Raw genomic sequence first — 226,466 nt, forward strand, 5'->3', positions numbered from 1 at the left:
CCTCCGACGAGGACGAGCCGGTCACCATGTACCTGCGCAAGCAGGGCCCGGGTGCCGTCACCGCCGGTGACATCGTGCCGCCGGCGGGCGTGACGGTGCACAACCCCGACATGCACATCGCGACCCTCAACGACAAGGGCAAGCTCGAGGTCGAGTTGATCGTCGAGCGGGGCCGCGGTTACGTCCCGGCCGTGCAGAACAAGGTCTCCGGCGCCGAGATCGGCCGCATCCCGGTCGACTCGATCTACTCGCCGGTGCTCAAGGTGACCTACAAGGTCGAGGCCACCCGTGTCGAGCAGCGCACCGACTTCGACAAGCTGGTGCTGGATGTGGAGACCAAGAACTCCATCAGCCCGCGGGACGCGCTGGCCTCGGCCGGCAAGACCCTGGTCGAATTGTTCGGCCTGGCACGCGAACTCAACGTCGAGGCCGAGGGCATCGAGATCGGGCCGTCGCCGGCCGAAGCGGACCACATCGCGTCGTTCGCGCTGCCGATCGACGACCTGGATCTGACGGTGCGGTCCTACAACTGCCTCAAGCGCGAGGGCGTGCACACGGTCGGGGAGCTGGTCGCCCGCACCGAGTCCGACCTGCTCGACATCCGTAACTTCGGGCAGAAGTCCATCGACGAGGTCAAGGTGAAGCTGCACCAGCTCGGTCTGTCGCTCAAGGACAGCCCGGCCAGCTTCGACCCGTCGCAGGTGGCGGGTTACGACGCCGCCACCGGCACCTGGTCGGCCGACACCGGTTACGACGAGCAGGACTACGCCGAAACCGAACAGCTGTAGCAGAATTCCGTCCCGGCCCTACCTGATACGGGGGCCGGCCCCATTTAGGAGAAGCCCCAATGCCCAAACCCACCAAGGGTCGCCGTCTCGGCGGGTCGTCCTCGCACCAGAAGGCGCTGCTGGCCAACCTGGCCACCTCGCTGTTCACCCACGGCCGGATCAAGACCACCGAGTCCAAGGCGCGGGCATTGCGGCCGTACGCCGAGAAGCTGATCACCCACGCCAAGAAGGGCACGCTGCACAACCGGCGTGAGGTGCTCAAGAAGATCCGCGACAAGGACGTGGTGCACTCGCTGTTCGCCGAGATCGCCCCGCACTTCGCGGACCGTAACGGCGGCTACACCCGCATCATCAAGGTCGAGGCGCGTCAGGGCGACAACGCCCCGATGGCCGTGATCGAGCTGGTCCGGGAGAAGACGGTGACCTCCGAGGCCGACAAGGCGCGCCGCGCCGGGGCCAAGAAGGCCGCTGCCAAGGCGGAGAAGCCGGCCGAGGAGCCCGCCGAGAAGCCGGCCGCGACCGAGACGGTCGAGGAGCCGGCTGCCGAAGCCGCTGAGGCGACCGAGGCCGCCGACGCCGCCGAGACCACCGAGGGCACCGACGAGTCCTGACAGTAACGCCGAGGCTGTCCGGCTTCGGCTCGACATCGCCTACGACGGCACGGAGTTCGCCGGCTGGGCGGTTCAGGCCGGGCAGCGCACGGTCGCCGGTGTCCTCGATGAGGCGCTGACGACGGTGTTCCGCACCCCGGTGCGGTTGTTCGCGGCGGGGCGCACCGATACCGGCGTACATGCCACCGGGCAGGTGGCCCACGTCGATGTTCCCGAGTCTGCGTTGCGGTATGCCTATTCGCGTGCCCGGCGGGACGGCGAGCCGGAATTCCTGGCGCTGACACGGCGATTGGCGCGTTTCCTGCCGGCCGACGTCCGGGCGCTGCGGGTGGAACGGGCTGCTCCGGGCTTTGACGCCCGGTTCTCGGCGCTGCGGCGCCATTACGTCTACCGACTCTCCACGGCGCGCTACGGGGTGATGCCGCAGTCGGCTCGCTATGTCACCGCGTGGCCGCGCCCGCTGGACGTCGAGGCGATGTCTGAAGCGTCCCAGCAGCTGTTGGGACTCAACGACTTCGCAGCGTTCTGTCGTCATCGCGAGGGTGCCACCACCATCCGTGACCTGCAGCGCCTCGACTGGGTGCGCGACGGCGACCTGGTCACCGCGCACGTCAGCGCCGACGCGTTCTGCTGGTCGATGGTGCGCTCCCTGGTCGGAGCCGTGCTGGCCGTCGGCGAGCACCGGCGCGATGCGGCCTGGTGCGCGGGGTTGCTGAATGCCAGCCGCCGCTCCAGCGACTTCACCGCCGCGCCGGCGCGCGGGCTGACCCTGGTCGGGGTCGACTACCCGCCGGACGACCAGCTGGGCGCGCGCACCGCAATCACCCGGGAGCTACGCACCCGCTGATTGCCTTGGACGTAAGCGTGCACGGTTGTACGGCCGTAGCGGCGTGTCGCTGTACAAACGCGCCCGTTCGCTGAACGTAGGGAGCGCTACAGCAGCCCGGCGACGAACGAGGCGGCCTGATTGGTCATGCCGGGGGTGTAGCCCGAGTGCGCGGAGAACATCCGCCCGGGGGAACAGACCGGATCGCCGTCGGTGCACAAGTCGATCGTCTTGAACCCGTAGACCGGACTGTTCGTCAAGGGCTGGCCGATCTTGTTGGAGGGGTTGCCGAACACCGCGATGGCAGCGACGTGGTCGGCGGCCTCGGGCGGCAGCGGCGCGGTGAAACCGAAACCGGGCACCGGTGCCGCTGCGATGATGTCGATGACCGCCGCGCCCTGCGAGTACCCCCCGAGCACCAGGCGGGTGCCGGGGCAGTTCTCCATCATCCACATGATGTGACCGCTGGCGTCGTTGGCACCGTCGGCGGCCCGGCCGAAGTCGTAGCTGGCCGGATAGTTCACCGCGTAGCTGCCGATCGACCGGGAGGTCTGGTTCCGCAGCGCGCCGACGAGCGCGTTACCGACCCGGCCCAGGCCCGGTGGCTCGCCGGTGCCGCGGGCGAAGATCACCTCAGCGTCCGGGCACCCGTCGGCGAAAGCCGGCGACGACGGGACGGGGCTGATCAGCAGCGCGGCAGCGGCGGCGCACGCGGCCAGGATGCGGAATGCCTTCACAGCGAGAGATAGTAGCGAAATAAAGTCTTGGTTAGCTAACTAACCACGTCGCCGCAGGTCAGGGTTGGTCAGCGAACCACCGGCTCGACATCGGGTACCGGACCGGGCGCTCGCAGCCGGCCGGCGATGAAGTTGGCGGCCTGGCTCGTCAGCGCCGGGATGTAGCCGTCGGTGTGGTCGGTCCACTCGTTGCCCGGGCCCTCGTGACAGATCGGGTCACCCGGGTTGCACAGGTCGAGGGCCTTGGCACCGAACAGGGCGCTCTGCGCGCTGATCGGCCCGCCGGTGCGGACCGCGGGATTGCCGAACGCCACCACGGCCACCACCTGGTCGGCGTACTCGGCGGGCAGCTGGCTGCCCCAGCTGATACCACCCACCTGGGTGCCGGTGACGATGTCGATCACCGAGGCGCCCTGCGAATACCCGCCGAGCACCAGCTGGGTGTCCGGACACACGTCGGCGGCGGCCTTGACGCGCCGGATCACGTCGTTGGCGCCGTCGCCACCACCGAGCTGCAGCCGGCCGGCGGGATAGTTGACGCCGTACTCGTCGACCTTCTTGGAGGTTTGCTGGCGCAGCGAGTCGATCATCGCCCGGCCGACCCGGCCGACGCCGGCGGGCTCACTGGTACCGCGGGCGAAGATGACCTCGACGTCCGGGCAGTCGTAGGCGGCCGCCGACGGGAGGGCGGTCGGGGCCACGGCCGGGACGGTCAGCAGTGCGGCTGCCATCAACAACACCGAAAAGACGCTGTTGAACTGAGAAAAGCGCATAACGGGATGGTACCGAAGCCGGTTGTGGGCATCGACAACCCTGTGCATGGCTGACGACGGCCCGACCGGGTCCGCGGTTAGCTTCGGCCACACGCGAAGGAGTGGTGCATGGCGGGGCGATCGACGACACAACTGCAGCTCAGTGCGCACCGATTCCAGGCCCGCCGGTCGGAACGTGCGCTGCGCTGCGGGCAGGTGGTGGGCGGTCCCGCGCCGGGCCGCGCCGGGCTGGGCCTGGGCTGCCTGCTCACCGTGATCGCGGTGGCCGCCGCCGTGGTGGCGGCGGTGGTGCGGCCGCAACCGGGCCTCGGCGACGCACCCATCGTGCTGGATCGCTCATCCGGCGCGCTCTATGTCCGGGTCGGCGACGTGGTGCATCCGGTGCTCAACCTCGCGTCGGCTCGCCTGATCGCCGGAGCCGCCGACCCGCTGCCGGTGGCCGGGGACGCGATCGGCCGGGCGCGGCGCGGCCCGCCGGTGGGCATCCCGGGTGCCCCCGGAGTGCTCGGCGAGGCCTTGGCGGCGACAGCGACCTGGTCGTTGTGCGACGACTCGGCCGGCACCGTACTGGTCGCCGGCGTCGACCCGGCGCACATTGCCGGCCTCGGCGCCGACGAGGCGATAGCCGTCAGCTCCGAGTCGGCGATCACCTACCTGGTGCTACGGGGACGGCGGATGCCGATCAACCCCGCCGACCCGATGCTGGGTCCCGCTGGGCCGCGGCGAGTCTCGGGACTGTGGCTCAACGCGATCCCGGAGGCGCCGTCGGCCACGCCGTCGGATCCCGTCGGTCGCCTCGCCGAGCTGCCCGCCGCGGAGACCCTCTGCGCCCATTGGCGCCTCGGCGACCCGGCCGGCATCATGCTGTCGGCCGGTGTGGGCCTGCCGCTACCCGCCGAAGCGGCGCCGACACCGTTGGCCCAGGCCGACGGGCCAGGCCCGGCACTGGACGCCGTCTATCTCCCGCCGGGCCGCAGTGCCTATGTGCGGGCCTCGGACGCCTCCGGCCGCGGCGCCGGCGCCGGCTACCTGATCACCGAGACCGGGGTGCGGTTCACCGTGAGCGACGACGCCGCGGCCCGGAGCCTCGGGCTGCCGCCAATGGCCGCCGGCGTGCCCTGGCCGATGCTGGCCGGGTTGCCGGCCGGCCCGCGGCTCAGTCGGGACCAGGCGCTGCTGGCCCACGACGTCGTGCTGCCGCAGCCCGGGCGATGACCACCGCCAGCAGCAAAGCCAGCAGCACACCGGTGCCGGTGCCCGCGGCGCGCAGCCCGTCTGGCTCGGTGGCCGGTTCGGCGTCGGGCGCGACCGGCGGTCCCGGTGGCGCCGGTCGGGGGACCGGCCGGCCGGCGGCCGGCCGAGTTGTGTCGGCACTGATCGCCGCCAGCGGATCGATCACCCCGGCGCCGACGACGTCGTCGCGTCCACCGGGCGGGTGGTGCGCGGTGGCCTTGATCCGGTCCATCACCTGCCGCGGTGTCCAATCCGGGAAGCGGGCCCGGATCAGCGCCGCCAGACCACTGACCACCGGCGCGGCGAAACTGGTGCCGTGAACCGGCGATCCGGCAACGGTGTTGGCCATCGCGTCGGCGATGGTGCTCAGCGACAGCACGCCCTCGCCGGGCGCGGCCACGTCGACCCAGGGGCCCGCCAAGGTGAACGCCGACGGCGCGCCGTGGGCGTCCACCGAGCCGACGGTCAGCACGTAGTCGTCATACCAGGCCGGCGTGACGATCATCGGCCCGCCGGCACCACAGCCGTCGTCGGTGTTGCCTGCCGCGGCGACCACCACGGCGTTTCTCACCTCGACCGCATAAGCCAGCGCGGCGCCGAGCGCCCGGTCGTCCAGACCGGAGCCGGCCGGCAGGCAGGCCACCGCCGAGATGTTGATCACCGACGACCCCAGGTCGGCGGCGGTGCGCACCGCCTTCGCCAGCGTGTCGACATCGCCGACGCCCGGGGCGTCTGCGGCGGCGGCGAACTTGGCGCTGGACTGGCGGATACCGATCACGGTGGCCAGCGGCGCCAGTCCGGCGAACCGGTCGGTCGCCGGATCGGCTGCGGCCCCGATGATTCCGGCAACCAGCGTGCCGTGCCCGTCGCAGTCCTGGGCGCCGTCGCCGCTGGACACATAATCACCACCGCCCACCAGGCCGGGCAGCCGCCGATGCGGCGCAACCCCGGTGTCGATCACCGCCACCCGTTGGCCGGCACCGCGGGTCAGCGCCCACACCGCAGGCAGGTCCAGCCCGTCGAGCTGGGTGACCGGCGCATCCGGCTGCAGCGTCGGGACCCCGCACACCTCGCGTTGCACCGTTGCGCGTGCCGGTGCGGCCGGCCCGGCGGCAGGCAGCAGCGCACTGTCGATCGGCGGCGGCGCGACCGCGCTTGCCTGCGGTACATACTGGGTGGTCCCGGCGATCAGCGCCGCCGCCGAGAGTCGGGCGATCCGAACGACCTTGGCGCCGCGCATCACTCAGCCCAGATTCAGTCCGCGAACGGCGCCGTAGAGCCCGCAGAGCCAGCAGGCCAGCGGCACCAGCGCGCCCAATGCCATACTCTCGAGCACTTCGGCGCCGCGGCGGGCCAACGGGGACCGGATCGGCGCCGTGAAACCGAGAACGACCGCGGCGCCGGACGCCGCCACCGCCACCACCGCCGGCCAGGGCCGGTGCGGCGCCTCATCGAGCGCGGCTGACAATACGGCGATGCCCATCGCGGCTGCACCGCCGGCCAGCAGGGTTGCGATCTGCGCGCCGTCGGTATGGGAGCGGGCCCGCAGCAGCAGCGCCGTACCGGCTGCCGCCGCGAACGCGACACCGACCAGGCTGGGCACACCGGCGACCGGCTCCCCGGCGGCAACCCCGGCGGCCCCCAGCACCACCGCCGCCGTCGCCCCGGCGATCAGGCCGCACAGCAGATCGTGGGCCGCGACGGTGTGGCTCGCTGTCGGTCGTTGCGACGACCCTGCGCCCAGCATCGCGATCCGGCCCGCCACCCGGATCAGGCCGAGCCCGCCGGCCGCAGCCACCGCGCCGAATGGCTGTACCGAAACACCGGTTGCCGCACAGACCGTTCCGGCGACAGCGGCCAGGATCACCAGCCCGGCCAGGCAGCACAGGAGCGCGCGCGTCGTCCCGCCGCAGCCGCTCGACGGCACTGCCATGGCGGCCACCGTCCCGGCAGCGGCCATGGCGAGCAACACATTCGGAGCGCCGGGCCCACCGGGGACCGCCACGAAACCGGCGACCCCGGCCAGGCCGGATGCCGCGAGCGCGGCGGTGAGTCGCCGGGCGGCCGGGCGCCACGGGTGCATCGCCGCCCGCGCGCTGGCCGCCACCTGCTCGGCGGGGTCGTCGAAGCGCGGTTCCGGTGCGACGTCGTCGGCGCGGGTCAGCACCAGCACGGCACCGTCGCAGATCTCCTGTTGCCCTAAAGTTTTCGAGCCGTCCAACGGCGGGCGGCCGGGTTGCGCGAGCCGGTAGGGGCGCGGTGGAAGAGGACCGGCGGGGCCCGATGCCGGCTGCGGGCCGTCCCTGCCCGAGACGAGGTCGACGACGGCGCCGACCAGCAGCGCCACCGGGACGGCGGCCGGCAGCGCCAGATCGGCGTGACCGGTGTCGGCGTAGACCGCGACCCGCCGCAGACCCGAATCCGCACCAGCCACCGCCGCCTCCTTGCGCTCGCGTTGCGCGAACGCTACCGCGATGGCAGACCGCGTGTTTTCGGTGTTCCACAGCTGACTTGCCGAGTGATTCCGCGGCTGTTTACGGTGTGGCCGATGACCGAGCTGGGACGCGTCGCGAGCCCGCCGCCGGCGCCGCCATCCGGTGAAATCACCGTCGCGGCACCGCCCCCGGTGCAGCGCCAGAATTCTCCGGTGACGCTGACCCGGCTACTGCCGCTTGTCATGTCGGTGGGGATGCTCGCCATGACCGCGGTGCTCTACCGCTCGGGCTCCCCGGTCGCGCGCAGCCCGGTGTTCGCGCTGCTGCCGCTGTTGATGCTGGCCTCCGCGGCGGCGGCGGTACTGGCCGGCCGAAACCGCGACGATCTCGACGGGAACCGGGAGGACTACCTGGGTTATCTTGCCGCGCTGCGGGAGTCGGCGACCGCGACCGCCGCAGCTCAACGTTCGTTTCTGGTGTGGGAGCACCCGGACCCCGAAGCCTTGTGGACGTTGGCCGGCAGCGACCGGATGTGGCAGCGCCGGCCCGGTGACGACGACGGCGGCCGGGTCCGGGTGGGCCTCGGCCCGGTGGTTCTGGCGACCCGGCTGATACCGCCGCCCGACGAGCCGGCCGGCCGCGCCGACCCCGTCACCGCGACCGCGCTGCGCCGCTTCCTGCACACCCACGCGACGGTGCCCGAGCTGCCCATCACGATGCCGGTGCTGGGGTCGGCGCCGTTGCAGTTGCACGGCGACCGCGACCGGGCGCGCGGCCTGCTACGGGCGATGATCTGCCAGCTCGCGATCCGGCACGGCCCCGAAGCGCTGCTGATCGCAGCAGTCGCCGCCGACCCGCCCGGCCACTGGGACTGGCTGAAATGGCTGCCCCACCATCAGCATCCGTCGGCCGTCGACACCACCGGACCGCTACGGCTGACCTACCCCGATCTACCCGCCGCCCAAGCCGCGTTGACCGGCCGCCCGGCGGTGGTGGTCATCGACGACCCGGTCACCGGACTGGTGCTGACCGAGGCAGCGGCCTGGGACGCCGGCCGGGCCCGGCGGCTGCGGGTGAGCACGACCGCGCTGGGCGATTGCGACGGCGCCCGGCCGGATTTCCTCGATGCCGCGGACGCGCTGGCGTGCGCCCAGCGACTGGCCGGCCACCGGGCGGTGCAACCGGGCGGCCCGAGGAGTTGGGCGCAGCTGGTGGGCATCGGCGCCGTCGACGGGTTCGACCCGTCCGCGGCGTGGCCGGGCGCACCGGCGCAGCGGCTGTGCGTCCCGATCGGCACCGACCCGCAGGGCGATCCGGTGCGGTTGGACATCAAGGAGGCCGCCGAGAAGGGCAGCGGCCCGCACGGGCTGTGCATCGGCGCCACCGGTTCGGGGAAATCGGAGTTCCTGCGCACGCTGGTGCTCGGCATGACGGTTCGGCATTCGCCGGCGGACCTGAACCTGGTGTTGATCGACTTCAAGGGCGGCGCAACCTTTCTCGGATTCGAGGAAACCGGCCACGTCGCTGCGGTGATCACCAACCTGGCCGATGAAGCACCGCTGGTGGAACGGATGCGCGAGGCGCTGACCGGCGAGATGCAGCGGCGCCAGGAACTGCTGCGCGCCGCCGGGGTGGCCGGGGTCAGCGACTACCGGCAGGCCCGGCGGGCTGCCGCAGCGGCGCTGCCCGCACTACCCGCACTGCTCGTCATCGTCGACGAATTCTCCGAACTGCTCGATCAGCAACCGGATTTCATCGACATGTTCGTCGGGATCGCCCGGTTGGGGCGGTCCCTGGGGATTCACCTGCTGCTGGCCAGTCAGCGGCTCGAGGAGGGCAGGCTGCGCGGCCTGGAGTCGCACCTGTCCTACCGGGTGTGCCTCAAGACGGTGTCGGCCGCCGAATCCCGGCTGGTGCTGGGCACCGCGGACGCCTACGAGCTGCCCAACACGCCCGGATCGGGATTCCTGCGCACCGCTGACGGCGAGTTGCGGCGATTCCAGACGGCCTACGTCTCGGGCGCATGCCCCGCCCCGCTGCCGGTGCCGAGCGAAGTCCGGTTGTTCACCGCCGCACCGATCGGCCCGGCCGGGCCGGAGCCGCGAGCTGGCGGGCGTACCGTGCTGCAGGCGGTCCTGCAGCGATTGTCCGGCCACGGCCCGGCAGCCCGACAGGTGTGGCTGCCGCCGCTGGCCGACTCGCCGGCATTGGGGGAACTGCTCGACGACGGCTATCCCGATCTGAGCGTGCCGATCGGGATCGTTGACCGCCCTTTCGAGCAGCGCCGCACCCCGCTGGTGATCCGGCTGGACGGGGCCGCCGGGCACGTCGCCGTCGTCGGCGCGCCGCAGTCGGGTAAGTCGACGACGCTGTCCACGCTGATCGCCGCGCTGAGCGCCGCCCACGACGCCAGGCGGGTGGCGTTGTACTGTCTGGACTTCGGTGGCGGCGGCCTCGCCGCGCTGGGTTCGCTGCCACAGGTGGGAACGGTAGCCGGCCGTGGCCAGCCGGAACTGGTGCGGCGCACCGTCGCCGAGCTGGCGGCGATCTTGGAACGGCGGGAGGCGCGGCGCGAGGCGGCCGGCGGTGGCCCGGCCGGCGACGTGTTTTTGGTGATCGACGGGTGGGCAGCGCTGTGCCGCGAATTCGATGTCGAGGCAACGATCACCGCCGTGGCCGCGCGCGGCCTGTCCCACGGCGTCCACCTGGTGCTGTCCGCGTCGCGATGGGCCGAGATCCGGCCCGCGTTGCGCGATCTGATCGGCACCCGGATCGAACTGCGGCTGGGCGATCCGGCCGAATCCGAGCTGGACCGGCGTCAGGCGCAGCGGGTGCCCGGCGACCGGCCCGGGCGGGGCCTGACAGCTGAGGGTCTGCACCTGCTGGTGGCGCGCCCGCACGGCTGGGAGCCGTTGCGACGCGACGATTACACGGCGGCGCCCATACCGCTGCTGCCGACGGTGGTGGACCGGGCGCCGCTGACCGCCGGCGTTGACCACCCGGTGCTGGGCCTCGACGAGCGCGGCGCTGTGACCGTTGATTTCGGCCGGCAACCGCACCTGCTGATCCTCGGCGACAACGAGTGCGGCAAGACCACCGTGTTGCGCACGCTGTGCCGGGAACTGGTGCGGACCCGTGGCCCGCGGCAGGCGCAGCTGCTGGTGGTCGATTATCGACGCGGCCTGTTCGGGGTCGTCGAGAACGAGTACCGGGCCGGCTACGCGATGACGGCTGCTGCATGCGCGAGCCTGGTGGCAGCTCTGATCGACCGATTGGCCCGGCGGATGCCCGGACCGGACGTCGACGCCCAGCAACTGCGCGACCGGTCCTGGTGGTCGGGACCGGACCTGTACGTAGTGGTCGACGACTACGACCTGGTCGCCACCGCGGGCGGCAACCCGCTGGCTCCGCTGTTGGAATATCTGCCGCACGCAGGCGATCTCGGTTTGCACCTGGTGATTGCGCGCCGCAGCGGCGGGGCGTCGCGCTCGATGTACGAGCCGGTGCTGGCCGCACTGCACGACCTGGGTGCCATGGGGCTGATGATGAGCGGCGACGCGACTGACACCCCGCTGATCGGTTCGGTGAGGCCGCGCCGGTTGCCGCCAGGGCGCGGCACCCTGATCACCCGCGGCGGTGGGGAGCGGCTGATCCAGGTGGCGTGGCAGCCGTGACGCACCGTGCCATCATCGAGGCCGGACCTGCGGCCATGCGCCGACTGTGTTGCAGCACAGGTGAATCGGCCGACGCCGCGGCGGCATTGGAGTGGATCGACGAGCCGTTCGCACTGGTCGACGGCCGGCCGGTCGAGGTGCCCGAGCTGCTGCGCAGTGTGCTGGCCTGCCCATCGGCCGTCGAATCGATGGTGATCGTGCACCCGTCATGGTGGCCGGTCCGGCGGGTCAAACTGCTCACCACAGCAGCGCGCGGTCTGACCGAGGACATCGTGACCGTGGCGCGCTCCCGGCCGCTGTTCGACACCTTTGCGGCCGCGGCGGTCGTCGAGATCGCCGCCGCGCTGGTCGCGGTCACCGCCGCCGGGATCACCGCCGAGCCGCGGCTCGGCCCACCCGACGAGGTGGCCGCGGCGGTGGCTCGCCGCGTGCTGGCGGCTTGTCCCGACCCGGGCGCCGCGGTGGTGATCGACGCCCCGGCGGGAGTCGGCGGCACTGCGGCATTGGCGACGATGATCGCCGACCGGTTACCAAACTCGATGCAGGTGATAGTGGTCCACGAATTGCCTGCCGACGACGTGGCTGAGCCCGCCGCCCCGCCGCGGCCGTGCCCGGCCCCGGCCCATCGCGTCGGTCGACGACGGCTGCCGGCGGCCGTGGCGGCGGCGTTGTGCGTCGTCGCCTGGGGCATGCACGCCCACCACGACCGGTCGCCCGCCCCGGGTACGCCCGCGGCGTATCTGGTGGAGGGCCGGGTGACGGTGCAGGTTCCTGCCGGCTGGCCGGTGCGCCGCGTCGCCGCCGGCCCCGGCTCGGCCCGGGTGGAGGTGACGTCGCCGACCGACCCGCGGCTGGTGCTGCACGTCACCCAGGCGCCGGCCGCCGGTGACACCCTGGCCGCGGTCGCCGAACCCCTGCAGCGGGGCCTGCAACTCGCCGACACCGAAACGCCCGGGGTGTTCGTCGGTTTCGATCCGGCCGGCAGCAGCGCGGGACGGCCCGCGGTGACCTATCGGGAGGTTCGCGATGACCATCACGTCGACTGGGCGGTGTTGGTCGACCGCGCGGTGCGGATCGGCATCGGGTGTCAGAGCGGGCCCGGCGGCGACGACGCCCTGCGTCCGGCGTGCGAGCAGGCGGTGCGCTCCGCACATGCGCTGGACGTGAGGCCTCCGAGCTAATCGGCGGGAACCGAAATGAGCCCACCGGCGTCGAACTACATATCAGCCAACAACCGATACGGGGGAGACGTGAGCCCATCCCACACACTCAGTGCCGACTTCGACCTGATGCGTGCCGTCGCGGCGGCAACCGACGCCCGTAATGAAGACATCCGGGGGATGCTGCAATCCTTCGTCGGGCGGATGCGGGCCGTGCCGCCGTCGGTGTGGTCGGGCATGGCCGCGGCCCGATTCCAGGACGTGCTGGACCGCTGGAACACCGAATCGCTGAGGCTGCACCAGGCCCTGGCGCGCATCGCCGAGACCATCCGCCAGAACGAGCGCGCACTGCGGGAGGTGGCCGAGAGCCACTCGCATCACATCGCTGCCGTCGGCGACGGAATCTGAGGAGCAGCCGTGGACGCGACACTGTCCTACAACTTCGATGAGATCGAATATGCCGTCCGCCAGGAGATCCACTCCACGGCCGGTCGGCTCAACGGCGCGCTGGAACAACTCCGGTCGCAGATCGCGCCCCTGCAGCAGGTGTGGACCCGGGAAGCGGCCGGCGCCTACCACGCCGAGCAGCTGCGATGGCAGCAAGCCGTCAGCGCGCTCAACCAGATTCTGTTCGACTTGGGCCGCGCGGTGCGCGACGGTGCCGCCGACGTCGCCGACGCCGATCGCCGCGCGGCAGGGGCTTGGGGGAGGTAAGGAGAGACCACCCCCGGACACGGTGTGGCCCCGATCGGTGGATAGCCGTCGGGGCCACACCGCCATGTCCACCAGCCGTGCGGGCGCCATCGAGCTGTCGCCCGTTTTGACCTGCTCGGATCGCCACCGGTAAGCTGCTCCGTTGGCGTGCGGTGCCTAGTTGGCGCAGCGGGTCCTCGGGTCACTGTCGGTCGCCGAGAATCACCCCGCCGTCCACGCCGGACCGGCACCCGGCTCGTACCGGGATCCGCAGAACCGGGTAGCAACCCGAATAACGAGAGGTAAGCGCTGTGCCCACCTATACGCCGAAGGCGGGTGACACCACGCGGTCGTGGTACGTCATCGACGCCACCGACGTGGTGCTCGGCCGGCTCGCCGTCGCGGCAGCAACGCTGCTGCGCGGCAAGCACAAGCCGACGTTCACGCCGAATGTCGACGGCGGTGACTTCGTCATCGTCATCAACGCCGACAAGGTCGCCATGAGCGGCAACAAACTGCAGAAGAAGATGGCTTACCGCCACTCGGGCTACCCGGGCGGGCTGCGCAAGCGCAGCATCGGCGAGCTGATGGAGACCCGTCCCGACCGTGTCGTGGAGAAGGCGATCCTCGGCATGCTGCCCAAGAACAAGCTCGGCCGTCAGATCAAGACCAAGCTGCGCGTCTACGCCGGTCCCGAGCATCCGCACACCGCCCAGCAGCCGGTCCCGTACGAAATCAAGCAGGTGACGCAATGACCGAGACCGCCATCGAAGAAACCCCTGAGACCCCTGAGGTCACCGAGGCTGTTGAGGCCGACGAGACCGTGGCGGTGCAGGCGGACGCCGCACCGGCCTACGAGCCGCACGACCTGGGCCGCCCCATCCAGACCGTCGGCCGCCGCAAGGAGGCCGTGGTGCGTGTCCGGCTGGTGCCCGGCACCGGCAAGTTCAACCTGGACGGGCGCACCCTGGAGGCCTACTTCCCCAACAAGGTGCACCAGCAGCTGATCAAGGCTCCGCTGGTCACCGTGGACCGGTTGGACAGCTTCGACGTCTACGCCCACCTCGACGGCGGCGGCCCCTCCGGGCAGGCCGGCGCGTTGCGGCTGGCGCTGGCCCGCGCGCTGATCCTGGTGCAGCCCGAGGACCGGCCGGTGCTGAAGAAGGCAGGCTTCTTGACCCGCGACCCGCGGGCCACCGAGCGCAAGAAGTACGGCCTGAAGAAGGCCCGCAAGGCACCTCAGTACAGCAAGCGCTGATCTGCGGTTGCATTTTGGCAGCGAGTTGGGGGTACCTTCCGCACGGGGAAGGTGCCCCCGGCTTGCTTTCGAGAGTGCGGGTTTCCGGTCCCACACCGGCGTGTCGAACCGGGAACACGCACACTCGCGGCGATAAAGGATAGTTATGGGTCGTCTTTTCGGCACCGACGGTGTTCGCGGGGTCGCCAACCGCGAACTGACCGCAGAACTCGCCGTTGCCCTGGGCAGTGCGGCCGCACAGCGGCTGTCCACCGGCACCGAGCGCCGGGTGGCCGTCGTCGGTCGTGACCCGCGGGCCAGTGGCGAGATGCTGGAGGCCGCGGTCATCGCCGGGCTGACCAGCCAGGGGGTCGACGCGCTGCGGGCCGGCGTGCTGCCCACGCCGGCGGTGGCCTATCTGACCGGCGCTTATGAAGCCGACTTCGGGGTGATGATCTCGGCGTCGCACAATCCGATGCCCGACAACGGCATCAAGTTCTTCGGCCCGGGGGGCCACAAACTCGACGGCGCCACCGAGGACCAGATCGAGGATCTGGTCGCCGCCGGGCCGGGGTTGCGACCGGTCGGCGCCGGGCTGGGCCGGGTGGTGGACGCCAAGGACGCCTTGGACTGCTACCTGCGCCACCTCGGCGAATCCAACCGGGCCCGGCTCGACGGCCTGACCGTCGTGGTGGACTGCGCGCATGGCGCGGCGTTCCAGGCGGGACCGCGCGCCTACCGGGCCGCCGGTGCCACCGTGATCGCCATCAACGCCGATCCCGACGGGCTCAACATCAACGAGGGCTGCGGTTCGACGCACCTGGAACCGCTGCGTGCCGCGGTGCTCGCCCACGGCGCGGACCTGGGTCTGGCCCATGACGGCGACGCCGACCGGTGCCTGGCCGTCGACGCGGCCGGCAATGTGGTCGACGGTGACGCCATCATGGTGGTGCTGGCGCTGGCCATGCGGGATGCCGGTGAACTGGCCGGTGACACCCTGGTGGCCACGGTCATGAGCAACCTCGGGTTGCATCTGGCGATGCGCGAGGCGGGCATCGACGTGCAGACCACCGACGTCGGCGACCGCTACGTGCTCGAGCAACTACGGGCCGGCGGCTTCACCCTCGGCGGTGAACAGTCCGGCCACATCGTGCTTCCGCAGCTGGCCACCACCGGCGACGGCATCATCACCGGCCTGCGCCTGATGGCGCGGATGGCCCAGACCGGCATCCCGCTGGCCGGATTGGCCTCGGCGATGCGCACGCTGCCGCAGGTGCTGATCAACGTCGAGGTCGCCGACAAAGCCGATGCGGTGAGCCGCCTGGCGGTGCGCACCGCGGTGCGGCGCGCCGAGCAGGAGCTCGGCGTCACCGGCCGAATCCTGTTGCGGCCCTCCGGAACCGAGCAGCTCGTCCGGGTGATGGTGGAAGCCGCCGATGAGGACACCGCGCACCAGATCGCGGTCAGCGTCGCCGAAACGGTCCGCGCCGGACACTGAATCCCGCGCTGAGGGAACCGGGCGAGCTTCGGCGCCGTCATATCCCTTATGGGACGACAACAGCTGTATCTCGATGCCGCCGCGCTGCGCTGCGTGGCGGACTGCTTGGACGACACGGCGGCAGCGATCGACGTTGCCGTCCGAATCCGGTTGGGCGGGCTGGTATTCGACGGTAGCGCCGCCGGACGTGATCATGTCGGCGCGGGGGAGGCGCTGCGGCGTGCGCTAGACGCCTGGGCGCCGGAGATGACACGCTGGTCGCGCGCGGGCGCCGAGATCGCCGCGGCATTGCGAGCCGGGCTGGCGCGTTACGGGGCCGCCGAATCGTTTGCGGCAGATCGGATCGGTTGAGGTGGCGCCGCGATACGACGTGGCCGCGCGGCTGGCCGAGGGCCGAGAAGCGGTGGCCCACACGCAGGCCTACGTGTCGGCGTGTCATCGGCGCGGTTATGGCCATCCCGATCTCACCGGCTACGACGGGCAGCTCGCCGACCGCTACGACAGCGAGGCCGGCCTGGATCTACGGTGCCTGGACGCCGACTGCGCCGCACTGGCGGCGTTGGCCGGCGCTGCCGAGGACGCCCTGCGCCGGCAGCGCGGGCAACTCGATGCCCTGGCGGCGGCCTGGCGGGGCCTCGGTGCCGACGCGGCCGTCGAGTTTGTACGCCGGCACTGTGAGTCCGGGGCGCAGCTGACGGCGCGGTTGCGCGCGGCCGCCACCGGATGCGAGGTATTGCGTGACGAGCTGTGGCGGCTGGTCGACACCAAGGTGGCGGCGGTGACCGCCGTCGACGACCGGGCCGGCGCGCACCGGCCGACCTGGCTGGCGGCAGCACACGCGGTGAACGCCGGCTCCGGCGATGAGCATGCCGCCGAGGTCATCGACAAACAGGTGATCCCCTACGTGGACAACGACGTTCGGGGTGAGTGTGCGACGGCCGTGCTGTCGGCGCGAGACGGCGTGGCGGGCGCCTACCGGGCGGCGGCGGGGTCGGCCGACCCGGCGCCGGGGACGGTTTTTGCGGTACCCGGCGATCTCGGTCCGGTCGTGTCACCCGATCACCCGACCGGTGCTGCGCCGGTCGCCGCGGCGACCGCGGCCCCCGTCGCAGCGGAGATCGTGCCGGCGGCGGATGTCGCACCGGCGGGTGTCCCGGCGGCCCCGGGCGCGAGGCAGGACGCCGCCGTCCCGGAACCCGCCGCGGCACGCGATGACCTGCCTGCCGATCCAGGACTGCCGGCCGGTCTCGGCCTGCCCGGTGATCTGGGGTTGCCGACCGGCGGGCTGCCCACCGGCGGTGGCGGTGGTCTCGGCGGGCTCGGCGGGTTGGGCGGATTGATTCCCCGGCTGGCCGACGCGTTCGGTGACCCCGGATCCGCCGACGGGTTCGGCGATCCGTTCGAGGACCCCGCAGCAACCGACGACCGCGACCCTGATGACCACGATGACCCCGAGCCCGCTGACTCCGAAGGTGAGCCGCCGGACGAGCCCGGCGACGAGGCCGCTGTCGAGGAGGCCGCCGCCGAGGATGCTGTTGCACCGACCGAATCGGAATCCGCGCCGTCGGACCCGGAAATTCAGGCCGGCGCTCAAGCCGAGCCCGCGGCCGAAACCACCGAAGCCGACGACTCCGGTCAGGCTCCCGGGCCATTTGCCGACGGCACACCGAAGACGCCGTGCGAGGTCGCCGCCGAGGAATTGCCCCAGGTCGGACAGTGACCGGCTACACCGCATCAGCATGCTTCACTGGTCGCATCTTGATGCGCCTGTGCGTATGATCGGGTCGTGAGGACCACCGTGGTGATCGACAGCGATGTGGCAGCCGAGGTGACACGGCTCCGCGGGCAAGGCATGGGTGTCAGCGAGGCGCTGAATCTGCTCGCCCGTCGCGGCATGGCCGCGCAGACCAGTGCGCCCGGAACCCGGTACCGGCATCGCACGGCGCACATCGGCCTGAAGGTCGACGTCTCCAACGTGGCCGACGTACTGGATCTCCTTGACGACGACCGGTGAGCTGCGGTGCTCCTAGACGCGAATCTGCTGCTGTACGCCGTCGACGCAGACAGCAAGCACAACCCGGTGGCTGCGGCGTGGCTGGAGGAAACACTCAACGGTGACAACCGGATTGGCCTGCCGTGGCAGACGATCGGCGCATTCCTGCGGATCATCACCCACCCGAGGGTCACCGAGAATCCACTGCCACCGTCCGAGGCCTGGAGCTACGTCGCGGACTGGCTGGCCGTTCCCGTGGTGTGGATCCCGCCCGCCACCGAGGCCACCGCCCGGGTCTACGCCGGAATCTGTGCCCAGGCCGATGTGGCGGGCAACCTGGTGCCCGATGCGCAACTGGCCGCCTTGGCGATCGAGCACGGTGTCGAGCTCGCCTCGGCCGATTCGGACTTTCAGCGATTCCCGGGATTGCGCTGGTTCAACCCGCTGACCTCGCAGTAGGGCCGACGCTCGCACCTCACCCCTGGCGCGAACCCCAGGTCTGCAGCGCCGAAACGATCTTGGCCGCGGCCTCCAGTTGCTCCAGCGACAGCTCCTCGGTCGGGGTGCGCCACTGCGCGACTACCGCGAGTGCGCCGTCGATGAACAGCTGGCGGGTCTGGCCGCGCTGGATCTTGCCGCTGGAGGTGGTGGGCATCGACACGTGGTGCACCAGGACCACGGCGTCGGCCGCGATGCCGTGGTGGGTGGCGACGGCGGTGCGGATCTTGTCGATGACGGCGTCGAAGTCGGTTTCACCGATCTGGCCGCTGTCCACCTCGTGCACCACGACCAGTTGCTCGATGCCTCCCGGGGGCGCGTCGGTGGCGAACGCCGCGCCCCGGCCGGACACCAGTACCGGGTCGCATTGCTGCACGGTGAACTCGATGTCGTTGGGGTAGTACCGGTGCCCGTCGACGACGATCAGATCCTTGCAGCGTCCGGTGGTGAAAAGTTCACCGGCGCAGAGGAACCCGTAGTCCCCGGTGCGCAGGAACGGTCCGCGGGCCGGGTCGCCCGGCGCGGCCAGCCGTGCTCCGAACGTCGCGGCGGTCTCCTCGGGACGCTGCCAGTAACCGAGAGCGACATTGGGGCCGGCGACCCAGATCTCGCCGACCTCGTCGGGGCCGCACGGCTGGTGGGTCACCGGGTCGACGATGGCGACGTCGGTTTGGCGCGGCTGACCGCAACCCACGAACGTTGCGGCGGCAGGGTCGTCGGGTGCGATGTCGACGATGCGGTCCTGCTCCAACGCGACACGGTCGAGGTAGCGCACTCCCGGCATCCCGGTGGCGGATCCGGCCGACACGCACAGGGTGGCCTCGGCCAGCCCGTACACCGGGTAACACGACGAAATCTGGAAACCTGCCGGTGCGAAGGCATCGGCGAACGCCGCCAGCGAGGTGGCGCGCACCGCTTCGGCGCCGTTCATGGCCACCGTCATGCAGGAAAGATCAAGGGCGGCACGCTCTTCGGGCGTGCTGGTCTCCACGCACCGGTCGTAGGCGAAGTTGGGTGCCGCGGTGATCACGCCGCGATGCGCCGACACCAGTTCCAGCCAGCGCATCGGGCGTTTGATGAACGCGGTCGGCGACATCAGCGCGGTGCTGGCCCCGATGTAGACCATGGACAGGATCCCGCCGATCAACCCCAGGTCGTGGTGCGGCGGCAGCCAGAACACGCCCCTGTCGTTCTCGTCGCCGTTCCACGCCTGCCGGATGGCGTCGACGTTGTGCAGGACGTTGCCGTGGCTGAGCAGCACACCCTTGGGTGAGCGGGTCGACCCCGAGGTGTACTGGATGGCGGCCGGCGAGTCGGTGCCGATGGCGGGGGGCACCCAGGCGTCCGAATCGGCGCCGGCATCGGTGAAGAACCAATGCTCGGGTTCACCGGGGATCCCGGCGACCGCGGACCGGGTGGCCTGCTGGGTCTCGGTGGCAGTGAGGGCGAACCGAGCCTGCGCGTCGGGAACCACCACCTGCAGGCGCGGCGCCAGCTTCTGGTGCACCGGCACGGCCACCGCCCCGGCGTAGAGGCAGCCGAAGAATCCGGCGATGAAGTCCAGGCCGGGACGCACCAGCACCAGCACCCGCTCCCCGGCGACATCATGGCGCTGCAGACCGGCCGCGATCGCCCTGGCGCGCAGGTCCAGGTCACGGAAGCTCAGCTCACTGCGGCCCTCGTCGTCGCCGTTGTAGGAGAAGCTGAACGCCACCTTGTCGCCGAATCGTTCGGCTTGGCGTTGCAGCAGCTCAACGAGGGTTTCTGCGATGGGTGTCGTGACCGTGGGCGTGAAGTCCATGGCCCCATCTTGGCCCGCGAGGTGGTCTGCGCCACATTCGGCCCCCTATGAGGCCCTGGAATCGGCGCGCAGCAGCCTTCGATCCGGTTGCTGGCGCGTGCTGCGTCACGGGCTGGTCGGTGCAAGGCGGCCCTGGCGGCGCCGCTCATTTCACCGTGCGAAAAGTCAGCTTATCTAGCACATTCCCAGGTATCAACTCGGTTTGAGCGGCAGTGATCAGGGCGTATAAGACGACAAGTTTGAAAAAGGTGCTTGAGTTTAAGTGTACTCACAGGTAGTGTCCTGCATCACAACGGCATAACAGTGAGAAATCAGCAATATCACGGGACCGGTGACTGCTGGTCATGATGGTTGCTGAGGGCAGTACCGACACAAAGGAGACGGCTGTGCAGCAAGCCCTTCGCCCCTACGTCACCGCGGGGATCGCCCTGGTGGGTTCCGGGCTGATTTCGGTCACCCCCGCAGTGGCACCGATGCCCGGCATCTCCACCATCCGGGATGTGGCGCTCACCGGTGCGTTTGACGATTTCCTCCAGCCGTGGATCGACCAGTACAACACCGCGGCCGCCAACGCCCAGTTGTTGATCAACAACTTCGCCTTGGCCCCGTTCGTCGGCTATCAGCAACAGATCGCCAACCAGGGCGATCTGTGGAGTCAGGCGATCAACGACCCGTCGACCATCCCCGATGTGACCAACCAGCTGCAGGAGGACGCCAAATCCGCCGCGGATGCGTACTCGTTGTGGAATGCGGGTCCCCTCGGCTTCCTGACCCCCGGTGACCCGGTCACCGAAATGGTCACCGACCACACTCTCAGCGGCGAAGCGAACCTCGACCTGACCGGTGAGACCATCAGCACCCTGGGCCACAAGCTGCTGATGGGCTTCCTGCCGGCGATGCTGCCCGCCGACCTCGACCCCGAGACGGTCACGCCGATCCTGAACTTCCTGGCCTCCCCGCTGAGCGGTCTCATCATGGGCGCGCTGGGCCCGTCGTTGAGTCCGTGGGTCGCGCTGATGAACAGCATCTCCGACGGCGACGGCCTCAACGAGATCATGGCCAACATGGTCGGCGCCTACTTCAACGGCGCCACCCTCAACCTGGACTTCTTGATCCCGATCGTCGAGCAGACCGGCCTGCTGCCGGAAGGCACCAACATTTACCACATCGATCTGGCGCTGGGCGGGTTGTTCACACCCGGGGTGGTGGCCTCGGCGCCCAACCTGGTGCCGGGCACCGGGGTGGAGTTGGCCGCTCCCGGCGGCTCGATCTTCAACAGCATTGGCCTGGACCTCGACGCCAATGTGCTGGGGGCGTCGCTGCCCGCGGTGGTCCCCGCCCACGCGGTCGGCCCGATCGGAGCCTGGGAAGGCTGGATGCAGGCGATGGGAGCGGTGCTCGGATCGGGCTGGAGCGGCAAGAGCAATCCCCAGGATGCGGTAGCTCCGCTGACTGGTTTCCAGCTCCCGCAGATTCCCGACGACCTCTTCGACGACGGTGGCGCAGCCGCCGGCGCGTCGGACGCCGCCTCACCCGACATGCTGCAAGACCTGCTGGACCTGTTCATCGGAGCCGGAGGCTGACGCCGGCGCGCCCGCTTTACCGGTAATCGCCCAGACAACTTTCACCACAGCTCGACAGAGCCGCTTCACAGGAGAGGTGTTCGCAAATGAGTCGTCGTCACAGCAGCCAGGCTGGAAACACCGGATCGCGCTACCGCAAGCGGGTGGCAGGCGCCACGAGTTCGGTGGGCGCGTTCCTGGCTTTCGGGATGGCCCCGTTGGCCGCGGCACCGGCCGCCCACGCCGATGTCGATTTCCTCGGTGATCTGCTCGGTGATCTGGTGTCCTCATGGACGGTCGCCGATCCCGGTGACGCCGCGGCAACGTGGGACCTCGACGCACTGTTCGGCGCCGCAGATCCGGGCAGCGCAGCCGACGACCCGTTCTCGTGGACGGCGATCATGGACCAGTGGTTCTACCAGCCACTGCACGCCGGTGTCCAGGCCTGGATCACCAGCGACTTCGGCGAGATGGTGAACAACTCGATCAACGGGATGTTCGGGCTCTACCTGATCGGCAATGGTGTCGACGGCACCGCCCTGAACCCCGACGGCGGGGACGGTGGCTTGCTGTTCGGCGACGGCGGAGCCGGCTGGGACAGCGATGCGGCCGGTGTCGACGGTGGAGATGGCGGCGATGCGCTCGGCATCCTCGGCAACGGCGGGGCCGGCGGTGACGGCGGTGCCGGTGCAGACGGCGGCGCCGGTGGCGCCGGCTCCTGGTGGATGGGCCACGGCGGCGCGGGTGGCGCCGGTGGTGCGGCCCTGACGTCCGGGCTCAGCGGCGGCGACGGCGGCGACGGTGGGGCCTCGGTCGCCTGGTTCTTCGGCAACGGCGGGGCCGGCGGGGCCGGCGGGGCCGGCGGCAACGGCGTCGCGGGCACCTTCGGCAACGGCGGCACCGGCAACGGCGGTGCGGGCGGTTCCGGCGGCGACGGTGGAACCGGTGGCCGCAGCGGTTACGCCTGGGGTAACGGCGGCGCAGGCGGCCAGGCCGGTGTGGGCGGCAACGGCGGCGAGGGCGCCACCGGCACCGCCGCCAACCCGAATGGGGGCAATGGTGGTAGCGCCGGTGCGGGCGGCAGCGGCGGTATGGGCGGTATCAAGTTCGACGGCTCCCTGGGCGCCGCCGGTCAGGACGCCGACGGCGGCAACGGCGGTGCCGGCGGCACCGGTGGGGACGCATACCAGGACGCCAGCGGCTTCCTCGGCAATGGCGGCAGGGGTGGCGGCGGCGGTGCCGGCGGGTCCGGGGTCGAGGGTGGTGATGGCGGTGCCGGCGGAAACGGTGGGGCCGGTATCAACGGCGGTCTGGGCGGCAACGGCGCGCTTGGCGGTACCGGGGTACTGACCGGCGGGAACGGTGGCGCGGGCGGTTCCGGCGGCGACGCCACGGGCAGCGCGACGGCCGCCGGCGTCGCAGGCAACGGCGGTACCGGCGGTCAGGGTGGAGCGAGCGACACCGGAACCGCCGGCACCGGTGGGGCCGGTGGGCACGGCGGCAACGGGGCCACCGGCGACGACACCATCCAGACCACCGGCGGCAACGGCGGCACTGGTGGCCGGGCCGGCAACAGCGCCAGCGGTACCGGTGGCGAAGCCGGTACCGGCGGCGATGGTGGCACCGGCACCTTCAAGGGCGGCAACGGCGGAACCGGCGGCGTCGGCTCCGCGGGAGCCTTCGGTGGTGGTGACGGCGGTGACGGCGGTAACGGTGGCGACGCCACCGGCTGGGTCGACGCCACCGGCAGCACCGGGGTGGCGCCCGGAACCGTCTACAGTCAGGGCGGCAATGGCGGCAACGGTGGTGCCAGCGGTGGCCCGGCTGCCTCGCTCACCGGTGGCTCCGGGACGGTCCCCATCGGCGGCAACGGCGGCGCTGGCGGTAACGGCGCCGACGACGGCATCAGTATCGGCGGTAACGGCGGCGCCGGTGGTCAAGGCGGCCATGGCGCGGGCGCTGCGCCCGGCGGCGACGGCGGGAACGGCGGGAACGGCGGGAACGGCACCTACATCGGCGGTAACGGCGGTGCGGGTGGTAACGCCAACAGCGGCGGTAGCACACCCGGCGGTGACGGCGGCAACGGCGGCAATGGCGGTGCCAGCGCCGGCGCCACCAGCGGCACCCTCACCAACACCCACGCCGGCGACGGCGGCAGGGGCGGTAATGGCGGCAACGGCACGGCCGACGCCGCCCCGGGCAACGCCGGCAACGGCGGCAACGGCGGAGCCGGGCACGGTATCGCCGACGGCGGTAACGGCGGTAACGGCGGTAACGGCGGCAGCGGCGATCAGAGCTTCGGCGCCAATGGCGTCTCCGGTGTTGCCAGGGGTGTGCCCGGTGCCGACGGCGGTGACGGCTCGACCGGCGGAATCGGCGGCAACGGCGGCAACGGCGGCTCCGCCGAGAACGGCAATGCCGGGAATGCCGGCAACGGGGGCAACGGAGGTAACGGTGGTATCGGCGGCACCGGCGGAGCCGGCGGCACCGACCCGACCACTGGTCTCGGGCAGGCCGGTGGAAACGGCGGCGATGGCGGCGCGGGCGGTGCCGGGGGCACGGCCGGGCAGGCCGGCGAGGCCACCGGCAGCGGCAGCGACGGTTCGGCCGGTACCGACGGAAACCAGGGCAACGGCGGCAAGGGCGGCAACGGCGGCGCCGGCGGTGCCGGGGCGGCCGGCACCGACGGCTCGAGCTCTGCGACCGGCACCGGCGGTGACGGCACCGGCGGTGGTAAGGGCGGCGTCGGCGGCAACGCCGGCAACGGCGGCACGGGCTACGTCGGAGGCGTCGGGGGCACCGGCGGCGCCGGCGGCGTCGGCGGGGCCGGCGGGGCCGGAGGTGATGGCGGAACCAACGCGAGCGGTGTCGGCCAGGCGGCCGGCGACGGTGGCGACGGAGGCGTCGGAGGCGCGGCCGGCAGCGGAGGCACCGGCGGTGCGAGCACCGGCGGCGGCCCAGACGGTGCGGATGGTTCGGACGGCACCGGTGGAGCCGGGGGCGTCGGTGGAGCCGGCGGCACCGGCGGTGCCGGGGTCGACGGCACCAGCCCCGCTAACGCGGCGGGTGGCGACGGCAGTGCAGGTGGAGCCGGCGGCGACGGCGGTAAGGGCGGGGCCGGCGGCACCTCGGCTGGCGGCACCGGCGGCGTCGGCGGCACCGGTGGAGCGGGCGGCAGTGGCGGTGCCGGTGGTGACGGCGGCGACGGCGGGATCGACAGCACCGGCAATGGCTTCGACGGGGGCGACGGCGCCGACGGTGGGGCCGGCGGCAACGGTGGCGACGGCGGGACCGGCGGCACCAGCACCGGCGGCAGCGACGGCTCCGCAGGCGGCGGCGGTGCACTCGGCTCCGGTGGCGCCGGTGGTGCTGCCGGGCAGGGCAACCCGGGGCAGGGCGGCGGTACTCCTGGAGCAGACGGCACCGCGGGTAATAACGGCAGCGACGGCAACCCCGGTAGCTAACCGGCTGATGACGAACGTCGCCGGGTCCTGGCAGACCCGGCGACGTTCGTCATGTCGGAGGACTAGAGTCGGCCGGCGCGTCAGGCCGGCGCCAGCTCACGCAATTCGGCCACGAAGCGCACCGCTTCACCCGGGTCCTTCGCCAGTGGCCCGGCAAGCAACGTCGTCACACCCGCTTCGGCGTAGGCCGCGATCCGTTCGGCGACCAGGCCGCGGGGCCCGATCAACGAGGTGTGTCGCACCAACTCGTCGGGGACGGCGTTGATCGCCTCGGTCTTGCGTCCGGACAGATACAGCTCTTGGATGCGGTCGGCCACCTCGCCGAAGCCGTAGCGGGTGGCCAGGTTGTGGTAGAAGTTGCGGGTTTTGGCTCCCATGCCGCCGATGTAGAGCGCCAGCTGAGGTTTTGCCCACGCCAGCCGGTCCTCGACATCGTCGCCGATGGCCAGTGACGCTCCGGCCATGATGTCGAGCGGCCCGAGTGTCGGATTCCGCTTGGCCGTACCGGCTTTCAAGGCGTCGCCCCACACCTCGGCGGCACGCTCCGGATAAAAGAACACCGGCTGCCAGCCGTCGGCGATCTCAGCGGTCAGCTCGACGTTCTTGGGGCCCAATGACGCAATGGAGATCGGAATCGCCTCCCGTACCGGGTGGTTGATCAACTGCAAGGGCTTGCCCAACCCGGTGCCGCGGTCAGCCGGCAACGGCAGCTGATAGTGCTTGCCGTCGTAGCGCACCCGTTCGCGCCGCCACACCGCCCGGCAGATCTCCACCACTTCTCGGGTGCGCCCCAGCGGGGCGTCGAAGGGCACCCCGTGGAACCCCTCCACCACCTGTGGTCCGGAGGTGCCGATACCGAGCCGAAACCGGCCATCGGAGACGAAGTCCAGGCCGGCGGCCGTCATGGCCAGCAGGGCGGGGGTGCGGGTATAGATCGGCACGACGCCGGAGACGAGCTCCACACGTGAGGTCTTGGCCGCCAGGTAGCCGAGCTGACTGACCGCGTCGAACGAGTAGGCCTCGGCCACTGCCACCACGTCGATCCCGACCCGCTCGAGTTCGACGACCTGCTCGGCCGCTTCTTTGAATCCGCCTGCATAGGAGAGCTGTACACCGATTCGCATCTCCGACTAATACCAGTTCGATGTGCCCAGATGCGTCCAAAAAGTGCACAACTGTCCACTCAATTCTCAGGAAAGGCATATCTAAGCTGGCCTACACCAGGCGCAAACCCCAATGACCACTGAAAATGCTCAAGAAATATTTGACGAAGATGCTTGTGTCTTAGGTTTCTCACGGCTAGTGTTCCATTTCACATCAGTAATAAGTGTGAATTCAGGAGCAACACGGCAGCGTCGCAGCCCCTTGAGACGCTCGCCGAGGGCGGCACCTCACAAAAGGAGATGGTTGTGCAGCAATCCCTTCGCCCCTACATCACCGCGGGCATCGCGATCGTCGGCTCCGGCTTGATCGCGGCCACCCCGGTAGCGGCCCCGCTGGCGAACGTTCCCACCGCCAGAGACATCGCGCTCACCGCGGGCGGCCTCCCCGACTTGGTGGCGCCGTGGACGGAAGTGTTCAACGCGGCCTCGCAGAACGCCACCACACTTCTGCAGAACTACTACCTGGCACCGGGCGTGGCGTTCCAGCAGGTCATGGCCAACCAGTCGGAGTACTGGCAGTCGGTACTCGATGACCCGTCGTCGATCCCGACCGTGATGCAGCAGATCCAGTCGAACCTGGATGCGGTGATGACGGGTTACACCCTGCAGAACGCTTCGGAAGACACCATCGCGATCGTGAACTCCCACACCCTGAGCGGGACGGACCTGGGCACTTTGGAGTTCGGCCACGACCTGCTCTTCCAGCTGCTTCCACAGTTCCTGCCAGCCGATCAAGCCGAGTTCGTCACGCCGATCGTCGACTTCCTGGCTTCACCGCTGAGCGGCCTCATCATCGGGTCGATAGGCCCGTGGCTGAGCCCCTGGGTAGCGATGATGAACAGTATCCAAGAGGGTGAAGGTTTCACCCAGATCATGGCGAGCTGGATGGACGGCTACCTGAACGGTGCCAAGCTCAACCTGGACGCCTTGATCCCGATGATCAACGACATGGGCCTGCTGCCGGAGGGCACCAACATCACCCACCTGGACTTCGCGTTGGGCGGCATGCTCAGCACCGGCACGGTGGGCGTGGGCCCCTACGAGGTGACCGATCAAGCAGGCGACCTGGTCCAGGTCCCTGCCGTGGGTGGCTCGATCTTCAATGCCCTGGGAATCTCACTGGAGACCGGCATCCTGCCCGGAGTGCCCATCGCCATCGACAGCCACGCCGTCGGCCCGATCGCAGCCTGGGAGGCCTGGGGACAGACCGTCGGGGCGCTGCTCGGCTCCGGCTGGACCGGCAAGGGTCCCGTCGAGGTCAGCCCACCGTGGCCGGGGATCGGCTTCCCTGTCATCCCGGACAGCTGGTTCGACGACGGCGGCGTGGCCCCGGATGTGGATCCCGGCTCGAGCGCGGCTATGGACGCGCTGGCCGGCCTAGACCTCGACGACATCGTCAACGCGCTGCTCGGCATCGACATCTGATCCGCAGCCATACCGACATTGCCTCAATCAACTACAACACAGCTTTTCAGAACCGCTTCATAGGAGAGGTGTTCGCAAATGAGTCGTCGTGACAGCAGTCAGTCCGGTAACACCCGAGCGCGGAACCGCAGCCGGGTGGTCGGCGCCACCAGTGCGGTGGGCGCGTTCCTGGCTTTCGGGATGGCCCCGTTAGCCGCAGCACCCGCCGCGAATGCCGACGTCGATTTCGACCTCGGCGATATCTTCGGCGATCTGTTCAGCTCGTGGTCCACAACCGACGCCGGTGATGCCGGCACGACGTGGGACCTCGACGCGCTGTTCGGCGACCCGGGCAGCGCAGCCGGTGACCCGTTCTCCTGGACTGGGATCATGGACCAGTGGTTCTACGGGCCGATACACACCTTGACCCAGCTCTGGATCACCAACCCGCTCGGTGAGTCGATCAACGGGATGATCAACGACTGGTCGGGCATGTACTTGATCGGCAACGGTGTCGACGGCACCGAGGATTCGCCGGACGGCGGCGACGGCGGGCTGTGGCTCGGCGACGGCGGTGACGGCTGGAGCAGCGACCAGGCCGGTGTGGGCGGCGGCGACGGTGGCGCGGCGCTCGGCTGGCTCGGCAACGGCGGTGATGGTGGCGCCGGTGGCGCCGGAGCGGCCGGCGGTGATGGCGGAGCCGGCGGCTGGTGGATGGGCAACGGTGGCAACGGCGGTGCCGGTGGCGCCGCACTCGTCGACGGCGGTGTCGGTGGTGCCGGCGGTGACGGCGGCGCGGCCGCGGCCTGGTTCTTCGGCAACGGCGGTGCCGGTGGCGCCGGTGGTGCCGGTATGGATGGCGCCAACGGCGGCGTCGGCGGTGCGCTCAGCGGCGGTGCCGGTGGCAACGGTGGCGCGGGCGGCCGCAGCGGCTACCTGTTCGGCGACGGCGGCAAGGGTGGTGCTGGCGGCACGGCCGGCGACGGTGGTAATGCGGTCGGCGACAACGGTACGAACGGTCTGACCGGTGGCGCCGGCGGCACCGGCGGTAGCGGTGGCGCCGGCGGAGCCCGGGGTTCCAACTACTACGCCGGCTCGTTCTACGGCAGCGCAGGACAAGCCGGTGACGGCGCTGACGGCGGTAATGGCGGCGAGGGCAGTGACGCCGCCACGGACGGCAGCGGCAACTACCTCGGTAATGGCGGCGCGGGCGGCCGTGGCGGCGACGCTGGCGGCGGTGAGCACGCCGGCAACGGTGGAAACGGCGGTGATGCCGGCGACGGCAACAACGGCGGACAGGGCGGCCTCGGCGGCCGCGGCGGTACAGCGCTCGGCACCAACGTCAGCGGCAATGGCGGTGACGGCGGTACCGGCGGTCTCGGCGCGACCGGTACCGGCGGTAGCGGCGGTGCCGGCGGTGCCGGCGGTAACAGCGACGTCGGCACCGCAGGCAATGGCGGCAACGGTGGACAAGGCGGCAACGGCGCTACCGACGACAACACCGTCTCGACGAGAGGCGGTAACGGCGGCCAGGGCGGCCAGGGCGGCAGCTACAACGGCACCGCCATCACTGGCACCAGTGGCAATGGCGGTAACGGCGGGGCTGCCGGCGACGGCACCCTGCGGGGCGGCAACGGCGGTAACGGCGGCGGCGGCGGCTTCAGCAGTGGCGGTAACGGCGGCGACGGTGGCGACGGCGGCGCGGCGGGCGAGGGCCTCGGCTGGAGTGACGGCACCACCACCTGGAGCATCGGCGGTAACGGCGGCTCCGGTGGTGCCGGCGGCAGCGCCGGTGGGCCCGCTGTCGGCGGTAACGGTGGGGCTGCGGCGAACGGCGCCGACGGCGCGACCGGAACGAACGTTGTCAGCCAGGGCGGTAACGGCGGCGCCGGCGGTCGCGGTGGCGACAGCAGTGGCGGGACCACCGGTGTGGCCGCCGACGGTGGCGCCGGCGGCAACGGCACTGCGATCGGTGGCAACGGCGGCTCCGGCGGTCAGGGTGGCTCCGGCTACCAAGGCCTGTCCACCAATGCCGACGGCGGTGTGGGCGGCAACGGTGGCGCCGGCGGTAACAGCGGCGGCGTCGAAATCCCCGCCGGCGCAACAACGCCCGCCGGCTTTGGGGCTGCCAGCCATGCCGGTAACGGCGGTGCGGGCGGTAGCGGTGGTTCGTCCTCCAGCAGTGCGGCCGGCGGCGACGGCGGCGACGGCGGTATCGGCGGTTCCGGAGCCGGTTCGGTCGACGGCGGGACCGGCGGAGCCGGTGGTGCCGGCGGTAACGGTGTCACCGCGGGTACCGGTGGCAACGGCGGTGCCGGCGGCACCGCAGCGGCCGGTGACGGTGGTACCGGCGGAACCGGCGGTCGCGGTGGTAACGGTGGCCCGGGTGCCGACGGACTCAGCGGCATCCCACTGCTCCCCGGCGGCGCCAACGGTGACGGCGGCGACGGCGGCAACGGTAACGCCGGCGGCCTCGGCGGCAACGGTGGCGTCGGCGGCGGCTCCACCAGCGGGACCGGTGGTAACGGCGGTGCCGGTGGTGCCGGCGGATCCGGTGGCGCCGGTGGACCCGGCGGGCCCGGTGGCACCAACCCCGACACCGGCGACGGCTACGACGGTGGTGACGGCGGCAACGGGGCGATCGGCGGGACCGGCGGTAACGGTGGCGCCCACGGCGCCGGCGGCGCCGGTAACGGCACCGGTGGCGCGGCGGGCTCGGGTGGCACCGGCGGCTCGGCCGGTGCAGCAGGCCCGGGCGGGGCTGCGACCGGTGACGGCACACCCGGCACCGACGGCACGGCCGGCAACGCTGGCGCCGACGGCGCGAACGGTACGCCCGGCGCCTAGCCGACAGTTGAGAGCGACCGCGGTCGCCGGGTCCACTGGGACTCGGCGACCGCGGTCGTTTCAGCGGCCCCCTTCTCGCGCGAGCGGGCGCTTCCCGGGCCCGACACACCGCTTTCGGCGGCGGATCGGGCCACGCCGCCGAGGACAGTCGGCGGGCCTCGCGGCCGTCTGCGTGCAGCGCGGCTGTTCCTCAGCGCTGGCGGGACTTGAGCTGATGATGAGCGACCGCCTGCTGCATGAGGCCGGCTCGCTTGGCGATCGCCTCCAGATCCATGGCTGCCCCGGTCGCCGGCTGAGCTAGCAGGTCGGCCCCGACCGCCCGCGCCTTCAGGTCGAGGTCGGCGTGGCTCAGCCGCCCGTGTTCGCTCTCGCCGTCGAGGGTGGAAGTGACGACCGTCTTCTCGCTGTGCTGCCGGTCGGCCTGCCGACGCAGTGGATCGATCACTGTGCGTCAGCGAGGACTCAACATATCGGCTGAGATCCGCGGCCTGCCGCTTGCGTGAAGCCGTCGGCATGGTCGCGGCGTCGGCCGTCCGTTACGCAGCCGACCCCGGAAGCCACGCCCACGGAACGTCATTCTCAGTATTCCTTAATTCTGAACTCTATTACACAGATATAGACATACGACAACGGAATGTAACCTAAGTCGAATTAGGCGCATGCGAGGTTGCTGGAAAATGGCTTTGAACTGTGGTTTTCATTTGCTTCATGATGTAGAGGCGGGCGCGGAAGCCGGGGCGCCGGGGTGCGACGGGGCGGATTTTTGATGTGAACAACAGCATTGCCTCTCAGTTCTATTTCAGCTACGTTGGCCTGAGTGGGACTGGCGCCTAAGGGGCGCGCACTTGAAATTTGAGGAGATCTTCGATGTATCAACCACTTCGGCCCTACGCCACTGCCGGGGTCGCAATTGTGGGGGCCGGCATGATCGCCGTCACCCCGGTGGCCGCGCCGCTGTCCGCTCTGTCGGACATCCAGTCGCCGTCGGTACAGCTCACCGCGGGGGGTTTTGCCGACGTCATGAGCGAGGCGACCGCCAACTTCACGCAGCTTTACAACAATTTCGCGCTAGCGCCGTTCGTCGGGGTTCAGCAGTTCATCGTCAATATTCAGGGTTTCCTGCAGGAGCTGCAGGACGGATCGGATCCCGGTACCGTCCTCGCCGAGTTCCAAGCCAACTTGGCGTCGATCGGGTCTGCGTTCGCGCTGACCAACTCCGGTCTGGACGATGATGCCTTCAGCGAGCTCGTGGGGCAGGTGACCCCGCACACCCTGGATGACTTCAACGATCTGGGCGGGCTGACCGACGGCACCGGCGACCTCACCATCGGACATAACCTCCTCGGGAGTGTTCTTCCGAGCTTCCTGCCGGAAGATATCGATCCGGACATGGTGTCGGAGGTTCTGAACTTCCTGTCGTCACCGCTGAGCGGCATGATCATGGGTTCGCTCGGCCCGATGTTGAGCCCCATGGTGGCGCTGCTGGCCAGCATCACCGACGGCGACAGTTTCGAGCAGATTCTCGCCAGCCCGCTCGACGGCTTGCTCAACGGCGCCACCCTCGACCTCGACGCGTTGATACCGACGATCGAATCAGCGGGGCTGTTGCCGGACGGCACCGTCATCAACCACCTCGACTTCGCCCTCGGCGGGCTGTTGAGCCCCGGTCTGGTGGGTGCCGGCCCCTACGCCGATGCCGCCGGCAACGAGGTCATCCCGGTCGGCGGCTCGATCTTCAGCTCCCTGGGCCTCAACATCACCGTCCCGGAAGCCCTCGGGATACCCGGGCCTTTCAACATCGACGTCCCCAGCTACGCCGTCGGCCCGATCGCTGCGATGGTCGGCTGGCAGCAAGCCATGGGAGCGGTGCTCGGCAACGGCTGGGACGGCAAGGACGCGGTCCAGACCCCGCCGATCTTCGGCCTCGACCCCCTCGTGGCGGACGACGCCGGTGCCGGCGTCGCGTCGCTGTTCGGCGACCTGCTGTCCGACATCTAGGAACACCCAGCAATCGCGGCCGTCGGGAACCCGGCGGCCGCGATCGCCTTCTGGGCCTGCCTTCTGCCGCTATTTCAGCAGCGCGACGAATTTCTCCTCGGGGCTCACCGGCTCCGGCAGCGCCTCGAGCTGCTCGGTACGCGGAAGCGGCACTTGCGGGTCGGCGAACTCCCGATAGGTCTTGTCGCCGACCAGCTGCGCCAGCAAGTATCCGGCCAGCAGAGCGCGTACCCGCCGCTGGGTGCGCCGGTCGGAGGTCGGTAGCCCGAAGAACCCGGTCAGCCGACGGCCCTGCGGCAGGCCGGCAGGGGAGGTCTTGGCGATCACCCGCAGCGTCGCCGACGGCCAGGCGTGGGCCAGCTCAACAGCATTGGAGCGCAGCGCCTTCGCGTCGCCGGGGCCGGCGAACACCACGCCGGGCACAGCCAGTATCTCCGCCGCCTGCTCGGCGGGCGGAGTGGTGACGGTCGGGAAGATCGCCGCTACCGCTTTGGGCTTCACCGCCGACCCGGCGGCGGCGAACACCGCGGCCGAACCGCCGAAGCCGTGGCCGGCCACCGCAAGCCGGGCGCGGTCGACGCTGATACGCCCCGGCCCCAACCGGATCTCGGTGGCGATCTCCAGCGCACGGCCCAAGTCGGCGGCCGAGTCCAGCACCGACGGCGCCAGGCCGCGGCAGGTGTCGGGGGCGGCGGCAACGATGCCCCACGAGGCCAGATGCTCTAGCAGTCCGGCATAGCGGTGCGCTCCGGTCAGCCAGTCGTGGCCGAACGCCACCGCGGGAAGCCGGTAACCGGACGCCGGGGTGTACACCACGCCGGCCAGCCCGGCATAGGCCAAGTCGCCTCGCAGGACGCGGTGCGGACCGGGTCGGGTCAGTGCGGTGTAAAGACGCTTGATGCTGGCCACCAGATGACGTTAACGCACCGCGGCGCGCGACGGTCAGGGCTTCGCTGACCTGCGCGATTGCTGAGGGACGTCCGCTGTTGCACTACCCTGAACAGCTATGTGCGGAATCGTCGGCTACGTCGGGCAGCGGCCCGCGCGCGAGGTCGTCGTCGAGGCGCTGCGCCGCATGGAATACCGCGGCTACGACTCCGCCGGAATCGCCGTCGTCGACGGCGTCGGGCAGCTGACCATCCGCCGCCGCGCCGGCCGGCTAGCCAACCTGGAAGCCGAGCTGGCCGACACCGATCCGGCCCTTCTGGTCGGCGGCACCGGGTTGGGCCACACCCGTTGGGCCACCCACGGCCGGCCGACCGACCGCAACGCCCACCCGCACCGCGATGCGGCCTCCAAGTTCGCCGTGGTCCACAACGGCATCATCGAGAACTTCACTGCGCTGCGCGACGAGTTGGAGCGCGAGGGAGTGGAATTCACCAGCGAAACCGACACCGAGGCGACCGTCCACCTGCTGGCCCGCGCGTACCGTCACGGCGACACCGCAGGAGACTTCGTGGCGTCGGCGCTGGCCGTGGTGCGCCGGCTGGAAGGCCACTTCACCGTGGTGTTCGCCCACGCCGACGAGCCCGGCACCATCGTGGCGGCGCGCCGGTCCACCCCGCTGGTGGTCGGGATCGGCGACGGTGAGATGTTCCTCGGCTCGGACGTGGCGGCGTTCATCCCCTACACCCGCAACGCGATCGAGCTCGGCCAGGACCAGGCGGTGGTGATCACCGCGGACAGCTACCGCATCACCGACTTCGCAGGCCAGGACATGACCGGCACTGCCCGCCCATTTCATATCGATTGGGACCTGTCGGCCGCTGAGAAGGGCGGCTACGAGTACTTCATGCTCAAGGAGATCGCCGAGCAGCCCACCGCGGTGGCCGAGACGCTGCTCGGGCACTTCGAGGACGGCCGCATCGTGCTCGACGAGCAGCGCCTCTCCGATCAGGAGTTGCGTGAGATCGACAAAGTGTTCGTGGTGGCCTGCGGTACCGCGTATCACTCCGGCCTGCTGGCCAAGTACGCGATCGAGCACTGGACGCGGCTGCCGGTGGAGGTGGAACTGGCCAGCGAATTCCGCTACCGGGACCCGGTTTTGGACCGCAGCACCCTGGTGGTGGCGATCAGCCAGTCCGGTGAGACCGCCGACACCCTGGAAGCCGTCCGGCACGCCAAAGAACAGAAGGCGAAGGTGCTGGCGGTCTGCAACACCAACGGCTCGCAGATCCCGCGCGAGTGCGACGCGGTGATCTACACCCGCGCCGGCCCGGAGATCGGTGTCGCCTCGACGAAGACGTTCCTGGCGCAGATCACCGCGAACTATCTGGTCGGTCTGGCGCTGGCGCAGGCCCGGGGCACCAAGTACCCCGACGAGGTCGAGCGCGAGTACCTGCAGTTGGAAGCGATGCCCGAACTGGTGTCGCGCGTGCTGGAGGGCATCGACTCGGTGGCCGAGCTGGCGCGGCAGTTCGCGAAATCGAGTGCGGTGCTCTTTCTCGGCCGTCACGTCGGCTACCCGGTGGCGCTGGAAGGCGCCTTGAAGCTCAAAGAGCTGGCATACATGCACGCCGAAGGTTTCGCTGCCGGCGAGCTCAAGCACGGCCCGATCGCGCTGATCGAGGACGATCTGCCGGTGATCGTGGTGATGCCTTCGCCCAAGAACGCGGCGATGCTGCACTCCAAGCTGCTCTCCAACATCCGCGAGATCCAAGCCCGTGGTGCGGTCACCATCGTGATCGCCGAGGAGGGCGACGAGACGGTACGGCCTTACGCCGACCACCTGATCGAGATCCCGGGCGTACCAACGCTTTACCAGCCGCTGTTATCGACCATTCCGCTGCAGGTGTTCGCCGCCGGGGTGGCCCAGGCTCGGGGTTACGACGTCGACAAGCCGCGCAACCTGGCCAAGTCGGTCACGGTCGAATAAGGTTTGAATCCGCGTGGCACGGCGGGCATTGGCAGCGGCGGTCACGTCAGCCGTTCTGCTGGTGACGGCGCCGGATTCCGGTGCGACACCGGTATTCCCAGATGTGGACTCGCTGATCGACGACAGCGGGCCGCTGCCCGATTCCGTCAGCGAGCTGCCCAGGCTGCCCGCGGTGGCCTTTGTCACCGACTCGGGACTGGTCTGCCGGACCCGGCAGGGCAGGATCACCCATGAGATCAACTGCACGGGCGACATTCCGGGGGCGCCGCCGGACGCCGGGGCCGTGCAGTTGCCCGGGATCTACGGGAAGTCAAGTGTGCCCGCCCGTTTCGTGCACACACCGCCGGAAGACCGGAGCGCCGGAGCGCCACCGGCTGTGAGGCTTCCGGTGGGCCACAAGATCGCGTTCTGGGATCTCTCACCCGCCCAGTCGATGGTCTGCGGGACGCCGCCGTCCACCGACGTGGTCTGCGTGCTCAAAGAACCCCAGGTTGCCCGCAGCGTGTACAACGGTCCCGTCGCGATCCACGGGTTCGTCATCGCAGCACCGCAGAGCTGGGTGTTCTAGTTCACGGATGCCGGGCGGTGACTCCACCGTCGACGACGAGCTGGGTGCCGGTGATGAACGACGCCCGCGGCGACATCAGGAACGCCACCGCCGCAGCCACCTCGGCCGGCTGTCCGATGCGTCCCAGCGGCGCGGCGGCGACGAAGCCGGCGGCGACCTCCTCGACGTCGAGTGCGATCTGCAGCATCGGAGTCTCGATGAAGCCCGGGCAGATCGCGTTGACCCGGATTCCGGCCGGGCCCAGCTGCGCGGCCATCGACCGGGTCAGCCCCAGCAGTCCCGCCTTGGACGCGCAGTAGGCCGGGATGAAGGGGTTGGCGGTCAGGCCCTCGATGCTGGAGATGCCGACCACCGCTGGGCTACCGCCGGCGCGGGCGACCGCCTCCAGATGTGGCAGCATCAGCTGCACCAGCATCGCCTGGGCGCGCAGGTTGACATCCATGACGGCATCCCAGGATTCGCCGGTGTAGGCGCCCACCGGTTCGGGCAGCACCCGGCCCGCCGCATGCACCAGTCCGTCGATGCCGTCGAGCGCATCGGCCGCGGCCGCGACCGCAGCGGGCAGCGCGGCATCGTCGCAGACGTCGACCACCGCACCTGGCATCGCCATCCCGTCGGCCACCTCGAGAACCCCGGGGGCGATGTCCCACAACGCAACCCGACGTCCGTCGGCAATCAGCGCCTCGGCGCACGCCCGGCCGATTCCCGAGGCCGCACCGGTGATGACGACTCCGCTCACTCCACCGCTCCTTTGCAGACGACGAACTGTGACCAGTCCGGTTCGCGTACCATCGACCAGTACTCGTCGAGCCGCCAGGGGCTCACCGTGTGGATCTCGCCGTCGGCGTTCTTGAAGTAGGAGTGCGTGACCGCCGGGTGTGCCCACACCGTGTTCTTGATGCCCTCCTGCGTGACCCGATGCCATTCGGCTGCCGCCTGTGCGGTCGGCTCGATGCAGTGCAGCTGCTCCTCGGCGAGTTTGGCCAGGCAGGCGTCGATGTAGCGCATCTCCAACTCCGAGTTGAAGATCAGGCTGCCGCCGTGCGCCAGATGCGCGCCGGGGCCGTAGAGCAGAAAGAAGTTCGGGAATCCGGGCACGGTGATGCCCAGGTACGCATACGGCCGGCGGCCCCACAGCGCATGCAGATCGGTGCCGTCACGGCCGGTGATGCGCATCGGCCACAGCACGTCGGTGTGCCGAAACCCGGTGGCGTAGACGATTACGTCGACCTCGCGGTGGACGCCGTCGTCGGTCTGGACGCCGCTCGGCGTGAGCGTGCGTATCGGGGTGCGGACCAGGTCGACGTTGTCGCGTTGCAGCGTTTTGAGCCAGGTGCCGTTGTCCTGCAGGGTGCGTTTGCCGGTGGCCGGATAGTCCGGCAGCACCTTGGCCAACAGCTCCTCGTCGTCGCCGACCTGATCGGTGATCCAGCCGGTGAACATCTGCCGGGCCAGCGCGTTGACCTCGCTGACGGCGTAGTCCTGGTCGGGATAGTCCGGGTCCACCCGGGCGGCCTCCAGGCCTTTGTCGGCGCCGGGCCACAGCAGCAGAAACCGGTACCAGCGGCCGTAGAACGGCAGGTGCTCCAGTGCCCAGCGCACCCCGTCGCCGACCGCGTCGTGATACATCGGGTTGGGGAACATCCACTGTGCGGTGCGCTGAAACACCGTGAGGTGCTCCACCTTTCCGGCGATCGCCGGTGCGATCTGGAATCCGCTGGCGCCCGCCCCGATCAGCGCCACCCGCTTGCCGGTCAGATCGATGCTGTGGTCCCAGGCCGCGGAGTGAAACGACGGCCCGGTGAAGCTGTCCGCGCCGTCGAGATCCGGCAGGTTCGGGCGGTTGAGCTGGCCGACCGCCGTGATCACCGCGCGCGCCGACATGGCCGACACCGCCCCGTCGTCGGTGCGCGTGGTCAGCGTCCAGGTCCCGGTGGCCTCATCCCAGGCGGCGTCGGTCACCTCGGTATTCCACTGGATATGTTGGCCCAGACCGTGTTTGGCGATGACATCGGTGAAATAGGCTTGCAGTTCCGGCTGTTCGGCGAAGTAGTGCCCCCAATCGTTGTTGGGTTCGAAGCTGAAGCAGTAGAAGTGGTTGGCGACGTCCACCCGGGCTCCCGGATAATCGTTCTCCCACCAGGTGCCGCCCGGGCCGGCATTCTTCTCGACGATGGTGAAGGGAATACCGGCCTGCGCCAGCCGGATTCCGGCCAACACTCCCGATTCGCCGCAGCCGATCACCACCACCGGAAGCTCCGCTGCCCGCTCCGGTTGCAGCGGTGCGGGGCGGCGGGGGTCGACTCCGGTGAGGTCGAGTTCCTCGGCGAGCAGGCCCAGGTAGTCGTCCGGGACGGTCTCGCACGCCGCCCAGTCCATCATCTCCTTGATCAGCTCGGCGGGCAGCGGTGCCGGTTGCGGGCAGCCGCGGTCGCGGTAGTCGATGATCACCGGCAGCGCTTCGGCGCGGGCGCGGGCCTTGTCCTCTTCGGACATGAACCCCTGAATCTCGTTGAGGAAGATCCCGTTCTGCTTGAACTCCCGGATGAAACGGGGGTCGCCGGTGATGTGCACGCACGACAGCAGCAAGGTCGGAATGGAGACCTGCTCCAAGGCGGCAGCGATATCGGCGTCGGCGGTGGTGAACGGTTCCCCGGCGTAGCGGTTGCGCGGCAACTCGGACCCTTTCCATCGGACTGCATCGATCCGCTACTGTGCGTCGCGAAATTGATTCGGACGATACTTGAGCCATCGTTGCTGATCAAGAGTCGGCACCGGGGGCCTGTTACCCATTGACCCGCCCCGTCCGGCCCGGGCAACTAGCCTGGCCAGGACGAGGACGGACCAGGACGGATTGAGGAAGGGCGAGGAAGGGGCCGTGCGGCACTATTACACCGTCGAGGTGATCCGCGCCGCCGAAGCGCCGCTGCTGGCGACCCTGCCCGACGGGGTCTTGATGCGCCGGGCCGCATTCGGCCTCGCCACGGCGATCGCCCGGGAACTGGCCGGGCGCACCGGCGGGGTGGCCGGCCGCAGCTTGTGCGCGGTGGTCGGCTCCGGAGACAACGGGGGTGACGCACTGTGGGCCGCCACGCTGCTGCGCCGGCGCGGCGCGGCGGCCAGTGCGATCCTGCTCAACCCGGAGCGCGCTCACGCCAAGGGTCTGGCGGCATTCAGGCGGGCCGGCGGCCGGATCGTCGATACGGTTTCGCCCGCAACGGATCTGGTGATCGACGGGGTGGTCGGGATCTCCGGGCGGGGTGCGCTTCGCCCGAACGCCGCCGAAGCATTCGCCGCGGTGGAGGCCGCGGGCATCCCGGTGGTGGCCGTCGACATTCCCAGTGGCCTGGACCCGCACACCGGGGCCGCCGAGGGCCCCGCGGTGCGCGCCGCGCTTACCGTCACCTTCGGCGGCCTCAAACCCGTACACGCGCTGGGACAGTGCGGGCGGGTCGAGCTCATCGACATCGGCCTGGAATTGCCGGCCACCGACACCCGCTCGCTGGAAGCCGCGGACGTCGAGGCGTGCTGGCCGGCGCCCGGGCCGCGCGACGACAAGTACACCCAGGGCGTCACGGGAGTCCTGGCCGGCTCGGCGACCTACCCGGGCGCGGCGATCCTGTGTGCCGGCGCGGCGGTGGCCGCCACCTCCGGCATGGTGCGCTACGCCGGAAGTGCTGCCGCCGAAGTGGTTTCGCACTGGCCCGAGGTGGTGGCCGCGCCCAGCCCCGCCGCCGCCGGCCGGGTGCAGGCCTGGGTGGTGGGACCGGGCCTGGGTACCGACGAGGCCGGCGCCGCCGCGCTGTGGTTCGCGCTCGGCACCGACGTGCCGGTGATCGTCGACGCCGACGCGCTGACCATCCTGGCCGCCCACCCGTCGCTGGTGGCCGACCGAGCCGCACCCACCGTGCTCACCCCGCACGCCGGGGAGTTCGCCCGGCTGGCCGGGCACCCGCCCGGCGACGACCGGGTCGGCGCGGCCCGGGCCCTCGCCGAGAAGTTCGGGGCCACCGTGCTGCTGAAGGGCAACGTCACCGTCGTCGCCGATCCGGCCGGCGGTTCGGCGAGGCTCGACGGAGGAGAGCCGACACCGGGACCGCCGTATGGGCGCGGCCCGGTCTATCTCAACCCGTCGGGCGGATCCTGGGCGGCCACCGCCGGCTCCGGGGACGTGTTGTCCGGGATGATCGGCGCACTGCTGGCCTCGGGCCTGCCCGCTGCCCAGGCCGCCGCCGCCGCCGCGTTCGTGCACACCCGGGCGGCCGCGGCCTCGGCCGCCGACCCCGGACCCGGCGACACCCCCACGTCGGCGTCGCGCATCTTGGCCCACATCCGCACCGCTCTGGCCGAGCTATGAGAAGAGGAGTCGCTGTGACCCATTCCCACCCGTCCGTCCCCGCACACACCATCGCCCCGGCCTATACCGGGCGATTGTTCACCTCACCGGTCCCGGCGTTGCGGATGCCCGACGAGTCGATGGAGCCGCAGGCCGCCTACCGCTTCATCCACGACGAGCTGATGCTCGACGGTAGTTCGCGGCTGAACCTGGCCACCTTCGTCACCACCTGGATGGACCCTGAGGCGTCGGCGCTGATGGCGGAGTCGTTCGACAAGAACATGATCGACAAGGACGAGTATCCGGCCACCGCGGCCATCGAGCAGCGCTGCGTGTCCATGGTCGCCGACCTGTTCCACGCCGAGAACCTGCGCGACGACGACCCGGCCAGCGCCATCGGGGTGTCCACCGTCGGCTCGTCCGAGGCGGTGATGCTCGGCGGGCTGGCGCTCAAGTGGCGCTGGCGCGCCAAGGTCGGCGATTGGCAGGGGCGCACGCCCAACCTGGTGATGGGCTCCAACGTCCAGGTGGTGTGGGAGAAGTTCTGCCGCTACTTCGACGTCGAGCCCCGCTACCTGCCGATGACGCAGGGTCGCTACGTGATCACCCCGGAGCAGGTCGTCGATGCCGTCGACGAGAACACCATCGGGGTGGTGGCGATCCTGGGCACCACCTACACCGGCGAACTGGAGCCCGTCGAGGCGATCTGTGCCGCGCTCGACAAGCTGGCCGCCGGCGGCGGTCCCGACGTGCCGGTGCACGTCGACGCGGCGAGTGGCGGATTCGTGGTGCCGTTCCTGCACCCGGATCTGCGCTGGGACTTCCGGCTGCCGCGGGTGGTGTCGATCAACGTGAGTGGTCACAAGTACGGCCTCACCTACCCGGGGATCGGCTTCGTGGTGTGGCGGGGCGCCGACTATCTGCCCGAGGAACTGGTGTTCCGGGTCAACTATCTCGGCGGGGACATGCCCACCTTCACGCTGAACTTCTCCCGGCCGGGCAACCAGGTCGTCGGCCAGTACTACAACTTCCTGCGACTCGGCCGCAGCGGCTACACCGAGGTGATGCGCACGCTGTCCGACACCGCCCGCTGGCTCTCGCACCAACTGGCCGCCTCTGAGCACTTCGAGGTCATCTCGGACGGATCGGCGATCCCGGTGGTGTCGTGCCGGCTCGCGGGGAAGCGCGGCTACACCGAGTTCGACGTCTCCCACGAGCTGCGCACGTTCGGCTGGCAGGTGCCGGCCTACACCATGCCCGAGGGCGCCGAGGACGTCGCGGTTTTGCGCGTGGTGGTCCGCGAGGGCCTCTCGGCGGACCTGGCCCGGGCGCTCTTCGACGACACCATGAAGGCGGTGACCGCCCTCGACCGGCTCAAGCCCGGGGGGCATTTCGACGATCAGCAGCACTTCTCGCATTAGGGTTTCCCCGGCCTTACCTCGCTGAGTGTGCGTTTTAGGTCGCAAAATCGCGAATTCGGCGACTGAACCGCACACTCGGCGGGCCGGTCACCAGGTTTTCGGGCAGCCCCGGCTGATCAACGCCGCCCCGACCCGCTCCAGGAAGGCTTCGGGGCGTAGGTGCAGCGTGCGGGACGTCAACCGGATGTCGATCCAGCCGGCCTCGGCGATGAAGTTGTAGCGCTCGGCGTCACGTTCCCGCTGCTTGGGGTCAAGCCAATGGTGGGCGCCCTCGAAGTCGACGCCGACGAGGTATTCCTCCCAACCCATGTCGATGCGAGCGCCGACGTTGCCATGGGCGTCGTACACCGGTATTTGAGTCTGTGGCGGCGGAAAGCCGGCCTGCACCAGGAGTAGCCGGGTCAGCGACTCATACGGCGAGTCGGCGCCGCCGTCGACCAACGGCAACGTCGCATCCAGCTGCCGTAGCCCCCGGGCGCCCCGGTGCGCGTCGGCCACCGCCGCGACGTCCACCACCTTGAGCCCGGTGGCGTTCATGAGCGCGTCGACACGCTGCACGCCCTCGGTGGTCGGCAAACGTCTGCCCAGGTCGAAGGCGGTGCGGGCGGCCGTTGTCACCGGCATCCCGCGAACCATCTGCACCTCGCCGGGCAGCAGAGTGTCGGTGTGCACGGTCGGCAGCGGCGGTGCTCGCCGATTGGTGTGGATGAGCTCGGCGGGGGTGTCGCTGTCGATCCACTTCGCGCCGTGAAGCGCTGACGCGGACAGCCCGCCGAGCACCGCTTGCCGGCGTGACCAGAGCCAACCGGGCGCGGGCCCGTTGGATCGCCGTCAGCTCAACATCGCGTGGGAACCACACTCCCGGGTAGACGCTGACGTAGTCGCGGCGTAGCCCGCTGCGGGTCAACGCGCCGGCAGCCAGCGCCTCCGTCGCCCGGAAGGCGCCCCGCGGTGGTCGCATGGCCGCAGCGTGGCATGCGGGCCTGCCCTGGCGTCGACGCCCATCCACAGGCGGTGTCGGCCCCTTCCTGCCGAGTGTGTGTTTTGGTCGGCAAAACGGCCGTGGACCGACACAAACCGCTCACTCGGCGCGGTCACTGGGGCATCCGGTGGGTTCTGGGACAATCGAGACCGACATGACTGCCACATCCCGAACGGCCGGCCTGCTCGGCGAAGCCCTGGTGGACCTGGATGCCATCGCGCACAACGTGCGGGTGCTGTCTGACCAGGCCGGTGCCGCCGAGGTGATGGCCGTGGTCAAAGCCGACGGCTACGGCCATGGCGCCGCCCAGGTGGCGAGAGCGGCATTAGCGGCCGGAGCAGCCGAACTCGGGGTCGCCACCGTCGACGAGGCGCTGGCGTTGCGGGCGGCCGGTATCGCCGCCCCGGTCCTGGCGTGGCTGCACGGGCCCGACACCGACTTCGCGCCCGCCTTGACCGCCGACGTGCAGATCGCGGTCTCCTCGGTGCGGCAGCTCGACGAGTTGCTCGACGCCGTGGGCCGCAGCGGCCGCACCGCCACGGTGACGGTCAAGGCCGACACCGGCATGAACCGCAACGGCATCGGTGCCGCAGGCTACCCCGAGCTGCTGGGTGCGCTGCGCCGCGCCGTTGCCGACGACGCGATTCGGGTGCGGGGCCTGATGTCGCACCTGGCCTGTGCTGACGAAGCGGACAACCCGGTGAACAATGTTCAAGCGCAACGGTTCTCCGATATGCTCGCGCTGGCCCGCGATAATGGCCTGACGTTCGAGGTGGCCCACCTCGCGAATTCTGCCGGGGTGATGACCCGGCCGGACCTGGCCTTCGACATGGTGCGGCCCGGCATCGCCGTCTACGGGCTCAGCCCGCTCCCCGAGCGTGGCGACATGGGCCTGGTCCCCGCCATGACGCTGAAATCCATTGTGGTGCTGGTCCGCTCGATCAAAGCCGGCGAGGCGGTCTCTTACGGGCACACCTGGATCGCCGAGGCCGACACCACGCTGGCGCTGGTCCCGATGGGCTACGCCGACGGCGTGTTCCGCCCGCTGAGCGGTCGGTTCGACGTGCTGATCAACGGCCGGCGCCGGCCCAGCGTCGGACGGGTCTGCATGGACCAGTTCGTCGTCGACCTCGGCCCCGGGCCGGTCGACGTGACCGAGGGTGACGAGGTCATCCTGTTCGGACCCGGAACCAACGGCGAGCCGATCGCCCAGGACTGGGCCGATGCGCTGGGCACCATCCACTACGAGGTGGTGAACTCACCGCGCGGACGGGTCGCCAGAACCTACCGGGGGGACGGGTCCGATGGCCGTTAAGCGGCGGCGCGCCAACCTGCGAACCGGCGGCTGGCTGGCCGGGGCGGCCGGGCTGACCGCTGTCGGCACCATCGCCGGATCCACCATCGCGCGCTCGCTGACCCGGCGCACCACCTCCGACGATCCCTACGCCGCCGAGGATTTCGAGATCCTGGCGCACGACCACAGTTCGGTGGTGGTCACCGACGACGGCGTCGAGCTGGCGGTCCGCGACGTGGGCCCCCGCAACGCGCCGCTGACCGTGGTGTTCGCGCACGGTTTCTGCCTGCGGATGGGCTCGTTCCACTTTCAGCGGGCGCGATTAACTGCCGAATGGGGCCGCCAGGTCCGGATGGTCTTCTACGACCAACGCGGCCACGGTGATTCCACTGTCGCCCCGCCGGATACCTACACCGTGCCGCGGCTCGGTCAGGATCTGGAGGCGGTGCTGGCCGCGACGGTGCCGCGCGGACCGGTGGTCTTGGTTGGGCATTCGATGGGCGGCATGACCGTGTTGTCGCATGCCCGGCAGTTTCCGCAGCGCTACCGCAACCGGATAGTGGGCGCGGCACTGATCTCCTCGGCGGCCAAAGGTGTTTCCCGATCACCGTTGGGCGAGATCCTGCGCAACCCGGCCCTGGAGGCGGTCCAGTTCACCGTGCGCTACGTCCCGGGCCTGGTGCACCGCGGCCGCGGCGCGGCCCGCCGGGTGATCGCGCCGATCCTGCGCGCCGCCTCCTACGGCACCGACCAGATCAGCCCGAGCGTGGTGGCGTTCTCCGAGGAGATGATGCACACCACCCCGGTGGCCACCATGGTCGGATTCCTGCACGCACTGGAGGTTCACGACGAGAGTGCCGCACTGGAGACGTTGGCCAAGATCCCGACCCTGGTCGCCTGCGGCGACCGCGATCTGCTCACCCCGGACGGCTACTCACGGGCCATGGCGGCCGCGCTGTGGGACTGCGAGCTGGTGATCGTTCGCGGAGCGGGGCACCTGGTGCAGCTGGAGGAACCCGACATCATCGACGACGCGTTGGTGCGGTTGGTGGAGCGCGCCACCCCCCGCCGGGTCACACTGACCCGCCGGCTGCGCCGGAAGGCCGGGCGCAGTGGCTGACACGCAGCACCTGGCGACGGCCGAAGACACCGTGGCGCTGGGAACGCGCCTCGGTGGGCAGTTGCGCGCCGGCGATGTCGTGGTGCTCTCCGGTCCGCTCGGCGCCGGAAAGACGGTGCTGGCCAAGGGGATCGCCGCGGCAATGGACGTCGAGGGTCCGGTCACCTCGCCGACATACGTGCTGGCCCGCGAACATCGGGCCCGCCGGCCCGGTGACCCGGCGATGATCCACGTCGACCTCTACCGACTGCTCGACGAATCGGGACTGGACCTGCTGGCTGAATTGGACTCGCTGGATCTGGATACCGAACTCGACGACGCCGTCGTCGTGGTGGAGTGGGGCGAGGGACTGGCCGAGCGACTCTCGGAGCGGCACCTGGACGTTCGGCTGGACCGCGCAGCGGAATCCGACACCCGTACCGCGACCTGGCGATGGCACACGCCGTGACCGGGGCGATCCTGACCATCGACACCGCCACACCAGCGGTCACCGCGGGCTTGGTGGCCCTAGATGAGACGGAGCGGCGCACCGTGCTCGCCGAGCGCGTCACCCTGGATGCGCGCGCGCACGCCGAGCGGCTCACCCCCAATGTGCTTGCCGCACTGGCCGATGCGGGGCTGGGCATGACGGACCTGACTGCGGTGGTGGTGGGCTGCGGGCCGGGGCCGTTCACCGGGCTGCGGGTCGGGATGGCCAGCGCCGCCGCCTACGGGCATGCGTTGGGGATCGCTGTCCACGGGGTCTGCAGCCTCGACGCGATCGGGGTCTGCACCACCGGAGCGACCTTGGTGGTGACCGATGCCCGGCGCCGCGAGGTTTATTGGGCGCGCTACCGCGACGGGGTCCGGGTAGCCGGCCCGGCAGTCAGCGCCCCGGCCGACGTCGACGTCGGCGACGCCGCGGCGGTGGCCGGCTCGCCCGCGCACGCCGGCCTGTTCGGGCTGCCGGTGATCGACCTGGCCTGTCCCACTCCGTCGGGACTGGTTGCCGCGGTGCGCGATTGGGGCAGTGAGCCGGCGCCGCTGGTGCCGTTGTACCTGCGCCGCCCTGATGCCAAGCCGCGGGATGCTGCGGCGCCGCCGGTGGTGGTCGGTGCGCTGCTCGACAGCGATGCGGCGCGCTGCGCCGAACTGGAGACCCAGCTGTTCGGCGGCGACGACCCATGGCCGCCCGCGGCGTTCAGCCGGGCGATCGGCGCGGCCGGCCACCACTATGTTGCGGCCCGGCTCGGCGACCGGCTGGTCGGCTACGGCGGGATCGCCCGGCTGGGGCGCACCCCGCCGTTCGAGTTCGAGGTGCACACCCTCGGGGTGGACCCGGCTCATCAGGGCCGTGGCATCGGACGGCGGCTGCTGGCCGACCTACTGGATTACGCCGACGGCGGCGTCGTGCACCTGGAGGTCCGCACCGACAACACCGCGGCGATCGGGCTCTACCGCGACGTCGGTTTCGTCGAGACCGGTGTGCGCAAGCGCTACTACCGCAACGGCGCGGACGCCTACATGATGCGGCGGGAGGCCCGTTCATGACAATAGTGCTGGCCATCGAGTCCTCCTGCGATGAAACAGGTGTCGGGATCACCCGGCTGGCCGCCGACGGCACGCTGACGCTGTTGGCCGACGAGGTGGCCTCCAGCGTCGAAGAGCACACCCGGTTCGGTGGGGTGGTGCCCGAGATCGCCTCACGTGCCCACCTGGAGGCGCTGGGCCCGACGATGCGCCGGGCACTCGAGACGGCCGGGGTGGCGCGTCCCGATGCGGTGGCTGCCACCATCGGGCCCGGTCTGGCCGGAGCGCTGCTGGTGGGCGTGGCCGCGGCCAAGGCCTATGCGGCCGCCTGGGGGGTGCCGTTCTACGCGGTCAACCACCTGGGCGGGCATCTGGCGGCCGATGTCTATGCCCACGGGCCGCTGCCCGAATGCGTGGCCCTGCTGGTCTCCGGCGGCCACACCCACCTGCTGCACGTGCGGTCGCTGGGGGAGCCGATCGTCGAGCTGGGCAGCACCGTCGACGACGCCGCGGGGGAGGCCTACGACAAGGTGGCCCGGCTGCTCGGGCTGGGTTACCCCGGCGGGCGGGTGCTCGACGAGCTGGCCCGCACTTGCGACCGGGAGGCCGCGGAGATCCCAGTGTTCCCGCGTGGGATGACCGGTGCGCGCGACGCCCCGTATGCGTTCAGCTTCTCGGGCTTGAAAACCGCGGTGGCCCGCTACGTGGAGGCCAATCCCGACTTCGTTCCCGCCGATGTGGCGGCCGGCTTCCAGGAGTCGGTGGCCGACGTCTTGACGGCCAAGGCGGTGCGGGCGGCCACTGAGCTGGGGGTGTCGACGCTGCTGATCGCCGGCGGGGTGGCGGCCAACTCCCGGTTGCGGGAGCTGGCCGAGCAGCGCTGCGCGGCGGCGGGCCTGACGCTGCGGATCCCGCCGCTGCGGTTGTGTACCGACAACGGGGCGATGATCGCGGCGTTCGCGGCGCAGCTGATCGCGGCCGGGGTGCCGCCGTCGCCGCTGGATGTGGCCACCGATCCGGGCCTGCCGGTCGTTTGCGCCAGCGTGCGCGTCCCCGGTCGACACGCCGGGTGAGCTGCCGTTTCTGCGCACGTTCGCGGGTGAGCAGGCCGGATACCGAGGAAGCACCGCCCCCACCTTGAGTGCTAGCACTCTCGTGTATAGAGTGCTAGGTGGCAGTCGGACGATTCCTGGCTCGGCACCCGCGACGACGACGCGAGGGCTCGCACGAATGCCGAACACCTTAAGTAAGTACGTTCCGATGCGACCGGGCGGCGAGCCGGGTCGCATCCAGACAATGTGGAGGGCTCCAATCGTGGCGAGCGTGAACATCAAGCCACTCGAGGACAAGATCCTCGTTCAGGCCAACGAGGCCGAGACCACGACCGCTTCCGGTCTGGTCATTCCGGACACTGCCAAGGAGAAGCCGCAGGAAGGCACCGTCGTCGCCGTCGGCCCCGGCCGGTGGGATGAGGACGGCGACAAGCGGATTCCGCTGGACGTCAAGGAAGGCGACGTCGTCATCTACAGCAAGTACGGCGGCACCGAGATCAAGTACGCCGGCGAGGAGTACCTGATCCTGTCCGCGCGCGACGTGCTGGCCATCGTCGGCAAGTAGCCAAAGCAGACACCGTGCCCGCCCCGGAGGTCCCCGTAGTACGGGTGATGTCCGGGGCGGCACGCGTGACGGGAAAGGGTTGACATTCGTGAGCAAGCAGATTGAGTTCGACGAGGCCGCCCGCCGGGCCTTGGAGACCGGCGTCGACAAACTGGCCGACGCGGTCCGGGTCACGCTGGGCCCGCGCGGCCGCGCCGTGGTGCTGGCCAAGTCGTTCGGCGGCCCGACGGTGACCATGGACGGCGTCACGGTGGCCCGTGAGGTCGACCTGGAGGACCCGTTCGAGAACCTCGGCGCCCAGTTGGTGAAGTCGGTGGCCACCAAGACCAACGACGTGGCCGGCGACGGCACCACCACCGCCACTGTGCTGGCCCAGGCCATCATCTCCGGCGGGCTGCGCAACGTCGCGGCCGGCGCCAACCCGATCGCGCTGGGCGCCGGTATCGCCAAGGCCGCCGACGCGGTATCCGAGGCGCTGCTGGCCGCGGCGACCCCGGTCGCCGGCAAGGAGTCGATCGCGCAGGTGGCCAACGTCTCCTCGCGCGACGAGGAGATCGGTGAAATGGTCGGCGAGGCGATGACCAAGGTCGGCAGTGACGGCGTGGTCAGCGTGGAGGAGTCCTCGACGCTGTCCACCGAACTGCAGATCACCGACGGCGTCGGCTTCGACAAGGGTTTCCTGTCGGCCTACTTCGTCACCGATTTCGACTCGCAGGAGGCCGTCCTGGAGGATGCGCTGATCCTGCTGCACCGCGACAAGGTCAGCTCGCTGCCCGACCTGCTGCCGCTGCTGGAGAAGGTCGTCGAGGCGGGCAAGCCGCTGGTGATCATCGCCGAGGACGTCGAGGGCGAGCCGCTGTCGACGTTGGTGGTCAACGCGATCCGCAAGACGCTGAAGGCCGTGGCGGTCAAGGCGCCGTACTTCGGCGACCGGCGCAACGCGTTCCTGGAGGACCTCGCGATCGTCACCGGCGCCCAGGTGATCAACCCCGACGTCGGCCTGACGCTGCGGGAGGCCGGCCTGGACGTGCTGGGTACGGCGCGCCGGGTGGTGGTGTCCAAGGATGACACCGTGATCGTTGACGGCGCCGGTACCGCCGAGGCGATCGCCGCTCGCGTCAAGCAGCTGCGCGCCGAGATCGAGGCGACCGACTCCGACTGGGACCGCGAGAAGCTCGAGGAGCGGCTGGCCAAGCTGGCCGGCGGCGTGGCGGTGATCAAGGTCGGCGCGGCCACCGAGACGGCCCTCAAGGAGCGCAAGCACCGGGTCGAGGACGCGGTGGCGGCGGCCAAGGCTGCCGTCGAGGAGGGCATCATCACCGGCGGCGGTACCGCGCTGATCCAGGCCCGCGGGGCGCTGTCGAAGCTGGCGTCCTCGCTCAGCGGTGACGAGAAGCTGGGCGTGGAGGTGTTCGCGGCCGCGCTGAGCGCACCGCTGTACTGGATCGCCAGCAACGCCGGCGTGGACGGCGCGGTGGTGGCCAGCAAGGTCGCCGAGCTGCCGGCCGGTCAGGGTTTCAACGCCGCGACGCTGACCTACGGCGACCTGGCTGCCGACGGGATCGTCGACCCGGTCAAGGTGACCCGGTCGGCGGTGCTCAACGCCGCCTCGGTGGCACGCATGGTGCTGACCACTGAGACGGCCGTCGTGGACAAGCCGGTCGAGGAGGCCGCCGACGCTCACGGGCATCACGGGCACGCCCACTAGGTGGTTCCGACGAAGGCGCCCCCGGTCCTGATGGGCCGGGGGCGTTTTCGTCGCCTCGATCAGTGCAGCGTGTCCGGGCACAAGAAACGTTGCGAAGCGGACCCGTGAGTGCGAATCTTCTCCCTGAGCGAGCCCGCCCCGCCCCAAGGCTTGACGCGCCGCCAGACGCGGCGCAGTGTGATACACGTCATAGTCCACCGGTCGCACCGGGGAAGAAGGCGGCAGCTCATGACCACCAAGGACAAGTACACCGAGGTGCCCGTACCGTACGCGTGGCAGGTTCCTAACGCCGGCGACGCGCGCTTCACATGGGAGTACGACGACGGCAGGGCCCGCCTGCTGTCCCTGTACCAGAAGGGCAAGGACAAGCAGTGGGACGCTCAGTCGCGTATCGACTGGACCCAAGACGTCGACCCGTTGAACCCGGTTGGGCTACCCGACGATTTCCACCCACTGTTCGGCAGCCCGATGTGGGACGCCGCGGACGACGCACGCCGCGCCGAGATGCGCCAGCATTTCCAAGCCTGGCAGCTCTCACAGTTCCTGCACGGGGAGCAGGGCGCGATGGTGTGCGCGGCCAAGATCGTCGACGTCGTCCCGGACCTGGACGCGAAGTTCTACGCGGCGACGCAGACCATGGACGAGGCTCGGCACGTCGAGGCATTCTCGAGGTTCCTGCAGGAGAAGGTCGACATGGTCTATCCGATCAACAAGCACCTGACCGCACTGCTTGACGACACCCTGCGTGACTCCCGTTGGGACATGCCCTATCTGGGCATGCAGGTACTCATCGAAGGACTCGCTCTGGCCGCCTTCGGAGTGTTGCGGGACATGTCAGCGCCGGGTTCGCTGGCCAAGCAGGTGCTGGCCTACGTCATGCAGGATGAGGCCAGGCACGTCGCTTTCGGCCGAATCTCGCTGAAGGACTACTACTCACAGCTGACTGAGTCCGAGCGGGACGACCGTGAAGAGTTCGTGGTGGATGCCTGCTACCTGATGCGGGACCGATTCCGCGGCGAGGAAGTCTTCGAGACCCTCGGTATGGACGTCGAGGCGTGCGCCGCATGGGTCGACGCATCCCCGTTGATGATCCAGTTCCGTTCACATCTGTTCAGCCGTATTGTGCCGATCGTCAAAGACATCGGGTTGTGGGGCACCAAGGTGCAGAAGGCCTTCCGGGACATGGGGGTGCTCGACATGGCCGCCTTCGACATCGAGGCGTTGATGAGGGCCGACGAGGATCAGGCCGAGGCCCTGGATAAGGCGCAGGCCGAGATGGCCGACCGGGCGGCCGAGGTCAATGAGGTGATCGCAGCGGGCGCCAGTTGATCAAGCGTGGGAGACGGCCGTTTATAACCGTTCAGAACGGGTATTGATTCTCCGCGCGGTCGAGTAAGACGGCGTGTTGAGGGCGCTGTAAAGGAGATCACCATGGACCCAGTGGCGGCAACCGAGTTCCTGGCCCGCTCTACAACATTGACCAGTGTCGGATGGATCGGCTACATCATTATCGGTGCTATTGCCGGCTGGATCGCGGGCATCGTCATGAAGTCGAAGTATGGCCTGCTCACCGACATTGTCGTGGGTGTTGTCGGCGCTCTGATCGGCGGTTTTCTGCTCAGCTTCGTCGTCGACACGGCGAGCGGAGGTTGGTGGTTCACATTGTTCACTGCAATCCTGGGCGCAATCACCCTGCTGTGGCTGCTGCGCCTGTTCGGCCGCGAGGCGTAAGGGGCGAGAAAAAATGATGAAATACGTTGCGGTTGCGGCCATGGCCGTGGGTGTGCTGTTGTCCAGTGGGTGCTCGGCGTCGAAGGTGATGAATACCGGCGGCGACACCCGGTGCAAGGACTTCATCGAGCAGGATGAGAAGAAGCAGGACGACGAAATCAGCAAGATGCTCAAAGACAAGAGCGGCGCGGACCCCTCCAATTTGGAGATTTCGGCGACCCGGTTGTCGGTTTCGACGTACTGCAAGACGGTGGGAACTCCCGACAGCAAGATTTCCGAGGCCCCGCACGGCTGACCACGGTGTGATACCCGGAATTCCGGCCCGGCGCACTGCGATTTGTGCCGGGCCGGAACGGTCGCCGGAATGACCCAGAACCGGGTGGGGTGTTAGAAGAAGTTGCTGAAAAGCAGGTTCAACGAGTCGAACACGGCCTGGAACGGATCGCTGTTGGCGACCCCGTGCTCGAGCAGCGCGCTGAGCCAGGCGTCGAAGGCGTTGATCTCGCTGTTGTCGATCTCGATGTAGGTCAGCATGCCGTCGACGGTGGTGGTCGCGTCGGCGATCTGGTCGGGGGTCAGGCCCAGGTACTCCACGTGGGGGCCGAAGATCCCCAGCAGCGCACCCCACAGGCCGTAGTTGTCATACGCGTCGGCGAAATTGGAGACCGGGTCGTCGGGCAGACCGTAGATGGTCGCCGAGTACAGGTCGTTGGGTGTCAGGTTGCCCAGCACCTCGGTCATGCCGAGCAGCTTGAGCAGGTAGTCCGAGAGATCCTTGCCCAGCGTCGCGTACATGGCGGCTTCCAGGTACTGCCAGACGCCGTCTGGGGCCGACGGGTCGCCGATGAACACGAAGTGCAGCGAATCGGCGGGTATGCCCGCTTCGGCGAGTCGGGACATGGCGATCGACGCTGCGGTGGCGCTCTGGGAGTAGGCGAAGATCGTCAGCGGGTTATCGGCGTCGAACGCGCCCGGGTTGGCGTCGAACTGGTTCTGGACGGCGAGCGTGATCAGCGACGCACCGGTGAGGCTGCTCGGGCCCTGCTGAAACAACTCAGGTGTGGTGAGTACCTGCAACGGGGCGCTGCACGGGTCGGTGCCGTCCATGTAGCAGACCGTCGAGTCGGTTGAGCCGCCGTTGAATCCCAGCGGGTTCAGATACAGGTTCTCGGCGGATCGCGCGTATTCCGGTGAGGGCGTCGGCTGGCCGGTGCCGCCGAGGATGAGCGCGGTCTGGCTGCCCGCCAGCGGGCCGTCGACGGCCAGCAGCGCCGCCTCGAGCAGCAGCGAACCGACGGGCTGACTGAGCACCGCGCCGGATGCAGCGACGATCATGCCGGCGGCGGCGAACTGGGCAACTGCTGCTTTGTAGCTGCCCCGTCGGCGGGCGGCCCGCGCTACCGGAACCGTCGCATGTCTGCTGTGCATCACATGTGATTATCACATTCTCGTCTTTGAGTCTATGGTTCTCGCAACCGTTGAGTTCCGCGCTTTCCGGCGTCGCGAGGGAGGATTCATGGATCGACAGACCTATGACCGGGGCCGCGAGATCCGCGCGGCCGTGCTCGGCGAAGCGTATGTGGCCCAGGCCGCCGCCGGTGACGACTTCGCCGCGCCGTTTCAGGATCTGGTCACCGAATACTGTTGGGGCGCAGTGTGGGGACGCGACGGCCTGTCGCGCAGGACTCGCAGCATGCTCAACCTCGCGATGATCGCCGTGCTCAACCGGCCCAACGAACTGCGCACCCACGTCAAGGGGGCCCTGACCAACGGCGTCACCCGCGAGGAGATCCGGGAGCTCTTCATGCAGGTGGCGATCTACGCCGGCGTCCCCGCCGCCGTCGACAGCTTCCGGATCGCCCGCGAGGCGTTCGCCGAGTACGGGGGCAGCCGATGATCGGCTTCATCGGCTTGGGCAACATGGGGTTGCCCATGGCAGGCCGGTTGGCGGCAGCCGGTCGCGAACTGGTGGTCTACGACACCCGCGGCGAAGTGATCAACCGCGCGTCGAAGTTCGGCGCACACGCTGCCTCCTCGCCGCAGCAGGTGGCCGACCGGGCGGAGATCGTGCTGGCCAGCCTGCCGTCGTTGCAGGCGTCTTCGGCGGTCGTCGAGGCGGTGGCCGGCGGCGCGAACACCAAGCTGTTCATCGACTTGTCAACCGTGGGAAGCGCTGTGGCGCAGCGTAATCACACCACGTTGCAGGCCCGCGGCGTCGCGGCACTGGATGCCCCGGTCAGCGGCGGCGTGGGCGGGGCGTCGCAGGGCAGCCTGGCCATCATGGTCTCCGGGCCGCGCGCCGCGTTCGACGCCGCCGAGGCGCTGTTGGACGAGCTCGGCCGCCCGGTGTTCGTCAGTGAGAAGCCCGGCGCCGCCCAGACGATGAAACTGGTCAACAATCTGATGGCGGCCACCACGCTGGCCGCCACCGCCGAGGTCATGGTGATGGGCGTCAAGGCCGGTCTCGACCCGCAGGTGATGATCGACGTGCTCAATGCCGGCTCGGGCGGAACCCATGCCAGCCGCGATAAGTTCCCGAAAGCGGTGCTGCCCAGGACGTTCGACTACGGCTTCGCGACCGGACTGATGGTCAAGGACGTCCGGCTGTACCTGGACGAGGCCGGTGCCCTGGGCCTGCCGAGCCAACTCGCCGACGCGGTGGCCGCGCTGTGGGAGTCGACGTTGCGTGACCAGGGCCCCGAATCCGACTTCACGTCGATCGTCAAGGTGCTGGAGAGTGCCGCCGGAGTGACGGTGGGCGCCTCAGAAGAAGTCGTTGAACAGTAATTGCAGTGATTCCCAGAGGCTTTCGAACAGGCCGCTATTGGCGGCCCCGCCGCTGAACACCGCGTCGAGCCAGGCGGTGAGGCCGTTGATGTCGGTGTCATCGATGTTGACGTAGGTCAGGGCGCCGTCGACCACCGTGGTGGCGTCGGCGACCTGCTCCGGCGTCAGCCCGAAGTACTCCACGTGCGGCCCTAATATGCTCAGCAGCGCGCCCCACAGGCCCTCGGAGGCGTAGACGTCCAGGAAGTTGGGGATCGGATCGTCGGGCAGGCTGTAAATGGTTGCCGCATACAGGTCATTCGGCGTCAAATTGCCCAGGACATCGGTCGTCCCGGCAAGATTCAGCAGATAGCTCGTCAGGCTCGGGCCGAGTATCGCGGCCATGGCTGCTTCCAGGTGCTGCCAGATGCCGTCCGGGGTGGAGGGGTTGCCGATGAACACGAAGTGCAGCGAATCGAGCGGGATGCCCGCTTCGGCGAGTCGGGTCATGGCGATCGACTCGGCGGTGGCGCTTTGGGAGTAGCCGAAGATCGTCAGCGGGTGTTCGGCATCGAATGCGCCGGGGTTGGCGTCGAATTGGTTCTGCACGGCGAGCACGATCGCCGACGCGGCTGTGAGGCTGCTCGGTCCCTGCTGGATCAGTTGCGGTGTCGTGAGCACCTGCAGTGGGGCGCTGCACGGGTCGGTGCCGTCCATGTAGCAGACCGTCGAGTCGGTTGAGCCGTCGTTGAACCCCAGCGGATTCAGGTACAGGTTCTCGACGGTCCGCGCGTATTCGGGCGACGGCGTCGGTTGGGTGGTTCCCCCGAGGATGAGCGCCGTTAGGCTGCCCGCCAGCGGGCCGTCGGCGGCCAGCAGCGTCGCCGCGGCGTGGACCGGCGAACCGATCCCCACCCCGGCCGTGGCCGCCATCATGGCGACTACGCCGGCCTGCGCAACCGTACTTTTGATCCCGCCCCGTTTTTTCACCGCTTTTGCTTATCACACGCTGATATTGCGTTCGGGGGTCTTGCGATCGCTGACGGCCGCAAAGGTTCAGAGCGTGTCGGGGCACAGATTGTGCTGCGCGGCGTTGATCAGCATGCGGCCCTTCTCGACGTCATTCGGGCTCACCTGGGCCAGCGTCTGTTCGGGCTTCTCGCCCAGATGCAGCCGGTTACATGCCATCCACCCGTTCGCCACGACCACACCGTCGGGCAGCTGGGCGTCGCCGACCGTCAAACCGGGGAAGCCGTCGGCCCGCAGTTCATTGAGGAATCCTTCCTCGTCGGCGTTGGCCACCGGCGCGCCGAGGAGGCCGAGGGCGCACGCCGCCGCGAGGGTCCCGAACAGAAGCTGATTACGCATGTGATTCCCCTCGCCGTCGACGGCCTGCGCCGTGGCGAAGCGTAACGGTGTTGCGGTCGGCGAAACCGGATAACGGCGCGATTTCAGCCCAGTGGGGTCACCGTCCCGCCGGGCTGCAGACCGCCGGGACGGTACGGCCCGGTCCGCAGCGAGGGGCACGGGGCGAACGCACCGACCACCTGGCCGGTGTCGGGGCAGTAGTAGACCGTACTCAGATCTCCACAGAGTCGCGGGTCAAAGCACAGGTCCGGCTTCGGCTCGGCCGTGGCGACCGGGCTGATGCCCAAGCCCAGAGCTGTCAGTCCGGCGAGGATGGACCCGATCACGGGTGCGGGTTGCATATCCGCAACTCAACACCAAAGGTCCGACAATCACCCCGAGTTGCGAACAGCCCCCGAACCAGGCGGGGGCTGCTCGAAAACCTCGCGGCCCGGCGCTGCAGGCCGGCCGGGGGGCTTCAGGACTCAGCCGCTGGGCCGCAGGCAGCGCAGCGCGGCGTGCCGCTCGGATTCCGACATCCCGCCCCAGATCCCGTAGGGCTCGCCCACGGCAAGTGCGTGCGCCCGGCACTGCTCCAGCACCGGGCAGCTGCGGCACCACCGTTTGGCGTTCTGCTCCCGCTGAGCCCGGGCGCGGCCGCGCTCCCCGTCGGGCGGGAAGAACACCGACGAGTCAACGCCCCGGCACGCTCCTCGGAGTTGCCAATCCCATACGTCCGCATTGCGGCCGGGCAGCTGCTCAACCTGTGGCATGGGAACCCCTCTCAAAACCTGGTCGACCGGATCGGTTGCGGCCGTTGAGGTGTCTGGTGGTGCGCGTAAAACAGCGCCGGCGATATCCGGCGCTGACGGGACCGTAACCAAAGCGTCTGAAGTTAGACCTACGGAACCGTTAAGAAAGGCTGGCCTAAGGCGATGGACATTCCCTGAGGGCGGATGTTCTTCCGGGGCGGACGACGCGACGCTGATCCGGCCGCGTAACGTCGCGCAGCGATGATCGAGGACCCAGACGCGGTGCTGGCCGCCGCCGCGTTCGGCGATGCGCCCGGGCGCTGGCCGTTGCCGGCCGCGATCACCCCCCGGCAGCGGTGGTTGCGTGCGGTCGCCGCCGGCGGTCAGGGGCGTTACGCCAGCGCCGGCACCGATCTGGCGGCGCTGCTGCGCGAGGCGCCGGCCGGACCGCTGGCATCGCTGGCGCACAGCACGCAGGCATCGTTCCTGCGCCAACTCGGTGGGCACCAGCAGGCCCGCGGCCTCGACGGCCGAGCGCTGGCGCTGGCCTTCAATGACGGCGGAGTCGACCCGGAGGCCACCGCGGATGCGCTGGTCGGGCTGGCCGCCGACGCCCTGGGCGTCGGGCGCTTCGCGGCCTCGGCGGCACTGCTGGAACGGGCGGTAGGGCTGCCGCAACCGAAGGCGCCGGCGCGCCTGGCGGTGCGCCGGAACTGGGTGACGGCCGAATTGGCCATGGTCACCGGCGACGGCGCCACCGCGGTGCGGCACGCCGAGCACACCCTGGAGCTGACTCCCGAGACGATGGCGCGCCATCGGGTGAAAAGCCGGGTGGTGCTGGCCGGGGCGCTGTGTTGCGCCGGCAGCGTCGACAAAGCGTGCGCCGTGGCCACCACGGCGCTACAAGACGCCGACCGGCTGGGTCTGGTCCCGCTGCGATGGGCACTGGCCTGCATGTTGATCGACCTGGTCGATGTAGCCGGCGCGCGGTGGACGGTCGAGGAATTGCTGAAGCTGCGTGACGACGCCGCCGAGCTGGTGCGTCGCCGCGGCGGTAGGTGGCAGCGCGGCTGATCCGGCGGCTCAGCGGTAGCCGTCGGCCTCCGAGGTCGCGCCGTTGAGCGACGCATCGGCATAGCCGCGGCAGTAATCCCAGGTCACGTAGCTGTCGGGTTCGGGGTCGTAAGCCGGTTCGTGCGGGCGGACGGTGCCGTCGATGAGCAGCTGCAGCAGGTTGGCGCGCAGCATGTCCCAGTCGTGATAGTGGTCCTGCTGACAGTCGTCGCAGCACACCACCAGGCCGCGGATGCCCCGGTGCGCCAACAGTGCTTCGTAGACCGCCAGATCGGCGAGGTCGGCTTCGACCGCGGTCCGCTCCTGCGGATCCAGCGGTTGCCCCGGTTCGACGGCGTCCAGCGCGGCAGACGGGTCGTAGGGATCGTCGGCGAACGGGTCAGGCGGTAAACCGGGTGGCAGGTGGTCACGCACGCCCATCAGGGTACGCAGAGGTCACGACAGAATGCCAGCGGCCGGTGCCCGGAGCCGTTCAGCGGCCCGCATGACCGGCAAGGGTGGTGGGGAACGAACGCCGTCGCGCGCCGCGATTAGGATGGACGTCTCACCCCGGCTGCGTAGTGGAGGCTCCCGATGTCCGTTGGTGACCCCAGTGCCCCGACGATTCCCTATGCCCCCGGTGCACCCGGTGCCGCCGGCACGTTCGACGATGCGATACCCACCGGCGGCGCCGCCGATGGGCATCCGCCCAAGATCGCCATGCTGGGGCTGACCTTCGACGATGTGCTGCTGCTTCCGGCGGCCTCTGACGTGGTGCCGGCCACCGCCGACACCTCCAGTCGGCTGACCCGCAACATCGCGCTCAAGGTGCCGCTGGTCAGCTCCGCCATGGACACCGTCACCGAGGCCCGGATGGCGATCGCGATGGCCCGCGCCGGTGGCATGGGCGTGCTGCACCGCAACCTGCCGGTCACCGAGCAGGCCGGCCAGGTCGAGACCGTGAAGCGCTCGGAGGCCGGGATGGTCACCGACCCGGTCACCTGCACACCGGAGAACACCCTGGCCGAGGTGGACGCGCTGTGCGCGCGGTTCCGGATCTCCGGGCTGCCGGTAGTGGACTCCCTGGGCCAACTTGTTGGAATCATCACCAACCGGGACATGCGCTTCGAGGTCGACCAGAACAAGCCGGTCGCCGAGGTGATGACCAAGACGCCGCTGATCACCGCGCAGGAGGGCGTCTCCGCCGACGCCGCGCTGGGCTTGCTGCGCCGCCACAAGATCGAGAAGCTGCCGATCGTCGACGGCCACGGCAAGCTGACCGGGCTGATCACCGTCAAGGACTTCGTCAAGACCGAGCAGCACCCGCTGGCCACCAAGGACAGCGACGGCCGGCTGCTCGTCGGGGCCGCAGTCGGCGTCGGCGCCGACGCGTGGGTGCGGGCGATGACGCTGGCCGACGCCGGGGTGGACGTGCTGATCGTCGACACCGCGCACGCCCACAATCGGGGTGTGCTGGACATGGTCGGCAAGCTCAAGGCCGAGGTGGGGGAGCGCGTCGATGTGGTCGGCGGCAACGTGGCCACCCGCAGCGGGGCGGCCGCGCTGGTCGAGGCCGGTGCCGACGCGGTCAAGGTCGGGGTGGGGCCCGGCTCCATCTGCACCACCCGGGTCGTCGCCGGGGTGGGCGCCCCGCAGATCACCGCCATCATGGAGGCCGTGGCGGTCTGTGCGCCGGCGGGGGTGCCGGTGATCGCCGACGGCGGGCTGCAGTACTCCGGTGACATCGCCAAGGCGCTGGCCGCCGGGGCGTCGACGGCCATGCTCGGCTCGCTGCTGGCCGGCACCGCCGAGTCGCCGGGTGAACTGATCTTCGTCAACGGCAAGCAGTTCAAGAGCTACCGCGGCATGGGATCGCTGGGCGCCATGCAAGGCCGCGGTGGCGCCAAGTCCTACTCCAAGGACCGTTACTTCCAAGACGACGCGCTCTCCGAGGACAAGCTGGTGCCCGAGGGCATCGAGGGCCGGGTGCCGTTCCGCGGCCCGCTGACCACCGTCATTCATCAGCTGACCGGCGGGCTGCGGGCGGCGATGGGCTACACCGGTTCGGCCACCATCGAGGCGCTGCAGCAGGCACAGTTCGTACGGATCACCGCCGCGGGTCTGAAGGAAAGCCACCCGCACGACATCACCATGACCGTCGAAGCGCCGAACTACTACGTCCGCTGAGCAGGCGTTCGTCCCGGCGCATCCGCGCAGCGAAACAGAAACGAGGCTGACCCGTCATGCGTGACATGGTTGAGATCGGCATGGGCCGCACCGCCCGGCGCACCTATGAGCTCGACGACATCAACATCGTGCCGTCTCGGCGCACCCGCTCCTCCAAGGACGTCTCCACGGCCTGGCAGCTGGACGCCTACCGGTTCGAGATCCCGGTGTTGGCACACCCCACCGACTCGCTGGTCTCCCCGGAGTTCGCGATCGAACTCGGCCGGCTCGGTGGGCTCGGGGTGCTCAACGGCGAAGGGCTGATCGGCCGGCACGCCGACGTCGCGGACAAGATCGCCCAGGTCGTGGCCGCTGCGGACAAGGAACCGGAGCCGGAGGCGTCGATCCGGCTGCTGCAGCAGCTGCACGCCGCGCCGTTGGACCCCGATTTGCTGGGCGCCGCGGTGGCGCGCATCCGCGAGGCCGGTGTGACCACCGCGGTGCGAGTCAGCCCGCAGAACGCCGCAGCACTCACGCCGGCCCTGGTGACGGCCGGCATCGACCTGCTGGTCATCCAGGGCACCATCATCTCCGCCGAACGCGTCGCCAACGATGGCGAACCGCTGAACCTCAAGACGTTCATCTCCGAGCTCGACATCCCGGTGGTGGCCGGCGGGGTGATCGACCACCGCACCGCGCTGCACCTGATGCGCACCGGGGCGGCCGGGGTGATCGTCGGCTACGGCTCCACCGCCGGGGTGACCACCTCCGATGAGGTGCTGGGCATCTCGGTGCCGATGGCCACCGCGATCGCCGACGCCGCCGCGGCCCGCCGCGAATACCTGGACGAGACCGGCGGGCGTTACGTGCATGTGCTGGCCGACGGCGACATCCACACCTCCGGGGACCTGGCCAAGGCGATCGCCTGCGGCGCCGACGCGGTGGTGCTGGGCACGCCGCTGGCCGCCGCCGCCGAGGCGCAGGGTGAGGGCTGGTACTGGCCGTCGGCGGCGGCGCACCCGTCGCTGCCGCGTGGCGCGCTGATGCAGGTCGCCTACGGTGAGCGCCCGGGCCTGGCACAGGTGCTCGACGGGCCCTCGGACGATCCGTTCGGCTCATTGAACCTGGTCGGCGGGCTGCGCCGGTCGATGGCCAAGGCCGGCTACTGCGACCTCAAGGAATTCCAGAAGGTCGGGCTGACCGTCGGGAGCTGACCCCGGTAAGGGTCGCCTATCCGCCGCGGTTACCGGCGAGTAGGGCCATACTGTGAGGCATGCAGCCGGATAGCCAACCTGACTATGACGTCCTCATCATCGGCTCGGGGTTCGGTGGCAGCGTCAGCGCGCTGCGACTGACCGAGAAGGGCTACCGCGTCGGTGTTTTGGAGGCGGGCCGCCGCTACGCCGACCCGGACTTCGCCAAGAACTCCTGGCACCTGCGGGATTTCCTGTGGGCGCCGAAACTGGGGTGCTACGGCATCCAGCGGATCCACCTGCTCAACAACGTCATGGTGCTGGCCGGCGCGGGGGTGGGCGGCGGATCGCTGAACTACGCCAACACCCTCTACGTCCCGCCGGAGCCGTTCTTCGCCGACAAGCAGTGGGCGCACATCACCGATTGGCGCGCCGAGCTGATGCCGCACTACGACCAGGCCCAGCGGATGCTCGGGGTGGTCAAGAACCCGACGTTCACCGACGCCGACCGCATCGTCAAGCAGGTTGCCGACGACATGGGAGTCGGTGACACGTTCGTGGCCACTCCGGTCGGGGTGTTCTTCGGTGAGGACGGCGAGAAGACCCCGGGCAAGACGGTGCCCGACCCGTACTTCGGCGGCGCCGGGCCGCAGCGCACCGGTTGCCTGGAGTGCGGCGAGTGCATGACGGGCTGCCGGTGGGGCGCCAAGAACACCCTGGTGAAGAACTACCTGTACCTGGCGGAATCGGCTGGCGCGCAAGTGCATCCGATGACGACCGTGACCGCCTTCGAGCAGGGCGGTGACGGGCTGTGGCAGGTGCGGACGGTGCGCACCGGCCTGCGTGTGCGCCGGCAACGCAAGATCTTCACCGCCCGGTATCTGATCCTGGCCGCGGGCACCTACAACACCCAGAAGCTGCTGTTCAAGATGCGGGACCGGGGGAAGCTGCCCCGACTGTCCGACAAGCTGGGCGTGCTGACCCGCACCAACTCCGAATCGATCGTCGGCGCGGCGACCCTCGACGTCAACCCGGACCTGGACCTGACCCACGGTGTGGCGATCACCTCCTCGATCCATCCCACCGCCGACACCCACGTCGAACCGGTCCGCTACGGCAAGGGCTCCAACGCGATGGGTCTGCTGCAGACCCTGATGACCGACGGCGCCGGCCCGCAAGGCACCGATGTTCCGCGCTGGCGCCAGCTGCTGGATCAGGCCCGCGAAGACCCCGCGCACATCCTGCGGCTGCTCAACCCCAAGCAGTGGAGCGAGCGCACCGTGATCGCGCTGGTCATGCAGCACCTGGACAACTCGATCACCACGTTCACCAAACGCGGCAGGCTGGGCATCCGCCGCTACACCAGCAAGCAGGGCCACGGTGAACCGAACCCGAGCTGGATCCCGGTCGGTAACGAGGTCACCCGCCGCATCGCCGCCAAGATCGACGGCGTGGCCGGCGGCACCTGGGGGGAACTGTTCAACATCCCGCTCACCGCGCACTTCCTGGGCGGCGCGGCGATCGGAGACAGCCCCGAGCACGGCGTCATCGACCCCTACCAGCGGGTGTACGGCTACCCGACGCTGGCGGTGGCCGACGGTGCGGCGGTCTCGGCCAACCTCGGCGTCAACCCGTCGCTGTCGATCACCGCGCAGGCCGAGCGGGCCGCGTCGCTGTGGCCGAACAAGGGTGAAGCCGACCAGCGGCCGGCCCAGGGCGAGCCCTACCGGCGGCTGGAGCCGATCGCGCCGAAGAACCCGGCGGTGCCCGATCAGGCCGTCGGCGCGCTGCGGTGGTCGGCGGGGACGCGCTGAGACCTCAGCTGTACACCTACCGCGCGAACTGGCGCCGGTGGGCGGGCGCGCGGCCGGGCGGCTGAATCGGTGGCGGCAGCAGCGGCTCGCGCGGGCATGCCGGCACCGTGGTGGGCGCCTGGGTGCTCAGTTCGAGTTCCTTGCCAGCATGGTGGATCGTCAGCCGGCCGTCCGGGCCGTCGCGCAGGGTGTAGCTGACCTCGTCGTCGGTGGCGCTGACCGTCACACGGAATCCCTTCCAGCGCAACCGGAATCGCAGGCGTGAGATCCCCTCCGGCAAAGCCGGGTTCAGTGACAGCACGCCCTGGTCGTCGCGCAGCCCGCCGAAGCCGGCCACCAGCGCCAGCCAGGTCCCCGCCAGTGCCGCCAGGTGCAGTCCCTCGCGGGTGTTGTCGTGCAGATCGCGCAGGTCGACGAACGCCGTCTCGTAGGTGTAGTCGTGGGCCAGCTCCAGGTGCCCCACCTCGGCGCACATCACCGCCTGGGTGCACGCCGACAGTGACGAGTCCCGCACCGTGCGCCGCTCGTAGTAGTCGACGTTGCGGGCCTTCTGCTCGGGGGTGAACGCGTGGCTTCGCCAGTGCATGGCCAGCAGCACGTCGGCCTGCTTGACCACCTGGGCCGGGTACAGCCGCACGTAGGGCTCGTTGAGCAACAGCGGGTAGGTGGTCCGGTTGTCGAAGTCCCACTCCGCGGCGGAGGTGAAGCCTTCGCACTGCGGGTGAACGCCGAGTTCCTCGTCGTAGGGGATGTGCGTCGCGTCGGCGGCATCCCGCCAGCCGGCCATCTCCTCGTTGGTGACCCCCAACTCGTGGGCGGCATCGGGGTGGCGGGCACACGCGTCGGCGGCGGTGCGCAGGTTGTGGGCGGCCATCAGGTTGGTGAACAGGTTGTCGCGGACGATCGCGGTGTACTCGTCGGGGCCGGTCACCCCCGACAGGTGCCACACCCCGTGCCGGTCGTGGTGACCCAGCGACCGCCACAACCGGGCGGTCTCGACCAGCACCTCCAGCCCGCACTCGGCCTCCAGCGAGCCGTCCCCGGTGACGAGCCGGTACTGCTCGAACGCCGCGGCGATGTCGGCGTTGATGTGCCAGGCGGCGGTGCCGGCCGGCCAGTACCCCGAGCATTCCTGGCCGCGGATCGTCCGCCACGGGAACGCCGCCCCGGCCAGCCCGAGTTCGGTGGCCCGGTCGCGGGCCAGGTCGAGCGTCGAGGACCGCCAGCGCAGCGCGTCGGCCGCCGCGTGCGGCGCGGTGTAGGTCAGCACGGGGATGATGAAACTCTCACTGTCCCAGAATGTGTGGCCGTCGTAGCCGGTGCCGGTCAGTCCCTTGCTGGGGATCGCCCGGCGTTCGGCGCGGGCACTGGCCTGCAGGATGTGGAACAGCGCGAAACGGACCGCCTGCTGGCAGTCGGGATCGCCGTCGACCTCGACGTCGGCGCCGTCCCAGAAGTCGTCGAGGTAGGCCCGCTGGGAATCCAGCAGCCCCTGCCAGCCGCTGTAGCGGGCGCCGGTCAGCGCCGCGATCGCCTGGTCGCGCAGCGCGGGCCGGGACCGCTCACTGGACCAGCCGTAGGCCAGGTACTTGATGATCCGCAGTTTCTGTCCCGGGCGCAGCCCGCACACCACGGTGGTCGCGGCCACGTCGGAAATCGCCATGGTGTTGACCTGGACCCGGCCCGGTACCTCGATCTCGTGGTGCATGGCCGCGGCCATCATCAGGTCACTGGCCCGGGTGCGGTGCACCAGCACCGCGCCGCGGTCGGTGTTCTCCCGCTCCACGGCCTCCAGCGGGTTCTCCAGAATCGCCGCGACCCGCGGGTCACCGGAGGTCGGCGGTTGGTCCTCGTTGGCGACCAGCTCGGATTGCACTGTCACACGCGCGAATTCGTCGACCGCCTCGACGACGTATTCGATGGCCGCGACGCTGCGCTGCGACAGCGACACCAGTCGGGTCGAGTGCACCTTGACCTGTTTGCCGGCCGGGGAGCGCCAGTGCACCCGGCGGGTCAGGGTGCCCGCCCGCATGTCCAGGATGCGCTCGTGGTCGACCAGTTCGCCGTAGCGGACGTCGAACGGCTCGTCGTCGACCATCAGCCGCAGGATCTTGCCGTTGGTCACGCTGACGACGGTCTGCCCGGCCTGCGGATAGCCGAACCCGGCTTCGGCGTAGGGCAGCGGCCGCACCTCGTAGAACGAGTTCAGGTAGGTGCCGGGCAGGCCGTACGGCTCGCCCTCGTCGAGGTTGCCGCGCAAGCCGATATGCCCATTGGACAGCGTGAACAGCGCTTCGGTCTGCCCGAGCAGATCCAGGTTGAGCCCGATTTCGCGGATCTGCCACGGTTCGATCGGAAAATAGTCCTCAGGAATCATTCGGCCTGCTCTCCCAACAGTTCCTCCAGATCGGTGACAACGACGTCGGCGCCGTGGCGCAGCAGGTCCTCGGCCTGACCTACCCGATCCACGCCTACCACGAAACCGAACCCGCCGGCTCGGCCGGCCGCCACCCCCGACAGTGCGTCCTCGAACACCGCGGCCGCGCCGGGAGCGACATCGAGCAGCTGCGCCGCGGCCAGGAACGAGTCCGGGGCCGGCTTGCCGGCGATGTGTTCGGTGCGCAATGTCACCCCGTCGACGCGCAGCGCGATGAACTTCTCCAGGCCGGTGATCGCCAGCACTTCGCCGGCGTTGGCGCTGGCCGACACCACCGCGGTGGCCAGCCCTGCCGCGGTGACCGCCGCCAGGTAACGCCGCGACCCTTCGAACACGTCCACCCCGTCGGCCTGCAGCGCCGTGAGGAACGCCGCGTTCTTGCGGTTGCCCAGGCCGTGCACGGTTTCGGCGTCGGGCGGGTCGTCGTCGCCGCCGTCGGGCAGCACGATGTCGCGGCTGGCCAAAAAGGTGCGCACCCCGTCGTCGCGTTTGCGGCCGTCGACGAATCGCCGGTAGTCGTCGATCGGGTCGAACGGCACGAACGGCGCGCCGGTGCGTTCGGCGCGCTGGGCCAGGTAGGCGTCGAACATGGCCTTCCATGCCTTGGTGTGCACGCTGGCGGTGTCGGTGAGCACACCGTCGAGGTCGAACAGGCAGGCGCGCACCGTTTCGGGCAGGCCCAGCACCATGAACTGCTCCCTTCCGGATCGGGCTGTGTCCACTTCACCATGCCTACCGTCGGATCGGTTGAGTTTGCCGCCACTAAGCTCTCTGTGGTGTCGTCTCCATCGCCTCGCCCCGTGTTGGTCATCGACTTCGGCGCGCAGTATGCCCAACTGATCGCGCGCCGGGTCCGGGAGGCGCGGGTGTTCTCCGAAGTCGTCCCGCACACCGCGACCGTCGAGGAGATCGCCGCGCGTGAACCGCGGGCGATCGTGCTGTCCGGCGGGCCGGCCAGTGTCTACGCCGACGGCGCCCCCCGGCTCGATCCGGCGCTGTTCGACCTCGGCATCCCGGTGTTCGGCATCTGCTACGGCTTCCAGGCGATGGCGGCCGCCCTCGGCGGCACCGTCGAGCGCACCGGAACCAGTGAGTACGGCCGCACCGAGCTGAAAGTGTCCGGCGGCGAACTCCATTCGGGCTTCCCGGCTTCCCAGCCGGTGTGGATGAGCCATGGCGATGCGGTGACCGGGGCACCGGACGGGTTCGCGGTGGTGGCCAGCACCGCGGGCGCTCCGGTGGCCGCGTTCGAGAACCGGACCCGTCGGCTGGCCGGGGTGCAGTACCACCCGGAGGTGATCCACACCCCGTACGGGCAGCGGGTGCTCAGCCGGTTTCTGCACGAGTTCGCCGGGATCGACGCGTCCTGGACGCCGGCCAACATCGCCGACGCCCTGATCGCGCAGGTGGGTGAGCAGATCGGTGACGGGCACGCCATCTGCGGGTTGTCCGGTGGGGTGGATTCCGCGGTCGCCGCGGCGCTGGTGCAGCGCGCCATCGGGGACCGGCTGACGTGTGTGTTCGTCGACCACGGGTTGTTGCGCGCCGGGGAGCGCGAGCAGGTGCAGGAGGACTTCGTCGCCGCCACCGGGGCGAAGCTGATCACGGTCGACGCCGCCGAGACGTTCCTGGACGCGCTGTCGGGGGTGTCCGACCCGGAGGGCAAGCGAAAGATCATCGGGCGGCAGTTCATTCGTGCCTTCGAGGGTGCGGTGCGAGACACCCTGGTAGACCACGCCGCTGAAGGGGACGTCGAGTTCCTGGTGCAGGGCACGCTGTATCCGGACGTGGTGGAATCCGGCGGGGGCGCCGGCACCGCGAACATCAAGAGCCACCACAACGTCGGCGGGCTGCCGGATGACCTGAAGTTCGCCCTCGTCGAGCCGTTGCGGCTGCTGTTCAAAGATGAGGTGCGCGCGGTCGGACGGGAGTTGGGGCTGCCGGAGGAGATCGTGGCGCGCCAACCGTTCCCCGGGCCGGGGCTGGGCATCCGGATCGTCGGCGAGGTCACCGGCCAGCGGCTGGCGACGCTGCGTCAGGCCGATGCGATCGCCCGCGAGGAGTTGACCACCGCCGGTCTGGACCATCAGATCTGGCAGTGCCCGGTGGTGCTGCTGGCCGACATCCGCTCGGTCGGGGTGCAGGGCGACGGCCGCACCTACGGGCATCCGATCGTGCTGCGGCCGGTCTCCAGCGAGGACGCCATGACCGCCGACTGGACCCGGGTGCCCTACGAGGTGCTCGAGCGCATCTCCACCCGGATCACCAACGAGGTGCCCGAGGTCAACCGCGTCGTGCTGGACATCACCAGCAAACCGCCCGGCACCATCGAGTGGGAGTAGACACACACCCGTCACTTTCCACGCTGTGGACACATCCGCCTCAGCTGCCACAGCAGCAAGCCACGGTCGCTGTTGCCCCGCTGAGCGACAACCGGGGCCGTTCCCGAAGTCTGCTGATGCGGTGCGGATGTGACGCGCGGGACGCCTGATCCGCCCGGCTTGACGGTTGTCGGTGGGGAAGTGTTCACTCGGATCAATCGAACACAGTTTCGAATCGATGCGAGGTTTCCCGGAGGCGATCATGACGGCGGCGGTGGAGCTGGGGCAACGTCCTGATGCCCCTGAAAATCGAGCTGACCAGCTGAAACAGCTGCGCCGGCAGATGGCGGCGGTGACCGGAAAGGTGGGTGCCGGCCGGCGGGGGCTCGGCCCGGATACTTCGGTCGCCCCGTCTTCGGATGCCGTGCTGCCGGTTCCGCCGCTGCTGGCGGAGGTGCTGCCCGCCGGGTTGCCGCGGGGCGCCGTGGCGGTGGCCTCGGGGGCCCGCTCACTGATGCTGGGCATGGTGGCCGCGGTGACGGCCGCCGGCGGTAACGCGGCCATCGTCGGCCAGCCGGACGCCGGGCTGCTGGCCGCCGCGGAGATGGGCGCCGACCTGAGCCGGCTCGCGGTGATCCCCGATCCCGGCAACGATCCGGTGGAGGTGGCCACGGTGCTGATGGACGGCATGGATCTGGTGGTGCTCGGCCTGGGCGGCCGCCACGTGCCGCCGGCGCGCACCCGGGTGGCGCTGGGCCGCGCGCGGCACCGGGGCTGCGCCCTGCTGATCTGTGACGGTGACTGGCAGGGCGCGGCGCTGCGACTGGAGGCCCGGGTGAGCGGGTATGAGCTGGCCGGCTCCGTGGGCCGACGAGCCCGGTCGGGTTTCGGGCGGATCGGCGCGGTGCGGCTCGAGGTGCGGGCGCTGCAGGGCGCGGTCGGACGAACCAGGGCCGGGTAGCTGGTCTTCTCATGGCCGACTCTCGAGTGCTGGCGCTGTGGTGCATGGACTGGCCCGCAGTCGCCGCGGCGGTCGCGGCGGGTCTGCCGGCCACCGCGCCGATCGCCGTCACCCTGGCCAACCGGGTGATCGCCTGCTCGGCGGGTGCCCGTGCGGCGGGGGTGCGCCGTGGGCTGCGGCGCCGGGAGGCCGCTGCCCGCTGCCCGCCACTGCACGTGGTTGCCGCCGACACCGATCGCGATGCCCGGTTGTTCGAGCCGGTCCTGGCCGCGGTCGACGAACTGGTGCCGGCCGCCGAGGTGCTACGGCCCGGCCTGCTGGTGGTGTCGGTGCGTGGTGCGATCCGGGCCTTCGGCTCCGAGGAGCAAGCCGCCGAACGCCTCGTCGACGCGGTGGCCGCCGCCGATGTCGAATGCCAGGTCGGGATCGCCGATGGGCTCTCCGCCGCGGTGCTCGCGGCCCGCGCCGGCGCCGTGGTGCCACCCGGGGGGGACGCCCGGTTCCTGTCGGCGCTGTCGATCCGGCAGCTGGCCGCCGAGCCCAGCCTGTCCGGCCCCGGACGCGATAGTCTCGTGGACCTGTTGTGGCGGTTGGGGATTCGGACGATAGGGCAGTTCGCCGCGCTACCGCGCCGAGATGTGACATCGCGGTTCGGCTCCGATGGGCTGACCGCGCACCGATTCGCCCGCGGCGAGCCGGAGCGCGGGCCGTCCGGGCGGGAGCCCGCCCCGGATCTGGACGCCGTGCTGCACTGCGATCCGCCGATCGACCGGGTCGACGCCGCGGCGTTCGCCGGCCGGTCGCTGGCCGGCGTGCTGCACCGCACCCTGATGGCCGCCGGCGTCGGCTGCACCCGACTGGCCATTCACGCCGTCACCGCCACCGGTGACGAGTTGACCCGGGTGTGGCGGTGCGCCGAGCCGTTGACCGAGGACGCCACCGCCGACCGGGTGCGCTGGCAACTGGACGGCTGGCTGAACAGCCGCGCCACCTCCGACCGGCCCACCGGCCCGGTGACGCTGCTGCGGCTGCAGCCGGTGGAGGTGGCATCGGCGACCGAGGCGCTGCAACTACCACTGTGGGGCGGGCTCGGTGAGGAGGACCGGTTGCGGGCCCGCCGGGCGCTGGTGCGGGTGCAGGGCCTGCTCGGCCCGGAGGCGGTGCGGGTGCCGGTGCTCTCCGGTGGCCGTGGCCCCGCCGAGCGCATCACCTTGACCCCGCTGGGGGATGAGCCGGTGCCGCTGGCCGACCCGCGCCAGCCGTGGCCCGGCCGGCTCCCCGAGCCCTCGCCGGCGGTGCTGCTCGATGATCCGGTGGAACTGCTTGACGCCGAACGAAACCCGATCCGGGTGACCGGCCGCGGATTGTTCTCGGCCGATCCGGTATGGCTGGTGGCCCGGGGGCGTGATGAGCGGCTGCGCTGGTGGGCCGGGCCCTGGCCGGTCGACGAGCGGTGGTGGGATCCGCTGCGGGAGGGGCCGGGGGCAGGGCGCACCGCCCGGGTTCAGGCGCTGCTGGACGGCCCGGCCGGCGCGCCCGGTGCGGCGCTGCTGCTGTGCTACCGGCTGCGGCGGTGGTACCTGGAGGGCAGCTATGAGTGACCCGGCTGGGCCTTCGCACGTCTCCTTCCCGGCTTTCTTCGCCGAACGTGTACTCACTGCGAAAAAACTCGCCCCGAATCGCAGTGGTTACACGCTCGGCGGGGTCCGGCGGGCCAACGTGCCGATTCGCTGCACGAGCCGGTCGAAGAACGCCGCCGGGTCGACGCCCACGCCGATCAGCGCGTTGGGCTGGCGCGCGTTCCAGTCGGGAATCGTGCGCCCGCGCTCCGCCTCCTCGGGTGTGAGCACAACCCGTATCGCGGCCGGCCGGGTGGTCACCAGGCCGGGTTCCAGCGCGACCGCCGCGGCCAGCGGATCGTGCAGATACGCCAGGTACCCGTGCCCCCGGGCATCGTGCGCCTCGAAGTAGAACCGCAGTGCGTCGTGGAGCAACCGGACCACCGGGCTGTCCGTCGGAGCCGGCAGCAGTGCCAGGATCGCCGGGGTGATCGCGATGCGCTGGGTCAGATCCAGCCCGCATACCAGCGGAAGCCGTTGCGGCGCAACAGCCGCCCAAGCCGAGAACACCTCGGCGGCCGCCTCGGGATCGAACCCGATGTTGAACTCGGCCCGGTCGGCCCGCTCGCCGGAGAACACGCCGCCCATGATCACCAGCCGGCGTAGCAGCGTGGGCAGTGCGGGCTCGGCCCGCAGCGCCAGCGACAGGTTGGTCAGCGGGCCGGTCACCAGCCCGACCAGCTGCCCGGGGTGTTCCCGCGCGGCGGCGGCCCACGCCGCCGCGGCGTCGTATCCGGTGAGCCGGCCGCTGCCCGGCGGCAGCTCGGCATACCCCAGTCCCTGCGGCCCGTGAATGGCCTCCGCGGTGCGGACCGGTCCGTTCAGCGGTGCCTCGGCGCCCCGCGACACCGGAATGCCGCTCGCCCCGCACAACTCCAGCAGGGCCAGGTTGTTGCGGCAGACCTGTTGCACCGCAACGTTTCCGCCGGTTGCTGCCAGACCCACCAGCCGGGCCCGCGAGTCGGTCAGCAGGTAGACCAGCGCAACGGCGTCATCGACGCCGGTGTCGACGTCGGCGAAGACCGGCAGCGTCACGACCGCACGATCACCAGTACACGCCCGGCACCAGCCGGACCGCCCGCTTGACCGGGCGGGGCACCCGCACCCTGGTGATCGCCCGAGCCGGCCGCTTCGGCCTGCGGGAGGATTGCCGAGGTGGTTGCGCCGCAGTGGCCGGTGCCACGCCGCGCGCGGCGGCCGAGTCCGGGTAACCCAGGTAGACCTGGTGCAACACCCGGCGCGCCAGCCCGGGAAGGACGTAATTACCCGCCTCGGCCAGGGTGCCCAGCGGGGTGTCGATCCGGTCCGGCTTCTCGATCAGGCCGCGCACCACCATCGCCGCCGCGTGCTCGGCGCTGATCGCCCCGACCGGCAACAGCTTTCGCGACGGCGCGATCATCGGGGTGGCCACCAGCGGCATGTGGATGGTGGTGAACGTGATGTGGTCTGAGAGCGTCTCGGTCGACACCACATCGGCGAACGCGTCCAGCGCGGCCTTGGTGGGCACATAGGCGCTGTAGCGGGGACTGTGCGCCAGCACCCCTTCGCTGGAGACGTTGACGACGTGGCCGAACCGCCGTTCCTGCCAGTGCGGCAGCAGCGCCAGCACCATCCGCACCGCGCCGAAGTAGTTGACCGCCATGGTGCGCTCGTAGTCGTGCAGCCGATCGGTGGAACTGGCCACCGAGCGGCGAATCGACCGGCCGGCGTTGTTCACCAGGTAGTCGACGTGGTCGAACCGGCCCAGGATGTCCTTGACGGTGTGCTCCACCGACGCCGAATCGGTGACGTCGCAGCTGAACGCGTGGGCCTGCCCGCCCGCGGCGCGGATCTCGGCCACCAACTCATCCAGCGCCTCGCCGCTGCGGGCCAGCGCGAAGACGACACCGCCGCGCTCGGCGACGGCGATCGCCGAGGCCCGGCCGATGCCGCTGGACGCCCCGGTGATGACGACGTGGCGGCCCACCAGTGGTCCGGCCGGATCACCGCGGCGGGCGCGGTCGGGATCCAGCTGCTGCGCCCAGTATCGCCACAGCCGAGGCGCGTACTCGGCGAACCGCGGGACCTCGATACCGGTTCCCCGCAACGCGTCCCGGGTGGCGTCGGCGATGAATGTCGGCCGCAGGTTCACCAGGTCGAGTACCTCGGCGGGCAGGCCCAGCTGGGTAGCGACCATGTTGCGCCACACCCGCGCCCGGCCGCCGACGTTGAGCACCGGGGCCGCTACCGCGCCGGGCAGCTTGGCGCGCAGCGGCGGCAGCCCCGCCTCGGCCGCGACGGCCCGGTAGATGTCTGGCAGCCCAATCGATTTCGGCGCCGTCAGGTGGAAGGTACGCCCGTCATACCCGTCGGCGTGCATCAACTCGACGAGCGCGTCTACCACGTAGTCGACCGGGACGACATTGGTGCGTCCGGTGTCGGGCACGGCCATCGGGGTGAGTCGGGGTAGCGCCGCCAGCCTGGCCAGCAGCGGGAAGAAGTAGTACGGGCCGTCGATCTTGTCCATCTCGCCGGTGCGCGAATCACCCACCACCACCGCCGGGCGGTAGATCCGGTAGCGCAGCCCCGGCGTCGAGCGCACCAGCGCTTCGGCCTCGAACTTGGTCTGGTGATACGGCGTCGGCAGCGCCTGTCCGATGTCGAAGTCGGCCTCGGTGAACTCGCCGGCGTAGTCGCCGGCCACCGCGATCGACGACACGTGCGCCAAGGTGGCATCGAGCCGCTTCGCCAGCCCGATCACCGCGCGGGTGCCCTCGACATTGGCCGCCTGCTGTTCGGCCGCGCCGGCGGTGATGTCGTAAATCGCCGCACAGTGCAGCACGTGATCGATGCTGCCGAGCTCGTCGATCACCGTGTCGGTCAGCCCGAGGTTTTCCGCCGTCAGGTCGCCGACCAGCGGCTTTACCCGCTCGCCCCAGGCTTGGCCGGGTTGCGAGGCCAGCGCTTCGAAGCGGCCCAGCGACTCGCGGCGCACCAGCACCCACACCTGCGCGTCGGGTTTGGTCGTCAGCAGACGGGACACCGCCCGTCGCCCGATGAATCCGGTACCGCCGGTAACGACATAGCGCATCCGGTCATGGTGGCCTGTCACGGCCACCACGTCAACCGTGCGCTCAGAACGCCCGAATTCCGTCCCAGTCCACCAGCTTCCAGCCGGTGCTCGGGCTGCCCTTGATCACCACCCGGCCGATGTTGGGCAGCGGGTGGTCGGTCATCAGCTCATCCCGCGGGTTCCTGACGTTCATCAGCGTCCACGCCATGATCGACGCCGAGTGCGAGAACGCCACCGGATTGGCGTCTCCGCTGTCATAGATCCGCTGCACCGCGGCGCTGAACTCGTCGTTGAACTGGTTGCCGTCGATCGAGCCGGGTATGGCCGCGGTCCGGTCACCGTGAATCCAGGCCTGCGGGGCGAGCAGATAGGTCGCGTTGACCACCGTGTTCTGCTTGTCGGCGAACCAGCCCGCGTCGATCTCCCGCAGCCCGGGCAGGATCTGCACCTGACGGCCGAGTTCGCGCGCCAGCGGCGCGGCGGTCTGCTGGCTGCGCGCCATCGAGGAGGCGTAGACGCCGTCGTAGTGGTTGCGCGACAGCTGATCCACGACCTCCTGAGCCTGCGCGCGGCCCTTCTCGGTCAGCCCCGGGCCGGGCACCGTGGTGTCGATGATCCCGGCGGCGTTGGCTTCCGATTCGCCATGGCGGATCAACGTCAAAGTGATGGTGCGGGTATGCGGTGTCCCCGAACAACCCCCGAGCACCAGGACTGCGGCGAGGGCGGCGGCCAACATCGCGAACACCGTGCCGGTGCGATTCCAGATACGCTTCCCCATGGCGACAGCCTGCCGTGTCGGGGGTGCCGACGGGGCCGGTTCTGCTGAAATGGTGGGGCGTATCCGCCCACGATCGCGGTGAGGAGAGCCCATGGCACTGGATCCGACAGCCGTCGGCGCGACGACCGATCCGGTGCTGGTCGAATGGACCGATCGCGACACCATGCTGTATGCGCTCGGCGTCGGCGCCGGGACAGCCGACCTGGCGTTCACCACCGAGAACAGCCACGGCATCCCTCAGCAGGTGCTGCCCACCTTCGCCGTGGTCTGCTGCCTGGGCTTCGCGGCCGCCGGCAAGATCGGCACCTTCAACCCGGCGATGCTGCTGCACGGCTCGCAGGAGGTGCGGTTGTTCGCGCCGCTGCCGGCCGCCGGAAGCCTGCAGGTGGTCGCCGAGGTCGCCGACATCCAGGACAAGGGCGAGGGCAAGAATGCCGTGGTGATGCTGCGGGCGCGCGGCACCGACCCCACGACCTCCGAGCCGATCGCCGAGACGCTGACCACTCTGGTCATCCGCAAGGCCGGTGGTTTCGGCGGGGAGCCGGGGCAGCGGCCGGTGGCTCCGCAGATTCCGGATTCCGAGCCGGATGCGCGCGTGGCTTATGCGACCCGCGAGGACCAGGCGCTGCTGTATCGGCTCTCCGGCGACCGCAACCCGTTGCACAGCGATCCGTGGTTCGCCACCACGCTGGCCGGTTTCCCCAAGCCGATCCTGCACGGGTTGTGCACCTACGGCTTCGCTGGCCGTGCGCTGGTTGCCGAACTCGGCGGCGGCGACGCCGAGCAGGTCACCGCGATCACGGCACGCTTCACCGAACCGGTGTTCCCCGGCGAGACGCTGACCACCTCGATCTGGCGGACCCAGCCGGGTAGGGCGGTGTTCCGCACCGAGGCCGCCGGCCCCGACGGCGCCAACGCGCGGGTGGTGCTCGACGACGGGGTGGCCGAATACCGGGGTTGAGGCTCAGCGCGTTGACCCGGGAGTGTTGCGCGACAGGAGCTTCGCGGCCTTGCAGACCAGTTCAGCCTGGCGGGGGTGGTCGGCTGGTGGCATGCGCTCGGCCGGACCGCTGATCGCCACGGCGCCGATCGGGCGGCCGTCGACCTCGAAGACCGGCGCCGCGATGGTCGTGGACGGTGCGTTGACCTCGCTGCTGGCCGCATAACCACGGGCGCGGCATTCCTCCAGAAGCTCCAGGAACGCCGTGTCGGGAGGGGCGCCGAGCAGCTCGGTTTGTCGTTCGCGGCTCAGAAAGGGCAGCAGGACCCGGCCGGTAGCGCTGTAGCGCGCGGGAATGACCGCGCCGATGCGGGGCGCCATACGCAGTGGCTGGTCGCTCTCTGCCACTTGCGACACCACCAGATGCCGCCCGGCCGGCTCATTGAAGATCGCGGTTTCGCCGGTCTGCGCGGCCAACCGTTCGAGTACCTGTTGGATCGTATGGCGCAGTTCAGACTTGGCGCGCGAGCTGTGGGCGATGTTCAGGATGCGCGGACTGGTCTCCCACTGGGTCAGCTGATCCTCGCGTGCCTGGATCCAGCCCTGCTCCGACAGTGTCACGAGTGCGCGTTGCACCGCGCTCTTGTCGATGTCCAGCATCCGCGCCAGGGCGGCGACACCGATCGGCTGGTTGGCGGCCACCGCCTCGAACACAACCAGCACCCGCGCTGCGGTGGAACTGCCCTTGACGGCCATCCGTATCCTCATTAGTGTTAATTAATGATATAACTATATCATATAATGATATGGAGATCGTCATGGCAACCCTCGACGTGAAACCGCTACGCGAAGACCTCCCGTTCGGAGCTCGGATCACCGGTGTGAACTTTCAGACCGTGGAAGACCCGGAGGTCCGCGAGCGGCTTCGGCGGATCTTCGACGAGCGCGGGATGATCCTCTTCGAGGAGATGAAGCCGGACGCCAGGCTGCAGGTCGAAGTCAGCAAGGTGTTCGGGCCTTTGAAGGATCACCCGGTTTCCACTGTGCCGCGGGCCGAGGGCGGATTGCATCCGGGGGTCATCGCGATCAGCCAGGCCGCCCGCGAGGGCAACATCGTGATGATCGACGGTAAGGAAGTCACCTCGTGGCTGCCCTGGCATTTCGATCACTGCTACAACAATGAATTGAATCGGGCCGGGGTGCTGCGGTGCATCACCGGTGTCACCGAGGGTGGGGAGACCGGATTCGCCGACGGCATCGACCTCTACAAGCTGCTGACACCCGAGCTGCGGACACAGATCGAGGGCCACAACATCCTCTACAGTCTCAACTTGCGCTTCGCCGACATGCGTTTCGGGCTGGCCGACGGATTCACCGAGATCCAACCGCACGTGCGCCTACAGCAGACGATCGACTACGGCAAGAAGCTTCCGCGCGCGGTGCACCCCGCGGTCTGGACCCGCGACAGCGGCGAGAAGGTGCTGCACATCTCGCCGTGGATGGCGGAAGGCATCGAGGGCGCGGAAACACCCGAAGCGGAGCGGCTACTCGAAGCGGTATGCCAGGACATGCTGGCAAAGATCAGGCCCTACTTCCACAAGTGGCGCCCCACCGACATGGTGATCTGGGACAACCTGCGCATGCTTCACGCGGTCAGCGGCCACGATCCGGACGAACCGCGCGTCATGCACCGCACCACGATTCAGGGCGACTACGGCCTGGGCTTTTTCGAAGGCAACGCCCAGGGCGACCGAATCCTCGAGATGACGGTCTGAGCATCTCGTCGGCAACTGCTACGCGTCCTCGCGTGCCATCCGCATCCCGCTGGCCAGGCCGTCTACCCAGATCGACACCATCAGTTCCATCACCGGCGGGTGGTTCGACGGCATGAACATCTTGGTGAGCTTGCCGACGCGGGCGTGGGCCAGCCTCTGAAAATCACGGTCGTCCAGTTCTGGGAACTCCAGGTACTCACTGCCGATCGCCGCGCTCTCGGCGGCCGTGTACGCGTCCATGGCCACATCCGATCAGGTGCCGCAACGTGACGGAAGGGACGGAAGTCCCCAGCCGTGCGCTCACCCGCGAGCCGGCAGTCCGTCGGCCAGTCGCGCGGTGAACTCGACGACCCGGGCCGGGCTGTCCAGTGCGAACCGGGCCGCGGTGGCGCGGTCGCCATCGTCACTGTGCCGCACCAGGATTCCGGCACCCGCCAGATCAGCGACCGCGTCGAACGCGTCCTCGTCGGTGATGTCGTCGCCGAGGAACAGCGGTGTCACTGTGCCCAGCCGCTCCAGAATCCAGTGCAGCGTGCGGCCCTTGTCCCAGTCGATCTCCGGGCGCAACTCGATCACCTCGCGACCGGTCGTCACCCGCAGCCCCAACCGCCGCCCGGCGTCGCGCACCGCCGCCATCACCTCGCCGACCCGATCCCGGGCCGCGTTGCGGTAGTGCACCGCGACGGCGAATCGCTTGTGCTCCACCACGACTCCCGGTATCGTCCCGATCTGCTCGCGCAGCGACGCGGCGGCACCGGCCAGCACCGGCACCGCGTCGGCGGCGGCGTCGTTCTGATGGTGGGCGCCGTCGGGCCCGGTCAGCTCGAAGCCGTGACTGCCCGCATACCAGATCCCGGCCAGGCCCATCCGCGCCCGCACGTCGTCCAGGTCCCGCCCGGACAGCACCGCGACCGGGCAGCGGGCGGCCAACGCGGCCAACGCCTCCACCGCACCGGCGACCGGCCGGGCCGCGTCGGGATCCTCGACGATGTCCGACAGCGTGCCGTCGAAGTCGAAGAACACCGCCGGATCGGTGAGCTCGCTCAGCTCCGGCGCGGTCATCGCGTCGGCCAGCGCCGACATCGGCCGATCACCGGTACGCACCTCGATCTGGCCCGGCTCGGCCACCACCGCGTCGCCGCCGTCGGTTCCCACGCCGACGACCAGGGCGAAACCCGCACCACGCGCGGCGGTTACGTCCGCGTCGGAGTCGGTGAGCACCACGCTGCGGCCCGGCCGCACACCCAGCCCGGCGGCAGCGGCCACCAGCTGCGCGCTCGACGCCACCGGTTGCGTGCGCAGCCCGGCCTGCTGCAGCCGTCGGATCAGGGCCTTGGTGAGTGCTTCAGTGTCGGCGTCGAGACAAAACAGCACCGCGTCGTGCCGCCGCGGGTCGATCGTGATGGGCAACTTCTGGTCCGCCTTCCTCCAGCTGGACGCTTGGCTGGTCACCACGGTGTCATACCGCTTAGCGTGGAGGGGTGAACCCTGCAATCCTGGTCGGTGTCGACGGATCGCCGTCGTCGAACGCCGCGGTCGAATGGGCGGCCCGCGCCGCCGCCCTGCACAACCTGCCGCTGACGCTGGTCCACGTACTGGCCCCGCCGGTGGTGATGACGTTCCCCGAGACGCCGATGCCGCCGGGCTACACCGAGTGGCAGCAGGAGCAGGGCGAACGCCATCTGCGGGAAGCCGTCGCAATCGCCGAGACGCAGGGCGAGAACCTGCGGGTCGACGCCCGGATCGTGGTGGGGTCGACGGTTCCGATGCTGGTGGACGCCACCCGCGACGCCGCCAGGCTGGTGGTCGGGTCCCGCGGCCACGGGCTGCTGCGCCGCAGTCTGCTCGGCTCGGTCAGCTCGTCACTGGTGCGGCACGCGCACTGCCCGGTCGTGGTCATCCACGAACCCCACCCGGACAGCGACCCGCACTCCGACACCGCGCCGGTGGTGGTCGGCATCGACGGCTCTCCGGTGTCGGAGGCCGCCACCGAAGTGGCGTTCGCGGAGGCGTCGTTGCGGGGGGTGGAACTCGTGGCGGTGTACGCCTGGCACGACAGCGGCATGCTGGATTTCCCCGGCATCGACCTGGCCGCGATGGCATCGGACGGGGAGTTGGCCCTGGCCGAGCGGCTGGCGGGCTGGCGGGAGCGCTATCCCGACGTCACGGTGCGCCGCGTGGTGGTTTGTGACCGGCCGGCCGACCAACTCATCGAGCAGTCCAAGCAGGCCCAGCTGGTGGTGGTGGGCAGCCACGGCCGCGGCGGCTTCACCGGCATGCTGCTGGGCTCGGTGAGCCAGGCGGTGGTGCAGTCAGCGCACGCGCCGGTGCTCGTCGTCCGCCCGCAGAAGTGACGCCCGCGGTCAGTCGCGGCCGACGGACACCGGGGTCGGCGCAACCTGCTGGGCGATCGGGCTGGGCCGCGTCCACACCCGCTGCGGCCACCAGAACCAGCGGCCCAGCAGCGCGGCGATCGACGGCGTCATGAACGAGCGGATCACCAGGGTGTCGATGATCAGGCCCAGGCCGATGGTGGAGCCCACCTGTCCGATCACCCGCAGGTCGGAGACCAGCATCGACATCATGGTGAACGCGAACACCAGACCGGCCGAGGTGACCACGGAGCCGCTGCCGCCCATGGCGCGGATGATGCCCGTCTTGAGCCCGCCGTGCATCTCCTCTTTCATCCGGGAGACCAGTAGCAGGTTGTAGTCCGAACCCACCGCCAACAGGATGATCACGCTCATCGCCAGCACCATCCAGTGCAGATGCAGTCCGATGATGTGTTGCCAGACCAGCACCGATATCCCGAATGAGGTGCCCAGCGACAACAGCACGGTGCCGACGATCACCGCCGAGGCCACGATCGCCCGGGTGATCAGCAGCATGATGATGAAGATCAGGCACAGCGAGGCGATGCCCGCGATCATCAGGTCCCAGGCCGACCCGTCCTTCATGTCCTTGAACATGGCCGCGGTGCCGCCGAGGTAGACCCGGGAGCCCTCCAGCGGGGTGCCCTTGAGCGCCTCGTGCACGGCGTTCTTGATCGGCACGATGTGGCTGACGCCCTCCGGGGACATCGGATCGCCCTCGTGGCTGATGATGAACCGCACCGCATGCCCGTCGGGGGACAGGAACATCTTCATGCCGCGCTTGAAGTCGGGGTTGTCGAACGCTTCGGGCGGCAGATAGAACGAGTCATCGTTCTTGGAGTCGTCGAACGCCTTGCCCATGGCGTTCTGGCCCTCCATCATCTTCTCCATCTGCAGTTGCAGGCCCTCCATGGTGGACTGCATCTTCAGCTGGGTGGTCCGCATGTTCTCCATGGTCTCGATCATCGGCGGCATGATCTCGAGCATCTTGGGCATCAGCCGAGCGAGGTTGTCGATGTCGGGCAGCACCAGCTCGAAGTCCTCGGTCATCGCGTCGATGCCGTCCATCATGTCGAAGATGGACCGGATCGACCAGCAGATCGGGATGTCGAAACAGTGTGGCTCCCAATAGAAGTAACTGCGCATCGGGCGCCACATGTCGTCGAAGTCGGCCATCTCGTCGCGCAACTTCTGGATGTCGCCGAGCATGATGTGCATCTTTTGGGCCATGGCGTCGGTGGTCACCGACATCTCCCGGGTCACTTCCAGCATCGCCTTCATGCTGTCGACGGAGACCTGCATGTCCTCGCCCATTTTCAGCATGTTTCGCATGCTGTCGAGCTGGTACTTCATGTTCAGCTGCTGAGTGGTGCCCTGCATGCTGATCGCGAACGGGATCGTGGTGTGTTCGATCGGGGTGCCCAGCGGCCGGGTGATGGTCTGCACCCGCCCGACGCCCGGTACCTCGAACACCCGCTTGGCAATTCGGTTGATGACCAGGAAGTCAGCCGGGTTGCGCAGGTCGTGGTCGGCCTCGATCATCAGCAGTTCCGGGTTCATCCGGGCCTGGGAGAAGTGCCGGTCGGCGGCGGCGTAGCCGATGTTGGCCGGCACGTAATCCGGCATGTACTCCCGGTCGTTGTAGTTGGTCTCATACCCCGGCAGGGTGAGCAGCCCGACCAGGCAGACCCCGGTGGTGGCCACCAGCACCGGTCCCGGCCAGCGCACGATCATCGCGCCGAGCCGCCGCCAGGCGCGGATCCGCATCGCCCGCTTGGGCTCGAGCATCCCGAAGCGGCTGGCGACTGCCACCACGGCGGCGCCGAAGGTCAGCGCCGCGAACGTCACCACCACCATGCCGATCGCCAGCGGGACACCCAGTGACTTGAAGTAGGGCAATCGGGTGAAGGACAGGCAGAAGGTCGCACCGGCGATGGTCAGCCCCGAGCCCAGGATCACGTGCGCGGTGCCGTGATACATGGTGTGGAACGCCGACTCCTTGTCCTCGCCGAGCGCTCTGGCCTCTTGATAGCGGCCGAGCAGGAAGATCGCATAGTCCGTCGACGCGGCGATGGCCAGCGTCACCAGCAGGTTCACCGCGAACGTCGACAGCCCGATGATGTTGTAGAAGCCGAGCACGGCCACGATGCCGCGCGCGGCGCTCAACTCGAACACCACCATGCCCAGCACCAGCAGCACCGTGCCGATCGACCGGTAGAAGTTCAGCAGCATCACGATGATCACCGCGAACGTCAGCGCGGTGATCACCTTCAGGCTCTTGTCGCCGGCGATGTGTTGATCGGCGTTGAGGGCGGCCCCGCCGGTGACGTAGGCGTGCACGCCGGGCGGTGCGGGGGTGTCGGCGATGATCTTCTGGACGGCCTTGACCGAGTCGTTGGCCAGCGTCTCGCCCATGTTGCCGGCCAGGTAGACCTGCACGTAGGCGGCCTTGCCGTCCGGGCTCTGCGACCCCGCCGCGGTCAGCGGGTCACTCCAGAAGTCCTGGATGTGCTCGACGTGCTCGGTGTCGGCCGCCATCTTGGCGACCAGCTCGTCGTAGTACTTGTGCGCCTCATCGCCGAGCGGCTGGTCGCCTTCGAGGACCACCATCGCCGAGCTGTCGGACTTGAACTCATCGAAGGTCTTGCCGATGCGCATCATCGAGATCATCGACGGGGCGTCTTTGGGGGCCATCGATACCGCGCGCATCGCGCCGACCTCGTCGAGTTGCGGCACGATGACGTTCACCACCACGGTGATGGCCACCCAGATCAGAATGACCGGCACCGCCAGCCGGCGGATCCATGTCGCGATGGCGCCGCGGTGCGGCGGCTGCGCCGCCGGCAGCGTTTCGGTCGGGGTGTCGTCGCTGATGTGTTTGCTCATCCTGATTTCACAATGCAGAAGGTCTGGGCGCTCACGGGGCTGCTGGAGACGCGTTCGTCCTTGAGCTCGCCGTCGATGGTGACCCGGCAGCCGATGGTGCTGCCATCACCTTGCGCGACGATGTTGGGGCTCACCGCCGGGTTGGTGGTCGACAGGGTCAGCGACCACGGCAGGCTGGCGCCGTCGACCCGCTGCGGCGTTGCCTCCAGGTCCAGATAGTTGATGTCGGCGTAGGTCCCGTCCGGACTGAAGATGTCGTAGACCACCACCTTGGGGTGGAACGGCTTGGTGTCCTCGAACGGCGCGGCGCTGCTGCCGCTGTCATCACCGCCGAAGTAGCCGCGAATGCGATGCACGACGAACCCCCCCACCAAGAGAACCATCACGATGAGCAGGGGTAACCACGCGCGTCTGACAACGCCGAACATGAAAGCAGTGGGCCTTTCGCATCGTGTCGGAACCTGACACAGATTAGTGCATCAAAGTTCTTTTTCACACTCCACCCAAGCGTCTCGTACATATGTTCGATAGATTGTCGGGTATGGGCTGGGGAAGCGGCCCGCCGAGCTGGGCGGAAATGGAGCGAGTGCTCGATGGTAAGCCTCGTCACACCCGTGGTGTGTCGGCTGATCGCGAGCCCACGGAGCCGCGGCCCGAGCGCCCGCCGCCGCGCGGCCCGACGGTTCCCTATGCCGAGTTGCACGCGCACTCGGCGTACAGCTTCTTGGACGGGGCCAGCACCCCGCAGGAGCTGGTCGTCGAGGCCGCCCGGCTGGGCCTGCGGGCGATCGCGCTGACCGACCACAACGGGTTATACGGGGTGGTGCGGTTCGCCGAGGCGGCCGCGGAGCTCGCCGCCGCGGGGCAGGAGATCGCCACCGTTTACGGCGCCGAGCTGTCGCTGGGGCCGGGCGCGCGCACCGACGACCCGGACCCGCCCGGCCCGCACCTGCTGGTGCTGGCCCGCGGCCCGGAGGGCTACCGGCGGTTGTCGCGGCAGATCGCCGCCGCGCACCTGGCCGGCGAGAAGGACAGGCCGCGTTTCGATCTGGACGTGCTGACCGAGGCGGCCGACGGGCACTGGCACATCCTGACCGGATGCCGCAAGGGCCACGTCCGCCAGGCGCTGGCCGCCGGCGGGCCGGATGCCGCGGCCACGGCGCTGGCCGACCTGGTGGACCGGTTCGGGGCCGCGCGGGTCAGCGTCGAGCTGACCCGGCACGGCGATCCTTACGACGACGAGCACAATGCGGCGCTGGCCGCGCTGGCGCCCCGGTTCGGGGTCTCGGTGGTGGCCACCACCGCTGCGCATTTCGCCGGGCCGTCGCGGGCGCGACTGGCGATGGCGATGGGGGCGATCCGCGCCCGACAGTCCCTGGATGCCGCCGCCGGCCGGCTGGCCCCGCTGGGCGGTTCGCATCTGCGTTCCGGCGCCGAGATGGCCCGGTTGTTCGCCGCGCACCCGTCGGCGGTGCCGGCGGCGGCCGAGCTCGGCGAACGATGCGCGTTTCCGCTGGCGCTGATCGCCCCGCGGCTGCCGCCGTTTGCCGTCCCGGACGGACACACCGAGGACAGCTGGCTGCGGCGGCTGGCCCTGGCCGGCGCCGAACAGCGCTACGGCCCGCCCTCGGGTGCCCCGCGTGCTTACGCTCAGATCGAGCGTGAACTGGAAGTCATTGCGCAGCTGGGCTTTCCGGGCTACTTCCTGGTGGTGCACGACATCACCCGGTTCTGCCGGGACAGCGACATCCTGTGCCAGGGCCGGGGGTCGGCGGCGAACTCCGCGGTCTGCTACGCCCTCGGCGTCACCGCGGTCGACCCGGTGGCCAATGAGCTGCTGTTCGAGCGGTTCTTATCCCCGGCCCGCGACGGCCCACCCGACATCGATATCGACATCGAGTCGGATCGGCGCGAAGAGGTGATCCAGTACGTCTACGACAAATACGGCCGCGACCACGCCGCCCAGGTCGCCAACGTCATCACCTACCGGGGCCGCAGCGCCGTGCGGGACATGGCCCGCGCGCTGGGTTACTCGCCGGGGCAGCAGGACGCCTGGAGTAAGCAGCTGGGCCGCTGGGGCTCATTGCACCGCGCCGAAGACGCTGATATCCAAGGTATTCCCGGCCCGGTGATCGACCTGGCCACCCAGATCGCCGACCTGCCACGGCATCTGGGCATCCACTCCGGCGGCATGGTGATCTGTGACCGCCCGATCGCCGACGTGTGCCCGGTGGAATGGGCGCGGATGCCCGGCCGCAGTGTGCTGCAGTGGGACAAAGACGACTGTGCGGCCATCGGTTTGGTGAAGTTCGATCTGCTGGGGCTGGGCATGCTCTCGGCGCTGCACTACGCGATCGACCTGGTTGCCGAGCACAAGGGCATCGAGGTGGACCTGGCCGCGATCGATCTGTCCGAACCGGCGGTGTATGAGATGTTGGCCCGCGCCGACTCGGTGGGGGTGTTCCAGGTGGAGTCGCGCGCGCAGATGGCCACCCTGCCGCGGCTGCGCCCGCGGGTGTTCTACGACCTGGTGGTGCAAGTGGCGCTGATCCGCCCCGGGCCGATCCAGGGCGGGTCGGTACACCCCTACATTCGCCGCCGCAACGGCGTCGACCCGGTGACCTACGAGCATCCGTGTATGGAGCGTGCGCTGCGGAAAACCCTGGGAATTCCGTTGTTTCAAGAGCAGCTGATGACGCTGGCGGTGGACTGCGCCGGTTTCACCGCGGGGGAGGCCGACCAGTTGCGGCGCGCGATGGGATCCAAGCGGTCACCGGAGCGGATGCGCCGGCTGCGAGACCGGTTCTATGACGGCATGGCGCAGTGCCACGGCATCACCGGTGCGGTGGCGATGAGGATCTACGAGAAGCTGGAAGCCTTCGCCAACTACGGGTTCCCGGAGAGCCACGCGATGAGCTTCGCGTCGCTGGTGTTCTACTCGTCCTGGTTCAAGCTGCATCACCCGGCAGCGTTCTGCGCCGCCCTGCTGCGGGCGCAACCGATGGGCTTCTATTCGCCGCAGTCGCTGGTCGCCGACGCCCGTCGGCACGGGGTCGTCGTGCACGGCCCGGACGTCAACGCCAGCCTGGCGCACGCCACGCTGGAGGAGGCCGGCCTGCAGGTACGGCTCGGGTTGGGGGCCGTCCGCGGTATCGGTGTCGACCTGGCTGAGCGGCTGGTGGCCGATCGTGCGGCCCATGGCCCGTTCGCGTCGATGCTGGATCTGACTGCTCGGGTGCAACTTTCGACGCCGCAGGCCGAAGCGTTGGCGACCGCCGGGGCGTTCGGCGGATTCGGCATGTCGCGCCGCGAGGCGCTGTGGGCGGCCGGCTCGGCAGCGGGACAACGGCCGGACCGGTTGCCCGGGGTGGGAGTGTCCGGCTGCGATGGGCACACTCCGGAACTGCCCGGCATGAGCGAGATCGAGCTGTCGGCCGCCGACGTATGGGCCACCGGGGTCTCGCCGGACAGCTTCCCGACCCAGTTCCTGCGCGCCGACCTCGACGCGATCGGAGTCATCCCGGCCACCCGGCTGGCAGGCGTCCCCGACGGCACCCGGGTGCTGGTGGCCGGCGCGGTGACGCACCGGCAGCGGCCGTCGACCGCGCGCGGGGTGACGTTTGTCAACCTCGAGGACGAGACCGGGATGGTCAACGTGTTGTGCACGCCGGGGGTGTGGACGCGGCATCGCCGGCTGGCGCAGACCGCCACGGCACTGCTGATCCGCGGGCGGGTGCAGAACGCCAGCGGGGCGATCACCGTGCTGGCCGAGCGACTGGGCGCCCTCGAGTTGGCGGTGGGGTCGCGCTCTCGGGACTTCCGGTGACGCCGGGCTGTCCCGCGCCGGCCGATTAGGCTCTGCAGAGTATGCATGCGGTCGGTCGAATCAGCGGAATTTGGCGCTACCCGGTGAAATCCATGGGCGGACAGCGCGTCAGCACCGCCGGGGTCGGCAAACTGGGCCTCCACGCGGACCGGACGTGGGCGGTCCGCGACCTGGAGAAGAATGCGACCACCAGCGCCAAGCGCCTGGCGGGGCTGTTGTTGTGCACAGCGCGGTATGCGCTGCCGCCGCCACCGGAAGCCGGCCCCGGCCACGCGCCGGAGGTGCTTATCGGATTCCCCGACGGCAGCGAGATCTCCAGTTCCGATCCGGAAGTCCACGCCGCGCTGTCGTCGTACCTCGACCGAGACGTCGAACTGCGGCCGCTGCCACCGATCGAGGATCGCGATCAGTATCGCGGGCAGATGGCCAGCGCGGCCGATCTGCACAACTACTTCGGTCTCGACGCCGGCGAACCACTCCCGGATCTGTCGATGTTTCCGGTCAAGAAACTCGCCGAGCTGAGCCGCTACATCACCCCGGTCGGCAGCTATGTCGATGCCTATCCGGTGCACGTGATCACCGAGCAGACCCTGCGCACGATGACCGGGCTGACCCCGGGTTCCGACTTCGACGTTCGGCGCTTTCGCCCCACGATCTTGGTGGACGCGGCTAGCACTTCCGGGACTTCCGACCATCCGGAGACCGACTGGTGCGGAGGCACATTGCACGCGCCGCTGGCCGCCCTCAAACCACTGCTGCCCACCGTCCGCTGCGTGATGCCGTCGCACGCCCAGCCGGAGTTGCGCCGCGACCGGCAGATCACCCGCAGCATCGCCGCCCACACCAATCACTGCCTCGGCGTCTACGGAACGGTTATCCGAAGCGGGGAACTCCGCGAGGGCGATCCGCTTGATTTCGTCCCGTCAGATCGTTCGATCCTTGCCGCCACCGCTGGAGCGGGCGCCATGCGGGTCAAACGCCTGCTGATGAAGGCCGGTACCACGGCGATCACGCGCGGTCTGAAACTCCAGCAGAATTAGCAGCTAGCCTGCACAGATGAACCTCAACTTGTCCGCGGACGAAGTCCTGACCACCACCCGATCCGTCCGCAAGCGACTGGACCTCGACAAACCGGTTCCGCGCGAGGTGCTGATGGAATGCCTGGAGATCGCCCTGCAGGCACCCACCGGCTCGAACGCCCAGGGCTGGCAGTGGATGTTCGTCACCGACCCGGTCCGCAAGCAGGCGATCGCCGATATCTATCGCGCCAACGCCCTGCCTTACCTGGACCGGATGAAGCCCGACTACGGCGAGGGTGATGTGCGCGGCGAGCGGATGGAATTCGTCAGTGACTCGGCCAGGTACCTGATGGAGAACATGCAGGACGTGCCGGTGCTGATGATCCCGTGCCTGGAGGGCCGGGTGGAGAACGCGCCGCTGGGGCTCAGCGCGTCATTCTGGGCGTCGCTGTTCCCGGCCGCGTGGAGCTACTGCCTGGCGTTGCGCAACCGCGGGCTGGGCTCCTGCTGGACGACGCTGCACCTGCTCGAGGACGGCGAGAAGCAGGCCGCCGACGTTCTCGGCATCCCGCACGACAAGTACAGCCAGGGCGGGTTGTTTCCGATCGCCTACACCAAGGGCACCGACTTCAAACCGGCCAAGCGGCTACCGGCCGAGCAGGTGGCGCACTGGGACACGTGGTGATCGCACGCCGTTCGCCTCACACCCCGCCGGGGAAGCCGTGCTGGCGCCACGCCTCATAGGCCGCGACCGCGGCGGCATTGGACAGGTTCAACGAGCGCCGGCCGGCCAGCATCGGGATACGCACCTGCCCGGTGATGTGCGGGTCGGCCAGCGTCGCCGCGTCCAGCCCGTCGGGCTCCGGGCCGAACATCAGCACATCACCGGCCCGGTAGCACACGTCGGCGAACGAGGTGTCGGCGTGCGAGGTGAAGGCGAACACCCGTGCCGGCATCAGCGCCGCCCAGGCGTCGGGTAACGACGCGTGCACGGTGACCGCCGCCAGGTCGTGATAGTCCAGCCCGGCGCGGCGCAGTTTGGGTTCGGACAGATCGAAGCCCAGCGGCTCCACCAGATGCAGCTCCGCGCCGGTGGCCGCCACCATCCGGATCGCGTTGCCGGTATTGGGCGGGATGCGCGGTGAGTGGAACAACACTTTGAACACAACTGATGGTGGCACGTCAGCGTGGCAAACCGGATACGTCGGCGCGTCCGTCTCCAGGTCTAGCGACCGCTCACGAATACGGCCCGTAGTAGTCCCGGCACGGGGTGAAGACGTTCACCCAGCCCTGACCGCCGGGGCACCACCGCTGCACATCATGGGGCCGGTTGCCCTCCGGCATCAGCCGGCACTCGTTGACACCGGGCAGGATGCAGTCCTGCCCGTAGCCCGGTTCGGCCCGCGCCGGGGCCGTGAGGCCCAGCAGTCCCGCGCCGGCCGCAGCGACCACCGCCAGCACAATCCGACTCAGCCGTGTCATGCCCCGATTGTCCATCAGCTCACCGACACGTCGTCGACAACGCTGTTCGGGGCAGTGGAGCAGCACCACCAGCCGGCGGCGTTCGCGGGACACGGAACCGTCTCGGGAGCTGTGCCTTTTCGGTTAAGGCTATGGTGATGGCACACGCAGACTGTCATACTCGTCGAATTGCCGACTGAAGTCGGCCCAGATCAAGGCGCGGTCTCACGCCGCTGTCGGTTCAGCGGGTGCGATGTGCCGGAAGCTTGCGATGAATGAAGGCGCAAACGGTGAATTTCAGCCGAGCGGTCGGCGAACCGGCCGCCGAGCAGTGACGCTCTTCGACCACCCGGACGAGGTGGATCCCGCCCTCGACGGCCTGGCCGACCGTGAGAACGAATCCGCTGCAGCGGCGGTGAAACGTCCGTCGCGGTGGTCGGTGCGCAACTGGCCGGTGCGATGGAAGGTGCTGGCGATCGCGCTGCTGCCGATGCTGCTGGCCGGTGTCTTCGGCGGGCTGCGTATCTCCGGTGCGCTGTCGGAGGCCAACCGGCTGCGGCTGGTCGCCGACCGCGCCGAGATGATCCCGGCGATCACCAATTACATGTCGGCGCTGGGCGACGCGCTGGTGGCAGCCTCCTCCGACGGCGACGCCGAGGGCGCCCGGAAGAACTTCGAGAACCGGATGTACGAACTCCAGTCGCGGCTGTCGCACACCGACGTCGCGACCGACGTTCGCTCCGGGGTGGGCACGCTCATCGAGCGGGGCCAGGGCCTGCTGGACGCGGTGTCGACCGCCGGTTTGGGGCTGCGCGAGGAGGTGACCGGCTACGCGCCGATCCTGCTGACCGCCGAGGACGCCATCAACGGCTCGGTTCGGCTGGACAGTGAACGGATCCGGGCGCAGACCGAGGGCCTGAGCCGCGCCGTCGGCGCCCGCGGTCAGATGATGATGCAGGAACTGTTGGTCAACCGGGGCGGCGAGGTTCCCGACCCGGAACTGCGCAGCTCGATGATGACGCTGGCCGGCACCGAGCCCTCCACGCTGTTCGGGATGACCGAGGTACTCGGTGTCGACTCCCCGGACGCCAAGGCCCTGCAGCAGCAGCTGGTGACCCGGATGGCGATCATGTCCGATCCGGAACAGGTGCTGCCCAACAACCCGGTGCTGCGGGACTCGATCCGCACCACCGACCAGATCGCCGCACGGCTGATCGCCGAGAACACCGGGGCGGTGACCAGGGCGGTGGAGGAGCGCGCCGCCGATCGCCGCGCCGCCGCCATCCGTGACATCGCACTGGTGCTGGCCGCGACCATCGCCACGCTGCTGGCGGTGTGGCTGGTAGCGCGCTCGCTGGTGCGGCCGCTGCGCACGCTGCGAAACAGCGCGCTGCGGGTCGCCCACTCCGACCTCGAACACGAGATCGCGCGGGTGCGTGCCGGTGACGAACGCGAACCCGCCCCGTTGCCGGTCTACACCACCGAGGAAGTCGGTCAGGTCGCCCACGCCGTCGACGAGCTGCACGCGCAGGCGCTGCTGTTGGCCGGTGACGAGGCCCGGCTGCGCCGGCTGGTCAACGAGATGTTCGAGACGATGTCGCGGCGTAACCGGTCCCTGGTCGACCAGCAGTTGGCGCTCATCGACCGGTTGGAGCGCAACGAGGACGACCCGGACCGGCTGGAGAGTCTGTTCCGGCTGGACCACCTCGCCGCGCGGATGCGGCGCAACGGCGCGAACCTGTTGGTGCTGGCGGGGGCGCGGGTGCCGCACGAGCGGGGACGGGCGACCCCGCTGGCGACGCTGATCAGTGCCGCCGCCTCGGAGGTGGAGGGTTATCAGCGGGTGCGGACCGTGTTGGTGCCCGACGTCACGGTGATCGGCGCCGCGGCGGCCGACTGTGTGCACCTGCTCGCGGAGTTGATCGACAATGCGCTGCGTTATTCGGCGCCCACCGAGCCGGTGCGGGTGGTCGCCGGACTCGAGAACGACGGCGGAGTGGTGGTCGAGGTCGTCGACGTCGGTTTGGGCATGACCGACTCCGATCTGCGGATGGCCAACATGCGGCTGGCGGCCGGCGGCGAGTTCAGCCCGGAGAACGCCCGCCACATGGGTCTGTTCGTGATCTCCCGGCTGGCCCACCGGCACGGGATCGAGGTCCGGTTGTTCCCCGCGTCGCAGGGGTCGCGCGGTATCACCGCCGAGGTGTACCTGCCGCCGCACCTGCTGAGCTACCGGGAGACCGAGGAGCCGGCTCCGCCGCCGTACCACGCCGGCCCGAGCCACCCCGAGGCGTACGAGCACTACCAGCCCGACGAGCCCCAGCTCTCTGAGACGTATGAGCCCGCCGGGGCGCATGAGCGGTACGAGGCGCACGAGCCGTACGAGGACTCGCCGGAGTCCGGTCCCGGTCCCGTCGTTTCGCTGCTGCCGCGACGCACCCCGGGGTCCAGTGGCATCACCGGGATGCCCGCCGGGTCGCCGGTGCGGCCACCGGCCGAGGACGAGGCCGGCCGGGAGCGCCGCGAACTGCCGCAACCCTGGTGGGAGGCCGACGAGCAGGCCGCAGACCGACTTCGGGAACCGGCCGAGGACGCTTTCGCCGAACCCGAGCCGGTGATCGAAAAGTCTTCTCCGGCAGACACTTCGGCATACTTCGGCGCGCGGGCCCGGGTTCGCGGCGCCACCGGGGACGCCGGCCGCAACACCGGCAGCGACACCGACACGATCTATCAACGGATGCTTTCGGAGTCGCTGGGCAACGATCCCTACGAGCCGGGTCTGCGCGCCGACCTGGACTGGCAGTCGGTGTGGGATCGTGGCTGGTCGGTGGCCGCCGAGGTGGAGAACATGCCGGTCGCCGCCCACACCGAGCACGGCCTGCCGGTCCGCGAACCCGGCGCCCGGCTGGTGCCCGGCTCGGCCGAAGCCGAGCCGCCGCCGGCGGGTTCGGGCCCTCCGGCGCAGCGGCTGGACGACACCGGCGAACCGGTAGCATCCAACGGCGGGCCGGCCCGCGAGGCGCCGGAACGGGATCCCGCGGCGATCCGCTCCTCGATCAGCAGCCACTTCGGCGGGGTGCGCGCCGCGAGATCGCACGCCCGGGAAAGCAACTTCGAACACGACTTCGAAAACGACTTGGACACCGACCAGGGACAGAACCAGCAATGACTTTTCCCAGCGATCACAGTGACCAGCGGCGCGCTCCCGAAGGCTCGCTGGACTGGCTGGTGACCAACTTCGCCCGCGACGTTCCCGGGGTGTCGCACGCGGTCTTGGTGTCGGTCGACGGACTGACGGTCGCGGCCAGCGAGCACCTGCCCAAGGAACGCGCCGATCAGCTGGCCGCTGTGGCGTCGGGATTGGCCAGCCTGGCCACCGGGGCGGCGCAGTTGTTCGAGGGTGGCCGGGTGCTGCAGTCGGTGGTGGAGATGGAGCACGGTTACCTGCTGCTGATGCGGGTCGGCGACGGCTCGCACCTGGCGACATTGGCGAGCGCCTCCTGCGACATCGGCCAGGTCGGCTACGAGATGGCGGTCCTGGTGGAGCGGGTCGGCGCGGTGGTGCAGTCGGCGCGCCGGTCCGCGGCGCCGTCGCCGGGCGGCCGGTCGTGAGGGTCCGGTGAGGGACCTGCCCGGCTCGCCGGAGGTCCACCAGGCCCCGGAAACCGAGGCCAGCCTGGTGCGCCCGTACACGCTGACCGCGGGCCGCACCCACACCGAGGTCAACCTGCCGCTGGAGGCCCCGGTGCAGACGGTGCGCCCGGCGCAACCCAACCAGTGGCCGGCCGGTGATCCGCGCGGCCGTATCGTCGAACTGTGTCAGACCGGCCCGTCGGTTGCCGAGATCGCTGCTCGGCTGGACCTGCCGGTGGGTGTGGCACGGGTTCTGGTGGGGGATCTGGTCACGTCGGGATACCTTCGGGTGCGTCGCACGCTGAGCGAGGCTTCCACCCGGGACGAACGACGAGAACTGATAGGAAGGACGCTTCGTGGCCTACGAGCGCTCGGCTAGTCCGATCCGCCCAAGGGAGTCAGCGTCGACGAAGATCGTCATCGCCGGGGGGTTCGGGGTCGGCAAGACCACATTCGTCGGCACGGTCTCGGAGATCATGCCGCTGCGCACCGAGGCACTGGTCACCGACGCCTCGGCGGCCGTCGACACGCTCGACGCCACCCCGGAGAAGCGGACCACCACGGTGGCGATGGACTTCGGCCGCATCACCTTGGCCGACGACCTGGTGCTGTACCTGTTCGGCACGCCGGGGCAGCGCCGGTTCTGGTTCATGTGGGACGACCTGGTTCGCGGCGCCATCGGCGCGATCATCCTGGCCGACTGCCGGCGGTTGCAGGACAGCTTCGCCGCCGTCGACTTCTTCGAGCACCGCAACCTGCCGTTCCTGATCGCGATCAACGAGTTCGACGGCGCCCCGCGCTATCCGGTCGCCGCGGTGCGCAAAGCACTGGCGTTGCCCGATCACATCCCGGTGATCACCGTCGATGCGCGCGACCAACGGTCCGCCCGCGATGCGCTCATCGCGATCAGCGAATACGCGCTGTCGGCGCTGGCGCCCGCCCAGGGCTGAGCGGGTGCCGCCCGGGGTGAAACCGGCTCAGCGCTTGAGCCGGATCTTCCACCACACCACCACGGCGTAGCAGACCGACAGCACTGCCAGCATCGCCATGTCGAGCAGCCAGATGCCCCGGGTGTGGTCCCACAGCCGGTCCTTGGGAATCTGCGGGGCGTTCATCAAGGTGTTGAAGTCGACGGTCGACCCGCCGGCCGCGTACCCCCAGCGCGCCGGCGTCAGCCAGGACATCTGGTCGAGACCGGTCCGGCCGCCGACCGGGATCATGCCGCTGGACAGCACCAGCTGCGACATGATCGACACCACCAGCATCGGCATGATCTGCTCGTTGGACTGGGCGAACGCCGACAGCGCCAAGCCGAGAATCGCCGAGGCCACGCAGGTGCCGGCCACCCCGAGGAACAGCTCGAAGTTCACGTTGCCGAACAGCACCGCGTCGCGCGCCGGGCCGCCCTTGCCCAGCACCACGATGGTGGTGGCGATCGCGGCTTGGACGGTGGCGAACACGCAGAACACCGCGACCTTGGCGAGCAGGTAGGCGACCGTCGACAGTCCGACGGCCTGCTCTCTTCGGAAGATCGGGCGTTCGCCGATCAGGTCGCGGATGGTCAGCGCGGTACCCATGAACACGGCGCCGATATTGAGCAGCACCATGATGTATCGCGGTTCGGTGGGGGCATCGGGCCCGGGTATGCCCAGCCCGTGGTCGCCCTCGACGGTCAACGACAAGATCCCGACGATGAACGGCAGCAAGGCCAGAAATATCGAGTAGCCACGGTCGGAGACGATCAGCCGGACCTGGCGGCGCGCGATCGTCGACAGTTGTTTGAGCAGACTGGTGGCCGCCGGTTTGCCGAGGTCGGCGGGGGGTGTCTCGGCCAGCGCCACCGAGGACCGCTGGCCCCCTTCGCGCTCCAGAAAGCGCCGGTTGGCTTCGTCGGGATCGGCGCCCACGTTGGCGAAGATGTCGGCCCAGTTGCGGGTTCCCAGGGCGGTGTCCACCTGGTCGGGCGGGCCGATGAATGCCGTCTTGCCGCCGGGGGCCAACAGCAGGATCTGGTCGCAGACATCGAGGTAGGCCACCGAGTGGGTGACCACCAGCACCACGCGTCCGGCGTCGGCGAGACCGCGCAGCATCAGCATGACCTGACGGTCCAGTGCCGGGTCCAGACCTGACGTCGGTTCGTCGAGCAGCAACAGCGACGGCCCGGTCAGCAGCTCCAACGCCACCGAGGCGCGTTTGCGCTGGCCGCCGGAGAGCTTGTCCACCCGGGTCTCGGCGTGCTTGGTCATCTCGAGTTCCTCGAGTACCTCCGCGACGGCCTGATCGCGATCGGCCTGGCTGCTGTCGGGCGGCAGCCGTAGCTCGGCGGCGTAGCCCAGCGCCTGGTTCACCGTCAACTGGCGGTGCACCACATCGTCCTGCGGGACCATCCCGACCCGGCTGCGCAGCGAGGCGTAGTCGGCGTGGATGTTGTGGCCCTCGAACAGCACGGAGCCGGAGCTGGGCCGGGTGTAGCCGGCGATCAGCCGGGCCAGCGTGGTCTTGCCGGCGCCGGAGCCGCCGATGATCGCGGTCAATGTGCCCGGCCGGGCGGTCAGCGAGATGTTGTTGAGCAGCCGCTTGCCGCCCTCGACGTCGAAGCAGACGTCCCGAACTTCGAGCCCGCCACTGCCCGTCGCGGTCTCGGTGCGGCGTACCAGGCTGCCGCCGTGGAATTCCAGGTCGACGTTGCCGATCGTGACCAGGTCGCCCTCGGTGAGGATCGCCGAGCCGATCCGGACACCGTTGACGAACGTGCCGTTGATGCTTCGGCTGTCGCGGATCTCGGTGCCCAGCGGAGTCGGGATCAGCATGGCGTGGTGCCGGGAGGCCAGCACATCGGAGATGACGATGTCGTTGTCGGTGGCGCGCCCGATGGTCAACGCCCCGGCGGGCGCATCCGGCGGCGAGGCGGATCCGGGCCGCAGGATGTCGATCATCCGGGTGGCGAGGTTGCCGACCTCCGGTGGCTTCGCGGCCACCGGGGCCATCCGGGTGGACGGTTGCCGCGGTGGCAACGGCTCGGCGGGCGCGGGTGGCGCGAAACTCTGGCGCAGGGCCGCGTCGCCGGATGGACCGGCCCCCGGGTATGCCGGTTGCCGGTGGGTCAGCGGCGGGGGCTGATACGGCGGCGGGCCGGGCCGCAGCGGCTGCTGGATGCCGGGGTGTCCGGCCGAGCGCGGATCCGGGTAGTGCGCCGGTTCGGGGGGCACCGGCGCGGCGGGCCGGCCCGGGGGTTGCTGCGGCGGCCGGCCCGGGCGTGCGATTCCTGGCTGGCCCGGCTGCGGCACCTGGATCGAGACGGTCTGCGGCGGCCTGCCGGCCTGGCCCTGGTGCCGCCCGACCTCGAAGGACAGTCGCGGGCCGTCCGGGTTGCCCAGGTTGACACACTGGCCGTCGCGGATGTCGACCATCGGCACCCGCTGGCCGTTGACGTAAATGCCGTTCAGCGAGCCGTTGTCGATTCCGAGCCATCTGCCCTGCTCGAAGCGCAGCAGCAGGTGCGCGCGGGAGACCAGTGGATGCGGGATACGGATGTCGGCGCGCAGGTCACGCCCGATGACCACGTCGTGGCCTGCGGAGAATGTGCCTTGCGACCCGTCATAGCGCACGGTCAGCACCGGCGGAGCAGGGTGACTCATCGGATCAACTGTATCGGGCGGACAGAAGTGACCGCCGGTCCGCGCGCCGCGAGTCGGCGCGGATCCTCAGCGCAGGACGTCCGGGGCGCCGGTGACAACGCAGTGGGTGCGCTCATAGATCGTGGGCATGCACTGGTTGCAGTGGATGCATTCCGACACCGTCGCCGGCTCGGCCGCGATCCGGTTGACCAGGTCCGGTTCGGCCAGCAGCGCCCGGGCCATCGCGACGAACTCGAAGCCCTCGGCCATCGCCTGATCCATGGTCTCTCGGTTGGTGATGCCCCCCAACAGGATCAGCGGCAGCGACAGCTCGGCGCGGAACAGCCGGGCGTCGTCCAGCAGATAGGCGTCGTGGTACGGGTACTCGCGCAGGAACTTGTTGCCCGTCATCCGCATGCCCCAGCGCAACGGGGGCGGGAAGACGTTCGCGAACTCCTTGACCGGGGCATGCCCGCGGAACAGGTACATCGGGTTGACCAGCGAGCTGCCGGCGGTCAGCTCGAGGGCGTCCAGGCCGCCGTCGTCCTGCAGCCACTTGGCGGTGGTCAGCGACTCGTCCAGGCTGATGCCGCCGCGCACCCCGTCGGACATGTTGAGCTTCGCCGTCACGGCGATCTGGCCGGCGCCGTCCTTCTCGACGGCCTGGCGGACCGCCTGCACGATTCCGCGGGCCACCTTGGCCCGGTTGCCCAGCGAGCCGCCGAACTCGTCGGAGCGGCGGTTGATCAGCGGCGACAGGAACGAGCTGGCCAGATAGTTGTGACCGAGGTGGATCTCGACGGCGTCGAAGCCGGCGTCGACGGCGCAGCGGGCGGCGTCGGCGTGCTGGGCGATGACTGCGTCGATGTCGTCGCGGGTGGCCTTCTTGGCGAACCTCATGCCGATCGGGTTGAAGAACCGTACCGGCGCCAGCGCGCGGGCCTTGTTGGAGCGGGCGTCGGCGACCGGGCCGGCGTGGCCGATCTGCGCGCTGACCGCCGCACCCTCGGCGTGTACGGCCTCGGTGAGCCGGCGCAGCCCGGGCAGGGCCTCCGGGCGCATCCACAGTCCGTCGTCGGAGGTGCGGCCGCCGCGGGAGACCGCGCAGTAGGCGACGGTGGTCATGCCCACCCCGCCGGCGGCCGGCAGCCGGTGGTAGGTGATCAGGTCGTCGGAGACCAGCGCGTCGGGGGTGCGGTTCTCGAAGGTGGCGGCCTTGATGACCCGATTGCGCAGCGTGATCGGGCCGAGCTTGGCCGGACTGAAGACGTCGGGAGCAGCAGGCATTCCCGGAGCTTAACCCCGACGGTGACGTCGGATCCGGCGGGGAATGTCACAATGTCCGGCGTGGGTGCGATCACGTTGGACGGCAAGGCCACGCGCGACGAGATCTTCGTCGACCTCAAAGCCCGGGTGGACAACCTCGCCCGGGCGGGCCGCATTCCGGGGCTGGGCACCATTTTGGTCGGCGACGACCCGGGCTCGCACGCCTACGTGCGCGGCAAGCACGCCGACTGCGCCAAGGTCGGCATCACCTCGCTCCGCCGCGACCTGCCGGCCGACGTCAGCGCGGCGCAGCTCGACGACACCATCGACGAGCTCAACGCCAACCCGGAGTGCACCGGTTACATCGTGCAGCTGCCGCTGCCCCGCCATCTCGACGAGAACGCCGCGCTGGAACGCGTCGACCCGGCCAAGGACGCCGACGGGCTGCACCCGACGAACCTGGGCCGGCTGGTGCTGGGAACCCCGGCGGCGCTGCCGTGCACGCCGCGCGGGATCGTGCACCTGCTGCGCCGCTACGACGTGCCGATCGCCGGCGCCCACGTGGTGGTGATCGGCCGCGGGGTGACCGTCGGGCGCCCGCTGGGCCTGCTGCTGACCCGCCGGTCGGAGAACGCCACGGTGACGTTGTGTCACACCGGAACCCGCAACCTGCCGGAGCTCACTCGCCAGGCCGACATCATCGTCGCCGGTGTCGGGGTGCCGCATCTGCTCACCGCGGACATGGTGCGTCCCGGGGCGGCCGTCGTCGACGTCGGCGTCAGCCGCACCGATGCCGGACTGGTCGGCGACGTGCATCCGGACGTGTGGGAGGTGGCCGGTCACGTGTCGCCCAACCCCGGCGGGGTCGGCCCGCTGACCCGGGCCTTCCTGCTGACCAACGTCGTCGAGCGGGTCGAGAGCGGACTGTGACGCGCGCGGACGTCCGCCGGCTGGTCGCCGCCCAGTGGCCGATCATGCTGGTCGGGCTGATCTTCGTGGCGGCGTTCGTGTTGGCCGGCGCGAACTTCTGGCGTCGCGGCGCCCTGCTGATCGGGATCGGCACCGCGGTGGCCGCCGCGCTGCGGCTGGTGTTGTCCGAGGAGCGGGCCGGGCTGCTGGTGCTGCGGGACCGGGGACTGGACTTCGCGACGATGACGACGGCCGCCACGGCGATGGTCTATATCGCCGCGACCGTCGACCCGCTGGGAACCAGTTAGGCGGCGGGGATGACCGGAATCGCCGGAATCGCCGGGATGCCCCCGGTCAGACCGGGGATGCCGACCGACATCCCCGGGATCTGCGGCAGTTCCGGAAGCTGGCCGCTGGCCAGCTGCGCCAGCATCTGCGGGCAATAGGCCTGCACCGCGATCTCGGTGAACAGCTGCGCCATCTCCGGCGACATGGCGGGCCCGCCGCCCAGTGCGGTGACCGGGGAGGCCACCGAGGCCGCGGTGCCGGCCGGCTCGGTCAGCATCGGGCAGACGGACTGGCCCAGCTCCGCGGTCGCGGCCGGGTCACCGACGGGCACGCCCGCCCCGGCAAGATCGGACAAGAACGAGGTGTCGATCGGACTCGCCTGCGCCGGCGCCGCGGCGCCGATCAGGCCGGCACATATCCCCAGGCCGGTCAGGGCCACGAAGCGTCGCATTATCTCCCCCGTCTATCTGCCCGGCGCCGAGCGGCACGGGGACTGGTGGTTGAAATTCTGCATCAAAGGGATAACGCCGACGAGTCGGCCGGGTCACGGTTTGCCTACGACGGGTCCAGCGTGGCCCGCACGCACACCGTGATGTAGGGCAGCGCCAGCCCGGTCGAACCGACCAGCGCCGGATGGGTGGCCAGCAGGTGGCGGACCTGATCCAGCGTCTTGGTGCGCACTGCGTCCGGTGAGGTGATGCAGTAGCTGCGGGAGGCGACCAGGTCGATCAGCGCCTGGGGAGTCAGGTAGTTGGTCCACTCCAGCTGGTGGTGTTCGATCGCACCGAACGGCGCCGGCAGTGTCACGCCGCCGTCGACGGCGTCGCGGGCGTCTTCGCGGCCGATGATCTCGCCGAGTTCCTTGACCCAGCCCAGCCGCTCGTCGCGGGTGTTCCACACCAGGCCCAGCCGGCCGCCCGGGCGCAGCACCCGGATCAGCTCGGGGATGGCCCGTGCCGGGTCGAACCAGTGCCAGGCCTGCGCCACCAGCACGGCGTCGACGCTGTCATCGGGCAGCGGGATCTGCTCGGCGGTGCCCAGCAGGGCCGGGGTCTGCGGCAGCGAGGTCTGCAGCACTTCGAGCATCTCGGCGATCGGGTCGACGGCCACCACGTTCAGGCCGCGCTCGACCAGCCGGGTGGTGAGCTTGCCGGTGCCGGCACCCAGATCCAGCACGTCGGCGGCGTCCGGTGGCAGCAGCCAGTCGATCGCCTCCGGCGGGTAGGACGGGCGGCCCCGTTCGTAGGCGGCCGCCTGCGAGCCGAACGACAGCGATCGATCGTGCCGGGGCTGCCGCGACCGGTTCACCGCCGGTGCACCCCCGCCGAGTCCGCCAAGTCCAGGGTCTGGCGGATCAATTCTCCGACGCGGTCGGTCTCCAGCAGGAAGCCGTCGTGGCCGTAGTCGGACTCGACCACTTGCAGGCGCGCGCAGCCGGGTAGCAGCTCGGCCAGCTCGGCCTGCAGGCGCAGCGGATACAGCCGGTCGGAGGTGATCCCGGCGACCACGGCCGGTACCGGGCAGTCGCGCAGGGCGGCGGCGACCCCGCCCCTGCCGCGGCCCACGTCGAAGCCGGACAGCGATTCGGTCAGCGTGACGTAACTGCCGGCGTCGAACCGCGCCACCAGCTTGCCGCCCTGGTGGCCCAGGTAGCTCTCCACCGCGTAACGCGGGTCCGCTGGGTCTTCCTCGGCCTGCGCTCTGTTGCCGAATCGCCGGTCGAGTTCGGCCTCGCCGCGGTAGGTCAGGTGCGCGATGCGCCGGGCGATCGCCAGCCCGCTCTCGGGACTGCGGCCGGTGCCGTGGTAGTCGCCGCCGCACCAGTCCGGGTCGGCCTTGATCGCGGCGATCTGGGTGCTCTGGGTGCCGATCTGGTCGGCGGTCGCCCGGGCGCCGACGGCCAGCAGCAGGCCGGCGCGCACCCGGTCCGGGTGGCCGATCATCCACTCCAGCCCGCGGGCGCCGCCCATCGAACCGCCCACCACCGCGGCCACCTCGGTGATGCCGAGCGCGGCCAGGGCGGCGATGTCGGCTTCCACCTGATCGCGAATCGAGATGGCGGGAAACCGTGAGCCCCAGGGTTTCCCGTCGCGGGCCAGCGAACCCGGGCCGGTCGATCCGCGGCAGCCGCCCAGGGCGTTGGTGGCCACCGCGCACCAGCGGGAGGTGTCGATCGGGGCGCCGGGCCCGACGATCCCGTCCCACCAGCCCGCGGTGGGATGTCCGGGCCCGGCCGGCCCGGTGACATGGGAGTCCCCGGTCAGCGCGTGCAGCACCATGACGACGTTGTCGCGACGCGGCGACAGCTTGCCCCAGCGCTGCACGGCGATATGGACGTCATCGAGCACCGCTCCGCTCTCCAAGCGCAGCGGGCCGATGCCGACCGTGCCGGTCTCTCCCTCGGCGGGCAGCACGTGGGTCGAGAATTCCGAAATCGTCACCGTGGCCTCTTTGACAACCGCCTCAACGAGCCGCCAGCGCAGACGATTCGCCGAGCTGTGTTGCGGCTGCGGCGAACCCGAGTTCCAGGTCGGCCAAGATGTCATCGATGCCTTCGATGCCGACCGCCAGCCGGACCAGGCCCGGGGTGACGCCGGTGGACAGCAATTCGTCTCCGGAGAGCTGGCTGTGGGTGGTGGACGCGGGGTGGATCACCAGCGAGCGCACGTCACCGATGTTGGCGACGTGGCTGTGCAGCTGCAGCGCGTTGACGAATGCCTTGCCGGCCTCGATACCGCCGGCCACCTCGAACGAGAGCACCCCGCCGACCCCCTTCGGGGCGAGCTGCTGGGCCCGCTCGTACCACGGTGAGCTGGGCAGCCCGGCGTAGTTGACGCTCAGCACGTCGTCGCGGGCGGCCAGGAATTCCGCGACCCGCTGGGCGTTGGCGACGTGACGCTCGACCCGCAGGCTCAGCGTTTCCAGGCCCTGGGCGATCAGGAAGGCGTTGAACGGCGAGGCCACCGACCCGTAGTCGCGCATCAGCTGGGCACGGATCTTGATCGCGTAGGCCGGCGGGCCCAGGTCGGCGTAGACCAGGCCGTTGTAGCTGGGGTCGGGGGTGGTGAACCCGGGGTGGCGACCCTGGGTCCAGTCGAAGTTGCCGCCGTCGACGATCACGCCGGCGATCGCGGTGCCGTGGCCGCCCAGGTACTTGGTGGCCGAGTGCACCACGATGTCGGCGCCCTGGCTGATCGGCTGGATCAGGTACGGGGTGGCGATGGTGTTGTCGACGATCAGCGGCACGCCGTGCTCGTGCGCCACCGCCGAGACACCCGGGGTGTCGAGGATGTCGATCTTGGGGTTGGAGATGCTCTCGGCGTAGAACGCCTTGGTGTTCGGCTGGACCGCCGCGGCCCAGGACTCCAGGTTGTCGGGGTCCTCGACGAAGCTGACCTCGATGCCCAGCTTGGGCAGCGAGTAGCGGAACAGGTTGTAGGTGCCGCCGTACAGTCGCGGGCTGGCCACGATGTGGTCGCCGGTGCCGGCGAGGTTGAAGATCGCGAACGTGCTGGCGGCCTGGCCGGCCGACAGCAAGGTGGCGCCCACCCCGCCCTCGAGCGCGGCGATGCGTTCCTCGATGACGGCGTTGGTGGGGTTGGTCAGCCGGGTGTAGATGTTGCCCGGCTCGGCCAGCGCGAAGCGGGCCGCGGCCTCGTCGGTGTCGCTGAACAGGTACGAGGTGGTCTGGTAGATCGGCAGGGCGCGTGACCCGGTTTCCGGGTCACCGGCGTGGCCGACGTGGATCTGCTTGGTCTCGAACGACCAGTTGTTACCGGCGGTCATAGATAGATGCTTTCTGAAGAGAAGTGTTGTCGCTGGGGCAGGAGAGGTGTCAGCGACGACAACAACGGTCTGATCGGCGCAAGGAGGCACGCATCAGGTTCCCCTGTCTACTCGGGGGGCCCGTTGTGGCGGACCCGCGCTTGCCGCGTAGCCGGCGGTGGCTACTCAACCCGGTCAATCACCCGGGGCACCCCACCGCGGTTGGAGGGTTGCCGGCCAGCAAGCCGGGGCTTCGCGCTGGCACTCATGACCGCTTGGCAGCCTATCGCATCTATCGGAGGTGCCGCCACCTGCTCACCGGCCGGTGGCCGCCGTTGGCCGGTACGCGATACTTGAGGCCGCCGTGTACCACGCGGAACAACAGACATACGAACCCTGACGCCGGGAGAACAGCCATGTGCGCCGACCAGCCGACCATCATCTACACGCTGACCGACGAGGCGCCGCTGCTGGCGACGTACTCGTTCCTGCCGATCGTGCAGGCCTTCACCGAGCCCGCGGGCATCGACGTCAAATCCAGTGACATCTCGCTGGCCGCGCGCATCCTGGCGGAGTTCCCCGATGTTCTCACCGAGGAGCAGCGGGTGCCCAACAACCTGGCCGAACTCGGGCGGCTGACCGAACTTCCCGACACCACGATCATCAAGTTGCCCAACATCAGCGCGTCGGTGCCGCAGCTGGTCGCCGCGATCAAGGAACTGCAGGGCAAGGGCTTCGCGTTGCCGGACTATCCGGCCGACCCCAAGACCGACGCCGAACGCCAGACCCACGACCGCTACGCCAAGTGTCTGGGCAGTGCCGTGAACCCGGTTCTGCGCCAAGGAAACTCCGACCGTCGTGCGCCCAAGGCGGTCAAGGAGTACGCCCGCAAGCACCCGCACAGCATGGGGGAGTGGTCGCAGGCGTCGCGCACCCACGTGGCCACCATGCGCCACGGCGACTTCTACCACGGCGAGAAGTCGATGACGCTGGACCGCGCCCGTGACGTGAAGATGGAGCTGAAAACCAAGGGCGGCAAGACGATTGTGCTCAAGGAGAAGGTTGCGCTGTCCGACGGCATGATCATCGACTCGATGTTCATGAGCGTGCGCGCGCTGCGCGAGTTCTACGAACAGGAGATGGAGGACGCCCGCAAGACCGGCGTGATGTTCTCGCTGCACGTCAAGGCCACCATGATGAAGGTCAGCCACCCGATCGTGTTCGGCCACGCCATCAAGGTGTTCTATAAGGACGCATTCGCCAAGCACCAGAAGCTCTTCGACGACCTGGGCGTCAACGTCAACAACGGCCTGGTCGACCTGTACGACAAGATCGAGACGCTGCCGGCCTCCCAGCGCGAAGAGATCATCGAGGACATGCACGCCTGCCACGAGCAGGGTCCCGAACTGGCGATGGTGGATTCGGCCAACGGCATCACCAACTTCCACTCGCCGTCGGATGTCATCGTCGACGCCTCGATGCCGGCGATGATCCGGGCCGGCGGCAAGATGTACGGCGCCGACGGGCGGACCAAGGACACCAAGGCGGTCAACCCCGAATCCACTTTCGCGCGGATCTACCAGGAGCTGATCAACTTCTGCAAGACCCACGGCCAGTTCGACCCGGCCACCATGGGCACCGTGCCCAACGTCGGCCTGATGGCACAGAAGGCCGAGGAATACGGCAGCCACGACAAGACCTTCGAGGTCCCCGAGGCCGGGATCGCCGACATCGTGGACCTGGACACCGGTGAGGTACTGCTGACCCAGAACGTCGAGGCCGGTGACATCTGGCGGCTGTGCACGGTCACCGACGCCGCCATCCGCGACTGGGTGAAGCTGGCCGTGGAGCGCGCGCGGATCTCCGGCATGACGGTGGTGTTCTGGCTGGACACCGAGCGTCCGCACGAGGCCGAGCTGCGCAAGAAGGTGAAGGCCTACCTGGCCGACCACGACACCGAGGGCCTGGAGATCCAGATCATGCCGCAGGTGTGGGCGATGCGCTACACCCTGGAGCGGCTGATCCGCGGCCAGGACACCATCGCCGCGACCGGCAACATCCTGCGTGACTACCTCACCGACCTGTTCCCGATCCTGGAGCTGGGCACCAGCGCCAAGATGCTGTCGATCGTGCCGCTGATGGCCGGCGGCGGCATGTATGAGACCGGCGCCGGCGGTTCGGCGCCCAAGCACGTCAAGCAGCTGGTGGAGGAGAACCACTTGCGGTGGGACTCGCTCGGCGAGTTCCTGGCGTTGGGCGCCAGCTTCGACGACATGGGCGCCAAGACCGGCAACCGCGGCGCGAAGATCCTGGGGCAGACGCTGGACACGGCGATCGGCAGGCTGCTGGCCGACAACAAGAGCCCGTCGCGCAAGACCGGGGAGCTCGACAACCGCGGCAGCCAGTTCTTCCTGGCCAAGTACTGGGCGCAGGAGCTCGCCGCGCAGACCGAGGACGCCGCGCTGGCCGAGCATTTCGCCGCGGTGGCGAACGGGTTGGAGAAGAACCAGGACGTCATCCTCGACGAGCTGACCGTGGTGCAGGGCAAGGCGGTGGACATCGGCGGCTACTACGCGCCGGATCACGATCTGACGGCGGCGGTGATGCGGCCCAGCCCGACGCTCAACGCGGTGATCGCCGGCAAGGACTGACCGGACCGACCGCTGCCCACCCCGCCGACCACCCCGCCGAGTGGGAAATCCACGACCAACACGCCGACGGCGTCGTCGGGGATTTCCCACTCGACCGATGCTGACGCGCTGCGCGTGCGAGAATTCGCCGGGTAAGGCGATGACGAGGTAGGAATCCGGTGCGAACCGGCGGTTCAGCGAAGCTGGGGCCGCCGCTTCAATTCCGGAGCGGTCCCGCCACTGTGATCGGGGGAGCGAAGCCCGCCCGAGAGCCAGACACTCACGTCGTCGCGACCTGCGATTCGGGGCGGGCACCCCGAGGAAGCTGGCGAACGTGACCGCGCCGATTTGGATCGCGTCTCCCCCCGAAGTCCATTCGACGCTCCTGTCGGCCGGGCCCGGCGCCGGTCCGCTGCTGGCGTCGGCGGCGGCGTGGAGCGCGCTGAGCAGCGAGTACGCCGAGATCGCTGACGAGCTGACGGCCCTGCTGGGCGCGGTGCAGGCCGGGGCGTGGCAGGGCCCGTCCGCCGAGGCGTACCTGACGGCCAACACCCCGTACCTGGCCTGGCTGATCCACGCCGCCGCCGACAGTTCGGTGATGGCCGCACAACAGCAGGTCGCGGCCTCGGCCTACAACGCCGCGCTGGCGGCGATGCCGACGATGGCCGAACTGGCGGCCAACCACGTCACGCACGCGGTGCTGGTGGCCACAAACTTCTTCGGCGTCAACACCATTCCCATCGCGCTCAACGAAGCCGATTACGGCCGGATGTGGCTGCAGGCCGCCACCGTGATGGCCAGCTATCAGGCCGTCGCCGGTGCGGCGGTGGCGTCGAGTCCGCAGGCCGTCGCCGCGCCGCAGATAGCCAAAGCCGAATCGGCCAGTTCGAGCGCCGCCAGCCAGCCGCAGCTGCCGCCGGATCGGCAGAACGACATCATGGAGTGGCTGCAGAACAGCGGCTACACCGATTTCTACAACAACGTGCTGCAGCCGATGATCAACGAACTGGCGGCCAACCCCTACCTGCAGTCGATGTTCGCCGGCTTCGATCCCTGGCTGCCCGTGCTGGGCAACCCGCTCAGCTTCTTCAGCCCCTACAACATCGCGTTCGCGCTGGGCTACCCGATGGACTTCGGGTCGTTCGCGGCCTATCTGTCGCAGACCTTCGCGTTCATCGCCGCCGACCTGGCCGCGGCGTTCGCCAGCGGCAACCCCGCCACCATCGCCGCCACCTTGCTGTTCACCGCGGTCGAGGCGATCGGCACCATCATCACCGACGTGATCGCCCTGCTCAAGACGCTGCTGGAGCAGGCGATCGTGCTGATCCCGGTGATGCTGCCGATGCTGACCGCCGCGTTGGCGCCGCTGGCCGCGGCGCCGCTGGCCGGGCTGGCGGGACTGTCCGGGCTGGCCGCGCTGCACGCCGTGCCGGTTCCGGTCGTTCCGGTGGTCCCGCCGTTCGCCGGTCTGACGGTGGCGCCGACGCCACCCGCCGCGGCGCCGACTCCCGCGCCCGCCCCGGCCCCGGCCCCGGCGCCCGCTCCGGCCGCCGGTGCACCGCCTGCACCGCCGCCGCCAGCCGCGCCGCCGCTGTCGCCGGTGGACGGCATGTCCTACCTGTACATGGTGGCCGGCCTGGGCCAGCAGGCCCGCCGGGCGGCGGGCACCAGCGCGCGCCGCCGCAGGGCGCCCGAACCCGACGCCGCCGAGGTTCCGGCGGCCGCGGCCGCCGCCGAGGTGCAGGCCAAGACCCGGCGGCGCCGCAAGGCGAAGACCGACATGCTCGGCCGCGGTTATGAGTACATGGACTTGGACGATGCCCGGGATGCGGTGGCCGGCGCGGACAACACCGACCCGCCGGGCGCCGAGCACGTGCTCCCCAGTGGACTGACCGCCCTGGCCGGGGACGCATTCGGCGAAGTGACGGCACCGATGACACCGGGCACCTGGACGCGGGAACGTCGCAAGCTGGCCCCTTAACGTGCGATAATGCGCCGGTAAGGCAACGACGGTGCAGGAAGCCGGTGAGAATCCGGCACGGTCCCGCCACTGTGATCGGGGAGCGACCCTCAACAGCCACGGCTCCACAGGGAGTTGGAAGGCGAGGCGAGCGATGATCCGAGAGTCAGGACACTCACGTCGTCGCATCCTGCTACCCGGGGCGGTGTACCCCGAGAGAGCTGGTCGACGTGACCGCGCCTATTTGGATGGCGTCGCCTCCTGAGATCCATTCGTCGTTGTTGTCCGCCGGTCCCGGTGCCGGTCCCTTGCTGGCCTCTTCGGCGGCGTGGACGGCTTTGGCCGTCGAGTACGCCGAGATCGCCGATGAGCTGACCGCGCTGTTGGGTGCGGTGCAGGCCGGGGCCTGGCAGGGCCCGGCCGCGGAGGCGTTCGTGGCCGCCAACGCGCCCTACCTGGCGTGGTTGGTGCGCGCCGGTGCCGACGCCACGGCGGCCGCTGCCCAGCAGCAGACCGCGGCTGCCGCCTACAGCGGCGCACTGGCGGCGATGCCGACGATGGCCGAGCTGGTAGCCAACCATGTCACGCATGCGGTGCTGGTGGGCACGAACTTCTTTGGCGTCAACACGATTCCGATCGCGCTGAACGAGGCCGACTACGCGCGGATGTGGCTGCAGGCTGCCACCGTGATGACCGCCTACGAGGCCACCGCGACCGCCGCGGTGGCGGCATCGCCGCAGACCGAGCCGGCGCCCCCGGTGCTCAAGGCCGCCGGGAGCGCGGACGCGACCGCGCCGGAGCCGCCCCAGTGGTTCCTCGACTTCGCGAAATGGCTCGAAGGACTCGTCCCCAGCCCGCCGTATCCCGACAGCAGTCAGTACCCGCTGTATGCGCAGTTGACCGAGTTCTTCGACAAGATCGGCTTCACCGGCATCTCGGGTCCGCTCGCCGATTTCTTCACGAGCCTGCAGAGCGGATCGTCGTTGTTGCCGCCGTGGGGCGTGCCCGGCTCGTGGCTGGGGTGGACCGGCAACCCGCTGAGCTATTTCAACCCGGCAAACCTGGCGTACATCTTCTCGGTGCCCCTGGATCCGGGGTCGTATTTCGCGTTCACCACCATCGTCATCGTCGACGATCTGCTGGCGATCATGTACACGGCGCTGTTCAACCCCCAGGGACTCGGCCTGGTGGTACCGCTGGCGATGGTCGAGATCGTCGGCGCGACGATCGGTAACACCATTCAGGCACTCAACTACCTGATCACCCAGACGGCACTGATACCCGCATTGCTGCCCGCCCTGGCCGCCACGAGCGTGCTGGCCCCGGCCGGGGTGCTCGGCGGCCTGGGCATCGGCGGCTTGGCGCACCACTTCGCGGCGGCCGCCGCGGTGCCGCCGCCACCCGCCCCGCCACCCGGGCTGGCGATGGCCCAGCCGCCGGCCCCGGCGCCCGCGCCCGCCCCGGCACCGGCTCCGACGCCCGCACCGGCGCCTGCACCGGCCGCGGCACCCACCCCGCCGCCCGGCGCGCCGCCTCCCACACCTGCCGGGCCGCCGTCGGTCACCATGCCGGCCTACATGTACATGGTCGGGGGCCTGGACATGGGTGCCCGACGCGCATCAGGAACCAGTGCCCGCAAGAAGCCGGTGCCCAAGCCGGACAGCGTGGACGTCCCAGCAGCCGAGGCGGCCGAGCAGACCGCGCCCCGGCGGCGGCGGCGCAAGTCGACGGCCGACATGTTAGGCCGCGGCCATGAGTACATGGATCTGGAACCCGAGCCTGCACTGGTGGCGGCTTCGGATCGCGGTGCGGCACAAGGCTTCGCCGGTGGCTTGCACCGGGTGGCGGGCGCCCGCCCGGCCGGGCTGACCGCGCTGGCCGACGACGGATTCGGCGGTGGCGCGGTCAGCCCGATGATGCCCAACACCTGGCCGGCCGACGAGACCTAACCGCTGGGCCTGATGCGGCGGTCCAGCTTCGGCTCTCCTGCGTCGAGCCTTGCTAACCGCCGGGCCTGATGCGGCGGTCCAGCTTCGGCCCTCCTGCGTCGAGCCTTGCTAACCGCCGCAGCGGATCCGAGCCCCGCTGCGGTCCAACGGGTCCGGTCCCAGCCCCAGGTACTTCTCGCGCAACTTGTCCCACAGCTCCAGCTGGCCCCACTCGGGCTCCTCGCGCATCTGCTGGTCGTTGGTGAGGAACGGATTGGGCAGCATCAGCGTCATCATCTGCTCGTCGCGGCCGTTGAACAGGCGCACTCCCCACGACATCGGGTTGCCGTCCTTGCCGATCCGGCGATACAGCTCCGCTCGGGTGCAGCGGCGGATCCGGCCCAGCTCGGAGCCGCTGGCCCGGTGCTTGCCGATGCACAGGTGAAAGTGCCAGCGGCCGAAATCGACGGTGGCGTAGCCGTCGAGCATCGCGATCTTGCGCGGCGCATTCGGTGCGGCCACCTCCCAGGCGGCGCCTTGCATGATGATGCCGAACCAGATCTCGTCCCAGTACTCGTCGAAGCACAGGTGCAGCAGATCCAACAGGCTCTGCTGATCGGTGGGCAGCGGCCACAGTTGTTCGCGGCCACGGTCTTCGGTGTCGACGATCGGGGGATCGGCGACGATCTCGGTGGCGGTTTCGGTCATGTGAATCCCTTCTTATCGGGTGTGCGAATCTCGGGCTTATGGGTGAGTGCGCAGTCGATGCACAGCCCGCCGCCGGGCGTGCGGTAGAACAGGCAGCAGGTGGCGCGTCGGTAGTCGGTGCCTGAGTCGTTGAAACGTATTGTGTCGGTGAGGCGTTCGTCGTCGCACACCGTTCGTGCGAGCTCCCAGCACGGTTCGGCCGCCAGCTGTGCACCGTGATGGCGGTGCAGCGCACGGGCGGCGCCCAGCGCGGCGGAGGCGGCATTGCCGTACAGCAGCTTCTCCGAGATCGAACCGAGCCGTCGCACCGCGGCGGCCAGCGGTGTCAGGTGCCTGCTCAAGACGATGTCGGCGAGCCGAGACGCCGGGTCCGGCCCCTGCCAGGCCACGGGATTGGCCAGGTGCAGCCGCACCGTTCCGCCGGATTCGGAGTACCAGAGCTCACCGGGGTCAAGGTCCAACAACAGGCCGTGCTCGGCGATCGCGCCCAGCCCGATCGACCACAGCCGCGCCGCGAAGCCCAGGAAGAAGGTCGAGGCGGCCACCCGAAAATCCGATGCGCCGATCCGGTCTCGCACGGTGCCGACCGCATCAGCGAGCAGATCTTCGTCGGTATAGAGCTGTGTCACCGGGCGCCAGCCGCCGCCTTCGACCGGCCCGGTGGACACCGCGAAATACGGGCTGACGTCCGCCAGTTCAGCCAACGCGGAGACCACCCGGTCGGCCGGTGCGCAGCGGTGTGGGCCGGTGGGCAGCGTGCGCAACCGCTGCGGCAGGTCGCGCATCGCGGTGTGGGTGGTCGACGTCGCGCAGCGCAGCGTGACCGCGCCGGGATCGGTTGCGGTGACGAGAAGTTCACAGTTCTCGCCTGGCTCGGCGCTGTCCCAGCCCTCCCGCGACAGCACCCGCAGCAGCGCGGTGCGCAACGGTTCGCCGGCGTCGATGCGCGCGGATCGGCGCTCACCGCCTTCGGTGCCGAACGCGAACATGCCGCTGCCCGGGTCGAAACGCAGTGTGTCGGTGTCGAACATCGCCCCGATGCGCCCGGACAGCATCAGCTCCTCGCCGACGGTGTCGACCAGGGTGCCGGCCGGGTCCAGCAGCCACACCCGGTCGGCCACCCGCAGCGCCAATTCCAGGTCGTGGGTGCTGAGCACCACCGCCAACTGCTGGTCGCGGGCCAGTTTGCGCAGCAGCCCGAACAGCCCGGCCCGCGACGACACGTCCAGGAAAGCGGTTGGCTCGTCGAGGATCAGCAGCCCGGGCTGCTGCGCCAGCGCACGCGCGGTCAGCACACGCTGACATTCACCGTCGGACAACTCCACGGCCGGTCGCGACGCCAGATGCTGGGCACCGGTCGCGGCCAGCGCCCAGTCGACGATCTCCTCGTCGGCGGGACGCAGCCGAGACCCCAACCCCAGGTGCGGGATACGGCCGAGGCCGACCAGTGCCCGCGCCGACAGCAGGCCCGGGTCGATCCGCTCGGTCAACACCACCGCGACCCGGCGGGCCAGTTCGTCGCGGGGCAGGCCGGTCAGGTCGGCGCCGTCCAGCAGCACGCGGCCACCGAGTGCGGGCTGCAATCCGGCCAGGGTGCGGATCAAGGTGGACTTGCCGGCGCCGTTGGGCCCGATCAGCACGGTCAGCTCGCCGCGGCGGGCCTGCGCGCTCAAGCCGTTGGCCACCGTCGTCGACCGGCGCCGGCTGCGGTAGCCGATCGCCAGGTCGTCCAGCTGAACCGCCGGTGACATGCGGCGGTCCCAGCTTCGCCTCTCCTCCGTCGAGCCTCGCTGAACCGCCGGTGACATGCGGCGGTCCCAGCTTCGCCTCTCCTCCGTCGAGCCTCGCTGAACCGCCGGGGTCATGACGGCATCCCCGATCCGCGGCGGGCCCGCAGTAGCACGGTGATCACCACCGGCGCCCCGACCAGCGCGGTCACCGCGTTGATCGGGATGACCAGATCGCTGCCCGGGACCTGGCTGACGATGCCGCACGCCAGCGCGGCGACCGCGCCCAGCAACATCACCGTCGGCAGCACCACCCGGTGATCCGAGGTGCCCACGGCGATGCGGGCCACGTGCGGAACCACCAGCCCGAGGAAGGCGATCGGCCCGCAGAACGCGGTCGTCACCCCCGCCAGCAGTGATGCCGAGGCGACCGTGACGATGCGGGCGCGGTGCACGTTGATGCCCATGGTCGCCGCGTAACTCTCACCGAGCAGCAGGGCGTTGAGCGGCCGGATCGTCATCGCCGCGGTGATCAGCCCGACGGCCGCCAGCGGCAGCAGCAGCCGTAGGTCGGTCCAGCCGGTCGCGGCGAAACTGCCCAAGCCCCACAGCAGGTACTGCTGCACCCGCTGCGGGTCGGAGTACACCAGCGCCAGGCTCACCAGCGCGGTGCTGGCCGCGCCGATCATCACCCCGATCAGCAGCAGCGTCGCCGCCGAGCGGGTCCAGCGCGACAACACCAGCACCAGCGTCAACATCGCCGCCGCGCCGAGTGCCGCCGCGAGCACCTCCCCGGCGCGGCTGCCCCCGGCGGTGCGGAAACCGGCGCCGGCGGCACCGCCGGCCAGCACCACCAGCGCCACACCCAGGCTGGCCCCGGAGCTGACCCCGAGGATGTAGGGGTCGGCCAGGGTGTTGCGGAACAGCGTCTGTAGTTGCAGGCCGGCGACCCCGAGGGCGGATCCGGCGGCCAGCGCGGTGAGCACCCGCGGCAGCCGCATGTTCGCCACGATCACCTGCCAGCGTGGATCCGATGCTTCGGCGCCGAGCAGCACCCGTACCGTGTCGGCCAGCGGTACCCGCACCGGCCCCAGCGCCAGCCCCAGCAGCGTCAGCGCCAGTACCGCGGCGATCAGCCCGGCCAGCACCAGCGTCGCGCGCCCGGGCCGCACCGCGGCGGCCGTCATCGCGGCACCTGCCGGTAGAACTCGAAATCATGCCCGGAGCCCAGCTCGGGATGCAGGATCGCGACCAGGTCGCCGAGCAGCAGATCCGGTCGCGCGGTGCCGCGTTCCCAGTACAGATTGCCACCGCCGGGCCCGATCGCCTTGGTCGCCGACCACACCTGGCCGGTGCGGACCGCGGCGAGTTCGCCGTAGCGGCTGTCGCGTGCCACCGCATCATCGACGGTTGCCCAGTCGTCGGTGACCAGCCACAGCGGTGCGTCTGCCGCGCGGGTGTAGACCGATTCGAAATTCAGCTGCCGGCTCTCGGCGCCGTCGTCGGCGAGCCAGGGGTAGGTGCCGCCGGCGTCGGCCACCAGGCGCCCGGAGTAACTGGCGCCGGTCGGCATGGACCAGTGGCCCGAGTACATGGTGCCGACCAGCACCTTGGTCGGCGAGGCCCCCGAGGCCTGCGCGGCCAGCGCCCGGTAGCGGTCACGGATGCCCTGATAGACCTGCCCGGCCCGGCGTTCGGCGCCGGTCAGCGCGGCGAACATCTTGATCCACTCGGCGCGGCCCAGCGGGGTGGGCTCCAGCCATTCGGCGTCGGCGACCACCGGCAGGCCGGCCTCCCGCAGCTTGGGGTAGCCGGCGTCGTCCATGCCCTGGGTGACCAGCACGTCGGGGCCGGCGTGCAGCACGCTTTCGATGTTGACCTGCCCGCCGGGTGCGTAGCCGACGGTCTCACCGGCGTCGATGCGCTCGCGGATCTGCGGGTCGGCGACCGCGGCCGGGCTCGCCACCCCGGTCACCACGTCGGCCTCGCCGAGTTCGGTGATCATCGCCAGATGCGTCGTCGAGCCCGAATACAGCCTGCGCACCGGGACGGTGATGCGTTGGGCGGCAGCCAGTTCGCCGCTCAGTGCCGGGGCAGGCGCCCCGCAGCGCACCAACACATAGGACACCGGCTTGCCGCCGAGGTAGGGGCGGTGCACGGTCAGGATCTGGTAGCTGCGGTGGTATTCGATGGCGAAGTTGGCGGCATCCGACAGCGTCGACTTGTCCGGAAAGTAGTCAGTGTGCGGATCGAAGTCGGTGATGCAATCCTGCCGCCCGTCGGCGGTGCGGGGGGCGTGCTCGGCCGAGCAACCGGCCAGCGCCAGGGCCAGCGCGGTGGCCAGCACGGGGACTACCCGCAGTGCACGGGACATGGGCGTGCATCAGCTTCCTCGGGGTACACCGCCCCGGTTCGCAGGACGCGATGACGTGAGTCTCCTGGCTCTCGGATCACTGCTCGCCTCGCCTTCCAGCCCCACACGTGGCGGACCGTGGCCGATGAGGGTCACTCCCCGATGACAGTGGCGGGACCGCGCCGGATTCACACCGGCTTCCTCACTGTGTTGCCATCGCCTTACCGGCGACATTCTTGCATGCCGCGCTGGGCTAGGCTGGCCGCCGTCTCGTGGCATCAGGAACCCGGTGTAATTCCGGCGGTTCAGCGAGGCTCGACGGAGGTGGCCCGAAGGGGCGGCGGAGGCGAGCCGACGCTGGGACCGCCGAATGATTCCGGGGCGGTTCCGCCACTGTGAGCGGCGCGGTTCGTGGTGCGCCGTCAGCCAGATACTGGCCGCGGGACACCCGACCGGATGGGGCGCGAACCCCGAGGAGGAACCCCGATGTCTGATGCCCGGCGCATCGCCTTGCTGTCCACGTCCGACACCGACCTGCTGTCGGCACGTGCCAGCGGGGCGGCCTACAACCTGGGCAACCCGGCGCGCCAGGACATCGAAGCGGTGCTCGACGGGGCGGATGTCGTGGTGCTGCGGATCCTGGGGTCGTCCGCGGAGATCGCCGACGAGCTGACGCTGCTGCGCGCCACGGGCCTGCCGGTGGTGGTGCTCGGCGGGGAGCGATCACCCAACGCCGAGCTGATGGAGTGCTCGACGGTCCCGATCGGGCTGGCGGCGCAGGCGCATGCCTACCTCGCCGAGGGCGGGCCGGCGAATCTGGCGCAGTTGCACGCGTTCCTGTGCGACACGGTGTTGCTGACCGGTGAGGGCTTCGATGAGCCGACGGTGATCCCGGAATGGGGATACGGGTCTCGCGAGCCGGTTGACGCACCCGATGCGGTGCGGGTCGGGGTGCTGTACTACCGGGCCCACGAAGTCAGCGGGAACGCCGGGTTCGCCCACGCGCTGGCCGACGCGATCGACGCCACCGGCCGGGCGGTCGGGGTGCCGATCTTCGCCGCGTCGCTGCGCAACGCCCCCGACGAGTTGTTCGACGCGCTGGGCACCCTGGATGCGGTGGTGGTCTGCATGCTGGCGGCCGGCGGCGCGATGAACGCCACCGCGACCGTTGGTGCCGGCGACGACGACGGCGCCTGGGATATCGAACAGGTCGCCGCGCTGGATATTCCGGTGTTCCAGGGCTTGTGCCTGGCGTCGTCGCGGGCGGACTGGGAAGCCAACGACGACGGCGTCACCCCGCTGGATTCGGCCACCCAGATCGCCATCCCGGAGTTCGACGGCCGGATCATCACGGTGCCGTTCTCCTTCAAGGAGATCGACGACGACGGGCTGCCGCACTACGCCGCCGACCCCGAGCGCTGTGCCCGGGTCGCGGGTGTCGTGGTGAACCACGCTGTGCTGCGCCGTATCCCGAACGGCCAGAAGAAGCTGGCGCTGGTGCTCTCGGCGTACCCCACCAAGCACTCCCGCGTCGGCAACGCCGTCGGGCTGGACACCCCGGCCTCGGCGGTGCGGCTGCTGCACCGACTGGCCGACGCCGGCTACGACGTCGGGGACGGCTTCGGGGTGTTGGACGTTGCTGACGAGACCGAGGCCGGTGACCGGCTGATCCACACCCTGATCGAGGCCGGCGGCCAGGATGAGGACTGGCTGTCCGCCGCGCAGCTGGCCGGTGCTCAGGTACGGGTGACCGCACAGCAGTACGCCCAGTGGACCGCGGAGTTGCCGGATGAGCTGCGCGACTCGATGACGGCGGCGTGGGGCCCGGCGCCGGGTACGCTGTTCGTCAACGACGCCGGCGAGATCGTGCTGGCCGCACTGCGGTCCGGCAACGTCGTGCTGATGATCCAGCCGCCGCGCGGCTTCGGGGAGAACCCGGTTGCCATCTACCACGACCCGGAGCTGCCGCCGAGCCACCACTACCTGGCCGCATACCGTTGGCTGGCACACGGTTTCGGTGCGGACGCGGTGATCCACCTGGGCAAGCACGGCTCGATGGAATGGCTGCCCGGCAAGACCGCGGCACTGTCGGCGAGCTGTGCCACCGACGCCATGATCGCCGACCTGCCACTGATCTACCCGTTCCTGGTCAACGACCCCGGCGAGGGAGCGCAAGCCAAACGCCGCGCGCACGCCACCATCGTCGACCACCTGATCCCGCCGATGGCGCGCGCCGAGTCCTACGGCGACATCGCGCGGCTCGAGCAGCTGCTCGACGAGTACGGCAACATCGCCACCATGGATCCCGGCAAGCTGCCGGCGATCCGCGGCGAGATCTGGAACCTGATGCGCGCCGCGGAGATGCACCGCGACCTGGGCCTGGACGAGCGGCCGCAGGACGAGGAGTTCGACGACTTCCTGCTGCACGTCGACGGCTGGCTCTGCGAGATCAAAGACGCCCAGATCCGCGACGGACTGCACGTGCTCGGCGGCGCCCCGGCCGGAGCCGAGCGGGTCAACCTGGTGCTGGCGATCCTGCGCGCCCCGCAGGTGTGGGGCGGGGTGGACCACGCGGTGCCGGGGCTGCGGGCCGCGCTGGGCTTGAAGGAAGACGCTGCTGCCGCCGTCGTCGACGAGATCGAGGACCGTGCCCGGGAACTGGTCGAGGCCATGGAGGCCGCCGGCTGGGACATCGGGGCCGCGGACACGCTGCACCCTGACCCCGAGGTGTGCCGGGTGCTGAGATTCGCTGCGGTCGAAGTGGTTCCGCGACTGGCCGGCACCGCAGCCGAGCTGGACTCGGTGCTGCATGCGCTGGCCGGCGGCTTCGTGCGGCCGGGGCCGTCCGGGTCACCGCTGCGCGGCCTGGTCAACGTGCTGCCCACCGGACGCAACTTCTACACCGTCGACCCGCGGGCGGTGCCGTCCCGGCTGGCGTGGCAGACCGGGCAGGCGATGGCCGATTCGCTGCTGCGGCGCTACCTCGACGAGACCGGCCGCTATCCGGAGTCGGTGGGGCTGTCGGTGTGGGGGACCTCGGCGATGCGCACGTCCGGCGACGACGTCGCCGAGGTGCTGGCCCTGCTCGGGGTGCGGCCCGACTGGGACGAGGCCTCCCGGCGGGTGTCGGGGCTGGAGGTCGTCTCGCTGGAGGAGTTGGGGCGTCCGCGCATCGATGTGACGGTACGCATCTCGGGATTCTTCCGGGACGCCTTCCCGCACGTGGTGACGATGCTCGACGACGCGGTGCAGATGGTGGCGACCCTCGATGAGCCGGATTCGCAGAACTTCGTCGCCGCGCACGCCCGCGCCGATTTGGCCGAGCACGGCGACCTGCGCCGGGCGACGACCCGCGTCTTCGGTTCCGCGCCCGGCTCCTACGGTGCCGGCATCCTGCAGGTGATCGAGTCCGGAACCTGGCGCGACGACAACGACCTGGCTGAGGTCTACACCGCCTGGGGCGGATTCGCCTACGGCCGCGGACTGGACGGCTGCGCGGCCGCCGATGACATGCGCACCAACTACCGGCGGATCAAGGTGGCCGCCAAGAACATCGACACCCGCGAGCACGACATCGCCGACTCCGATGACTACTTCGTCTACCACGGCGGCATGATCGCGACGGTGCGGGCGCTGACCGGCGCAGATCCGAAAGCCTATGTGGGCGACTCGACGTCGACGGATGCGGTGCGCACCCGCACGCTGGCCGAGGAGACCGCCCGGGTGTTTCGGGCCCGGGTGGTCAACCCGCGCTGGATCTCCGCGATGCGCCGGCACGGCTACAAGGGCGCCTTCGAACTGGCCGCCACCGTGGACTACCTGTTCGGCTTCGACGCCACCGCCGGCGTGGTGCACGACTGGATGTATGAGAAGCTCGCAGCGGAGTACGTGCTGGATCCGCAGACCCGCGAGTTCCTCGACAAATCCAACCCGTGGGCGCTGCAGGGCATCGTGGAGCGGTTGAAGGAGGCCGCCGACCGGGGCCTGTGGGCCGACCCCGATCCGGAGACCATGGCCGCGCTACAGCAGGCCTATCTGGACGTCGAAGGGGATTTGGAGGACCGTTAATGGCGCTGCAGGTCTGGATCCTGGGTGTCGGGATGGGACCCCAGCACGTCACGGCCGAGGCCGCCGAGGTGCTGCGCAGCGTCGACTACGTGCTGGCCGCAGCCAAGGGATCCGAGGACGGCCTGCTGGCGCTGCGCCGCGCGATAGTCGACGCCTACGCCCCCGCAGTCCCGATCGTCACCGTCGCCGACCCACCGCGCGACCGCTCACCGGAGCTGACCGGACCCGGGTATACCCGCGCGGTCGCCGACTGGCATGCGGCCCGAGCGGCGCGCTACGCCGAAGTGCTGCGTGAGCGGGGTGGCACCGCGGCATTTCTGGTCTGGGGCGATCCATCGCTGTACGACTCGACGATCCGCATCATGGAGCGGATGAAATCCCTTGGCGTGGAACTGGATTTCCAGGTGTTGCCCGGTATCAGCGCCCCGCAGCTGCTGGCCGCCCGACACCGGATCGTGCTGCACGAGGTGGGCCGGCCGGTGCACATCACCACCGGGCGGCGACTTTCGGAGGCCGTGGGCGCCGGTCAGGACAACATCGTCGCGATGCTCAACCCCGACGGGCTGGATCTTTCCGCGCTGGCCGACTGGACGATCTGGTGGGGCGCCAACCTCGGCGCCGCGGGGGAGCGGTTGATGCACGGCCGGGTCGGCGACGTCGCGGGGCAGATCGCCGACGCCCGCCGCGCAGCCCGCGCCGAGGCCGGCTGGGTGATGGACATCTTCCTGGTGCGCAGGCCCTGATGGCCGGGCTGCTGATCGCCGGAACCACCAGCGACGCCGGCAAGACCGTGGTGGCCACCGGATTGTGCCGGGCGCTGGCACGCCGCGGCGTGCGGGTGGCGCCGTACAAGGCGCAGAACATGTCGAACAACTCGATGGTGTGCACCGGCGCCGACGGGACCGCTACGGAAATCGGCCGGGCGCAATGGGTCCAGGCGCTGGCAGCGCGCGCTGTCCCCGAGCCGGCGATGAACCCGGTGCTGCTCAAACCCGGCAGCGACCAGCGCAGCCACGTGGTGCTCATGGGCCGGCCCTGGGGGGAGGTCTCATCGTCGGACTGGCGGGAGGGGCGCCGGGCGCTGGCCGACGCCGCCCACGCCGCCTATGACGATCTGGCGGCCCGCTACGACGTGATCATCGCAGAGGGTGCCGGCAGCCCGGCCGAGATCAACCTACGGGACAGCGATTTCGTGAACATGGGGCTGGCCCGCCACGCCGATCTGCCGACGGTGGTCGTCGGAGACATCGACCGGGGCGGGGTGTTCGCGGGATTCTTCGGCACCGTCGCGTTGCTCGATGCGCAGGATCAGGCGCTGATCGCCGGGTTCATCGTGAACAAGTTCCGCGGTGACGCCGGGCTGCTGGAACCGGGGCTGCGGGAACTGGAGCGGCGCACCGGGCGTCGGGTCTTCGGCACCCTGCCGTGGCATCCCGAATTGTGGCTGGATTCCGAGGACGCCCTGGACCTGGATGGCAGGCGCTCGGCGAAGACCGGGGCGCGACGGGTGGCGGTGATCCGGCTGCCGCGGATCAGCAACTTCACCGACCTGGACGCACTCGGCCTGGAACCCGATCTGGACGTGGTGTTCGCCTCCGACCCGCGCGGGGTGTCCGACGCCGATCTGGTGGTGCTGCCGGGGACCCGCGCCACGGTGTCCGATCTGGGCTGGCTGCGCTCGCGCGGACTGGATGCCGCGATCGTCGCGCACGCCGCAGCGGGCAAGCCGGTGCTGGGGATCTGCGGCGGTTTTCAGATGCTGGGCCGGTCGATCCGCGACCCGGAGGGCATCGAGGGCGCACCGGGCCAGGTGGCCGGCCTGGGTCTGCTGGATGTCGAAACATGTTTCGGCGCAGCCAAAGTGCTGCGGCTGTCCGACGGCGGATACGAGATACACCACGGCCGGATCAGCCGGGGCGAGCGGGTGCAGGACTTTCTCGGCGGCGTGCGTGCCGGTGCGGTGTTCGGCACCATGCGGCACGGAAGTTTCGAGAATGATGCGCTGCGCGCCGAGTTCCTCGCCGAGAGCCTCGGGATGGAACCCTCGGGGGTGTCGTTTCCGGGCGCCCGCGAGCACCGGCTCGACTTGCTGGCCGATCTGGTCGAACAGCAGCTGGATGTCGATGCCCTGCTGGCGTTGACACGCGGCGGGCCGCCACCGGGGCTGCCGTTCTTGGCGGCGGGGGCACCGTGACGCACGTGTTGCTGCTCGGCGGGACCGCCGAAGCCCGCGCCCTGGCCGACCGATTGGTGGCCGCCGGCGTGGATGTCACCACGTCACTGGCCGGCCGGGTGGCCAACCCGCGGCTGCCGGCCGGGGCGGTGCGTATCGGCGGATTCGGCGGAATCGACGGTCTGCGTGCGGCATTGGCCGACTACGACGCCGTCGTCGACGCCACGCACCCGTTCGCCACCACCATGTCCCGCAATGCGGCCGCCGCCTGTTCGGCTGCGGGCCGCCCGCTGCTGCGGCTCGAGCGGCCCGGCTGGGCGGAGCGCGCCCGGCCGTCCTGGCGGTGGGTCGACTCGCACGAGCAGGCTGCCGCGGTGGCGGCCCGGCTGAGCCGGCGGCCGGTGCTGACGATCGGTCGCCAACAACTGGCGTCCTACCTGCCGGCGCTGGCCGACGCGGCGGTGTTGGCACGTGTCGTCGACGCGCCCTCGATCACGCTGCCACCGAGTTGGGCGGTGGTCACCGACCGGGGGCCCTATGCGTTGCCGGGCGAACTCGCGCTGCTGCGCGATCACCGTGCCGACAGCGTGGTGACCAAGGATTCCGGGGGCGAGTACACCTGGCCGAAGATGTTGGCCGCCGAGGAACTCGGGCTGCCGGTGGTCATCGTGCGACGCCCGGACCGGCCGGCGGGGGTGCGATGCGTGTACGACGTCGAGCAGGCGCTGGCCTGGGTGCTAACCGGCCACTGACCAGAGCTGTAGGACGGTACCGGCGGTCAGCAACCCGGCGACCTTGACCACCTCCAGCCCGGCGTAGGCGTAGTGGGCCCGGGAGCGCTCGCGCATCCCACCGGGCGGTGCCACGGCGGCGGCCAACACCGCATCGGAGCGGCGGCGCAGCAGGGGCCGCACGAACAGCGACTGCACCAGCAGCATCGTCACCGCCACGCTGATGGCCACCAGCGCCAGCCGCCCGGGCGGATGAGTGACGACCGCGACCACCACCACCGTCGCCAGCACGATCTCGACGGTGTTGAGGGCACGGAACACCAACCGGCCGATACCCAGCCCCAGCTGGAGGGTGATCCCGGGCGCCCGGAATTTCAGCGGCGCCTCGATGAACGAGATCGCCAGCACCATGCCCAACCAGGCGAAGACGATTGCCGCCGCGATCGCACCCATATCGCTGCTGCCTCCCGAGTTAGCGGTGTCCGTCGGTTGCAGACAAAGCTATCTGTGTCGCGAAGTAACAGACAAGGGTCTTTGGGCGGTAATCCCGGCCACACTCGCCTCGGGCAGACTGACGGGCGTGATTGTGGAACACGGAGTACTGCCCATCCGCCCCGGCCGCGAAGCCGAGTTCGAAGCGGCCTTCGCCACCGCGCGACCGCTGATTGCGGCGCAGCCGGGCTTTCAGGGGATTTCGATGTCGCGGTCGATCGAGTCGCCGAACCTGTACCTGCTGCTGGTGCAGTGGGACAGCGTCGAGGCGCACACCGAGGGCTTCCGGAAGTCGCCTGAGTTCGCGCAGTGGCGGGCACTGCTGCACGAGTTCTACGAGTCCCCGCCGGAAATCGAGCACTTCGCCGCGATCGGGTAGGGATGATGGACCCGTGGACGCGAAGAGAACCCTGGAATTCAATGCCCGCAACATCGCGGAGTTCCGCGATAACGGCGGCAAGCTGGGCGGCCCGTTCGAAGGGGCGCCGGTCCTGCTGCTGACCACGACCGGGGCCAAGTCCGGGCAGCCGCGCACCAGCCCGATGATGTACCTGCCCGAGGGCGACCGGATTTTCGTGTTCGCCTCCAACGAGGGCAAGGACAATCATCCCAGCTGGTATCACAACCTGCGGGCGAACCCGTCGGCCACCGTAGAGATCGGCACCGAGACCTTTCCCGTCACCACCACCGAGATCACCGGGGCAGAGCATGACCGGCTCTACGACATCCAGGCGCAGCGCTATCCCGGCTTCGCCGGGTACCGGGAGCGCACCGACCGGGTCATCCCCGTCATCGAGTTGACCAAGACCATGCCCTGAGCCGTGGTGCCGCCCCTGCTCACGCCGCCGGCGGGTCGGGATCGCCTTTCCAGGAGTTCCTCGGGAGGGTGGGCGTGATCTTGGGCGGTCCGGTGCCGTCGGTCCAGCCGCCCCCAATGCCGTTGCCATACAGCGAAGCTACGAAGCGGCCCCGACAGCCTGCGGTGCACGGCCCCGGAAAAGGTCAAGCTGTGAACGAAACCCCAAACTGTGGATAACATCGCATCGTGGTTCGTTGCGCCTACGCTCACGATGCGGCTGTCGTGCTGCGCCCCGGCGGCAGTCCGAATGCGGCCGGCGCGGCGATCACGCTGGCGCTGTGCGGCAGCTGGGACCACCCGCCGCCGTGCCCGCTGGCGCCGCATCACACCGCGAATCACGTCTCCGGTGAGGACGTCACGCTGCGGATACTGTTCGCCGCCGACGCCGCCGACGAACCACGCGTCCGCCGGCTCATCGGCGAGGCGCTCGCGGCCGAAGAGTTGACCGGACCGGACGGGCGGGTCACCCAGTGGCGGCTGAAATCCGCTGCCGCCGGCCGGCTTCGGACGAGCGAGCACGACCACGCCGCCGATCTGATCGCCCATCACTGAGCCGTCACTGTCGGTGGCCGGGTGCAAGATCGGGTCATGATCGATATCCGATTTCTCGGCACGGCCGCGGCAGCCATCTTGGCATGGGCTGCAAGTATTCTCGGGTTGGCGGCACCGCCTGCCAACGCCAACCCGGATAACGGCTGTTACAGCTCACTGCCGTGGGCGGTGTGCAATCAGCCGTGGAACAACTACCCGCCCGGCTCCTGGAGCTTCAACCCCGGCCCGCGCCAGTGGGGTCCGCACGGCTACGTCCCGTGCACCGCCGCGAACGGCTGCGACAGCTGACTCAGTCGCGCACGTGCGGCAACCGGGGCCGGCGCTCCATGAAGGTCGCATCCGGGGCGGCGAAGTCGAACGTCGCATAGAGGCCGTGCGCGTCATTGGTGTGCAGCATCCAGCGGAAGTCGCGGCCCGGCCCGTCGTCGATCATCACCCGCAGCAAGCCCCGGCCGATGCCGCGACCGCGCTCGGCCGCCGCGACGTACACGTCGGCCAGATACGCCATGGCCGCACCATCGGAGAACGCCCGGCAGAAACCCACCATCGCCCCGTCGTCGGCCCGGTAGGCGCCCACCAGCCGCCACGCCTCATCGAGTTGATGATCGAACATGGCGCGGGTGCGATACTTCGCCCAGTACGTGTGCTCGGTCAGTTCGTGCCAGAGCCAGTCACGATCCACCCGCGCACTCGCCGTGGAGAATTCGACAGGGATGGACACATCTACCTCCTCGTCTCCCGAATCAGGCACCACACCACCGCCCCGACCACCGCCCCGACGCCCACCCGCCGGGCCAACCGCATCGCCCGCGGAATGTCGGCGACCACGGGAGCCCGCCCGTCGCCCAGCAACGCCCGGTCCTCGCGGCGGTTCCCGTAGTAGATGTTGACACCGCCGAGTCGCAGGCCCAAGGCGCCGGCGAAAGCGGCCTCGACCACCCCGGCGTTGGGACTGGGGTGGTGGCGGGCGTCGCGTCGCCAGGCACGCAGGGCGCCAACGGGATCCGGGCCGACGGCAGCGGCAAGAAGACCGGTCAGCCGAGCGGCGGGCAGGCCCAGCAGATCGTCCAGTCGGGCCGCGGCCCAGCCGAAGCGTCCGTAACGGGCGTTGCGGTGGCCGACCATCGCGTCGAGGGTGTTGACCGCCCGGTGGGCCACCAGGCCCGGCACCCCGGCCATCGCACCGCACAGCAGCGACGCCACCACCGCGTCCGAGGTGTTCTCCGCGACGGATTCGACCACGGCGCGGGCGATCTCGTCCGGTCCCAGCGCGGCGGTGTCCCGCCCGACCAGGTTGCGCACCTGAACGCGCGCCCGCTCCAGGTCACCGGCCGCCAAGAAGTCATGCACGGCGCACGCCTCGCGCTCCAGGGACCGACCGCCGAGCACCGCCCAGGTAGCCGACGCGGTGAACAGTAGCTGTGCCACCGGGCTTCGCGCCGCGCGCCCGCCCAGATACGCCAGCCCGGAAACACCGCCGACCAGCACCAGGACGTGGGCGATACCGCTCGCCCGGCTGTCGCCATACAACCGCCGCTCCACCGCCAGCGCACACGTCCCGAATCCGGCGACCGGGTGCAGCCGGCGCGGATCACCCCAGGCGCGGTCGGCGGTGTAGCCGAGCAGCAGCCCGAGCGCCCGGGCCGTCATCACCCCAGCACCTGATCCAGCGCGGTCAGCAACCGTTCGGTCAACTCCGGGGGGCGCACGGCGATCCGCACCCATGAATCATCCAAGCCGGGAAAAGTGTCGGCTCGTCGCACCGCGATACCGTTGTCGCGCAACGCCGCATGCACCCCGCGGCCGACCCGGGCCAGCACATAGGGCGCGACCCCGGCAACGAACGCCACCGCGCGCGCGGTCAGGCCCGCCGTCAACACCTCGCGCCACAATTCCAATTGCCGTGCCCGGCAGCTGCTCTCAGTCAAGGCTCGCTCATCGGAGCAGGACAGCATGGCCGCCAGCGCCGGCGCCGACACCGACCACGGGATCTGCAGGCGTGCCGCATCGGCGATCAACAACGCGTCGCCCACCAGATATCCGGCCCGAATCCCGGGGATCGACCAGTGTTTGGTCAGGCTGCGGCTGACCAGCAGCCCGGGAAGCTCTTCGCCGGCCAGGCTTTCCGGCTCGCCGGGCAGCGCGTCCAGGAACGCCTCGTCGACCAACACGACCCGGCCGGGCCGCAGCAGCCGACGCAACGCCGACGCCGGATGCAGCACCCCGGTGGGGTTGGTCGGATTGCCGACGACGACGAGGTCGGCCTCGGTGGGCACCTCTTCGGGATGCAGCGCGAAATCGTCCTCGGCGCGGCACAACACGGTGTGTACGGTGTGGCCGGCGGCGATCAGCGCGGCATGCGGCCCGGTGTACTGCGGGTGCACCATCACCGGGTGTCGCCACCGGCGCAGCCGGGCCACCAGGTCGAACGCCTCCGACGCCCCGGCGGTGGGCAGCACCTCGTCGGTGCGACGGCCGTGTCGGGCGGCCAGGGCGGCGCGGGCCGCCGACGCCTCGGGGTAGGCCACGGCGTCGTCCAGGGCGGCGTGCAGGGCGTCGTCGAGCCAGTCCGGGCGCGGCCCGGCGTACACGTTCACCGCGAAATCCAGCAACCCGGAACCGGTTTCGGTGTCCCCGTGATGATGCAGGTCTTTAGGGTCTGTGCCACCGAAGCCGTGCACCGCGTCGGCGAAACGTTGCGCCAACCGCGGATGCCCGGCCCAGTGGGTGTGCAGGTAGGACGCGTGCAGGCTCTGCCCGGCGATGCCGTCCGGGCCGTCGGGCAGCTGCCAGGCAGGCTCGACCGGGCGAGAGAAAACCACACCGGTGCGGTGGAATTCATGCCCGTTGATCGTCTCGCCGGCCCGCGCCAGCAGGTTGTCGGCGGGTGCGGTGGCGATCCGGTAGCCCAGCGAGAGCCGCGGCGTCATGGCTGCGGCACCCGGAACCGCCCCGACCCCGGCGACCTCGTCGACGCTGCGACACAGGTAGGCCAACCCGCCGCATTCGGCGACGGTCGGGACCCCCGCGGCCATCGCCGCCCGCAACGCAGCCAGCAGCGCGGTGTTGGCGGCCAACGGCCCGGCGTACACCTCCGGGAACCCGCCACCCAGGTAGATGCCCGCGGTTCGCGCCGGCAGACACGAATCGGTGAGCGGGTCGAAGCAGACCACCTCACAGCCCGCGGCACGCAGCAGTTCGAACGTTTCGGTGTAGCCGAACGTGAACGCCCGCCCGCCGGCGACGGCCACCACCGGGCGACCGGCCGACCCGGCGCGCACCTCAGCGGCCGGATTCCAGGCGGTGCCGGTCAGATCCGGTGCCAGCCGGGCGATCTGCGCTACCGCGTCGAGGTCGACGTGCTGCTCGATCAGCCCGGCCAGCCGGGCCGGCATCGCAGCGGATTCGTCGCGTTCGGAGGCCGGCACCAGCCCCAGATGCCGAGACGGCGTCGCCACGCCCGCATCGCGGGGCAGCACCCCGAGCACCGGAATACCGCTGGGGCGCAACGCGGCGACGACTTCGTCGGCGTGCCGGGCGCTGCCGGCCCGGTTGAGGATCACCCCGGCCACCCGCACCTGCGGGTCGAAACCGGCCAGACCCGCCACCACCGCCGCATGCGTGCGGGAAGCGTGCGAGATGTCGACCACCAGCAGCACCGGGGCCGTGGTCAACGCGGCGACGTGGGCGGTGGAGGCCTCACCGTCACCACCGAGTCGGCCGTCGAAGAGCCCCATCACGCCCTCGATCACCGCGATATCCGCGCCGGCCGCCCCGTGCAGCAGCAGCGGGACGATCCGCTCGGCGCCGACCAGCACCGGGTCGAGGTTGCGGGCCGGGCGTCCGGTGGCCAGCGCGTGATACCCCGGATCGATGTAATCCGGGCCGACCTTGTGTCCGCTGACGTGCAGGCCGCGCGCCGCCAGCGCCGCCATCACCCCGACCGCAACGGTGGTCTTGCCGTGCCCGGACGCGGGCGCGGCCACGACGACGCGGGGGAGCACTACCATTCGATGCCGCGCTGACCCTTCTGGCCGGCGTCCATCGGATGCTTGATCTTGGTCATCTCGGTGACCAGGTCGGCGATCTCGACCAGCCGGGGATGAGCGCGACGGCCGGTGATGACCACGTGTTGGTGACCCGGCCGATCGCGCAAGGTCGCCACCACGTCGTCGACGTCGACCCAACCCCAGTGGATCGGGTAGGTGAACTCGTCGAGCACGTACAGGTCGTGGGTCTGCTCGGCCAGCCGGCGTTTCACCTCGGTCCAGCCGGCCAGCGCGTCGCCGGCGTGATCCTCGGTGCTGCCGGCCTTGCGGCTCCACGACCAGCCCGAGCCCATCTTGTGCCACTGCACCGGGCCGCCCTCGCCGGTCTCGTCGTGCAGGGCGCCGAGCCGCTCCAGCACCGCCTGCTCACCGACGCGCCACTTGGCGGATTTCACGAACTGGAACACCCCGATCGCAAAGCCCTGGTTCCAGCCGCGCAGCGCCGTCCCGAACGCCGCGGTGGACTTGCCCTTGCCGTCGCCGGTGTGCACCATCAGCAGCGGCCGATTGCGGCGCTGCCGGGTGGTCAGGTTGTCATCGGGCACCGTCAACGGTTGTCCCTGCGGCATCAGGCGGCCCCCTTTCCAGTGACGTCACGAACAATGCCGCTGAGCGCCTCGGCACTGACCTGCGGCAGCGGCACGTAGTCGGCCCGCAGCTGCTCGGCCAGGGTGCGCGCCAACCCGAGCCGCATCCGGCCGCTCTCACAATCGACGACGACGGCGGAAAACCCATGTTCGGCAAGATGAGAAGCGGCCTGCCGCGACCGCTCGACCGGGTCGGCGCCGGCGGTGGCCCGGCCGTCGGTCAGCACCACCAGCAGCGGGCGTGACGCCGGGTCGCGCAGCCGTTCCCGGCGGATCACCTCACCGGCCTCGAGCAGTCCCTCGGCCAGCGGCGTGCGGCCACCGGCGGGCAGCTCGTCGAGGCGCACCGCGGCGATCTCCACCGACCCGGTCGCGGGCAGTGCCACTTGCGCTCCGGTGTCGCGGAACGTCACCACCGCCACCCGGTCCCGGCGGCGGTAGGCGTCGAGCAACAGCGACAGGATCGCGGTCTTGACGTGCCGCATCCGCTCGGCGGCGGCCATCGAGCCGGAGGTGTCCACGACGAACAGCACCAGGTTGGCCTCCCGGCCCTCCCGGACGGCGCGGCGAAGATCGGCGGCCTGCAGCAGCATCGGGCCGTCGACCCGGCCTCGGGCGCCCTGATGCGGGGCGGCGGCCCGCAGCGTCTCGAACAGGTGCAGGCCCCCGGCGGCGCCGACGGCGGTGGCACCCACGCGGCGCCCGGAACTGGTGCGGGCCCGGCTGCGCCGGCCGGCACGGCCGGAGCCGACCCCGTCGACGGTGAAAAGCCGTGCCCGGTAAGGGGAGTCAGCACCGACGGTCGAGGTGGCGCCGGGTTTTGCCGGCGCGGGCCCGCGCTGCTCGGGTTGCGCGGCGTTGCCGCCGTCCGGCGGACCGTCGGGCTCGGGGCCGTCGGGATCCGGGTCTGGCTCCGGGCCGGAATCCTGCGGCGGCAGCAGCTCGTCGAGCTCGGTTTCATCGAGCCCCGGGGCGTCAAATGGCTTGCGCCGGCGCCGATGCGGCAGGGCCAGCCGGGCGGCCACCCGCAGATCCTCGATGTTGACCGCGTCGCGCCCCTGCCAGGCGGCGTGCGCGACCGCGGTACGGGCACACACGATGTCGCCGCGCAGGCCGTCGACGTCGAACGCCGCACAGATCTCGCCGATTCGCACCAGCGCGGCGTCGGTGAGCTCCACCCGCGGCAGCAGTTCCTGAGCGTTGCGGATCCGGGCCCGCAGTCGCTCCTCGGCGTCGGCGTAGTCGCGGGCGAAGGCCTCGGGATCGGCGTCGAACGCCAGCCGCCGGCGGACCGCCTCGGCGCGCAGCGCCGGATCGCGCGGCGCGGACACCTCGACCGTCAGCCCGAATCGGTCGAGCAACTGCGGGCGCAGCTCGCCCTCCTCGGGGTTCATCGTCCCGACGATCACGAAACGCGCGGCGTGGCTGACCGAGACCCCGTCGCGTTCCACGGTCAGCCGGCCCATGGCGGCGGCGTCCAGCAACAGGTCCACCAGGTGGTCGGCGAGCAGATTGACCTCGTCGACGTAGAGGATGCCGCGGTTGGCACGCGCCAGCAGCCCGGGCTCGAACTCCACGGCGCCGGCCCCGAGCGCTCGTTCCAGATGGATGGAGCCGACCACCCGGTCCTCGGTGGCGCCGACCGGAAGCTCCACCAGCCGCACCGGGCGGGTCTGCACGGCGGCGTCGGCGGGGAACGGGCCGTCCGGGGAGAGCGGGTTCGGCTCTGCGGGATCGGAGGAGAACCGGTCGCCGGCCACCACGTCGATGGCGGGGAGCACCTGGGCCAGCGCCCGTACCAGCGTCGACTTGGCCGTGCCCTTCTCGCCGCGGATGAGAACCCCGCCGATGCCGGGGGAGATCGCGCTCAGCACGAGCGCCAAGGCCATGTCGTCGAGGCCGCCCGGAGCGTCCGGGTCGCCGCCGAGCACGGCAGGAAACGGGTACAGCTGTTGCATTTGAGGCTCCGCTCGTGATGCCGGTGTTGGCAACGCGAAGCCGGTATTCGGACTGACCGTGGCGCACCGGAATGCGCCGCGGAACACCGTAGCGGGCCTGTGTCGGACTCACACCGACTTCCCTGGCAGTTCGCGCCGATACCCTAACACCGTGCCCACCCAAGCCCATCACGTCACCGTTGTCGGGATCGGCGCCGACGGCTGGGACGGCCTGGGCGAACCGGCGCGCGCAGCGGTCGCGGCCGCCGACGTCGTGATCGGTGCGCCGCGCCAGCTGGATCTGCTGCCCCCCATCGACGGCCAGGAGCGGCAGGGCTGGCCCTCGCCGCTGCGGGCCGGACTCCCGGCGCTGCTCGACGGTCTGACCGGACGACGGGTGGTCGCGCTGGCCTCCGGGGATCCGCTGCTGTCCGGGGTGGGCGGCACGCTGATCGAGCTGCTCGGCGCCTCGCGGGTCAGCGTGATCCCGGCGGTCTCCTCGGTGACGCTGGCCCGGGCCGCGTTGGGCTGGCCGGCGGAGTCGGTCGCGGTCATCAGGGCAGGCGACGTGCACGCGGTGCTGCGCGAGCTGGCGCCGGGCCGGCGGGTGCTGGTGCTCTCCGCCGACGAGACGACGCCCGCCGGGCTCGCGGCGCTGCTGGTCGAGCACGGGTACGGGGCGAGCCGGATGACAGTGCTCGGTGACCTGGGCGGGCAGGCCGAATCCAGGTTGGACAGCACGGCGGCCAGCTACCCCGCATTTCAAGGCCAGGTGCCGCGGCTCAACATCGTCGCCGTCGAGCTCGACGGCCCGCTGCCGGCCGGTTGGACGGCCGGGCTACCCGATGATGCCTACGACCACGACGGGCAGCTCACCAAACGTGACCTGCGGGCCTCCGCGCTGGCGCGCCTGGCACCGGCGCCCGGACAGCTGCTGTGGGATGTCGGTGCGGGCGCCGGCTCGGTCGGCATCGAATGGATGCGCGCGCACCCGAGCTGCCGGGCCATCGCCGTCGAAGCCGATCAGACCAGGGCGCAACGGATCTCGGGCAACGCTCGCAAGCTCGGGGTACCCGCGCTACGCGTCGTGAACGGGCGTGCCCCGGCTGCGTTGGCCGACCTGCCCGCCCCGGACGCCGTCTTCATCGGCGGCGGACTGAGCCGGCCCGGCGTGCTCGACGTTTGCCTATCCGGACTGCGGCCGGGCGGGCGGCTGGTCGCCCACGCGGTGACCTTCGAAACCGAGACGCAGCTGGCGGCGGCCTACCGCGAGCACGGCGGCGAGCTGAGCCGCATCCAGGTCGAGCATGCCGAACCGCTGGGGACCTTCACCGGCTGGAAGCCGGCCCGGGCGGTCACCCAATGGGCGCTAACCGTGTCTGCTTGACGACGATGATCCGGCGAGCTTCTGCATCAGCTGGTCGGCAAGGTGTCGATGCGTGGTGTTCTGTGATGCAGCCAGTAGCCATCCTTCGCCGGTACGCACCGCGACACTGGTATTGACGCGGACGCCGCGACGATTGCGCTGCCTGCCTCTCTTCGTCACAGCCGCGTTTGCCCGGATGAGCGCCACGCTCGGCGTCAGAAACCTCAGGCCTGTGATCTCGGTGTGTAGTCGTGATCCGCGCAGCAGCTTCGCAAACAGCCGAGCGTATGCCGCAGCGATCGCTTCGCGTCCCTTGTAGTGCTGGCCCAGGAAGGTGACGTAGTCCGCGTCGCGGGTGAACACGGCAGCGTAAGCCTCGGGGTGAGCCCGGTCCGTTCTCCGCCATGGTCTGCCCCTTGCCGTATGCGTTGCCGAAGAACAGCGTGCCCGCCGAACGTGTAACCATTGCGGGTTTCGGCGTGATTTTTCGCAGTGGTCACACGTTCGGCGGATCAGTGTCTCCCCGGTCCCGCGCCGGGTCGTAGAGATGGCTCTCCCCGCCGCACGGATCGGGCCGATCGGCCACCGCGCGGCCGACCAGGATCACCGCGGCCGACCGCAGCCCCGCCGCCTCGACGGCATCGGCGATGTCGGCGACGGTGCCGCGCAGTACGCGTTCATCGGGTTGCGAAGCCCGGCAGACCACCGCGACCGGGCAGTCCGCGCCGTAGTCGGATGCCAGCCGGCCCATCAGTTCTCGTATCCGGGTGATCGCCAGGTGCAGCACCAGGGTGGCCCCGGTCGCGGCGAACGCGGCCAGCGATTCGCGTGGCGGCATCGCGGTGGAGGCGGCCTGCACCCGGGTCAACACCACCGACTGCGTCACCAGCGGCACCGTGAGCTCGCGTCCGAGCACGGCGGCCGCCGCCGCATAGGCCGGCACGCCCGGTGTCACCTGCCACGGCACACCGGCGGCATCGAGCCGGCGGGTCTGCTCGAAGACCGCGCTGTAGAGCGACGGATCCCCGGAGACCAGCCGCACCACCCGCCGGCCCGCCCGGTGGGCGGTCGCCAGCCGGCCCACGATCTCATCCAGGTCCAACCCGGCGGTGTCGACGAGTTCGGCTGTGGCGCAGCAATGGCCGAGAACCTCCGGATCCAGGTAACTGCCCGGGTAGAGCACCACGTCGGCATCGGCCAACAGTCGCGCCGCCCGCACCGTCAGCAGGTCCGCGGCCCCCGGTCCGGCGCCGACGAACTGGACCGCTAGCGCACCCATCGCGGCGTCCAGACCCGTCCACCCGTCACCCGTGTCGACGACGCCCCCACCAGCACAAGGCATTTCATATCGATCGCGTCGGTGTCCAACTCGCCCAGCGTGGTCACGGTCAGCGACTCCGATTCCCGGCCGACGTCGCGGCCGACCACCACCACGGTCTGCGGGGCGCGGTGTTCCAGCAGCACTTTGCGGGCCAGTGCGATCTGGTCGGGCCGGGCGCGCGAGGCCGGGTTGTAGATCGCCAGCACCAGATCGGCGTCGGCGATGGCCCGCAGTCGGGACTCGATCACCGACCAGGGCTTGAGGCGATCCGACAGGCTCAACACGGCGAAATCGGCGCCGATCGGGGCACCGGCGGCCGCGGCGACCGCCTGCACCGCGGATACCCCGGGCAGTACCCGCACCGAAACCTGTTGGTATCGCTCGTCGGCCGTTTCGAACATCGCCTCGAATACCGTCGAGGCCATCCCGAACACCCCGGCGTCGCCACCGGAGACCACCGCGACCTTTTCACCGCGGGCGGCCAGATCCAGCGCGAACCGGGCCCGGTCCAACTCGACGGTGTTGCCCGAGGAGTGCCGCTGCAACCCTTCGCGCTGCGGAACCCGGGCGAGATAGGGCCCGTAGCCCACCACGTGGTCCACGGTGGCCAGCGCCGCGGCGGCCTCGGCGGTCAACCAGCCCTCGGGCCCGGGCCCCAGCCCGATGACCAGTAGCTCGGCGGGCTCAGCAAGGGCCTCGACGACTGCCGGGGCCGCATCGCCCGGCATCCGGGAGCGCTGCCCGTTGCGGGAGTCGCCGTCGACCACGATCAGCGACAGATAGGGCACATCGTCGGTCTCGGCCATGGCGGCCACCGGCAGCCAGCGCTGCTGCGGATGACTGGCCCGCTCCACGTAGTAGGCGTGCTCGAGACGGCCGGCGGCGACCAGCGCACGGTATACGGCGGCGAAGGTGCGACCCAGCTTCATGATGATGGCGCCGTCGGTGTCGGCCAGCCGCATCGCCAGCTCGTGCTCGCCCAAGGTGCCCGGCAGCACGGTCAGTACGTCGGTCTGGCGTACCAGCGGCATGCCGAGCACGGCGGTGGCGGCGCTGAAAGCCGGTACGCCCGGGATTATCTCGGTGTCGAAGCGGGTCGACAGCCGGTCGTGCATGTACATGAACGAGCCGTAGAACAGCGGGTCGCCCTCGGTCAGCAACGCCACCGTGCGGCCCGCACTCAGGTGGGCGGCCAGCCGGGACGCGGAGGCCTCGTAGAAGTCCGCGAGTGCCCCGGCATAGCCGCCGGGGTGATCGGTCACCCCGGTGGTGACCGGGTAGCGCAGTTCCTCCTCGATCACGCCGGGCCGGATCAGGTCGGCGGCGATGGTGCGCGCGTAGGAGTTCTTGTTGACCCCGGCGTGGTAGGCCACCACGTCGGCGCCGGAGATGATCCGGGCTGCTTTGCGGGTGATCAGCTCGGGGTCACCCGGGCCCAGGCCCACCCCGTAGAACGTGCCGCTCACGCTGTGTCTCTCATTCGTCGTCCGAGGCCAGGGCGTTCAGCGCCGACGAGGTGATCGCCGAGCCACCGCGGCGACCGCGCAACGTCACGAACGGGATGTCGATGCCGTGCTCGGCGTGCAGTGCCGCCAATGCCGCCTTGGACTCGGCGGCGCCGATGAACCCCACCGGGCAGCCGACGATCACCGCCGGGCGCGGCCCGCCGTCCAGGATCAGCTCCAGCAGGTGAAACAGCGCGGTGGGGGCGTTGCCGATCGCGACGACGGCACCCCCCAACTCCGGCTCCCACAACGAGACCGCCGCCGCCGAGCGGGTGGTGCCCCATTCGGCGGCCAGCGCCGGAACCCGCTCGTCATGCAGGTGGCAGCGCACTTCGTTGCGCGCCGGCAGCCGCCCGGCCGTGACCCCGACCGCCACCATCCGGGCATCGCAGAAGATCGGCGCCCCGGCGTCGAGCGCGGCGCGGCCGGCCGGTACCGCATCGGGGTGGATCAGCAGGTCGGCGGCCACATCGGTCTGCCCGGCGCCGTGGATCATTCGGACCGCGAGCCGCTCGGCCGAGGCGGGGATGTGTGACAGGTCGGACTCACGCCGGATGGTCGCGAACGATTCGACGTAGATGGCCGGGCCGTCCTCGAGGTAGGAATACCGCTTGGTGGGACGGCTAGCGGGCGTCGTCACGGATTCGTCTCCTGTGCATCGGGAATGAAGACACCCTGCCACGGCGTCACCACCAGCTCGGTGTGCGCCGGCAGTGAGCGCGCCTGCTCCGGCGTGAGTACGCCGCCGGGGACCGGCACGTGGGTGCCGCCGGGCACCGGACCGTAGGGTAGCGGACCCGACGGTGCGGGCAGCCGTGGATCGGCGGCGATGACGGGAGCGAGCGGGTTGGGCAGTTCGCGGATGTGCCACGGCGCGTCGGGACCGCTGCCGCGGGCGGCCTGGAATGCCGCCGCCAGCGCGGCCAGCCGTTCGGCGGCCTCGGCGATGGCCACCACCGCACCCCAGTCCTCGCCGATGCGCAACTGTGCCGCCGTGGCGCTGAGTGCCACCAGCCCGGCATCGGTCGCGCGGTCGATCAGGTCGCCGCGCCCGTCGTCGAGCACGAACAGGAAGCGCCCGGGCAGCCGGGCGAGTCGTGGATCGCCACACAGCAGCGCGTCCAGCCGCGCCGACACCGGGCGCAGGTCGACGCGCCCGCCGGCATAGCCGGTCTGCGGCGAGACCAGGATGTTGCGGACCAACTCGTGGCTGCGCGATGGCAGCAGTCCGGTCGACGCCAGGGCGGCCACCACGTCGGGCGTGAGCTGTCCGCCGTGTCCGGGCAGCCCGCGCAGCTGCAGGTTGGCCCGCTTGGTCAGGTAGATCGAGCCGTCGGCGAACTCGGCGCTGGCTCTCAGCAGCCGTTCCAGTGCCGCCACGGGCAGCCGTCCGCCGACCAGGCGCAACCGGACCAACAAGCCGTCGTCGGCCAGCCACGGCCGCAGCACGCCGGGGCACCGGTCGGCCCTGGCCCTCATCGGTCACATCCGTCACAACGGAGCAGGCGGGTGTCAGTTGCCCGCCTCACAGCGACAACACCAGACCGGTCGGGTGGGTGGGCGCAGGCGCTCGGGTGCACTGCCTGATTGTCGCTCAGATGCGGGCAACTGCCCTATGCCCGCCGCCGGTGACGGGTGGGGCCGATGTTGTTCACTCCGTGGTCAGCGCCGCCACCGCCGGCCCGAACATGCCGGCCTTGATCGCGCCGAGCGTGCCGGGATCCTTCCCGGCCAGCGGCCGCAGCAACTCGACCGCGGCGGGCGTCACCGCGCCCTCACCCGCGGTGCCGTCGACGATCCCGACGGCCGCAGCATCCACACCGCCGAACCGGCGGCCGGTCGTCATCGACGCCACCTGCGCCTGCGGGGTGAGTTTGGCCTGGATCAGCGCGGCCATCCCAGGAGTGAACGGGATCCGGATGTCGACCTCGGGGAAGCAGAAGAAGCCGCGGTCGGCGCGCATCACCCGGAAGTCGTGGGCGATCGCCAGCATCGCCCCGGCCCCGAACGCGTGGCCCACCACCGCCGCCGCGGTCGGGATCGGCAGCGTCAGCACCTTTGCCAGCAACGCCTGCACCCGCCCGACGTACCAGTCGCCGCGGTCACTGTGGGCGGCCAGCCAGTCCAGGTCCAAGCCGTTGGAGTAGAACTTGCCGCCCGCGGTGGTGACCAGGCCGTGGGCACCGCTGGACACCGCGTCGTCGAGCATCCGCTCGACCTCGTCGAGAAAGTCCGGGGAGAACCGGTTCTCGTCGTCGCCGAGATCGAGCACGGCGATCTTGTCGTCGTAGGTCAGCTTCACTCAGCAGGTTCCTTTCTCTGGTCCCACGGCCAGCACGGCGCGTACCGCGGCGTGCAGTTGGGCGCGGGCGGCGTTGTTGCCCAACCGGTTTCGGCTGAGCACGATCGCGGTGGGCAGGTCGACGACGCAGGTGGTGATGGTGTCGACGGCGGCGGCGTCGCGGCGCTCCCACATCGCGGCCGCGAGCCGGATCAGCAGGCCGATCAGTTCGGTGTCGAGGCGGCGCAGCGGTTCAGCGACGTCGGCGGGCAGGTCGTCGGTGAGCAATTCCTCGCGCCGGATCGCCAGCAGCAACGCCGAGGACTCCGGGTGGCGTTCGGCGAATATCAGCGGGGTGTCGGCGGCGGCGACGACGGCCGCCACGGCGTCGTGCGCACTGTCGACGAGTTCGCGCTGCATATCTAGGAATCGACGTCCCGCCCGCAACCAGGCCGCGGCGATCAGGCCGGCCCGCGACCCGAAGCCGTGGTAGACCGCGCCGTTAGAGGCTCCGGTCGCCTCGGAGACGGCCCGGATCGTCACCGCCGCCGGGCCGGACCGGGCCGCCAGCGACTCGACAGCCGCCAGCACCCGATCCGGGTCGTGCACGCGCGGGCGGGGCATGGCGGCCACGATAACAGAGCGAATGCTCTGTTACCAGGTGGGTCCACCGGCGCACCGGCGTGACAGGATCGAGAAACCATGAGCACTTCTGCCACCCGCCCCGTCGTCTTCTCCGGCGTCCAGCCCACCTCGGCGTCGCTGCACCTCGGCAACGCGCTGGGGGCGATCACCCACTGGGCGGAGCTGCAGGACGACCACGATGCGCTGTTCTGCGTCGTCGACATGCATGCCATCACGGTCCCGGGCTGGGACCCCGAGACGCTGCGCCGCAGCACGCTGGTGACCGCCGCGCAGTACCTGGCACTGGGCATCGACCCGGCCCGCAGCGCGATCTTCGTCCAGAGCCACGTACCGGCGCATGCCGAACTGGCCTGGGTGCTGGGCTGTTTCACCGGATTCGGACAGGCCTCGCGGATGACGCAGTTCAAGGACAAATCGGCCAAGCAGGGTTCGGACTCGACGACGGTGGGATTGTTCACCTACCCGGTGCTGATGGCCGCCGACGTGCTGCTCTACGACACCGACGTGGTGCCCGTCGGCGAGGACCAGCGGCAGCACCTCGAGCTGGCCCGAGACCTGGCGCAACGGTTCAACGCCCGTTTCCCCGACACCTTCGTCGTGCCGGAGCCGATGATCCCGAAGGCCACCGCCAAGATCTACGACCTGGCCGACCCCACCGCGAAGATGAGCAAGTCGGCGGCCACCGACGCCGGTCTGATCAGCTTGCTTGACGATCCGGCGAAAAGTGCCAAGAAGATCCGCTCGGCGGTCACCGACTCCGAGCGCGAGATCCGCTACGACCCGGACGCCAAGCCCGGGGTGTCCAACCTGCTGACCATCCAGTCGGCGATCACCGGGGCCAGCGTCGAGAAACTGGTGGAAGGCTACGCCGGCCGCGGCTACGGCGACCTGAAGAAGGAGACCGCCGAGGCCGTCGCCGAGTTCGTCACCCCGATCAAGGCGCGCGTCGACGAACTGCTGGCAGATCCCGCCGAGTTGCACGCGGTGCTGGCGGCCGGAGCGGAGCGGGCCCGGACGCTGGCCGCCGGGACCATCGCGCGCGTCTACGACCGGGTGGGATTCCTTCCGCCGCCGGTATGAGCAGAGCCGTGACCGACCAGGCCGACCCCTCCAAGCCGGGCGTCATCGACCGGCTGCGGGAGCGCTACGGCTGGTTCGACCACGTGATGCGGGCGCAGGAACGCTACGACGACTGCCAGGGCAACTTCTTCGCCGCCGGGATGAGCTACTACACCATTTTCGCGCTGTTCCCGCTGGCGATGGTCGGGTTCTCCGTCGGCGGCTTCTTGCTGTCGCGGCGGCCGGAGGTGCTCGACGAGATCGAGCGCCGGATCAAGCATTCGATCCCCGGCACATTCGGCGACGAGCTGGTCACCTTGATGGACACCGCGATCTCCTCGCGCGCCTCCGTCGGCGTGATCGGCCTGGCCACCGCCGGGTGGGTGGGCCTGACGTGGATGGCCAATCTGCGCGAGGCGCTCTCCGAGATGTGGGACAAGCGTTCGGAGAAACCGGGTTTCGTCTCGGCGAAACTGTCGGACCTGGTCGCGATGGTGTGGGCCTTCGGCGCCATGCTCGTCACGATTGCGCTGACCGCACTGGCCGACCCGAAGCTGATGCGCAAGACGCTGCGCTGGCTGGGCGTTCCGGATTTCGACCTGCTGGGGGCGCTGCTGCGGGTCGCGTCGGTCGGGATGGCGGTGGCGGTGTCGTGGCTGTTGTTCACCTGGATGATCGCGCGGCTGCCCCGCGAGTCGGTCGGCCTGGCCAGCGCCGCGCGGGCCGGGCTGATCGCCGCGGTCGGCTACGAACTCTTCAAACAGGCCGGCTCGGTCTACCTGCAGTCGGTGGTCAACGGCCCGGCCGGGGCGGTGTTCGGTCCGGTGCTGGGCCTGCTGGTGTTCGCCTACATCACCGTGCGACTGATCCTGTTCGCCACCGCGTGGGCGGCGACGTCGGCGGAGAACCGGCCGCGGCCTGAACGGCCCGAAGCGACGGTGTGACCGGCTGCCGTGACGGGTAGTAGAAGCCCATGGCACACGACTCCTCCTGGCCCCGCCTCCGAGTCGAGGACTGGGGGCCGACCCGGGACACGCTGCACATGTGGACCCAGATCGTCGGAAAGGTCCGCCTGGCGCACGCCCCGCTGGTCAACCACTGGTGGCAGGTGACGCTGTACGTCACCGCTCGGGGGCTGACCACGTCGGCGATCCCGTACGGCAACGACGTCTTCGACATCGAGTTCGACTTCATCGACCACCGCCTGGCGATCCGAAGCGGCAATGGTGCGGCCGGCACCATTGCACTGCGGGAACAATCGGTGGCCCGGTTCCACGCCGAGTTCCTGTCGGCGCTGGACGAGTTGGGTCTGCAAACCCGAATCCAGTCGCACCCCAACGAGGTCGAGCCTGCCGTGCCGTTCGCCGAAGACGTCGAGCACGCCTCCTACGACGCGGAGGCCGCCCAGCGGTTCTGGCGGCAACTGGTGCAGGCGCACCGGGTGCTGAACCGGTTTCGCTCCCGCTTCATCGGCAAGTCCAGTCCGGTTCACTTCTTTTGGGGCGCAATGGATCTGGCATGCACCCGCTTCTCTGGCCGAACCGCCCCGACGCACCCGGGCGGGGCGCCCAACTGCGGCGACTGGGTGATGGTGGAGGGCTACTCACACGAACTCAGCAGCTGCGGATTCTGGCCCGGCGGCGGGGAGGAGGGCGGCTTCTACGCCTACGCCTACCCGGAGCCCGACGGTTTCGCCGACCACCCGGTGCGGCCCGCGGACGCGTACTACAGCACTCAGCTGGGTGAATTCGTGCTGCCTTACGAAGTGGTGCGGCAAGCGCCCGACCCGGACGCGGTGCTGCTGGACTTCCTCCAGGACACCTACGAGGCGGCGGCGGTGCGCGGCGACTGGGATCGCGGCGCCCTCGAAGACGATCCGGACCGCTGGCGATCAACGCGACCACCGCGCTGAGCAGCGTTAATTCAGCTCAGCCGGCGTACTCCGGGTGCTTGGCCACGTAGGCCTCCACGAACGAGCAACTCGGCACGATCCGCTTGCCCGCGGCCTGGGTGTCGGCCAGCGCGTAGGCGATCAGCTTGGTGGCCAGCCCCTGACCGCCGAACGCCTTGTCGATCTCGGTGTGGTGGAAGTCCCGCTGATCGCCGCTGTCACGGTAGGCGGCCAGCCCGGCCCGAACGCCGTCCACGCTGATCTCATAGCGGCACTGCTCAGGCACATCGATGATGGTCGGCTCGCTCATCGGTTCTCCTTCATCTCAGCCACATTCCGCGGCGCATCACCCGCACCAGCTGCAGGTCGGCATCCATCACCACCAGGTTAGCCGCGGACCCGACGGCCAAAACCCCGGCGCCGTCGAGGCCGAGCGCCCGCGCCGGGGTGGTCGCGGTCATGCGCACCGCCGCGGCCAGCGCCGCGTCGTGCCCGCCCAGCAGGTTCACCGCGGTCGCGAACAGCCGGTCCATGGTGGCGGTGCTGCCGGCGATGGTGGTGGTGCCGTGCAGCCGGGCCACCCCGTCGGCCACCTCCACGTCGAGCCCGCCGAGGGTGAACACCCCGTCGCCGGCCCCGGCGGCGGCCATAGCGTCGGTGACCAGCGCGACCCGGTCCGGGCCGGCGGTCGCCACGACGTGCCGGATCAGCGCCGGATGCAGGTGCACCCCGTCGGCGATCAGCTCGACGGTCACCCGCGGATCGGCCAGCAGTGCCGGCACCGGCCCCGGCTCGCGGTGGTGCAACGCCCGCATCGCATTGAACAGATGGGTGCCGACCGTTGCGCCGGCATCGATCCCGGCCTGCGCCTGGTCGTAGCCGGCGTCGGTGTGCCCCAGCGCCACAACGATTCCCGCGTCGACCAGCCGCCGGATCGTGGCCGCTCCGCCGGGCAGTTCGGGTGCCAGGGTCACCATCCGGATCGCGCCGTCGCCGGCGGCCAGCAGCGCAGCGAGCTCGGCGTCGTCGGGGGCGCGCAGCCAGGCGGGATCGTGGGCGCCGCAGTGGTGCCCGCTCAGCCACGGTCCCTCCAGGTGGATGCCGTCCACCACGCCGCGCCGGGTGGCGTCGGCCAGCGCGCGCACCTGGTCCAACAGCACCGCCGGGGCGGCGCTCACCAGGCTGGCCAGCCCGCCGGTGGTGCCGTGCGCGGCGTGCAGTGCCGCCGCGCGATCCGGGCCGTCGGGGTACCCGACGCCCCCGCCCCCGTGGCAGTGCATGTCGATGAAGCCCGGCACCACAACGCAATCCGCGAATTCGACGTCGGCGCGTACCGGCCCGGTCCCGCACTCGGCGATCCGCCCGTCGGCCACCGAAAGCCAGCCGGGCCGGCAGACCCGGCCGTCGAGCACCACGGCGCCGGCGGAGATCAGGGTCACGTCGACGCGCCGATCTCAGCCGACGTCGGCTGTTCGTCGGGCCAGCGGCCGCCGTTCTCCCAGAAATGCCGGATGTCCTCGAGTTGCCGGCCCTTAGTCTCGGGGGCGTAGCGGTACACGAACGCCAGGCTCAGCAGCGCCAGCACCCCGAACACCGCGAACGTTCCGGCGCCGCCCAGCGCGGTGAGCATGCTCAGAAACACCCCGGCGACAACCGCATTGGCCACCAGATCCGAGGTCAGCATCGCCGAGGAGCCCATCGCGCGCAGCCGCGCCGGCAGGGCCTCCCCGGCGTAGACCCACACCAGCGAACCGAACCCGAAGGTGTAGCCGGCGGTGAACAACAGCACCCCGCCGAACTTGAGCGCCGCCAGCGCGTCACCGAACGCCGGGCCGGTCGCGAACACCGCGATCAGCAGCGCGTTGGCGACGACCATCGTGGCGATCCCCGACAGCAGGATGCGACGACGGCCCACCCGGTCGATCAACGCCAGCGAGACGAACATCGCCGCCAGCGCGGCCACCTGCACCAGCGCCGGCAGGATCAACAGCGCGAAATCGCCTTCGAAACCCATCTTTTCGAACAGCCGGGGACTGTAGTAGACGATCGCGTTGATCCCGGTGATCTGGATGAAGAACCCCAGCGTCACCACGAACAGCGTGGCCCGCAGATACGGCGGCCGCAGCATCTCGCGCAGCACTCCGACCCCGCTGCGGCGTTCCTCCTGCAGCGTCCGGCTGATCTCGGCGAGTTCGCGTTGGGCGGCCTCGATGTTCGGTTCGATGCGGCGCAGGGCGCGGTACGCGTCGTCGACCCGGCCCTTGAGCAGATACCAGCGCGCGGTGTCGGGGATGCGGGCCAACAGCAGCGTCACCAGCACTGCGGGCACCGCGGCCAGCCCCAGCATCGCCCGCCAGTTGCCGGCCCCGGCCAGCAGGTAGGCGAACAGGTAGCCGGCGATGATCCCGACCACGGTGGCCACCCCGTAGGTGACCAGCAGCGCGCCGCGGGCGGCGGCCGGCGCCGACTCGGCCACGAACACCGGCACCACCACCACCGACACCCCGATGGTGACGCCGAGCAGCAGCCGGGCCACGGTCAGCATCGACACCGACGTCGCCGCCGCCCCCAGCAGCGCGAACACCGCGTAGCCCAGCGCCACCGAGACCATCGACTTCTTGCGCCCGATCGCGTTGGCCAGCCACCCGGCGGCCAAGGCGCCGGCGATCTCGCCGATCACCGTCGCGGTGGCCACCATCTCCTGCTGGGCGGCGGTCAGCCCGAAGTCGGCCTCGATGAACAGCAGCGCGCCGGCGATGTTGGACAGGTCGTAACCGTAGATCACGCCGACACTGGCGGCGGCCACCCCGACCAGCAGTGCCAGCGGCGAGGATCGGCGCAGTTCCCCGATTCGGCCCACCTAGCTCACCGTAGGGGATGGGGTCAGCGCACACCCCGATCGGCCAGGGTGGCATACCAATAGGTCAAACCGGCCGCGACGAACTCGACGACACAGGCCACCGTGAACGACGGATGGGGCATGCCCACGTCGGCCATCGAGATCAACCGCGACACCCCCAGCAGCGCCATGGTCAGTGCCAGCAGCCGTACCGCCCCGGCCGGGATCCGCGCTCGGCGGAACGCCTCGATATAGCCGATGCCGAACCCGATCAACAGCGCACCGGCCGCCCGGCTCTCGCTGTCGACGGTCGCGTTGACGTCCTGGCCGTCGGGAATGGAGTCCAGCGACAACGCCATCCGGCTCAATCCGATCGCGATCAGCAGCAGCCCGGAGAACCAGCCGAAGGCCCGTAGCGCCTTCACCACGTCGAGGCCCTGCCCGGCCGGCGGTTCAGTGAGCGCGCACCCATGATGAGCGCGAACACGATGATCGTGCCGAAGATGCTCACCCCGACCCGCACCGGCACCGTGTCGTCGGCCGGCGCCAGCATCATGGCCTGCGGGCTGGGCCCGTCGGCGGGTGCCCGGGTGACCAGCGAGGGGTCGGGTTCGATCAGGGTGCCGACCCGGGTGCCGGGCGGGGTGGCGAAGCCGTAGTCGAGCAGCTGCGCGGCCTGCTGCCACGGCGGGATCGGCTGCCGGGTGCCGCGCAGCAGCACCGCCACCAGCCGCCGGCCGTCGCGGCTGGCCGCGCCCACGAACGTCTGCCCGGCGTCGTCGGTGTAGCCGGTCTTGCCGCCGAGGGCACCCGGGTAGTTGTAGAGCAGCTGGTTGTCGTTCTCCAAGGTGTAGCCGGGCACGTCGCCGTAGCCGGGGAACGCGAAGTTCCGCGTGGCGACGATGTCGGCGAACACCGGGTTGTTCCAGGCGTAGCGGTAGAACAGCGCGATGTCGTAGGCCGAGGTGCTCATGCCCGGCCCGTCCAGCCCGGACGGGGTGGCGGCGCGGGTGTCGCGGCCGCCCAGCCGGGCGGCCAGCGCGTTGATCTTGTGCAGTGCGGTGTCCATGCCGCCGAGCTCGGTGGCCAGGGCGTGGGCGGCGTCGTTGCCCGACCCCATCAGCAGGCCGTGCAGCAACTGATTGACGGTGAAGTCGCCGCCGGGGCCGACGCCGACGCGGGTGCCTTCGGCGTTGGCGTCCTCCTGGGTGCCGGGGACGACCTTGGCCAGGTCCAGCTCGTTGAGCGCTGCCATCGCGGTCAGCACCTTGATCACGCTGGCGGGCCGGTGCCGGCCGTGCGGGTCGCGGGCGGCGATCACCGCCCCGCTGTCCATGTCGGCCACCAGCCACGACTCGGCGGAGACATCGCCGGGCACCGGTGGGGTGCCGGGCGCGACGACGATCCCGCAGCCGGCCAGCGCGTCGCCGCCGACCGGGGTGGCCGGCACCGGCAGCGGCAGCGGCGGCTCACCGGCCAGCGGCACCTCCGAGGCGTCGACGGCGGGCGGGGTGCTCACCTGGTAGGGGCAGCCGACGGTTCCCGCGTTGAGCCCGGGGGTGGGGTCGGCCATGGCCGCCGGGGCGGCCAGGGGTGCGGCGGCGGTGAGAAAACCCACCGCCACCAGGGCTGATACCGAGCGCGCAAAAGTCATCGTGTGTGCAGGGTAGGCGACCCGCGCCGCGAACCGCGGGAGCCACGCTGTGACTGGTGGTGCGGAAGTTACAACTGAAAATACGCCAGGCCCGGCCCGTTGATCCGGCCCAGCCACAGCCGATCGCCGGCCTCGACCACCCCGGTGGCCAGCCCGAACGCCGGATCGGTGCTGCGGAACTGGCTGAGCACCCGGCCGTCGTCGGCGTCGAAGCCGATGACCCACGCCCCGGACTTGGTATCCGGCAGCCAGCGATACGGCAGCAACCGCCACAGCAGCGTGCGCAGCACCGGCGCGCGCGGGGAGAGCCACTCCGACAGCGCGTTGCGATCCGAGACCATCGCCACCCAGATCCGGCCGTCCCGCCCGGTGGAGATGTTGTCCGGATGGCCGGGCAACTCGCTCACCAGCCCGGTGATCGAACCGGCCCGCGGCCCGGTCAGCCAGTACTTGGACAACCGGCACCCGGTGCTCTCGGCGAACACCACCGCCGATTCGTCGGCGGTCAGCGTCACCCCGTTGGCGAAGTGCAGGCCCGATGCCAGCACCGTCGTCGCGCCGTCGGGGGTGCGCCGCAGCAGCGAGCCGCTGGCGCGGGCCTCGATCACCGAGGCCTTGTAGTACTCGTAGCGGAACCGGTCGGTGGATTCGGTGAAGTAGATGGTGCCGTCGGATGCTTCGACCGCATTCGAACAGAACGTCAGCGGCCGGCCGGCCACATGGCTGACCAGGGTCTCAAGTTGTCCGGATTTCGGGTCGAAGCGCAGCAGGCCGCGGTGGCTGTCGCAGATCAGCAGCCGGTGATCCCGGGTGAAGGCCAGCCCGAGCGGGCGCCCGCCGGTGTCGGTCATCACCCGCGGCGGGGCGGCACCGGGACCGACCGCGATGATGCGGCCGTCCTCGACACCGGTCCAGATGGCGCCGTCGGCGTCGACGACGACGTCTTCGGCGGCGGTACCGGGGATCTCGACGACCCGCAGTGGCGGCGTCGGATCGGGCGGAGGCAGCGGCCGCGACGGCGGCGGCCGCCAGCGGACCGGGGAGATGCGTGGCTTGGGGCTCATGCCGACGACATTAAGGCGGTCTTCGCTAATCCGTTCGGCAATGCGCCCGACGGAATAATGTCGTGCTGGGCCGCTGATCCAAGGAGGGCCGATGACAGGTGCTGACAAGGGCCGGACGCTGCTGTGGTTCGGCGTCCTGCTGTTTCTGCTGGGTCTGCTCACCGGGCTGGTGACCGGGGCGATGAACAACCCGCGGATGGGGTTGTCCTCGCACCTGGAAGGCGTGCTGAACGGGATGTTCCTGGTGGTGCTCGGTCTGCTGTGGGGCCGGCTGCGGCTCTCGGCGCGCTGGCTGACGACGTTGTTCTGGCTGGCGCTCTACGGCACCTACGCCAACTGGGCAAGCACGCTGGCGGCCGCGATCTTCGGCACCGGACGGACGACGCCGATCGCCGGCGCCGGTCACCATGGCTCCGCGTGGCAGGAGAATCTCGTCGACGCCGGTCTGTACAGCCTGAGCGTGGCGATGCTGGCGGTTTGCGTGATCGCGCTGGTCGGCTTGTGGCCCGGCGCGCAGCAGCCGCACTGAGGGGTCGGCGCGGCCTAGGCTGGTTTGCGATGACGACGGCGGTGGACGACTTCGAGGCGTTGCGGCCTCACCTGCTGGCGGTGGCCTACCGGCTTACCGGGATGTTCGCCGACGCCGAGGACATCGTGCAGGACGCGTGGCTGCGTTTTGATGCCGCCGAGCGCGACGAGATCGTCGACCTGCGGGCATGGTTGACGACGGTGGTGAGCCGGCTCGGCCTGGACCGGCTGCGCTCGGCGCCGCGGCGCCGCGAAACGTATGTGGGCGAATGGCTTCCGGAGCCAGTGGTGACCGGCGTCGACGAGCCGTTGTCGGCGGTGGTGGCCGGCGAGGACGCCCGGTTCGCCGCGATGGTGGTGCTGGAGCGGCTGACCCCGGATCAGCGGGTGGCGTTCGTGCTGCACGACGGCTTCGCGGTGCCCTTCGGGGAGGTCGCCGCGGTGCTGCACACCAGTGAGGCCGCCGCCCGCCAGCTGGCGTCGCGGGCCCGCCGGGCCGTTGCCGCCGACCCGCCGCCGGAACCCGATCCGCGGCACGCGGAGACGGTCGGGACGTTGATGGCCGCGATGGCCGCCGGTGACCTGGACGCGGTGGTGGCGCTGCTGCATCCCGAGGTGACGTTCACCGGCGACGCCAACCGCCGGGCGCCGACCGCGGTGCGGACCATCCACGGCCCGGAGAAGGTGGCGCGGTTCCTGTTCGGCCTGGCGCGCCGGTACGGGCCGACCCTGACGACCGCAAACCAGTTGGCGTTGGTCAACGGTGAACTCGGCGCCTACACGCCTGGGGCTCCCGCTGCCGAGGGGTTCGCCGAGCTGCTACCGCGCGTCACCGCGATGACGGTGCGCGACGGTCTGGTCTATGCCGTCTGGGATATCGCCAACCCGGACAAGTTCAGTGGTTCTCCGCTGCGCGGTGCCGCGAGCCTGTAGTTGACGAGATGTGCACTCGCACTTCTGCACGCTAACAACAGTTTCGGGTGTCACTGGGCCCACGGCACCCGGCAGGCGTCCCCCGAGCTGAACCCTTGCTCGGTGATGCCCAGCGCCGAATACATCCGGGCCCGCATGTTCTCGACCCCGATCTGATACGTCAGCTCGATGACGCCGTCGTCGCCGAATCGCGCGCGCAGATCGGCGACCTGGGCGTCGGTGACGGTGTGCGGATCGGTGGTGACGGCGTTCGCGTAGGCGATGGCGGCCCGCTCGTCGTCGGTGAAAAGTGGAGAAGTTGCGTAATTATCAATCTCTTTGAGCCGCTCCGTGTCCAGGCCCTCCAGCCGGGCCAGCATGGCGCCGAAGTCCACGCACCACGAGCAGCCGATGGTGCGGGCGGTCCAGAACACCGCCAGATCGCGGACCTCGGCGGGCAGTTTGCGGGACGCGGACTGCAGCAGGCCTTCGTGCGCGGCGGCGGCGACCAGCAGTCGCGGGTGGTGCGCGATGACGGTGAAGGGCTCGGGGACCTCACCGAAGCGACGTTTGGCGTAGCGGTACATCGCGCGGGTCAGCAGGCCGGCCTTCTTGGGGGACAGCGGTTCGATACGTGGTTGAGTGCTCATACCCGTTAGACGACGCGGCCCGCCCAGTTGTGACGAGCCTCAGAGCAGGAACGGCACCAGTGCCTTGCGGTCGGTGGGATAGTCGGCGAACTTCTCCCGGTACCAGCGGTGGGTCTGCAACGCGCGCGGGATCAGGTTGCCGGCGGTGATCAGCAGGATCACCACACCGGGCAGCGCCCAGGTCAGGATCGCGAAACCCGTCCAGGCGATGATCTCGCCCAGGTAGGCCGGGCTGGTGACGAACCGGAAGCCGCCGCCGAACGGGATCCGGTACTCGGCAGCACCCGGGTTGTTCTTGTCGCGCAGGTTGCGCACGATCGACTCGGAGCTGACCAGCAGCGCGAACCCGCACAGGTAGATCACCAGGCCCACCACGAAACGCGGGTCGGTCAGCCAGGAACGGCTGTACTGCCCCAGGTAGTCGTGGCTGAACAGCGCACCGTTGAGGTAGCCGTGCATGGTCGTGACCAGCATGCCCATCACCACCACCGAGATGTTGAACGTGCTGCGCTTGCCGGGCACCTGGCGGATCGCCAGCGGGAAGAACCAGCCGCGGTTGGCGTAGTGCAGCGCCCAGATCCCGGCCAGCACCAGCGACGTCGGCTCGAACCGGGCAGGCCCGCACAGGTAGGCGATCAAGAACACCACCGTCGCCGGGATCTCCATCAGCCACCAGCCGAACTTCGGGTTCAGGTTGAAGCCGAGCTTGGCCGAGGAGAACCGGCCGTAGGAGCTCTGGCCGAAGAAGCCGCCGATGATCACGAACGCGGCGAAGCCGAACGCGAAGGTCAGGACGGTGTCATAGCCGCTGTTGCCGGTGTACCAGTGCATAGTCAGTGTCCTATCACGAGGCCGGCAGGCCTCTCGCGAGGGTGCACAGTTGTACTCCCGCAGCGGCGTGTCGGCGGACAAACACGCACGGTCGCCCAAGGCCTAGCGGGCGAACATCAGCGCCCGCTTGACCTCCTGGATCGCCTTGGTGATCTCGATGCCGCGCGGGCAGGCGTCGGTGCAGTTGAACGTGGTGCGGCAGCGCCACACCCCGTCGACCTCGTTGAGGATGTCCAACCGCTCGGCCGCACCCTCGTCACGCGAGTCGAAGATGAACCGGTGGGCGTTGACGATCGCCGCCGGGCCGAAGTAGGACCCCTCGCTCCAGTACACCGGGCAACTGGTGGTGCAGATGCCGCACAGGATGCACTTGGTGGTGTCGTCGTAGCGGTGCCGATCGTGCTGGCTCTGGATCCACTCCCGGGTGGGCGGGTTGCCGGAGGTGATCAGGTACGGCTTGATCGCCTTGTAGGCGTCCATGAACGGTTCCATGTCGACCACGAGGTCTTTTTCCACCGGCAGCCCGCGCATCGGCTCGATGGTCAGCGTCAGCTCCTTACCAGGCTTTTTCGGCAGGATGTCGCGCATCAGCATCTTGCAGGCCAGCTTGTTGTTGCCGTTGACCCGCACCCCGTCGGAGCCGCACACGCCGTGCGCGCAGGAGCGCCGGAAGGTCAGCGTGCCGTCCAGGTAGCTCTTGACATAGATCAGCAGGTTCAGCAGCCGGTCGGTGGGCAGCGCCGGCACCCGGAAGCTCTGCCAGCCGTCGGTGGCGGCGTACTGGTCGGGGTTCTCCGGGTTGTACCGGGCGATCTTGAGCGTGACCATCCGGGCGCCCTCGGGGACCGGCGGCAGCGGCGGGTCACCGGCCGGCGGGCCGTCGACCAGCGCCACCGGTGCCGCGCTCGCCGGACCGGGCGAGCAGCAGCCTGAATCTGATGAGCAGCAGCCGGAGTCAGCTGAAGAGGACATCAGTACTTCCGTTCCTTCGGTTCGTAGCGGGTCTGCACCACCGGCTTGTAGTCCAACCGGATGTCGGCGATCAGGTCGGTGCCTTCCTTGTAGGCCATGGTGTGGCGCATGAAGTTGACGTCGTCGCGGTTGGGGTAGTCCTCGCGGGCGTGCCCGCCGCGGGACTCCCGGCGATTCAGCGCACCCACCACGGTGACCTCGGCCAGCTCCAGCAGAAAGCCCAGCTCGATGGCCTCCAGCAGATCGGAGTTGAAGCGTTTGCCCTTGTCGTGCACGGTGATTCGGGCATACCGCTCCTTGAGGGCGTGGATGTCGGACAGCGCCTGCTTGAGCGTCTTCTCGGTGCGGAACACCGCGGCGTTGTTGTCCATCGACTGCTGCAGCGCACCGCGGATGTCGGCGACGCGCTCGTTGCCGTGCTCGGAGAGGATGTCGGCGACCCAGTTGACCACCATGTCGGCCGGGTTCTCCGGCAGCTCAGTGAACTCGTGGGTGTTGGCGTACTCGGCGGCGGCGATACCGGCGCGGCGGCCGAACACGTTGATGTCCAGCAGCGAGTTGGTGCCCAACCGGTTGGCGCCGTGCACCGACACGCAGGCACACTCGCCGGCGGCGTACAGGCCCGGCACCACCGCGGTGTTGTCGCGCAGCACCTGCCCGGTCACCGTGGTGGGGATGCCGCCCATCACGTAGTGGCAGGTGGGGTAGACCGGCACCAGCTCCTTGACCGGGTCGACGCCCAGGTAGGTGCGGGCGAACTCGGTGATGTCGGGCAGCTTCTCCTCGAGCACGTCCTCGCCGAGGTGGCGCACGTCGATGTAGACGTAGTCCTTGTTCGGCCCGGCGCCGCGGCCCTCGAGCACCTCGAGCACCATCGAGCGGGCCACGATGTCGCGGGGGGCCAGGTCGACGATCGTGGGGGCGTAGCGCTCCATGAACCGCTCACCGTCGGCGTTGAGCAGTCGGCCGCCCTCACCGCGCACCGCCTCCGAGATCAGGATGCCCAGCCCGGCAAGGCCGGTCGGGTGGAACTGGTGGAACTCCATGTCCTCCAGCGGCAGGCCCTTGCGGAAGACGACGCCCATGCCGTCGCCGGTCAGGGTGTGGGCGTTGGAGGTGGTCTTGTACATCCGGCCCGAACCGCCGGTGGCCAGCACGATCGCCTTGGCGTGGAAGACGTGGATGGCACCGGTGGCCAGCTCGTAGGCCACCACGCCGGTAGCCACCGGACCCGACGGGGTCTCGGTGAGCGTCAGATCCAGCACGTAGAACTCGTTGAAGAACTCCACGTTGTGCTTGACGCAGTTCTGGTACAGCGTCTGCAGGATCATGTGGCCGGTGCGGTCGGCGGCGTAGCAGGACCGGCGCACCGGGGCCTTGCCGTGGTCGCGGGTGTGCCCGCCGAACCGGCGCTGGTCGATGCGGCCCTCGGGGGTGCGGGAGAACGGCATGCCCATGTTCTCCAGGTCGAGCACCGCGTCGATGGCCTCCTTGGCCATGATCTCCACGGCGTCCTGGTCGGCCAGGTAGTCGCCGCCCTTGACGGTGTCGAAGGCGTGCCACTCCCAGTTGTCGTCCTCGACGTTGGCCAGCGCGGCGCACATGCCGCCCTGCGCGGCGCCGGTGTGGCTGCGGGTGGGGTACAGCTTGGTCAGCACCGCAGTCCGAGCGCGGGGCGCGGCCTCCACCGCCGCGCGCATCCCGGCGCCGCCGGCGCCGACGATCACCACGTCATATCGATGTTCTGCAATCACCGCGATATCACCCGTTCGTAGGAGATCTGCCGTCAAGAAATGTTCGGGTCGAAGCTCAGCAGCACGTAGCTGCCCAGCGCCAGCGTGAAGACCATCGACACCGCCAGCAGGCTCAGCAGCCAGAACCGGCTGCGGCCGCTGCGGGTGTAGTCACTGATGATGGTGCGCATGCCGTTGCCGCCGTGCAGCTGAGCCAGCCACAGCAGGCTGAGGTCCCAGATCTGCCAGAACGGCGAGCGCCAGCGCTCGGCCACGAAGTTGAAGTCGATCCGGTACACCCCGTCGTCCCACATCAGCATGATGAACAGGTGCCCGAGCACCAGGAAGATCAGTACGGCGCCGGAGAACCGCATGAACAGCCAGGTGTACTTCTCGAAGTTGGCCATCCCCTTGTGCCGGAACGGCGCGCGCGGGTCGCCCAGGCTGGCGGGCCGGTCGCGGTCCGGGCCGCGCACCGGGGCCAGCGCGCCGCGGCCGAGTTGCAGATCAGGTGTGCTCATAAGAATCGCTCCGCCATGTGCATGCCGATCCGGACCACCACCGGCACCATCACCACCAGCCAGACGGCGCCGACCGCCACCAGCATCTGGCGCTGCCAGCGGCAGCCCTGCCACCAGAAGTCGATCAGGATCAGCCGGACGCCGTTGAGGCCGTGGAACAGCACCGCAGCGACCAGGCCGAGTTCCATCAGGCCGACGAGCGGGGTCTTGTAGGTCGCGATCACCTCGGTGTAGGCCTGCGGGCTGACCCGCACCAGGGCCGTGTCGAGCACGTGGACGAACAGGAAGAAGAAGATGGTCGCACCGGTGATCCGGTGCAGGGCGAACGCCCACATCCCCGGGTCGCCCTTGTACAGACTCTGCCGCCGGGGACGGCGGGTGGTCGCCTGCGTCCCGGGTCCCGCCGTCTCGGCGGATGTCGCCGTCATCTAGCGCCTCCAATATCTGTAGCCGCCGTGCTTGCGGCAGCTACTCAACGCCATAGCTGTCAGTAAACCTCGGCTTGGACTCTAAACCCATCCACAGCGTCGAAACGACCACGTCGAAGTTACCGGCGGGTAGGAATGGTCGAAGTTAGGGTGACGTTCGACAAGCCGAGGTGGACGGACAAGGTGACGCGATGGGTTCCACACGATATGGGCGCAGCTGAGATGGCTGCCGTAGTCGACTGGGAAGTGTTGCGGCGCAATGCAATTTCGGTCGCCGCGAACGCCTATGCGCCGTATTCGGGGCTGCGGGTCGGCGCGGCCGCCCTTACCGCCGACGGACGGTTGTTCACCGGCTGCAATGTGGAAAATGTCTCATATGGCCTGAGCCTGTGCGCCGAGTGTGCGGTGGTCGCCGCGCTGTGCACCGCCGGGGGAGGCAGGCTGGTGGCGCTGTCGTGCACCGGCGCCGCCGGCAATCTACTGATGCCGTGCGGTCGGTGCCGGCAGGTGCTGCTCGAACACGGCGGACCCGAGCTGCTCGTCGACCATCCCGCCGGCGCCCGGCGGCTCTCGGAACTGCTGCCCGACGCCTTCGGACCCGACGCATGGCAGTGAACCGCTCCTTTGACGCCCCGACGCTGATCGCCGCCAAGCGCGACGGTCACCGGCTGCCCGACGCCGCGATCGACTGGCTGATCGACTCCTACACGGCCGCCGAGATCGCCGAAGAGCAGATGGCGGCGCTGTTGATGGCGATCTTCCTGCGTGGCATGGACGCCGAAGAGACCGCGCGCTGGACCGCGGCGATGATCGCCTCCGGGGAGCGGATGGACTTTCGCGAGCTGCGGCGCGACGGGCGCCGGGTGCCCACCGTCGACAAACACTCCACCGGCGGGGTGGGCGACAAAATCACGTTGCCGCTGGTCGCGGTGGTCGCCGCCTGCGGTGCCGCGGTGCCGCAGGCCTCCGGCCGCGGTCTGGGCCACACCGGCGGCACGCTGGACAAGCTGGAGTCGATCGCGGGTTTCGACCCGGTGCTGCCGACGGCCCGGCTGCGCGAGCAGCTCGCCGAGGTCGGGGCGGCGATCTTCGCCGCCGGTGCCCTGGCGCCGGCCGACGCCAAGCTGTATGCGCTGCGGGACATCACCGCCACCGTGGAGTCGCTGCCGCTGATCGCCAGCTCGGTGATGAGCAAGAAACTGGCCGAAGGAACTGGTGCACTGGTCCTTGATGTCAAGGTCGGCTCGGGCGCCTTCATGAAGTCGGCCGGTCCGGCCCGGCAGCTTGCCGAGCTGATGATCGAGCTGGGTGCGGCCCACGGCGTGCCGACCCGCGCCCTGCTCACCGACATGAACAGCCCGCTCGGCGCGACCGTCGGCAACGCCCTGGAGGTCGCCGAGGCACTCGACGTGCTGGCGGGCGGCGGGCCCGAGGACGTGGTGGCGCTCACGCTCGCGCTGGCCACCGAGATGCTGGAGCTGGCCGGGTTGGACGACCGTGAGCCGGCCGCGACGTTGGCCGACGGCACCGCGATGGACGCCTTCGCCGCGATGGTCGCCGCCCAGGGCGGGGATCTGAGCGTTGCGCTGCCGGTGGCGGCGTGCTCGGAGACGGTCACCGCACCCCGGGACGGCACAATGGGGGAAATCGACGCGATGGCGGTGGGTATGACGGCATGGCGGCTGGGAGCGGGGCGCTCCCGCCCGGGTGAACGTGTGCAGGCCGGCGCCGGCGTGCGCATCCACCGTCGGCCGGGGGAGCCGGTCAGCGCCGGCGAGGCGCTGTTCACGCTGTACACCGATGCTCCCGAGCGGTTCGGGCCGGCGCACGCCGAGCTCGACGGCGGCTACCGGATCCTGAGCGGCCCAGACGCCGCGCCCGTCCCGCGCCCACTGATCATCGGAGCGGCCCCATGACCACACCGTTGACCCTGGAGACGATCCGGCAGGCGCCCAAGGCGCTGCTGCATGACCACCTCGACGGTGGGCTGCGGCCGGCCACCGTCGTCGACATCGCCGGGCAGGTCGGCTACGACGGGCTGCCCGCCACCGACCCCGAGGAGCTGGCGACCTGGTTTCGCACCCGCTCCCACAGCGGGTCGCTGGAGCGGTATCTGGAACCGTTCAGCCACACCGTGGCGGTGATGCAGACCCCCGACGCGCTGTTCCGGGTTGCCGCCGAGTGCGTCGAGGACCTGGCCGCCGACGCGGTGGTCTACGCCGAGGTGCGGTTCGCGCCCGAACTGCACATCGAGGGCGGGCTGTCGTTCGACGCGGTGACCGATGCGGTGCTGGCCGGGTTCGCCGACGGGGAGCGCCGGGCCGCGGCCGCCGGCCGCGACATCACGGTGCGCTGCCTGGTCACCGCGATGCGTCACGCGGCGCTGTCCCGGGAGATCGCCGAGCTGGCGATCCGGTTCCGCGACAAGGGTGTGGTCGGGTTCGACATCGCCGGCGCCGAGGCCGGCCACCCGCCGAGCCGGCACCTGGACGCGTTCGAGTACATGCGCGATCACAACGCCCGCTTCACCATCCACGCCGGCGAGGCCTTCGGGCTGCCGTCCATTCACGAGGCGATCGCGTTCTGCGGCGCCGACCGGCTCGGGCACGGGGTGCGGATCACCGACGACATCACCGTCGATGACGACGGGCAGGTGCGGTTGGGCCGGCTGGCGGCCATCCTGCGGGACAAGCGGATCCCGCTGGAATTGTGCCCGAGCTCCAATGTGCAGACCGGCGCGGTCGGCAGCATCGCCGAGCATCCGTTCGACCTGCTGGCCCGCGCCCGGCTGCGGGTGACGATCAACACCGACAACCGGCTGATGAGCGACACCACCATGAGCAAGGAGATGGCGGTGCTCGCCGAGACGTTCGGCTACGGCTGGACCGATCTGCAGCGGTTCATGGTGAATGCGATGAAATCGGCATTCATCCCGTTCGACCAGCGGGTGGCAATCATCGAGGAAGTGATCAAGCCGCGATTCGCGGTGCTGGTCGGCTGAATCGGCCGGGTCGCTGAAAGGCGAAAGCCGGACAACCGCGATTGCGATTGCCCGGCCTTCTCCAGCCAGATCAGTGCTCGGTGACAGTGGCCTCCGGGTCGCCGTCTTTCCAGGTGACGACGCCGTGCTCGAAGGTGGTCTGCTTGGTGCCGTCAGCGTTGGTGGTCTCATCGCTGGTCGGGTAACCGAGCTTGCCCTGCGAGCCGCCCAGCTCGTTCCACTTGTCGCGGATCTTGCCCCACACCACGTACGACCGGGTGGTGTGAACGATCACGCCGCCGTCGAACTGCTGGTAGACGCCGCCGTCGGGGTTCTTCTGCTCGGCGCCGGTCGGCTCACCCAGGCTCTGCTTGGCTGCGGCGTCCAGCGAGTCCAGCTTGGCCAGGATGGGGCCGGCGACGGTGTACTCCTTGCCGTCCGCGCCGGTCATCTCGGTGGAGCTGGCGGCGCCGCTCTCCTCGGCGGGGGTGGTGACCGCCGACGAGATCACCGAGCTGGCCGAGGATGCGACCGAGCTCGCCGAACTCAGGGCTTCGCTGGTCTTTTCCTTGGTGCTACTGCACCCCGTGCCGATCAACGCGAGCCCCAAAACTGCGGCGGATACAGCTGCGGCTCGTTGTGTTGCCTTGCGCATGTGTAGTCCTTTCGAATTTGGAAGGGCCCCGCAAACCCACACGGCCCGGCCAGAGGTTATCGGGCCAGATGTTATCGGGGATACGACCACCGGGCAATGAAATCGGGCAAATGGTTGCGGCAATTGTCGGTGAATTCCGGCGATACTCGCCGCCATACCCGCACCGCCGAAGAGCACCGACGATGCCGCCAGACGCCGCTGCAGGGGGGTGGGAAAGCGCTGAGTTCGCGCGTTACTCGCGCCGCAGCCGCGACTGCACGAACTGCTCGAGCTGCTCCCATTCCTTGACCGCCGGAGCGAACGGACGCTGCGGTTCGGCCACCGATTCCCGGTCGAGCACGTAGCCGACCATTCGGCCCAGCGCGCGGTCCGGTTTGAGGGTTTCGGCGACCACACCGTCCTCGGCGTAGCTGCCCACGTCCTGCAGGAACTCCACGGCCAGTTCGAGTTGCTCGCGGTCCACGGCGTCGGGCCCGTCGGTCAGGTCGTCGACCATCCCGGACAGCACGTAGACGTTGTCGTCGGTGATGTCGATGGCCAGCGAGCCGTCGGTGGCCGCGGTGCGGATGTCGTCGTAGGTGCTCAGGTCCGACAGGTCGTGATCGTGCTCGTCGGCCAGGTAGCGGGCCAGCGCGCGCTCGGAGTTGAACACGCTGATCCGGCCGTTGCGGCCGAGGAACACCGGCTCGTCGCCGAGGTAGCAGCGCAGCGTGAAGAACGTCCCGTTGTCGGTCATGATCCGGATCGGATCGATGCCCACCTTGGCCCAGAAGTCCGCGTCGCCGCCGAGCACCACGCGGTCGCCGCGGGCGCGCTCGACGGCCGCCTCGGTGCTCTCGGTGGCGTCGGCGGTTTCGGCATCGGCCGGCGCCACCTCGGTCTCGGCCTCGGTCACCTCGACCGGGGGTTCTTCGGCCAGTTCGTCGGCTGCCCGCGACGACGCGGCGGCGTCGACGTCGGGTGTGCTGATGACCCCTTCGACGGCCGCCAACACGTTGCTCCAGCTGCGGCCGATGATGTCGGCGATCTGGTTCCACCGCTTGCGACCGGCCCGGCCGGTGAAGTTGTCGACGCCACCGGCCAGCGTGCCCAGGCTCGGGTTGCCGTTGAAGAACTTCGTCACCGCGGTCAGGTCACAGACCGTCCCGATGGAGGAGACGATCTCCAGGGCGTCGGCCACCGAGCGCACGGACTGCTTGGTGGGCTTGTCGGCCAGCAGTTCCTCGACCGCGATCAAGTCGTACTGGCGGCTCCGCGGCGGGTTGAGCTTGTGGGCGTTGGCCTCGACCAGCCGCGGCCAGGCGGGATGATCCGTCAGGTCGTTGTCGGTGTTGGTCCGCACGAACGCCACCAGGTCGGCCGCGGTGTCGAACACGTAGAGGTCTTCATCCTTGCCGAGGAACGCCTCCCACTCGTCACCGGCGTCGCGCCAGCGCGGCGCCCACAGCGTGTAGCGGTCACCGGCGGTCACCGCAAGACGGATCGGTACGAGGTCAGCTGCCATGGCGCACAGAGTAGCGAGGTGCCCGGCGGCTCCCCGAACCGGGATTAGCGCCGGGATTGGCAGCCGGATTGTCGCCTCCCGCCACCGCCGATAAAGAATCCTGAATTTCTTGTGTTAACAATGGCGTCGCCCTCATCTTTTAGTTAGGTTCACTTCGCCGGGGATGCGTTTGGCAACGCATAAAGCCCCGGGCCGGGGAGGCCGCGATGACGACTATGCGATTAGGTCAGCTGGGGGCGGCGGTATCGGCGGTGCCGTGCGGGCGTCATGGTGGCCGCGACGCCCACCCACCCGGGCGCCGGCTTCGGCGTGACGCGGGTGCGACGCGCCGACAAGACGACGCAACGTCCCCAGCGGGACGTCCGTCCACCGCCATGGCCGAACAGGCCATGATCGTGGAGTTGACAACGCACGCTTTCTTAATAGGCTCTACGCTGAATTCCGCCTTATAGATCCATGTGAAGTCGTCAGGCGGGGTCCCACAGCGACTGATGGCGTGACGCGACGACCCGGGAGGCCCGAATGACGGCTACACGACCGCACCGGTTGGGTGCGACGGCACTGGCGGCGCTGTGCGCGGTGCTGCTCGGTTTGTCGTCGCTGCTGACGCCGACGCTGGCGTCCCGGCTGGAGAAGGCGATCGCCGAGATCGTGCTGCTGGCCGGCGAGGGCTGGATCATGACCGGCACCGGCCAGTCCGACCCGACCATCGGCGACTACATGGACGTGGTGCGGGACTTCTACCTGCAGCCGTTGGCGCCGTGGTTCGCCGGGCAGACGGTCTTCCCCGACTACACGTTCGAGGGCCTGATCACCCCCGAACAGTTCTGCCCGATCGTCTGCCAGCCGTTGCCGGTTCCGCAGCTGGACTTCGCGGCGTCGCTGGCGGAGGGCTCCGCCAACTTGGACGCGGCTGTCCGCCCGCAGCTCGAGGCCGGCGAGCAGGTCACGGTGTTCGGCTACTCGCAGAGCGCCGTGGTCGCCACCCTGGCGATGCAGAAGCTGCTCGCCGACGTGCCGGGCGGCTCCTACGACCCCGACAACCTGCACTTCGTGCTGATCGGTGACCCGAACAGCGCGATCGGCGGCATCCTGAGCCGGCTGCACTTCGCCGACGGCTTCGACGGGAACATGCAGCACATCCCGTTCCTGGGCATCCCGCTGGGCATCGGGGCGGGTCCGACCGACTTCGCGGCCAGCATCTACAGCACCGAATACGACGGCTGGTCCAGCTTCCCGCAGGACGTCACCAACCTGCTGGCGGTGATCAACGCGCTGATGGGCATCCCGGCGGTGCACGGCGCCTACTTCAACGACAACCTCGGCAACGCGATCGACCTCGGCTCGATCGGCGGGAACGACTTCTACATGCTTCCCACCGCCCAGTTGCCGATCCTGGGACCGCTCTACGGGCTCGGCGACTTCGGCAAGCTGGCCGGTGACGCGCTGGCGCCGTTGCTCAAGCTGGTCATCGACTGGGGCTACGGCAACCCGGGCGCCCCGGATGCCGGCATCACCGTCGACGGTGTCGACCCGATCGGGGCGGCCGGCGCCTGGGCGGTCACCGCGACCGGTCAGCTCTCGGAGGACACCGGCGTCGCCGGGTTCCTGCTGCGGATGGACCCGCTGCAGATGCTGGCCGGCATGCAGTACGCCGGGGTGCAGAGCCTGACCAACACCATCAACAACCTGCTGGACTTCGCCGGGCAGGACCCGCTGTCGCAGTCGGTGGTCGACACCCTGCTGGGTGGCTACAACCTCACCCTCGAGCTGGACCAGTTGCTGCTCAACGGGTGGCAGGACCTGGCCACCGAATGGAACCTGCTCGACGTGCTGGGGCCGGACGCGATCTTCAACGGTGCGCCGCTGATCTCCGCGCAGCCGCTGCTGGACCTGCTCGGGGTGGGCTTCAGCATCCTCAACTACCTCGACGCCTGATCCGATGCGACACCGGCGTCTGCTGGGGGCAGCACTGCTCGCAGCGGCGTCGGTGGCGGCGGCCGGGGCCGGACCGCAGTCGCGGCCCGACGTGGTGCTGCTGGCCGACGAAGGCTGGATCATGGGGCCGACCAGCATCCCCGACCCCACCGTCGGCGGCTACCTGGAGGCGGTGCTGGACCGTTTCCTGCAACCCGTCACGCCGTGGTTTCCCGGGCAGCCGACGTTCCCCGGCTACCGGTTCGAGGGCCTGGTCACCCCCGAGCAGTTCTGCCCGCTGGTGTGCCTGCCGCCGCCGAACCCCTACCTGACCTTCGCCGAGTCGGTGGCCCGCGGCGTCGACATCCTGCACGACGCCGTCGTGCCGCAACTACAGGCCGGCGATCACGTCACGGTGTTCGGCTACTCGCAGAGCGCCACCATCGCCACCCGGGAGATGACCAACCTGCTCGCGGCGTCTTCCGGCCCCCCGGCCGGCCTCGACCCCGACAACCTGGACTTCGTGCTGATCGGCAACCCCAACAACCCGCTCGGCGGGGTGCTGACCCGCTTCCCGGCCTACCCGCTGCTGAGCGACCAGCCGGTGCACCTGCCGTTCCTGGGCATCCCGCTGAGCATCGGGCCCACCCCGACCAGTGGGTTCGACATCGACAGCTACACCGGCGAATACGACGGCCTGGCCAACTTTCCGCAGGACCCGGCCAACCTGCTGGCCATGCTCAACGCGCTGATCGGCACGGCGACCGTGCACTTCTCCTATCTGGAGTTCGACAACCTCTCCGACACCATCGAACTGGGCACCATCGGCGACACCGACTTCTACCTGATCCCCCAGCAGCTGCCGATCCTGTGGCCGATCTATGCGCTCGGTGACGTCGGCAAGGTCATCGGCGACGCGCTGGCGCCGTGGCTCAAGCTGGTCATCGACTGGGGCTACGGCAACCCGGGCGACCCGTTCGTGGGCGTCAACGGAACCGACGCGGTGGGGCCCTGGGCGGTCACCGCCGGCGGCCAGCTGGCCGAGGGCTCCGGCGTCGCCGGGTTCCTGCTGCGGATGGACCCGCTGCAGATGCTGGCCGGCGTGCAGTACGCCGCGGTGCGCAGCGTCGTCGACCCGGTCAACGGCCTGCTGGGCTTCACCGGCCACGATCCGCTGCCCGATTCGCTGGTCGACGCCCTGCTGACCGGCTACCGGCTCACCAACGAGCTGGACGCCGCGCTGCTGGGCGCCTGGCAGCAGCTGGCGGTGGACCTCGACGTCGCCGACTGGCTCGGCCCGGAGGCGGTGTTCAACGGCGAACCGCTGCTCTCGCTGGAGCCGCTGCTGGACATGGGCGCGGTGGTCTTCGAGATCCTCAACCTGCTCGGCGCATGACCCGTAGTGTTTGAGCCCGTGAATGTGCGCGTCGTCGACCATCCGCTGGCCGCGATCCGGCTGCGGTCGCTGCGTGACGAGCACACCGACAGCGCCGGATTCCGGGCGGCGCTGCACGACCTGACCTGGATGCTGGTCTACGAGGCGACCCGCGAGACGCCCTGCGAACAGATCGCCGTGCGCACCCCGGTGGCCGACGCCGTCGGTGCGCGGCTGGCCTGCCCGCCGCTGCTGGTGCCGGTGCTGCGCGCCGGGCTGGGCATGGTCGACGCCGCGCACGCCCTGATCCCCGAAGCCGAGGTCGGATTCGTCGGGGTGGTGCGCGACGAGGCCACCCATCAGCCGGAGCCGTACCTGGCGTCGCTGCCGACCGACCTGAGCGGCCGGGGTGTCATGGTTCTCGACCCGATGCTGGCCACCGGCGGCTCGATGGCCCACACCCTGGGACTGCTCATCGAGCGCGGAGCCGCCGACATCACCGTGCTGTGCGTGGTGGCCGCGCCGGAAGGCATTGCGGCGCTGAAGAACACCGCCGCCGACGTGCGGATGTTCACCGCCGCGATCGACGACGGGCTGAACGAGAACGCCTACATCGTCCCGGGGCTGGGGGATGCCGGCGACCGCCAGTTCGGGCCACGCTGAGTGTGAAACCACAACGGCCACAACGGTAACCGGGAGGCGACGGGAGTGGCGGCGAATTACCAGCCGCGGACCTCCGCGGCGACGTCCGCGCACAGCCGCGACGCCTCGGCGCGCTCGCCGGCCACGTCATCCGACGGCGGCCGGGACACTTCCAAATAGCACTTCAGCTTGGGCTCGGTGCCCGACGGCCGCACCACCACCCGCACCGAGGTGCCCTTGCGCGCCCCGCCGAACTCCAGCGCATCGGTGACCGGCCCGCGGCGGTGCATCAGATCGGTTGCCGTCACCGCGAATCCAGCCAGTACCGTCGGCGGGTCGGCGCGCAGCCGGGCCATCACCGCGGTCGCCTCGGCCAGGTCGGCGACCCGGCGTGACACCGCCTCGGTGACGTGCACGCCGTGGCGGCGGGCCAGCTCGTCGAGCGCCGCGGGCACCGAGGAGCCCTGATCGCGCAGCGCCGCCACCAGGTCGCAGGCCAGCACCGCGGCGGTGATGCCGTCCTTGTCGCGCACCGCATCCGGGTCGACGCAGTAGCCGATCGCCTCCTCGTAGGCGTAGATCAGGGTGGCGCCGGGCAGGCCGTCATCGGCGCGGGCCAGCCACTTGAACCCGGTCAGCGTCTCCACATGGCGAGCCCCATGGTGCTCGGCGATGCGCGCCAGCAGCTGCGACGACACCACGGTGCTGGCGACCACCGCATCGGAGACCCGTTGCCGGGGCAGCCGTGAGAGCAGGTAATCGCCCAGCAGCCAACCGGTCTCATTGCCGGTCAGCATCCGCCAGCCAGCCGGTCCGGGAATACCGACCGCGCAACGGTCGGCGTCAGGATCCAATGCGATCGCGATGTCCGCGTCGACGTCGGCGGCCAGTTCCAGCAGCTCGTCGGCGGCACCCGGCTCCTCCGGATTCGGGAACGCGACGGTGGGGAAATCCGGATCCGGATCGAATTGGCTTGTCACGGTGTGAATGTCGGTGAACCCGGCGGCGCACAGCACGTCTACGGCGAGAGCGCCGCCCACGCCGTGCAGCGGGGTCAGCGCCACCCGGACCGGGCCGCGGTGGCGCCGCACCGTGGCGGCCCGCCCGAGGTAGCGGGTCACCAGCTCGTCGCCGGCGGCCGGCACCGGACGGCGGGGGATCGTATCGGCCGGGGGAGCGGCGGCCATCGCGGTTTCGATCTCGGTATCGACGGGCGCCACGATCTGCACCCCGCCGTCGAAGTACACCTTGTAGCCGTTGTCGCCGGCCGGGTTGTGCGAGGCGGTGATCTGGATGCCGGCCGCCGCGCCGGTGTGGCGCACCGCGAACGCCACCACCGGAGTCGGCAGCGGATCGGGCAGTAGCACCACCGAAAACCCGGCGGCGGCAAGCACTTCGGCGGTCGCGGACGCGAAAGCCTCCGAGCCGTGGCGGGCGTCGCGACCGACCACCACCGTCGCACCGGCATGCCGGTGCGCCTGCAGCACCGTGGCGACGGCCCAACTGGCGCGCAGCACCACGGCCAGGTTCATCGCGTCCGGTCCGCCGCGCACCGGCCCGCGCAGGCCGGCGGTGCCGAACCGCAGCGGCGCCGCGAACCGGGCGGCGGTCTCGTCGGCATCCCAGCCGGCCACCTCCGCGGCGGTCGTCGGGTCCGGGTCGTGGGCGATCCACTCGTCAGGCGTCACAGCACCGATTGTGGTCGATCGGGGCAAACCCCACGCCGGACAGGTGTCAACCACTTGATACGATCGTCCATTTTGTGTGCCAGAACCGGAGAATGGAGTGTCGTTGAGCGGCTCAATAACGCTTTCGGTGGACCGTTCGACAGCGCCGGCGGTGGACCGCTCGACCCTGTTGCCGGTCGCCGTCGTGGTGGCGGTCGCCGCTGCCGTGCACGGCGCGGTGGCGATGCGATACGGCTGGCATCCCGACGAGTTCTATTACGTGGTCGGCGGCCGGCACCTGGCGTGGGGGTATGTCGACCACCCGCCGCTGGTGCCGCTGCTGGCGCGGGTGGCCGCGCTCGGCGGCCTGGCGGGCCTGCGATTGCTGGCCATTGCGATACACCTCGGCTGCATCGTGCTGGCGGCGCTGCTCGCCGCGGAGTTCGGCGGGCGGCGTAACGCGCAGGTGATCACCGCGGCGGCCGTCGCCGCCAGTCCGCTGTTCATGGGCGCCGCGATGTTCTTCGGGACTACGGTGGTCGACCAGTTGATCTGGATCGCGGTGCTGCTGCTGGTGACCCGCGCGCTGCGGGTCGGCACGGTGCCGGCCTGGCTGCCGGCCGGCCTGGTCGCCGGCGTTGGGCTGGAGGCCAAACAGACCGTTGCGCTGCTGCTGGTCGGCATCGCGGTGGGTCTGGCGCTGTTCCGGCGGGAAGCGCTGCGCACACCGGGGCCGTGGCTGGCCGCCGCCGTGGCCGCTGCGCTGGCCGCCCCGAACCTGGTCTGGAACGCGCAACACGGCTGGCCGAGCCTGCAGTTCGCCCAGGCGATGTCGGTTCGGATGGGCGGGCCGCTGGGATCTTTGACGCAGGTGCCGGTGCTGCTGCTGTTGTACGCCGGCCCGCTGCTGGTGCTGCTGTGGGTGGTCGGTGTCGGCTGGCTGTCGTCCCCGGCCGGCCGGGAGTACCGCTGGATTCTGGCGGTGCCGGTGGTGGCGTTGTTGCTCTGCGTCATCAGCGGCGGTCGGTCCTACTACGCGGGCCCGGCGCTGGTCGTGCTGTTCGCCGCCGGCGCTGTCCGCGTCGAGGCCGGGAACCCGGACCGGCCGCCGCGCGGCTGGGCGGCCGCGCTGGTGGGGCTGTTCGTGGGATCGGCGATGTTCTGCCTGCCGGTGCTGCCGCCGGCGGCCGCCCAGACGATGCGGAAGGTCAACCCGATTCCGTTGGAGACCTACGGCTGGCCGCAGCTCGTCACCCAGGTGGCGGCCGCGGCGTCGTCGCTGCCCCCCGACGTGCCGATCTTCACCAGCAATTACGGCGAGGCCTCGGCGTTGACGATCCTGGGGCCGGGCGCCGGCATCAACCGTCCGGTGGTCAGCGGCGACGGCAGTTTCGCCCACTGGGGGCCGCCCGCCGGCAGCGCCGATACCGTGTTGTGCGTCGGACGGTTCCCGATGCTGAAGTTGCGCCAGTACTGGTCGCAGGTCAGCTATGTGAGGTCGATCTGGTTCCCCGGCGGGGTGCGCAACGGGGAGAGTGCCGCGAAGATCTACCTGTGCCGGGGTGCGCGGGGCAGCTGGGAGACGATGTGGCCGCGGATGCGGCACAGCTCCGGCGTCGGCTACTGAGCCGGCACGACCGGGACCTCAGAGCCGGGCTATGACGTCGGCGAGCAGCGCGCCCATCCGGCCCGCCGATTCGCGCCCCGCGGCCAGCACCTCGGCGTGGCTGAGCGACTCGCCGGTGATCCCGGCCGCCAGGTTCGTCACCAGCGACAGGCCCAGCACCTGCGCGCCGGCCGCCCGCGCCGCGATGGCCTCGTGCACCGTCGACATCCCCACCAGGTCGGCGCCCAGGGTGCGCAACATCCGGATCTCCGCCGGCGTCTCGTACTGCGGGCCGGACATCCCGGCGTAGACGCCCTCGACCAGCGTCGGGTCCACCTGGCGGGCCAGGGCACGCAGCGCGGGGGTGTAGGCGTCGACCATGTCGACGAAGTGCGCGCCCTCCAGCGGCGAGCGCCCGGTCATATTGAGGTGGTCGCTGATCAGCACCGGCTGGCCGACCTCGAACTGTTCGCGCAGGCCGCCGGCGGCGTTGGTCAGCACCATGGTGTTGGCCCCGGCCGCCACCGCCGTGCGCACCGGTCGCACCACATCGGCCAGCGGGTGGCCCTCGTAGGCGTGGATCCGCCCGACCAGCACCAGCACCTGGTGGGTGCCGACCCGGATGGACACCAGTTCGCCGAGGTGGCCAACCGCGGTCGGCGCGCTGAACCCGGGCAGGTCGGCCATCGGTAGCGTCGCGGTCGGTGTGCCCAGGGCCGCCACCGCCGGCGCCCACCCCGAACCGAGCACGATCGCCACGTCATGCGAGTCGACGCCGGTGCGCCGGGCCACGACCGCCGCGGCCTGAGTCGCGAGCGGAACCGTCACAGCCCGTGAGTTTAGTCGGGTGCCACGGTGGGATACTGCCTGAATGTCCTCAGCTCCCGCGTCGCACGCCGCCGAGGCGTGGTTGGCGGTCAACGCCGACGAGCTGGTGGCCTGGCGGCGGCACCTGCACCGCCATCCGGAGCTGAGCCGGCAGGAGTTCGCCACCACCCAGTTCATCGCCGAACGCCTGGCCGGCGCGGGCCTCAACCCCAAGGTGTTGCCCAGCGGAACCGGGCTGGTCTGCGATTTCGGCCCGGAAGAGGGCCCGCGGATCGCGTTGCGCGCCGACATCGACGCCCTGCCGATGACCGAGCAGACCGGGGCGCCGTACTCCTCGCTGGTGCCGGGGGTGACGCACGCCTGCGGTCACGACGCGCACACCGCGATCCTGCTGGGCGCCGCGCTGGCGCTGGCCGCAGCGCCGGAGCTGCCCGTCGGGGTGCGGCTGGTGTTCCAGGCCGCCGAGGAACTGATGCCGGGTGGGGCCATCGACGCGATCGCCGCCGGGGTGCTGACCGGGGTCAGCCGGATCTTCGCGCTGCACTGTGACCCGCGGCTGCAGGTCGGCCGGGTGGCCACCGTCCCCGGGCCGATCACGTCGGCGGCCGACACCATCGAGATCACCGTCGGCGGGCCCGGCGGGCACACCTCGCGGCCGCACCTGACCGCCGACCTGGTCTACGGGCTGGGCACGCTGATCACCGGGCTGCCCGCCGTGCTGTCGCGCCGCATCGACCCTCGCAACAGCACCGTGTTGGTGTGGGGGGCGGTCAACTCCGGGGCGGCCGCCAACGCGATCCCGCAGGCCGGACGGCTGGCCGGCACGGTGCGCACCGCGAGCCGTGACACCTGGATGGCGATGCAGGGCATCGTCGAGGACGCGGTGGCGCACCTGTTGGCGCCGTTGAACATCCAGCACACGCTGTACTACCACCGCGGGGTGCCGCCGGTGGTCAACGAGGCGGTGTCGACGCGGATGCTCACCCGCGCGATCGAGACGGTCGGGCCGGATGTGCTGGCCGAAACCCGGCAGTCCGGCGGTGGTGAGGACTTCTCCTGGTATCTGGAGCAGGTTCCTGGCGCGATGGCCCGCCTCGGGGTGTGGCCGGGCAGCGGGCCGCAACTGGACCTGCACCAGCCGACGTTCGACCTCGACGAGCGGGCGCTGGCGATCGGGGTCAAGGTGATGGCCGGCATCATCGACCAGGCCGCGCTGCCCTAACTCCCAGTGGCGCGAGCGTGCATGTCTGCCCGCCGACACGCCGGAAATTTTGTACAACTGTGCACGCTCACGGGCGTCGACGAGTGTGCACAGTTCTGCCGCTGTCCACAATTGGCGCGGATCTGGACAACTGAGGTAACCGTCGGCGCTGTCAGACACCGACGATCTGCGGCATGGACGACCGATTGCGCACCCTGCTCGACCGCCAGGGCGGGGTGGTGACTTCCGCTCAAGCACTGGCGGTCCTCACCCGCCGTGGGCTCGAAACCGAACTGAGACATGTTCCGCTGCAAAAGATTTGGTATGGCATCTACGGCGACGGCGAGATGAGCGACGAGTTGCTGCTGCGCGGGTTGGACCTGGCAACGGGCACCACGGTCGCGGTCTGTCTGGGCACCGCGGCGGCGGCGTACGGCTTCGACACCGAGGAACCGGTCGAGCTGCACGTGCTCAATCCGCCGCGTCGACAACTCCGGTCGGCCGATGGGCTGGTGGTGCACCGCCGCGAGGGCGCACCGCTGAGCACGGTGGCCGGCCGGCCGGCCACCGCACCGGCGTGGACCGCGATCGAGGTGGCCCGTACACTGCGCCGTCCGAGGGCGTTGGCGACTCTGGATGCGGCGCTGCGCAGCGGCACCTGTTCGCGCCGCGAATTGTGGCGCGCTGCGGTTCGGCAGGCCGGCCGGCGGGGCATCGTGGCGGTGCGGGATCTGCTGCCGCTCGCCGACCCGCTCGCGGGATCTGAGATGGAGAGCGAGTCGCGGTTGATGATGATCGACGCCGGTCTGCCGAGGCCGGTGCTGCAGTACGAGATCGTGGATCGCAACAACCGGACGTGGCGGGTGGACTTCGCGTGGCCCGAGCAGCGGGTGGCGGTCGAGTACGACGGTGTCGTCTGGCATGAGGGACCGGATGCGTTCGTCTACGAGCGGCAGCGGCGTGCCGCATTGCAGGAGCTGGGCTGGGTGGTGATTCCGATCATCGCCGAGGATGTGCGACGTCAACCGTGGCAGGCCGTCCGCCGCATCGAGACGCACTTGGCGCGCGCCGCCGCCTGACCGTCCGCGCCGCCGGCTGAATCCGCTCGTGAGGGTGCACAGTGGTACGGCCGCACCGGCGTGTCGCCGTACAGGCACGCCCCCTCGCGCGAAAGAAAGCAGGGGAGCTAACTCCCGGGGCCGATGTTGCGGGCCGGGCGGGTCTGCAGATTGCGCACGTATTCCTCTGGCGCGCCGGCGATCTGGGCGGCCTCGGCCACCACCCCGAGGTAGCGCGCCGACGGCAGCCCGCCCTCCCAGGCGTCCACCACGTACAGCCAGGCCAGCACCGGTTCGGGCTTGCTGTCCACCGGGTCCGACGTGATGCCGTCCACCCGGTCCACCCGGCAGCGGATCTTCTTGTGGATGCCGAAGTCCGAGCCCTCCCAGCGGTCCAGGTTCTGCTCGTCCTCGTGGGTCACGTCGTAGAGGACGACGAACACGCTCGACCCCGGATCCTCGACCACGGTCGCCAGGGCACCCTCCCAGCCGATGTCCTCGCCGGCGAACGTCAGCCGCCAGCCGTGTATCCAGCCGGTACCGGTCATGGGAGAGTGCGGTGCCCGCTGCAGCATCTGTTCGGGATGCATGTTTGACCCGTAGGCGGCGTAGAGCGGCACGGCAGAAAGCTTAAACGTCGTGTCGAGGATAAGTTGGTCGCTGTGACTTCTGCCTCGACGCGCATCGTGATCATCGGCGGCGGTCCGGCCGGCTACGAAGCCGCGCTGGTAGCAGCGGCCAAGGGGCCCGAGGCGGTGACGGTCACCGTGGTCGACGCCGACGGCATCGGCGGGGCCTGCGTGCTGTGGGACTGCGTGCCGTCCAAGACCTTCATCGCCTCCTCGGGGGTGCGCACCGAGCTGCGACGGGCCCCGCACCTGGGCTTCGACATCCACTTCACCGACGCCGAGATCGAGCTGGACAAGATCCACCAGCGGGTCAAGTCGCTCGCCGAGGCGCAGTCCGCCGATATCAGAACCCAACTGGTCAACACCGGTATCGAGGTCATCGCCGGCCGCGGGGAGCTGATCGACCCCGAGCCCGGCCTGGCGCATCACCGGGTGCTGGTCACCGAGCACGGCGGTTCAGCGAGGTTCGACGGAGGAGAGGTGAAGCTGGGACCGCCGCATCAATCCAGCGGCGCGCAGCGGGTGCTCGAGGCCGATGTGGTGCTGATCGCCACCGGCGCCAGCCCGCGCACCCTGCCGAACGCCGAGCCCGACGACGAGCGCATCCTGACCTGGCGCCAGCTCTACGACCTGCACACGCTGCCCGAACACCTGGTGGTGGTGGGCTCGGGGGTGACCGGCGCGGAGTTCGTCAACGCCTACACCGAGCTGGGCGTCAAGGTGACGGTGGTGGCCAGCCGCGACCGGGTGCTGCCGCACGAGGACCCCGACGCCGCCCGGGTGCTGGAACGCTCGTTCGCCGAGCGCGGCGTCACCCTGGTCAAAAACGCCCGGGCCGCCTCGGTGACCCGCGAGCGCGACGGTGTGCTGGTCACGATGACCGACGGCCGCACCGTGGCCGGCAGTCACGCGCTGATGACGGTCGGCTCGGTGCCCAACACCGCCGGGCTGGGTCTGGAGCGGGTCGGCATCAAGCTCGAGCCCGGCGACTATCTGCAAGTCGACCGGGTGTCGCGCACCTCGGTTCCCGGCATCTACGCCGCCGGGGACTGCACCGGGTTGCTGCAGCTGGCGTCGGTCGCGGCCATGCAGGGCCGGATCGCGATGTATCACGCGCTGGGCGACGCGGTGGCCCCGATCCGGCTGCGGACGGTGGCCGCGGCGGTGTTCACCCGCCCCGAGATCGCCGCGGTCGGGGTGCCGCAGTCCCAGATCGACGACGGCACGGTGCCCGCGCGCACCGTCATGCTGCCGTTGCAGACCAACGCCCGGGCGAAGATGAGCCGGATGCGGCACGGCTTCCTCAAGCTGTTCTGCCGGCCGGCGACCGGGGTGGTGATCGGCGGGGTGGTGGTGGCGCCGATCGCCTCGGAGCTGATCCTGCCGATCGCGCTGGCGGTGCAGAACCGGATCACCGTGGCCGACCTGGCGCAGACGCTGGCGGTGTATCCGTCGCTGTCGGGTTCGCTCACCGAGGCGGCACGGCGGCTGATGACGCCCGACGACCTGGACTGACGTTTTCGGCGCGCGTGAGGCCGGTGTCACAGCCGTCGACGCCGCCCTGCCACGTAGCCTGGCAGGCGTGAGCACGCTGGGACCTGACCAACGAGCACAAGCCTGGGAACGGCTGGGCAGCGAGCAGTTCGACGTAGTGGTGGTCGGCGGCGGTGTGGTCGGTACCGGCTGCGCGCTGGATGCGGCCACCCGCGGCCTGAAGGTCGCACTCGTCGAGGCGCGGGACTTCGCCGCCGGAACGTCGAGCCGAAGCTCGAAGATGTTCCACGGCGGGCTGCGCTACCTCGAACAGCTGGAGTTCGGCCTGGTGCGCGAGGCGCTGCACGAACGCGAACTGTCGCTGACCACGCTGGCGCCGCATCTGGTCAAACCGCTGCCGTTCCTCTATCCGCTGACCAACCGGTGGTGGGAGCGGCCGTATGTGGCCGCCGGCATCTTCCTCTACGACCAGCTGGGCGGAGCGAAATCGGTTCCCGCGCAACGGCATCTGACCCGCGCCGGCGCGCTGCGGCTGTGCCCGGGCCTCAAGCGCAGCGCGCTGATCGGCGGCATCCGGTACTTCGACACCGTCGTCGACGACGCCCGCCACACCCTGACCGTCGGGCGCACCGCGGCGCACTACGGCGCGGTCATCCGCACCTCCACCCAGGTCGTGGCGCTGTTGCGGGAGGGCGACCGGGTGACCGGGGTGACGGTGCGCGACTCCGAGAACGGCGCGACGACCGAGGTGCGCGGGCACGTGGTGGTCAACGCCACCGGGGTGTGGACCGACGAGATCCAGGCGCTGTCACGTCAGCGCGGCCGGTTCCACGTCCGGGCGTCCAAGGGCGTGCACATCGTGGTGCCGCGCGACCGGATCGTGTCCGAGGCGGCGATCATCTTGCGCACCGAGAAGTCGGTGCTGTTCGTCATCCCGTGGGGCACGCACTGGATCATCGGCACCACCGACACCGACTGGAACCTGGACCTGGCCCACCCGGCGGCCACCAAGGCCGACATCGACTACCTGCTGGCCAACGTCAACACCGCGCTGGCCACCCCGTTGAGCCACGCCGACATCGAGGGCGTCTATGCCGGGCTGCGGCCGCTGCTGGCCGGGGAGAACGACGACACCTCCAAGCTGTCGCGGGAGCACGCGGTGGCGGTGCCCGCGCCGGGCCTGGTGGCTATCGCCGGCGGCAAGTACACCACCTACCGGGTGATGGCCGCCGACGCGATCGACGCCGCCGCCGAGTTCATTCCGACCCGGGTGGCGCCGACGATCACCGAGAAGGTGCCGCTGCTGGGTGCCGACGGCTACTTCGCGCTGGTCAACCAGGCCGAGCACGTCGGCGCCGAGCAGGACGTGCACCCGTATCGGGTGCGCCACCTGCTGGACCGTTACGGCTCGCTGATCCACGACGTGTTGGCGCTGGCCGAGGAGCGGCCGGAGCTGCTGGACCCGATCGCCGAGGCGCCCACGTACCTGAAGGTAGAGGTCGCCTACGCCGCGGCCGCCGAGGGCGCGCTGCACTTAGAGGACGTGCTGGCCCGCCGGACGCGGATCTCCATCGAGTACGCCCATCGCGGGGTGAACTGCGCCCGCGAAGTCGCCGAGGTGATGGCGGCGGTGCTCGGTTGGGACGACGCCGCGGTGGACGCGGAGGTGGCTAACTACTCCGCCCGGGTGGAGGCCGAGATCCTGTCGCAGGAACAGCCCGATGACGCCTCGGCGGATGCGCTGCGGGCCAGGGCGCCCGAAGCCAGGACAGAGATTCTGGAACCGATTCCGCTTCCATGAACCCGGATTCATTACTTCGGGGCTGGCTCCGCTAAAAAAACCGTGCATTTAGATTGAAATCAGCGTTAACTTATATTTGACAGTAACTTTTTGAGTCGTTACTTTCCCCGTTATCAGCTGGGTCACATGGGGGATCCGGGGACGGGGAAGGTGTGGTCGATGTCGGAGGTTTTCGGGGGGGCGCGCCCGCACGCGCTGGCGACGAAGGGCGGCACACTGGCCGCCGCCACTGTTCTCGCGGGCGCCGGCCTGCTCGGTGCCGCGGCGGTCGGGCCGGAGCTTCCGGGCACGCCGTTCGCCGCGGTGCAGCACGAGACGGCGCTGATCGCCTTCCCGACTTTCGCCGAGAGCCTGCAGACCCTGCTTAACGACTTCGGCATGGGCAACCTCAACGACATGCTGGGCGGGTTTGGAACCGGAGCATTCAACATCGACTCGTCGGTGGAGGACTTCCTGGCCGCGATGAACCCGGACGGCATCACCCTGAACGGTCTCACCGAGATTTTCGGGCTTCCGCTGGACATTCCGCTTTACAGCGCCACGCACGACTCCGTGCTCGGCTTCGGCAGCGACTGGCTGGTGGACGGCGTGCCGATCGGCAACCTCGACCTCGGCGACCTGATCGATGTCTTCCTGGGAGACGGTGCCGGCGAGCATTCGCTGATGGACCTGGCCAGCGCGGTGGGCCTGGGGACACTGCTCGGCCAGTGGGGCAGCCTGATCAATGGTCTCGTGGACAACATGAATGTCCTCAACTGCACGGTGACATGCGGCTTCGCCTCCATCGATACCCATCCCGAACTGACCCTCAACAGCTCGCTGGTCGATTGGCTGAGCGGGATTACCGGGGTTGCCACCACCGATGTCACCCAACATCACTACTCGGGCCTTGGCTCCACCGTCATCGTCCCGAACAGCGCCTACACCCTCGGCGAGTACCTGCACACTCTCCCCGTCAGCGACACCGACAGCACCAAGATGGACGTGACGACCCTGGGTCACCTGTTCGGCATGACCCCCAACCAGCCCTGGAATGAGTACGTCTCCAACTTCCCGTTCGGCGGCACCCTGCTGGACCCCTCCGGCGAAATCTGGGGCGACCAGACGGTGGGCACGCTGCTGAGCAGCTTCCTGCCCGAAGACAGTGCCCTGGTGATCACCGGCGACACGCCGATCACCGACATCCTGGAGGCCTTCGGCCTGCTCTGGTAGCGGGAATTCCGCGCTAGCCCCTCCACACCCGGCCAGCTGGCCGGGTGTGTTTTTCCAACCAGAACCATTCTCCGAAGCCAGTGTACGTGCTTTGCTGTAAACCCGCTGCGGAGTGACGTGCGTATTTCGCTCAAGCTCCGGAATTAGCTGGTATTTAGACCGCTAAAATTCATACCGTTTGACGGGTACCCGCGAAATTTAACCGCGCAAAGTTATCGCGATCGAACCAAGTCCGGTCACAAGTTCGAAAAGCCTAGAAAACACTGAGCAAGCGATAATCGCGCATCGACGACGGTTGGTTGCTCTGCCATGGTGCCGTCGTTGCAGAACTGCGTTTCTGATGCTTATGAGCTGCGATGTTCCTGGAAATACCGATTGCTGACGCGTGCGAAAAAGTTGGAAGGCCTGTTGACAAGTGACTGAGGATACAATAAGTTAATCCCCGTTGTACGAATCACGGAACGATCGTGTTTGATCCCAGAAGGGGGACCCATTACATGTCCACACTGACCTTTGACGCGCCGATGGCGCCTCGCGGCTTCATGGCCAAAACCGGCGCCTTGGTCGCCAGTACCGCATTTGCTGGTGCAGCTTTGTTCGGCGGCGTCGCAGTGGCTCCTGCAGTTGCCAGCAGCCTGTCTGCATCGGTGCACCACGACTACGTGCTGACCGCCGACGGCGACTTCCCGACGTTCGCCGAGAGCCTGCAGACCCTGCTGACCGCCCTCGACTTCGGCAATATGGGCCAGGTTCTGGGACTGTTCGGCGACGACATCACCACCAGCTCGTCTCTCGCTGACCTGCTGGCGGCGCTGAACCCCGACGGCGTCACACTGGACGCGGTCACCCTCGGTCTGCTCTCCACCGACTTCAGCGGGCTGCTGACCGAGGTGACGCTGCCGGGACCGGACGGCGCGCCGCTGCCCCTTGGCTCGATCCCGATCGACTCGTTGATCGGCGGCTTCATCGGCGGCGACGGCGCCGACACGAGCATCGGCGACCTGCTGGGCATCTTCGGTCTCAGTGATTACGCCGGCCTGCTGAACCTGCCGTTCTTCGGCTTGTCGCCGGACACCTCGCTGGCCGACCTGCTCAACGACATGCTGGGGATCACGTCCACCATGACGCTGACCGACCTGCTGAACGCCAACGACCTCGGTGACGCGACGATTGCCGGGATGCTGGGCATCGACCCGGACGACCCCTGGAACGAGGTCATCAGCAGCATCACCCTCGGCGGCACGCTGAGCGACCCCGACGGCACCGGAGTCCTGGGTGACGAGACGCTGGGCGGTCTGCTGACCAGCCTGCTCGGTTATGGTGCCGACCCGGTGACCGACGCCACCACGCTGACCGACTTCCTGGGCGACCTGGGCATCTGGGACATGCTCGGCCTCGGCTAAGCCGGAGTAGTCAGCAGTCAATAAGCCACATCGGCCACAACCCCCGACGGTTGTGGCCGATGTGTCTTTGGTGCGCAGGGGTATTCGCGCACCTGGCCCTCCGCTACGGATGCTCGGGATCGTCGTCGTCGTTGGCGCTGTCGCGTAGCAGTTTCTCGGGGTGGTGGTAGCTGTTGGTGCGGGGTTGGCCGCGGTCGAGGTGGGCGGGGGGCAGCGTCTCGGTTACCCCGTCGGCGCGTTTGCGGGTGCGCCAGCCGTTGGACAGCAGTCGGTGGTGGGGGCCGCAGCGCAGGGTGAGGTCGTCGATGTCGGTGCGGGGGTGCTGGGCGTAGTCGTGGTTGTGGTGGACCTCGGTGAGTTGGGCGGGCACGGTGCAGCCGGGGTGGGTGCAGCCGCGTTCGGTGTCGTAGAGCATCAGGCGTTGCCCGGGGGTGGCGAGTCGTTTGGTGTGAAACAGCGCGATCTGTTTGGCGCCGTCGTAGATGCGGAGGTAGTGGTGCGCGTGGGAGGCCAGTGCGATCACGTCGTGCAGGGGCAGCCAGGTGCCGCCGGCGGCGGCTTCGAGTTCGGCCAGGCTCAGCGACACGACGATGGTGGCGGGCAGCCCGTGGTGGCTGCCCAGTTCAGCGGAGGCCAGCAGGTTGGTGGCCATGGCTGCCAGGGCGTCGTGGTTGCGTTGCGCCGCTGAGCGGCGGTCGTTGTCGATATGGGCTTGTGAGGGGGTGCCGGATCGGCACGGGGTCTCATCGGCGGGGTTGCACCTGCCCGGGGCGGCCCAGTGGGCCAGCACGGCATCGAGGGCGGCGCGGGCGTGGGGGTCGAGGTGGCCTTTGATGGCGGTCATGCCGTCGCGGTCTTGGGGGCCCAGGGTGATGCCGCGTCGTTTGGCGCGTTGCTCGTTGTCGGTGTGGTTGCCGTCGGGGCGCAGGTAGTCGGCGACGCGTTGGGCGAGTTTGGCAAGTTCGTCGGGCCGATGGTGGGCGGCCAGATCGGTGAGATGCTGCTCGGCTTGGGCCAGTGTGCCCGCATCGATGCTCTCGGGCAGGTAGTCGAACAGGGCGCGGATCACCGCGATGTGCTCGGCCCCGAGTCGGCCTTTGCGTTGGGCGGTGGCCACCGCGGGCAGCACCGGAGCCAGGGGTTGTCCGGTCAGGGTGTGTCGCGGTCCCAGGTCGGCGGCCTCGTCGATGCGGCGCCTGGCCTGCCCGCGGGTGATGCCGAGTTCGTCGGCGAGCACCCAGCGAGGTTTGTCGCCCAGTTCCTCGGGGTCGGTAGCGGCGACGTGGTTGACCATCGGATGCTCCACCGCAGGTAGCCGGCGGCGCAGTGTCTCGCAGCGCTGCAGCAGTGCCAGGCATTCGCGTGGGGTCAGTGCCGAGAAGTCCAGCTCCAGGGCCCGGTCCAGATCGGCCGAAAGAGCGTCGAACACCTCGACGATTTCTTCCCGATCACTCGAACGCATGTGCTAATTCTAGCGATACGCACCGACAAGCGCAGAATTCATCCACAACCAAAACCACAGTGGCACAAGTGATCACAGTGAAAAAGGGGATCACCGGATAGACTCGCCTGGACGTGACGACACATCTTCAGAAAGCCCCGTCGCAATGACCCGCCGACGTCCCGCCCCGCTGCCGGTACGCGACGGCCTGGGCCCGGCCCGGCTACGTCTGCACGGCGGGCCGGTGGCCGCTGAGCTGCGCACCCGCTTCGGTGCGGCTGCCGCGGCGAAGGTGGCCGTCGGCGAGGTGGTGACCGCCGACGGCGCCGTGGTCGACGAGACGACGGTGCTGCCGGCCGGAACCCACGTCTTTCTCTACCGGGATCTGCCGGTAGAGGTTCCCGTGCCCTTTGAGATCCCGGTGCTGCACCGCGACGACGACCTGGTGGTGGTCGACAAGCCGCATTTCCTGTCGACCATGCCCCGCGGCCGCCATGTGGCCCAGACGGCACTGGTGCGGCTGCGCCGTGAGCTGGAGCTTCCCGAGCTGAGCCCGGCGCACCGGCTCGACCGGCTCACCGCCGGGGTCCTGCTGTTCACCACCCGCCGCGAGCTGCGCGGGACCTACCAGACGCTGTTCGCCCGCGGCGCGGTGCACAAGCAGTACCTGGCCCGCTCGTCGGCGCCGCCGGCGGGCGAATTCCCGCGGCTGGTGCGCAGCCGGATCATCAAGCGGCGCGGCTGCCTGCAGGCCCGTGAGGAGCCCGGCGAGCCCAACGCCGAAACGCTGGTCGAGGCGCTGGGAGACGGCTGCTACCGGCTGACCCCGCGTACCGGCCGCACCCATCAGCTGCGGGTGCACCTGGCCTCGCTCGGCCTGCCCATCGACGGCGATCCGCTGTACCCGGAGATCGTCGAGATCGCCCCCGACGACTTCTCCACCCCGCTGCAACTGCTGGCGCAGCGGCTCGAGTTCACCGACCCGCTGACTCAGCTGCGACGTTGCTTCGTCAGCCGGCGCGCGTTTCAGCACCGAGCGTGCCGGGTACAGCAAGGCACGACAGAGCAGAGGGGAGTCTGATTCTGATGAAGACACACGGCAGGATGGCGATCGCCGTCCTCGGAAGCACAGCGGCGCTGGTCGCAGCGGGTTGCAGCGGCACCCAGGAAGAAGCCCCGACCAGCACCACCACGACCGAGACCACAACCACCACGACGGAGACCACACCGATGGAACCGGAACCCGGCGTGCCGCCGGGGGAGCCCGGAGCCCCCGGTGGTCCGACCGGTGGCGGTGGCCCCGGGGGCGGCGGCGGTGAGATTCCTGGCGGGCCCACCGGCGGCGGTGGTCCCGGCGGTGGCGGCGGCCAGATTCCGGGCGGCCCGACCGGTGGCGGTGGTCCCGGCGGTGGCGGCGGCGAGATTCCGGGCGGCCCGACCGGTGGCGGTGGGCCCGGCGGGGGCGGCGGCCAGATCCCGGGCGGCCCGACCGGCTGGGGCGGACCCGGCGGTGGCGGCGGCTGCCTGCCCGGGGTGGGGTGCGGCGGCTGGCCGTGATCGGCCAGCGACGCTAAAGCCTCGCTAAGACATATCGACGCCCGACGCCCAGGGCATCAACCTGGGCGTCGGGCGTCGGTCCGCGCATTCATCGCTGACAGGCGACGCACCAGAAACTGACCCGCCCGCCGCCGCTGTCCGATTCCACCCGGGTGCCGCAGCGCCGGCAGGGCTTGCCCGCGCGGCCGTACACCCACAGTTGCCGGCCCGGCCGGGTGTCTCCGGTGGTGCAGCGCGCCCACCGCAGCCGATTGGCCCACAGCATCTCGCGGGCCCGGGCCACCAGCCGACCCGGATCGGCCAACGCGGCGACCGGGGATGTCGGCAATCGGCCGACGACGAAACACAATTCGTTGCAGTAGACATTGCCGATGCCGGCCAGCACCCGCTGATCCAACAGGGCCGCGGCCAGCGGGCGGTCCGGGTCGGCCAGCAAATTGGCGACCGCGGCGTCGGGATCCCAATCGGGGCCCAGCAGGTCCGGGCCCAGGTGAGCGACCACCTCGCCGTCGCGGTCACGCCCCAGCACCTCCAGCACGCCCAGGTCGATGCCCAATGCGCGAACGGGGCCGGCTTCCAGGATGATTCGCACCCGATGGTCGAGCGGGTCCCTTCTCGCTGGGGAGCCCACCCGCCAGCTGCCCTCCATCTTCAGATGTGAGTGGATGCTGGCCTGCCCCACCCGGATGAACAGGTGCTTGCCCCGGCTGATCACCTCATCCACCCGCTGCCCGGTGAGGTCCACGCCGGCATAGCGGGGGACCCGGATATCGCAGCGGGTCAACGTTTTCCCGGTCAACGCGTCGTCGAGCACTGCCGCGGTGTGGAAGACGGTGTCACCTTCGGGCATCAGCGCAGCCGCAATCCCCGCGGGGTGCGGGAGAATCCGGCCTCGGCCAGCGCCGTCGTCGTCGGCGAATCGCGAATCTCCAGCACCGCCGCACCGTCCACCCGCTCGACGAGGATCCCGTCGACGCGGCGGTCGGCGATCAGCCCGGCCAGCGCACCGGCAGCGGCCCGCTGCACCTCGGCGGCGTCGGCCCCGGTGGCGAAGTTCAGCAGGGACCGGCCGCCACGTTCGACGAACCAGACCAGTTCGCCGTCGACCAGCACCACCAGCGCTCCCGCCTTGCGGCCCGGACGCGCGGTGCCGGGGTGCGCCGGCCAGCTCAGTGCCGCCCCGTACGGGTTGGCCGGGTCGGCGGCGGCCAGCGCCACCGCGTGATACTCCGGGCGCGCCGGGTCGACACCGTCGAGGTAGCCGCGCAGCCGGTCCACGGTCGAGGCCAGCGCGAACTGGGCGGCGCCCAGCGACTCGATGAAGTAACCGCGCTGACAGCGGCCGGCCTCCTCGAAGGCCGTCAATACCTTGTAGAGGCCGGCGAATCCGCCCGGCACCGCCTCGGCGGCCACCGCGCCGCGGGTCAGCACCCCGTAGCGGTGCAGCAGCAACTCGGCGGTGTGGTGCGCGCGCACCGTGGAGAACCCGGGATCCGGCTCGGTGGCCGGCAACCTCGACCAGCGACCGGCCACCGCCGGGTCGGCGGCGCGGGTGGCGGCGTGGGCGACGCTGTACCGGCTCAGCCGCGGCGGACGCTTGCTGCGGTGTGCCGGGGTGGAGCGCCGGGTGCCGGCCAGTACCGTCCGCATCGGGGCGAAGGTGTCGCCGGTGACCCATCCGGCCCAGATCAGTTCCCACAGTGCGGTTTTGAGCTCGGCCTCACTCGTGTCACCGGCGAGCTGGCGGAAGAAGAACGCGCCGCCGCCACCGAGCGTGTCCAGGATCTGCCGGTGGGCGGCACCGAAGTCGAACGGCGCGCCGGGGGCCAGCGTCAACGGCGCCGAGTCGGCGGTGTGGAAGGTGACCCAGCCGTCGGCGGCCGGCGCGTTGCCGGCCGGGGCGCCCGCACCGGCCCACAGCACCTCCCCGGAGGCCAGCAGCTCGTCGAGCATGGCAGGTGAGTAGTCACGCACCCGCGCCGCCAGCACCAGCGGCTCGACCGCCGACGCCGGCAGCGGCACGCCCGCCAGCTGCTCGATCACCCCGGCCAGCCCGTCCAGCCCGGACGCGGCGCCGCGGGCGCCGATCTGCTGCCAGGCCGGCAGGAAACGCGCGTAGGCCGCTGGGGACACCGGCTCGATCGCCGAGCGCAGCGCCGCCAGCGACCGGCGCCGCAGAATCCGCAGCACCTGGGCGTCGCACCACTGTTCGCCCGGCGAGTCCGGGAAGTCGGCGAACTCGCCGCGCACCACCCGGCCGTCGGCGGCCAGCCGGCCCAGCGCGTCGGCGGCCACCCGGGCGCCCAGCCCGAACCGCTCGGCGGCCTGCCCGGTGGTGAACGGGCCGTGGGTGCGGGCGAAGCGGCCCAGCAGCTCACCCAGGGGGTCGGTGACCGGTTCGGTGAAGCCGGCCGGCACTCCGGGCGGCACCGCCACCCCGATCCCGTCGCGCAGCCGGCCGATGTCCTCGATCGCCACCCACCAGGCCCGCCCGGCGAACGCCACCGTCAGCACCCGCCGGGCGGCCAGCAGGTGCTCGAGCCACCCGCCCACGTCCGAACCGCCGGCCCGCGCGGCGATCTCGTCGCCGGTGAGCGGGCCCAGCAGCCGCAACAGATCCGCGACGCCCTCGGCGTCGCGGGCGGCCTTCTCCGGGGTCAGGTGCTGCAACTCGGCGGCGACGGCGGCGACGGCGTCGGGGTCGAGCAGCTCGCGCAACTCCACCCGGCCCAGCAGCTGCGCCAGCAGCGTGGGATCCAGCGACAGTGCCGCCGCGCGACGCTCGGCCAGCGGGCTGTCGCCTTCGTACATGAAGGCGCCGACGTAGCCGAACAGCAACGACGCCGCGAACGGCGACGGGGTGGCGGTCTCGACCTGCACCACCCGCACCCGGCGCTGCGCGATCCGCGCCATCAACTCCGTCAGCGCCGGGACGTCGTAGACGTCCTGCAGGCACTCCCGCACGGTCTCCAGCACGATCGGGAACGCCGGGTATCGGCGTGCCACATCGAGTAATTGGGCGGCCCGCTGGCGCTGCTGCCACAACGGGGTGCGCCGGCCCGGATGCCGGCGGGGCAACAGCAACGCCCGCGCCGCGCATTCCCGGAACCGGCTGGCGAACAGCGCCGAGCCGCCCACCTCGGCGGTGACGATGGGCTCGATCTCGTCGGCGTCGAAGACGAACAGGTCCGCACCGGGTGCGTCCAACGTTGCGCCGGCATCGGTGTCGGGCAGCCGCACCACGATGCCGTCGTCGGAGGCGGTCGGCTTCTCGTCGATGCCGTAGCGTTCGTGCAACCGCCGGCCCACCGCCAGCGCCAGCGGGCCGTGCACCCGCAGCCCGTAGGGGGAATGCAGCACCACCCGCCAGTCGCCCAGCTCGTCGCGGAAGCGCTCCACCACCAGCGTGGTGTCGGTGGGCACCGTCGACGTGGCGGTGCGTTGGTCGTCGAGCAGCCGCCACAGGTTGTCGGCCGCGTAGTCGTCGAAACCCAAACCCGCGCAGCGTTTGTCGAGGGCGGCCCGATCGAGCCCGGCCAGCTCGCCGGTGAACTCGCCCAGCGCGGCGCCCAGTTCGGCCGGTCGCCCGACGCCGTCGCCGTGCCAGAACGGCAGCCGGCCGGGCTGGCCGGGAGCCGGGACCACCAGCACCCGGTCGTGGGTGATCTCGGTGATGCGCCAACTGGTGGCGCCCAGTGAGATCACGTCGCCTGGCCGCGATTCGTAGACCATCTCCTCGTCGAGTTCGCCGACCCGGGACGGCTTGTCGGCGCCGGCCAGGTACACCGCGAACAGGCCGCGATCCGGGATGGCGCCACCGGAGGTGACGGCCAGCCGCTGGGCGCCGGGCCGGCCGGTCAGGGTGCCGGTGTCGCGGTCATAGATCAGCCGCGGCCGCAGCTCGGCGAACTCGGTCGACGGGTACTTACCCGAGAGCAGGTCCAGGGTCGCCTCGAACACGCTGCGCGGCAACGTCGCGAACGGGGCGGCCCGGCGCACCGTGTCGAACCAGGCTTCGGCGTCCAGCGGCTCCAGCGCGGCCGCGGCCACCGTGTGCTGGGCCAGGATGTCCAGCGGATTGGCCGGTACCGTCAGCGTCTCGATCTGGCCCGCCAGCATCCGCTGCACCGAGACCGCGCAGCCGATCAGATCGGTGCGGTGCTTGGGGATCAGCACCCCCGCCGAGACCTCCCCGACCTGATGACCTGCCCGCCCGATGCGCTGCAGGCCGCTGGCCACTGACGGCGGCGCCTCGATCTGGATGACCAGGTCGACGGCACCCATGTCGATGCCCAGCTCCAGGCTCGAGGTCGCCACCACCGCCCGCAGCCGCCCGCTTTTCAGGTCCTCCTCGACCGCGGCGCGGGTCTCCTTGGACACCGACCCGTGGTGGGCTCGCGCCAAGTCCGGCGCCGCGTCGTCTGGACAGCGTTCCGCGTGGATCTCGTTGAGCCGCGCGGTCAGTCGCTCGGCCAGCCGGCGCGAGTTGGCGAACACGATCGAGGAGCGGTGGGCCTCGATCAGGTCGACGATGCGTTCCTCCACCTGCGGCCAGATGGTGCCCTCGGCGGGGCTGGCCATATCCGGCACCGGAACCTGCACCGTCAGCTCGAACGTCTTGGCCGCCGGCGGCGCCACGATCGTGGTCGGGGCCTGCCCGGACAAGAACCGGGCGACCTCTTCGGCGGGCCGCACGGTGGCGCTGAGCCCGATCCGCTGCGCCGGGGAGGCCAACATCGCATCGAGCCGCTCCAGGGACAACGCCAGGTGGCTGCCGCGCTTGGTGCCGGCCACCGCATGCACCTCATCGACGATCACCGTCTGCACCCCGGTCAGCGCTTCGCGCGCCGCCGACGTCAGCATCAGGAACAGTGACTCCGGGGTGGTGATCAGGATGTCGGGCGGGTGCGCGACCAACTCGCGGCGCCGCGCCGCGGAGGTGTCGCCGGAGCGGACCCCGACCGTGATGGCCGGCGCGGGCAGGCCCGCATAGTCAGGGTGCGCGGCGATGCGGCCGATGCCGGCCAGCGGGGTGCGCAGGTTGCGTTCGACGTCGACTGCCAGCGCCTTGAGCGGCGACACGTAGAGCACCCGGGTGCCCGCAGCTTTCGGGCCGGGCTCGGCCGCCAGCCGGTCCAGCGCCCACAGGAACGCCGCCAGCGTCTTGCCCGATCCGGTGGGCGCCACCACCAGGGTGTGGTGGCCGTCGGCGATCGCCGACCAGGCCTGCTGCTGCGCCTCGGTCGGCGCGGCGAACGTGCCGGTGAACCAGTCCCGGGTCAGCGCCGAGAACCGGGCCAGCGCGGCTGGGGTTTCTCGGCTCACCCCGCCATGGTGCCAACTTCGGGGCGGTGCTGCCCGGCCGGCCGGTTTTGCCGCGCTCAGCAGCGGGTATCCGCGAGCCGTGGCGGTCACAGGGCCGTGGCGGTGACAGGGGGCGGGGCATGACACTTCTGGACGACAGGACGCGAGCGGCGCTGCCGATCTTCGCCGATGCGGCACCTGCCTCGCGGACACCGGAGGCCCCGCCGCGCGACTGGACCTGGATCAACTGGACGTTGTCGCTGCTGACCGCACCGGCCGCCGTGCTGCTGATGGATTACGCGCCGGTCGCGGTGACCGGCGCCGCGTTGTGCAGCACCGCGGCCTGCCCGGGCCTGCAGCTGAACGGATCGCTGTTCGGCGTGCTCTACCACGGTGCGGCGGCCGTTGCGGCGCTGACCTTGTTCCTGGCCTTCTTCTTCGCGACGCGCCGGAGCGGGATCGCGGTCTGGGCGGGCGGCTGGGCGCTGCTGGCGGCCGACCTGGTGGCCCTGCACGCGATCTTCTGACCGGGCTGCGGCCTTCCCGGACGGCTCTGCGGTTTGCGACGCCGAATGATTACTGCACTTGCCCGTTGGGTACGCCGGTGCATATCGGCAGGTGGCCGACACAGCGAACCCCGGAGGTCGGCGATGGCGTTGCGCAAGGGCGACAAAGCGCAGTCGGATGTTGAAGCCGAGGCGCACCGGGCACGCCCGCCCACCGGCAAGGACGAGGACGGTACCCATGTCGGGCGGGTCAGCCCTGATGACGCTTTGGACGTCGGCGAAACCGGCGCCGAAGCCCGCAGCGACGACGCGTGACCGTTTCAGGCCCAATGTTGCCGGGTAGCCAGGCCACGCCGATGCGGGCAGCGGTTTCGGGCGGGTGCGCCGCGCTGGCGCTGATCGCCGGGCTCCCCGCGGCGGCCGCCGACCCGGGCGCCGCAGTCGACACCACCTGCAGCTACTCGCAGGTGGTGTCGGCGATGAACGATCAATCACCGGGCATCGCCGAGCAGTTCAACGCGACCCCGGCCGCCCAGGCCTGGCTGCAGAACTTCCTGGCTGCGCCGCCGCCGCAGCGTCAGCAGCTGGTCGAGCAGGCACAGCAGCGGCCCGAAGCGCCCGAGTACGTCGCGCTGTTCAGCCCGCTGGCCAACGACTGCGACGACTACTGAGCCCGGTCACTCTTCGACGTTGTAGAACGAGTCGCCGTCTTCGGTGCTGCCGGAGACCTGAGCACGGTGCCGGCCGCCGGTCACGGCCTGGCCGGCTTCGTCGGGGTCTCGTTCGAGTCCGGCATCGGGACGCTCGGCGGCCAGTCTGTCGTCCAGCGATTCGTCGGTCGCGTCATCGACCGGTTGCCAGCTGTCCGGCGGGGTCACGGTCGCATCGCCGTCGTCGTTGCGCAGCTCGTCGGAATCGGTGGCCTCGCTCGGCGGCAGGGTGTCGTCGTCGGTGGTGTCGGTGGCGGGATCGATGTCGGGTCGATCGGTCATGTGCTCGGCGCTCCCGGGATTCAGTCGGTTTCAGTTGGCGATGGCCCATTGCGGTTGCGGCGATTCCGGCGTCATGTAGCCGACGCCGCGAACGGTGTCGACGATCGACTCGTGGTCGGCGCCGAGTTTGGCGCGCAACCGCTGCACGTGCACGTCGACCTTGCGCCGGCTGCCCTCACCGCCCCACACCTCGTGCAGCAGCCGGGTGCGGGTGAACGCGTGACCGGCATGCCGGACCAGATAGTTCAGCAGCTTGAACTCGGTGAGGGTGAGGTCGAGTTCGCGGCCCGACAGCGACACGCTATAGCTGTCGGGGTGGATGATCAGATCGCCGAATTGCACTGCGCTCTGCTCGGATTCGCGTCGGCGCGCCAGCGCCAGCCGCAGTCGCGCATGTGCCTCGGCCGGCCCGGCCGTCGTGACCAGCACGTCGTCGACCTGCCAGTCGATGTCGACGGCGACGAAGTCTTCCGCGGCCACCACGGCCAGCACCGCGGCCGACGGTGCCCAGGCGCACAGCCGCCGGCAGGTCTCGCGTGCGGTCGCCAGTTCGGTGCAACCGTCCACCAGCACGGCCGCCGCGCCGCGACAGTCCGCGCGGGTCACAGCGAGCGGCGCGCGGCCGACCGAGTGTCCGAAGACGCGTAAGGCCGACAGGGTCTGTTCGAACTCGTCCCGGTCGGTCAGTAACAGAATCTCCATCGCTGACTCCAACCCTCCGATGTGCTCCAGCGCCCTCGAGTGCTCTTCAAGGCCGTTCAAGGCACTATTACCCGCTCCGGGGCGTGAGTAACCGCACAGCGACAGGCCCGGCCCGCCGTAGCGGGCCGGGCCTGCCTTCAATCGGGCTACTGGTGGGACTGTTCGCGTGACTCGGCCGCCTTCGCTCCCGCACGGGCCGATTCGGCCTCGGCTTCGCGCTTGGCGGCGTCGCGCTGCGCTTCGCCCTTGTCCTGCTGTGCCTTGCCCTCGCGGGCGAGCTCGTCGTTGCCGGTCACGGTTCCGACGGCTTCCTTGGCCTTGCCCTTGACGCCCTCGACGGCGCCGCGGAAGCCCTCTTCGGGCCCGCTCTTCTCTTGGTCCGACATAAAATCCCTCCCTGGATTTCGTGGATGCGACGGACCCGTGTGCGCTGTCGGCCCGCCACACCTGCAAGGCTTCCCGGCGGCTCGCCGGCTCAAACGTCGAATCACCTTGACGCAGAGCCGATCAGCGCGGACGGTGGGAGGCATGGAACGCCCCATGCGACCGCGCCCCGGTGGCGACCGGCTGGGCCAGGAGGACGCGGAGGTTCGCTCGGCGGTCAGGTTCGCCGGCGTGATCACCGCGATCGGCGTGGCGGTGGTCTTGCTGGCGGCATGGTGGGCCAGTTCGTGCGATGCGAGCACGGCGACGGTGCAGACGGTGGCGTGCGGACGGCCGTACCGGGCCGTGCTCGCCGCGGCGTCACCCGTGGTCTTCGCGGCCGGTGGGCTGCGTGCCTTTCTGCGCACCTACCGGGTGTGGCGCGCTCGGGGCACCTGGTGGGGCTGGCAGGGCGCCGGCTGGTTTTTGATGTCGTTGATGCTTCTCGTACTGATCATGAGCGCGGTGCCGATCAGCGGTATGCGCTGATCAGGTCGGATTCCCTCGGCATAGCTGCCGTGTGGCTGTGAGGTTTCTGAAAGTCGAGCGTTATTTAGATCACATCGGCTTACGATAGTTTTCGGTTGCGGACGGGTTCACCACACGGGGTTCACCACGAACGGGCGGCTCGGCCACGCGGCCTCCGGATGGGCCGGACGATTCACGAAAGGAAGAAGCGATGGGCGATACGTTTCATGACCCCGTTGACCATGTCCGGACGACCCGGCCGCATGCCGGCCGTGCGGTGATCGACGTCATGGGTTGGCCCGGTTACAGCCTGCTGGTGGTGGGCATGGTCGCCGGGATCGGCTGCCTCACCGCGTTCGCCACCGGCCACGACCGCCAAGGCGTGGCGGTCGCCGCCCTCGCGGTGTTCGCTGCCGGCCTGGGGGCGCTGTGGCTGCTGATGGAGCACCGGCGGATCGGCCGGGTGAACCAGCAGTGGCAGCTGGCGCACCCCGAGTTGCAGCGGCAGCATTCGACCGGTTGAGCTAGCAGAAACGACGGCCCGACCGGTTATCCGGTCGGGCCGTTGTCGTCCCGGTGGTCCGGAATCGGCATGGTTGGCGCGCCGGCAGATCGGGTACAGGGTTCCCGTGACTAACCTCCGGGCGGCCGACTATGCGGATTTGACGGCGTGAACAGTCCCTCGGCGCGCAGCGGTAGTCTCGGTCCGACATCGCCGGGAGGCTCAATGACCGACATCCACAGCGACCGGACCTTGCGGTCGTGCAGCGAGCGAGCCGTCGAGTTGCGGGTGGCGCCCAGGCTGGAGAGTCTGGCCGTGGTGCGCATGGTGGTCGGCGCCATCGCGACCTTCGAGGATCTCGACGTCGATACCGTGGCCGATCTGCGGCTCGCGATCGACGAGCTGTGTACCCAGCTGATCCGCTGCGCCGCCCCCGACGCCACGCTGCAGGTGATCATCGACCCGAAAGACGACGACGTGACGATTGTGGCGTCGGCCGCCGGCGACGGCGCCGACGTGCTGACGCCGGGCAGCTTCAGCTGGCACGTGCTCACCTCGCTCGTCGACGACGTGCAGACCTTCCATGACGGCCAGGAACCCGGTGGCGCCGGTGATGTGTTCGGCGTGACCTTGACGACCCGGCGGGCGGAATCCAGGCAGTGACCCGGGGCGCCGCCAGGAGCGGCTCACAGTCAGGATCGGAATACTCCGACGTCGGCGACATGTTTCGCGAGCTCGCCCATTACGAATCCGGTTCCACTGATTTCCGGAACCGCAAAGACAAGATCGTGGAGCGGTGTCTGCCGCTGGCCGACCACATCGCCCGCCGCTTCGAGGGGCGCGGCGAACTGCGGGACGACTTGGTCCAGGTCGCGCGGGTGGGCCTGGTCAACGCCGTGACGCGCTTCGACGTCGAAACCGGTTCGGATTTCGTCTCGTTCGCCGTCCCAACGATCATGGGCGAGGTCCGCCGGCATTTCCGGGACAACAGCTGGTCGGTCAAGGTGCCGCGCCGGCTCAAGGAGCTGCACCTGCGGCTCGGTTCGGCCACCGCCGACCTCTCCCAGCGGCTGGGCCGGGCGCCGACCGCCACCGAACTGGCCCGGGAGTTGGAGATGAGCCGCGAGGAGGTCGTCGAAGGACTGGTGGCGGGCAGCTCCTACAACACGCTGTCCATCGACAGCGGCGGCAGCTCCGACGAGGACGACGTCCGCTCGATCGCCGACACCCTCGGCGACATCGACGCCGGGATGGACCGGATCGAGGACCGCGAGGCGTTGCGGCCGCTGCTCGACGCGCTTCCCGAACGGGAACGCACCGTGCTGGTGCTCCGGTTCTTCGAATCGATGACCCAGACGCAGATCGCCGAACGGGTCGGCATCTCGCAGATGCACGTCTCGCGGCTGCTGGCCAAGTCGTTGAGCAAACTGCGCGACCAGCTGGAGTAGCCGGTCCTCCTCAGCCGCCCAGCGCGTTCTGGGCGGTCAGCGACGACATCACCGCGTCCGGGCCGTCGAAGCTGTCCTTCTTCAACGCCCGCAGCGTGTCGACCAGTTTCGGCTCGGCGCCGTTGTGCCGGGCGTGGTCGGCGAGCTGCTCCGCGGTGCCCGGATAGTCGAAACCGGCAAGGCAGCTCTGCACTTGAGCGACGTCGAAGCCCATCACTGCGCAGTACCCGGCGGCGTCGCGCCGGAAACGCATCGTCAGCGCAGCCGGTAGATCTCCGACCAGGTGCGAACCAGCTCGGACTCGTGCGCACCGCCGAACATGTAGACCGGTGAGGCGATCGGCAGCGCCCGTTCGACGCGGACCAGCACCGCCTCGCGGCACGGGAACTGCGGCCCCTGCGTCTCGGTCACCCACTGCCGCAGCCACTCGTAGACCTCGTCGCCGGGCGGACGCAGTTGCGCGGTGCCCTTGAAGCGGTAGCCGCGGCGACGCAGGAAGTCCACCACGTTGACCTCGATGCGCGGATCGCGGCGCAGGTCGGCCACCGTGGTCGGCGACGCCATGTGCATGAACGCCAGGTGCTCGTCGCCGTAGACCAGCAACGACTCCTTCGGCGACAGGTTGGGCGAGCCGTCCTCGCAGATGGTGGCCACGAATGCCAGCTTGGCGCTCGCCACGATCAGGCGCATGTCGTGGTCGATGATGCACACCGCTCATCCCATCGTTTCGCAGCCGTCGTTCACCGCCCCGCGATCGGTTACCCGCGCGGGCGGGGGGCGAACCTCAGCTGCCGGCGGTCAGGCCGCGGGTGGCGGGCCCCTCCAGCAGCGTGCCGTCGGGTGCGAAGCGCGAGCCGTGCAGCGGGCACTCCCACGCCCGATCGGCGTCGTTCCAGGTGACGATGCCGCCGAGGTGCGGGCAGACCGGCGAGAGGCGGTGCTCGACGCCGTCCACCCGGCAGTGGGCCTGCAGGTGCCACGGCGGTCCGCTGACCACGCCGGCGGCGTCGCCGCCCAGGCCGAGCCGGCCGATGCGGGCCGTCGGGGTGATCCAGCCTTTCGCCAGATTGAAGCCGACTTCCAGGTTGGCCGTCACCGCGGTGGACAGGCCGCGCAACTCGCGGGTGCTCCAACTGGCGAACGCCCCGTCCCAGTCGGGTCGCTGCCCGAGCAGCCGGCCCGCCAACGCCAGCGCGGCGGCCGCCCCGTTGGTCATGCCCCATTTGTTGAAACCCGTTGCCACGTAGATGGTGTCGCTGTCGGGAAGGATGGGGCCGACATAGGGCAGCCCGTCGATGGGCGCGTAGTCCTGCGCTGACCACAGGTGCGTGCGGGTTGCGCCCGGGAAATGCCGGAGCGTCCACGACTCGAGTTCGGCCAGCCCGTCGCCGGGATACTTGGCGCGGCCAACGGTGTGTCCCGCCCCGCCGACCAGCAGGCGCTCGGAGCCGTCGGTCGGGGCGTAGCGCAGCGACCGCGTCGGTGAATCGGTGGAGATCATCATCGGGCGGGGGATCTCGCCCGGCACGTCGAACGCCATACAGTATGACCGGCTGGGCTTGACCCGGGCGAAGTAGCCGCCGCGGTCCAGAATCGGGATCCCGGTCGCGAGCACCAGTTGGGCGGCCCGCAGTTCGGCGTGCCCCCGCGGGCCGTCGACATTCAGTAGCAGGCCGCCGCGTCCGCCGGAAACATGTTGCAGCCGAGTGTGTTCCACCAGCTGGCCGCCGGCGGCGAGCAGTTCGGCGCGCAACGCGTCCAGAAACTGCATCGGGTCGAACTGCGCCTGCCCTTCCAGCCGTACCCCGCCGTGATACGGGAACGGCACATCGGCCCGCGGCTCCCAGGTCACCGGTAGTCCCAGTGCGCGGCAGGCGTCGTACTCGGCGCGCGCCGCGCCCACCCCGCGGCCGGACTGGGCGTAGCTGTAAGCATCCTCGCGCTGCACCGCAACGCCGGCCGTCGCGCAGAACGACAGCAGCCAGTCCTGGCCGGCGCGGTTGCCTTCCAGATACCCACCGGCCCGCTGCTTACCCTGCTTGGCCGAGATGGTCGAGAGCTGGCTGCCTTGCAGCAGGCTGATCTTGGCGGTGGTGTTGCCGGTCGCGCAGGAGCCGACCGTCCGGGCCTCCAGCACCAGCACCTCCCGGCCGGCCCGGGCCAGCAGCACCGCGGTCACCAACCCGGTGATACCGGCGCCCGCCACCACGACGTCGGCGCGGTCGGAGAAATCCGCCGCGGTGTCGGAGGCCGGTGAGGTGGTGATCCGGTCGGCGAGCCACAACGAGGTCATGGCCGATCAGTTACCCGGTACCACGAGCGGCTAATCCGGTGGCTCGTCCGGCGAACCACGCTTGGGGCTCTCGCGGGCCCTGGCCTCGGACCCGTATTCCTTGGCGGCCTTTTCATCGAGTCGATCGACGGTGCTCTCCAAGGACGTCTTGGATTCCGGCTCTACGCCACCACGTTCGTCTTCGTCACCAGGTTCGGTCATCGGTGTGGCCTTCCAGGGTTTCGTGCAACCAGCGGTTCGGTGCGACGGAGCGCACCCTGGCTATCCGCGGCGTACCCCGCGCGCCGGGCCGTCGAAACGCGTTTGTGCTGCGGTGTGCGCGGGTAGACCTGCGATGTTCGCCGGAGACGGATGTTCGCGAGAGACGACGGAGGCGATCCACATGCGGGCAGTGACATGGCAGGGCAAACGCAAGGTCCAGGTCGACACTGTGCCCGACCCGGTGATCGAGAAATCGACCGACGCCGTCATCGAGGTGACGACCACCAACATCTGCGGCTCCGACCTGCACCTCTACGAGGTGCTCGGCGCTTTCATGGACCCCGGCGACGTCCTGGGCCACGAACCGATGGGCATCGTGGCCGAGGTCGGCAGCGCGGTCACCAACCTCAAGGCCGGCGATCGGGTGGTCATCCCGTTCCAGATCGCCTGCGGGCATTGCAGTATGTGTCGCCGCAGCCTGCCGACCCAATGCGACACCACCCGGGTGCGCGAGCAGGACACCGGCGCCGCACTGTTCGGCTACTCCAAGCTCTACGGCCAGGTTCCCGGCGGGCAGGCGCAGTACCTGCGGGTGCCGCAGGCGTCCTACACCCACATCAAAGTGCCAGAAGGGCCCCCGGATTCGCGGTTCGTGTACCTGTCCGACGTGCTGCCCACCGCGATGCAGGCGGTGGACTACGCCGAGATTCCCGAGGGCGGGTCGGTGACGGTGCTGGGGCTCGGGCCGATCGGCGACATGGCGGCCCGCATCGCCGCGCACCAGGGGGTCAGGGTGATCGGCGTGGATCTGGTGCCCGAACGGCTGGGCCGGCTGGCGCGCCGCGGCATCGAAACCATCGACCTGCGTGAGGCATCCGATCTCGGCGAGGTGATCCGCGACCGCACCGACGGACGGGGGACCGACGCGGTGATCGACGCCGTCGGCATGGAGGCGCACGGCTCCGGCGGCGCCAAGGCGGTGCAGCAACTCAGCTCGCTGCTGCCCGACGCGGTCGCCGGGCCGCTGATCAGCAAGGCCGGTATCGACCGGCTCGCAGCGCTGTACTCGGCGATCGACATCGTGCGCCGCGGCGGCACCATCTCGATCATCGGCGTCTACGGCGGCAAGCTGGATCCGCTGCCGATGTTCACCCTGTTCGACAAGCAGGTCACGCTGCGGATGGGGCAGGCCAACGTCAAACCGCGGGTCGAGCGGTTGATGCCGCTGCTCACCGACGCCGACCCGCTGGGCGTCGACACCTTCGCCACCCACGAGCTGCCGATGGAGGAGGCGCCGCGCGCCTACGAGATCTTCCAGGAGAAGCGCGAGGGCGCGGTGAAGATCCTGCTCAAGCCTTAGCGCTCAATCCGCTCGAGCCGGCGCCGGTCAACAGGTGCGCGGACTCGAACAACAGGGCATGCGCGAACGCCTGCGGCAGGTTGCCGCGCAGCTGACGTTGCCCGACGTCGAACTCCTCGGTGAGCAGCCCGGGCGGGCCGCACGCGGTGCGGCCACGCTCGAACCACTGCAGCGCCGCAAGATCGTTGCCCTGCTGGTGGTCTGCCAATGCCATGGCGAAGTTGCACAACAGGAACGCGCCTTCGGCCTCGCCGAGGCCGCGCCGGTCGGGGCGGTAGCGGTAGACGAAGCCATCACGGGTCAGCTCTCGGCGCACCGCCGCCAGCGTCGCCAGCGTGCGGGCATCATCGGCCGGGACGGCCCCCCGCAGCCCCGGCAGCAGCAGCGCCGCGTCGATGCCCGGATCACCGGGTGCGCGTTGCCATCTGCCGTCGCGGTGCAGACAGTCGTCGCCGGCGTCACTGACCAGCTTGTGGGCCAGCCGCTGCCAGCGGGCGCCTTCGGCCGGCGGCGCCACACCGGCGATGCGACGCAGCCCCGCCGCGCAGATCAGCCGGGAATGCGCCCAGCGGCGGTTGCCGAGCTCCCAAACTCCGGCATCGGGTTCACCGCAACGGTTTTCGATCGCATCCACCAGGATGTGCACCGCAGCCCAATGGGTGCTGTCCAACCGATCCAGTCGCGCGGCAGCGGCCAGCAGCAGCAGTACCTCCCCGAACGTGTCGAGCTGGAACTGGTCACCGACCCGGTTGCCGGTCCGGGCGGCAGCGCCGGGGTAGCCGGGCAGGTGATCCAGATCGTGTTCGGGCGGCGGTGCGCCTGCATCGACGCAGTAGGCCGGCCGCAGGTCGGGCCCGTCGGCCAACACCCGCTCGGAGACGAACCGGACGGCGTCATCGAGCAACGGGTAGGCCCCGGCGACGGCGATCGCCTGCCCGGTGTAGCACTGGTCGCGGATCCAGCAGTAGCGATAGTCGAAATTGCGCCCGGCGCGCGCCCGCTCCGGCAACGACATCGTGGCCGCCGCCACCATCCCGCCGCCGGTGCTGGTCAAGCCGCGCAGCACCGCGTACGCCTGCCGGATATCGACGTCGGCGAGTGTGCCGGTGAACTCCGGAACCGCTTGCCGCCAACTGCTTTCGGTGACGTGCCAGGCCTGTGCGGCGTCGGCCGGCCGGTCCGGCAGTTGGCGCTCGGACAGTTCGAGCACCAGGTCGTGATCGTGACCCGGCGCGACGTCGACCACCATGCGCAGCGACCCGTCGGCAGCCCGATGGGCGCCCCCGGCGCCCGTCCACCGGAACCGGTGCGGCCCGGACCGCCCGGTCCACACCCCGTCGCAGCAGGACAGCCCTGCCATGGCGGTGGTGCCGAAGTCGGCCCGGACGTGCAGTGCCACCTGCATTCGCACCGGCCGGTCGAGTGCGGTGATGCGACGCAGCACCACCGCCGTGTGCGGGTCGCCGGGGAAGGCCAGTGCCTCGCGGCACTCGACGATGCCGTCGATGGTGACCCAGCGGGATCGCCAGATCAGCGACCGCTCCTCGTACTGGCCGCCCCACACGTAGCGCCGCTGCGGGGTCACGGCGTACACCCCGTCGCCGCCGAGCAGCGAACTGAACACCGCCGGACTGTCCCACCGGGGCAGGCACATCCAGCAGAAGTCGCCGCGCGGCCCGACCACGATCCCGCGCTCGCCGTCGGCGATCAGCGCGTACTGGCGCAGCACCTGCGGCGGGAACCGCTCCAGCAGCGATTGCCCGTCATCCATCAGCGGTGCATACCCACCGTCCGGGGCCGGTAGTCGGGTAGCTCTCGACCCGCCGAATCAGGCGATGCGGAACCGTTCGAGATCGGCGTCTTTGACGGTCAACCCGTGCCCGGGAGCACTGCGATCCGGACGCAGCACGCCATCGGGTCCCGGGTCGATGGTCCCGTCGAACGCCAACCGCTCGATGCGAACGTGATCGTGGAAGTACTCCAGGTGCCGCAGCTGCCAGATCGCGGTGCCCACCTGGCCGCTGATCTGCGGGGCGCAGTGCAGCGACAGCTCCATGCCGCGCGCGTCGCACAGCGCGGCGACTTTGAGCACCCCGGTGATACCCAACGCGCGGGTGACGTCCGCCTGCAGGCAATCCACCGCCTGCGCGTCGAGCATGTGCTGAAAATACGGCAGGTGGTAGCCGTATTCACCGGCGGCGATGTCCATCCCGCCCGGGCCTTGGACGCACAGCGCATGCAGGCCCGCCAGGTCGTCGGAGGACACCGGTTCTTCCAGCCAGCGCACGTCGCACTCGGCGAAGCGTTGCGCCCACAGCAGCGCCTGCTTGCGGGCATAGGCCCCGTTCGCGTCGACGAACAACAAGGTGTCGTCGCCGATCGCCGCGCGAGCGGCCCGCACCCGGCCCCGGTCGGCCTCCGGGTCGCGTCCCACTTTCATCTTCACCCGTGGGATCCCGGCTTCCACCCAGCCGCACAACTGGGCGCACAACGTGTCGTTGTCGTACGAGGTGAACCCACCGCTGCCGTAGACCGGGGTGCCGTCGTGTACCGCGCCCAGCGCGATGGTCAGGGGTTCGTCGAGCAGCCGGGACCGCAGATCCCACAACGCGATGTCGACCGCCGAGATCGCCTCGGCGACCACGCCCGGCTTACCCAGGTTGCGCACCGCGTGCTGCATGTCGGCCCAGCGGGCCGGCGGTTGCAGCGCGTCGCGCTGCTTGATGACGCCGGCCAGTTCGGCCTCGACCACCGTGACCACCGCCGTGCCGCCGTAGGTGTAGCCGGTGCCGACCTGTCCACCGGCGGTCACCGTGACCAGAACCAGGGTGGTCGAATCCCAGGCGAAGGTGCCGTCGGATTCGGGGGCGTCGGTGGGAATCGAGTAGGCCGTGGCTTCGACGGACTCGACCGGGATGGCCGCACTGGCACGCGGACTCATGTCCGGCTGACTACCCGCAACATGCGGCCGGTATGCGCGCAGTCCGGCAGCGTTGATCTCAAAACGGCTGATCTGGAACGGGTTCGGGTGGCACGATGCGCTGCACGGCGAAGTCCGCCGCGAGTGCCGTCATCCCGTTCGTCGCGTAGGCGGCGTGCGCGGCGCCGTCGGCGCCCGCCGAGCAGACCGGGTCGCCGGGCGCGCACAACTCGATCGTCTTGGCGGCATAGCCGGGCCCGACCGTCAGCGGCGGCGCGCCCAGCGAGTGCAGGAACTCCGTCGACGGTCTGCCCAGCAGTGCGACGGCCGCGACCCGGTCGGCCGCCTCCGGTCCGGGCGGCGGCGGGAACCCGTCGGCGGCCGGCGCCGGTTCGGTGAGGTAGCCGATGAGCGCCGCGCCCCGGGAATACCCCCCGAGCACCAGCGCGGTGTCGGGGCAGCCCGCCGCCATGTCGGTGATGTGGCCGGCGGCGTCGGCCACCCCGGCGACGGTCGGGCCGAATTCGGGCACGGCGGGAAAGTCGACCGGGTGGACGCCCACCGAACGGCCGCCGAGGCGCCACCGCAGCGCGTCGATGAACTGCTGGCCCATCCATCCGACGCCGGGCGGTTCGGCGGTGCCGCGGGCGAACACCACCTCGACCTCCGGGCAGCCGAACGCGGCCGCCTCCCCGGCGGGCCAGCACGGCAGCACGCAGCCGCACAGGCAGGCCGCGGCGAGTATCCGACTAATCACAGCAATTTCTCCGATACCCACAGCGCCTTGTCGGCAAACCGTGGTTTAGCTCGGCTCAAAACGGCAAGCCTACGTCGGTACCGTCACCGACGGGACCTTAGCCGAAGGGGATAAATCAATGATCACAACGTCTTTGACCAGGCTCGCTGCCGCCGCCGGCGGAGCGGCGCTGGCGCTGTCCGCCGCGGGCGTTGCTGCCGCGGACCCGGCGCAGGATCCGGCGGTGAGCACCACCTGCAGCTACTCCCAGGTGGTGGCGGCGATGAACGCGCAATCACCGGAGACCGCAGCACAATTCAATGCCACACCGATGGCGCAGACCTTCCTGCAGGACTTCCTCGCCTCGCCTCCGCCGCAGCGTGAGCAGATGCTGCAGCAGGCCCAGGGCGTGCCCGAGGCGGCGCAATTCGTCAACCTGGTCGGCCCCATCGCCAAAACCTGTAACAAGTACTGAGTAATGGCTCAATCGACCGGAGCCGGTAACGCCATCGCCGATGCGGCCAAACGGGAAGCCGACGCCTACCGCGGCAACGACCCGCGGCCGCTGGGGGGATACGCGCTGGTGTTGCTGGTGTACGGCGGGTTGGTCGCGGCGGTAACCGTGGCCGCCGCGGCCACCGGCCGCCGGTTGCCGCAACGGTGGGCGGCCGGCGACCTGCTGACGGTGACCCTCGGCGCTCACAAACTGTCCCGCACGCTCACCAAGGACGCGGTGACCAGCCCGCTGCGGGCGCCGTTCGCCCACTATGCGGGCACCGGGGGCCCCGCCGAGGTGATGGAGGAGACCCGCCATTCCAGTCAGCTGCGCCACAGCCTCGGCGAGTTGTTGACCTGCCCGTTCTGCCTGGACATGTGGGCGGTCACCGCGTTCGTGGCCGGGCTGGTGTTCGCACCGCGGTTCACCCGGCTGGTCGCCGGCACGTTCACCGCGCTGGCCGGCGCGGATTTCCTGCAATTGGCCTACGCGAAGGCGCAGCAGATCGCGCAGGAGTGAGACCGGAGTGAGTCCATGTGCGGTATCGCGTTCAACCTGCCCCGGGTGGTGACGCTGGCCGCCGATGTCGCGCTGCTGGGACTGGCGGGCGTCCACGGCTACCTGTTGGCGACGTCGGCGAGTCCGCCCGGATACTTCGCGGTGTACTGCGTCGCGATGACCGTCGGCTGCCTCGCCGCCGCAGCCATCACCTGGATCGACGTCGATGACGTGGTGCCGGCGCTGGGGTGGCTGGCCGGCAGCGTCAGCTGCGGCGCATTCGTGATCGGCTACCTGGTCAGCCGGTTTGTCAGCCTGCCCGGTCTGCCGACCGTGACCGGGCGGTGGGATCTGGCGCCCGGCAGCGTGGCGCTGGCCTGCGCGGGCGGTTTCCTCGCGCTGCACCTGTCGGTGCTGTCCGGGGTCAACGTCGCCTTCGGGCAGGGGAGGGCCTGGTACGACTGATGCTCGACTTTCCGGCGTGGCTGCGCGTCGAGCACTGGCTCAACGTGCTGTTCCTGACGCTGCTGGTACGCAGTGGCATCGAGATCCTGTCCACCCATCCGAAGCTCTACCGGCACGACGACAGCGCACCAGGGACCGAGTGGGCGCGGTTCACCCGCAAGGTCATGCCCACCGACAAGCTCTACGACACCTTGGATGAGGAGGAGGACTACCACCCGGTGATCGCGCTGCCCGGACATGCCCAACTGGGCATGGGGCGGCACTGGCACTTCTTCGCGGTGATCGGCTGGATTCTGGTCGGACTGTCGTACTACATCCTGCTTTTCGCGACCGGACAGTGGCACCGCTACTGGCCGTACTCCTGGTCGATCTTCGCCGACGCGTGGAACGACATCGTCACCTATCTCAGTTTCAACCTGCCGCCGCTGCTGCCCGGCGAGCCGCTGGACGCCATCCAGAAGCTCACCTACGCCGCGGTGATATTCCTGCTGGCGCCGTTCCAGATCCTCACCGGCGCGGCGCAGTCACCGGCGATCGAGGCGCGCTTCCCCCGCTACGTCAGGCTGTTCGGTGGCCGGCAGTCCGCCCGCAGCCTGCATTTCCTGGGCCTGGCCGCGTTCGGGGTGTTCATCGTGATCCACCTGACGATGCTGTTCTGCTGGGGGTGGGGCCGGCTCAGCGCGTTGATGATCTTCGGGTCGGTCCGCAACACCTACTGGGCGACCGCACTGTCCCTGTTGATCGTCGCGGCGATCGTGGCGGTGCACATCGCGGCGACGCTGTGGAGCCTGCGCAGCCCGGCCTCGGTGCGCCGGGTGCTCGGCGCGGTGATCGCCGTGCCGCGCCGGGGCCTGTTGCGCCGGTTGGACTCTCGACAGGACTATCCGGCGCGGATGATCTCCGCCGAGCACCGGGTCAACGGCAAACCGCCGACCGCTGAGAACTACAAGGTGATGGCGGTGCACAACTTCGTCGATTGGCGCCTGCGGGTCGGTGGGCTGGTGGAGCAACCGGCGACGCTGGATCTGGCCGGCCTGCGCGCCCTGGCCGCGCCGCAGACCCAGCGGGTGCTGCACAACTGCGTGCAGGGCTGGTCGTCCATCGGCGAATGGACCGGCGTGCCACTGGGCGCGCTGGTGGATTTGGTGCGACCGTTGCCGCAGGCCCGCTACATCTGCTTTATGACCATGCAGGACAACAGCACCGACGAGCCCAGCGCGCACGACGGCGGACAGTTCTACGAGGTGTTCGACCTGAAGCTGGCCCACAAACCGCAGATGCTGCTGGCGTATGCGATGAACGGCCGGCCGCTGCCGATCAAACACGGTGCGCCGCTGCGGTTGCGCGCCGAGACGCAGGTGGGGTTCAAGATGGCCAAGTGGATCAACCAGATTGAGTTCGTCGACGACTATGCCCACATCGGGAAGGGACGGGGCGGATGGCGGGAGGACAACGTCTACTACAGCATGGACGGGGAGATCTAGCCGTGACCACCGATACCGCCGCCCGCCCCGAGTTGACCGACCTCGAGGCCGCGGCCCGCGAACGGGTGTCGGACCTGCTACGGGTGCGCGGCGGACACTGCGCGGCCTGCGGTGGCACCGAGTTCGAGGTGGGGCAGGCGCTGTACCTGGGGTTTCTGTTTCTCGACGAGGACGACGACGCCTACCTGGTCGCGCTGAACTGCCGCAACCCGTCATGCTCGCAGCCGCGGACCGCGATCCGGTTGCGGCGCAAGGAATTTCTCGATTAGCCGACGACCGCGGCGTCAGTCAGGCGGGCAGGTCCGGGCGGGCGAGGTCGAACCGCTCCACCAGGTCGGCCACGCTGCGCAACTCATCGCACACCGCCGCGACACGGCGCTCGGCGTCGTCGTCGAGCAGGCCGCGGTCGTGGTAGTACGCCAGCCGGCGCAGTCGCCCGGCCAGCGCGGTGCCCCACCGGATACTCAGGTCGTAGATGTGCCAATCGTGCACCTGGGCGCGTTGCCCCAGTTCCCGCAACGCGCGCACCTGCTCGGTGAGCACCGCGACATCGTCGTCGATGCGGATCCGCTCGATCGAGCTCACGTGGACCTCCCGTCGTCACAGCCGGGGTTTGGCGACACTGGCCACGACCGGCTGACCCCGCAGGGTCAGATAGACGCGGTCGGGTCCGATCGCCATGCCGGACAGCGGGGCGGACCGGGCCGGCCCGGACGGTAGACCGGCCCGGTAGTCGATGACACGCAGCACCGGGATGCTGCCGTGTGGATAGCCGGTGAACGGCGCCGACTCGAACACCGTCACGGCGGTGTCGGTGGCGGCATACACCCGGTTGTCGTCGGAACCCAGATAGCGGATCGGCGAGGACACCGGCGAGCGGCCGATCTCCTGCAAACCGTGTCCGCCGCGGGCGGATTCGACCGCGTAGAGCGTGTCGCCACGGCTGTCGGTGAGATAGATCCGGCTCGCCGCGGTGCCGTCCCCGGCGGCCGCCATGACGGCGGTGTGGAAGCGGCCGCGGGGCTCCGGCGGCGATGACGTCCCCTTGTAGTGGGAGATTCCGTGCGGTCCCCAGACGTGGAATTCGATGGCACGCCCGCGGTTGGCGCCGTCGACGACGCCGGTGGCGCCGGCGGCCACCCGGGCGGGGGGCAGTTGGCGCAGCCCGTGCTCCTCGACCGGGGTCACCGTCGCTCCGTCGGCGGACAGCGCCAGCAGCACCCGCATGCCCGAATCCTCGGACAGGTAGGCCGGTGCCGGTCCGGCGTCGATGTCGCCGATCTGCTGCAGGCCGGCCAGCTCGATCGCCGCGACCCGGTTACGCCCCGGCTGGGGTACGAACACGGTCCGGTCGTCGGCGCGGCTGATCTGCACGTTGCGCCCGGCGTGCAGCGGCGCCGACAACCGGGTGGTGGCCGCGCCGGGCTGGTCGGGATTGTCGACCGCGGCCAGTCGCCCGTCGTCGGTGAGCGCGATCAGCGAGCCGGTCCGATAGGACCACACCGGGTCGCGCAGCGGTGTCTGCACCGGCACGGCGGCGGCAACGGGCGCGCTCTGCAGCGACTGCCCCGGCAGCGAACAGCCGGCGCAGACCAGCACACCGACAGCCGCAGCGCCGTACCACCCCCGCCATATCATTCCGGCGGGGTACCCCCGTCACCCGCCGGCTACACCGCGCCGTTTGTGCGGGTGGGGCATCGGGTATGGGATGTCCAGCACAAAAAGGGCATGAGCTGCCCGAAAGGCCCGAAGAAGGGAAGGGGGAGGTCGATGTCCGGATCGCGAGAGGGGCGCCGCGTCGCATTTCTGGTGGCGCCCGAGGGTGTGGAGCAGGTCGAGTTGACCGAGCCGTGGCGCGCGGTCGCCAAGGCCGGGGCGTCCCCGGTGCTGGTGTCGACGACCACCGGACCGGTTCAGGCGTTCAACCACCTGGACCGCGCCGACCAATTCGACGCGGACCGGGTGGTCGACGCTGTCTCAGCGGATGACTTCGATGCGCTGGTGCTGCCCGGCGGGGTGGCCAACCCCGACCAGTTGCGCACCAACCATCGTGCGGTCGCGTTCGTGCGGGAGTTCTTCGATGCCGGCAAGCCGGTCGCCGTCATCTGCCACGGCCCGTGGACCCTGGTAGAGGCCGGCGTGGTGGCCGGGCGGCGACTCACGTCGTGGCCGAGCCTGCGCACCGACATCGTCAACGCCGGCGGCCAGTGGGTGGACGAACAGTTGGTGCGCTGCGACGGCGGCCCGTCGATCCTGCTGTCGAGCCGCAAGCCCGACGACCTGCCGGCCTTCTGCGACGCGTTGGTCAGCGAGCTGGAATCGCGGAAGGTGGCGCTGTGACCGGAGAACCGATGCCGGTACCGGTCCAGACCGACAACCATCGCGCTCGGCTCTGGGTCAACTGGGTGACGGCGCTGTTGACCGCCGCCGGGGCCGCCCTGGTGATGGTGGTCGCGACAGGGGCGGTGATGAGCACCGCTGCCTGCAGCACCACTGAGTGCCCCGACCTGGGCCCGAGCGGCGTGGTGTTCGGCATCTTCTATTACGGTGCGCCGGTCATCGCCGCGCTGACCATCCTGATCTCGTTCTGGACCGCGGGCCGGCGGCGCGGATTCCTGGTCCCGCTGGCCGGCTGGGTGCTGTTGGGCCTCGACCTGCTGGCGCTGGTGATCGCCTTCCGGCGCTAGCAGCGGCGTCCGGTTACCCGCTGATCGTCGTGGGTATGCCTAGCCGATATGGCCGAGATGGATCACCGCCGGGCACCCGTGCTGGAAGCCCTGGCCGACTATCACCGCAAGGACCGATACGGCTTCAGCCCGCCGGGACACCGCCAAGGCCGCGGTGCCGATCAGTCGGTGCGTGATGTGCTGGGGGACGACCTGTTCCGCGCCGACGTGCTGGCCCGCGGCGGGCTGGACGACTGGCAGGCGCGCGGCGAGGTGCTGACCGGCGCCGAGCAGCTGATGGCCGACGCAGTCGGCGCCGAGATGGCGTTCTTCTCCACCTGCGGCAGTTCGCTTTCCGTTCGCGCGGCGATGATGGCGGTGGCGGGCGGCTCGTCCGGTGGGCTGCTGCTGCCGCGCGACAGCCACAAGTCGATCGTGGGCGGGTTGATCTTCTCCGGCATCCAGCCGCGCTGGATCACCCCGCGCTGGGACGCCGAGCGACATTTCAGCCACCCGCCGTCACCCGAACGGGTCGCCGGGGCGTGGGAGGAACATCCCGATGCCGCCGGCGCGCTGATCGTCAGCCCGTCGCCCTACGGCACCTGTGCGGACCTGGCCGCCATCGCCGAGATCTGTCACCGGCGCGGCAAGCCGCTGATCGTCGACGAAGCCTGGGGCGCGCACCTGCCCTTCCACGACGACCTGCCGACCTGGGCGATGGACGCCGGCGCCGACGTCTGCGTGGTCAGCGTGCACAAGATGGGCGCCGGGTTCGAGCAGGGCTCGGTGTACCACATCCAGGGCGATCTCATCGACCGCGAGCGGCTCACCGCCTGCGCCGACCTGTTGATGACCACCAGCCCGAGTGTGCCGATCTACGCGGCGCTGGACGGCTGGCGGCGCCAGATGGTGCAGCACGGACACGAGATGCTAAACGCCGCACTGGCCTTGGCGCGCGAGGTGCGGGCGCGTATCGACGAGTTGCCCGACGTCGAGGTGCTCGAGGATGTGCTGCTGGGTGTCGAGGCCTCCCACGACCTGGACCGGCTGCAGGTGCTGGTGGACGTCGCGGCGACCGGTATGTCGGGGTATCAGGCCAGGGACTGGCTCCGCGAACAGCGCTGCCTGGACGTGGGATTGGCCGACCACCGTCGCATCCTGGCCACCATGTCGTTTGCCGACGACCGCGCCAGCGCCGACCGGCTGCTGGATGCGCTGAGCGGGTGGCGCGCCGCCGCAATGACTTTCGACCCGCCGGCGCCGGTCCGGCTGCCCTCGCCCGAGGAGATGCAACTGGAGAGCGTGGCACTGCCCCGCGATGCGTTCTTCGGCCCCACCGAGATGGTCGCCGCAGCACAGGCCGCCGGCCGTATCGCGGCCGAACAGCTCACGCCGTATCCGCCCGGTGTGCCGGCCGTGGTGCCCGGCGAACGCCTCGACACCGCCGTCATCGACTATCTGCGGTCCGGCCTGGCGGCCGGCATGGCGTTGCCCGACGCCGCCGACCCCTCCCTCGAACACATCCGGGTGGTGGCCTGAGGGTTTCACCCTTCCCGAGCCGGGGTAGTCGGTAGCCATGACACAGACGTCGCTGCACACCCCGGTCGACGTGGTCGATTTCCTGACCGGCCAACATGAACGGATCAAGACGCTCTTCGACGAGACGTTGCGGGCGGCCGGTGCCGAACGCGAGGAGTCGTTCGTCCGGCTGCGCCGGCTGCTGGCAGTGCATGAGACCGCCGAAGAGGAGATCGTGCACCCGCGGGCCGCCCACGAACTCGACAACGGCCGCGAGCTGGTCAACGCGCGGCTGGCCGAGGAGAAACAGGCCAAGACGGCCTTGGGCGAGCTGGAGGACGTCGACGTCGATTCGGAGTTCTTCACCGAGAAGCTGCGGGAACTGCGCGACAACGTCATCGACCATGCCGGCCACGAAGAGCGCGACGAGTTCGCCGGGCTGCGTGCGGAACTCGGTGACACCGAATTGCAGCTGCTGGAGCGGGCGGTCAAGCTCGCCGAGGCGATCGCGCCGACCAGGCCGCACCCCGGAGTCGAGAGCGCGCCGGCCAATGCGTTCGTGGGGCCGTTCGCCTCGATGGTGGACCGGGCCCGCGACGCGATCCTGGGGTACGGCTCATGATCGGGCTCGGTCTGCTGTTGCTGATCATCGGGCTGGTGTTCGACGTGTACGTGCTGTGGGCGATCGGGATCGTGCTGTTGGTGATCGGCGTGGTGTTCTGGGTGCTGGGGGCGGTCGGCCGGCCGGTCGGCGGCAGGCGTTACTGGTACTGATCGCGCTGGCCGGCCGGACCGTCCCGAGTGTCAGACCTGGCCGCCGGCACCCAACGTGCGCTGCATGTCCGGCTTCATCGCGACTAGCTGCGCGTTCCAGTAACCCCAGCTGTGTACCCCGTTGGTGTCGAGGTTGAAGGTCGCGTTGTGCCCGCCCGCGCCGGTGTAGGCGTCCCGAAAAGCGTTGTTGCTCTGCATGACCACCTGCTCGATCACCTGTCCCGGCAGGCTGCCTTCGCCGATCTCCGACGGGGTGCCGTTGCCGCTGTAGACCCACAGCCGGGTATTGGCGCCCGCCAGTCGTCCGGCCTGGACCGTCGGATCGTTGCGCTGCCAACCCGCACTGCCGGTCGGTCCCCACATGTCCTGCGGGTTGAAGCCGCCCTCGTCGTTCATCGCCATGCCGATCAGCATCGGGCCGTTGCCGCTGGACGGGGTCAATAGCGCTGAAAGCGATGCGGCGTAAGCGAATTGCTGCGGATGATAGGCCGCCAGGATCAGCGCCGACGATCCGGACATCGAAACGCCCACCACCGCGTTGCGGGTCGAGCGCACGCCCCGCCCGGCGAGGAAGCCCGGCAGCTCACTGGTCAGAAATGTCTCCCACTTGTAGGTCTGGCCATTGGCCGACCCGTACCAGTCGGTGTAGAAGCTGGAACGTCCGCCGACCGGCGCCACCACCGAGATCCCGGACCCGCTGTACTCGTTGAACGCCGGCGTCTCGATGTCCCAGCCGCTGCGGTCCTCGCGGGCCCGCAGGCCGTCGAGCAGGTAGACCGCCGCCGCGCCGCCGCCCTGGAATTCGACGGTGATGTTGTGGCCCATGCTCGGCGATGGCACCGAGAGGAACTCCGGAGCGGCGGCGCCGGCCGGCGCCGCCGCTCCCAGGCCGATCAGTCCCGGCAGCAACGCCGCCGCCGCGGCGGCGTGGGTGACCTTGCGTCGACGCGTTGTGTTGTTCCACATTTGTTTCTCCCCTTTCGCGCACACCCGAGCCAAGGCCAGCCGGCCGGGTGCGCGAGAGGGGAGAGATCGACACAGGGCCCGTGAGGCTTTGGTTTTTTCATCGCTCGGCATCATGAGACACCGCGGATGGTTGCCCTACCGTCTGAAGACACCGAACCTTCTTGTCTTAACAAAGTGGGGGACCGTTGTCCAGAGCGGGGCGCGAAAGAAAAAATTGAGATTCGCGGTTTGAGCCGGAGCCGCGGTGGGCACCTACACCGACATGTCCGCGCTTGGCTTTCGTTATCGCATCTGGCCTCTGGTGATGGCAGCATCCGCTGCCGGTGCCGCAATCCTTTTCACCCCCGGCGTGCCCGTCGCGAGTGCCCAGCCGTGTCCCGATACCGAGTTGGTGTTCGCTCGCGGAACCGGTGAGCCGCCCGGCGTCGGACCGACCGGACAGGCATTCGTCAACGCGCTGAGCACGCGGCTGGCCCCCAACCCGTTGTCGGTCTACGCGGTCGACTACCCGGCCAACGACCAGTGGGACACCGGCGTCGACGGCATTCGGGACGCGGGTGCGCACGTGGTCTCGCGGGCGACCACCTGTCCCCGCACCAAGATGGTGCTCGGCGGCTATTCGCAGGGCGCCGCGGTGATGGGCTTCGTCACCTCGGCCCAGGTGCCCGACGGCGTCGACCCGGCGACGGTGCCCAAGCCGCTGGATCCCGATATCGCCGAACACGTCGCCGCGGTCGTGCTTTTCGCGATGCCCAACGAGCGGGCGATGAAGTTCCTCAAGGAACCCACGATCGCGATCGGTCCGTCCTACCAGGCCAAGACCTTGCAGGTCTGCGCGCCGGAGGACGCGGTCTGCTCCGAGGGACTGAGCTTCGCCGCGCACGACAGCTACGCCGGCGACGACGCAACGATGATCGAGCAGGGGGCCGACTTCGCCGCTCACCGGCTGCAGAGCCGGCTGGGATAGACCCTGGCCGGCCGTAACCGCCGTCGCCGGCGCTGGCGGCGCGACCAGATCCGGGTCGCCGATCCCGCGGATGTTCGGCGCTCCATCCGGGGCACCGCCATCGGCAACTTCATGGAGTGGTACGACTTCGGCGTCTACGGCTACCTCGCCACCACGATCGCGCGGGTGTTCTACCCGGGTGGCGGCAGCCTGATCGGCGCCTTCGCCACACTGGCCGCGGCGTTCGCGATGCGCCCCCTGGGCGGGCTGGTCTTCGGCCCGCTCGGCGACCGGATCGGGCGCAAACGGGTGCTGGTCGCCACCTTGGTGCTGATGACGCTCGGCACCACCGCCACCGGCCTGCTGCCCGGCTATCGCGCCATCGGTGTGGCGGCGCCCATCCTGCTCGTCGCGACCCGGATGGTGCAGGGCTTCTCGGCGGGCGGCGAGTACGTCGGCGCGATGGTCTATGTCGGCGAGCAGGCCCCGGACAGCAAGCGGGGCATGATGGCCGGATTCCTGCCGCTGAGTTCGCAGGCCGGTTACGTCGTCGCCGGCGCGCTGGTGACCGGACTGCGGACCTGGCTCTCCGATGAGGCCATGCTCAGCTGGGGATGGCGAATCCCGTTGCTGCTCAGCGCCCCACTCGGGCTGGCCGCGCTGTATCTGCGGCTGCGCCTCGACGAGTCACCGGCGTTCCGGCAGTCCGGCGGCGGCTCCGGTGACGACGACTCGGCCGCGGCTCAGCTGCGTCGCACCACCAGACAGTGGCGCCCGCTGGCCCTGTGCGTCGCCTTGGTGCTGACCTACAACATGACCGATTACCTGCTCACCGGGTATCTGCCCAGCTACCTGCAGACTTCCGCGCGGATCCCGTACCCCGGCGGGCTGCTGCTGATCGTGCTGACACTGCTGGCGATGATGGCCACCGTCGTGCCGATGGCGCGATTGTCCGACCACATCGGCGTCAAGCCGGTGCTCTGGTCGGGAACCATCATGCTGGTGGCGCTGTCGGCCCCGGCGTTCATGCTGATCCGCTCCGCCGGCAGTTACCTGGTGGCCTTCGCCGGGGTCGTGCTGATCGGGGCGATGCTGCTCTGCTTCGACGCCACCCTGCCGGCGACGCTGCCGGCACTGTTTCCCACCCGGGTGCGCTACGGGGCGCTGGCCATCGGCTTCAACGTGTCGGTGTCGGCGTTCGGCGGCACCACGCCGCTCGCCGCCGAGGCCCTGGTGTCGCGCACCGGCAATCCGATGGCCCCGGCCTACCTGCTGATCGCGGCCGGTGTGATCGGCGCGCTGGCGCTGGTCTTCACCCCGGAGGTGGCGGGCAGACGACTGCCCGGCTCGGGGCCCGCGGTCGAGAGCGAAGCGCGGGCCCGCGAGCTGGTCGAGGGCCGGGACGGCTAATGGACCCGACGCAGCCCCGGCACGGCGGCGAGGGCCTCGGCCACCGACGACGTCGTCGGAAGCGCGTTGGCGGGGTCGCAGATTCGCAGTAGCCGGGTGACCGCCGGCCCCGGCACCGTCGTGCAGTAGGTCACGGTGTCGGCGCACCGGTCGACGATGTCGCGCAGCGCTGAGAAACCCGCGGTGCCAATGAATTCCAAGTCACTGAGGTCCAGCACCAGCCATTGGCACGACGTCGCGCAGTGGTGCACGTGCTCGGCGAGTTCGCCGGCGTTCGCGGCGTCGAGCTCGCCGTTCACGCTGATCACCGCGCCGGCACGCCCCCAGCGGGTGACGGATCGGGCGGTGTGGCTCTCCCAGGTGTCGGACGTCGGAACGGAATCTATTCGAGGCGCCGGGAACACCGGCTCGGCCACTTTCAGAGCGGACATTTGATCACTCCATCAGTCGAAACTCGTACTGGGGGATCGCGTCGATGCGAGTTACACCTTCACGGACGATATGAGAAACAGGGAGTGGGCCTCCCTGGTCTGCGTGGGTGACGCGTCTTCCGGGTGGCTGTTAACTCAACCTGTCCACGAACCTACGCCGATCCTCGCCACTATGCAACGAATTGGTAACGGTGCTGCGATGAACTCCGGGCGAATTGCCTTGCAGCAAACCGCTTCGAGGACCTTTTCGACGTTTAGAGCCGGAACCCGCGGGTAACAAGCGGTTATGGCGTTTCCGCTGACCACCCGGCGTTCGGTGCTCGTCTGGCACGTGCACGGCTCCTGGATGGACTCGTTCGTCGCCGGCCGGCACCGCTACCTCATTCCGGTCGACGTTCCGCACGATCCCGACGGCCGCGGGCTGTGCGGGCGCGACTGGCCGCGGGCCGTGGAGGTGCCGCTGGCCGAACTGCGCGACCAGGATGTTGACCTGGTGGTGCTGCAGCGCCCGCACGAGCTGGAGTTGGCTGCTCGGCTGCTGGGCCGCCGACCCGGATTCGACGTTCCCGCGGTCTATGTCGAGCACAACACGCCGCGGCCGTTCGTGGTGGAGAGCCTGCATCCGATCGCCGACCGCGACGACATCCCGCTGATCCACGTCACCGACTTCAACCGGCTGATGTGGGACAACGGCCGCGCCCCCACCACGGTCATCGACCATGGGATCGCCGATCCGGGCCACCTGTACACCGGCGACATCGCCGCGGCGGGCGCCATGATCAATGAACCGGTGCGACGGTGGCGCACGGTGGGTGCCGACCTGCTGGGCGGGTTCGGGCAGTCCGCGCCGGTCGACGTCTGGGGGATCGGCACCGAAGAACTCAACGACCCGGCTCATCGCTGCGCCGGCGTCACCGGTCACGGCGACCTGCGAACCGCTCCGCTGATGAAGGAACTGGCGCATCGGCGCGTCTACCTGCACACCGCGCGCTGGACGTCGCTGGGATTGTCGCTGTTGGAGGCCATGTTCCTGGGCATGCCGGTGGTGGCGGTGGCGTCGACCATGGCACCGCTGGTAGTCCCCCCCGAGGCCGGCGTCGTCAGCGCCGACGTGGACACCTTGCGGACGGCGCTGCGCGGGCTGGTCGCCGACCGCTACCTGGCCGAGGTGGTCGGCAAGGCGGCCCGCGACCATGCGCGAGACCATTTCGGGCTCGAGAGATTCCTGCGGGAGTGGGATCGGGTCATCGACGCGCAGTGCACGGCGGGGCCGTGACTACCGGGGGAGGATCGCGATGAGGATCGCAATGGTTTCCGAACATGCCAGCCCGCTCGCCGCACTCGGCGGCGCCGACGCCGGCGGCCAAAACGTCCACGTCGCCGAGTTGTCGGCGGCGCTGGCCCGCCGCGGCCACGACGTCGAGGTCTACACCCGCCGCGACGACCCCGACCTGCCCGAGCGGGTCGACACCGAACAGGGCTACACGGTGGTGCACGTGCCCGCGGGGCCGGCACGGTATGTGCCCAAAGACGAACTCCTGCAGTACATGGGGACGTTCGGGCGTTACCTGGATCAGCAGTGGGACCGCGAACGGCCCGACATCGCGCACGCACACTTCTGGATGTCGGGGATCGCCACCCAACTGGCCGCCAAACGCCGCCGGGTCCCGACCGTCCAGACGTTCCATGCGCTGGGCGTGGTCAAGCAACGGCACCAGGGGCACCGCGACACCAGTCCCGCCGAACGGCTGCGGTTGGAGACCCGGGTCGCGCAGGAGGCGACCTGGGTGACGGCCGGTTGCAGCGACGAGGTGTTCGAGTTGATGCGGCTGGGCCGGGACCGGTTGCGGATCTCGGTGGTGCCCTGCGGTGTCGACGTGGACCGGTTCACGCCGCACGGCCCGACCGCCCCCCGATCGGGGCGGCGCCGCATCGTCGCGGTCGGGCGGTTCGTGCCCCGCAAGGGATTCGACACCGTGATCGAGGCACTGACCACCGTCCCAGCAGCGGAACTGGTGATCGTCGGCGGACCCGAACGGGCCGAACTCGACACCGTCCCGGAGGCCTGCCGGCTGCGGAAGCTGGCCACAGATCTCGGTGTGGCGGAGCGGGTTTCGCTGTACGGCTCGGTTGCCCGCGAAGATATGCCGGCGCTGTTGCGGTCGGCGGACGTGGTGACGTGCACGCCGTGGTACGAACCGTTCGGCATCGTGCCGCTGGAGGCGATGGCCTGCGGGGTGCCGGTGGTGGCGTCGGCGGTGGGCGGCATGCTCGACACCGTCGTCCACGACCTGACGGGCCTGCTGATCCCGCCGAAAGACCCGCGCGCCTGTGCGAACGCGGTGACGGCGATCCTGCGGGATCGGCGCGGCGCGGCGGCGTTCGGCGCCGCCGGCCGCGAACGGGCCCGCTCGAGGTACTCCTGGGAGCGCGTCGCCACCGACACGCTGCGGGTCTATGACCGGCTGCTGCCGGTGCGCGCGCCGGTCCGCACCGCCGCGCGGGCGTCGGGGCAGGGATGACTTCCGACGCTGTTGCCGCCCGCGGCGGATCGGAGGAACATTGGGTGCACTCGACCGGGGGCCTGGGACGGAGCGATGCGATGGCGCTGGCGGACCGCGATGACATGATGCGCGAGGTGGCGGACCTGGTCCGCACGTTGGACCAACGCCCGCACGTCGACGCAGATGCTGCGCTGGACGAGCTGATAACCAGTCTGCTCGGCCATATGCCTTGCGCCCAGCATGCCGGCGTCACCCTCGCGACGTCAGAAGCCGAAGTGCAGACGCTGTCGGCGACGGGCCGGTACCCGGCCGCGCTCGATGACATTCAGCGTCGACTCCGGGAGGGGCCGTGCCTGGCCGCGGCGTGGAAACACCACCTCGTTCGCGTGGACGACATCTGCCGAGAGGAACGCTGGCCGTCGTACTGCCGAGAGGTCGCCGAGACGACACCGATCCGATCCGTCCTGGCGTTCGAGTTGTTCACCGGCCGCGGAAGCACCGGAGCCCTGAACTTTTACGCCGAGAGCGCGAGCGCCTTCGACGACGACGCGGTGGAGTTGGGTCTGACGCTGGCGACTCACGCCGCGCTGGCCTGGCACATGGTGCGCCGCGATGAGCAGTTCCGAAGTGCGCTGGCCTCCCGCGATGTCATCGGCCAGGCCAAGGGCATGCTCATGGAGCGGTTCGACATCGATGCGGTGCGAGCCTTCGAGTTGCTCAAGCGGTTGTCGCAGACCACGAACACCCCGCTTGCCGATGTGGCGCAACAGGTGGTCAGCCGGCAAGGGGCCGGGCAGTGAGTCCATCGGCGGCGGCCGCACGCGGCGAGCTGGCGCGGCTGCGGGCCGACGAACTGCAGCGACGGCGAGATGAATTGGCGGCCGGGTTGACGGTGACTGCATACCACGCCGGGATCGCCCGCCAGCGGGCCGATGCGTCGCGGGCTCGCGCCGGACAGGCGCACCGCGACGCCGCCGCCAGACACCTCGACGCGGTCTCGGCGCATCTGCGGGCCGCCTCGAAGGCCTCGCCTGCTCCTTCTACGATCGCGTTCATCTCGCCCCGTCCGCTCGGAGAACCTCGCGTTCACAAACCCTACTCGCGGATTTTGCGGGGCTGCGGAGGCTACAGCCGATTCTCGGGGCCGACCACCGCCCACACCGTCTTACCGCCGGGGGTGGGGCTGCTGCCCCAGGCGCGGCACAGGGCGCCGACCACGGCCAGCCCGGAGGTCCGGTAGGCGCCACCGGCGCCGGCTTCGCGGCGCATCGCCGGCGATCCGTCGGCGTCCTGGACGGCGATGGTGACCGTGGAGTCGGCGTTTTCCAGCAAGATCACCGGCGGACTTTCGGTATGGCGAAGCACGTTCTCCACCAGCACATCGACGATGACCTTGGCGGTCGGGATCAGCTGTTCCTGCGACCAGTTGGTCAGCCACTCGGCCACGAAGTCGCGGCCGCCGCGCAGGCTGCTCAGCCGGCGCGGCAGCTCGATGCGGACCCGGCGGCGCGGGCGCTTGGCAGCTACGAGCGAGACCAGTGCGCTCTCGACGTCGGCATGCACCGGGACATAGCGAGTCACGCCGGTGCCCGAAATCTGGTCGGCGATCTCCGGCCGGGGGCAGATCAGCAGGATCGGGATGTCGGGCCAGGTACTCACATGCCAACGGGCGCTGGCGAACACCGACCACGCCGAGGGCGCCGGCACGTCCAGACCCCCGACGTCGACCATCACCGCCCGCGGTTCGTCCAGCGCCGCCTTGATCACGCTGTCGCGCAGCTCCAGATAGGTGCTGCTGTCCAGCCTGCCGAGGGCGCGCAGCAGACACGCGCCGGCCACGGTGTCCGAAAACACCGTGAGCTGGCTCGATTTCCTAGTCAGGTCCCGCATCCTGCCTGTGATAGATGGCGGCCAGGCGACTGCCCGGTCGGCCTTTCCAGCAGCACGCCGATCTCGGCGGCCGGCGCTTGGTGATCGACCAGCCCGGCGTCGATCGCATTCTGCGGAATCGCCGGGAACAGCGCGTTGATCGCCGGCCGGTGCCCGTTCTCGGTGGGGCCTTCGGTGAGTACGATCCGGCCGTCGTCGACCAGCAGGTGATGATCGGGCGCGGCGACATAGATGCGGCCGTGCTTCCAGCCGGGCCCCGGTGGCGGCGGTGACCGCCGGCAAGGTGCTGTGGCGATCCAGGATCCGCGACAGCACGCCGGGGCTGCGGCCGGCATGTGCAACACGACCAGAATCGCACAAGGCAGCGTCGCCGGCAGTTCGGCTGTGAAACTGTTCCGCGCCTCGACACCACCGGCCGACGCCCCCACGCCGACGACGTTGCGGGGGCGAGGAGTTTCTGCCATTGCGCTCACCACCTTCAGGTGGCTACCCACTCCGGCGGCGTTGGCAACCTCCGTGCGCGACGGCCGGCGTCGGCTTCTCGCCGCGGCGTCAGTCGACGGTCAGCAGCGTGTGGTCCACCAACGAGACCGAGTCGGGGCTGAAGGCTCCGCTCATGGCCGCCAGGAAGCGGGCGGCCAGGTCGCGCACCTTGACGTTGGTCTCCTGCGAACGCCACACCAGGATGTCGAACGCCCGCTCAGCGGAGATGCCGTAGGCGACCATCAACACGCCCTTGGCCTGCTCGATCACGCTCCGCGACTCGGCGACCTCGGAGACCGCGGCGCTGACGTCGGCCTGCAGCACATCGGTGACGTCAACGTAAAAACCGGCGGTGCCGGTCACGACGCCGGCGTCGTCGACCATGCGGTCACCGACCACGATCACCCAGTGCTCCTGCTCGCGGGTGTCGATGATCCGATGCCGGCTGCTGAACGGCTCGCCCTGCACGACCCGCTCCAGCACCTCGGCGACCTGGGGGCGGTCCTCGGGATGCTTGTGCTGCAGCAACAACTCGGTGCTGGGCTCAACCGTTCCCGGCTCGTAGCCGTGCATCCGCGCCACGGTGTCCGACCACTCCCAGCGCTGCTCGCCGAGCCAGTACCGGAACCGGCCGACTCGTTGCGGCTCGCCGTGGCCCACTACGAGATCGAGGTCACTGTGGACCTCGAGGTCGTCGCCCGACGGCGTCGCAAATTGAGCACTAGTATCCCCGACCACCGCATACCCGCCTTCTCGTACCCACACGCTATGAGCTGATTCCAAGGGCCGGCGGCGAGCCGCGGTCCGGAATCACAGGAAGGATGCAAGGACGTCCTGACCGGCGCTGTCTGCTGAACGCCCGAGCTTGCGTAACTATCCACAATTTCCGCACGCCGCGCAACCGAATCATGATTTGTTTCCCCGTCGACGCTGCCGGGTACCTGCGGGTGACGGGCGCGGTGCTCGTTCCAGCAAAGGGACCCCCGCCCCGATGACACCCGATCGAACTCAACGGAAGGAGTCCGACGTGAAGTTCTCCACGACCGCAGCCAAGACAGCCGCCGGCGCGGCGGGTATCGCCGCGGTGAGCGTCTTCGCCGCGACAACCGCGATGGCCGAACCGGCGATCCAACCGTTCGGCACACCCGAACAGCTCCACGACGGCGCACTGTCGACGTCCTACACGGTCAGCAACCTGGGGCCGGCCAACGTGGTCATCCCCGGCTACCAGCCGGACGGCAAGCTGTACCAGGCCGACGTGACGGCTCGCGCGGACCGGGGGACGGTGACCCCGCTGGTCACCGCCTTCAACGCCAGGGCGGCCAACAGCGACACCTACCGGGTGATCAACACCGTGCCCACGCCGGGCGGTATCAACCCGGGCCCCATCGCCCAGGGCGCGTCGGCCGACGGCAAGATCTACTTCGACGTCACCGGCCCGCCGCCCGACGGCGTGGTCTACAACGACGGCGTCCAGGATGTGATGATCTGGACGAACAAGGCTTGACGCCGACCCGAGATGGGCCCGATCGGCAGGATCGGGCCCATTCGGATGGTGTTCCATGCGTGCGCTGAAGCGTGCTCTGGTCACCGGCGGAGCCGGATTCCTCGGCAGCCGGCTGTGCGCCCTGCTGCTCGCCGAGGGCGCGCAGCGGGTCTGGTGCGTCGATGACCTGTCCACCGCATCGGAAGCCAATCCTGCTGTAGTACAGCAGCTTTCCGGGACTTCCGAGATCGCCCCCGGAATTGGCGGCATGAGCCGTGGCGACGACGCAGGTGCCGGGAGCGCAACGGTATCTACCCGACCGGCGGACGCTGAGCGCACTGCGGGAGGCGGCCGCCGGCTGTCACGGCTGCGAGCTGTATCGCGACGCCACCCAGACCGTGTTCGGCGAGGGCCGCCGCGGCGCACCGTTGATGCTGGTCGGTGAGCAGCCCGGCGACCAGGAGGATCGACAAGGCCATCCGTTCGTCGGTCCGGCCGGACGGTTGCTGGACCGGGCGATCCACGACGCGGGCATCGACCCGGAGCTGGTCTATGCCACCAACGCCGTCAAGCACTTCAAGTTCACCCGCCGGGAAGGCAAACGCCGGATCCACCAGAAGCCCGGCCGGACCGAGGTGGTGGCGTGCCGGCCGTGGCTGATCGCCGAGATCGACGCGGTGCGCCCGCAACTGGTGGTCTGCTTGGGCGCCACCGCCGCGCAGTCGCTGCTGGGCGCGGCATTCCGGGTCTCCACCGGACGCGGCGAGTTGCTGAACCCGCCGACCGGTGCCCAGTGCCGGCCGCCGGTGCTGGCGACCGTGCATCCCTCGGCGGTGCTGCGGGATCGCAGTGACCGGCGCGACGAGGCCTACCGGGCGTTCGTCGACGACTTGCGCGTGGCCGCCACCGCGGTGACCGGCGAGCACCGCTTGTACGACGGCGCTGTTTGACAACGAGGGTGACGGGTAACCGTGTGCGGATAGAAGGGACTCTCAATGAAGAAGTCAAGCCGCCGATTTGGTGATCGGGGGTGAATCGGGTTGCCAGGTGCGGTTGTCACGGATGAGTGCGTAGAGGACGTTGGTGCGGCGCCGCGCCAGGCAGATGGTGGCGGGGATCGGCCGTTTTCCTTCGTCTCGTTTGCGCTGGTAGTAGGCCTTGGAACCGGGGTCGCAGCGGATGGCGGTGAGTGCGGACATGTACATGACGCGGCGCAGTCGTCGGCTGTAGCGCTTGGGGGTGTGCAGTCGTCCGGTGCGCTTTCCGGAATCTTTGGATACCGGCGCCAGCCCGGCCCAAGCGGCGAGTTGGTCGGCAGAGCCGATCAGGGCAGGATCGCCGACGGCGGCGAGGAGTTCCGCACCGAGACGGAAACCCATGCCGGGCATGCTGGTGATCACTGCGGCGGCGGGATGGCGGCGAAATCGGTCCTCGATGTCGGCATCGGTGGATTTGATGCGGTCATCGAGGGCAACCACCTCCCCGGCCAACTCGGCAACGAGTCCGGCAGCGACATCTTCGCCGGGCAGGCGCACCGTCTGGGATTTGGCGGCCGCCACCGCCGCGGCGGCGATCGTGGCCGCGTTGCGCACACCGGCATCGCCGAGCATCTTCGTCAGACGCGAAACACCACTTTGGCGAATGGCTTTCGGTCGCTGATACCGCGTCAGCAGTACCACCCAGCCGCGGTCCTGGGTCAGCTGCGCGGCCCGTTCCAACGCTGGGCAGACCGCGATGAGTTGTTGGCGCAGCCGGTTGATCGTGCGGGTACGGTCAGCGACCAGGTCCGCGCGATGGGCGGTCAGCATCTGCAGCTCGGTGATCAAGACATCATCGGGATGCAGCACAGGCAGATCGGTACCCCGCATGCGCGACTGGTCGGCGATCACCCGGGCATCTTTGGCGTCGGTTTTGCCCTCGCCACCGCGGTACACCGCCGAGGCCTGCCATACCGCACGGCCGGCCAGATACCGGACCGGTTTACCGGCGTCGGCCAGCACCGTCAACAACAGAGCGGCATACACGGTGGTCAAGTCGACCGTCCACGACACCTCGTCAGCCAGTTGCTCAATCTCGGCTACGAGTTCACGGATCGGTTGCTCATCGTTGACCAGTCGGCGCGAGAGCATCACCGCGCCGTTGTCATCGACCACGCACACCCAGTGATGTTCCTTACCGACATCCACTCCAGCCCACACCTGGCTCGCTGCCATCGCACCTCTTTTCGCTTGTCTGCCAACACGGTCCCCACGGACAACCCCGCCAGCATTTCCTTAAACAAGCGATCACATCGCAGATCTCAATCAGCGGCCAGAGAAGTCCAAGCAGGTCGGGCGGCCAGTCCCTTCAAGCCGCACCACCAAGGCCGGCTAGCGCCATGCAGCCTCACCCGACCCACCCGGGTCACAGCACAACGTAACAACACGAAGTAACTGCAACTACGAACTTAAGGAGCGCACCATGCCGAAGACCGCGGACTTCATCATCGACCGGTTACGCCAGTGGGGAGTGCACCGGATCTTCGGTTATCCCGGTGACGGCATCCTCTCCATGCTCGGCGCACTGGACCGGGCCGACGGCGATCCGGAGCTGATCCAGCCCCGGCACGAGGAGATGGGCGCCTTCATGGCGACCGGGCACGCCAAGTTCACCGGCGAGCTCGCCTGTTGCCTGGCCACCTCCGGCGGCGGGGCGATCCACCTGCTCAACGGGCTCTACGACGCCAAACTCGACCACCAGCCGGTGGTCGCCATCGTCGGCCAGCAGAAGCGGATGTCGCTGGGCGCGGCTTTCCAGCAGGAGATCGACCCGATGTCGCTGTACAAGGACGTCTCGTCGGACTTCATCCAAACCTGCATGGCGCCGGTACAGGCACGCCACCTGGTCGACCGGGCGTGCAAGGTGGCGCTGACGAATCGCACGGTGGCCACCATCATCCTGCCCGAGGACGTCGCCGAAGAGGACGCGGTGCCGTCGCCGCCACGGATGCACGGGGCGGTGTTCAGCAGCGTGGGTTGGTCCCGGTCGCGGATGCTCCCGACGCAACCGGAACTGCAGAAGGCCGCCGACATCCTCAACGACGCCGAGAAGGTGGCGATTCTGATCGGCGCCGGCGCCGCCGACGCGTCTGATGAGGTGGTGCAGGTCGCCGAGTTGCTCGGCGCCGGGGTGGCCAAGACCTCCCTGGGCCGGGCGTCGCTGCCCGACGATCTGCCGTATGTCACCGGCCCGATCGGGCTGCTCGGCTCCACGGCCAGCGAAGCGATGATGTCCGGCGCCGACACGCTGTTCATGATCGGGTCGAGCTTCCCCTACTCCGAATGGCTGCCCAAAGAAGGGCAGTGCCGGGGAGTGGAGATCAACCACGACGGCCGGATGATCGGCGTCCGGTATCCGATGGACGCCAATCTGATCGGCGACTCCAAAGACACCCTGCAAGAGCTGATTCCATTGCTCAAACGCAAAGAGGACCGGTCCTGGCGCAAAAAAATCGAAAGCGAAGTGCAGGAATGGTGGCGGGTGCTCGACAAGCGGGCCCACGACAAGGCCGACCCGCTCAACCCTGAGCTGGTGGTGCACGAGCTGTCCAAGCGGCTGCCTGACAACGCCGTCATCACCACCGATGCCGGCTCGGTGGCGAACTGGTGGGCGCGGCACCTGCGGCTGCGGCCGGGCATGGCCGCCTCACTGGCCGGCAACCTCGCCACCATGGGCCCGGGCACGCCGTATGCGATCGCCGCCAAGCTGGCGCACCCGGGCCGACCGGTGATCGCCCTGGTGGGCGACGGCGTGTTCCAGATGAACGGCATGGCCGAGATGATCACCGTCAAGCGGTACAAGGATCGGTTGTCCAAGGGTCCGTTGATTTTTTGCGTGTTCAACAACCAGGACCTCAACCAGGTCACCTTCGAACAGCGGGCGATGGGCGGAGAACCGAAATTCGAGGGAACGCAATACATTCCGGATGTGCCATATGCGGAGTTCGCCAAGCTGCTCGGGCTGACCGGTATCCGCTGCGATGACCCGAAGAACATCGGCCATGCCTGGGATCAGGCGCTGGCGGCGCCGGGCCCGGTGGTGCTGGAAGTGGTCGTGGATCCCGACGTCGCACCGGTTCCGCCGCAGCTCCGGATGGACATCGCGAAGAACACCGCCAAGGCGATGATCAAGGATCCGGACCGGGTCAGTGTCGCCACCAAGGGCGCCAAGCAGAAGATGCACGAGTTCACCGAGTCGGCCAAGCAGGCGGTGCGCGACCTGCGCGACAAGGACGATTGAGTGAGCCTGCTCGGTACGCCGACGACGCCGCCTAGGGATCCGGAGGGGTCGGCACGGTGTGCGATGCCCCATTACGGGAGTGACCAATGGCGTTTGTCGGCGGCTGCAGCCGGGTAAACCGGCTAGGTGAACCCCACCATCGCCACGTACGCCACCCGACCTGAGCTAGTGACCCCGGCCGGCGTCTATGCGCCGCAGCAGGATTCGCACCTACTGGTCGACGTCATGGAGTCATCGGGGCTGGCCCGCCGGCGCCGGGTACTCGACCTGTGTACCGGGTCCGGTGTGGTGGCGATCGCGGCGGCCGAACTGGGCGCGGGTAGCGTCACCGCATTCGACATCTGCCCCCGCGCGGTCCGGTGCGCCCGGGACAACGCGGGCGCGGCCGGGGTCGACATCGAGATCCGGCACGGGCCGTGGGCCGGCGCATTGAGCTGCGAGCCGTTCGACCTGATCGTGTCGAATCCGCCGTATGTGCCCAGCCCGCGCCACAGCGGGCCGGTCCCGGTGGCGGGCGGGCCGGAGTGGTCGTGGAACGGTGGCGTCGACGGCCGGATCGTTCTCGATCCACTGTGCCGCACGGCGGCCACGCTGTTGCGCAGCGGTGGATCGATGTTGCTGGTTCAGTCGGCGCTGGCCGATGCCGCCAGGTCGCTGAAAGCGTTGCGGGACAGCGGACTGGCGGCGGACATCGCGGCTACGCGGTGGATTCCGTTCGGCCCGGTGCTGTCCGCTCGTGCCGACTGGCTGGAGCGAACCGGCCGGCTGCCCCGCGGCTGCCGCGAGGAGCAGCTGGTCGTGATACGGGCGGACAAGCCGTGAGCGAGCCGCAGCCCCACCTGGTACAGCCGGTGCGCAATGGCCCGGTGCTGGTCGCCGGGCCGGTCCGCATCGAAACCCCCGACGGCGTCGTCGAGTCCGACCGGTTCATGGTCGCGATCTGCGCCTGCGGGCGCAGCCGCAGCTATCCGCTGTGCGACACCAGCCATCGGCGGCGCGACCCGTCATCCCGCCACGCTGACGGCGACGCGGCCGACGCCGAGTAGGTCGACCGAGGTTGCACTACGGCTCGGTGTCGTAGTCGTCGTGGGGAAGCGGAACGCTGATCGCCTGGTCGATCACGTCGGCCGGGTTGGCGTCCTTCTCGTCGATGTTCTCGAGCCGGGCCGGGTCCAGCCCGTCGTCCTCCTCGCCGGCGTCGGCGGCCAGCCACTGTTCGGCGCGGTCCGCCTCCGGGAGGCCCTCGCTCGGCGACAGTCCTTCAGCGTCGATCATCATGACCCCTTTCGGTTCCGCGCTTGCGCGCTCCGGCCTGCCAGCTCCGCCCGCTGCGCGACGAGCAGGGCATAGTCCGACTTCAGTTGGTCGTTATCCGATCTCAGTCGATTGTTGTCCGACTTCAGCCTGGTGTTGTCCGATTCCAGTCGGACGTTTCGGGCTTCCAGGCCCAGGATCTCCCCGATGCCGGCCACGTTGACCCCCACACCGGCCAGCTCGACGATGCGCCGCAGCCGTGCCAGGTCGTCGTCGCTGTAACGGCGGGTGCCGCCCGCGGTGCGCGCCGGGGTGAGCAGGCCGCGCCGCTCGTAGAGCCGCAACGTCTGCGGACCGATGCCGGACAACTCTGCAGCCACGGAGATGCTGTATACCCCGAGTCCGGATCGGGCATTCATGTTCTCGGTCAAGGCGCGTCGCTTCCGTTCGTCGGAGATCCTCTTGCACGAACCTACCATCGGTGCTATATAAAAATCTATGTCAGCGGACATAGATGATCTGCTGCAGATTGAGGAGGTGGAGATGATGTTGATGCGTACCGACCCGTTTCGCGATCTCGACCGCTGGACCCAGCAGGTCCTGGGCACCGCGGCGCGGCCGGCGGTCATGCCGATGGATGCCTGGCGCGACGGCGATCAGTTCATCGTCGAGTTCGACCTGCCGGGGATGAAGGAAGACTCGCTGGGCCTCGATGTCGAACGCAACGTGCTGACGGTGCACGCCGAACGGCCCGGCCTGGATCAGAGTCGCGAGATGGTGTCGGCGGAACGGCCCCGCGGGGTGTTCAGCCGACAGCTTTTCCTGGGCGACAACCTCGACGCCGAGCAGATCCAGGCCAGCTACCAGGACGGGGTGCTTCGAGTGACCATTCCGGTCGCGGAGAAGGCAAAGCCGCGCCGGATCAAGGTCGCCAGCGGACACGGCGAGCGGGCCATCAACGGCTGATTGCGAGGGGCCGGGAGGCGGCCTGCATGGTGAAGGAGGTGAGCAGCATGACCACCGACACATTGCCCGCGGAGGTGCTGGACGAGGCGGACCGCATCGTGCGCGCCGAATGGCTGCGCCTGCTGACCGCGGCGATCCCCGAGCGCTGGCACGCGGTGCGCACCGAAACGCCCGCCGCCCGGCCCCGACCCCCCAAGCTCGCCATTCGTTGCGCCACACCCGAGCGGCGTGGCGCGCCGCCACCGGGAAGCCCTCGGAACCGGTCGGACACGCGGCGGCGCAGCCGGCGAGTGTGGCCGACGCAACGGTCGCCTCCGGGAGGCCTCCGAGGTCCCGATGTTGTCCGCCGCGTGATGACGGGAGGTGATGGCCCGACGCGATGAGCACCGCGAGGTTCGGCGTGGCCCCGCTGCCCACCCTGCTCTCCCGGGCAGCGGGCCCGCCGGCCCGCAGCAGGAAAGTACGTCTTGGAGTTGGTGAGCGACCGTGGTGATGAGCGACAGCCCCGATCCCTACGACATTCTGGGAGTGCCGCATTCGGCTACCCAGGCACAGATCAGCCATGCATTCCGCACCAAGGTGCGCACCCTGCACCCCGACACCGGCTATCCGGGTTCGTCACCACCCGATGATGCGGCCGCACGGCTGCGGCAGCTGCTGTGCGCATATGACGCATTGCGTCAGGGCGGCCACCACGACGCGGGGGCCGGTCCGGTGACGATCCCCGTCAGCCACCGTCGGCGGCCGCCGTCATCGCAGGATTATCTGCGGGCAGGCCCGGTGCGCCGGCACCGCTGACCGTGAGCTCGACCGGCTCGTCGAATTCCCGGCACGCAGTTCAGCGTCCTTGGGTACCAACCCGGACATCGGCTTCTGGCCGCACCCCGCCCCCGGTGTCAATGTGGATGTGCTCGAAGCCGATCAGATCGAACAACCGGCGCACCGTCGGCCGACTGCTGTGCAGCACCGCCACCCGGTCATGGGCGGCGCAGCAACGGTCGAGCAGCAGCAGCTGCCGGTGGCCCACGAAGTCCAGCTCCCGGGCGTCGATCTCCAGGGTGGCCTGTGACAGCAACGGCAGGATGCGGTGCAAGGTGGCGGCGAACAGCACCTCACTGGCGGCATCGAGATGCCCGGCCAGTGCGATCGCGTTGCGCCGGGCGGGCTGGCTGTACAGCTGGAACGGGCTGGAAGCCGGCCCGGCCGCCGCGTGCAGACACAGCAACCCCGCCGCCGCCTCGCCCAGCTCGGCGATGTTGTACCCGCACAGCGCCGCGACGGGCAGCGTCGAGATTCGCCGGTCCCCGAGGAACTCCAGTGCTGCCTGCGCCTCACGCTGCTCCGGTGTGCGGGCCACCGGCGTCACATCGATCACGACGCGCAGACCGCTGTAGCCGTCGGCGACCGCTGCGATCGCGGCGGCCGCATAACGTTCGGCCATGCCCGCTGCGTCCACGACCTCGCCGCCCGCCCGAAACACGAAGTGCTCCGGCACGGTTTTGACGTCCACCCCGTCGGCGGCGGCGCCGAGCCCAGCCGCGGCGAGGGCAGCTCGAATCCTGGTGGGCTCGTCGTCGCCGACGTAGCCGACCCGCTGGCCCAGATTCAGGCCGATTGCCAGGTATTCTGTTGCACGGCAGATGAATTCGTCGTGGTCGCGGTACTGCCAGCCGATGTGGCCGAATTCCCCCGATGGGTCGGCCCGGCGGGTGGCTGTCATGCTGACTCCCTCATCCGCAAGTGCGCCTGCACCGTGGTCCCGGATGCTGCGGTGTGGATTCGCACCAGGTCCGCGGTGGCGTTGACCACGAACAATCCGAACCCTTGCTGGTCGTCGTAAGTGATCGGCCGTCGGCCGGCCATCGGGTCCGCCAGCTGGCCGGAGTCGCGTACCTGGCAGACCAATTGGCCGGCTGACTCCCAGATCAGCAGGGTGCACGGGCCGCGCCCGTGCTGCAGGCTGTTGGAGGCCAGTTCGTTGACGATCAGTTGCAGGTCGGCGATGTCGGCATCGGAGAACCCGAACCAGCGGGCGTACTTGGCGGCGAACGCCCGGGCGGAGGCCAGGTCGGTGAGTTCGTTCAGGGTGCAGCTCGCCGCGGTCGGGCTGCTCGGCAACGGCTCGTTGTAGCGTGCCCAGGCCGCCTCCGGGGCGAAGGCAGCACTGTTGTGCTCCGGATGCCCGGCACCGTCCAGGCGCGGATGGGTGATCTCGGCGTCGACCAGGATGTCGGAGTTCAGATTCGTTGCGTCATACGGGCAAAGAACCGTGACCTCCCGGCCGGTGAACGCCCGGTTGATCAGGGCTTCATGTTGGACGCAGGCCGGATACTCCTGGTCGGATCGGCCCTGCCAGACCGGTTCGCCGACCATTCGCACCGGTCCGGTGGGATGTTCGGCGGCAAACGCGCCGAACACGCCGCCGAGGATGTGACCGGGATTGCGTCCGACCCGGCTCATATCCGCCATCGTCACGGAATCGGCCGTCCCCTCGGGAAGGGCGTCTCGCAGCAGCGAGAGATTGGGTTCGGGCACCGCCACCAGGATGGGGATCCGGGCCGCGGCGCTGTCGGCGAGGAACGGCACCAAGTGCTCTACGTAGTCCCTCGGCGATCGGTAGAACAGCGCGATATGACTGAAGGAGCCGTGGTCGGCAGCGGCAGCCATCGCATGTGCCCCCGTCATCGAGCGGGCCGCAAGAACCCGGTCAGTTTAACGCTGCCGGGGGCGGTGCTGGTCAATACCAGTAACGCCGACCCGCCACCGGACGCCCGATCGCTCCCAGAATCCACAGTGCCGCGCCGATCACCACCAGAATGATTCCGATCGTCCACAACACATTGATCTTGAGAACGAGCGCCAGAATAAGCAAGATCACTCCGAGTGCAATCATCACCGATCCCTTCTGTTAAACGATCTGAACGACCGCACCCTGCGACGAGGGCTGCGGTAAATGGCAATCCGTCACGACCGGGTTGAACCCGAGATAGTTCAGCGGGCCGGCCAGTGTGGTGACCGCGATGGTTCCGGCAGTCGCGCAACTGGTCTGACGCCCGTGGAAATAGTCTCGCTGCCATGCGGCGAAAACGCCGATAAGCAGCCATATCAGCACAATCGCACCGGCCAGTCCACCGATCCGCATCCGTCCTCCATTCATCTGTACCCCCGATAATTCCCGCTTCCATCGCTGTCGAAACCTCGATGTTTGGTGCCTGCAGCAGCGGGGTACTGCGGCAAATCTGCGGACATCGACGAACGCGAGGAACGCGAGGACGGAGTGCGGCAGATGATGTTGCTGGGCCCGGGCGAATCCGGTTTGCGGGCAGGAAGTCACGCAGAATGGATCGGCGAAGCCGGCGACCTCGTCGATCACCTGCTGCGCAACGTCGCGCACGGCCGCTTCGAGCGGTCGCTGTCGGCGATGACGGCGGTGGCCGCGGTGGTGACAACCGCCGAGATCTATCTCGAGCATTACAAGGCCGGCTTCGGCAACAAGTGGATGTGGAGCCCGGTGCTGGTCACGCCGCCGGTGGTGATCGCCGGTATCGGCGGGGTGTTCTCCCGCCGCTGGGCCAAACGCTGGCTGCCATTGACCGCCGGGGTCTACGCCGCCAACGGCCTGCTCGGGGAGTACCTGCACGCCCGCGGGGTGGCACGCAAACCGGGCGGCTGGCGCAATGCGTCCTACAACGTTCCGATGGGCCCGCCGATCGCGGCACCCGGGCTGATGGCGATGGTCGGCGGAATGGGACTCTTGGCCGCGGTGCTGCGCCGCGAACGCTGACGGGCCGCAGCCCATGGCCGACACCTCCCGCCCCGACCATCTGCCGAACCTGCGCGCCGATCGCCAACCCCCGCACCCGTCCTGGCTGCCGCGGCAGCGCCGCGGCACCACACCGCAGATGATCGGGCGCTATCCCGATTTCGACGTGCTCGAGTCGCAAGACAGCTGGGACGAGGCCACCCGCAAGGTGGTGTTGGCCCGGCTCGAGCCGCCGGGACCGTTGCGGTTCTTCACCGCCGCCGAGGAGCCCACCCTGCGCGCTTTCTGCGACATCGTGCTGGCACAAGACGAGGACCCGCGGGTGCCGGTGGCCGAGTTCATCGACGACAAACTGGCCGACGGCCGGCTTGACGGCTACCAGTACGCCGACATGCCCGATGACGGTGACACCTGGCGGCTGGTGCTGCAAGGCCTGGACGAGGCCGCCGAACAGCGGTACGGCAGGGCGTCATTCGCCGACGCCGAGGTCCCCAGCCAACTGGCGCTGGTCGAACAGTTCTCCCGCGGCGGGTTGTACGGCGGCGCATGGTCGCAGTTGAACGAGAGCCGGGCGTGGTCGGTGTGCATGCGCATGGCGTTGACGGCGTTCTACTCGCATCCGTGGGCGTGGAACGAGATCGGATTCGGTGGGCCGGCTTACCCGCGCGGATACATGCGACTGGGGGGACCGAGCGGCCGGGCGTCGGTGCGTGAACCGTTCGAAAGTCGTGGCGCCGTCGACAAGGACCCGGTGAGACTGGTGCAAGAAGAGGGCTCGTAGTGGGCGATTTCTGGCGGGGCCTGCTCAAGGGATCGCTGGGCCCACCCGACAATGACTCACGGTTCCTGCTCGACGTGCAATCGCGGCAGTTGCCCGGTGAGAACACGATGCGCCGGTATGCCACCGATGACGAGGTCGACCTGGTCGTCGTCGGGGCCGGCGCCGGTGGATCGGTACTGGCGCAACGACTGGCGCGGGCCGGCTGGCGGATCGTGATCATCGAGGCGGGGCCGTTCTGGCATCCCGACACCGACTGGGTCTCCGATGAAGCCGGATCGCACCCGCTGTACTGGACGCAGAAGCGCATCATCGGCGGCGACGACCCGATCGAGCTGGGCAAGAACAACTCCGGTCGCGGCGTCGGCGGCTCGATGGTGCACTACGCCGGCTACTGCCCGCGGTTCCACCCCAGCGACCTTCGGACATACCGTCTCGACGGTGTCGGAGCGGACTGGCCGATCGACTACTCCGACATCCGCCGCCACTATGAAGTGCTGGAGGCCGAACTGCCGGTGGCGGGGCAGAACTGGCCGTGGGGGTATCCGCACCGCTACCCGTCCTCGCCGCATCCGATCTCCAGTGCCGCGTCGAAGCTGTGGGAGGGCGCGCGCAACCTCGGAATCGAGATGCGGGTCGGTCCGGTCGGGATCGTCAACGGCACCTTCGGAAACCGGCCGCACTGCATCTACCGCGGCTACTGTCTGCAGGGCTGCAAGGTCAACGCCAAGGCCAGCCCCTATGTCACCCACCTGCCCGACGCGCTGGCACACGGCGTGGAGATCCGGGCCGACAGCATGGCCGCCCGGATCGAACTCGACGACACCGGTGCGGCCCGCGGTGTCGTCTACCTCGACAGCGACGGCACCGAGCACCTCCAGCGCGCCAAGGTCGTCGCGGTGGCCGGCTACTCCATCGAAACCCCACGGCTGCTGCTCAATTCGACCAGTTCCCGGTTCCCCAACGGGCTGGGAAACAACACCGATCAGGTCGGCCGATACGTCATGGTCCAAGGCGCCTCCCAGACCGCCGGCCGGTGGCCCGAGGAGCTGCGGATGTACAAGGCGCCGCCGCCGCAGGTGAGCAGCGAGCAGTTCTACGAAACCGACGCCACGCGCGGATTCGCCCGCGGGTTCTCCATCCAGACCGTCTCACCGCTGCCGATCGGCTGGGCCGAGCACGTGCTCGCCGACGGGCACTGGGGACGGGCGATGCGCGAATACATGCGCGACTACAACCACTGGAGCACGATCGGTGTCCTCAACGAACTGCTGCCGCTGCCGGACAACCGGGTCACACTGGCCGACGAGGCAGACGACTTCGGCATCCCGGTGGCCCGAATGGATTACACCCGCTGCGACAACGACAAGGCGAACATGGCCTACTCGACCCGGGTGATCACCGACATCCTGTACGCGGCCGGCGCCCAGGACGTGCTGACCATCCAGCGCTATGCCCACCTGATCGGTGGCGCCCGGATGGGTACCACGCCGGAGAACTCTGTCGTCGACGCCGACCACCGGGTATGGGAGGTGCCCAATCTGTTCCTCTCCGACGGCTCGGTGTGCCCGACCCAGGGGTCGGCCAACCCGGCACTGACCATCATGGCGCTGGCCTCCCGGCTCGCCGAGCGGCTGGCCGGAAAACAGGTTCTGCAGAAGGGATTCCAGTCATGACTCAGACCGTCGTCATCACCGGAGCCAGTGCCGGGATCGGCCGCGCCGTCGCGCAGCGGTTCGGTGCCCGCGGCGCGAAGGTGGCCCTGCTGGCCCGCGGCGAAGCCGGATTGCGGGGCGCGGCAAGCGATGTCGAGGACGCCGGCGGGACCGCGCTGCCGATTCCCACCGACGTCGCCGACTATGCCGCCGTGGCGGCCGCGGCCGACCGTGTCGAGGACGAACTCGGTCCGATCGACGTCTGGGTGAACGTCGCCTTCGCCTCGGTGTTCGCGCCGTTCAGCGAGATCGGACCCGAGGAGTTCAAACGGGTGACCGAGGTCTGCTACCTCGGCTTCGTCTACGGCACCATGGTGGCGTTGGCGAAAATGAAACCCCGTGACCGCGGCACGGTGGTGCAGGTGGGTTCGGCCCTGGGGGAGCGGGCCATCCCGCTGCAATCGGCGTACTGCGGCGCCAAACACGCCGTCAACGGCTTCACCGAGTCGGTGCGATGCGAGCTGCTGCACGAACGCTCCAGGGTCAACATCACCATCGTCCAGATGCCGGCGGTCAACACCCCGCAGTTCTCCTGGGTGCTGTCCCGGCTACCTCGCCACCCGCAGCCGGTGCCACCGATCTATCAGCCGCAGCTGGTCGCCCGGGCGGTGTTGCGTGCCGCCGACCGTCCGCGGCGCAAGCAGTACTGGGTCGGTGAGAGTACCGTCGCCACCCTGCTGGCGCAGCGCGTCGCCGCACCGCTGCTGGACCGCTACCTGGCCCGTACCGGCTACGACTCGCAGCAGACCGGTGAACGCGTCGAGGGTGTGCCGCCGCACAATCTTTGGAAGCCGCTCGACCAGCAGCCCGGTAGCGACCACGGGGCGCGCGGGCAGTTCGACGATTCCTCGCATGCGCACAGCCCGCAACTCTGGGCGGCCCGGCACGCCGGGCTGGTCGCCGGTGCGGCGACCGCGCTGGGTGCGGCCGGGGCCGGTGTGCTGGCCGCCCGGCGGCGTTGATTCACACTGTTTCCTTAATCGCCGGGGGCCGAATCCGGACCGTTTTCTGTCGGTGGGTCGAATTAGCGTGCGATGTATGGGCAGGGATGCATTCGCGGATCGGGACACCATCATGGCGTGCCTCGACGCGGCCGAGGCCGCCCATGGCCGACTGGAACAATGCTCCTTTGATGCGCTGACCACCGAGGAGTTGGTGGACGTGCTGGCCCGCCGGGAAGCGTTGGCGTGGCGAGCACCGGCTATCGATCATCAGATTCTGACCCGGCTCGTCACCGAGGGCGATGCGGGGCTGTTGGGCGAGTGCTCGCTGGGCAAGGCGCTGGCCGAGCGGTTGCGGATCAGCAGCGCCGCGGCGCGACGGCGATTGGCCGAGGCCGCGGAACTCGGTCCGCGCACCGCGGTGACCGGGGAGCCGCTGGCTCCGGAGCTACCTGAGTTGGCCACCGCCCAAGCGCGCGGGCGCATCGGCCCGGAGCATACGGCGATCGCCCGCAAGACGATGGCGAAGATTCCGGCCGCCGTCGATGCCGCGGATCGGGAGCGCGCCGAACGCGACCTCGCGGTTTTGGCCGGACAGTTCGGCCCGGAGACCTTTCAGCGGTTGGCTGATCACTTGTTGGCGGCGCTGAACCCCGACGGGGATATCACCGACCGGGAACGTCAGGCCCGGCGCGGGCTGCGGCTGAGTCGCCAGGACGCCGACGGGATGAGCACCCTTTCGGGCAAGATCACCCCCGAGTTGCGGGCCACCCTGGAGCCGATCCTGGCCAAACTCGGAGCGCCCGGCATGTGCAACGCCGCCGACGAAAAGCCCTGCGTCAGCGGTACACCGAGCCAAGAACAGATCCAGGCTGATCACCGCACCCGCGATCAACGCCACCACGACGCGTTGCTGGCCGCTTCCCGGGCGGTGCTGGCGTGCGGAGATTTGGGCCAGCTCAACGGCCTGCCGGTCACGGTGATCGTCTCGACCACGCTGGCCGAACTGCAGGCTGCGGCCGGCAAGGCGCACACCGGCGGCGGATCACTGTTGCCGATGAGCGACCTACTGCGCATGGCCGCCCACTCGTATCACTACTTGAGCATCTTCGACGGCCGGGGGCGAGCGTTGTGGCTGGGTCGCACCAAGCGCATCGCTTCGGCTGATCAGCGCATCGTGTTGCATGCGCGTGATCACGGCTGTACCAGACCCGGGTGCACGGTCTCGGGGTACCTGTCTCAGGCGCACCATCTGGAACGGGATTGGGCTGACAACGGCCAAACCGACATCGATTCCCTCGCGCTGGCGTGCGCGCCGGATAATCGGATGGCCAGCGAGCAGGGCTGGGTCACCCGACTCGGCGAATCCGGCCGAGTCGAGTGGATCCCGCCGCCCAAACTCG

The 226,466-nt window shown here is 69.8% G+C and carries 217 protein-coding genes, 3 pseudogenes and 5 riboswitches (2 of these 225 cut by a window edge); of the genes and pseudogenes, 124 read left to right on the top strand and 96 right to left on the bottom strand.

The features are described from left to right. The 3 genes in view from G6N19_RS13865 to truA are tightly spaced (at most 59 nt apart) and all read left to right on the top strand, a layout consistent with a single transcriptional unit that may run on beyond the window. A protein-coding gene (locus tag G6N19_RS13865; protein ID WP_013830209.1) for a DNA-directed RNA polymerase subunit alpha crosses the window boundary here: on the top strand, positions 1–788 show its 3' portion. Its footprint begins 256 nt before the window's first position; the window shows 788 of its 1,044 coding nt (coding positions 257–1,044); the start codon falls outside the window, past its left edge; it ends in the stop codon at positions 786–788. Positions 789–847: 59 nt separating this feature from the next. Then, on the top strand, positions 848–1,399 hold the full coding sequence (gene rplQ, locus G6N19_RS13870) for a 50S ribosomal protein L17 (protein WP_013830208.1): 552 nt from the start codon (positions 848–850) through the stop codon (positions 1,397–1,399). Then, the gene (truA, locus tag G6N19_RS13875; protein WP_081465566.1) at positions 1,341–2,246 is read left to right on the top strand and encodes a tRNA pseudouridine(38-40) synthase TruA; all 906 of its coding nucleotides are present in this window, start codon (positions 1,341–1,343) and stop codon (positions 2,244–2,246) included. Before rplQ ends, truA begins: the two co-directional genes overlap by 59 nt. Positions 2,247–2,332: 86 nt before the next feature. Here truA and G6N19_RS13880 read toward each other — a convergent pair whose 3' ends face one another. Then, on the bottom strand, positions 2,333–2,962 hold the full coding sequence (locus G6N19_RS13880) for a cutinase family protein (protein WP_193465132.1): 630 nt from the start codon (positions 2,960–2,962) through the stop codon (positions 2,333–2,335). A 68-nt stretch (positions 2,963–3,030) separates the two neighbouring features. After that, positions 3,031–3,693 carry a cutinase family protein gene (locus G6N19_RS13885; RefSeq protein WP_193466397.1) on the bottom strand — a complete coding sequence of 221 codons (663 nt, stop codon included), beginning with the start codon at positions 3,691–3,693 and terminating at the stop codon, positions 3,031–3,033. Positions 3,694–3,843: 150 nt separating this feature from the next. Here G6N19_RS13885 and eccB point away from each other — a divergent pair, with 150 nt between their 5' ends. Further along, positions 3,844–4,950 carry a type VII secretion protein EccB gene (gene eccB, locus G6N19_RS13890; protein WP_193465133.1) on the top strand — a complete coding sequence of 369 codons (1,107 nt, stop codon included), beginning with the start codon at positions 3,844–3,846 and terminating at the stop codon, positions 4,948–4,950. Here the strand turns inward: eccB and mycP are convergent. Together mycP and G6N19_RS13900 are read right to left on the bottom strand one after the other, a co-directional pair. Next, positions 4,892–6,208 (bottom strand): type VII secretion-associated serine protease mycosin, encoded by a 1,317-nt coding sequence (mycP, locus tag G6N19_RS13895; protein WP_193465134.1) that lies wholly within the window; start codon positions 6,206–6,208, stop codon positions 4,892–4,894. The two genes, eccB and mycP, sit on opposite strands and share 59 nt — an antisense overlap. A 3-nt stretch (positions 6,209–6,211) precedes the next feature. After that, complete coding sequence (locus G6N19_RS13900; RefSeq protein WP_193465135.1) at positions 6,212–7,402, bottom strand: EsaB/YukD family protein; 1,191 nt, start codon at positions 7,400–7,402, stop codon at positions 6,212–6,214. 114 nt (positions 7,403–7,516) lie between these two features. On the opposite strand from G6N19_RS13900, the gene eccCb reads away from it, so the two are divergent. From eccCb to G6N19_RS13955, 11 genes are all read left to right on the top strand, one after another. Next, on the top strand, positions 7,517–11,077 hold the full coding sequence (eccCb, locus tag G6N19_RS13905) for a type VII secretion protein EccCb (protein WP_193465136.1): 3,561 nt from the start codon (positions 7,517–7,519) through the stop codon (positions 11,075–11,077). Further along, positions 11,074–12,258 carry a type VII secretion-associated protein gene (locus G6N19_RS13910; RefSeq protein ID WP_193465137.1) on the top strand — a complete coding sequence of 395 codons (1,185 nt, stop codon included), beginning with the start codon at positions 11,074–11,076 and terminating at the stop codon, positions 12,256–12,258. The genes eccCb and G6N19_RS13910 overlap by 4 nt, the downstream gene beginning before the upstream one ends. A gap of 69 nt (positions 12,259–12,327) precedes the next feature. Continuing rightward, a complete protein-coding gene (locus G6N19_RS13915) occupies positions 12,328–12,645 on the top strand; it encodes a WXG100 family type VII secretion target (protein ID WP_193374395.1) in 318 nt (105 codons plus the stop codon). Positions 12,646–12,654: 9 nt separating this feature from the next. Continuing rightward, positions 12,655–12,951, top strand: a complete 297-nt coding sequence (locus G6N19_RS13920; protein ID WP_013830199.1) for a WXG100 family type VII secretion target — start codon at positions 12,655–12,657, stop codon at positions 12,949–12,951. A 290-nt stretch (positions 12,952–13,241) separates the two neighbouring features. Continuing rightward, complete coding sequence (gene rplM / locus G6N19_RS13925; RefSeq protein ID WP_193465138.1) at positions 13,242–13,685, top strand: 50S ribosomal protein L13; 444 nt, start codon at positions 13,242–13,244, stop codon at positions 13,683–13,685. Beyond that, on the top strand, positions 13,682–14,188 hold the full coding sequence (rpsI, locus tag G6N19_RS13930; protein WP_013830197.1) for a 30S ribosomal protein S9: 507 nt from the start codon (positions 13,682–13,684) through the stop codon (positions 14,186–14,188). The genes rplM and rpsI overlap by 4 nt, the downstream gene beginning before the upstream one ends. 145 nt (positions 14,189–14,333) lie before the next feature. Further along, positions 14,334–15,665 carry a phosphoglucosamine mutase gene (glmM, locus tag G6N19_RS13935; RefSeq protein ID WP_193465139.1) on the top strand — a complete coding sequence of 444 codons (1,332 nt, stop codon included), beginning with the start codon at positions 14,334–14,336 and terminating at the stop codon, positions 15,663–15,665. Between the two features lie 48 nt (positions 15,666–15,713). Next, positions 15,714–16,016: a type VII secretion target gene (locus tag G6N19_RS13940; protein ID WP_193465140.1), complete on the top strand. Its 303-nt coding sequence runs from the start codon at positions 15,714–15,716 to the stop codon at positions 16,014–16,016. A gap of 1 nt (position 16,017) precedes the next feature. Further along, a complete protein-coding gene (locus tag G6N19_RS13945; RefSeq protein WP_193465141.1) occupies positions 16,018–17,385 on the top strand; it encodes a hypothetical protein in 1,368 nt (455 codons plus the stop codon). 66 nt (positions 17,386–17,451) lie between these two features. Beyond that, positions 17,452–17,679, top strand: coding sequence for a hypothetical protein (locus G6N19_RS13950; protein ID WP_013830193.1), 228 nt, complete (start codon positions 17,452–17,454; stop codon positions 17,677–17,679). Positions 17,680–17,685: 6 nt separating this feature from the next. Then, a complete protein-coding gene (locus G6N19_RS13955) occupies positions 17,686–18,117 on the top strand; it encodes a type II toxin-antitoxin system VapC family toxin (protein WP_013830192.1) in 432 nt (143 codons plus the stop codon). A 16-nt stretch (positions 18,118–18,133) separates the two neighbouring features. Here the strand turns inward: G6N19_RS13955 and G6N19_RS13960 are convergent, their stop codons facing one another. Further along, positions 18,134–19,957, bottom strand: coding sequence for a fatty acyl-AMP ligase (locus G6N19_RS13960; protein WP_193465142.1), 1,824 nt, complete (start codon positions 19,955–19,957; stop codon positions 18,134–18,136). 386 nt (positions 19,958–20,343) lie between these two features. On the opposite strand from G6N19_RS13960, the gene gjpA (G6N19_RS13965) reads away from it, so the two are divergent. Both gjpA (G6N19_RS13965) and G6N19_RS13970 read left to right on the top strand, forming a co-directional pair. After that, the gene (gene gjpA, locus G6N19_RS13965) at positions 20,344–21,540 is read left to right on the top strand and encodes an outer membrane porin GjpA (protein WP_232062391.1); all 1,197 of its coding nucleotides are present in this window, start codon (positions 20,344–20,346) and stop codon (positions 21,538–21,540) included. 86 nt (positions 21,541–21,626) lie between these two features. Beyond that, positions 21,627–24,983 carry a PGRS repeat-containing protein gene (locus G6N19_RS13970; protein WP_193465143.1) on the top strand — a complete coding sequence of 1,119 codons (3,357 nt, stop codon included), beginning with the start codon at positions 21,627–21,629 and terminating at the stop codon, positions 24,981–24,983. Positions 24,984–25,063: 80 nt separating this feature from the next. On the opposite strand, the gene G6N19_RS13975 is transcribed toward G6N19_RS13970, so the two are convergent. After that, entirely contained in the window at positions 25,064–26,107 is a 1,044-nt protein-coding gene (locus tag G6N19_RS13975) for an LLM class F420-dependent oxidoreductase (protein WP_193465144.1), read from the bottom strand. A 279-nt stretch (positions 26,108–26,386) separates the two neighbouring features. On the opposite strand from G6N19_RS13975, the gene gjpA (G6N19_RS13980) reads away from it, so the two are divergent. Beyond that, complete coding sequence (gjpA, locus tag G6N19_RS13980) at positions 26,387–27,571, top strand: outer membrane porin GjpA (protein ID WP_041318615.1); 1,185 nt, start codon at positions 26,387–26,389, stop codon at positions 27,569–27,571. A 78-nt stretch (positions 27,572–27,649) separates the two neighbouring features. After that, positions 27,650–30,397, top strand: coding sequence for a PGRS repeat-containing protein (locus G6N19_RS13985; RefSeq protein ID WP_013830186.1), 2,748 nt, complete (start codon positions 27,650–27,652; stop codon positions 30,395–30,397). A 190-nt stretch (positions 30,398–30,587) separates the two neighbouring features. On the opposite strand, the gene G6N19_RS13990 is transcribed toward G6N19_RS13985, so the two are convergent. Further along, positions 30,588–30,842, bottom strand: a complete 255-nt coding sequence (locus tag G6N19_RS13990; RefSeq protein WP_013830185.1) for a hypothetical protein — start codon at positions 30,840–30,842, stop codon at positions 30,588–30,590. Positions 30,843–31,264: 422 nt separating this feature from the next. On the opposite strand from G6N19_RS13990, the gene gjpA (G6N19_RS13995) reads away from it, so the two are divergent. After that, on the top strand, positions 31,265–32,395 hold the full coding sequence (gjpA, locus tag G6N19_RS13995) for an outer membrane porin GjpA (RefSeq protein ID WP_041318609.1): 1,131 nt from the start codon (positions 31,265–31,267) through the stop codon (positions 32,393–32,395). A gap of 69 nt (positions 32,396–32,464) precedes the next feature. On the opposite strand, the gene G6N19_RS14000 is transcribed toward gjpA (G6N19_RS13995), so the two are convergent. Then, a complete protein-coding gene (locus G6N19_RS14000) occupies positions 32,465–33,304 on the bottom strand; it encodes a dienelactone hydrolase family protein (RefSeq protein ID WP_041318605.1) in 840 nt (279 codons plus the stop codon). Between the two features lie 97 nt (positions 33,305–33,401). Between G6N19_RS14000 and glmS the strand changes: the two genes are divergently transcribed. Continuing rightward, the gene (gene glmS / locus G6N19_RS14005; RefSeq protein WP_193465145.1) at positions 33,402–35,270 is read left to right on the top strand and encodes a glutamine--fructose-6-phosphate transaminase (isomerizing); all 1,869 of its coding nucleotides are present in this window, start codon (positions 33,402–33,404) and stop codon (positions 35,268–35,270) included. 13 nt (positions 35,271–35,283) lie between these two features. Further along, entirely contained in the window at positions 35,284–35,838 is a 555-nt protein-coding gene (locus G6N19_RS14010; protein ID WP_133055705.1) for a hypothetical protein, read from the top strand. A gap of 1 nt (position 35,839) precedes the next feature. Here G6N19_RS14010 and G6N19_RS14015 read toward each other — a convergent pair whose 3' ends face one another. Together G6N19_RS14015 and G6N19_RS14020 are read right to left on the bottom strand one after the other, a co-directional pair. Next, positions 35,840–36,577, bottom strand: coding sequence for an SDR family NAD(P)-dependent oxidoreductase (locus G6N19_RS14015; protein WP_013830178.1), 738 nt, complete (start codon positions 36,575–36,577; stop codon positions 35,840–35,842). After that, the gene (locus G6N19_RS14020; protein WP_193465146.1) at positions 36,574–38,514 is read right to left on the bottom strand and encodes a flavin-containing monooxygenase; all 1,941 of its coding nucleotides are present in this window, start codon (positions 38,512–38,514) and stop codon (positions 36,574–36,576) included. Before G6N19_RS14020 ends, G6N19_RS14015 begins: the two co-directional genes overlap by 4 nt. A gap of 202 nt (positions 38,515–38,716) precedes the next feature. Here G6N19_RS14020 and G6N19_RS14025 point away from each other — a divergent pair, with 202 nt between their 5' ends. Together G6N19_RS14025 and G6N19_RS14030 are read left to right on the top strand one after the other, a co-directional pair. Beyond that, on the top strand, positions 38,717–40,195 hold the full coding sequence (locus G6N19_RS14025) for a bifunctional ADP-dependent NAD(P)H-hydrate dehydratase/NAD(P)H-hydrate epimerase (RefSeq protein ID WP_013830175.1): 1,479 nt from the start codon (positions 38,717–38,719) through the stop codon (positions 40,193–40,195). Positions 40,196–40,209: 14 nt separating this feature from the next. Further along, positions 40,210–41,595 carry a glutamate decarboxylase gene (locus G6N19_RS14030; protein WP_193465147.1) on the top strand — a complete coding sequence of 462 codons (1,386 nt, stop codon included), beginning with the start codon at positions 40,210–40,212 and terminating at the stop codon, positions 41,593–41,595. Positions 41,596–41,682: 87 nt separating this feature from the next. Here the strand turns inward: G6N19_RS14030 and G6N19_RS14035 are convergent. After that, a pseudogene (locus G6N19_RS14035) lies at positions 41,683–42,556 on the bottom strand (endonuclease domain-containing protein). Between the two features lie 175 nt (positions 42,557–42,731). Between G6N19_RS14035 and alr the strand changes: the two are divergent. From alr to G6N19_RS14085, 11 genes and pseudogenes are all read left to right on the top strand, one after another. After that, positions 42,732–43,892, top strand: a complete 1,161-nt coding sequence (gene alr, locus G6N19_RS14040; RefSeq protein WP_013830172.1) for an alanine racemase — start codon at positions 42,732–42,734, stop codon at positions 43,890–43,892. Beyond that, positions 43,882–44,991 (top strand): alpha/beta fold hydrolase, encoded by a 1,110-nt coding sequence (locus tag G6N19_RS14045; protein ID WP_193465148.1) that lies wholly within the window; start codon positions 43,882–43,884, stop codon positions 44,989–44,991. Before alr ends, G6N19_RS14045 begins: the two co-directional genes overlap by 11 nt. Continuing rightward, positions 44,984–45,439, top strand: coding sequence for a tRNA (adenosine(37)-N6)-threonylcarbamoyltransferase complex ATPase subunit type 1 TsaE (tsaE, locus tag G6N19_RS14050; RefSeq protein WP_013830170.1), 456 nt, complete (start codon positions 44,984–44,986; stop codon positions 45,437–45,439). Before G6N19_RS14045 ends, tsaE begins: the two co-directional genes overlap by 8 nt. After that, positions 45,424–46,053, top strand: a pseudogene (gene tsaB, locus G6N19_RS21805) (tRNA (adenosine(37)-N6)-threonylcarbamoyltransferase complex dimerization subunit type 1 TsaB); the annotation flags it as partial. The gene tsaE and the pseudogene tsaB, both read left to right, overlap by 16 nt. 24 nt (positions 46,054–46,077) lie before the next feature. Next, positions 46,078–46,521, top strand: coding sequence for a ribosomal protein S18-alanine N-acetyltransferase (gene rimI, locus G6N19_RS21810; RefSeq protein WP_408632504.1), 444 nt, complete (start codon positions 46,078–46,080; stop codon positions 46,519–46,521). Next, positions 46,518–47,573, top strand: a complete 1,056-nt coding sequence (gene tsaD, locus G6N19_RS14060) for a tRNA (adenosine(37)-N6)-threonylcarbamoyltransferase complex transferase subunit TsaD (RefSeq protein WP_083040225.1) — start codon at positions 46,518–46,520, stop codon at positions 47,571–47,573. The genes rimI and tsaD overlap by 4 nt, the downstream gene beginning before the upstream one ends. Positions 47,574–47,814: 241 nt before the next feature. Beyond that, a complete protein-coding gene (groES, locus tag G6N19_RS14065; protein ID WP_019736720.1) occupies positions 47,815–48,117 on the top strand; it encodes a co-chaperone GroES in 303 nt (100 codons plus the stop codon). Between the two features lie 88 nt (positions 48,118–48,205). Beyond that, positions 48,206–49,825: a chaperonin GroEL gene (gene groL, locus G6N19_RS14070; RefSeq protein ID WP_013830166.1), complete on the top strand. Its 1,620-nt coding sequence runs from the start codon at positions 48,206–48,208 to the stop codon at positions 49,823–49,825. Positions 49,826–50,053: 228 nt separating this feature from the next. After that, a complete protein-coding gene (locus G6N19_RS14075) occupies positions 50,054–51,154 on the top strand; it encodes a ferritin-like domain-containing protein (protein ID WP_083040223.1) in 1,101 nt (366 codons plus the stop codon). Between the two features lie 102 nt (positions 51,155–51,256). After that, a complete protein-coding gene (locus G6N19_RS14080; protein WP_193465150.1) occupies positions 51,257–51,556 on the top strand; it encodes a GlsB/YeaQ/YmgE family stress response membrane protein in 300 nt (99 codons plus the stop codon). Positions 51,557–51,569: 13 nt separating this feature from the next. Beyond that, the gene (locus G6N19_RS14085; protein WP_041318595.1) at positions 51,570–51,851 is read left to right on the top strand and encodes a hypothetical protein; all 282 of its coding nucleotides are present in this window, start codon (positions 51,570–51,572) and stop codon (positions 51,849–51,851) included. 92 nt (positions 51,852–51,943) lie between these two features. Here the strand turns inward: G6N19_RS14085 and G6N19_RS14090 are convergent, their stop codons facing one another. Next, a complete protein-coding gene (locus G6N19_RS14090) occupies positions 51,944–52,984 on the bottom strand; it encodes a PE-PPE domain-containing protein (protein ID WP_232062392.1) in 1,041 nt (346 codons plus the stop codon). A gap of 88 nt (positions 52,985–53,072) precedes the next feature. On the opposite strand from G6N19_RS14090, the gene G6N19_RS14095 reads away from it, so the two are divergent. Together G6N19_RS14095 and G6N19_RS14100 are read left to right on the top strand one after the other, a co-directional pair. Continuing rightward, the gene (locus G6N19_RS14095) at positions 53,073–53,453 is read left to right on the top strand and encodes a carboxymuconolactone decarboxylase family protein (RefSeq protein ID WP_013830161.1); all 381 of its coding nucleotides are present in this window, start codon (positions 53,073–53,075) and stop codon (positions 53,451–53,453) included. Further along, positions 53,450–54,343: an NAD(P)-dependent oxidoreductase gene (locus tag G6N19_RS14100; RefSeq protein WP_193465151.1), complete on the top strand. Its 894-nt coding sequence runs from the start codon at positions 53,450–53,452 to the stop codon at positions 54,341–54,343. Before G6N19_RS14095 ends, G6N19_RS14100 begins: the two co-directional genes overlap by 4 nt. On the opposite strand, the gene G6N19_RS14105 is transcribed toward G6N19_RS14100, so the two are convergent. The 4 genes from G6N19_RS14105 to G6N19_RS14120 form a co-directional block, all read right to left on the bottom strand. Further along, the gene (locus G6N19_RS14105; RefSeq protein WP_232062393.1) at positions 54,320–55,312 is read right to left on the bottom strand and encodes a PE-PPE domain-containing protein; all 993 of its coding nucleotides are present in this window, start codon (positions 55,310–55,312) and stop codon (positions 54,320–54,322) included. The two genes, G6N19_RS14100 and G6N19_RS14105, sit on opposite strands and share 24 nt — an antisense overlap. A gap of 66 nt (positions 55,313–55,378) precedes the next feature. Next, positions 55,379–55,690, bottom strand: coding sequence for a DUF732 domain-containing protein (locus G6N19_RS14110; protein ID WP_013830158.1), 312 nt, complete (start codon positions 55,688–55,690; stop codon positions 55,379–55,381). Between the two features lie 83 nt (positions 55,691–55,773). Beyond that, positions 55,774–56,031: a hypothetical protein gene (locus G6N19_RS14115; protein ID WP_232062394.1), complete on the bottom strand. Its 258-nt coding sequence runs from the start codon at positions 56,029–56,031 to the stop codon at positions 55,774–55,776. A gap of 123 nt (positions 56,032–56,154) precedes the next feature. Then, a complete protein-coding gene (locus tag G6N19_RS14120; RefSeq protein ID WP_041318590.1) occupies positions 56,155–56,442 on the bottom strand; it encodes a WhiB family transcriptional regulator in 288 nt (95 codons plus the stop codon). A 240-nt stretch (positions 56,443–56,682) separates the two neighbouring features. On the opposite strand from G6N19_RS14120, the gene G6N19_RS14125 reads away from it, so the two are divergent. Then, on the top strand, positions 56,683–57,495 hold the full coding sequence (locus G6N19_RS14125) for a tetratricopeptide repeat protein (protein ID WP_193465152.1): 813 nt from the start codon (positions 56,683–56,685) through the stop codon (positions 57,493–57,495). A gap of 9 nt (positions 57,496–57,504) precedes the next feature. Here G6N19_RS14125 and G6N19_RS14130 read toward each other — a convergent pair whose 3' ends face one another. Further along, entirely contained in the window at positions 57,505–57,909 is a 405-nt protein-coding gene (locus tag G6N19_RS14130) for a DUF5319 domain-containing protein (protein WP_041320144.1), read from the bottom strand. A gap of 285 nt (positions 57,910–58,194) precedes the next feature. Between G6N19_RS14130 and guaB the strand changes: the two genes are divergently transcribed. The 3 genes from guaB to G6N19_RS14145 all read left to right on the top strand — a co-directional run bounded on the left by guaB (position 58,195) and on the right by G6N19_RS14145 (position 62,647). Beyond that, the gene (guaB, locus tag G6N19_RS14135; protein WP_013830152.1) at positions 58,195–59,661 is read left to right on the top strand and encodes an IMP dehydrogenase; all 1,467 of its coding nucleotides are present in this window, start codon (positions 58,195–58,197) and stop codon (positions 59,659–59,661) included. A 65-nt stretch (positions 59,662–59,726) separates the two neighbouring features. After that, positions 59,727–60,854, top strand: a complete 1,128-nt coding sequence (locus G6N19_RS14140) for a GuaB3 family IMP dehydrogenase-related protein (protein WP_193374478.1) — start codon at positions 59,727–59,729, stop codon at positions 60,852–60,854. Positions 60,855–60,913: 59 nt separating this feature from the next. Continuing rightward, positions 60,914–62,647, top strand: coding sequence for a GMC oxidoreductase (locus tag G6N19_RS14145; RefSeq protein ID WP_193465153.1), 1,734 nt, complete (start codon positions 60,914–60,916; stop codon positions 62,645–62,647). A 16-nt stretch (positions 62,648–62,663) separates the two neighbouring features. On the opposite strand, the gene G6N19_RS14150 is transcribed toward G6N19_RS14145, so the two are convergent. Then, complete coding sequence (locus tag G6N19_RS14150) at positions 62,664–65,024, bottom strand: glycoside hydrolase family 65 protein (RefSeq protein WP_013830149.1); 2,361 nt, start codon at positions 65,022–65,024, stop codon at positions 62,664–62,666. Further along, the gene (locus G6N19_RS14155) at positions 65,021–65,770 is read right to left on the bottom strand and encodes a beta-phosphoglucomutase family hydrolase (RefSeq protein ID WP_041320142.1); all 750 of its coding nucleotides are present in this window, start codon (positions 65,768–65,770) and stop codon (positions 65,021–65,023) included. The genes G6N19_RS14150 and G6N19_RS14155 overlap by 4 nt, the downstream gene beginning before the upstream one ends. 42 nt (positions 65,771–65,812) lie before the next feature. On the opposite strand from G6N19_RS14155, the gene guaA reads away from it, so the two are divergent. From guaA to G6N19_RS14170, 3 genes are all read left to right on the top strand, one after another. Continuing rightward, entirely contained in the window at positions 65,813–67,426 is a 1,614-nt protein-coding gene (gene guaA, locus G6N19_RS14160; RefSeq protein WP_193374394.1) for a glutamine-hydrolyzing GMP synthase, read from the top strand. 241 nt (positions 67,427–67,667) lie between these two features. Beyond that, positions 67,668–68,366, top strand: a complete 699-nt coding sequence (locus tag G6N19_RS14165) for a hypothetical protein (RefSeq protein ID WP_193466398.1) — start codon at positions 67,668–67,670, stop codon at positions 68,364–68,366. 11 nt (positions 68,367–68,377) lie between these two features. Next, a complete protein-coding gene (locus G6N19_RS14170) occupies positions 68,378–69,967 on the top strand; it encodes a DNA polymerase Y family protein (protein WP_193465154.1) in 1,590 nt (529 codons plus the stop codon). 87 nt (positions 69,968–70,054) lie between these two features. Here the strand turns inward: G6N19_RS14170 and G6N19_RS14175 are convergent, their stop codons facing one another. The 3 genes from G6N19_RS14175 to G6N19_RS14185 are packed head-to-tail and all read right to left on the bottom strand — an operon-like array spanning position 70,055 to position 73,815. Then, entirely contained in the window at positions 70,055–71,020 is a 966-nt protein-coding gene (locus G6N19_RS14175; RefSeq protein ID WP_193465155.1) for a nucleoside hydrolase, read from the bottom strand. 10 nt (positions 71,021–71,030) lie between these two features. After that, positions 71,031–73,055 carry an SDR family oxidoreductase gene (locus G6N19_RS14180; protein WP_193465156.1) on the bottom strand — a complete coding sequence of 675 codons (2,025 nt, stop codon included), beginning with the start codon at positions 73,053–73,055 and terminating at the stop codon, positions 71,031–71,033. Between the two features lie 43 nt (positions 73,056–73,098). After that, entirely contained in the window at positions 73,099–73,815 is a 717-nt protein-coding gene (locus G6N19_RS14185; protein ID WP_193465157.1) for a histidine phosphatase family protein, read from the bottom strand. A gap of 91 nt (positions 73,816–73,906) precedes the next feature. On the opposite strand from G6N19_RS14185, the gene G6N19_RS14190 reads away from it, so the two are divergent. Beyond that, positions 73,907–74,776, top strand: coding sequence for a MaoC/PaaZ C-terminal domain-containing protein (locus tag G6N19_RS14190; protein ID WP_193465158.1), 870 nt, complete (start codon positions 73,907–73,909; stop codon positions 74,774–74,776). 3 nt (positions 74,777–74,779) lie between these two features. Here the strand turns inward: G6N19_RS14190 and G6N19_RS14195 are convergent, their stop codons facing one another. Further along, positions 74,780–75,511, bottom strand: a complete 732-nt coding sequence (locus G6N19_RS14195) for an IclR family transcriptional regulator (protein ID WP_193465159.1) — start codon at positions 75,509–75,511, stop codon at positions 74,780–74,782. A 50-nt stretch (positions 75,512–75,561) separates the two neighbouring features. Here G6N19_RS14195 and G6N19_RS14200 point away from each other — a divergent pair, with 50 nt between their 5' ends. Further along, entirely contained in the window at positions 75,562–76,530 is a 969-nt protein-coding gene (locus tag G6N19_RS14200; protein ID WP_197912075.1) for a TauD/TfdA dioxygenase family protein, read from the top strand. Between the two features lie 18 nt (positions 76,531–76,548). On the opposite strand, the gene G6N19_RS14205 is transcribed toward G6N19_RS14200, so the two are convergent. Together G6N19_RS14205 and otsB are read right to left on the bottom strand one after the other, a co-directional pair. Then, entirely contained in the window at positions 76,549–76,770 is a 222-nt protein-coding gene (locus G6N19_RS14205; protein WP_193465160.1) for a hypothetical protein, read from the bottom strand. Positions 76,771–76,830: 60 nt separating this feature from the next. Further along, entirely contained in the window at positions 76,831–77,940 is a 1,110-nt protein-coding gene (gene otsB / locus G6N19_RS14210; RefSeq protein WP_193466400.1) for a trehalose-phosphatase, read from the bottom strand. A gap of 71 nt (positions 77,941–78,011) precedes the next feature. Here otsB and G6N19_RS14215 point away from each other — a divergent pair, with 71 nt between their 5' ends. After that, the gene (locus G6N19_RS14215; protein ID WP_013830137.1) at positions 78,012–78,884 is read left to right on the top strand and encodes a universal stress protein; all 873 of its coding nucleotides are present in this window, start codon (positions 78,012–78,014) and stop codon (positions 78,882–78,884) included. A gap of 9 nt (positions 78,885–78,893) precedes the next feature. Here G6N19_RS14215 and G6N19_RS14220 read toward each other — a convergent pair whose 3' ends face one another. Beyond that, positions 78,894–81,788 (bottom strand): MMPL/RND family transporter, encoded by a 2,895-nt coding sequence (locus tag G6N19_RS14220; protein ID WP_013830136.1) that lies wholly within the window; start codon positions 81,786–81,788, stop codon positions 78,894–78,896. Further along, complete coding sequence (locus tag G6N19_RS14225) at positions 81,785–82,216, bottom strand: MmpS family transport accessory protein (protein ID WP_193465161.1); 432 nt, start codon at positions 82,214–82,216, stop codon at positions 81,785–81,787. Before G6N19_RS14225 ends, G6N19_RS14220 begins: the two co-directional genes overlap by 4 nt. A gap of 113 nt (positions 82,217–82,329) precedes the next feature. Between G6N19_RS14225 and G6N19_RS14230 the strand changes: the two genes are divergently transcribed. From G6N19_RS14230 to G6N19_RS14240, 3 genes are read left to right on the top strand one after another with little or no spacing between them, the layout of a single operon-like run. Next, positions 82,330–85,614: an error-prone DNA polymerase gene (locus G6N19_RS14230; protein WP_013830134.1), complete on the top strand. Its 3,285-nt coding sequence runs from the start codon at positions 82,330–82,332 to the stop codon at positions 85,612–85,614. Between the two features lie 41 nt (positions 85,615–85,655). Then, positions 85,656–86,654 (top strand): MOSC domain-containing protein, encoded by a 999-nt coding sequence (locus G6N19_RS14235; protein WP_193465162.1) that lies wholly within the window; start codon positions 85,656–85,658, stop codon positions 86,652–86,654. Between the two features lie 16 nt (positions 86,655–86,670). After that, positions 86,671–87,318 carry a nitroreductase family protein gene (locus G6N19_RS14240; protein WP_013830132.1) on the top strand — a complete coding sequence of 216 codons (648 nt, stop codon included), beginning with the start codon at positions 86,671–86,673 and terminating at the stop codon, positions 87,316–87,318. A gap of 16 nt (positions 87,319–87,334) precedes the next feature. Here the strand turns inward: G6N19_RS14240 and G6N19_RS14245 are convergent, their stop codons facing one another. Both G6N19_RS14245 and G6N19_RS14250 read right to left on the bottom strand, forming a co-directional pair. After that, complete coding sequence (locus tag G6N19_RS14245) at positions 87,335–87,799, bottom strand: tRNA (cytidine(34)-2'-O)-methyltransferase (protein ID WP_013830131.1); 465 nt, start codon at positions 87,797–87,799, stop codon at positions 87,335–87,337. Between the two features lie 70 nt (positions 87,800–87,869). Next, the gene (locus G6N19_RS14250; RefSeq protein ID WP_133054432.1) at positions 87,870–88,115 is read right to left on the bottom strand and encodes a hypothetical protein; all 246 of its coding nucleotides are present in this window, start codon (positions 88,113–88,115) and stop codon (positions 87,870–87,872) included. 310 nt (positions 88,116–88,425) lie between these two features. Between G6N19_RS14250 and G6N19_RS14255 the strand changes: the two genes are divergently transcribed. From G6N19_RS14255 to G6N19_RS14270, 4 genes are read left to right on the top strand one after another with little or no spacing between them, the layout of a single operon-like run. Next, on the top strand, positions 88,426–91,263 hold the full coding sequence (locus tag G6N19_RS14255; protein ID WP_013830129.1) for an ATP-binding protein: 2,838 nt from the start codon (positions 88,426–88,428) through the stop codon (positions 91,261–91,263). After that, the gene (locus G6N19_RS14260) at positions 91,260–91,706 is read left to right on the top strand and encodes a roadblock/LC7 domain-containing protein (protein ID WP_013830128.1); all 447 of its coding nucleotides are present in this window, start codon (positions 91,260–91,262) and stop codon (positions 91,704–91,706) included. Before G6N19_RS14255 ends, G6N19_RS14260 begins: the two co-directional genes overlap by 4 nt. Before the next feature lie 7 nt (positions 91,707–91,713). Continuing rightward, entirely contained in the window at positions 91,714–92,106 is a 393-nt protein-coding gene (locus G6N19_RS14265) for a DUF742 domain-containing protein (RefSeq protein WP_013830127.1), read from the top strand. A 4-nt stretch (positions 92,107–92,110) separates the two neighbouring features. Further along, positions 92,111–92,677 (top strand): GTP-binding protein, encoded by a 567-nt coding sequence (locus tag G6N19_RS14270; RefSeq protein WP_041320130.1) that lies wholly within the window; start codon positions 92,111–92,113, stop codon positions 92,675–92,677. A gap of 27 nt (positions 92,678–92,704) precedes the next feature. Here G6N19_RS14270 and G6N19_RS14275 read toward each other — a convergent pair whose 3' ends face one another. Together G6N19_RS14275 and G6N19_RS14280 are read right to left on the bottom strand one after the other, a co-directional pair. Then, a complete protein-coding gene (locus G6N19_RS14275) occupies positions 92,705–95,365 on the bottom strand; it encodes an ATP-binding cassette domain-containing protein (RefSeq protein WP_041318573.1) in 2,661 nt (886 codons plus the stop codon). Positions 95,366–95,431: 66 nt separating this feature from the next. Further along, complete coding sequence (locus G6N19_RS14280) at positions 95,432–96,631, bottom strand: NADH:flavin oxidoreductase (protein ID WP_013830124.1); 1,200 nt, start codon at positions 96,629–96,631, stop codon at positions 95,432–95,434. A gap of 60 nt (positions 96,632–96,691) precedes the next feature. Here G6N19_RS14280 and G6N19_RS14285 point away from each other — a divergent pair, with 60 nt between their 5' ends. Then, positions 96,692–97,540 (top strand): bifunctional methylenetetrahydrofolate dehydrogenase/methenyltetrahydrofolate cyclohydrolase, encoded by an 849-nt coding sequence (locus tag G6N19_RS14285; RefSeq protein WP_041320128.1) that lies wholly within the window; start codon positions 96,692–96,694, stop codon positions 97,538–97,540. A 44-nt stretch (positions 97,541–97,584) separates the two neighbouring features. Next, positions 97,585–97,827, top strand: coding sequence for a DUF3017 domain-containing protein (locus G6N19_RS14290; protein ID WP_049793046.1), 243 nt, complete (start codon positions 97,585–97,587; stop codon positions 97,825–97,827). On the opposite strand, the gene G6N19_RS14295 is transcribed toward G6N19_RS14290, so the two are convergent. The 4 genes from G6N19_RS14295 to G6N19_RS14310 all read right to left on the bottom strand — a co-directional run bounded on the left by G6N19_RS14295 (position 97,824) and on the right by G6N19_RS14310 (position 101,593). After that, a complete protein-coding gene (locus G6N19_RS14295; RefSeq protein ID WP_041318570.1) occupies positions 97,824–98,258 on the bottom strand; it encodes a DUF732 domain-containing protein in 435 nt (144 codons plus the stop codon). The genes G6N19_RS14290 and G6N19_RS14295 overlap by 4 nt on opposite strands. 104 nt (positions 98,259–98,362) lie before the next feature. After that, the gene (locus G6N19_RS14300; RefSeq protein WP_013830120.1) at positions 98,363–99,115 is read right to left on the bottom strand and encodes a class I SAM-dependent methyltransferase; all 753 of its coding nucleotides are present in this window, start codon (positions 99,113–99,115) and stop codon (positions 98,363–98,365) included. After that, a complete protein-coding gene (gene metX, locus G6N19_RS14305) occupies positions 99,112–100,248 on the bottom strand; it encodes a homoserine O-acetyltransferase MetX (protein ID WP_193465163.1) in 1,137 nt (378 codons plus the stop codon). Before metX ends, G6N19_RS14300 begins: the two co-directional genes overlap by 4 nt. A gap of 22 nt (positions 100,249–100,270) precedes the next feature. Next, positions 100,271–101,593, bottom strand: a complete 1,323-nt coding sequence (locus G6N19_RS14310; RefSeq protein ID WP_193465164.1) for a bifunctional o-acetylhomoserine/o-acetylserine sulfhydrylase — start codon at positions 101,591–101,593, stop codon at positions 100,271–100,273. 131 nt (positions 101,594–101,724) lie between these two features. Then, positions 101,725–101,845, bottom strand: a riboswitch (SAM riboswitch). A gap of 143 nt (positions 101,846–101,988) precedes the next feature. Here G6N19_RS14310 and G6N19_RS14315 point away from each other — a divergent pair. The 3 genes from G6N19_RS14315 to G6N19_RS14325 all read left to right on the top strand — a co-directional run bounded on the left by G6N19_RS14315 (position 101,989) and on the right by G6N19_RS14325 (position 108,111). Further along, positions 101,989–104,223: an NADP-dependent isocitrate dehydrogenase gene (locus G6N19_RS14315; RefSeq protein ID WP_013830116.1), complete on the top strand. Its 2,235-nt coding sequence runs from the start codon at positions 101,989–101,991 to the stop codon at positions 104,221–104,223. Between the two features lie 108 nt (positions 104,224–104,331). Next, positions 104,332–104,501, top strand: a riboswitch (cobalamin riboswitch). A gap of 35 nt (positions 104,502–104,536) precedes the next feature. Beyond that, complete coding sequence (locus G6N19_RS14320; RefSeq protein ID WP_193465165.1) at positions 104,537–106,183, top strand: PPE domain-containing protein; 1,647 nt, start codon at positions 104,537–104,539, stop codon at positions 106,181–106,183. Beyond that, a riboswitch (cobalamin riboswitch) is annotated at positions 106,176–106,359 on the top strand. Its footprint overlaps the gene before it by 8 nt. A 33-nt stretch (positions 106,360–106,392) precedes the next feature. Beyond that, a complete protein-coding gene (locus G6N19_RS14325) occupies positions 106,393–108,111 on the top strand; it encodes a PPE family protein (protein ID WP_193465166.1) in 1,719 nt (572 codons plus the stop codon). A gap of 108 nt (positions 108,112–108,219) precedes the next feature. Here G6N19_RS14325 and G6N19_RS14330 read toward each other — a convergent pair whose 3' ends face one another. The 4 genes from G6N19_RS14330 to G6N19_RS14345 all read right to left on the bottom strand — a co-directional run bounded on the left by G6N19_RS14330 (position 108,220) and on the right by G6N19_RS14345 (position 112,899). Beyond that, a complete protein-coding gene (locus G6N19_RS14330) occupies positions 108,220–108,798 on the bottom strand; it encodes a DUF7676 family protein (RefSeq protein WP_013830113.1) in 579 nt (192 codons plus the stop codon). Next, complete coding sequence (locus G6N19_RS14335; RefSeq protein ID WP_013830112.1) at positions 108,795–110,549, bottom strand: ATP-binding cassette domain-containing protein; 1,755 nt, start codon at positions 110,547–110,549, stop codon at positions 108,795–108,797. The genes G6N19_RS14330 and G6N19_RS14335 overlap by 4 nt, the downstream gene beginning before the upstream one ends. Before the next feature lie 110 nt (positions 110,550–110,659). Beyond that, entirely contained in the window at positions 110,660–111,712 is a 1,053-nt protein-coding gene (locus tag G6N19_RS14340) for a FecCD family ABC transporter permease (protein ID WP_193465167.1), read from the bottom strand. After that, entirely contained in the window at positions 111,709–112,899 is a 1,191-nt protein-coding gene (locus G6N19_RS14345; protein WP_193465168.1) for an ABC transporter substrate-binding protein, read from the bottom strand. Before G6N19_RS14345 ends, G6N19_RS14340 begins: the two co-directional genes overlap by 4 nt. A gap of 37 nt (positions 112,900–112,936) precedes the next feature. Beyond that, a riboswitch (cobalamin riboswitch) is annotated at positions 112,937–113,129 on the bottom strand. 235 nt (positions 113,130–113,364) lie between these two features. Between G6N19_RS14345 and cobN the strand changes: the two genes are divergently transcribed. The 4 genes from cobN to G6N19_RS14365 are packed head-to-tail and all read left to right on the top strand — an operon-like array spanning position 113,365 to position 119,871. Further along, positions 113,365–116,946: a cobaltochelatase subunit CobN gene (gene cobN, locus G6N19_RS14350; RefSeq protein ID WP_193465169.1), complete on the top strand. Its 3,582-nt coding sequence runs from the start codon at positions 113,365–113,367 to the stop codon at positions 116,944–116,946. Beyond that, positions 116,946–117,689 carry a precorrin-6A synthase (deacetylating) gene (gene cobF / locus G6N19_RS14355; RefSeq protein ID WP_013830108.1) on the top strand — a complete coding sequence of 248 codons (744 nt, stop codon included), beginning with the start codon at positions 116,946–116,948 and terminating at the stop codon, positions 117,687–117,689. The genes cobN and cobF overlap by 1 nt, the downstream gene beginning before the upstream one ends. After that, positions 117,689–119,140 carry a cobyric acid synthase gene (locus G6N19_RS14360; RefSeq protein WP_193465170.1) on the top strand — a complete coding sequence of 484 codons (1,452 nt, stop codon included), beginning with the start codon at positions 117,689–117,691 and terminating at the stop codon, positions 119,138–119,140. Before cobF ends, G6N19_RS14360 begins: the two co-directional genes overlap by 1 nt. Continuing rightward, a complete protein-coding gene (locus G6N19_RS14365) occupies positions 119,137–119,871 on the top strand; it encodes a cobalt-precorrin-6A reductase (RefSeq protein WP_193465171.1) in 735 nt (244 codons plus the stop codon). Before G6N19_RS14360 ends, G6N19_RS14365 begins: the two co-directional genes overlap by 4 nt. On the opposite strand, the gene G6N19_RS14370 is transcribed toward G6N19_RS14365, so the two are convergent. Next, a complete protein-coding gene (locus G6N19_RS14370; RefSeq protein ID WP_013830105.1) occupies positions 119,857–120,303 on the bottom strand; it encodes a hypothetical protein in 447 nt (148 codons plus the stop codon). The genes G6N19_RS14365 and G6N19_RS14370 overlap by 15 nt on opposite strands. Positions 120,304–120,430: 127 nt before the next feature. Here G6N19_RS14370 and G6N19_RS14375 point away from each other — a divergent pair, with 127 nt between their 5' ends. The 4 genes from G6N19_RS14375 to G6N19_RS14390 all read left to right on the top strand — a co-directional run bounded on the left by G6N19_RS14375 (position 120,431) and on the right by G6N19_RS14390 (position 122,041). Further along, on the top strand, positions 120,431–120,721 hold the full coding sequence (locus tag G6N19_RS14375; RefSeq protein ID WP_041318558.1) for an antibiotic biosynthesis monooxygenase family protein: 291 nt from the start codon (positions 120,431–120,433) through the stop codon (positions 120,719–120,721). 13 nt (positions 120,722–120,734) lie between these two features. Beyond that, a complete protein-coding gene (locus G6N19_RS14380) occupies positions 120,735–121,160 on the top strand; it encodes a nitroreductase family deazaflavin-dependent oxidoreductase (RefSeq protein ID WP_013830103.1) in 426 nt (141 codons plus the stop codon). A 227-nt stretch (positions 121,161–121,387) separates the two neighbouring features. Next, positions 121,388–121,753, top strand: coding sequence for a hypothetical protein (locus G6N19_RS14385; RefSeq protein ID WP_232062395.1), 366 nt, complete (start codon positions 121,388–121,390; stop codon positions 121,751–121,753). 36 nt (positions 121,754–121,789) lie between these two features. Beyond that, positions 121,790–122,041 carry a hypothetical protein gene (locus G6N19_RS14390; RefSeq protein ID WP_193465172.1) on the top strand — a complete coding sequence of 84 codons (252 nt, stop codon included), beginning with the start codon at positions 121,790–121,792 and terminating at the stop codon, positions 122,039–122,041. A 1-nt stretch (position 122,042) separates the two neighbouring features. On the opposite strand, the gene G6N19_RS14395 is transcribed toward G6N19_RS14390, so the two are convergent. The 5 genes from G6N19_RS14395 to G6N19_RS14415 are packed head-to-tail and all read right to left on the bottom strand — an operon-like array spanning position 122,043 to position 128,347. After that, positions 122,043–122,474: a GNAT family N-acetyltransferase gene (locus G6N19_RS14395; protein WP_193465173.1), complete on the bottom strand. Its 432-nt coding sequence runs from the start codon at positions 122,472–122,474 to the stop codon at positions 122,043–122,045. A gap of 2 nt (positions 122,475–122,476) precedes the next feature. After that, positions 122,477–123,403 (bottom strand): adenosylcobinamide-phosphate synthase CbiB, encoded by a 927-nt coding sequence (cbiB, locus tag G6N19_RS14400; RefSeq protein ID WP_193465174.1) that lies wholly within the window; start codon positions 123,401–123,403, stop codon positions 122,477–122,479. Continuing rightward, complete coding sequence (locus G6N19_RS14405; RefSeq protein WP_041318549.1) at positions 123,403–125,763, bottom strand: cobyrinate a,c-diamide synthase; 2,361 nt, start codon at positions 125,761–125,763, stop codon at positions 123,403–123,405. The genes cbiB and G6N19_RS14405 overlap by 1 nt, the downstream gene beginning before the upstream one ends. Next, complete coding sequence (gene cobO, locus G6N19_RS14410) at positions 125,757–126,371, bottom strand: cob(I)yrinic acid a,c-diamide adenosyltransferase (protein ID WP_013830097.1); 615 nt, start codon at positions 126,369–126,371, stop codon at positions 125,757–125,759. The genes G6N19_RS14405 and cobO overlap by 7 nt, the downstream gene beginning before the upstream one ends. Continuing rightward, positions 126,371–128,347, bottom strand: coding sequence for a magnesium chelatase subunit D family protein (locus G6N19_RS14415; protein ID WP_193465175.1), 1,977 nt, complete (start codon positions 128,345–128,347; stop codon positions 126,371–126,373). The genes cobO and G6N19_RS14415 overlap by 1 nt, the downstream gene beginning before the upstream one ends. Before the next feature lie 21 nt (positions 128,348–128,368). Next, positions 128,369–128,516: riboswitch (cobalamin riboswitch) on the bottom strand. On the opposite strand from G6N19_RS14415, the gene cbiE reads away from it, so the two are divergent. Then, a complete protein-coding gene (cbiE, locus tag G6N19_RS14420; RefSeq protein ID WP_193465176.1) occupies positions 128,499–129,713 on the top strand; it encodes a precorrin-6y C5,15-methyltransferase (decarboxylating) subunit CbiE in 1,215 nt (404 codons plus the stop codon). (Overlaps the previous riboswitch by 18 nt.) On the opposite strand, the gene G6N19_RS14425 is transcribed toward cbiE, so the two are convergent. From G6N19_RS14425 to G6N19_RS14455, 7 genes are all read right to left on the bottom strand, one after another. Continuing rightward, positions 129,696–130,055 carry an SgcJ/EcaC family oxidoreductase gene (locus G6N19_RS14425; protein ID WP_332101724.1) on the bottom strand — a complete coding sequence of 120 codons (360 nt, stop codon included), beginning with the start codon at positions 130,053–130,055 and terminating at the stop codon, positions 129,696–129,698. The genes cbiE and G6N19_RS14425 overlap by 18 nt on opposite strands. 133 nt (positions 130,056–130,188) lie before the next feature. Then, positions 130,189–130,971 (bottom strand): precorrin-4 C(11)-methyltransferase, encoded by a 783-nt coding sequence (gene cobM, locus G6N19_RS14430; RefSeq protein ID WP_193465177.1) that lies wholly within the window; start codon positions 130,969–130,971, stop codon positions 130,189–130,191. Then, a complete protein-coding gene (gene cobJ, locus G6N19_RS14435; protein WP_193465178.1) occupies positions 130,959–132,479 on the bottom strand; it encodes a precorrin-3B C(17)-methyltransferase in 1,521 nt (506 codons plus the stop codon). The genes cobM and cobJ overlap by 13 nt, the downstream gene beginning before the upstream one ends. Before the next feature lie 10 nt (positions 132,480–132,489). After that, positions 132,490–133,158: a precorrin-8X methylmutase gene (locus G6N19_RS14440; protein ID WP_193465179.1), complete on the bottom strand. Its 669-nt coding sequence runs from the start codon at positions 133,156–133,158 to the stop codon at positions 132,490–132,492. Then, positions 133,155–133,997 (bottom strand): nitrite reductase, encoded by an 843-nt coding sequence (locus G6N19_RS14445; protein ID WP_197912076.1) that lies wholly within the window; start codon positions 133,995–133,997, stop codon positions 133,155–133,157. Before G6N19_RS14445 ends, G6N19_RS14440 begins: the two co-directional genes overlap by 4 nt. Before the next feature lie 172 nt (positions 133,998–134,169). Beyond that, positions 134,170–134,820, bottom strand: a complete 651-nt coding sequence (locus G6N19_RS14450) for an enoyl-CoA hydratase-related protein (RefSeq protein WP_193465180.1) — start codon at positions 134,818–134,820, stop codon at positions 134,170–134,172. Beyond that, positions 134,821–135,423: a TetR/AcrR family transcriptional regulator gene (locus G6N19_RS14455; protein WP_193465181.1), complete on the bottom strand. Its 603-nt coding sequence runs from the start codon at positions 135,421–135,423 to the stop codon at positions 134,821–134,823. It abuts the gene before it with no gap. A 78-nt stretch (positions 135,424–135,501) separates the two neighbouring features. On the opposite strand from G6N19_RS14455, the gene trpS reads away from it, so the two are divergent. From trpS to G6N19_RS14470, 3 genes are read left to right on the top strand one after another with little or no spacing between them, the layout of a single operon-like run. Next, the gene (gene trpS, locus G6N19_RS14460) at positions 135,502–136,524 is read left to right on the top strand and encodes a tryptophan--tRNA ligase (RefSeq protein ID WP_013830088.1); all 1,023 of its coding nucleotides are present in this window, start codon (positions 135,502–135,504) and stop codon (positions 136,522–136,524) included. 8 nt (positions 136,525–136,532) lie between these two features. Beyond that, positions 136,533–137,447: an inner membrane protein YhjD gene (gene yhjD / locus G6N19_RS14465; RefSeq protein ID WP_013830087.1), complete on the top strand. Its 915-nt coding sequence runs from the start codon at positions 136,533–136,535 to the stop codon at positions 137,445–137,447. A 29-nt stretch (positions 137,448–137,476) separates the two neighbouring features. Then, positions 137,477–138,415 (top strand): DUF5996 family protein, encoded by a 939-nt coding sequence (locus G6N19_RS14470; protein ID WP_041318536.1) that lies wholly within the window; start codon positions 137,477–137,479, stop codon positions 138,413–138,415. Positions 138,416–138,431: 16 nt separating this feature from the next. Here the strand turns inward: G6N19_RS14470 and G6N19_RS14475 are convergent, their stop codons facing one another. The 6 genes from G6N19_RS14475 to G6N19_RS14500 all read right to left on the bottom strand — a co-directional run bounded on the left by G6N19_RS14475 (position 138,432) and on the right by G6N19_RS14500 (position 143,951). Continuing rightward, positions 138,432–138,704, bottom strand: a complete 273-nt coding sequence (locus G6N19_RS14475; RefSeq protein ID WP_013830085.1) for a GNAT family N-acetyltransferase — start codon at positions 138,702–138,704, stop codon at positions 138,432–138,434. A 10-nt stretch (positions 138,705–138,714) separates the two neighbouring features. After that, positions 138,715–139,833 carry an N-acetylglucosamine-6-phosphate deacetylase gene (gene nagA / locus G6N19_RS14480; RefSeq protein ID WP_193465182.1) on the bottom strand — a complete coding sequence of 373 codons (1,119 nt, stop codon included), beginning with the start codon at positions 139,831–139,833 and terminating at the stop codon, positions 138,715–138,717. Beyond that, positions 139,830–141,236, bottom strand: a complete 1,407-nt coding sequence (locus tag G6N19_RS14485) for a sugar porter family MFS transporter (RefSeq protein WP_041320117.1) — start codon at positions 141,234–141,236, stop codon at positions 139,830–139,832. Before G6N19_RS14485 ends, nagA begins: the two co-directional genes overlap by 4 nt. 41 nt (positions 141,237–141,277) lie before the next feature. After that, a complete protein-coding gene (locus G6N19_RS14490) occupies positions 141,278–141,661 on the bottom strand; it encodes a DUF4345 domain-containing protein (protein ID WP_049792921.1) in 384 nt (127 codons plus the stop codon). Then, positions 141,655–142,887: a D-alanyl-D-alanine carboxypeptidase family protein gene (locus G6N19_RS14495; RefSeq protein WP_041318532.1), complete on the bottom strand. Its 1,233-nt coding sequence runs from the start codon at positions 142,885–142,887 to the stop codon at positions 141,655–141,657. Before G6N19_RS14495 ends, G6N19_RS14490 begins: the two co-directional genes overlap by 7 nt. Before the next feature lie 68 nt (positions 142,888–142,955). Beyond that, on the bottom strand, positions 142,956–143,951 hold the full coding sequence (locus G6N19_RS14500) for an SMP-30/gluconolactonase/LRE family protein (RefSeq protein ID WP_193465183.1): 996 nt from the start codon (positions 143,949–143,951) through the stop codon (positions 142,956–142,958). 91 nt (positions 143,952–144,042) lie between these two features. Here G6N19_RS14500 and G6N19_RS14505 point away from each other — a divergent pair, with 91 nt between their 5' ends. Beyond that, positions 144,043–144,480 carry a hypothetical protein gene (locus tag G6N19_RS14505; protein ID WP_013830079.1) on the top strand — a complete coding sequence of 146 codons (438 nt, stop codon included), beginning with the start codon at positions 144,043–144,045 and terminating at the stop codon, positions 144,478–144,480. Between the two features lie 29 nt (positions 144,481–144,509). Continuing rightward, entirely contained in the window at positions 144,510–145,412 is a 903-nt protein-coding gene (locus tag G6N19_RS14510) for a sigma-70 family RNA polymerase sigma factor (protein ID WP_041318529.1), read from the top strand. A 50-nt stretch (positions 145,413–145,462) separates the two neighbouring features. Here the strand turns inward: G6N19_RS14510 and G6N19_RS14515 are convergent. From G6N19_RS14515 to sdhC, 6 genes and pseudogenes are all read right to left on the bottom strand, one after another. After that, positions 145,463–146,077: pseudogene (locus G6N19_RS14515) on the bottom strand (carboxymuconolactone decarboxylase family protein); the annotation flags it as partial. A gap of 3 nt (positions 146,078–146,080) precedes the next feature. Then, positions 146,081–146,872 (bottom strand): phosphatidylethanolamine N-methyltransferase family domain-containing protein, encoded by a 792-nt coding sequence (locus G6N19_RS14520; protein ID WP_193465185.1) that lies wholly within the window; start codon positions 146,870–146,872, stop codon positions 146,081–146,083. A 102-nt stretch (positions 146,873–146,974) separates the two neighbouring features. Continuing rightward, positions 146,975–147,766 (bottom strand): succinate dehydrogenase iron-sulfur subunit, encoded by a 792-nt coding sequence (locus tag G6N19_RS14525; RefSeq protein WP_013830075.1) that lies wholly within the window; start codon positions 147,764–147,766, stop codon positions 146,975–146,977. Between the two features lie 77 nt (positions 147,767–147,843). Then, positions 147,844–149,598, bottom strand: coding sequence for a succinate dehydrogenase flavoprotein subunit (sdhA, locus tag G6N19_RS14530; protein ID WP_041318526.1), 1,755 nt, complete (start codon positions 149,596–149,598; stop codon positions 147,844–147,846). A gap of 32 nt (positions 149,599–149,630) precedes the next feature. Next, positions 149,631–150,098, bottom strand: coding sequence for a succinate dehydrogenase hydrophobic membrane anchor subunit (locus tag G6N19_RS14535; protein WP_013830073.1), 468 nt, complete (start codon positions 150,096–150,098; stop codon positions 149,631–149,633). After that, positions 150,095–150,526, bottom strand: coding sequence for a succinate dehydrogenase, cytochrome b556 subunit (gene sdhC, locus G6N19_RS14540; protein WP_081465563.1), 432 nt, complete (start codon positions 150,524–150,526; stop codon positions 150,095–150,097). Before sdhC ends, G6N19_RS14535 begins: the two co-directional genes overlap by 4 nt. 222 nt (positions 150,527–150,748) lie before the next feature. Here sdhC and G6N19_RS14545 point away from each other — a divergent pair, with 222 nt between their 5' ends. From G6N19_RS14545 to G6N19_RS14555, 3 genes are read left to right on the top strand one after another with little or no spacing between them, the layout of a single operon-like run. Continuing rightward, positions 150,749–151,141 carry a cytidine deaminase gene (locus G6N19_RS14545; protein WP_041320115.1) on the top strand — a complete coding sequence of 131 codons (393 nt, stop codon included), beginning with the start codon at positions 150,749–150,751 and terminating at the stop codon, positions 151,139–151,141. After that, complete coding sequence (locus G6N19_RS14550; RefSeq protein WP_041318523.1) at positions 151,132–152,442, top strand: thymidine phosphorylase; 1,311 nt, start codon at positions 151,132–151,134, stop codon at positions 152,440–152,442. Before G6N19_RS14545 ends, G6N19_RS14550 begins: the two co-directional genes overlap by 10 nt. Then, on the top strand, positions 152,439–153,527 hold the full coding sequence (locus tag G6N19_RS14555; protein ID WP_193465186.1) for an adenosine deaminase: 1,089 nt from the start codon (positions 152,439–152,441) through the stop codon (positions 153,525–153,527). The genes G6N19_RS14550 and G6N19_RS14555 overlap by 4 nt, the downstream gene beginning before the upstream one ends. 70 nt (positions 153,528–153,597) lie before the next feature. Here the strand turns inward: G6N19_RS14555 and G6N19_RS14560 are convergent, their stop codons facing one another. Both G6N19_RS14560 and satS read right to left on the bottom strand, forming a co-directional pair. After that, on the bottom strand, positions 153,598–154,161 hold the full coding sequence (locus G6N19_RS14560) for an LGFP repeat-containing protein (RefSeq protein ID WP_193374393.1): 564 nt from the start codon (positions 154,159–154,161) through the stop codon (positions 153,598–153,600). Between the two features lie 232 nt (positions 154,162–154,393). Beyond that, complete coding sequence (gene satS, locus G6N19_RS14565; protein WP_041318521.1) at positions 154,394–155,665, bottom strand: protein export chaperone SatS; 1,272 nt, start codon at positions 155,663–155,665, stop codon at positions 154,394–154,396. 522 nt (positions 155,666–156,187) lie between these two features. On the opposite strand from satS, the gene G6N19_RS14570 reads away from it, so the two are divergent. The 3 genes from G6N19_RS14570 to upp are packed head-to-tail and all read left to right on the top strand — an operon-like array spanning position 156,188 to position 159,620. Continuing rightward, a complete protein-coding gene (locus G6N19_RS14570; protein WP_232062396.1) occupies positions 156,188–157,603 on the top strand; it encodes a PE-PPE domain-containing protein in 1,416 nt (471 codons plus the stop codon). 4 nt (positions 157,604–157,607) lie between these two features. After that, a complete protein-coding gene (locus tag G6N19_RS14575; protein ID WP_193465187.1) occupies positions 157,608–158,978 on the top strand; it encodes a PE-PPE domain-containing protein in 1,371 nt (456 codons plus the stop codon). Between the two features lie 18 nt (positions 158,979–158,996). Further along, the gene (gene upp / locus G6N19_RS14580; protein ID WP_193465188.1) at positions 158,997–159,620 is read left to right on the top strand and encodes a uracil phosphoribosyltransferase; all 624 of its coding nucleotides are present in this window, start codon (positions 158,997–158,999) and stop codon (positions 159,618–159,620) included. A gap of 56 nt (positions 159,621–159,676) precedes the next feature. Here upp and G6N19_RS14585 read toward each other — a convergent pair whose 3' ends face one another. Further along, a complete protein-coding gene (locus G6N19_RS14585; protein ID WP_193465189.1) occupies positions 159,677–161,287 on the bottom strand; it encodes a phospho-sugar mutase in 1,611 nt (536 codons plus the stop codon). Positions 161,288–161,414: 127 nt separating this feature from the next. On the opposite strand from G6N19_RS14585, the gene G6N19_RS14590 reads away from it, so the two are divergent. Beyond that, positions 161,415–162,893 (top strand): glycosyltransferase family 39 protein, encoded by a 1,479-nt coding sequence (locus G6N19_RS14590; protein WP_232062397.1) that lies wholly within the window; start codon positions 161,415–161,417, stop codon positions 162,891–162,893. Between the two features lie 18 nt (positions 162,894–162,911). Here G6N19_RS14590 and G6N19_RS14595 read toward each other — a convergent pair whose 3' ends face one another. Then, positions 162,912–163,700 carry a purine-nucleoside phosphorylase gene (locus tag G6N19_RS14595; RefSeq protein ID WP_193465190.1) on the bottom strand — a complete coding sequence of 263 codons (789 nt, stop codon included), beginning with the start codon at positions 163,698–163,700 and terminating at the stop codon, positions 162,912–162,914. Between the two features lie 43 nt (positions 163,701–163,743). Between G6N19_RS14595 and G6N19_RS14600 the strand changes: the two genes are divergently transcribed. Together G6N19_RS14600 and G6N19_RS14605 are read left to right on the top strand one after the other, a co-directional pair. Then, positions 163,744–164,922 (top strand): amidohydrolase, encoded by a 1,179-nt coding sequence (locus G6N19_RS14600; RefSeq protein ID WP_013830059.1) that lies wholly within the window; start codon positions 163,744–163,746, stop codon positions 164,920–164,922. A 173-nt stretch (positions 164,923–165,095) separates the two neighbouring features. Then, complete coding sequence (locus tag G6N19_RS14605; RefSeq protein ID WP_193465191.1) at positions 165,096–165,980, top strand: DUF559 domain-containing protein; 885 nt, start codon at positions 165,096–165,098, stop codon at positions 165,978–165,980. 107 nt (positions 165,981–166,087) lie between these two features. Here the strand turns inward: G6N19_RS14605 and G6N19_RS14610 are convergent, their stop codons facing one another. Next, entirely contained in the window at positions 166,088–166,579 is a 492-nt protein-coding gene (locus G6N19_RS14610; RefSeq protein WP_013830056.1) for a gamma-glutamylcyclotransferase, read from the bottom strand. A 42-nt stretch (positions 166,580–166,621) separates the two neighbouring features. On the opposite strand from G6N19_RS14610, the gene G6N19_RS14615 reads away from it, so the two are divergent. The 4 genes from G6N19_RS14615 to G6N19_RS14630 all read left to right on the top strand — a co-directional run bounded on the left by G6N19_RS14615 (position 166,622) and on the right by G6N19_RS14630 (position 172,498). After that, positions 166,622–168,103 carry an NAD(P)H-quinone dehydrogenase gene (locus G6N19_RS14615; RefSeq protein ID WP_013830055.1) on the top strand — a complete coding sequence of 494 codons (1,482 nt, stop codon included), beginning with the start codon at positions 166,622–166,624 and terminating at the stop codon, positions 168,101–168,103. Between the two features lie 46 nt (positions 168,104–168,149). Then, positions 168,150–169,883: a glycerol-3-phosphate dehydrogenase gene (gene glpD / locus G6N19_RS14620; protein ID WP_041318510.1), complete on the top strand. Its 1,734-nt coding sequence runs from the start codon at positions 168,150–168,152 to the stop codon at positions 169,881–169,883. A 159-nt stretch (positions 169,884–170,042) separates the two neighbouring features. Beyond that, positions 170,043–171,095 (top strand): hypothetical protein, encoded by a 1,053-nt coding sequence (locus G6N19_RS14625; RefSeq protein ID WP_193465192.1) that lies wholly within the window; start codon positions 170,043–170,045, stop codon positions 171,093–171,095. Between the two features lie 497 nt (positions 171,096–171,592). Next, on the top strand, positions 171,593–172,498 hold the full coding sequence (locus G6N19_RS14630; protein ID WP_193465193.1) for a hypothetical protein: 906 nt from the start codon (positions 171,593–171,595) through the stop codon (positions 172,496–172,498). A gap of 103 nt (positions 172,499–172,601) precedes the next feature. Here G6N19_RS14630 and G6N19_RS14635 read toward each other — a convergent pair whose 3' ends face one another. Further along, positions 172,602–173,960: an HNH endonuclease signature motif containing protein gene (locus G6N19_RS14635; protein WP_193465194.1), complete on the bottom strand. Its 1,359-nt coding sequence runs from the start codon at positions 173,958–173,960 to the stop codon at positions 172,602–172,604. 145 nt (positions 173,961–174,105) lie between these two features. Here G6N19_RS14635 and G6N19_RS14640 point away from each other — a divergent pair, with 145 nt between their 5' ends. Together G6N19_RS14640 and G6N19_RS14645 are read left to right on the top strand one after the other, a co-directional pair. Next, positions 174,106–175,020, top strand: coding sequence for a pseudouridine synthase (locus tag G6N19_RS14640; RefSeq protein ID WP_193465195.1), 915 nt, complete (start codon positions 174,106–174,108; stop codon positions 175,018–175,020). A 5-nt stretch (positions 175,021–175,025) separates the two neighbouring features. Continuing rightward, entirely contained in the window at positions 175,026–175,496 is a 471-nt protein-coding gene (locus G6N19_RS14645; RefSeq protein ID WP_232062398.1) for a hypothetical protein, read from the top strand. Positions 175,497–175,584: 88 nt separating this feature from the next. Here G6N19_RS14645 and nei2 read toward each other — a convergent pair whose 3' ends face one another. Continuing rightward, complete coding sequence (gene nei2, locus G6N19_RS14650; RefSeq protein WP_193465196.1) at positions 175,585–176,346, bottom strand: endonuclease VIII Nei2; 762 nt, start codon at positions 176,344–176,346, stop codon at positions 175,585–175,587. Continuing rightward, positions 176,346–180,821 carry an Lhr family helicase gene (locus G6N19_RS14655; RefSeq protein ID WP_193465197.1) on the bottom strand — a complete coding sequence of 1,492 codons (4,476 nt, stop codon included), beginning with the start codon at positions 180,819–180,821 and terminating at the stop codon, positions 176,346–176,348. Before G6N19_RS14655 ends, nei2 begins: the two co-directional genes overlap by 1 nt. Before the next feature lie 119 nt (positions 180,822–180,940). On the opposite strand from G6N19_RS14655, the gene G6N19_RS14660 reads away from it, so the two are divergent. The 3 genes from G6N19_RS14660 to G6N19_RS14670 all read left to right on the top strand — a co-directional run bounded on the left by G6N19_RS14660 (position 180,941) and on the right by G6N19_RS14670 (position 181,977). Next, a complete protein-coding gene (locus G6N19_RS14660) occupies positions 180,941–181,327 on the top strand; it encodes a hypothetical protein (RefSeq protein ID WP_013830043.1) in 387 nt (128 codons plus the stop codon). A 123-nt stretch (positions 181,328–181,450) separates the two neighbouring features. Next, positions 181,451–181,621, top strand: coding sequence for a hypothetical protein (locus tag G6N19_RS14665; RefSeq protein ID WP_013830042.1), 171 nt, complete (start codon positions 181,451–181,453; stop codon positions 181,619–181,621). A gap of 41 nt (positions 181,622–181,662) precedes the next feature. Beyond that, positions 181,663–181,977, top strand: a complete 315-nt coding sequence (locus G6N19_RS14670) for a hemophore-related protein (RefSeq protein WP_193465198.1) — start codon at positions 181,663–181,665, stop codon at positions 181,975–181,977. A gap of 6 nt (positions 181,978–181,983) precedes the next feature. On the opposite strand, the gene G6N19_RS14675 is transcribed toward G6N19_RS14670, so the two are convergent. The 3 genes from G6N19_RS14675 to mbp1 all read right to left on the bottom strand — a co-directional run bounded on the left by G6N19_RS14675 (position 181,984) and on the right by mbp1 (position 183,386). Beyond that, a complete protein-coding gene (locus G6N19_RS14675; protein WP_193465199.1) occupies positions 181,984–182,298 on the bottom strand; it encodes a hypothetical protein in 315 nt (104 codons plus the stop codon). A gap of 30 nt (positions 182,299–182,328) precedes the next feature. Further along, positions 182,329–183,000, bottom strand: a complete 672-nt coding sequence (locus tag G6N19_RS14680; RefSeq protein ID WP_013830039.1) for a winged helix-turn-helix domain-containing protein — start codon at positions 182,998–183,000, stop codon at positions 182,329–182,331. 146 nt (positions 183,001–183,146) lie between these two features. Continuing rightward, complete coding sequence (gene mbp1, locus G6N19_RS14685) at positions 183,147–183,386, bottom strand: microaggregate-binding protein 1 (RefSeq protein ID WP_013830038.1); 240 nt, start codon at positions 183,384–183,386, stop codon at positions 183,147–183,149. 142 nt (positions 183,387–183,528) lie between these two features. Between mbp1 and G6N19_RS14690 the strand changes: the two genes are divergently transcribed. The 4 genes from G6N19_RS14690 to G6N19_RS14705 all read left to right on the top strand — a co-directional run bounded on the left by G6N19_RS14690 (position 183,529) and on the right by G6N19_RS14705 (position 185,841). Beyond that, on the top strand, positions 183,529–183,912 hold the full coding sequence (locus tag G6N19_RS14690) for a hypothetical protein (protein ID WP_041318501.1): 384 nt from the start codon (positions 183,529–183,531) through the stop codon (positions 183,910–183,912). Between the two features lie 190 nt (positions 183,913–184,102). Beyond that, positions 184,103–184,414, top strand: a complete 312-nt coding sequence (gene usfY / locus G6N19_RS14695) for a protein UsfY (protein WP_013830036.1) — start codon at positions 184,103–184,105, stop codon at positions 184,412–184,414. A gap of 204 nt (positions 184,415–184,618) precedes the next feature. Next, on the top strand, positions 184,619–185,056 hold the full coding sequence (locus tag G6N19_RS14700) for an ATP-binding protein (RefSeq protein WP_083036059.1): 438 nt from the start codon (positions 184,619–184,621) through the stop codon (positions 185,054–185,056). Positions 185,057–185,115: 59 nt separating this feature from the next. Then, entirely contained in the window at positions 185,116–185,841 is a 726-nt protein-coding gene (locus G6N19_RS14705) for an RNA polymerase sigma factor SigF (RefSeq protein ID WP_408632438.1), read from the top strand. A gap of 10 nt (positions 185,842–185,851) precedes the next feature. Here G6N19_RS14705 and G6N19_RS14710 read toward each other — a convergent pair whose 3' ends face one another. From G6N19_RS14710 to G6N19_RS14725, 4 genes are all read right to left on the bottom strand, one after another. Beyond that, positions 185,852–186,094, bottom strand: a complete 243-nt coding sequence (locus G6N19_RS14710) for a DUF2795 domain-containing protein (protein ID WP_232062399.1) — start codon at positions 186,092–186,094, stop codon at positions 185,852–185,854. A 2-nt stretch (positions 186,095–186,096) separates the two neighbouring features. Next, the gene (locus G6N19_RS14715; protein ID WP_083036056.1) at positions 186,097–186,552 is read right to left on the bottom strand and encodes a pyridoxamine 5'-phosphate oxidase family protein; all 456 of its coding nucleotides are present in this window, start codon (positions 186,550–186,552) and stop codon (positions 186,097–186,099) included. A 73-nt stretch (positions 186,553–186,625) separates the two neighbouring features. Next, positions 186,626–188,134 carry an FAD-dependent oxidoreductase gene (locus G6N19_RS14720; RefSeq protein WP_193465200.1) on the bottom strand — a complete coding sequence of 503 codons (1,509 nt, stop codon included), beginning with the start codon at positions 188,132–188,134 and terminating at the stop codon, positions 186,626–186,628. 30 nt (positions 188,135–188,164) lie between these two features. Continuing rightward, positions 188,165–188,335: a hypothetical protein gene (locus G6N19_RS14725; RefSeq protein WP_013830030.1), complete on the bottom strand. Its 171-nt coding sequence runs from the start codon at positions 188,333–188,335 to the stop codon at positions 188,165–188,167. 181 nt (positions 188,336–188,516) lie between these two features. On the opposite strand from G6N19_RS14725, the gene G6N19_RS14730 reads away from it, so the two are divergent. Beyond that, positions 188,517–189,695 carry an alcohol dehydrogenase catalytic domain-containing protein gene (locus G6N19_RS14730; protein ID WP_013830029.1) on the top strand — a complete coding sequence of 393 codons (1,179 nt, stop codon included), beginning with the start codon at positions 188,517–188,519 and terminating at the stop codon, positions 189,693–189,695. On the opposite strand, the gene G6N19_RS14735 is transcribed toward G6N19_RS14730, so the two are convergent. From G6N19_RS14735 to G6N19_RS14745, 3 genes are read right to left on the bottom strand one after another with little or no spacing between them, the layout of a single operon-like run. Further along, a complete protein-coding gene (locus G6N19_RS14735) occupies positions 189,685–191,466 on the bottom strand; it encodes a glycoside hydrolase family 15 protein (protein ID WP_193465201.1) in 1,782 nt (593 codons plus the stop codon). The two genes, G6N19_RS14730 and G6N19_RS14735, sit on opposite strands and share 11 nt — an antisense overlap. Before the next feature lie 57 nt (positions 191,467–191,523). Further along, positions 191,524–192,636: an enolase C-terminal domain-like protein gene (locus tag G6N19_RS14740; RefSeq protein WP_193465202.1), complete on the bottom strand. Its 1,113-nt coding sequence runs from the start codon at positions 192,634–192,636 to the stop codon at positions 191,524–191,526. Positions 192,637–192,694: 58 nt separating this feature from the next. Further along, positions 192,695–193,372, bottom strand: coding sequence for a cutinase family protein (locus G6N19_RS14745; RefSeq protein WP_013830026.1), 678 nt, complete (start codon positions 193,370–193,372; stop codon positions 192,695–192,697). A gap of 118 nt (positions 193,373–193,490) precedes the next feature. On the opposite strand from G6N19_RS14745, the gene G6N19_RS14750 reads away from it, so the two are divergent. The 5 genes from G6N19_RS14750 to G6N19_RS14770 are packed head-to-tail and all read left to right on the top strand — an operon-like array spanning position 193,491 to position 196,563. Beyond that, positions 193,491–193,826 carry a hemophore-related protein gene (locus G6N19_RS14750; protein ID WP_013830025.1) on the top strand — a complete coding sequence of 112 codons (336 nt, stop codon included), beginning with the start codon at positions 193,491–193,493 and terminating at the stop codon, positions 193,824–193,826. Between the two features lie 3 nt (positions 193,827–193,829). Further along, positions 193,830–194,366, top strand: a complete 537-nt coding sequence (locus G6N19_RS14755; protein WP_013830024.1) for a DUF1360 domain-containing protein — start codon at positions 193,830–193,832, stop codon at positions 194,364–194,366. Between the two features lie 15 nt (positions 194,367–194,381). After that, positions 194,382–194,810, top strand: coding sequence for an oxidoreductase (locus tag G6N19_RS14760; RefSeq protein ID WP_193465203.1), 429 nt, complete (start codon positions 194,382–194,384; stop codon positions 194,808–194,810). After that, a complete protein-coding gene (locus G6N19_RS14765; RefSeq protein WP_193465204.1) occupies positions 194,810–196,294 on the top strand; it encodes a molybdopterin-dependent oxidoreductase in 1,485 nt (494 codons plus the stop codon). The genes G6N19_RS14760 and G6N19_RS14765 overlap by 1 nt, the downstream gene beginning before the upstream one ends. 2 nt (positions 196,295–196,296) lie before the next feature. Further along, a complete protein-coding gene (locus G6N19_RS14770; protein ID WP_193465205.1) occupies positions 196,297–196,563 on the top strand; it encodes a hypothetical protein in 267 nt (88 codons plus the stop codon). 19 nt (positions 196,564–196,582) lie between these two features. Here the strand turns inward: G6N19_RS14770 and G6N19_RS14775 are convergent, their stop codons facing one another. Together G6N19_RS14775 and G6N19_RS14780 are read right to left on the bottom strand one after the other, a co-directional pair. Further along, a complete protein-coding gene (locus G6N19_RS14775) occupies positions 196,583–196,879 on the bottom strand; it encodes a hypothetical protein (RefSeq protein WP_013830020.1) in 297 nt (98 codons plus the stop codon). Positions 196,880–196,894: 15 nt separating this feature from the next. Then, a complete protein-coding gene (locus tag G6N19_RS14780; RefSeq protein WP_193465206.1) occupies positions 196,895–197,932 on the bottom strand; it encodes a hypothetical protein in 1,038 nt (345 codons plus the stop codon). A 132-nt stretch (positions 197,933–198,064) separates the two neighbouring features. On the opposite strand from G6N19_RS14780, the gene G6N19_RS14785 reads away from it, so the two are divergent. From G6N19_RS14785 to G6N19_RS14805, 5 genes are read left to right on the top strand one after another with little or no spacing between them, the layout of a single operon-like run. Next, on the top strand, positions 198,065–198,634 hold the full coding sequence (locus G6N19_RS14785) for a type 1 glutamine amidotransferase domain-containing protein (protein WP_193465207.1): 570 nt from the start codon (positions 198,065–198,067) through the stop codon (positions 198,632–198,634). Then, positions 198,631–198,981, top strand: a complete 351-nt coding sequence (locus G6N19_RS14790) for a hypothetical protein (protein ID WP_193465208.1) — start codon at positions 198,631–198,633, stop codon at positions 198,979–198,981. Before G6N19_RS14785 ends, G6N19_RS14790 begins: the two co-directional genes overlap by 4 nt. Before the next feature lie 57 nt (positions 198,982–199,038). Further along, positions 199,039–200,499, top strand: a complete 1,461-nt coding sequence (locus G6N19_RS14795; protein WP_193466405.1) for an aminotransferase class I/II-fold pyridoxal phosphate-dependent enzyme — start codon at positions 199,039–199,041, stop codon at positions 200,497–200,499. 37 nt (positions 200,500–200,536) lie between these two features. Beyond that, positions 200,537–201,100, top strand: a complete 564-nt coding sequence (locus tag G6N19_RS14800; protein WP_193465209.1) for a hemerythrin domain-containing protein — start codon at positions 200,537–200,539, stop codon at positions 201,098–201,100. After that, on the top strand, positions 201,097–201,252 hold the full coding sequence (locus G6N19_RS14805) for a hypothetical protein (RefSeq protein WP_013830014.1): 156 nt from the start codon (positions 201,097–201,099) through the stop codon (positions 201,250–201,252). Before G6N19_RS14800 ends, G6N19_RS14805 begins: the two co-directional genes overlap by 4 nt. Before the next feature lie 30 nt (positions 201,253–201,282). Here the strand turns inward: G6N19_RS14805 and G6N19_RS14810 are convergent, their stop codons facing one another. After that, entirely contained in the window at positions 201,283–202,218 is a 936-nt protein-coding gene (locus G6N19_RS14810; protein ID WP_193465210.1) for an esterase family protein, read from the bottom strand. Positions 202,219–202,522: 304 nt separating this feature from the next. Here G6N19_RS14810 and G6N19_RS14815 point away from each other — a divergent pair, with 304 nt between their 5' ends. Beyond that, a complete protein-coding gene (locus tag G6N19_RS14815; protein WP_193465211.1) occupies positions 202,523–203,185 on the top strand; it encodes a cutinase family protein in 663 nt (220 codons plus the stop codon). 111 nt (positions 203,186–203,296) lie between these two features. Further along, positions 203,297–204,574, top strand: coding sequence for an MFS transporter (locus G6N19_RS14820; RefSeq protein ID WP_232062400.1), 1,278 nt, complete (start codon positions 203,297–203,299; stop codon positions 204,572–204,574). Here the strand turns inward: G6N19_RS14820 and G6N19_RS14825 are convergent. Then, on the bottom strand, positions 204,571–205,005 hold the full coding sequence (locus tag G6N19_RS14825; RefSeq protein ID WP_193465212.1) for an STAS domain-containing protein: 435 nt from the start codon (positions 205,003–205,005) through the stop codon (positions 204,571–204,573). The two genes, G6N19_RS14820 and G6N19_RS14825, sit on opposite strands and share 4 nt — an antisense overlap. Positions 205,006–205,291: 286 nt before the next feature. Here G6N19_RS14825 and G6N19_RS14830 point away from each other — a divergent pair, with 286 nt between their 5' ends. From G6N19_RS14830 to G6N19_RS14840, 3 genes are all read left to right on the top strand, one after another. After that, positions 205,292–206,281 carry a glycosyltransferase gene (locus tag G6N19_RS14830; RefSeq protein WP_193465213.1) on the top strand — a complete coding sequence of 330 codons (990 nt, stop codon included), beginning with the start codon at positions 205,292–205,294 and terminating at the stop codon, positions 206,279–206,281. Positions 206,282–206,300: 19 nt separating this feature from the next. After that, the gene (locus tag G6N19_RS14835; RefSeq protein ID WP_193465214.1) at positions 206,301–207,527 is read left to right on the top strand and encodes a glycosyltransferase; all 1,227 of its coding nucleotides are present in this window, start codon (positions 206,301–206,303) and stop codon (positions 207,525–207,527) included. 80 nt (positions 207,528–207,607) lie between these two features. Next, positions 207,608–208,309, top strand: coding sequence for a GAF and ANTAR domain-containing protein (locus G6N19_RS14840; protein WP_193465215.1), 702 nt, complete (start codon positions 207,608–207,610; stop codon positions 208,307–208,309). A gap of 325 nt (positions 208,310–208,634) precedes the next feature. On the opposite strand, the gene G6N19_RS14845 is transcribed toward G6N19_RS14840, so the two are convergent. The 3 genes from G6N19_RS14845 to G6N19_RS14855 all read right to left on the bottom strand — a co-directional run bounded on the left by G6N19_RS14845 (position 208,635) and on the right by G6N19_RS14855 (position 210,620). Beyond that, positions 208,635–209,399 carry an STAS domain-containing protein gene (locus G6N19_RS14845; RefSeq protein ID WP_232062401.1) on the bottom strand — a complete coding sequence of 255 codons (765 nt, stop codon included), beginning with the start codon at positions 209,397–209,399 and terminating at the stop codon, positions 208,635–208,637. Then, positions 209,387–209,863: a chemotaxis protein CheB gene (locus G6N19_RS14850; RefSeq protein WP_193465216.1), complete on the bottom strand. Its 477-nt coding sequence runs from the start codon at positions 209,861–209,863 to the stop codon at positions 209,387–209,389. Before G6N19_RS14850 ends, G6N19_RS14845 begins: the two co-directional genes overlap by 13 nt. Before the next feature lie 88 nt (positions 209,864–209,951). Then, the gene (locus G6N19_RS14855) at positions 209,952–210,620 is read right to left on the bottom strand and encodes a PAS and ANTAR domain-containing protein (protein ID WP_041318489.1); all 669 of its coding nucleotides are present in this window, start codon (positions 210,618–210,620) and stop codon (positions 209,952–209,954) included. A gap of 289 nt (positions 210,621–210,909) precedes the next feature. On the opposite strand from G6N19_RS14855, the gene G6N19_RS14860 reads away from it, so the two are divergent. Genes G6N19_RS14860 through G6N19_RS14870 form a run of 3 tightly spaced genes read left to right on the top strand, consistent with a single transcriptional unit; the run spans position 210,910 to position 212,318 of the window. Continuing rightward, entirely contained in the window at positions 210,910–211,389 is a 480-nt protein-coding gene (locus G6N19_RS14860) for an MPT63 family protein (RefSeq protein WP_193465217.1), read from the top strand. A gap of 55 nt (positions 211,390–211,444) precedes the next feature. After that, complete coding sequence (locus G6N19_RS21815) at positions 211,445–211,813, top strand: NAD-dependent epimerase/dehydratase family protein (protein ID WP_408632439.1); 369 nt, start codon at positions 211,445–211,447, stop codon at positions 211,811–211,813. Next, entirely contained in the window at positions 211,698–212,318 is a 621-nt protein-coding gene (locus G6N19_RS14870) for a UdgX family uracil-DNA binding protein (protein ID WP_408632505.1), read from the top strand. The genes G6N19_RS21815 and G6N19_RS14870 overlap by 116 nt, the downstream gene beginning before the upstream one ends. Before the next feature lie 54 nt (positions 212,319–212,372). Here G6N19_RS14870 and G6N19_RS14875 read toward each other — a convergent pair whose 3' ends face one another. After that, the gene (locus tag G6N19_RS14875) at positions 212,373–213,581 is read right to left on the bottom strand and encodes an IS110 family RNA-guided transposase (protein WP_232062402.1); all 1,209 of its coding nucleotides are present in this window, start codon (positions 213,579–213,581) and stop codon (positions 212,373–212,375) included. 247 nt (positions 213,582–213,828) lie between these two features. On the opposite strand from G6N19_RS14875, the gene G6N19_RS14880 reads away from it, so the two are divergent. From G6N19_RS14880 to G6N19_RS14890, 3 genes are all read left to right on the top strand, one after another. Next, positions 213,829–215,646 carry a thiamine pyrophosphate-requiring protein gene (locus tag G6N19_RS14880; protein WP_013830001.1) on the top strand — a complete coding sequence of 606 codons (1,818 nt, stop codon included), beginning with the start codon at positions 213,829–213,831 and terminating at the stop codon, positions 215,644–215,646. A gap of 138 nt (positions 215,647–215,784) precedes the next feature. Beyond that, the gene (locus G6N19_RS14885) at positions 215,785–216,468 is read left to right on the top strand and encodes a HemK2/MTQ2 family protein methyltransferase (protein WP_049793043.1); all 684 of its coding nucleotides are present in this window, start codon (positions 215,785–215,787) and stop codon (positions 216,466–216,468) included. Continuing rightward, on the top strand, positions 216,465–216,692 hold the full coding sequence (locus G6N19_RS14890) for a CDGSH iron-sulfur domain-containing protein (protein ID WP_013829999.1): 228 nt from the start codon (positions 216,465–216,467) through the stop codon (positions 216,690–216,692). The genes G6N19_RS14885 and G6N19_RS14890 overlap by 4 nt, the downstream gene beginning before the upstream one ends. Before the next feature lie 16 nt (positions 216,693–216,708). Here the strand turns inward: G6N19_RS14890 and G6N19_RS14895 are convergent, their stop codons facing one another. Both G6N19_RS14895 and G6N19_RS14900 read right to left on the bottom strand, forming a co-directional pair. Then, on the bottom strand, positions 216,709–216,921 hold the full coding sequence (locus G6N19_RS14895; protein ID WP_158019491.1) for a hypothetical protein: 213 nt from the start codon (positions 216,919–216,921) through the stop codon (positions 216,709–216,711). Continuing rightward, positions 216,921–217,319 carry a MerR family transcriptional regulator gene (locus G6N19_RS14900; protein ID WP_081465671.1) on the bottom strand — a complete coding sequence of 133 codons (399 nt, stop codon included), beginning with the start codon at positions 217,317–217,319 and terminating at the stop codon, positions 216,921–216,923. The genes G6N19_RS14895 and G6N19_RS14900 overlap by 1 nt, the downstream gene beginning before the upstream one ends. A 124-nt stretch (positions 217,320–217,443) precedes the next feature. Here G6N19_RS14900 and G6N19_RS14905 point away from each other — a divergent pair, with 124 nt between their 5' ends. Together G6N19_RS14905 and G6N19_RS14910 are read left to right on the top strand one after the other, a co-directional pair. Further along, positions 217,444–217,866 (top strand): Hsp20/alpha crystallin family protein, encoded by a 423-nt coding sequence (locus tag G6N19_RS14905; protein ID WP_041320097.1) that lies wholly within the window; start codon positions 217,444–217,446, stop codon positions 217,864–217,866. Positions 217,867–218,358: 492 nt separating this feature from the next. Next, positions 218,359–218,664, top strand: coding sequence for a J domain-containing protein (locus G6N19_RS14910; RefSeq protein ID WP_041318483.1), 306 nt, complete (start codon positions 218,359–218,361; stop codon positions 218,662–218,664). A 40-nt stretch (positions 218,665–218,704) separates the two neighbouring features. Here the strand turns inward: G6N19_RS14910 and G6N19_RS14915 are convergent, their stop codons facing one another. The 4 genes from G6N19_RS14915 to G6N19_RS14930 all read right to left on the bottom strand — a co-directional run bounded on the left by G6N19_RS14915 (position 218,705) and on the right by G6N19_RS14930 (position 221,008). After that, on the bottom strand, positions 218,705–219,586 hold the full coding sequence (locus tag G6N19_RS14915; protein ID WP_013829994.1) for an MEDS domain-containing protein: 882 nt from the start codon (positions 219,584–219,586) through the stop codon (positions 218,705–218,707). After that, positions 219,583–220,533: a sensor histidine kinase gene (locus G6N19_RS14920; protein ID WP_013829993.1), complete on the bottom strand. Its 951-nt coding sequence runs from the start codon at positions 220,531–220,533 to the stop codon at positions 219,583–219,585. Before G6N19_RS14920 ends, G6N19_RS14915 begins: the two co-directional genes overlap by 4 nt. Before the next feature lie 70 nt (positions 220,534–220,603). Then, entirely contained in the window at positions 220,604–220,762 is a 159-nt protein-coding gene (locus G6N19_RS14925) for a hypothetical protein (RefSeq protein WP_013829992.1), read from the bottom strand. A 12-nt stretch (positions 220,763–220,774) separates the two neighbouring features. Then, positions 220,775–221,008 carry a hypothetical protein gene (locus G6N19_RS14930; RefSeq protein ID WP_013829991.1) on the bottom strand — a complete coding sequence of 78 codons (234 nt, stop codon included), beginning with the start codon at positions 221,006–221,008 and terminating at the stop codon, positions 220,775–220,777. A gap of 144 nt (positions 221,009–221,152) precedes the next feature. On the opposite strand from G6N19_RS14930, the gene G6N19_RS14935 reads away from it, so the two are divergent. From G6N19_RS14935 to G6N19_RS14955, 5 genes are all read left to right on the top strand, one after another. Beyond that, positions 221,153–221,650 (top strand): hypothetical protein, encoded by a 498-nt coding sequence (locus G6N19_RS14935; RefSeq protein ID WP_083036146.1) that lies wholly within the window; start codon positions 221,153–221,155, stop codon positions 221,648–221,650. Positions 221,651–221,663: 13 nt separating this feature from the next. Beyond that, positions 221,664–222,410, top strand: coding sequence for a gluconate 2-dehydrogenase subunit 3 family protein (locus G6N19_RS14940; protein ID WP_193465218.1), 747 nt, complete (start codon positions 221,664–221,666; stop codon positions 222,408–222,410). Continuing rightward, positions 222,410–224,083, top strand: a complete 1,674-nt coding sequence (locus G6N19_RS14945; RefSeq protein WP_013829988.1) for a GMC family oxidoreductase — start codon at positions 222,410–222,412, stop codon at positions 224,081–224,083. The genes G6N19_RS14940 and G6N19_RS14945 overlap by 1 nt, the downstream gene beginning before the upstream one ends. After that, positions 224,080–225,084: an SDR family oxidoreductase gene (locus tag G6N19_RS14950; protein WP_193465219.1), complete on the top strand. Its 1,005-nt coding sequence runs from the start codon at positions 224,080–224,082 to the stop codon at positions 225,082–225,084. Before G6N19_RS14945 ends, G6N19_RS14950 begins: the two co-directional genes overlap by 4 nt. A gap of 76 nt (positions 225,085–225,160) precedes the next feature. Continuing rightward, on the top strand, positions 225,161–226,466 hold the 5' portion of the coding sequence (locus G6N19_RS14955) for an HNH endonuclease signature motif containing protein (protein ID WP_013829986.1). 245 nt of this gene lie beyond the right edge of the window; the window shows 1,306 of its 1,551 coding nt (coding positions 1–1,306); it begins with the start codon at positions 225,161–225,163; the stop codon falls past the right edge of the window.

The sequence above is a fragment of the Mycobacterium novum genome, assembly GCF_010726505.1.
Taxonomy (GTDB): Bacteria; Actinomycetota; Actinomycetes; order Mycobacteriales; family Mycobacteriaceae; genus Mycobacterium; species Mycobacterium algericum.

Coding starts and splice junctions, on each gene's coding strand:
- G6N19_RS14625 (WP_193465192.1), top strand. CDS start 170,043: ATGTCGGAGGTTTTCGGGGGGGCGCGCCCGCACGCGCTGGCGACGAAG.
- G6N19_RS14840 (WP_193465215.1), top strand. CDS start 207,608: ATGGCGCTGGCGGACCGCGATGACATGATGCGCGAGGTGGCGGACCTG.
- cobF (WP_013830108.1), top strand. CDS start 116,946: ATGGCGCTGCAGGTCTGGATCCTGGGTGTCGGGATGGGACCCCAGCAC.
- G6N19_RS14750 (WP_013830025.1), top strand. CDS start 193,491: ATGATCACAACGTCTTTGACCAGGCTCGCTGCCGCCGCCGGCGGAGCG.
- guaA (WP_193374394.1), top strand. CDS start 65,813: ATGCCTACCGTCGGATCGGTTGAGTTTGCCGCCACTAAGCTCTCTGTG.
- G6N19_RS14915 (WP_013829994.1), bottom strand. CDS start 219,586: ATGACAGCCACCCGCCGGGCCGACCCATCGGGGGAATTCGGCCACATC.
- G6N19_RS14360 (WP_193465170.1), top strand. CDS start 117,689: ATGGCCGGGCTGCTGATCGCCGGAACCACCAGCGACGCCGGCAAGACC.
- guaB (WP_013830152.1), top strand. CDS start 58,195: ATGCTGGGGCTGACCTTCGACGATGTGCTGCTGCTTCCGGCGGCCTCT.
- G6N19_RS14780 (WP_193465206.1), bottom strand. CDS start 197,932: ATGATATGGCGGGGGTGGTACGGCGCTGCGGCTGTCGGTGTGCTGGTC.
- G6N19_RS14415 (WP_193465175.1), bottom strand. CDS start 128,347: ATGCAACAGCTGTACCCGTTTCCTGCCGTGCTCGGCGGCGACCCGGAC.
- G6N19_RS14605 (WP_193465191.1), top strand. CDS start 165,096: ATGGACGACCGATTGCGCACCCTGCTCGACCGCCAGGGCGGGGTGGTG.
- G6N19_RS14295 (WP_041318570.1), bottom strand. CDS start 98,258: ATGCGACGCTTCGTGGCCCTGACCGGCCTGGGGATATGTGCCGGCCTG.
- glmM (WP_193465139.1), top strand. CDS start 14,334: ATGGGTCGTCTTTTCGGCACCGACGGTGTTCGCGGGGTCGCCAACCGC.
- G6N19_RS14200 (WP_197912075.1), top strand. CDS start 75,562: ATGGAGATCGTCATGGCAACCCTCGACGTGAAACCGCTACGCGAAGAC.
- G6N19_RS14170 (WP_193465154.1), top strand. CDS start 68,378: ATGGCCGACTCTCGAGTGCTGGCGCTGTGGTGCATGGACTGGCCCGCA.
- G6N19_RS14920 (WP_013829993.1), bottom strand. CDS start 220,533: ATGGCTGCCGCTGCCGACCACGGCTCCTTCAGTCATATCGCGCTGTTC.
- G6N19_RS14875 (WP_232062402.1), bottom strand. CDS start 213,581: ATGGCAGCGAGCCAGGTGTGGGCTGGAGTGGATGTCGGTAAGGAACAT.
- G6N19_RS13940 (WP_193465140.1), top strand. CDS start 15,714: ATGGGACGACAACAGCTGTATCTCGATGCCGCCGCGCTGCGCTGCGTG.
- G6N19_RS14090 (WP_232062392.1), bottom strand. CDS start 52,984: ATGCACAGCAGACATGCGACGGTTCCGGTAGCGCGGGCCGCCCGCCGA.
- G6N19_RS14910 (WP_041318483.1), top strand. CDS start 218,359: ATGAGCGACAGCCCCGATCCCTACGACATTCTGGGAGTGCCGCATTCG.
- G6N19_RS14250 (WP_133054432.1), bottom strand. CDS start 88,115: ATGACACGGCTGAGTCGGATTGTGCTGGCGGTGGTCGCTGCGGCCGGC.
- usfY (WP_013830036.1), top strand. CDS start 184,103: ATGGGCGATACGTTTCATGACCCCGTTGACCATGTCCGGACGACCCGG.
- G6N19_RS14810 (WP_193465210.1), bottom strand. CDS start 202,218: ATGTGGAACAACACAACGCGTCGACGCAAGGTCACCCACGCCGCCGCG.
- G6N19_RS14935 (WP_083036146.1), top strand. CDS start 221,153: ATGATGTTGCTGGGCCCGGGCGAATCCGGTTTGCGGGCAGGAAGTCAC.
- G6N19_RS14575 (WP_193465187.1), top strand. CDS start 157,608: ATGCGACACCGGCGTCTGCTGGGGGCAGCACTGCTCGCAGCGGCGTCG.
- mbp1 (WP_013830038.1), bottom strand. CDS start 183,386: ATGTCGGACCAAGAGAAGAGCGGGCCCGAAGAGGGCTTCCGCGGCGCC.
- G6N19_RS14445 (WP_197912076.1), bottom strand. CDS start 133,997: ATGAGGGCCAGGGCCGACCGGTGCCCCGGCGTGCTGCGGCCGTGGCTG.
- G6N19_RS13960 (WP_193465142.1), bottom strand. CDS start 19,957: ATGGACTTCACGCCCACGGTCACGACACCCATCGCAGAAACCCTCGTT.
- cobN (WP_193465169.1), top strand. CDS start 113,365: ATGTCTGATGCCCGGCGCATCGCCTTGCTGTCCACGTCCGACACCGAC.
- G6N19_RS14080 (WP_193465150.1), top strand. CDS start 51,257: ATGGACCCAGTGGCGGCAACCGAGTTCCTGGCCCGCTCTACAACATTG.
- G6N19_RS14545 (WP_041320115.1), top strand. CDS start 150,749: ATGGCTGCCGTAGTCGACTGGGAAGTGTTGCGGCGCAATGCAATTTCG.
- G6N19_RS14900 (WP_081465671.1), bottom strand. CDS start 217,319: ATGAATGCCCGATCCGGACTCGGGGTATACAGCATCTCCGTGGCTGCA.
- G6N19_RS14190 (WP_193465158.1), top strand. CDS start 73,907: ATGGCACTGGATCCGACAGCCGTCGGCGCGACGACCGATCCGGTGCTG.
- G6N19_RS14665 (WP_013830042.1), top strand. CDS start 181,451: ATGGCGTTGCGCAAGGGCGACAAAGCGCAGTCGGATGTTGAAGCCGAG.
- G6N19_RS14675 (WP_193465199.1), bottom strand. CDS start 182,298: ATGACCGATCGACCCGACATCGATCCCGCCACCGACACCACCGACGAC.
- tsaD (WP_083040225.1), top strand. CDS start 46,518: ATGACAATAGTGCTGGCCATCGAGTCCTCCTGCGATGAAACAGGTGTC.
- G6N19_RS14165 (WP_193466398.1), top strand. CDS start 67,668: ATGACGGCGGCGGTGGAGCTGGGGCAACGTCCTGATGCCCCTGAAAAT.
- G6N19_RS14660 (WP_013830043.1), top strand. CDS start 180,941: ATGACACTTCTGGACGACAGGACGCGAGCGGCGCTGCCGATCTTCGCC.
- G6N19_RS14640 (WP_193465195.1), top strand. CDS start 174,106: ATGACCCGCCGACGTCCCGCCCCGCTGCCGGTACGCGACGGCCTGGGC.
- G6N19_RS14820 (WP_232062400.1), top strand. CDS start 203,297: ATGGAGTGGTACGACTTCGGCGTCTACGGCTACCTCGCCACCACGATC.
- G6N19_RS14225 (WP_193465161.1), bottom strand. CDS start 82,216: ATGTTCGGCGTTGTCAGACGCGCGTGGTTACCCCTGCTCATCGTGATG.
- gjpA (WP_041318615.1), top strand. CDS start 26,387: ATGGTTGTGCAGCAATCCCTTCGCCCCTACATCACCGCGGGCATCGCG.
- G6N19_RS14370 (WP_013830105.1), bottom strand. CDS start 120,303: ATGGGTGCGATCGCGGCGGCAATCGTCTTCGCCTGGTTGGGCATGGTG.
- G6N19_RS14520 (WP_193465185.1), bottom strand. CDS start 146,872: ATGCACTGGTACACCGGCAACAGCGGCTATGACACCGTCCTGACCTTC.
- G6N19_RS14110 (WP_013830158.1), bottom strand. CDS start 55,690: ATGCGTAATCAGCTTCTGTTCGGGACCCTCGCGGCGGCGTGCGCCCTC.
- cbiB (WP_193465174.1), bottom strand. CDS start 123,403: ATGACGGCCCGGGCGCTCGGGCTGCTGCTCGGCTACACCGCCGACCGC.
- cobO (WP_013830097.1), bottom strand. CDS start 126,371: ATGCCGCAGGGACAACCGTTGACGGTGCCCGATGACAACCTGACCACC.
- G6N19_RS14710 (WP_232062399.1), bottom strand. CDS start 186,094: ATGCGTTTCCGGCGCGACGCCGCCGGGTACTGCGCAGTGATGGGCTTC.
- G6N19_RS14095 (WP_013830161.1), top strand. CDS start 53,073: ATGGATCGACAGACCTATGACCGGGGCCGCGAGATCCGCGCGGCCGTG.
- G6N19_RS14405 (WP_041318549.1), bottom strand. CDS start 125,763: ATGGTAGTGCTCCCCCGCGTCGTCGTGGCCGCGCCCGCGTCCGGGCAC.
- G6N19_RS14720 (WP_193465200.1), bottom strand. CDS start 188,134: ATGACCTCGTTGTGGCTCGCCGACCGGATCACCACCTCACCGGCCTCC.
- G6N19_RS14330 (WP_013830113.1), bottom strand. CDS start 108,798: ATGACCGAAACCGCCACCGAGATCGTCGCCGATCCCCCGATCGTCGAC.
- G6N19_RS14825 (WP_193465212.1), bottom strand. CDS start 205,005: ATGTCCGCTCTGAAAGTGGCCGAGCCGGTGTTCCCGGCGCCTCGAATA.
- G6N19_RS14220 (WP_013830136.1), bottom strand. CDS start 81,788: ATGAGCAAACACATCAGCGACGACACCCCGACCGAAACGCTGCCGGCG.
- G6N19_RS14760 (WP_193465203.1), top strand. CDS start 194,382: ATGTGCGGTATCGCGTTCAACCTGCCCCGGGTGGTGACGCTGGCCGCC.
- cobM (WP_193465177.1), bottom strand. CDS start 130,971: ATGGGTGCGCTAGCGGTCCAGTTCGTCGGCGCCGGACCGGGGGCCGCG.
- G6N19_RS14280 (WP_013830124.1), bottom strand. CDS start 96,631: ATGCCTGCTGCTCCCGACGTCTTCAGTCCGGCCAAGCTCGGCCCGATC.
- G6N19_RS14115 (WP_232062394.1), bottom strand. CDS start 56,031: ATGCAACCCGCACCCGTGATCGGGTCCATCCTCGCCGGACTGACAGCT.
- G6N19_RS14560 (WP_193374393.1), bottom strand. CDS start 154,161: ATGCGCAAGGCAACACAACGAGCCGCAGCTGTATCCGCCGCAGTTTTG.
- G6N19_RS14570 (WP_232062396.1), top strand. CDS start 156,188: ATGACGGCTACACGACCGCACCGGTTGGGTGCGACGGCACTGGCGGCG.
- rplQ (WP_013830208.1), top strand. CDS start 848: ATGCCCAAACCCACCAAGGGTCGCCGTCTCGGCGGGTCGTCCTCGCAC.
- G6N19_RS14630 (WP_193465193.1), top strand. CDS start 171,593: ATGTCCACACTGACCTTTGACGCGCCGATGGCGCCTCGCGGCTTCATG.
- gjpA (WP_041318609.1), top strand. CDS start 31,265: ATGTATCAACCACTTCGGCCCTACGCCACTGCCGGGGTCGCAATTGTG.
- G6N19_RS14185 (WP_193465157.1), bottom strand. CDS start 73,815: ATGGGGAAGCGTATCTGGAATCGCACCGGCACGGTGTTCGCGATGTTG.
- G6N19_RS14510 (WP_041318529.1), top strand. CDS start 144,510: ATGACGACGGCGGTGGACGACTTCGAGGCGTTGCGGCCTCACCTGCTG.
- G6N19_RS14730 (WP_013830029.1), top strand. CDS start 188,517: ATGCGGGCAGTGACATGGCAGGGCAAACGCAAGGTCCAGGTCGACACT.
- G6N19_RS14725 (WP_013830030.1), bottom strand. CDS start 188,335: ATGACCGAACCTGGTGACGAAGACGAACGTGGTGGCGTAGAGCCGGAA.
- G6N19_RS14555 (WP_193465186.1), top strand. CDS start 152,439: ATGACCACACCGTTGACCCTGGAGACGATCCGGCAGGCGCCCAAGGCG.
- mycP (WP_193465134.1), bottom strand. CDS start 6,208: ATGCGCGGCGCCAAGGTCGTTCGGATCGCCCGACTCTCGGCGGCGGCG.
- G6N19_RS14260 (WP_013830128.1), top strand. CDS start 91,260: ATGACTTTTCCCAGCGATCACAGTGACCAGCGGCGCGCTCCCGAAGGC.
- G6N19_RS13970 (WP_193465143.1), top strand. CDS start 21,627: ATGAGTCGTCGTCACAGCAGCCAGGCTGGAAACACCGGATCGCGCTAC.
- G6N19_RS14535 (WP_013830073.1), bottom strand. CDS start 150,098: ATGAGCACACCTGATCTGCAACTCGGCCGCGGCGCGCTGGCCCCGGTG.
- trpS (WP_013830088.1), top strand. CDS start 135,502: ATGAGCACTTCTGCCACCCGCCCCGTCGTCTTCTCCGGCGTCCAGCCC.
- sdhC (WP_081465563.1), bottom strand. CDS start 150,526: ATGACGGCGACATCCGCCGAGACGGCGGGACCCGGGACGCAGGCGACC.
- G6N19_RS14120 (WP_041318590.1), bottom strand. CDS start 56,442: ATGCCACAGGTTGAGCAGCTGCCCGGCCGCAATGCGGACGTATGGGAT.
- G6N19_RS14075 (WP_083040223.1), top strand. CDS start 50,054: ATGACCACCAAGGACAAGTACACCGAGGTGCCCGTACCGTACGCGTGG.
- G6N19_RS14895 (WP_158019491.1), bottom strand. CDS start 216,921: ATGATCGACGCTGAAGGACTGTCGCCGAGCGAGGGCCTCCCGGAGGCG.
- G6N19_RS14755 (WP_013830024.1), top strand. CDS start 193,830: ATGGCTCAATCGACCGGAGCCGGTAACGCCATCGCCGATGCGGCCAAA.
- G6N19_RS14950 (WP_193465219.1), top strand. CDS start 224,080: ATGACTCAGACCGTCGTCATCACCGGAGCCAGTGCCGGGATCGGCCGC.
- G6N19_RS14830 (WP_193465213.1), top strand. CDS start 205,292: ATGGCGTTTCCGCTGACCACCCGGCGTTCGGTGCTCGTCTGGCACGTG.
- G6N19_RS14230 (WP_013830134.1), top strand. CDS start 82,330: ATGGGCTGGGGAAGCGGCCCGCCGAGCTGGGCGGAAATGGAGCGAGTG.
- G6N19_RS14785 (WP_193465207.1), top strand. CDS start 198,065: ATGTCCGGATCGCGAGAGGGGCGCCGCGTCGCATTTCTGGTGGCGCCC.
- satS (WP_041318521.1), bottom strand. CDS start 155,665: ATGGCAGCTGACCTCGTACCGATCCGTCTTGCGGTGACCGCCGGTGAC.
- G6N19_RS14180 (WP_193465156.1), bottom strand. CDS start 73,055: ATGCGCTATGTCGTTACCGGCGGTACCGGATTCATCGGGCGACGGGCG.
- eccCb (WP_193465136.1), top strand. CDS start 7,517: ATGACCGAGCTGGGACGCGTCGCGAGCCCGCCGCCGGCGCCGCCATCC.
- G6N19_RS14345 (WP_193465168.1), bottom strand. CDS start 112,899: ATGTCCCGTGCACTGCGGGTAGTCCCCGTGCTGGCCACCGCGCTGGCC.
- G6N19_RS14045 (WP_193465148.1), top strand. CDS start 43,882: ATGGCCGTTAAGCGGCGGCGCGCCAACCTGCGAACCGGCGGCTGGCTG.
- G6N19_RS13885 (WP_193466397.1), bottom strand. CDS start 3,693: ATGGCAGCCGCACTGCTGACCGTCCCGGCCGTGGCCCCGACCGCCCTC.
- G6N19_RS14550 (WP_041318523.1), top strand. CDS start 151,132: ATGGCAGTGAACCGCTCCTTTGACGCCCCGACGCTGATCGCCGCCAAG.
- G6N19_RS14235 (WP_193465162.1), top strand. CDS start 85,656: ATGCATGCGGTCGGTCGAATCAGCGGAATTTGGCGCTACCCGGTGAAA.
- G6N19_RS14085 (WP_041318595.1), top strand. CDS start 51,570: ATGATGAAATACGTTGCGGTTGCGGCCATGGCCGTGGGTGTGCTGTTG.
- G6N19_RS14505 (WP_013830079.1), top strand. CDS start 144,043: ATGACAGGTGCTGACAAGGGCCGGACGCTGCTGTGGTTCGGCGTCCTG.
- eccB (WP_193465133.1), top strand. CDS start 3,844: ATGGCGGGGCGATCGACGACACAACTGCAGCTCAGTGCGCACCGATTC.
- G6N19_RS14645 (WP_232062398.1), top strand. CDS start 175,026: ATGAAGACACACGGCAGGATGGCGATCGCCGTCCTCGGAAGCACAGCG.
- G6N19_RS14205 (WP_193465160.1), bottom strand. CDS start 76,770: ATGGACGCGTACACGGCCGCCGAGAGCGCGGCGATCGGCAGTGAGTAC.
- G6N19_RS14705 (WP_408632438.1), top strand. CDS start 185,116: ATGTTTCGCGAGCTCGCCCATTACGAATCCGGTTCCACTGATTTCCGG.
- G6N19_RS14940 (WP_193465218.1), top strand. CDS start 221,664: ATGGCCGACACCTCCCGCCCCGACCATCTGCCGAACCTGCGCGCCGAT.
- G6N19_RS21815 (WP_408632439.1), top strand. CDS start 211,445: ATGCGTGCGCTGAAGCGTGCTCTGGTCACCGGCGGAGCCGGATTCCTC.
- G6N19_RS13985 (WP_013830186.1), top strand. CDS start 27,650: ATGAGTCGTCGTGACAGCAGTCAGTCCGGTAACACCCGAGCGCGGAAC.
- G6N19_RS14850 (WP_193465216.1), bottom strand. CDS start 209,863: ATGGCAGAAACTCCTCGCCCCCGCAACGTCGTCGGCGTGGGGGCGTCG.
- G6N19_RS14600 (WP_013830059.1), top strand. CDS start 163,744: ATGTCCTCAGCTCCCGCGTCGCACGCCGCCGAGGCGTGGTTGGCGGTC.
- rpsI (WP_013830197.1), top strand. CDS start 13,682: ATGACCGAGACCGCCATCGAAGAAACCCCTGAGACCCCTGAGGTCACC.
- G6N19_RS14805 (WP_013830014.1), top strand. CDS start 201,097: ATGATCGGGCTCGGTCTGCTGTTGCTGATCATCGGGCTGGTGTTCGAC.
- G6N19_RS13975 (WP_193465144.1), bottom strand. CDS start 26,107: ATGCGAATCGGTGTACAGCTCTCCTATGCAGGCGGATTCAAAGAAGCG.
- G6N19_RS14670 (WP_193465198.1), top strand. CDS start 181,663: ATGCGGGCAGCGGTTTCGGGCGGGTGCGCCGCGCTGGCGCTGATCGCC.
- G6N19_RS14800 (WP_193465209.1), top strand. CDS start 200,537: ATGACACAGACGTCGCTGCACACCCCGGTCGACGTGGTCGATTTCCTG.
- G6N19_RS14740 (WP_193465202.1), bottom strand. CDS start 192,636: ATGAGTCCGCGTGCCAGTGCGGCCATCCCGGTCGAGTCCGTCGAAGCC.
- G6N19_RS14195 (WP_193465159.1), bottom strand. CDS start 75,511: ATGGCCGTCAAGGGCAGTTCCACCGCAGCGCGGGTGCTGGTTGTGTTC.
- G6N19_RS14795 (WP_193466405.1), top strand. CDS start 199,039: ATGGATCACCGCCGGGCACCCGTGCTGGAAGCCCTGGCCGACTATCAC.
- glmS (WP_193465145.1), top strand. CDS start 33,402: ATGTGCGGAATCGTCGGCTACGTCGGGCAGCGGCCCGCGCGCGAGGTC.
- G6N19_RS14145 (WP_193465153.1), top strand. CDS start 60,914: ATGCAGCCGGATAGCCAACCTGACTATGACGTCCTCATCATCGGCTCG.
- G6N19_RS14310 (WP_193465164.1), bottom strand. CDS start 101,593: ATGACCGCCGGTAACAACTGGTCGTTCGAGACCAAGCAGATCCACGTC.
- G6N19_RS14290 (WP_049793046.1), top strand. CDS start 97,585: ATGCTGGTCGGGCTGATCTTCGTGGCGGCGTTCGTGTTGGCCGGCGCG.
- G6N19_RS14335 (WP_013830112.1), bottom strand. CDS start 110,549: ATGTCACCGGCGGTTCAGCTGGACGACCTGGCGATCGGCTACCGCAGC.
- G6N19_RS14315 (WP_013830116.1), top strand. CDS start 101,989: ATGTGCGCCGACCAGCCGACCATCATCTACACGCTGACCGACGAGGCG.
- G6N19_RS14240 (WP_013830132.1), top strand. CDS start 86,671: ATGAACCTCAACTTGTCCGCGGACGAAGTCCTGACCACCACCCGATCC.
- nei2 (WP_193465196.1), bottom strand. CDS start 176,346: ATGCCCGAAGGTGACACCGTCTTCCACACCGCGGCAGTGCTCGACGAC.
- G6N19_RS14500 (WP_193465183.1), bottom strand. CDS start 143,951: ATGAGCCCCAAGCCACGCATCTCCCCGGTCCGCTGGCGGCCGCCGCCG.
- G6N19_RS14930 (WP_013829991.1), bottom strand. CDS start 221,008: ATGCGGATCGGTGGACTGGCCGGTGCGATTGTGCTGATATGGCTGCTT.
- G6N19_RS14700 (WP_083036059.1), top strand. CDS start 184,619: ATGACCGACATCCACAGCGACCGGACCTTGCGGTCGTGCAGCGAGCGA.
- G6N19_RS14475 (WP_013830085.1), bottom strand. CDS start 138,704: ATGAGCGAGCCGACCATCATCGATGTGCCTGAGCAGTGCCGCTATGAG.
- G6N19_RS14495 (WP_041318532.1), bottom strand. CDS start 142,887: ATGACTTTTGCGCGCTCGGTATCAGCCCTGGTGGCGGTGGGTTTTCTC.
- G6N19_RS14735 (WP_193465201.1), bottom strand. CDS start 191,466: ATGGATGACGGGCAATCGCTGCTGGAGCGGTTCCCGCCGCAGGTGCTG.
- G6N19_RS14690 (WP_041318501.1), top strand. CDS start 183,529: ATGGAACGCCCCATGCGACCGCGCCCCGGTGGCGACCGGCTGGGCCAG.
- G6N19_RS14765 (WP_193465204.1), top strand. CDS start 194,810: ATGCTCGACTTTCCGGCGTGGCTGCGCGTCGAGCACTGGCTCAACGTG.
- G6N19_RS14815 (WP_193465211.1), top strand. CDS start 202,523: ATGGCAGCATCCGCTGCCGGTGCCGCAATCCTTTTCACCCCCGGCGTG.
- G6N19_RS14845 (WP_232062401.1), bottom strand. CDS start 209,399: ATGCGGGACCTGACTAGGAAATCGAGCCAGCTCACGGTGTTTTCGGAC.
- G6N19_RS14455 (WP_193465181.1), bottom strand. CDS start 135,423: ATGCCCCGCCCGCGCGTGCACGACCCGGATCGGGTGCTGGCGGCTGTC.
- G6N19_RS14275 (WP_041318573.1), bottom strand. CDS start 95,365: ATGAGTCACCCTGCTCCGCCGGTGCTGACCGTGCGCTATGACGGGTCG.
- G6N19_RS14905 (WP_041320097.1), top strand. CDS start 217,444: ATGATGTTGATGCGTACCGACCCGTTTCGCGATCTCGACCGCTGGACC.
- G6N19_RS14470 (WP_041318536.1), top strand. CDS start 137,477: ATGGCACACGACTCCTCCTGGCCCCGCCTCCGAGTCGAGGACTGGGGG.
- G6N19_RS14340 (WP_193465167.1), bottom strand. CDS start 111,712: ATGACGGCCGCCGCGGTGCGGCCCGGGCGCGCGACGCTGGTGCTGGCC.
- G6N19_RS14150 (WP_013830149.1), bottom strand. CDS start 65,024: ATGATTCCTGAGGACTATTTTCCGATCGAACCGTGGCAGATCCGCGAA.
- G6N19_RS14140 (WP_193374478.1), top strand. CDS start 59,727: ATGGTTGAGATCGGCATGGGCCGCACCGCCCGGCGCACCTATGAGCTC.
- alr (WP_013830172.1), top strand. CDS start 42,732: ATGACTGCCACATCCCGAACGGCCGGCCTGCTCGGCGAAGCCCTGGTG.
- G6N19_RS14390 (WP_193465172.1), top strand. CDS start 121,790: ATGATCGATATCCGATTTCTCGGCACGGCCGCGGCAGCCATCTTGGCA.
- G6N19_RS14835 (WP_193465214.1), top strand. CDS start 206,301: ATGAGGATCGCAATGGTTTCCGAACATGCCAGCCCGCTCGCCGCACTC.
- G6N19_RS14125 (WP_193465152.1), top strand. CDS start 56,683: ATGATCGAGGACCCAGACGCGGTGCTGGCCGCCGCCGCGTTCGGCGAT.
- G6N19_RS14680 (WP_013830039.1), bottom strand. CDS start 183,000: ATGGAGATTCTGTTACTGACCGACCGGGACGAGTTCGAACAGACCCTG.
- G6N19_RS14100 (WP_193465151.1), top strand. CDS start 53,450: ATGATCGGCTTCATCGGCTTGGGCAACATGGGGTTGCCCATGGCAGGC.
- G6N19_RS14880 (WP_013830001.1), top strand. CDS start 213,829: ATGCCGAAGACCGCGGACTTCATCATCGACCGGTTACGCCAGTGGGGA.
- G6N19_RS14635 (WP_193465194.1), bottom strand. CDS start 173,960: ATGCGTTCGAGTGATCGGGAAGAAATCGTCGAGGTGTTCGACGCTCTT.